Source organism: Microbacterium sp. BDGP8 (genome assembly GCF_029991045.1).
Classification (GTDB): domain Bacteria; phylum Actinomycetota; class Actinomycetes; order Actinomycetales; family Microbacteriaceae; genus Microbacterium; species Microbacterium plantarum.
Genome location: NZ_CP120712.1, coordinates 1 through 227,022, shown reverse-complemented (window position 1 = coordinate 227,022; position 227,022 = coordinate 1). Strand labels below are relative to the sequence as shown.

At 68.5% G+C, this 227,022-nt stretch carries 224 protein-coding genes, 3 tRNA genes and 3 pseudogenes (1 of these 230 only partly in view); 111 read left to right on the top strand and 119 right to left on the bottom strand.

Annotated elements, in window-relative coordinates; genetic code table 11:
• From P6897_RS01150 to P6897_RS01125, 6 genes are all read right to left on the bottom strand, one after another.
• Positions 1 to 1,401, bottom strand: partial view of an HtaA domain-containing protein gene (locus P6897_RS01150; RefSeq protein WP_282501840.1) — the 5' end (the start) only. It extends 1,488 nt beyond the left edge of the window; 1,401 of the gene's 2,889 nt are visible here — the first part of the coding sequence; its start codon is at positions 1,399 to 1,401; its stop codon lies off the left edge, out of view.
• A gap of 101 nt (positions 1,402 to 1,502) precedes the next feature.
• A complete protein-coding gene (locus tag P6897_RS01145) occupies positions 1,503 to 2,288 on the bottom strand; it encodes a heme ABC transporter ATP-binding protein (RefSeq protein ID WP_282501839.1) in 786 nt (261 codons plus the stop codon).
• The gene (locus tag P6897_RS01140; protein ID WP_282501838.1) at positions 2,285 to 3,334 is read right to left on the bottom strand and encodes an iron ABC transporter permease; all 1,050 of its coding nucleotides are present in this window, start codon (positions 3,332 to 3,334) and stop codon (positions 2,285 to 2,287) included. Before P6897_RS01140 ends, P6897_RS01145 begins: the two co-directional genes overlap by 4 nt.
• Positions 3,331 to 4,434, bottom strand: a complete 1,104-nt coding sequence (locus tag P6897_RS01135; protein WP_282502620.1) for an ABC transporter substrate-binding protein — start codon at positions 4,432 to 4,434, stop codon at positions 3,331 to 3,333. Before P6897_RS01135 ends, P6897_RS01140 begins: the two co-directional genes overlap by 4 nt.
• Positions 4,435 to 4,436: 2 nt before the next feature.
• Positions 4,437 to 5,360, bottom strand: coding sequence for an HtaA domain-containing protein (locus P6897_RS01130; protein ID WP_282501837.1), 924 nt, complete (start codon positions 5,358 to 5,360; stop codon positions 4,437 to 4,439).
• Positions 5,361 to 5,411: 51 nt separating this feature from the next.
• Complete coding sequence (locus P6897_RS01125; RefSeq protein WP_274178110.1) at positions 5,412 to 5,780, bottom strand: sterol carrier family protein; 369 nt, start codon at positions 5,778 to 5,780, stop codon at positions 5,412 to 5,414.
• 35 nt (positions 5,781 to 5,815) lie between these two features.
• Here P6897_RS01125 and purD point away from each other — a divergent pair, with 35 nt between their 5' ends.
• A complete protein-coding gene (gene purD / locus P6897_RS01120; protein WP_282501836.1) occupies positions 5,816 to 7,087 on the top strand; it encodes a phosphoribosylamine--glycine ligase in 1,272 nt (423 codons plus the stop codon).
• 39 nt (positions 7,088 to 7,126) lie between these two features.
• On the opposite strand, the gene P6897_RS01115 is transcribed toward purD, so the two are convergent.
• Positions 7,127 to 8,617, bottom strand: a complete 1,491-nt coding sequence (locus P6897_RS01115) for a DHA2 family efflux MFS transporter permease subunit (RefSeq protein ID WP_282501835.1) — start codon at positions 8,615 to 8,617, stop codon at positions 7,127 to 7,129.
• Positions 8,614 to 9,237 (bottom strand): PadR family transcriptional regulator, encoded by a 624-nt coding sequence (locus tag P6897_RS01110; RefSeq protein WP_282501834.1) that lies wholly within the window; start codon positions 9,235 to 9,237, stop codon positions 8,614 to 8,616. Before P6897_RS01110 ends, P6897_RS01115 begins: the two co-directional genes overlap by 4 nt.
• Before the next feature lie 375 nt (positions 9,238 to 9,612).
• On the opposite strand from P6897_RS01110, the gene P6897_RS01105 reads away from it, so the two are divergent.
• The 5 genes and pseudogenes from P6897_RS01105 to P6897_RS01085 form a co-directional block, all read left to right on the top strand.
• Complete coding sequence (locus P6897_RS01105) at positions 9,613 to 10,527, top strand: Ltp family lipoprotein (protein WP_282501833.1); 915 nt, start codon at positions 9,613 to 9,615, stop codon at positions 10,525 to 10,527.
• Positions 10,528 to 10,606: 79 nt separating this feature from the next.
• Complete coding sequence (locus P6897_RS01100) at positions 10,607 to 10,978, top strand: PH domain-containing protein (protein WP_137749778.1); 372 nt, start codon at positions 10,607 to 10,609, stop codon at positions 10,976 to 10,978.
• A gap of 64 nt (positions 10,979 to 11,042) precedes the next feature.
• Positions 11,043 to 11,921, top strand: a complete 879-nt coding sequence (locus tag P6897_RS01095) for a phosphoribosylaminoimidazolesuccinocarboxamide synthase (RefSeq protein WP_282501832.1) — start codon at positions 11,043 to 11,045, stop codon at positions 11,919 to 11,921.
• A gap of 116 nt (positions 11,922 to 12,037) precedes the next feature.
• Positions 12,038 to 13,378: a solute carrier family 23 protein gene (locus P6897_RS01090; RefSeq protein ID WP_274178106.1), complete on the top strand. Its 1,341-nt coding sequence runs from the start codon at positions 12,038 to 12,040 to the stop codon at positions 13,376 to 13,378.
• A gap of 107 nt (positions 13,379 to 13,485) precedes the next feature.
• Positions 13,486 to 14,388 (top strand): annotated as a pseudogene (locus P6897_RS01085) (VOC family protein); the annotation flags it as partial.
• Positions 14,389 to 14,429: 41 nt separating this feature from the next.
• Here the strand turns inward: P6897_RS01085 and P6897_RS01080 are convergent.
• The 5 genes from P6897_RS01080 to P6897_RS01060 form a co-directional block, all read right to left on the bottom strand.
• On the bottom strand, positions 14,430 to 15,443 hold the full coding sequence (locus tag P6897_RS01080; RefSeq protein ID WP_274178105.1) for a LacI family DNA-binding transcriptional regulator: 1,014 nt from the start codon (positions 15,441 to 15,443) through the stop codon (positions 14,430 to 14,432).
• Between the two features lie 6 nt (positions 15,444 to 15,449).
• On the bottom strand, positions 15,450 to 16,967 hold the full coding sequence (locus P6897_RS01075) for a GH1 family beta-glucosidase (protein WP_274178104.1): 1,518 nt from the start codon (positions 16,965 to 16,967) through the stop codon (positions 15,450 to 15,452).
• Complete coding sequence (locus tag P6897_RS01070; RefSeq protein ID WP_112615779.1) at positions 16,964 to 17,881, bottom strand: carbohydrate ABC transporter permease; 918 nt, start codon at positions 17,879 to 17,881, stop codon at positions 16,964 to 16,966. Before P6897_RS01070 ends, P6897_RS01075 begins: the two co-directional genes overlap by 4 nt.
• A complete protein-coding gene (locus tag P6897_RS01065) occupies positions 17,878 to 18,933 on the bottom strand; it encodes a sugar ABC transporter permease (RefSeq protein WP_282501831.1) in 1,056 nt (351 codons plus the stop codon). The genes P6897_RS01070 and P6897_RS01065 overlap by 4 nt, the downstream gene beginning before the upstream one ends.
• Positions 18,934 to 19,003: 70 nt before the next feature.
• Positions 19,004 to 20,266: an ABC transporter substrate-binding protein gene (locus P6897_RS01060; RefSeq protein WP_282501830.1), complete on the bottom strand. Its 1,263-nt coding sequence runs from the start codon at positions 20,264 to 20,266 to the stop codon at positions 19,004 to 19,006.
• A gap of 233 nt (positions 20,267 to 20,499) precedes the next feature.
• Between P6897_RS01060 and purS the strand changes: the two genes are divergently transcribed.
• From purS to P6897_RS01045, 3 genes are read left to right on the top strand one after another with little or no spacing between them, the layout of a single operon-like run.
• A complete protein-coding gene (gene purS / locus P6897_RS01055) occupies positions 20,500 to 20,745 on the top strand; it encodes a phosphoribosylformylglycinamidine synthase subunit PurS (protein WP_023953132.1) in 246 nt (81 codons plus the stop codon).
• A complete protein-coding gene (gene purQ, locus P6897_RS01050; protein WP_269266875.1) occupies positions 20,742 to 21,446 on the top strand; it encodes a phosphoribosylformylglycinamidine synthase subunit PurQ in 705 nt (234 codons plus the stop codon). Before purS ends, purQ begins: the two co-directional genes overlap by 4 nt.
• A 24-nt stretch (positions 21,447 to 21,470) precedes the next feature.
• Entirely contained in the window at positions 21,471 to 22,400 is a 930-nt protein-coding gene (locus tag P6897_RS01045) for a 2-hydroxyacid dehydrogenase (protein ID WP_282501829.1), read from the top strand.
• 29 nt (positions 22,401 to 22,429) lie between these two features.
• On the opposite strand, the gene P6897_RS01040 is transcribed toward P6897_RS01045, so the two are convergent.
• Entirely contained in the window at positions 22,430 to 22,948 is a 519-nt protein-coding gene (locus P6897_RS01040; RefSeq protein ID WP_112615769.1) for an adenine phosphoribosyltransferase, read from the bottom strand.
• 78 nt (positions 22,949 to 23,026) lie between these two features.
• Between P6897_RS01040 and P6897_RS01035 the strand changes: the two genes are divergently transcribed.
• From P6897_RS01035 to sufU, 8 genes are all read left to right on the top strand, one after another.
• A complete protein-coding gene (locus P6897_RS01035; protein WP_282501828.1) occupies positions 23,027 to 24,742 on the top strand; it encodes a glycoside hydrolase family 13 protein in 1,716 nt (571 codons plus the stop codon).
• Between the two features lie 15 nt (positions 24,743 to 24,757).
• On the top strand, positions 24,758 to 25,762 hold the full coding sequence (locus P6897_RS01030; RefSeq protein ID WP_282501827.1) for a LacI family DNA-binding transcriptional regulator: 1,005 nt from the start codon (positions 24,758 to 24,760) through the stop codon (positions 25,760 to 25,762).
• Between the two features lie 55 nt (positions 25,763 to 25,817).
• On the top strand, positions 25,818 to 27,032 hold the full coding sequence (locus P6897_RS01025) for an amidohydrolase (protein ID WP_282501826.1): 1,215 nt from the start codon (positions 25,818 to 25,820) through the stop codon (positions 27,030 to 27,032).
• Entirely contained in the window at positions 27,029 to 27,997 is a 969-nt protein-coding gene (locus P6897_RS01020; protein ID WP_282501825.1) for a hypothetical protein, read from the top strand. Before P6897_RS01025 ends, P6897_RS01020 begins: the two co-directional genes overlap by 4 nt.
• 61 nt (positions 27,998 to 28,058) lie before the next feature.
• Positions 28,059 to 28,820, top strand: coding sequence for a hypothetical protein (locus tag P6897_RS01015; protein WP_282501824.1), 762 nt, complete (start codon positions 28,059 to 28,061; stop codon positions 28,818 to 28,820).
• An 82-nt stretch (positions 28,821 to 28,902) separates the two neighbouring features.
• Entirely contained in the window at positions 28,903 to 30,966 is a 2,064-nt protein-coding gene (locus P6897_RS01010; protein ID WP_274178095.1) for an APC family permease, read from the top strand.
• A gap of 223 nt (positions 30,967 to 31,189) precedes the next feature.
• On the top strand, positions 31,190 to 32,518 hold the full coding sequence (locus P6897_RS01005; RefSeq protein ID WP_282501823.1) for a SufS family cysteine desulfurase: 1,329 nt from the start codon (positions 31,190 to 31,192) through the stop codon (positions 32,516 to 32,518).
• Complete coding sequence (sufU, locus tag P6897_RS01000; protein WP_282501822.1) at positions 32,515 to 32,973, top strand: Fe-S cluster assembly sulfur transfer protein SufU; 459 nt, start codon at positions 32,515 to 32,517, stop codon at positions 32,971 to 32,973. Before P6897_RS01005 ends, sufU begins: the two co-directional genes overlap by 4 nt.
• Before the next feature lie 59 nt (positions 32,974 to 33,032).
• On the opposite strand, the gene P6897_RS00995 is transcribed toward sufU, so the two are convergent.
• The 5 genes from P6897_RS00995 to P6897_RS00975 form a co-directional block, all read right to left on the bottom strand.
• Positions 33,033 to 34,067, bottom strand: a complete 1,035-nt coding sequence (locus P6897_RS00995) for a DUF1266 domain-containing protein (RefSeq protein ID WP_282501821.1) — start codon at positions 34,065 to 34,067, stop codon at positions 33,033 to 33,035.
• A gap of 4 nt (positions 34,068 to 34,071) precedes the next feature.
• Positions 34,072 to 35,049 carry an SRPBCC family protein gene (locus P6897_RS00990; RefSeq protein ID WP_269266862.1) on the bottom strand — a complete coding sequence of 326 codons (978 nt, stop codon included), beginning with the start codon at positions 35,047 to 35,049 and terminating at the stop codon, positions 34,072 to 34,074.
• A gap of 80 nt (positions 35,050 to 35,129) precedes the next feature.
• Positions 35,130 to 35,495: a winged helix-turn-helix domain-containing protein gene (locus P6897_RS00985; protein WP_120263818.1), complete on the bottom strand. Its 366-nt coding sequence runs from the start codon at positions 35,493 to 35,495 to the stop codon at positions 35,130 to 35,132.
• A 164-nt stretch (positions 35,496 to 35,659) separates the two neighbouring features.
• On the bottom strand, positions 35,660 to 35,995 hold the full coding sequence (locus P6897_RS00980) for a TraR/DksA C4-type zinc finger protein (RefSeq protein WP_103841693.1): 336 nt from the start codon (positions 35,993 to 35,995) through the stop codon (positions 35,660 to 35,662).
• Positions 35,996 to 36,004: 9 nt separating this feature from the next.
• Entirely contained in the window at positions 36,005 to 36,394 is a 390-nt protein-coding gene (locus P6897_RS00975) for a hypothetical protein (RefSeq protein WP_282501820.1), read from the bottom strand.
• 126 nt (positions 36,395 to 36,520) lie between these two features.
• On the opposite strand from P6897_RS00975, the gene P6897_RS00970 reads away from it, so the two are divergent.
• From P6897_RS00970 to P6897_RS00905, 14 genes are all read left to right on the top strand, one after another.
• Positions 36,521 to 36,736 (top strand): hypothetical protein, encoded by a 216-nt coding sequence (locus P6897_RS00970; protein ID WP_023953215.1) that lies wholly within the window; start codon positions 36,521 to 36,523, stop codon positions 36,734 to 36,736.
• Between the two features lie 324 nt (positions 36,737 to 37,060).
• Positions 37,061 to 37,147 (top strand): K(+)-transporting ATPase subunit F, encoded by an 87-nt coding sequence (gene kdpF, locus P6897_RS00965; RefSeq protein WP_064955215.1) that lies wholly within the window; start codon positions 37,061 to 37,063, stop codon positions 37,145 to 37,147.
• Between the two features lies 1 nt (position 37,148).
• Positions 37,149 to 38,831, top strand: coding sequence for a potassium-transporting ATPase subunit KdpA (gene kdpA / locus P6897_RS00960; protein WP_282501819.1), 1,683 nt, complete (start codon positions 37,149 to 37,151; stop codon positions 38,829 to 38,831).
• Positions 38,831 to 41,008 carry a potassium-transporting ATPase subunit KdpB gene (kdpB, locus tag P6897_RS00955; protein WP_282501818.1) on the top strand — a complete coding sequence of 726 codons (2,178 nt, stop codon included), beginning with the start codon at positions 38,831 to 38,833 and terminating at the stop codon, positions 41,006 to 41,008. Before kdpA ends, kdpB begins: the two co-directional genes overlap by 1 nt.
• Positions 41,009 to 41,030: 22 nt before the next feature.
• Positions 41,031 to 41,639 (top strand): potassium-transporting ATPase subunit KdpC, encoded by a 609-nt coding sequence (gene kdpC / locus P6897_RS00950; protein WP_282501817.1) that lies wholly within the window; start codon positions 41,031 to 41,033, stop codon positions 41,637 to 41,639.
• 35 nt (positions 41,640 to 41,674) lie between these two features.
• A complete protein-coding gene (locus P6897_RS00945; RefSeq protein ID WP_282501816.1) occupies positions 41,675 to 44,194 on the top strand; it encodes an ATP-binding protein in 2,520 nt (839 codons plus the stop codon).
• The gene (locus P6897_RS00940) at positions 44,191 to 44,865 is read left to right on the top strand and encodes a response regulator (RefSeq protein ID WP_282501815.1); all 675 of its coding nucleotides are present in this window, start codon (positions 44,191 to 44,193) and stop codon (positions 44,863 to 44,865) included. The genes P6897_RS00945 and P6897_RS00940 overlap by 4 nt, the downstream gene beginning before the upstream one ends.
• Positions 44,866 to 44,888: 23 nt before the next feature.
• Positions 44,889 to 45,404, top strand: a complete 516-nt coding sequence (locus P6897_RS00935) for a GNAT family N-acetyltransferase (protein WP_282501814.1) — start codon at positions 44,889 to 44,891, stop codon at positions 45,402 to 45,404.
• An 11-nt stretch (positions 45,405 to 45,415) separates the two neighbouring features.
• Positions 45,416 to 45,856 (top strand): VOC family protein, encoded by a 441-nt coding sequence (locus P6897_RS00930; protein WP_114588904.1) that lies wholly within the window; start codon positions 45,416 to 45,418, stop codon positions 45,854 to 45,856.
• Positions 45,857 to 46,157: 301 nt separating this feature from the next.
• Positions 46,158 to 46,967 carry a sugar ABC transporter permease gene (locus P6897_RS00925; RefSeq protein ID WP_282501813.1) on the top strand — a complete coding sequence of 270 codons (810 nt, stop codon included), beginning with the start codon at positions 46,158 to 46,160 and terminating at the stop codon, positions 46,965 to 46,967.
• Complete coding sequence (locus tag P6897_RS00920) at positions 46,967 to 47,830, top strand: carbohydrate ABC transporter permease (protein WP_023953243.1); 864 nt, start codon at positions 46,967 to 46,969, stop codon at positions 47,828 to 47,830. The genes P6897_RS00925 and P6897_RS00920 overlap by 1 nt, the downstream gene beginning before the upstream one ends.
• 38 nt (positions 47,831 to 47,868) lie before the next feature.
• Positions 47,869 to 49,230, top strand: a complete 1,362-nt coding sequence (locus tag P6897_RS00915) for an extracellular solute-binding protein (RefSeq protein WP_274178080.1) — start codon at positions 47,869 to 47,871, stop codon at positions 49,228 to 49,230.
• Positions 49,231 to 49,269: 39 nt separating this feature from the next.
• Positions 49,270 to 49,662, top strand: coding sequence for an ester cyclase (locus tag P6897_RS00910; RefSeq protein ID WP_114588899.1), 393 nt, complete (start codon positions 49,270 to 49,272; stop codon positions 49,660 to 49,662).
• 15 nt (positions 49,663 to 49,677) lie between these two features.
• Positions 49,678 to 50,265, top strand: a complete 588-nt coding sequence (locus P6897_RS00905) for a DUF1349 domain-containing protein (protein ID WP_282501812.1) — start codon at positions 49,678 to 49,680, stop codon at positions 50,263 to 50,265.
• On the opposite strand, the gene P6897_RS00900 is transcribed toward P6897_RS00905, so the two are convergent.
• Positions 50,201 to 50,851: a hypothetical protein gene (locus tag P6897_RS00900; RefSeq protein WP_274178078.1), complete on the bottom strand. Its 651-nt coding sequence runs from the start codon at positions 50,849 to 50,851 to the stop codon at positions 50,201 to 50,203. The genes P6897_RS00905 and P6897_RS00900 overlap by 65 nt on opposite strands.
• Before the next feature lie 44 nt (positions 50,852 to 50,895).
• Between P6897_RS00900 and P6897_RS00895 the strand changes: the two genes are divergently transcribed.
• From P6897_RS00895 to P6897_RS00875, 5 genes are all read left to right on the top strand, one after another.
• Positions 50,896 to 52,647: an alkaline phosphatase family protein gene (locus P6897_RS00895; RefSeq protein ID WP_274178077.1), complete on the top strand. Its 1,752-nt coding sequence runs from the start codon at positions 50,896 to 50,898 to the stop codon at positions 52,645 to 52,647.
• 53 nt (positions 52,648 to 52,700) lie between these two features.
• A complete protein-coding gene (purL, locus tag P6897_RS00890; RefSeq protein ID WP_282501811.1) occupies positions 52,701 to 55,022 on the top strand; it encodes a phosphoribosylformylglycinamidine synthase subunit PurL in 2,322 nt (773 codons plus the stop codon).
• Between the two features lie 7 nt (positions 55,023 to 55,029).
• Complete coding sequence (locus P6897_RS00885; protein WP_162815495.1) at positions 55,030 to 55,188, top strand: hypothetical protein; 159 nt, start codon at positions 55,030 to 55,032, stop codon at positions 55,186 to 55,188.
• 131 nt (positions 55,189 to 55,319) lie between these two features.
• Positions 55,320 to 56,153: a hypothetical protein gene (locus P6897_RS00880; RefSeq protein ID WP_282501810.1), complete on the top strand. Its 834-nt coding sequence runs from the start codon at positions 55,320 to 55,322 to the stop codon at positions 56,151 to 56,153.
• 28 nt (positions 56,154 to 56,181) lie between these two features.
• Positions 56,182 to 56,916: a hypothetical protein gene (locus P6897_RS00875; RefSeq protein ID WP_269266844.1), complete on the top strand. Its 735-nt coding sequence runs from the start codon at positions 56,182 to 56,184 to the stop codon at positions 56,914 to 56,916.
• Positions 56,917 to 56,970: 54 nt separating this feature from the next.
• Here the strand turns inward: P6897_RS00875 and P6897_RS00870 are convergent, their stop codons facing one another.
• The 4 genes from P6897_RS00870 to P6897_RS00855 all read right to left on the bottom strand — a co-directional run bounded on the left by P6897_RS00870 (position 56,971) and on the right by P6897_RS00855 (position 60,815).
• Positions 56,971 to 57,882: a glycine betaine ABC transporter substrate-binding protein gene (locus P6897_RS00870; protein WP_120263833.1), complete on the bottom strand. Its 912-nt coding sequence runs from the start codon at positions 57,880 to 57,882 to the stop codon at positions 56,971 to 56,973.
• A gap of 73 nt (positions 57,883 to 57,955) precedes the next feature.
• Complete coding sequence (locus tag P6897_RS00865; RefSeq protein WP_282501809.1) at positions 57,956 to 58,879, bottom strand: ABC transporter permease subunit; 924 nt, start codon at positions 58,877 to 58,879, stop codon at positions 57,956 to 57,958.
• The gene (locus tag P6897_RS00860) at positions 58,879 to 60,204 is read right to left on the bottom strand and encodes a glycine betaine/L-proline ABC transporter ATP-binding protein (RefSeq protein ID WP_269266842.1); all 1,326 of its coding nucleotides are present in this window, start codon (positions 60,202 to 60,204) and stop codon (positions 58,879 to 58,881) included. The genes P6897_RS00865 and P6897_RS00860 overlap by 1 nt, the downstream gene beginning before the upstream one ends.
• A 314-nt stretch (positions 60,205 to 60,518) precedes the next feature.
• Positions 60,519 to 60,815, bottom strand: a complete 297-nt coding sequence (locus P6897_RS00855; protein WP_023953263.1) for a chorismate mutase — start codon at positions 60,813 to 60,815, stop codon at positions 60,519 to 60,521.
• 88 nt (positions 60,816 to 60,903) lie between these two features.
• Between P6897_RS00855 and P6897_RS00850 the strand changes: the two genes are divergently transcribed.
• Entirely contained in the window at positions 60,904 to 62,052 is a 1,149-nt protein-coding gene (locus P6897_RS00850; protein ID WP_282501808.1) for an AI-2E family transporter, read from the top strand.
• Positions 62,053 to 62,074: 22 nt separating this feature from the next.
• Here P6897_RS00850 and P6897_RS00845 read toward each other — a convergent pair whose 3' ends face one another.
• Both P6897_RS00845 and P6897_RS00840 read right to left on the bottom strand, forming a co-directional pair.
• Positions 62,075 to 63,250, bottom strand: coding sequence for a beta-propeller fold lactonase family protein (locus P6897_RS00845; RefSeq protein ID WP_274178071.1), 1,176 nt, complete (start codon positions 63,248 to 63,250; stop codon positions 62,075 to 62,077).
• 1 nt (position 63,251) lies between these two features.
• The gene (locus P6897_RS00840; RefSeq protein WP_114588888.1) at positions 63,252 to 64,538 is read right to left on the bottom strand and encodes an adenylosuccinate synthase; all 1,287 of its coding nucleotides are present in this window, start codon (positions 64,536 to 64,538) and stop codon (positions 63,252 to 63,254) included.
• Between the two features lie 142 nt (positions 64,539 to 64,680).
• Between P6897_RS00840 and P6897_RS00835 the strand changes: the two genes are divergently transcribed.
• Together P6897_RS00835 and P6897_RS00830 are read left to right on the top strand one after the other, a co-directional pair.
• Entirely contained in the window at positions 64,681 to 65,178 is a 498-nt protein-coding gene (locus P6897_RS00835) for a transporter substrate-binding domain-containing protein (RefSeq protein ID WP_274178069.1), read from the top strand.
• The gene (locus P6897_RS00830) at positions 65,175 to 66,155 is read left to right on the top strand and encodes a cation transporter (protein WP_258524586.1); all 981 of its coding nucleotides are present in this window, start codon (positions 65,175 to 65,177) and stop codon (positions 66,153 to 66,155) included. The genes P6897_RS00835 and P6897_RS00830 overlap by 4 nt, the downstream gene beginning before the upstream one ends.
• Here the strand turns inward: P6897_RS00830 and P6897_RS00825 are convergent.
• Positions 66,145 to 66,933 carry an inositol monophosphatase family protein gene (locus tag P6897_RS00825; protein WP_282501807.1) on the bottom strand — a complete coding sequence of 263 codons (789 nt, stop codon included), beginning with the start codon at positions 66,931 to 66,933 and terminating at the stop codon, positions 66,145 to 66,147. The genes P6897_RS00830 and P6897_RS00825 overlap by 11 nt on opposite strands.
• 344 nt (positions 66,934 to 67,277) lie before the next feature.
• Here P6897_RS00825 and P6897_RS00820 point away from each other — a divergent pair, with 344 nt between their 5' ends.
• From P6897_RS00820 to P6897_RS00770, 11 genes are all read left to right on the top strand, one after another.
• A complete protein-coding gene (locus P6897_RS00820) occupies positions 67,278 to 67,796 on the top strand; it encodes a hypothetical protein (RefSeq protein WP_282501806.1) in 519 nt (172 codons plus the stop codon).
• Entirely contained in the window at positions 67,793 to 68,752 is a 960-nt protein-coding gene (locus P6897_RS00815) for an aminotransferase class I/II-fold pyridoxal phosphate-dependent enzyme (protein WP_282501805.1), read from the top strand. Before P6897_RS00820 ends, P6897_RS00815 begins: the two co-directional genes overlap by 4 nt.
• The gene (locus P6897_RS00810; protein ID WP_282501804.1) at positions 68,749 to 70,053 is read left to right on the top strand and encodes a hypothetical protein; all 1,305 of its coding nucleotides are present in this window, start codon (positions 68,749 to 68,751) and stop codon (positions 70,051 to 70,053) included. Before P6897_RS00815 ends, P6897_RS00810 begins: the two co-directional genes overlap by 4 nt.
• The gene (locus tag P6897_RS00805) at positions 70,050 to 70,613 is read left to right on the top strand and encodes a dihydrofolate reductase family protein (protein WP_274178066.1); all 564 of its coding nucleotides are present in this window, start codon (positions 70,050 to 70,052) and stop codon (positions 70,611 to 70,613) included. Before P6897_RS00810 ends, P6897_RS00805 begins: the two co-directional genes overlap by 4 nt.
• A 92-nt stretch (positions 70,614 to 70,705) precedes the next feature.
• Positions 70,706 to 71,896 carry an LLM class flavin-dependent oxidoreductase gene (locus tag P6897_RS00800; RefSeq protein ID WP_282501803.1) on the top strand — a complete coding sequence of 397 codons (1,191 nt, stop codon included), beginning with the start codon at positions 70,706 to 70,708 and terminating at the stop codon, positions 71,894 to 71,896.
• Positions 71,893 to 73,221 (top strand): NtaA/DmoA family FMN-dependent monooxygenase, encoded by a 1,329-nt coding sequence (locus P6897_RS00795; RefSeq protein ID WP_282501802.1) that lies wholly within the window; start codon positions 71,893 to 71,895, stop codon positions 73,219 to 73,221. The genes P6897_RS00800 and P6897_RS00795 overlap by 4 nt, the downstream gene beginning before the upstream one ends.
• Positions 73,218 to 75,095, top strand: a complete 1,878-nt coding sequence (locus P6897_RS00790; RefSeq protein ID WP_282501801.1) for an FAD/NAD(P)-binding protein — start codon at positions 73,218 to 73,220, stop codon at positions 75,093 to 75,095. The genes P6897_RS00795 and P6897_RS00790 overlap by 4 nt, the downstream gene beginning before the upstream one ends.
• 49 nt (positions 75,096 to 75,144) lie before the next feature.
• Entirely contained in the window at positions 75,145 to 76,197 is a 1,053-nt protein-coding gene (locus P6897_RS00785; RefSeq protein ID WP_274178062.1) for an iron-siderophore ABC transporter substrate-binding protein, read from the top strand.
• Entirely contained in the window at positions 76,187 to 77,239 is a 1,053-nt protein-coding gene (locus tag P6897_RS00780; protein ID WP_274178061.1) for an iron chelate uptake ABC transporter family permease subunit, read from the top strand. Before P6897_RS00785 ends, P6897_RS00780 begins: the two co-directional genes overlap by 11 nt.
• Positions 77,236 to 78,291 (top strand): iron ABC transporter permease, encoded by a 1,056-nt coding sequence (locus P6897_RS00775; protein WP_274178060.1) that lies wholly within the window; start codon positions 77,236 to 77,238, stop codon positions 78,289 to 78,291. Before P6897_RS00780 ends, P6897_RS00775 begins: the two co-directional genes overlap by 4 nt.
• Positions 78,288 to 79,088 (top strand): ABC transporter ATP-binding protein, encoded by an 801-nt coding sequence (locus P6897_RS00770; protein ID WP_274178059.1) that lies wholly within the window; start codon positions 78,288 to 78,290, stop codon positions 79,086 to 79,088. Before P6897_RS00775 ends, P6897_RS00770 begins: the two co-directional genes overlap by 4 nt.
• Positions 79,089 to 79,123: 35 nt before the next feature.
• Here the strand turns inward: P6897_RS00770 and P6897_RS00765 are convergent, their stop codons facing one another.
• The 5 genes from P6897_RS00765 to P6897_RS00745 all read right to left on the bottom strand — a co-directional run bounded on the left by P6897_RS00765 (position 79,124) and on the right by P6897_RS00745 (position 84,780).
• A complete protein-coding gene (locus P6897_RS00765) occupies positions 79,124 to 80,731 on the bottom strand; it encodes a molybdopterin-dependent oxidoreductase (RefSeq protein ID WP_282501800.1) in 1,608 nt (535 codons plus the stop codon).
• Positions 80,732 to 80,856: 125 nt separating this feature from the next.
• Positions 80,857 to 81,909 (bottom strand): GNAT family N-acetyltransferase, encoded by a 1,053-nt coding sequence (locus P6897_RS00760; RefSeq protein WP_282501799.1) that lies wholly within the window; start codon positions 81,907 to 81,909, stop codon positions 80,857 to 80,859.
• 47 nt (positions 81,910 to 81,956) lie between these two features.
• Positions 81,957 to 82,949 carry an ABC transporter substrate-binding protein gene (locus P6897_RS00755; RefSeq protein WP_282501798.1) on the bottom strand — a complete coding sequence of 331 codons (993 nt, stop codon included), beginning with the start codon at positions 82,947 to 82,949 and terminating at the stop codon, positions 81,957 to 81,959.
• Between the two features lie 53 nt (positions 82,950 to 83,002).
• Complete coding sequence (locus tag P6897_RS00750; protein ID WP_282501797.1) at positions 83,003 to 83,770, bottom strand: amino acid ABC transporter ATP-binding protein; 768 nt, start codon at positions 83,768 to 83,770, stop codon at positions 83,003 to 83,005.
• The gene (locus tag P6897_RS00745) at positions 83,767 to 84,780 is read right to left on the bottom strand and encodes an amino acid ABC transporter permease (RefSeq protein WP_282501796.1); all 1,014 of its coding nucleotides are present in this window, start codon (positions 84,778 to 84,780) and stop codon (positions 83,767 to 83,769) included. Before P6897_RS00745 ends, P6897_RS00750 begins: the two co-directional genes overlap by 4 nt.
• 156 nt (positions 84,781 to 84,936) lie before the next feature.
• Here P6897_RS00745 and P6897_RS00740 point away from each other — a divergent pair, with 156 nt between their 5' ends.
• Complete coding sequence (locus P6897_RS00740) at positions 84,937 to 85,569, top strand: LysE family translocator (RefSeq protein WP_282501795.1); 633 nt, start codon at positions 84,937 to 84,939, stop codon at positions 85,567 to 85,569.
• A 24-nt stretch (positions 85,570 to 85,593) separates the two neighbouring features.
• On the opposite strand, the gene P6897_RS00735 is transcribed toward P6897_RS00740, so the two are convergent.
• The 3 genes from P6897_RS00735 to P6897_RS00725 form a co-directional block, all read right to left on the bottom strand.
• Positions 85,594 to 86,094: a hypothetical protein gene (locus P6897_RS00735; RefSeq protein WP_274178052.1), complete on the bottom strand. Its 501-nt coding sequence runs from the start codon at positions 86,092 to 86,094 to the stop codon at positions 85,594 to 85,596.
• 108 nt (positions 86,095 to 86,202) lie between these two features.
• Positions 86,203 to 87,564: an HNH endonuclease signature motif containing protein gene (locus tag P6897_RS00730; RefSeq protein ID WP_282501794.1), complete on the bottom strand. Its 1,362-nt coding sequence runs from the start codon at positions 87,562 to 87,564 to the stop codon at positions 86,203 to 86,205.
• Between the two features lie 108 nt (positions 87,565 to 87,672).
• Complete coding sequence (locus P6897_RS00725; protein ID WP_282501793.1) at positions 87,673 to 88,413, bottom strand: GNAT family N-acetyltransferase; 741 nt, start codon at positions 88,411 to 88,413, stop codon at positions 87,673 to 87,675.
• A 181-nt stretch (positions 88,414 to 88,594) separates the two neighbouring features.
• On the opposite strand from P6897_RS00725, the gene P6897_RS00720 reads away from it, so the two are divergent.
• The gene (locus P6897_RS00720) at positions 88,595 to 89,311 is read left to right on the top strand and encodes a Pr6Pr family membrane protein (protein ID WP_282501792.1); all 717 of its coding nucleotides are present in this window, start codon (positions 88,595 to 88,597) and stop codon (positions 89,309 to 89,311) included.
• Here the strand turns inward: P6897_RS00720 and map are convergent.
• Positions 89,295 to 90,065 carry a type I methionyl aminopeptidase gene (gene map, locus P6897_RS00715; RefSeq protein WP_274179042.1) on the bottom strand — a complete coding sequence of 257 codons (771 nt, stop codon included), beginning with the start codon at positions 90,063 to 90,065 and terminating at the stop codon, positions 89,295 to 89,297. The genes P6897_RS00720 and map overlap by 17 nt on opposite strands.
• A 58-nt stretch (positions 90,066 to 90,123) precedes the next feature.
• Here map and P6897_RS00710 point away from each other — a divergent pair, with 58 nt between their 5' ends.
• Positions 90,124 to 90,390, top strand: coding sequence for a helix-turn-helix transcriptional regulator (locus P6897_RS00710; protein ID WP_094261289.1), 267 nt, complete (start codon positions 90,124 to 90,126; stop codon positions 90,388 to 90,390).
• A gap of 67 nt (positions 90,391 to 90,457) precedes the next feature.
• Here P6897_RS00710 and P6897_RS00705 read toward each other — a convergent pair whose 3' ends face one another.
• Positions 90,458 to 90,949: an FBP domain-containing protein gene (locus P6897_RS00705; protein ID WP_114587482.1), complete on the bottom strand. Its 492-nt coding sequence runs from the start codon at positions 90,947 to 90,949 to the stop codon at positions 90,458 to 90,460.
• A gap of 323 nt (positions 90,950 to 91,272) precedes the next feature.
• Between P6897_RS00705 and P6897_RS00700 the strand changes: the two genes are divergently transcribed.
• Together P6897_RS00700 and P6897_RS00695 are read left to right on the top strand one after the other, a co-directional pair.
• Positions 91,273 to 91,956 carry a hypothetical protein gene (locus P6897_RS00700; RefSeq protein WP_114587483.1) on the top strand — a complete coding sequence of 228 codons (684 nt, stop codon included), beginning with the start codon at positions 91,273 to 91,275 and terminating at the stop codon, positions 91,954 to 91,956.
• An 81-nt stretch (positions 91,957 to 92,037) separates the two neighbouring features.
• A complete protein-coding gene (locus tag P6897_RS00695; protein WP_282501791.1) occupies positions 92,038 to 92,724 on the top strand; it encodes a phosphatase PAP2 family protein in 687 nt (228 codons plus the stop codon).
• Here P6897_RS00695 and P6897_RS00690 read toward each other — a convergent pair.
• Positions 92,669 to 93,115 (bottom strand): hypothetical protein, encoded by a 447-nt coding sequence (locus P6897_RS00690; RefSeq protein WP_282501790.1) that lies wholly within the window; start codon positions 93,113 to 93,115, stop codon positions 92,669 to 92,671. The two genes, P6897_RS00695 and P6897_RS00690, sit on opposite strands and share 56 nt — an antisense overlap.
• A 158-nt stretch (positions 93,116 to 93,273) precedes the next feature.
• Here P6897_RS00690 and P6897_RS00685 point away from each other — a divergent pair, with 158 nt between their 5' ends.
• The 9 genes from P6897_RS00685 to P6897_RS00645 all read left to right on the top strand — a co-directional run bounded on the left by P6897_RS00685 (position 93,274) and on the right by P6897_RS00645 (position 102,283).
• Positions 93,274 to 93,942: a peptidylprolyl isomerase gene (locus P6897_RS00685; RefSeq protein WP_282501789.1), complete on the top strand. Its 669-nt coding sequence runs from the start codon at positions 93,274 to 93,276 to the stop codon at positions 93,940 to 93,942.
• A 207-nt stretch (positions 93,943 to 94,149) separates the two neighbouring features.
• Positions 94,150 to 95,136, top strand: coding sequence for an ATP-binding cassette domain-containing protein (locus P6897_RS00680; protein WP_282501788.1), 987 nt, complete (start codon positions 94,150 to 94,152; stop codon positions 95,134 to 95,136).
• Complete coding sequence (locus P6897_RS00675) at positions 95,133 to 95,876, top strand: methionine ABC transporter permease (RefSeq protein WP_112615635.1); 744 nt, start codon at positions 95,133 to 95,135, stop codon at positions 95,874 to 95,876. Before P6897_RS00680 ends, P6897_RS00675 begins: the two co-directional genes overlap by 4 nt.
• Positions 95,877 to 95,942: 66 nt before the next feature.
• Positions 95,943 to 96,785 carry a MetQ/NlpA family ABC transporter substrate-binding protein gene (locus P6897_RS00670; protein WP_282501787.1) on the top strand — a complete coding sequence of 281 codons (843 nt, stop codon included), beginning with the start codon at positions 95,943 to 95,945 and terminating at the stop codon, positions 96,783 to 96,785.
• Positions 96,786 to 96,809: 24 nt separating this feature from the next.
• Complete coding sequence (gene argG, locus P6897_RS00665) at positions 96,810 to 98,243, top strand: argininosuccinate synthase (RefSeq protein WP_274179048.1); 1,434 nt, start codon at positions 96,810 to 96,812, stop codon at positions 98,241 to 98,243.
• A 58-nt stretch (positions 98,244 to 98,301) separates the two neighbouring features.
• Positions 98,302 to 98,940, top strand: coding sequence for a TetR/AcrR family transcriptional regulator (locus tag P6897_RS00660; RefSeq protein WP_112615629.1), 639 nt, complete (start codon positions 98,302 to 98,304; stop codon positions 98,938 to 98,940).
• Entirely contained in the window at positions 98,940 to 99,605 is a 666-nt protein-coding gene (locus P6897_RS00655) for a hypothetical protein (protein WP_274179049.1), read from the top strand. The genes P6897_RS00660 and P6897_RS00655 overlap by 1 nt, the downstream gene beginning before the upstream one ends.
• Positions 99,602 to 101,545 (top strand): YhgE/Pip domain-containing protein, encoded by a 1,944-nt coding sequence (locus P6897_RS00650; RefSeq protein WP_274179050.1) that lies wholly within the window; start codon positions 99,602 to 99,604, stop codon positions 101,543 to 101,545. The genes P6897_RS00655 and P6897_RS00650 overlap by 4 nt, the downstream gene beginning before the upstream one ends.
• A gap of 36 nt (positions 101,546 to 101,581) precedes the next feature.
• Entirely contained in the window at positions 101,582 to 102,283 is a 702-nt protein-coding gene (locus P6897_RS00645; protein WP_274179051.1) for an HAD family phosphatase, read from the top strand.
• A 10-nt stretch (positions 102,284 to 102,293) separates the two neighbouring features.
• Here the strand turns inward: P6897_RS00645 and P6897_RS00640 are convergent, their stop codons facing one another.
• On the bottom strand, positions 102,294 to 103,442 hold the full coding sequence (locus P6897_RS00640) for a mandelate racemase/muconate lactonizing enzyme family protein (protein ID WP_274179052.1): 1,149 nt from the start codon (positions 103,440 to 103,442) through the stop codon (positions 102,294 to 102,296).
• Between the two features lie 109 nt (positions 103,443 to 103,551).
• Between P6897_RS00640 and P6897_RS00635 the strand changes: the two genes are divergently transcribed.
• Positions 103,552 to 104,220 (top strand): GntR family transcriptional regulator, encoded by a 669-nt coding sequence (locus P6897_RS00635; protein ID WP_274179053.1) that lies wholly within the window; start codon positions 103,552 to 103,554, stop codon positions 104,218 to 104,220.
• Here P6897_RS00635 and P6897_RS00630 read toward each other — a convergent pair.
• Positions 104,206 to 104,907 carry a YafY family protein gene (locus P6897_RS00630; RefSeq protein ID WP_274179054.1) on the bottom strand — a complete coding sequence of 234 codons (702 nt, stop codon included), beginning with the start codon at positions 104,905 to 104,907 and terminating at the stop codon, positions 104,206 to 104,208. The two genes, P6897_RS00635 and P6897_RS00630, sit on opposite strands and share 15 nt — an antisense overlap.
• A 73-nt stretch (positions 104,908 to 104,980) precedes the next feature.
• Here P6897_RS00630 and P6897_RS00625 point away from each other — a divergent pair, with 73 nt between their 5' ends.
• The gene (locus P6897_RS00625) at positions 104,981 to 105,721 is read left to right on the top strand and encodes an alpha/beta hydrolase (protein WP_274179055.1); all 741 of its coding nucleotides are present in this window, start codon (positions 104,981 to 104,983) and stop codon (positions 105,719 to 105,721) included.
• 52 nt (positions 105,722 to 105,773) lie between these two features.
• Positions 105,774 to 106,787 (top strand): glycoside hydrolase family 6 protein, encoded by a 1,014-nt coding sequence (locus P6897_RS00620; RefSeq protein WP_274179056.1) that lies wholly within the window; start codon positions 105,774 to 105,776, stop codon positions 106,785 to 106,787.
• A 15-nt stretch (positions 106,788 to 106,802) separates the two neighbouring features.
• Here the strand turns inward: P6897_RS00620 and P6897_RS00615 are convergent, their stop codons facing one another.
• A complete protein-coding gene (locus P6897_RS00615; protein WP_274179057.1) occupies positions 106,803 to 108,101 on the bottom strand; it encodes a PP2C family protein-serine/threonine phosphatase in 1,299 nt (432 codons plus the stop codon).
• A 109-nt stretch (positions 108,102 to 108,210) separates the two neighbouring features.
• On the opposite strand from P6897_RS00615, the gene P6897_RS00610 reads away from it, so the two are divergent.
• Entirely contained in the window at positions 108,211 to 108,750 is a 540-nt protein-coding gene (locus tag P6897_RS00610) for a hypothetical protein (RefSeq protein WP_274179058.1), read from the top strand.
• 7 nt (positions 108,751 to 108,757) lie between these two features.
• Positions 108,758 to 109,342: a TetR family transcriptional regulator C-terminal domain-containing protein gene (locus tag P6897_RS00605; protein ID WP_274179059.1), complete on the top strand. Its 585-nt coding sequence runs from the start codon at positions 108,758 to 108,760 to the stop codon at positions 109,340 to 109,342.
• Positions 109,343 to 109,346: 4 nt separating this feature from the next.
• Here P6897_RS00605 and mnhG read toward each other — a convergent pair whose 3' ends face one another.
• The 7 genes from mnhG to P6897_RS00570 all read right to left on the bottom strand — a co-directional run bounded on the left by mnhG (position 109,347) and on the right by P6897_RS00570 (position 116,651).
• Positions 109,347 to 109,697, bottom strand: coding sequence for a monovalent cation/H(+) antiporter subunit G (gene mnhG / locus P6897_RS00600; RefSeq protein WP_112615611.1), 351 nt, complete (start codon positions 109,695 to 109,697; stop codon positions 109,347 to 109,349).
• On the bottom strand, positions 109,694 to 109,966 hold the full coding sequence (locus P6897_RS00595; protein WP_114587494.1) for a monovalent cation/H+ antiporter complex subunit F: 273 nt from the start codon (positions 109,964 to 109,966) through the stop codon (positions 109,694 to 109,696). Before P6897_RS00595 ends, mnhG begins: the two co-directional genes overlap by 4 nt.
• Positions 109,963 to 110,529 (bottom strand): Na+/H+ antiporter subunit E, encoded by a 567-nt coding sequence (locus P6897_RS00590; protein ID WP_114587495.1) that lies wholly within the window; start codon positions 110,527 to 110,529, stop codon positions 109,963 to 109,965. The genes P6897_RS00595 and P6897_RS00590 overlap by 4 nt, the downstream gene beginning before the upstream one ends.
• The gene (locus tag P6897_RS00585; RefSeq protein WP_274179060.1) at positions 110,529 to 112,094 is read right to left on the bottom strand and encodes a Na+/H+ antiporter subunit D; all 1,566 of its coding nucleotides are present in this window, start codon (positions 112,092 to 112,094) and stop codon (positions 110,529 to 110,531) included. Before P6897_RS00585 ends, P6897_RS00590 begins: the two co-directional genes overlap by 1 nt.
• Complete coding sequence (locus tag P6897_RS00580; protein ID WP_269266802.1) at positions 112,091 to 112,612, bottom strand: Na(+)/H(+) antiporter subunit C; 522 nt, start codon at positions 112,610 to 112,612, stop codon at positions 112,091 to 112,093. Before P6897_RS00580 ends, P6897_RS00585 begins: the two co-directional genes overlap by 4 nt.
• Positions 112,609 to 115,521, bottom strand: a complete 2,913-nt coding sequence (locus P6897_RS00575) for a Na+/H+ antiporter subunit A (RefSeq protein WP_274179061.1) — start codon at positions 115,519 to 115,521, stop codon at positions 112,609 to 112,611. The genes P6897_RS00580 and P6897_RS00575 overlap by 4 nt, the downstream gene beginning before the upstream one ends.
• 71 nt (positions 115,522 to 115,592) lie before the next feature.
• On the bottom strand, positions 115,593 to 116,651 hold the full coding sequence (locus tag P6897_RS00570) for a LacI family DNA-binding transcriptional regulator (protein WP_282501786.1): 1,059 nt from the start codon (positions 116,649 to 116,651) through the stop codon (positions 115,593 to 115,595).
• Positions 116,652 to 116,707: 56 nt separating this feature from the next.
• Here P6897_RS00570 and P6897_RS00565 point away from each other — a divergent pair, with 56 nt between their 5' ends.
• Positions 116,708 to 117,964, top strand: coding sequence for an MFS transporter (locus tag P6897_RS00565; RefSeq protein ID WP_274179063.1), 1,257 nt, complete (start codon positions 116,708 to 116,710; stop codon positions 117,962 to 117,964).
• A 264-nt stretch (positions 117,965 to 118,228) separates the two neighbouring features.
• On the opposite strand, the gene P6897_RS00560 is transcribed toward P6897_RS00565, so the two are convergent.
• Positions 118,229 to 118,774, bottom strand: coding sequence for a TetR/AcrR family transcriptional regulator (locus P6897_RS00560; protein ID WP_274179064.1), 546 nt, complete (start codon positions 118,772 to 118,774; stop codon positions 118,229 to 118,231).
• 109 nt (positions 118,775 to 118,883) lie between these two features.
• On the opposite strand from P6897_RS00560, the gene P6897_RS00555 reads away from it, so the two are divergent.
• From P6897_RS00555 to nucS, 3 genes are read left to right on the top strand one after another with little or no spacing between them, the layout of a single operon-like run.
• Positions 118,884 to 119,645 carry a CPBP family intramembrane glutamic endopeptidase gene (locus P6897_RS00555; RefSeq protein ID WP_274179065.1) on the top strand — a complete coding sequence of 254 codons (762 nt, stop codon included), beginning with the start codon at positions 118,884 to 118,886 and terminating at the stop codon, positions 119,643 to 119,645.
• A gap of 47 nt (positions 119,646 to 119,692) precedes the next feature.
• Positions 119,693 to 120,268, top strand: a complete 576-nt coding sequence (locus P6897_RS00550; protein WP_274179066.1) for a GNAT family N-acetyltransferase — start codon at positions 119,693 to 119,695, stop codon at positions 120,266 to 120,268.
• A 9-nt stretch (positions 120,269 to 120,277) separates the two neighbouring features.
• A complete protein-coding gene (gene nucS, locus P6897_RS00545; RefSeq protein ID WP_091501312.1) occupies positions 120,278 to 120,976 on the top strand; it encodes an endonuclease NucS in 699 nt (232 codons plus the stop codon).
• 26 nt (positions 120,977 to 121,002) lie between these two features.
• Here the strand turns inward: nucS and P6897_RS00540 are convergent, their stop codons facing one another.
• Positions 121,003 to 121,875: an aldo/keto reductase gene (locus P6897_RS00540; RefSeq protein WP_274179067.1), complete on the bottom strand. Its 873-nt coding sequence runs from the start codon at positions 121,873 to 121,875 to the stop codon at positions 121,003 to 121,005.
• A gap of 90 nt (positions 121,876 to 121,965) precedes the next feature.
• On the opposite strand from P6897_RS00540, the gene P6897_RS00535 reads away from it, so the two are divergent.
• The 4 genes from P6897_RS00535 to P6897_RS00520 all read left to right on the top strand — a co-directional run bounded on the left by P6897_RS00535 (position 121,966) and on the right by P6897_RS00520 (position 124,730).
• Entirely contained in the window at positions 121,966 to 122,547 is a 582-nt protein-coding gene (locus tag P6897_RS00535) for a TetR/AcrR family transcriptional regulator (protein ID WP_282501785.1), read from the top strand.
• Between the two features lie 114 nt (positions 122,548 to 122,661).
• Positions 122,662 to 123,333, top strand: coding sequence for an HAD hydrolase-like protein (locus tag P6897_RS00530; RefSeq protein WP_282501784.1), 672 nt, complete (start codon positions 122,662 to 122,664; stop codon positions 123,331 to 123,333).
• 174 nt (positions 123,334 to 123,507) lie between these two features.
• On the top strand, positions 123,508 to 123,999 hold the full coding sequence (locus tag P6897_RS00525) for a GNAT family N-acetyltransferase (protein WP_282501783.1): 492 nt from the start codon (positions 123,508 to 123,510) through the stop codon (positions 123,997 to 123,999).
• A 611-nt stretch (positions 124,000 to 124,610) separates the two neighbouring features.
• Entirely contained in the window at positions 124,611 to 124,730 is a 120-nt protein-coding gene (locus P6897_RS00520; protein ID WP_282501782.1) for a glutaredoxin domain-containing protein, read from the top strand.
• Between the two features lie 99 nt (positions 124,731 to 124,829).
• Here the strand turns inward: P6897_RS00520 and P6897_RS00515 are convergent, their stop codons facing one another.
• The 4 genes from P6897_RS00515 to P6897_RS00500 form a co-directional block, all read right to left on the bottom strand.
• Positions 124,830 to 125,120: a hypothetical protein gene (locus tag P6897_RS00515; protein ID WP_282501781.1), complete on the bottom strand. Its 291-nt coding sequence runs from the start codon at positions 125,118 to 125,120 to the stop codon at positions 124,830 to 124,832.
• Between the two features lie 52 nt (positions 125,121 to 125,172).
• Positions 125,173 to 126,018, bottom strand: coding sequence for a hypothetical protein (locus tag P6897_RS00510; protein ID WP_282501780.1), 846 nt, complete (start codon positions 126,016 to 126,018; stop codon positions 125,173 to 125,175).
• 781 nt (positions 126,019 to 126,799) lie between these two features.
• Positions 126,800 to 127,468, bottom strand: coding sequence for an Abi family protein (locus tag P6897_RS00505; RefSeq protein WP_282501779.1), 669 nt, complete (start codon positions 127,466 to 127,468; stop codon positions 126,800 to 126,802).
• Positions 127,469 to 127,629: 161 nt separating this feature from the next.
• On the bottom strand, positions 127,630 to 128,193 hold the full coding sequence (locus tag P6897_RS00500) for a recombinase family protein (protein WP_282501778.1): 564 nt from the start codon (positions 128,191 to 128,193) through the stop codon (positions 127,630 to 127,632).
• A 179-nt stretch (positions 128,194 to 128,372) separates the two neighbouring features.
• Here P6897_RS00500 and P6897_RS00495 point away from each other — a divergent pair, with 179 nt between their 5' ends.
• Both P6897_RS00495 and P6897_RS00490 read left to right on the top strand, forming a co-directional pair.
• Positions 128,373 to 128,708, top strand: a complete 336-nt coding sequence (locus P6897_RS00495; protein ID WP_269268778.1) for a metalloregulator ArsR/SmtB family transcription factor — start codon at positions 128,373 to 128,375, stop codon at positions 128,706 to 128,708.
• A gap of 206 nt (positions 128,709 to 128,914) precedes the next feature.
• Positions 128,915 to 130,795, top strand: coding sequence for a cation-translocating P-type ATPase (locus P6897_RS00490; protein ID WP_269268777.1), 1,881 nt, complete (start codon positions 128,915 to 128,917; stop codon positions 130,793 to 130,795).
• A gap of 180 nt (positions 130,796 to 130,975) precedes the next feature.
• Here the strand turns inward: P6897_RS00490 and P6897_RS00485 are convergent, their stop codons facing one another.
• From P6897_RS00485 to P6897_RS00400, 18 genes and pseudogenes are all read right to left on the bottom strand, one after another.
• Positions 130,976 to 131,566: a vitamin K epoxide reductase family protein gene (locus tag P6897_RS00485; RefSeq protein WP_114587693.1), complete on the bottom strand. Its 591-nt coding sequence runs from the start codon at positions 131,564 to 131,566 to the stop codon at positions 130,976 to 130,978.
• Positions 131,567 to 131,671: 105 nt separating this feature from the next.
• The gene (locus P6897_RS00480) at positions 131,672 to 132,610 is read right to left on the bottom strand and encodes a cation diffusion facilitator family transporter (protein ID WP_114587694.1); all 939 of its coding nucleotides are present in this window, start codon (positions 132,608 to 132,610) and stop codon (positions 131,672 to 131,674) included.
• Entirely contained in the window at positions 132,610 to 132,996 is a 387-nt protein-coding gene (locus P6897_RS00475) for a metalloregulator ArsR/SmtB family transcription factor (RefSeq protein ID WP_210006400.1), read from the bottom strand. Before P6897_RS00475 ends, P6897_RS00480 begins: the two co-directional genes overlap by 1 nt.
• Before the next feature lie 118 nt (positions 132,997 to 133,114).
• Positions 133,115 to 135,094: a cytochrome c oxidase assembly protein gene (locus P6897_RS00470; RefSeq protein WP_282502618.1), complete on the bottom strand. Its 1,980-nt coding sequence runs from the start codon at positions 135,092 to 135,094 to the stop codon at positions 133,115 to 133,117.
• An 85-nt stretch (positions 135,095 to 135,179) separates the two neighbouring features.
• Positions 135,180 to 136,181, bottom strand: a complete 1,002-nt coding sequence (ccsB, locus tag P6897_RS00465) for a c-type cytochrome biogenesis protein CcsB (RefSeq protein ID WP_114587696.1) — start codon at positions 136,179 to 136,181, stop codon at positions 135,180 to 135,182.
• A 176-nt stretch (positions 136,182 to 136,357) separates the two neighbouring features.
• Positions 136,358 to 137,965: an apolipoprotein N-acyltransferase gene (gene lnt, locus P6897_RS00460; protein ID WP_269268796.1), complete on the bottom strand. Its 1,608-nt coding sequence runs from the start codon at positions 137,963 to 137,965 to the stop codon at positions 136,358 to 136,360.
• Between the two features lie 54 nt (positions 137,966 to 138,019).
• Positions 138,020 to 138,958, bottom strand: a complete 939-nt coding sequence (locus P6897_RS00455; RefSeq protein ID WP_269268776.1) for a cytochrome c oxidase assembly protein — start codon at positions 138,956 to 138,958, stop codon at positions 138,020 to 138,022.
• Entirely contained in the window at positions 138,955 to 140,634 is a 1,680-nt protein-coding gene (locus P6897_RS00450; RefSeq protein ID WP_282501777.1) for a cytochrome c biogenesis protein ResB, read from the bottom strand. Before P6897_RS00450 ends, P6897_RS00455 begins: the two co-directional genes overlap by 4 nt.
• A complete protein-coding gene (locus P6897_RS00445; RefSeq protein WP_114587698.1) occupies positions 140,615 to 141,388 on the bottom strand; it encodes a cytochrome c biogenesis CcdA family protein in 774 nt (257 codons plus the stop codon). Before P6897_RS00445 ends, P6897_RS00450 begins: the two co-directional genes overlap by 20 nt.
• Entirely contained in the window at positions 141,385 to 141,981 is a 597-nt protein-coding gene (locus P6897_RS00440) for a TlpA disulfide reductase family protein (protein WP_269268775.1), read from the bottom strand. The genes P6897_RS00445 and P6897_RS00440 overlap by 4 nt, the downstream gene beginning before the upstream one ends.
• Complete coding sequence (locus P6897_RS00435; RefSeq protein WP_269268774.1) at positions 141,978 to 142,313, bottom strand: DUF6804 family protein; 336 nt, start codon at positions 142,311 to 142,313, stop codon at positions 141,978 to 141,980. Before P6897_RS00435 ends, P6897_RS00440 begins: the two co-directional genes overlap by 4 nt.
• Positions 142,310 to 142,792, bottom strand: a complete 483-nt coding sequence (locus tag P6897_RS00430; protein WP_269268773.1) for a signal peptidase II — start codon at positions 142,790 to 142,792, stop codon at positions 142,310 to 142,312. The genes P6897_RS00435 and P6897_RS00430 overlap by 4 nt, the downstream gene beginning before the upstream one ends.
• 339 nt (positions 142,793 to 143,131) lie before the next feature.
• On the bottom strand, positions 143,132 to 143,848 hold the full coding sequence (locus P6897_RS00425; RefSeq protein ID WP_269268772.1) for a copper resistance CopC family protein: 717 nt from the start codon (positions 143,846 to 143,848) through the stop codon (positions 143,132 to 143,134).
• A 13-nt stretch (positions 143,849 to 143,861) separates the two neighbouring features.
• Positions 143,862 to 144,854 carry an NAD(P)-binding domain-containing protein gene (locus P6897_RS00420; RefSeq protein ID WP_269268771.1) on the bottom strand — a complete coding sequence of 331 codons (993 nt, stop codon included), beginning with the start codon at positions 144,852 to 144,854 and terminating at the stop codon, positions 143,862 to 143,864.
• A gap of 26 nt (positions 144,855 to 144,880) precedes the next feature.
• Complete coding sequence (locus P6897_RS00415; protein ID WP_114587702.1) at positions 144,881 to 145,549, bottom strand: thioredoxin domain-containing protein; 669 nt, start codon at positions 145,547 to 145,549, stop codon at positions 144,881 to 144,883.
• A gap of 88 nt (positions 145,550 to 145,637) precedes the next feature.
• Positions 145,638 to 146,084 carry a hypothetical protein gene (locus tag P6897_RS00410; protein ID WP_162815388.1) on the bottom strand — a complete coding sequence of 149 codons (447 nt, stop codon included), beginning with the start codon at positions 146,082 to 146,084 and terminating at the stop codon, positions 145,638 to 145,640.
• A gap of 208 nt (positions 146,085 to 146,292) precedes the next feature.
• Complete coding sequence (gene phoA / locus P6897_RS00405; protein WP_269268770.1) at positions 146,293 to 148,173, bottom strand: alkaline phosphatase; 1,881 nt, start codon at positions 148,171 to 148,173, stop codon at positions 146,293 to 146,295.
• Between the two features lie 354 nt (positions 148,174 to 148,527).
• Positions 148,528 to 148,845 (bottom strand): annotated as a pseudogene (locus tag P6897_RS00400) (peroxidase); the annotation flags it as partial.
• A gap of 104 nt (positions 148,846 to 148,949) precedes the next feature.
• On the opposite strand from P6897_RS00400, the gene P6897_RS00395 reads away from it, so the two are divergent.
• The 3 genes and pseudogenes from P6897_RS00395 to P6897_RS00385 form a co-directional block, all read left to right on the top strand.
• A complete protein-coding gene (locus P6897_RS00395) occupies positions 148,950 to 149,276 on the top strand; it encodes a metalloregulator ArsR/SmtB family transcription factor (RefSeq protein WP_210007729.1) in 327 nt (108 codons plus the stop codon).
• On the top strand, positions 149,273 to 149,878 hold the full coding sequence (locus P6897_RS00390) for a cadmium resistance transporter (protein ID WP_114587653.1): 606 nt from the start codon (positions 149,273 to 149,275) through the stop codon (positions 149,876 to 149,878). The genes P6897_RS00395 and P6897_RS00390 overlap by 4 nt, the downstream gene beginning before the upstream one ends.
• Before the next feature lie 17 nt (positions 149,879 to 149,895).
• Positions 149,896 to 150,021 (top strand): annotated as a pseudogene (locus P6897_RS00385) (disulfide bond formation protein DsbA); the annotation flags it as partial.
• 78 nt (positions 150,022 to 150,099) lie between these two features.
• Here the strand turns inward: P6897_RS00385 and P6897_RS00380 are convergent.
• From P6897_RS00380 to P6897_RS00330, 11 genes are all read right to left on the bottom strand, one after another.
• The gene (locus P6897_RS00380) at positions 150,100 to 151,089 is read right to left on the bottom strand and encodes a bile acid:sodium symporter (RefSeq protein WP_269268769.1); all 990 of its coding nucleotides are present in this window, start codon (positions 151,087 to 151,089) and stop codon (positions 150,100 to 150,102) included.
• A complete protein-coding gene (locus tag P6897_RS00375) occupies positions 151,086 to 151,529 on the bottom strand; it encodes a MerR family transcriptional regulator (RefSeq protein ID WP_210006398.1) in 444 nt (147 codons plus the stop codon). The genes P6897_RS00380 and P6897_RS00375 overlap by 4 nt, the downstream gene beginning before the upstream one ends.
• A gap of 226 nt (positions 151,530 to 151,755) precedes the next feature.
• Positions 151,756 to 152,376 carry a DUF305 domain-containing protein gene (locus tag P6897_RS00370; RefSeq protein WP_269268768.1) on the bottom strand — a complete coding sequence of 207 codons (621 nt, stop codon included), beginning with the start codon at positions 152,374 to 152,376 and terminating at the stop codon, positions 151,756 to 151,758.
• A 126-nt stretch (positions 152,377 to 152,502) separates the two neighbouring features.
• The gene (locus tag P6897_RS00365; RefSeq protein ID WP_269268767.1) at positions 152,503 to 152,907 is read right to left on the bottom strand and encodes a four-helix bundle copper-binding protein; all 405 of its coding nucleotides are present in this window, start codon (positions 152,905 to 152,907) and stop codon (positions 152,503 to 152,505) included.
• A gap of 98 nt (positions 152,908 to 153,005) precedes the next feature.
• Positions 153,006 to 153,842: a F510_1955 family glycosylhydrolase gene (locus tag P6897_RS00360; protein WP_269268766.1), complete on the bottom strand. Its 837-nt coding sequence runs from the start codon at positions 153,840 to 153,842 to the stop codon at positions 153,006 to 153,008.
• Positions 153,843 to 153,904: 62 nt separating this feature from the next.
• Positions 153,905 to 154,519, bottom strand: coding sequence for a DUF305 domain-containing protein (locus tag P6897_RS00355; RefSeq protein WP_269268765.1), 615 nt, complete (start codon positions 154,517 to 154,519; stop codon positions 153,905 to 153,907).
• A 94-nt stretch (positions 154,520 to 154,613) separates the two neighbouring features.
• Complete coding sequence (locus tag P6897_RS00350; RefSeq protein WP_269268764.1) at positions 154,614 to 155,045, bottom strand: DUF6153 family protein; 432 nt, start codon at positions 155,043 to 155,045, stop codon at positions 154,614 to 154,616.
• 33 nt (positions 155,046 to 155,078) lie between these two features.
• On the bottom strand, positions 155,079 to 157,220 hold the full coding sequence (locus tag P6897_RS00345) for a heavy metal translocating P-type ATPase (protein WP_269268763.1): 2,142 nt from the start codon (positions 157,218 to 157,220) through the stop codon (positions 155,079 to 155,081).
• Positions 157,221 to 157,261: 41 nt separating this feature from the next.
• Entirely contained in the window at positions 157,262 to 159,526 is a 2,265-nt protein-coding gene (locus P6897_RS00340) for a heavy metal translocating P-type ATPase (RefSeq protein WP_269268762.1), read from the bottom strand.
• Positions 159,523 to 159,846, bottom strand: coding sequence for a cation transporter (locus tag P6897_RS00335; RefSeq protein WP_269268761.1), 324 nt, complete (start codon positions 159,844 to 159,846; stop codon positions 159,523 to 159,525). The genes P6897_RS00340 and P6897_RS00335 overlap by 4 nt, the downstream gene beginning before the upstream one ends.
• A gap of 31 nt (positions 159,847 to 159,877) precedes the next feature.
• Positions 159,878 to 160,159: a metal-sensitive transcriptional regulator gene (locus tag P6897_RS00330; protein WP_071044151.1), complete on the bottom strand. Its 282-nt coding sequence runs from the start codon at positions 160,157 to 160,159 to the stop codon at positions 159,878 to 159,880.
• A gap of 533 nt (positions 160,160 to 160,692) precedes the next feature.
• Here P6897_RS00330 and P6897_RS00325 point away from each other — a divergent pair.
• Entirely contained in the window at positions 160,693 to 161,148 is a 456-nt protein-coding gene (locus tag P6897_RS00325; RefSeq protein WP_269268795.1) for a MarR family transcriptional regulator, read from the top strand.
• 54 nt (positions 161,149 to 161,202) lie between these two features.
• Here the strand turns inward: P6897_RS00325 and P6897_RS00320 are convergent, their stop codons facing one another.
• Positions 161,203 to 161,907, bottom strand: a complete 705-nt coding sequence (locus P6897_RS00320) for a TetR/AcrR family transcriptional regulator C-terminal domain-containing protein (RefSeq protein WP_269268760.1) — start codon at positions 161,905 to 161,907, stop codon at positions 161,203 to 161,205.
• A gap of 197 nt (positions 161,908 to 162,104) precedes the next feature.
• On the opposite strand from P6897_RS00320, the gene P6897_RS00315 reads away from it, so the two are divergent.
• From P6897_RS00315 to P6897_RS00300, 4 genes are all read left to right on the top strand, one after another.
• Positions 162,105 to 162,497 carry a hypothetical protein gene (locus tag P6897_RS00315; RefSeq protein ID WP_269268759.1) on the top strand — a complete coding sequence of 131 codons (393 nt, stop codon included), beginning with the start codon at positions 162,105 to 162,107 and terminating at the stop codon, positions 162,495 to 162,497.
• Positions 162,498 to 162,898: 401 nt separating this feature from the next.
• Positions 162,899 to 163,243: a metalloregulator ArsR/SmtB family transcription factor gene (locus P6897_RS00310; RefSeq protein WP_282501776.1), complete on the top strand. Its 345-nt coding sequence runs from the start codon at positions 162,899 to 162,901 to the stop codon at positions 163,241 to 163,243.
• Positions 163,240 to 164,487 (top strand): MFS transporter, encoded by a 1,248-nt coding sequence (locus tag P6897_RS00305; protein WP_282501775.1) that lies wholly within the window; start codon positions 163,240 to 163,242, stop codon positions 164,485 to 164,487. Before P6897_RS00310 ends, P6897_RS00305 begins: the two co-directional genes overlap by 4 nt.
• Before the next feature lie 129 nt (positions 164,488 to 164,616).
• The gene (locus tag P6897_RS00300) at positions 164,617 to 165,360 is read left to right on the top strand and encodes an alpha/beta hydrolase (RefSeq protein WP_323986949.1); all 744 of its coding nucleotides are present in this window, start codon (positions 164,617 to 164,619) and stop codon (positions 165,358 to 165,360) included.
• An 89-nt stretch (positions 165,361 to 165,449) separates the two neighbouring features.
• Here P6897_RS00300 and P6897_RS00295 read toward each other — a convergent pair whose 3' ends face one another.
• Complete coding sequence (locus P6897_RS00295) at positions 165,450 to 165,800, bottom strand: hypothetical protein (protein WP_282501774.1); 351 nt, start codon at positions 165,798 to 165,800, stop codon at positions 165,450 to 165,452.
• 166 nt (positions 165,801 to 165,966) lie between these two features.
• On the opposite strand from P6897_RS00295, the gene P6897_RS00290 reads away from it, so the two are divergent.
• Positions 165,967 to 166,905 (top strand): hypothetical protein, encoded by a 939-nt coding sequence (locus P6897_RS00290; RefSeq protein ID WP_282501773.1) that lies wholly within the window; start codon positions 165,967 to 165,969, stop codon positions 166,903 to 166,905.
• 104 nt (positions 166,906 to 167,009) lie between these two features.
• On the opposite strand, the gene P6897_RS00285 is transcribed toward P6897_RS00290, so the two are convergent.
• The 4 genes from P6897_RS00285 to trxB all read right to left on the bottom strand — a co-directional run bounded on the left by P6897_RS00285 (position 167,010) and on the right by trxB (position 170,465).
• Complete coding sequence (locus P6897_RS00285; RefSeq protein WP_282501772.1) at positions 167,010 to 167,411, bottom strand: arsenate reductase ArsC; 402 nt, start codon at positions 167,409 to 167,411, stop codon at positions 167,010 to 167,012.
• Positions 167,412 to 167,422: 11 nt separating this feature from the next.
• Positions 167,423 to 168,412 carry a metalloregulator ArsR/SmtB family transcription factor gene (locus tag P6897_RS00280; RefSeq protein ID WP_282501771.1) on the bottom strand — a complete coding sequence of 330 codons (990 nt, stop codon included), beginning with the start codon at positions 168,410 to 168,412 and terminating at the stop codon, positions 167,423 to 167,425.
• A complete protein-coding gene (gene arsB, locus P6897_RS00275; protein ID WP_348997238.1) occupies positions 168,412 to 169,431 on the bottom strand; it encodes an ACR3 family arsenite efflux transporter in 1,020 nt (339 codons plus the stop codon). The genes P6897_RS00280 and arsB overlap by 1 nt, the downstream gene beginning before the upstream one ends.
• Positions 169,432 to 169,502: 71 nt before the next feature.
• Positions 169,503 to 170,465: a thioredoxin-disulfide reductase gene (trxB, locus tag P6897_RS00270; RefSeq protein WP_282502613.1), complete on the bottom strand. Its 963-nt coding sequence runs from the start codon at positions 170,463 to 170,465 to the stop codon at positions 169,503 to 169,505.
• 74 nt (positions 170,466 to 170,539) lie between these two features.
• Between trxB and P6897_RS00265 the strand changes: the two genes are divergently transcribed.
• Positions 170,540 to 170,929, top strand: a complete 390-nt coding sequence (locus P6897_RS00265; protein WP_282501769.1) for a low molecular weight phosphatase family protein — start codon at positions 170,540 to 170,542, stop codon at positions 170,927 to 170,929.
• Positions 170,930 to 170,974: 45 nt separating this feature from the next.
• Here the strand turns inward: P6897_RS00265 and P6897_RS00260 are convergent, their stop codons facing one another.
• Positions 170,975 to 172,288, bottom strand: coding sequence for an FAD-dependent oxidoreductase (locus tag P6897_RS00260; protein ID WP_282502612.1), 1,314 nt, complete (start codon positions 172,286 to 172,288; stop codon positions 170,975 to 170,977).
• A 90-nt stretch (positions 172,289 to 172,378) separates the two neighbouring features.
• Here P6897_RS00260 and P6897_RS00255 point away from each other — a divergent pair, with 90 nt between their 5' ends.
• Both P6897_RS00255 and P6897_RS00250 read left to right on the top strand, forming a co-directional pair.
• Complete coding sequence (locus tag P6897_RS00255; protein ID WP_282501768.1) at positions 172,379 to 172,729, top strand: metalloregulator ArsR/SmtB family transcription factor; 351 nt, start codon at positions 172,379 to 172,381, stop codon at positions 172,727 to 172,729.
• On the top strand, positions 172,726 to 173,229 hold the full coding sequence (locus tag P6897_RS00250) for a GNAT family N-acetyltransferase (RefSeq protein WP_282501767.1): 504 nt from the start codon (positions 172,726 to 172,728) through the stop codon (positions 173,227 to 173,229). The genes P6897_RS00255 and P6897_RS00250 overlap by 4 nt, the downstream gene beginning before the upstream one ends.
• A gap of 281 nt (positions 173,230 to 173,510) precedes the next feature.
• Here the strand turns inward: P6897_RS00250 and P6897_RS00245 are convergent, their stop codons facing one another.
• Positions 173,511 to 175,454, bottom strand: coding sequence for a hypothetical protein (locus tag P6897_RS00245; RefSeq protein WP_282501766.1), 1,944 nt, complete (start codon positions 175,452 to 175,454; stop codon positions 173,511 to 173,513).
• Positions 175,455 to 175,721: 267 nt separating this feature from the next.
• Here P6897_RS00245 and P6897_RS00240 point away from each other — a divergent pair, with 267 nt between their 5' ends.
• From P6897_RS00240 to P6897_RS00220, 5 genes are all read left to right on the top strand, one after another.
• Positions 175,722 to 176,198 (top strand): DUF2975 domain-containing protein, encoded by a 477-nt coding sequence (locus P6897_RS00240; protein ID WP_282501765.1) that lies wholly within the window; start codon positions 175,722 to 175,724, stop codon positions 176,196 to 176,198.
• Positions 176,198 to 176,416 carry a helix-turn-helix transcriptional regulator gene (locus P6897_RS00235; RefSeq protein ID WP_023953394.1) on the top strand — a complete coding sequence of 73 codons (219 nt, stop codon included), beginning with the start codon at positions 176,198 to 176,200 and terminating at the stop codon, positions 176,414 to 176,416. Before P6897_RS00240 ends, P6897_RS00235 begins: the two co-directional genes overlap by 1 nt.
• Before the next feature lie 120 nt (positions 176,417 to 176,536).
• Positions 176,537 to 178,009: a DUF3375 domain-containing protein gene (locus P6897_RS00230; RefSeq protein ID WP_282501764.1), complete on the top strand. Its 1,473-nt coding sequence runs from the start codon at positions 176,537 to 176,539 to the stop codon at positions 178,007 to 178,009.
• The gene (locus P6897_RS00225; RefSeq protein ID WP_282501763.1) at positions 178,002 to 178,736 is read left to right on the top strand and encodes a DUF4194 domain-containing protein; all 735 of its coding nucleotides are present in this window, start codon (positions 178,002 to 178,004) and stop codon (positions 178,734 to 178,736) included. Before P6897_RS00230 ends, P6897_RS00225 begins: the two co-directional genes overlap by 8 nt.
• Positions 178,733 to 182,092 (top strand): SbcC/MukB-like Walker B domain-containing protein, encoded by a 3,360-nt coding sequence (locus tag P6897_RS00220; protein ID WP_282501762.1) that lies wholly within the window; start codon positions 178,733 to 178,735, stop codon positions 182,090 to 182,092. Before P6897_RS00225 ends, P6897_RS00220 begins: the two co-directional genes overlap by 4 nt.
• On the opposite strand, the gene P6897_RS00215 is transcribed toward P6897_RS00220, so the two are convergent.
• On the bottom strand, positions 182,028 to 182,786 hold the full coding sequence (locus tag P6897_RS00215) for a hypothetical protein (protein ID WP_282501761.1): 759 nt from the start codon (positions 182,784 to 182,786) through the stop codon (positions 182,028 to 182,030). The two genes, P6897_RS00220 and P6897_RS00215, sit on opposite strands and share 65 nt — an antisense overlap.
• Positions 182,787 to 183,123: 337 nt before the next feature.
• Positions 183,124 to 183,942 carry a hypothetical protein gene (locus P6897_RS00210; RefSeq protein WP_282501760.1) on the bottom strand — a complete coding sequence of 273 codons (819 nt, stop codon included), beginning with the start codon at positions 183,940 to 183,942 and terminating at the stop codon, positions 183,124 to 183,126.
• A gap of 510 nt (positions 183,943 to 184,452) precedes the next feature.
• Here P6897_RS00210 and P6897_RS00205 point away from each other — a divergent pair.
• Both P6897_RS00205 and P6897_RS00200 read left to right on the top strand, forming a co-directional pair.
• On the top strand, positions 184,453 to 185,811 hold the full coding sequence (locus P6897_RS00205; RefSeq protein ID WP_282501759.1) for a hypothetical protein: 1,359 nt from the start codon (positions 184,453 to 184,455) through the stop codon (positions 185,809 to 185,811).
• A 9-nt stretch (positions 185,812 to 185,820) separates the two neighbouring features.
• Entirely contained in the window at positions 185,821 to 186,303 is a 483-nt protein-coding gene (locus tag P6897_RS00200; protein WP_282501758.1) for a hypothetical protein, read from the top strand.
• A 265-nt stretch (positions 186,304 to 186,568) separates the two neighbouring features.
• On the opposite strand, the gene P6897_RS00195 is transcribed toward P6897_RS00200, so the two are convergent.
• Positions 186,569 to 186,652 (bottom strand) — tRNA-Leu (locus P6897_RS00195).
• Positions 186,653 to 186,793: 141 nt separating this feature from the next.
• Here P6897_RS00195 and P6897_RS00190 point away from each other — a divergent pair.
• From P6897_RS00190 to pknB, 7 genes are read left to right on the top strand one after another with little or no spacing between them, the layout of a single operon-like run.
• Positions 186,794 to 187,534: a DUF3662 and FHA domain-containing protein gene (locus P6897_RS00190; RefSeq protein WP_112615553.1), complete on the top strand. Its 741-nt coding sequence runs from the start codon at positions 186,794 to 186,796 to the stop codon at positions 187,532 to 187,534.
• Positions 187,531 to 188,088, top strand: a complete 558-nt coding sequence (locus P6897_RS00185) for an FHA domain-containing protein (protein ID WP_269268443.1) — start codon at positions 187,531 to 187,533, stop codon at positions 188,086 to 188,088. The genes P6897_RS00190 and P6897_RS00185 overlap by 4 nt, the downstream gene beginning before the upstream one ends.
• A 9-nt stretch (positions 188,089 to 188,097) precedes the next feature.
• Complete coding sequence (locus P6897_RS00180) at positions 188,098 to 189,333, top strand: PP2C family serine/threonine-protein phosphatase (protein WP_112615549.1); 1,236 nt, start codon at positions 188,098 to 188,100, stop codon at positions 189,331 to 189,333.
• A gap of 56 nt (positions 189,334 to 189,389) precedes the next feature.
• Positions 189,390 to 190,715, top strand: coding sequence for an FtsW/RodA/SpoVE family cell cycle protein (locus P6897_RS00175; RefSeq protein ID WP_112616917.1), 1,326 nt, complete (start codon positions 189,390 to 189,392; stop codon positions 190,713 to 190,715).
• On the top strand, positions 190,712 to 192,169 hold the full coding sequence (locus P6897_RS00170) for a penicillin-binding transpeptidase domain-containing protein (RefSeq protein ID WP_282501757.1): 1,458 nt from the start codon (positions 190,712 to 190,714) through the stop codon (positions 192,167 to 192,169). The genes P6897_RS00175 and P6897_RS00170 overlap by 4 nt, the downstream gene beginning before the upstream one ends.
• On the top strand, positions 192,166 to 194,019 hold the full coding sequence (locus P6897_RS00165) for a serine/threonine-protein kinase (protein WP_282501756.1): 1,854 nt from the start codon (positions 192,166 to 192,168) through the stop codon (positions 194,017 to 194,019). Before P6897_RS00170 ends, P6897_RS00165 begins: the two co-directional genes overlap by 4 nt.
• Positions 194,020 to 194,032: 13 nt before the next feature.
• A complete protein-coding gene (gene pknB, locus P6897_RS00160; RefSeq protein WP_282501755.1) occupies positions 194,033 to 195,781 on the top strand; it encodes a Stk1 family PASTA domain-containing Ser/Thr kinase in 1,749 nt (582 codons plus the stop codon).
• Between the two features lie 32 nt (positions 195,782 to 195,813).
• Here the strand turns inward: pknB and P6897_RS00155 are convergent, their stop codons facing one another.
• From P6897_RS00155 to P6897_RS00140, 4 genes are all read right to left on the bottom strand, one after another.
• Positions 195,814 to 196,455: a gamma-glutamyl-gamma-aminobutyrate hydrolase family protein gene (locus tag P6897_RS00155; protein ID WP_282501754.1), complete on the bottom strand. Its 642-nt coding sequence runs from the start codon at positions 196,453 to 196,455 to the stop codon at positions 195,814 to 195,816.
• Positions 196,452 to 196,610: a hypothetical protein gene (locus P6897_RS00150; protein WP_181574158.1), complete on the bottom strand. Its 159-nt coding sequence runs from the start codon at positions 196,608 to 196,610 to the stop codon at positions 196,452 to 196,454. Before P6897_RS00150 ends, P6897_RS00155 begins: the two co-directional genes overlap by 4 nt.
• Positions 196,610 to 197,335 carry a class E sortase gene (locus P6897_RS00145; protein ID WP_274179106.1) on the bottom strand — a complete coding sequence of 242 codons (726 nt, stop codon included), beginning with the start codon at positions 197,333 to 197,335 and terminating at the stop codon, positions 196,610 to 196,612. The genes P6897_RS00150 and P6897_RS00145 overlap by 1 nt, the downstream gene beginning before the upstream one ends.
• A gap of 74 nt (positions 197,336 to 197,409) precedes the next feature.
• Positions 197,410 to 197,829 (bottom strand): hypothetical protein, encoded by a 420-nt coding sequence (locus P6897_RS00140; RefSeq protein WP_282501753.1) that lies wholly within the window; start codon positions 197,827 to 197,829, stop codon positions 197,410 to 197,412.
• Between the two features lie 127 nt (positions 197,830 to 197,956).
• Between P6897_RS00140 and P6897_RS00135 the strand changes: the two genes are divergently transcribed.
• On the top strand, positions 197,957 to 198,196 hold the full coding sequence (locus P6897_RS00135; protein ID WP_023953414.1) for a cell division protein CrgA: 240 nt from the start codon (positions 197,957 to 197,959) through the stop codon (positions 198,194 to 198,196).
• A gap of 76 nt (positions 198,197 to 198,272) precedes the next feature.
• On the opposite strand, the gene P6897_RS00130 is transcribed toward P6897_RS00135, so the two are convergent.
• Together P6897_RS00130 and P6897_RS00125 are read right to left on the bottom strand one after the other, a co-directional pair.
• Positions 198,273 to 199,172 (bottom strand): rhomboid family intramembrane serine protease, encoded by a 900-nt coding sequence (locus P6897_RS00130; RefSeq protein ID WP_274179108.1) that lies wholly within the window; start codon positions 199,170 to 199,172, stop codon positions 198,273 to 198,275.
• Positions 199,173 to 199,179: 7 nt separating this feature from the next.
• Positions 199,180 to 199,737: a peptidylprolyl isomerase gene (locus tag P6897_RS00125; RefSeq protein WP_181574157.1), complete on the bottom strand. Its 558-nt coding sequence runs from the start codon at positions 199,735 to 199,737 to the stop codon at positions 199,180 to 199,182.
• Between the two features lie 92 nt (positions 199,738 to 199,829).
• Between P6897_RS00125 and P6897_RS00120 the strand changes: the two genes are divergently transcribed.
• The 3 genes from P6897_RS00120 (at position 199,830) to P6897_RS00110 (ending at position 201,529) form a co-directional block, all read left to right on the top strand.
• Entirely contained in the window at positions 199,830 to 200,408 is a 579-nt protein-coding gene (locus P6897_RS00120; RefSeq protein WP_112615535.1) for a DNA helicase, read from the top strand.
• 5 nt (positions 200,409 to 200,413) lie between these two features.
• Positions 200,414 to 200,899 (top strand): YbaK/EbsC family protein, encoded by a 486-nt coding sequence (locus P6897_RS00115; RefSeq protein WP_274179110.1) that lies wholly within the window; start codon positions 200,414 to 200,416, stop codon positions 200,897 to 200,899.
• 69 nt (positions 200,900 to 200,968) lie between these two features.
• Positions 200,969 to 201,529 carry a hypothetical protein gene (locus P6897_RS00110; protein ID WP_274179111.1) on the top strand — a complete coding sequence of 187 codons (561 nt, stop codon included), beginning with the start codon at positions 200,969 to 200,971 and terminating at the stop codon, positions 201,527 to 201,529.
• On the opposite strand, the gene P6897_RS00105 is transcribed toward P6897_RS00110, so the two are convergent.
• Genes P6897_RS00105 through P6897_RS00075 form a run of 7 tightly spaced genes read right to left on the bottom strand, consistent with a single transcriptional unit; the run spans position 201,480 to position 211,703 of the window.
• Positions 201,480 to 202,295 (bottom strand): ABC transporter permease subunit, encoded by an 816-nt coding sequence (locus tag P6897_RS00105; RefSeq protein WP_274179112.1) that lies wholly within the window; start codon positions 202,293 to 202,295, stop codon positions 201,480 to 201,482. The genes P6897_RS00110 and P6897_RS00105 overlap by 50 nt on opposite strands.
• Positions 202,295 to 203,227 (bottom strand): ABC transporter ATP-binding protein, encoded by a 933-nt coding sequence (locus P6897_RS00100; RefSeq protein ID WP_274179113.1) that lies wholly within the window; start codon positions 203,225 to 203,227, stop codon positions 202,295 to 202,297. The genes P6897_RS00105 and P6897_RS00100 overlap by 1 nt, the downstream gene beginning before the upstream one ends.
• Positions 203,224 to 204,498, bottom strand: coding sequence for a M50 family metallopeptidase (locus P6897_RS00095; protein WP_274179114.1), 1,275 nt, complete (start codon positions 204,496 to 204,498; stop codon positions 203,224 to 203,226). The genes P6897_RS00100 and P6897_RS00095 overlap by 4 nt, the downstream gene beginning before the upstream one ends.
• Positions 204,495 to 205,631, bottom strand: a complete 1,137-nt coding sequence (locus P6897_RS00090) for a lantibiotic dehydratase C-terminal domain-containing protein (protein ID WP_274179115.1) — start codon at positions 205,629 to 205,631, stop codon at positions 204,495 to 204,497. The genes P6897_RS00095 and P6897_RS00090 overlap by 4 nt, the downstream gene beginning before the upstream one ends.
• On the bottom strand, positions 205,628 to 208,384 hold the full coding sequence (locus P6897_RS00085; RefSeq protein WP_282501752.1) for a lantibiotic dehydratase: 2,757 nt from the start codon (positions 208,382 to 208,384) through the stop codon (positions 205,628 to 205,630). The genes P6897_RS00090 and P6897_RS00085 overlap by 4 nt, the downstream gene beginning before the upstream one ends.
• 2 nt (positions 208,385 to 208,386) lie before the next feature.
• Positions 208,387 to 209,970, bottom strand: coding sequence for a nitroreductase family protein (locus P6897_RS00080; protein ID WP_282501751.1), 1,584 nt, complete (start codon positions 209,968 to 209,970; stop codon positions 208,387 to 208,389).
• A 29-nt stretch (positions 209,971 to 209,999) separates the two neighbouring features.
• Entirely contained in the window at positions 210,000 to 211,703 is a 1,704-nt protein-coding gene (locus tag P6897_RS00075) for a TOMM precursor leader peptide-binding protein (protein WP_282501750.1), read from the bottom strand.
• Positions 211,704 to 211,778: 75 nt separating this feature from the next.
• Between P6897_RS00075 and P6897_RS00070 the strand changes: the two genes are divergently transcribed.
• Complete coding sequence (locus P6897_RS00070; RefSeq protein WP_269268424.1) at positions 211,779 to 211,937, top strand: hypothetical protein; 159 nt, start codon at positions 211,779 to 211,781, stop codon at positions 211,935 to 211,937.
• 409 nt (positions 211,938 to 212,346) lie between these two features.
• Here P6897_RS00070 and P6897_RS00065 read toward each other — a convergent pair whose 3' ends face one another.
• From P6897_RS00065 to P6897_RS00055, 3 genes are all read right to left on the bottom strand, one after another.
• Entirely contained in the window at positions 212,347 to 212,523 is a 177-nt protein-coding gene (locus tag P6897_RS00065) for a hypothetical protein (RefSeq protein WP_274179119.1), read from the bottom strand.
• Positions 212,524 to 212,642: 119 nt separating this feature from the next.
• Positions 212,643 to 214,589 carry a hypothetical protein gene (locus P6897_RS00060; protein ID WP_274179120.1) on the bottom strand — a complete coding sequence of 649 codons (1,947 nt, stop codon included), beginning with the start codon at positions 214,587 to 214,589 and terminating at the stop codon, positions 212,643 to 212,645.
• Between the two features lie 164 nt (positions 214,590 to 214,753).
• Positions 214,754 to 215,899, bottom strand: a complete 1,146-nt coding sequence (locus P6897_RS00055) for a histidine kinase (protein ID WP_282501749.1) — start codon at positions 215,897 to 215,899, stop codon at positions 214,754 to 214,756.
• A 257-nt stretch (positions 215,900 to 216,156) separates the two neighbouring features.
• Between P6897_RS00055 and P6897_RS00050 the strand changes: the two genes are divergently transcribed.
• Positions 216,157 to 216,816 (top strand): response regulator transcription factor, encoded by a 660-nt coding sequence (locus tag P6897_RS00050; protein ID WP_274179121.1) that lies wholly within the window; start codon positions 216,157 to 216,159, stop codon positions 216,814 to 216,816.
• 176 nt (positions 216,817 to 216,992) lie between these two features.
• On the opposite strand, the gene P6897_RS00045 is transcribed toward P6897_RS00050, so the two are convergent.
• The 9 genes from P6897_RS00045 to dnaA form a co-directional block, all read right to left on the bottom strand.
• Positions 216,993 to 217,065, bottom strand: a tRNA-Ala gene (locus P6897_RS00045).
• Between the two features lie 14 nt (positions 217,066 to 217,079).
• A tRNA-Ile gene (locus P6897_RS00040) sits at positions 217,080 to 217,153 on the bottom strand.
• 61 nt (positions 217,154 to 217,214) lie between these two features.
• A complete protein-coding gene (locus P6897_RS00035; protein ID WP_112615523.1) occupies positions 217,215 to 217,619 on the bottom strand; it encodes a DUF3566 domain-containing protein in 405 nt (134 codons plus the stop codon).
• Positions 217,616 to 220,195: a DNA gyrase subunit A gene (gene gyrA / locus P6897_RS00030; protein ID WP_112615521.1), complete on the bottom strand. Its 2,580-nt coding sequence runs from the start codon at positions 220,193 to 220,195 to the stop codon at positions 217,616 to 217,618. Before gyrA ends, P6897_RS00035 begins: the two co-directional genes overlap by 4 nt.
• Positions 220,196 to 220,228: 33 nt before the next feature.
• Entirely contained in the window at positions 220,229 to 222,286 is a 2,058-nt protein-coding gene (gene gyrB, locus P6897_RS00025; RefSeq protein WP_274179122.1) for a DNA topoisomerase (ATP-hydrolyzing) subunit B, read from the bottom strand.
• A gap of 123 nt (positions 222,287 to 222,409) precedes the next feature.
• Entirely contained in the window at positions 222,410 to 222,898 is a 489-nt protein-coding gene (locus tag P6897_RS00020; protein WP_112615518.1) for a DciA family protein, read from the bottom strand.
• Entirely contained in the window at positions 222,885 to 224,051 is a 1,167-nt protein-coding gene (gene recF, locus P6897_RS00015) for a DNA replication/repair protein RecF (protein ID WP_274179123.1), read from the bottom strand. Before recF ends, P6897_RS00020 begins: the two co-directional genes overlap by 14 nt.
• A 58-nt stretch (positions 224,052 to 224,109) precedes the next feature.
• The gene (dnaN, locus tag P6897_RS00010; RefSeq protein ID WP_112615514.1) at positions 224,110 to 225,249 is read right to left on the bottom strand and encodes a DNA polymerase III subunit beta; all 1,140 of its coding nucleotides are present in this window, start codon (positions 225,247 to 225,249) and stop codon (positions 224,110 to 224,112) included.
• 393 nt (positions 225,250 to 225,642) lie between these two features.
• Positions 225,643 to 227,022: a chromosomal replication initiator protein DnaA gene (gene dnaA / locus P6897_RS00005; RefSeq protein ID WP_269268496.1), complete on the bottom strand. Its 1,380-nt coding sequence runs from the start codon at positions 227,020 to 227,022 to the stop codon at positions 225,643 to 225,645.

The following is a 227,022-nucleotide window of genomic DNA, read 5'->3' as shown; positions in this document are numbered from 1 at the left end:
GTTCTCGGTCCACGGGAGGTTGGCGTCGCCGGTCGGATCGCCCGACACGCGGACGTATGAGACCGACGGGCGCGCGGCATCCGCGGCACCGTCGGTGGGCTTCCAGGTCTCGGCGACCCAGCCGAAGCGCAGCGCGAAGCCGGCGCCGACCTCGCTCTGGCGGTAGTTGCGTCCCTCGACGGTCAGCGTGGCACCGCTCGGGTCGACATCCGTGTTCGGCGTGACCGTGAGGGTGGGGGCGGGGAGCGGCTCGGCCGGCGTCGTGGCCGCGAACGACACCACGGCCTTCGCGTCCTGCGTGCGGTTGGTCATGCCGGTGTGATCGGCGATCGTGTAGACCGCCGTCGTCTCGCCCTTCGGCGCGACCGTCAGCGTGGTCTCGAACGAACCGTCCTCCGCGAACTTCACCATCGTCGCCGTGGTGGGGTTCGAGGTGACGAGCTTCGCGCCTCTCGTGCATCCCGCCGCGATGAAGGCGAAGTCGACCTCGGCGAGCGGGCGGTCGGTGCACGTCGTGAGGTAGATCGGCTGAGCCGGGTCGTAGCCCGTGCCCGTGACGGTGATCTCCTCGCCCGCGGGGTCGAGCCCCGTCGACTTCGAGAGCGTGAGCGTGGGCACCCGCGCCGGAGTCTCGGGCTCGCTCGCCTTCGCGGTGACCGCGTAGCTCAGCGCCGGTGCGGTCGAGGCGGAGTAGGCCGTGGCGTCGGCCGGGGTGAACGCGGCCGCGATGCTGTGCGTGCCGACGGCGAGCGACGAGGTGACGATGCTCGCGACGCCCCCGTCGACCGGAGCCGAGCCGAGCGACGCGTCACCGGCCGTGAACGAGACCGACCCGGATGCCGCCGGCGAGACCGTCGCCGTCAGGGTGACGTCGGCGCCCTCGACGGCCGTTCCATCGGGTGAGGCCGACAGGGTCGTCGTGGTCGACTCGGCGACGACCGGGAAGAGCGCGGCCCAGTCGATCGAGACGTCGGCGCGGGCGAGGAGGTTCGCCTCGGTGGGGAACGAACGAGACGGCCACGAGATGACCTCGTAGGCCTTCGTGCGATCGAGCTCGCTCGCGATCTGCTCGAGGCTTCCGGTGATCTCGCCCGCGGCGGAGACGTCGAGCGAGGCGTTGGGCGTGGTCGCCTGGTCGACCGTCAGGTCGCCCTTCTCGACGAGGGCGACGTAGGCGTGCCGGCTCGGCTGACCCGGGTACTGGGGAGCGACCTCGAAGCCGGTGCCGGTGACGGCGACCGTGATCTTCTCGTTCGCGACGACGGTGGTCGACGTCGTCAGGGTGGGGCCGGCGGCCGTTGCCGGCGCGGCGACGCCGACGACGGCGGCCATGGCGACGAGCGCGCCGGTCAGCACGCTCGCGAGCGGACGCTGCAGCGCCGCCCTCCTGGTTCTCAGCATGGGAACCCTCCGAATCTCGATGCAGGTGAAGCTCGCGCGTCGGGCACGCGATGAGAGTTAGCTTAGCCTTACCTAATCGAAGTTTGTGAACTCCCTGACAGTCATCGCTCGGCGTGACGGCGCGGCAGGATGACCGGACGGCCGGTGTCGGGGTCGTCGAGCACGCGCACCGGGGTGCCGTAGACGGCCTCGACCCGGTCCGCGGTCAACACGTCGCGCGGGTTCCCCCGAGCGACGAGCCGGCCGCCGTCGATCATCGCGACCTCGTCGGCATATGCCGCGGCGAGCGACAGGTCGTGCAGCACCACGACCACCGCGCGCCCATCCCGCGCGAGCCGCCGCGCGACGCGGAGGACCTCTTCCTGGTGCCGGAGGTCGAGGGCCGCGGTCGGCTCATCGAGCAGCACGACGGGGGTGTCCTGCGCGAGTACTCGAGCCAGCGAGACACGCGCCTTCTCGCCACCCGAGAGCGACGGGTAGGCGCGATGGAGCAGGTGTGCGACATCCGCTCGCTCGACCGCTTCGGCGATACGCGCATCGTCGAGGGCCGCCTGCTCGGTGCCGATCCAGGGCGTCCGCCCGATCGCGACGACCTGCCCCGCCGTGAACGAGAACGCCACCTGGTTCGACTGCAGCAGCACGGACCGCCGCCGCGACAGGTTGCGGGCCGACCACTCGCTCACCCGGCGTCCGTCGAGACGGACATCCCCCGAGGTGGGTGCACGGTCGCCCGTCAGCAGGGAGAGCAGGCTCGACTTTCCGGCGCCGTTGGGCCCCACGAGAGCGAGCAGCCGACCGTAGCCGACATCCGTCGTCACGTCGTCGAGGATCGTCGCCTCACCCAACCGCAAGCTCGCATGCCGCACCTCGACGGCCACGCCCGTCACGACCAGCCCCCGGCGGTGCGGCGGGTGCGGCGGATGAGCCAGAAGAAGAACGGTCCGCCCACGAGCGACGTGAGGATGCCGATCGGCAGGTCTGCAGAGACGACGATGGTCCGCGCCAGGAGATCGGCGTAGACGAGCACGACGCCGCCGCCGAGCGCCGAGAGGGCGATGAGCCCGCGGTGCGCCGGCCCAACCAGCATGCGGATGATGTGGGGCACGACGAGACCGACGAACGCGATGATGCCGACGAACGCGACCGCAACGCCGGTGAGGAGCGCGACGAGGACGATCGACCCGACCCGCAGCGCCTCGACGCGCACACCGAGGTGCGCGGCGGTGCGATCACCGAGCGCGAGAAGGTCGAATCGGCGTGCGAGACCGAGGGATGCCGCTGTGCCGAGCGCTCCGACGAGCGCGACGATCGCCACCTCCGACCAGCGCGAACCGTTCATCGAGCCGAGCTGCCAGAACACGATCTGCTCGCGTGACGCGGTGTCGCCGACGAACATCAGCAGTGCCAGCGCGGCACCCGCGAACGCGTTGACGGCGATGCCCGTCAGAATGAGCGTGATCGACTCGGTACGCCCGTGCGCGCGTGCGGCGGCGTAGACCACGAGGGTCGCGACGAGGCCGCCCGCGAACGCGCAGACCGCGATCGACCACGGGCCGAGGAACGAGACGCCGAGCGTGATCGCGGCGGCCGCGCCGACGGCCGCGCCCGACGAGACGCCGACGACGCCCGGCTCGGCGAGCGGGTTGGCGAAGATCGCCTGCATGACGGCACCGGCGACCGCCAGCAGCGCGCCGACGAGCAGCGACATCGCGACACGGGGGAACCGGATCTGCCACAGCGTCTGCTCGATCAGCGGCTCGGTCGGCGCCCACGAGCTGGGCATGCCGATGGCGCGGAGCAACGACCCGACGACCTCGGCGGGGCCGACCGGCAGCTGACCGAGTCCGGCCGACAGCACGACGCCCACCGCGAGCAACGCCGCGGTCACGGACCCGACGAGGACTGCGCGGCGCCCAGCGGCACGCCCGCTCACGAGGCGGGATCGGGCGCGTAGACAGCGCGTGCCAGCGCATCGAGCACCCCCGCACTGCGCGGCCCGAACGACAGGATCTGCCCGTCCGCCATGTCGACGAAGCGGCGATGCTGGCCGGCTGCGGTCAGCGCGATCGCGGGCTTGTCGGCGAGCAGGCCATCGACGCCGCCGACCGATTCGAGCCCGGCGGTCATCACGAGGATGAGGTCGGGGTCGGCGGCGACCATGGCTTCGTCGTTGAGGGGCTGCATCCCGCTCCAGCCGAGCTCGCCGGCGACGTCGACCCCGCCGAGGGCGGTGATGAGCTGGTCGGCACCGGACTCGGACCCGAACAGGTAGTAGACACCCGCGGTGCCGCGCAGGTAGAGGAAGACCATTCGCAGACGCTCGCTCGCGGCCTCCGGTGCGAGCGCGGCGATCTGCGCACGCGTCTCGTCGACCTCGCTCACGATCCGCTGAGCGAGCTGCTCTCGCGCCTCGGCGACGCCGAGCACCTCGCCGACCGAGCGCGCCAGGTCGGCGGCGCCGTCGAACGACGCCGAACGCTCGACGAACACGACCGTGATGCCGACATCCCGCAGCTGCTGCACGACGTCGACCGGCCCGATGCTGCCGTCGGTGATGACCAGCGTGGGGGCGAGGCCGATGATCGACTCGGCGTTGACCGTGTGGCCGTTGCCCGTGACAACCGGCAGGTCCGCCGCACCGGGGAACGTCGTCGAGACGTCGCGGCCGACGAGCTCGCCGCCGAGGCCCAGGCCCCAGACGGTCGCGGCCAGCGAACCGGAGAGGTCCATCGCGATGATGCGCGAGGTGTCCGTCACCGTCACCTCGACGTCGCCGGTGAGATCGTGCGAGGTCACGGTGACGGGCAGGCTCTGGGTGGGATCCGTCACGACCGGCTCGACCGCAGCGTCGGCGAGGACGGCGGTCGAGGGGCCCTCGAGCGAGCGCGGGTCGGTCACCGGCGCCAATTCGCTCAGCGGGGGTCGGTCGATCACGACCTGGCCCGCGGCCTCGCCGTGAGACGTCGCAGCCGGAGCGCAGGCGCTGAGCGACAGGGCCGCAGCGGCGAGCGCCGCGACGAGGAGTCGCCGCATCTTCACGCGGCCGGCCCGTCGTCGGCGTGATCGGCGGGCCCGCCGCCGGCACGCACCTTCCGCTGCTTGCGACGCGAGGCGACGACCGCTGCGGTCGACCCGCCGATCGTCGCGACGAGCGCGCCGCCGATCGCGGCGATGAGCGCGACGGGGAGGGCACCGCTCGATCCGCTCTCGTCGTCGCCCGCCTCTGCCGCATCCGCGGCGGGAGACGCGTCGACGACGGGCGACGGCTCGGCCGTCGGGGTAGCAGCCGCGCACACCCCGCTCGCGGTGAACGAGAGCGGGTCGAAGGCGGTGCCCGTCTCGTAGTTGCCGAAGGCGGCGTACCCCTCGTCGGTGATCGCGGTGGCGGCATCCGTCGCGGCGAGGGTGAGGGCCTCGCCCGAGACCGTGCTCTCCAGACCCGCCAGGTCGACGGTCACGAACGGCACCTGGGGTGTCGTGACGACGGTGTCGTCGCCGGCGAGCGCGCTCTCCATCGAGACTCCGGCGAGGTCGACGAGAACACGCCCCGCCGCCGGCGCGATCTCGAGCGTGACGTTCTGCGCCGTCGAGTCGAGCAGGCCGCCGTGCCCGGTGAACCGGATGCCGCCGGGGAAGGCGATCGAGCCGGTACCGGTCGCCGGGTCGTAGCTGCCCGTGCCACCGGTCCAGGTGAACGCGGGCGTCTCGTAACCCACGCCGCCGAACGGCTCCCACGCACCCTTTGCGATGGAGCCGGAGATGTACGAGCGGAACGACTCCTTGAAGCCCCACGTGATGGTCGCGTCGGTGATGTCGCAGGCGGCCGGCGAGGTCGCGGCGGTCCGCTGCTCGACGGGCGCGGCGTCGCCGATCGCGAGGGCGGGGCTCGCGACACCGAGGACGATCGACGCAGCGGCGAGCACCCCGAGGGGCGCCCGGGACAGAAGGGAAGAGCGCACAGCAGACTCCAGAGGTAAGGTCAGGCTTGCCTAACCTTACCGGAGTCGGCGTCAGGGCCGCAGCGGCAGCAGCGCTCCGAGGTCGGCGCGGGTGCCCGACGCTCTGAGCCGGCCCGCGGTGGCGGCATCCGCCCAGGCCAGCTCGCCGAGGGCGAGGGCGATCCAGGTCGCGGCATCCGTCTCGACGACGTTGGGAGGAGTGCCGCGCGTGTGTCGCGGACCCTCGACGACCTGCACGGCACCGAAGGGCGGCACGCGCATCTCGACCGAGTTGCCGGGCGCCTTCTCGACGAGCAGCTGCAACAGGTAGCGCACGGCCGTCGCCAGGTCGGTGCGCGCAGGTTTCTCGCCGGACGCGTCGGCGGCGGCGACCGCGGCGAGCGCGGCGCGGCCATCGGCGGTGAGGATGCTGCGGGCCATGGGTTCCACGCTAGCCCGGTCGGTAGGCTGGCCGGGTGAAGATCCTGGTCCTCGGCTCGGGCGCGCGCGAGCACGCCATCATCCTCGCTCTCGCCGCGGAAGGCGCAGGTCACGACCTGCTCGCGGCCCCCGGCAACGCCGGCATCGCGCGCGATGCCGAGATCGTCCCGGGCCTCGACCAGAATGACCCGGTCGCGGTGACCGAGTTCGCCGGCAGCGCCAACGTCGACCTCGTCATCGTCGGCCCGGAGGCCCCGCTCATCGCCGGTGTCGCCGATGCACTGCGGGAACGCGGCATCCCCGTCTTCGGGCCCGGAAAGGTCGCCGCGCAGCTCGAAGGGTCGAAGGCCTTCGCGAAGCGCGTGATGGACGAGGCCGGTGTGCCCACCGGTCGGGCGGTGCGCGCGCGGAGCCGCGCCGAGGTCGAGGCCGCGCTCGACGAGCTCGGCGCCCCCCACGTGGTCAAGGCCGACGGTCTCGCTGCCGGCAAGGGCGTCATCGTCACCGATGACCGTGACGCGGCGCTCGCCCACGCCGACATCTACCTCGCGAGCGGCCCGGTGCTGATCGAGGAGTTCCTCGCCGGCCCCGAGGTGTCGCTCTTCTTCGTCTCGGACGGCGACACCGTCCGAGCCCTCAGCCCCGCGCAGGACTACAAGCGCGCCTACGACGGCGACGCCGGCCCGAACACCGGGGGCATGGGCGCCTACTCGCCGCTCCCCTGGCTCGCCGACCGGTTCGGCAGCGAGGCCGAGTTCGTCGCCGAGGTCACGCGCGACGTGGCCGAGCCCGTCATCCGCCACCTCGACACCGAGGGCACGCCGTTCATCGGCCTCCTCTACGCGGGCCTCATCCTCACCGAGTCGGGCATCAAGGTGATCGAGTTCAACGCGCGGTTCGGCGACCCCGAGACGCAGGTCGTGCTCGCGCGGCTGACCTCGCCGCTCTCGGAGCTGCTGATGGCCGCGGCGAGCGGGCGCCTCGAGTCCGAGCCCGAGCCGACGTTCTCGGGCGACGCCGCCGTCACGGTCGTGCTCGCGAGCGAGGGCTACCCCGAGAACCCGGTGACCGGCCGGGCGCTCACGGGGCTCGACGCCGCGGCATCCGTCGAGGGCGTGCACCTCGCGCATGCCGCGACCGCCGAGACGGTCGACGGGCTCGTCGCCACCGGCGGGCGCGTGCTGAACGTCGTCGCGCGCGGCACCGACTTCGCCGAGGCCCGTGACCGCGCCTATCGCGCGCTGTCCGAGATCAGCCTCGACGGCTCGCACCACCGCACCGACATCGCCGCCCGCGTCGCGGACTGAATCCACAACGCGGGCGGTCCCGTTCGGTCGCGGCCGGGGTCAGCGCCGGACGAGGTGGGCGGGGCGCTTGAGGAAGATCACGACGATCACGGCGACCCCGATGACGATCGCCGGCAGGATCATGGCCTGCGCCATCGCGGCGGAGAAGCCCTCGGCGATCGCGGGAGGCATCGCGCCGCCGCCGCCGAAGTCGCCGCCCGCGGCATCCCCGGCACCCGGCAGGTTCGCCGTCAGCCGCGACTGCATGTAGGCCGCGATCGCCGCCGAGCCGATCACCGAGCCGACCGTGCGGGTCGTGTTGTAGATGCCCGAGCCGGCCCCTGCCTGACGCGGCGGCAGGTTGCGGGTCGCCGTCGTGGCGAGCGGACCCCACATGCCGGCGTTGGCGACGCCGATGATCGCGGCGGGGATGAGCAGCAGCAGGACGGGCGCCTCGGTGTTCATGAGCAGCGCGTAGCCGACGAGGCCCAGGACCATCAGCGTCAGGCCGGGGACGAGCAGCAGGCGCGGGTCGACGCGGTCGAGGATGCGGCCGGCCAGCGGTGCGAGCGCGCCCGAGAGAACCGCCATCGGTACGAGCAGCAGCGCCGACTGCGTCGGGGTGAGCCCGCGCGCGAGCTGCGTGAAGAACGCCATCGGCAGCGCCATGCTCGTCACGGTGAAGCCCACCGCGGCGATCGCGAGGTTCGAGATCGCGAAGTTGCGGTCGAGGAAGAGCTCGAGCGGCACGAGGGGCTCGCTCTTCGTCCGTCCCTGCGTCCAGACGAACACCGCCATGACGACGATACCGGCCCCGATCATCGCCCAGATGCCGGCAGCCCAGTCGTAGTGCTCGCCCTCCTGCAGGCCGAAGACGATGAGGAAGAGCCCGATCGCGCTCAGCACGACGCCCACGACATCGAAGCGGTGCGGGTGCGTCTCGAGCTGCGGCACCAGGCGCCACGCCAGGACGAATGCCACGACACCGACGGGGATGTTGACGAAGAAGATCCACTCCCAGCCGAAACCGTCGACGAGAAGGCCGCCCGCGAGCGGTCCGACGAGGGTCGCGACACCGGCGGTCGCACCCCACAGGCCCATGGCCGCGCCCCGGCGCTCGGCGGGGAAGGTGCGGGTGATGACGGCCATCGTCTGCGGGGTCATGAGGGCGGCGCCGAGACCCTGCACGGCGCGCGCGATCACGAGCACGGCGAGCGAGCCCGAGAGCCCGCAGGCGAGCGAGGCGATCGTGAAGATCGCGAGCCCGATCAGGTAGATGTTCTTCGGCCCGAATCGGTCGCCGAGGCGGCCCGTGACCAGCAGGGGCACTGCGTAGGCGAGCAGGTACGACGAGGTGACCCACACCACGTTGTCGAGGTTGCCGGTCGACGGGTCGAGCGCGGCCTTGATCGCCGGGTTCGCGACCGAGACGATCGTGGTGTCGACGAGGATCATGAAGAACCCGATGACCATCGCCCACAGGGCGGGCCACGGGTTGACGGCGGGGGCGGCGCCTTCGGGGGCGCGGACGGTGCTGGTTCTCTCGCTCATGCGCGGGCGGCTTCTCTCTGTGCCAGGTAGCGGTCGGTCGCGGCGAGGTCGGTGACCCCCCACACGGTGTCGGGACGACGGATGTACTCGACCGCTTCGTCGAGCCAGGCGACATCCGCCGACAGCAGAGCCGTCTCGCGGTGCACCTCGATCCAGAACTGGGGATACGAGCCGCGCTCGATCGCATGGTCGCGCGCCTGGCGGTGCGCCTCGAGGGATGCCGCCAAGGCGTCCCTCCGCTCGCTGAGGAGCGCCACCACTTCGGCGCGCTCGAGGTTGTGCGATTCGGCCAGCGCGACGCGGAAACGCTCGGGGCGGTCGACGGCGGGGAGCTCGCGCCGCACCCACGCGGTCATCATGTCGGCGCCGGCGTCCGTGAGCGTGTACGTCGTCCGCTCCGGACGGTTGCCGTCGCGATCGGTGCCGACGTCATCGATGAGGCCCTGCCGCTCGAGACGCGCGACGGTGTGGTAGATCGTCCCGTGCGTCAGGGCGACGAGGCGGTCGGCCTTCCGTTCGCGCAGCAGACGGACCATCTCATACGCGTGCATGTCGTCCTCGTGCAGCAGCGCGAGCAGCATCAACCCCAGCGGGGTGAGGCGATCGACGGCATCCGGCATGGCACCCCCCTCTCGATTAGTCCATGTGGACTATACGCCTTTTTCACGGGTGATCGTCGGCCGGCATCCGGACGGGACCCCCGCGATGCTCGGGAGGCGTGGACCGCAGCGGATCGAGCACCGCGCCAGTCCGATCGACGCCCACTACTGCTCCTGCATTGTGACGAAAGGGGATCGGATGCCAATATGAGAGCCGTCTCATATTGCACAGAGACATTCGGGGGAGAAATGACTTCAGAAAACACATCGCACTCGCGCGCCACCACGCCGCCACCGGCGCCACCGGCAACCCTCGCGGCCCCGCCGGCACCTTTCACGCACGCAGCATCCGTCCAGACGCCGCCCCAAGACAGCTACCCGGCCGCGCCATCCGCTATGACCACGCAAGGACCGGGCTCAGCGCAGCCCGCCCTGAGCGATAAGTCGTTCATCGCGACCTGGCTCTTCGCACTATTTCTAGGGGTCCTCGGAGTCGATCGGTTCTACCTAGGGAAAGTCGGAACTGGCATCATCAAGCTCCTGACTTTCGGCGGCCTCGGGATCTGGGCGCTGGTCGACCTGATCATCACGCTGACGCAGAATGCGAAGGACGCCCGGGGCCTCGCGGTGCGAGGCGAAGGCAGGCAGCCGATGATCGCTTGGATCGTCACCGGCATCGTCGTGGTCGTCGCGCTCGTCGCTAACATCGGCAACGCGGCGAACAGCGTGTCGGACCGCGTCTCGGCGCCTGTCGTAGCCGCGCCCATCGACGACCAAACCGCGAACGATCCCGCCGACGACGTGGCGGCGGCACCAGTCGACGACCGTGCCACGGTTCCGACCGTCGTCGGTTCGACTGTGGCCGAGGCCCGGGTCGCGCTGCAAGCAGGTGGCTTCGTCCTCGTCGTACCCGAAGGAACCGGTGACGACTGGCTCGTCACGTCTCAGAACGTGACCGGAGGCGCCAAGGCCGATGACGGAGCGGAGATCACGGTCGTCGCTGAAGCCCCCGCGCCTGTGCTCTCGCTGGGGCAGCGCAACGCGGTCGACAAAGCCGCGAGCTACCTGTCCCTCATGGGCTTTTCGCGCACGGGGTTGATCACGCAGCTCGAGTTCGAGGGGTTCACCAACGAGGACGCCACGTTCGGCGCGGACAATGCCGGCGCGGATTGGAACGCGGAAGCTGCCGAGAAGGCCGCGAGTTACCTCGATCTCATGGCGTTCTCACGCCAAGGGCTCTACGACCAGCTCGCCTTCGAAGGGTTCACCTCCGAACAGATCGAGTTCGGGCTGGCAGCCATCGGTTATTGAACGACCGGGGGCAGGCGATCTGTCTGCCCCCGCACCACGTACACCTACACCTCCATCTCACGATCACCGAGGAACCCTCATGGAACCCGCCGCAATGCTCACGTGGACGCTGCAACAAGAGATCGCCGTCCCCGCCGATGTGCTGCCCCTTCTGACACAGGGCGAAGAAGCCGTCGCATCGTTCAAGACGTTTCGCGATTCTGCGACCTTCACCACCAAGCGGCTGATCGTCCGTGACGCCCAGGGCATCACGGGCAAGAAGGTCGAGATCTACTCTCTGCCCTACAGTGCGATCAATATGTGGTCATCCGAGAACGCGGGAACCCTCGACTGGAACTCCGAGATCGAGCTGTGGACGCGAGCCGGACACATCAAGGTGAAGCTCTCGAAGGGCGCCGACGTCCGGCGTATCGACAGCCTGATTGCCTGGGCCGTCCTGCACGCACACTGACCTCGGCTGTAGTGGTGCTTGCCGCGCGGCTCAACCCATCGGCCCGCTCCGGGATAATGGCCGGGTGAGCGCCCTCGATCTGCCCGGCTGGAAGCACGTCTACTCCGGCAAGGTCCGCGACCTGTACCGTCCGGCGGACGGCCCGGCCGACCGGATGCTCGTCGTCGCGAGCGACCGCGTCAGCGCTTTCGACCACGTGCTCGAGCCCGGCATCCCCGGCAAGGGCGAGCTGCTGACGCGCCTGAGCCTGTGGTGGTTCGCCCAGCTCGCCGGTCGCGACGGCGGCCACCCGATCCCGAACCATCTGCTGGGGCTCCAGCCGCCGGCAGCGGTCGCCGCGCGGGCGATGATCGTGCGCGAGCTCGACATGCAGCCGATCGAGTGCGTCGTCCGCGGCTACCTGACCGGCACCGGCTGGGCCGAGTACTCCGAGAGCGGCACGGTGTGCGGCATCCCCCTCCCGACCGGCCTGCAGAACGGCGACCGCCTGCCCGAGCCGATCTACACCCCCGCGTACAAGGCTCCCCTCGGCGAGCACGACGAGAACATCTCGTTCGAGCGTTCCGTCGAGCTCGTCGGCGCCGAGACCGCCGCCGCGCTGCGCGACGCGTCGCTCGAGATCTACCGACGAGCCGCCGCCCTCGCCGAGAGCAAGGGGCTCATCCTCGCCGACACGAAGTTCGAGTTCGGCCTCGATGCCGATGGCGTGCTGACCCTCGCCGACGAGGTGCTCACGAGCGACTCGTCGCGCTACTGGGATGCCGAGGCCTGGCGCACCGGCACGACGCCCGCCGAGCGCATGGCCAGCTACGACAAGCAGATCGTGCGCGACTGGCTCGCGGCGGCCTGGGACAAGACCGGCACTCCCCCGGCTCTCCCCGACGACATCGTCGAGCGCACCGCCGCGAAGTATCGCGAGCTGCTCGAGACGCTCGCGGGCTGAGGGCGGGCCGTACGCGCGCTCCGCGGAGCGCCGACGCGGCATGCAGGGATCTCACAGGTAGGGTAGGGCCGCTCTCGCGCTCCATCCCGAATCGTTCATCCTTTCCGAGGAGTCCCATGCCCATCTGGTCCCTCCACGGCGACGGTCGCACCGTCGCGCGCGGCGCCGTCGTCAAGCCCGGCGAGCGCCTGAACTGGCCCGGCACCATCGCGATCGGCGCGCAGCACGTCGTCGCCATGTTCGGTGCGACGTTCCTCGTGCCGATCATCACCGGCTTCCCGGTCTCGACGACCCTGCTCTTCTCGGGTCTCGGCACCCTCGTCTTCCTGCTGATCACGCGCAACAAGCTGCCGAGCTACCTGGGCTCGTCGTTCGCTTTCATCGCCCCCATCACGGCGCTCAACGGCGGCAACCGCCTCGAGACCGCCGAGCAGATCACTCAGGCGCTCCTCGGCGTCGTCGTCGCGGGCCTCCTGCTCGCGGCGGTCGGCTTCATCGTGCAGGCCTTCGGCACGGGCTGGATCGAGAAGCTCATGCCGCCCGTGGTCGCCGGTGCGATCGTCGCGCTCATCGGGTTCAACCTCGCACCCGCCGCCTGGAACAACTTCCAGCTGCAGCCCGAGATCGCCACGGTGACCCTGTGCGCCGTCATCCTGTTCAGCGTGCTGTTCCGCGGGTTCCTCGGCCGCATCTCGATCTTCCTCGGCGTGATCGTCGGCTACGTCGTGGCCGCCGTCACCGGACAGGTCGAGTTCGAGGCCGTCGGGGCCGCCGCCTGGTTCGGTCTGCCCGACTTCCACCTCGTGGCGATCGGGGATGCCGCGGCCTGGTCCATCGTGCCGATGTTCCTCCCCGTCGTGCTCGTGCTGATCGCCGAGAACGTCGGCCACGTGCGCGGCGTCGCGACCATGACCGACGACCCCTCGATCAACAAGCACACCGGCCGCGCGCTCATCGCCGACGGTGTCGCGACCACCCTCGCGGGCGGCTTCGGCGGCTCGGGCACCACGACCTACGGCGAGAACATCGGCGTCATGGCCGCGACCCGCGTCTACTCGACCGCCGCGTACTGGGTGGCCGGCATCGTGGCGATCCTGCTCGCCTTCTCGCCCAAGGTCGGGGCCGTGTTCAACACGATCCCCGCGGGCGTGCTCGGCGGCGTCACGACGGCCCTCTACGGCCTGATCGGCGTCATCGGCATCAAGATCTGGGTCGACAACCGCGTGGACTTCTCGCGTCCCGTGAACCAGTACACCGTCGCGGTGTCGTTCGTCATCGCGATCGCCGGGTTCGCGATGAACTTCGGTTCGCTGCAGTTCGGCGCGATCGTCCTCGGCACCATCGCCGCCCTCGTGATCTACCACGCCGGCAACGCGATCGCCCGCTGGCGCAAGACCGGCGCCGACGACGGCGGCCCCATCCCCGCGGTGGGCCCCCTGGGAGGAGACCCGCAGTAAGCGCAGCGCGCCGAGTGCACGGCATCCCGTCGACTGAACGACTTTCAGACCCGAGGATGCCGTGCACTCGGCGCTTCGCCGTGCACTCGGCGTCGCTCCGGGGGGGAATGACATGGGGGGGTGAGGGGTTGTGTATGTGTGTGAATGAGAAGCTCGCAGGTGCCACGACGATGGGCGCCGTCACCCTGCTGGTCGGCGACCTCGACGGGATGACGCGTTACTACCGCGATGTCGTCACGCTGCAGGTGCTCGCCGCAGGCGGCGACACCGTCACCCTCGGGCGCGCCGGCCGGCCGGTCGTGATCCTGCGCCACGAGCCCGCGCTCCGCCATGCGGCCGCCGGGTCGGCTGGCTTGTTCCACACGGCCATCCTGTTCGAGACGCAGGCAGCTCTGGCGGCCGCGCTCTACAGCGTCGCCCGCCACGCGCCCTCGACCTTCACCGGCAGCGCCGACCACCTCGTCAGCCAGGCGTTCTACTTCACCGACCCCGAGGGCAACGGCATCGAGCTCTACTGGGACCGCGATCGCAGCACCTGGTCGTGGACGCACGGACAGGTCGAGATGGACACGCTCTTCCTCGACCCCAACGCCTTCTTACGCGAGCACCTCGATGCCGCGATGCTCGACAGCGCGGGCAGCGCCGGCTCCACGCCATCCGATCCCGCCCGCGTCGGCCACGTGCACCTCTCGGTCGGCGACGTGGTGACGGCACGGGCGTTCTACGTCGACGCCCTGGGGTTCGACACGACCGCGGCGCTCGGCGATCAGGCCCTCTTCGTCAGCGCGGGCGGCTACCACCACCACATGGCGATGAACGTGTGGAACTCCCGAGGGGCAGGGCCGCGCATGCCGGCGCTCGGGCTCGGCCGCGTCGACCTCGCGCTGCCGACGGCCGACGATCTGGGGGCTCTCACCGAACGTCTGCGCCATCATGGCATCGCGGTGCGCGACGACGGGCGCACGGTCGCGTTCGACGACCCCTGGAAGAACACGCTCCACGCCGCCCTGGCCCGAGCACGACGCGCCCTGACCCGAGCGTCAGGCCCGCGTCAGGCCGAGCCGCGGACGATGAGCTCGGTGTCGAGGATCGTCACCTCGGGGGGCGACATCCCCGCGAGCCGCGCGAGCAGGACATCGGCCATGCACTCGCCCTGCGCGAACGACGGCTGCCGCATGGTCGTCAGCTGCGGCTCGGTCGTCAGCGCGACGGGCGAATCATCGAAGCCCATGACCGCGACCTCGTCAGGGACCCTGATCCCCTCGGACGCGAGCACCTGCATGGCGCCGCGCGCCATGAGATCGCTCGCCACGAAGAGGCCGTCGAGCGGCTCGCCCGCCGCGAGGATGGCACGCATCGCCACAGCTCCGGACTCGGTCGTGAAGTCGCCCTGCACGACGGGGGCCGGCGTGAGTCCCGACTCCGCGAGCGCCACGCGGTAGCCCTCGGCGCGGTCGACACCGGCGGGCATGGACGGCGGGCCCGTGATCGCGCCGATGTGGCGGCATCCGCGGCCGATGAGGTAGGCCGTGGCATCCCGCGCACCGGCGACGTTATCGACGTCGATGTAGTAGTCGCCCATCCGCGAACGCACCGGTCGACCGCCGTAGACGACGGGAATCGCGGCCGCGATGCGCTCGATGAAGGTGTCGCTCGTGTGGTGCGACACGATGATCGCGCCGTCGACGGCCCCACTGCGCACGTACTGGGCCGTCTTGTCGCCGGGGTCGGCGCTGGCCATGATCAGGTTCAGCACATAGTCGCTGCGGCTGATGCGCGAGTTGATGCCCGACACGACCGCCGCGAAGAACGGATCGCCGAACACCCGGCTGGTGTCTTCGGGCACGACGAGCGCGATCGCCATCGTCGACCGGCTGGCGAGCGAACGCGCCGCGCGGTTGGGAACGTAGTTGAGCTCGGCGATCGCGCGGCGCACCGACTCGAGGGCGGCGGGGCTGACGGCGGTCGAGCCGTTGACGACGCGCGACACCGTCGAGCGCGATACACCGGCGACGGCCGCGACCTCTTCGATGGTCGCGGCCGTCCGGTTCTGGTCGGAGATCACAGTGGGCTACCTCGGGACGGCGGTCCGGGCGGCGTCCGCCGGAGCGGGAACGTCGATCGCACGATCTGCGATGACCCGACGATACTCCTTCGCGCTGTCCTTCAACGTCCGCTCCTGCGTGTGGTAATCCACGTGCACGATGCCGAAGCGCTTCTCGTAGCCCCAGGCCCATTCGAAGTTGTCGAGCAGCGACCAGTAGAAGTAGCCGCGGACGTCGGCACCGGCCTCCTGGGCGTCGAGGATGGCGCCCAGGTGCACCCGCAGGAACTCGGTGCGCTCGGCGTCCGGCACCGACTTCTCGCCGTCGACCTCGACGAGCTCGTCGTCGTAGGCGGCGCCGTTCTCGGTGACGTAGAGGATCGTGCCGACGGGCTGGGCGTACTCGGTCCACACGCGCTCGAGCAGCTGGGTCAGCCCCGCGGGCTGCACCTCCCAGTGCATCGACGTGCGGGGCAGACCCCGCTCGTGCCAGTAGATGTCGTGACCGGCGGGCCACGGCGAGCCGGTCTTGCGATCGGTGGGCGCGTCTCCCGGGGTCGGCGGGTTGGGGTCGGGACGACCGCCCACGAACTCGCCGTGGTAGTAGTTCACCCCGAGGGCGTCGAGCGGCTGCGCGATGATCGTCTCGTCGCCCGGGCGCACGGCATCGCGCCAGCGCTCGACCGCCGCGGCATCCACCTTCTCGATGTCGGCGACGATGTCGCCGGGGTAGGCGGCCCGGAAGATCGGGTCGAGGAACCAGCGGTTGAACTGGCCGTCGATGCGCCGCGCCGCGTCGACGTCGGCGGCATCGGCCGGATCGGCCGGTTCGGCCACCGTCAGGTTCAGCGTGATGCCCAGCGACAGCGACGAGTCGCGCTCGCGCAGGGCGGCGACGGTCTGCCCGTGACCGAGCAGCAGGTGGTGCGCCGCGAGCATGCCGTCGCCGATGTCGAACCGTCCGGGAGCGTGGATGCCCGCGGTGTAGCTGAGGAACGACGAGCACCACGGCTCGTTGAGCGTCGTCCAGTGGTGCACGCGGTCGCCGAGGGCGTCGTGCATGTCGAGGGCGTACTCGGTGAAACGATCGGCGGTCTCGCGAAGGGTCCACCCGCCCCGGTCCTCGATGGCCTGCGGCAGATCCCAGTGGTAAAGGGTCAGCCACGGGATGATCCCGGCACCGAGGAGCTCGTCGACGAGCCGCTCGTAGAAGTCGACGCCCTTCGGGTTGAGCGCGCCGCCGTCGGGACGCACGCGCGACCACGAGGTGGAGAACCGGTACGTGTCGAGACCGAGCTCCTTCATGAGCGCGACGTCGTCGCGGTAGCGGTGGTAGTGATCGCACGCGACGTCGCCGTTGTCGGCGTTGATCACGGCACCGGGAACACGGGCGAACGCATCCCAGATCGACGCGGTACGACCGTCTTCGAAGGCCGCGCCCTCGATCTGGTACGCCGCGGTGGCTGCTCCGAAGAGGAAGCCGGTGGGGAAGCTGCGCGAAGCGTTCATGTTCTCCTGCTGAGTGCGGTCGAGGTTCAGGGTCATCCCTTCACCGCCCCGGCCATGATGCCACTGACGAGCTGCTTGCCCGCGAAGATGAACAGCAGCAGCAGCGGGATGGTGGCGAGGATGACGCCCGCGAGCACGACCGAGTAGTCGACGAAGTAGTTCGACTGCAGCAGCGACAGCGCCACGGGAAGCGTCGGGTTTTGCCGGTCGAGCACGATGAACGGCCAGAAGAAGTTGTTCCAGGCTCCGACGAAGGTGAAGAGGAACAGCATCGCCGCGGCCGGACGCGCCGCGGTCATGCCGACGGTCCAGAACGTGCGGATCATCGAGGCTCCGTCGACGCGCGCCGCCTCGATCAGCTCGTCGGGCACCGCCTGACGCAAGTACTGCGTCATCCAGAACACGCCGAAGGCGCTGGTGAGCGCCGGGATGATGATGGCGCCGATCTGCCCCGTCCAGCCGAGCTCGGAGAACAGGATGTAGAGCGGCACGACGCCGAGCTGCTGCGGCACGGCCATCGTCGCCACGACGAAGACCAGCAGCCCGGGTCCGCCGTGGAAGCGCAGCTTCGCGAAGGCCCAGCCGGCGAGCGTCGAGGTGATCACGACGGCGGCGGCGATGAGGAACGAGCTGTAGATGGAGTTCCACAGCGCCGGCCAGAAGTTGACGGCCGGGTTGGAGATGACCGACAGGGCGTTCTCGATGAAGTTGCCGCCGGGGATCCACGGGAAGGGCTTGCGGAGCGTGGACGAGTCGCCCGAGCCGATCACGAACGACCAGTAGAGGGGGAACACGGCCGAGAGGAACACGGCGCCGAGGATGGCGTAGGTCCAGAACCCGGGACGGCTGCCGCGGATGCGCCGGGCGCGGCCACCCCGGCGCTGCTTGCGCGCGTTCGGGATGCCCTCTTCCACCGTGGCGAGGGGGACGGGAGTGCCGATGGTGCTCATGCCTGGTTCTCCTTCAGCGCGCGCTGCGCCTGCTTGGACTGCTTCTTCTGCTCCCGTTTGCTGAGCTCACGGCGAAGTCCTTCGTCGCGGACGAGGGTGCGCGTCACCACGAGGTTCACGAGTCCGATCAGCACGATGATGATGAACAGGATCCACGCCATCGCCGCGGCCCGGCCGAAGTTCCACTGTCCCCAGCCGACGTCGTAGAGGTAGAGGGTGATGGTCAGCCACTGCTGGGCGGATCCACCACGGCCGAACTGGTCGAACACGCGCGGCTCGTCGAAGATCTGCAGGCCGCCGATCGTGGCCGTGATGATGACGAAGATGAGCGTCGGCTTGAGCGAGGGCAGCGTGATCGAGAAGAACTGGCGCACGGGGCCGGCGCCGTCGACGGTGGCCGCCTCGTAGAAGTCGCGGTTCACGGCCTGCATGGCCGCGAGCAGGATGAGGGTGTTGTAGCCCATCCAGCGGTAGTTCACCATCGTGGCGATCGCGACATGGCTCCAGAACGGCTCGACGTGCCAGGGGATGGCGCCGATCCCGATCGCTTGGAGGATGCCGTTGATGAAGCCCGACTGGTCGGCGAACATCGCGTTGAAGATGAGGCCGACGGCGATGGGGGCGACGACGTAGGGGACGAGCACCGCCATGCGCCAGAAGGTCTTGGCGCGGATGTTCCGGTCGAGCACGGCCGCGATGAAGATCGCCAGCACGAGCTGCGGGACGCTCGAGAGCAGGAAGATGCTGAACGTGTTGCGCAGCGCGGTCCAGAAGTGGGGCTGCGACAGGATCCAGATGTACTGGTCGAATCCGATGAACTCACCCTCGCCGCGGATGAGGTCCCAGTCCATGAACGAGATCACCGCGGTGTACGCGATGGGGAAGAGCCCCACGATCGCGAACATGATGAAGAACGGCGAGATGTAGAGGTACGGCGAGAAGCGGATGTCCCACTTGCTGAGCTTCTGCGAGAAAGAGATGACTCGCGGAGGACGACCGCCGTCGTCGTTTCGGGGGGCGCGCGTCACTGGGCGCTGCTGAGTCGTGGTCACGATCGTCCTTCGGGTCCGAGAGGGGGACGCCGGGGCGCACCGATGATCCGATGCGCCCCGACAGGGTGGGTCAGAAGGCTCCGACCTCGGTCACCCAGGTCTTCCAGGAGGTCTCCTTGTCCTCGATGCCGTCGAAGACGCGCGTGATGGCGTTTCCGAGGGCGTCGTGGAACTGGAAGTACTTCGGGCCCTTGAAGGTCGTGACGGTGATCGCGTTGGCGCGGTCGATGCCGATCTGACCCGAAGGAGCGTCGTTGAAGTACTCGTTGACGAACCCGGTCAGGTCGGGGCTCGACTGCGCCTCGGGCTGGCTCGGGAACGTACCGGCGTTGTTGAAGGCCTTGATCTGCGTCTCGGGAGACGTCAGCCAGTCGGCGAGCTTCTGCGCGTTGGTCACGTTCTTGCCGTTGGCGGGGACGACGAGGTACGAACCGCCCCAGTTGCCGCCGCCCTCGGGGAAGGCGTTGGCGATGTCCCATCCGGCGATGTCGGGGGCTTCGCCCTCGATGATGCCGTGCATCCACGGCGGGCACAGCATCGCGGCGAACTTGCCACTCGCCATGGCCGCGTACCAGTCGTCGGACCACTGTCCCGGGTAGGCGGCGATCGGGATCGCCTTGTCGACGACGGTGTCGTAGGCCGCGCGGATGTCGGGGTTCTCGGTCGCGATGACCGTGCCGTCCGGCTCCTCGTAGGCGACGTCGAGCTGGTTCACGACGCCCTGCAAAACGGAGTTCGCCGAGTCGATGAAGGGCTCACCCGTCTTGGCGACGTAGTCACTGCCGACCTGGAAGAACGCGTCCCATGTCGGGAAGAGCTTGGCGACCTCTTCGCGGTCGGTGGGCAGGCCGGCTGCCTCGAACAGGTCGGCGCGGTAGCAGATCGCCTGCGGTCCGACGTCGGTGCCGTACGCGACGAGGTTGCCCGCGGCGTCGGTCGCCGCCTTCTCCTTCCAGTCGAGCCAACGGCCGGCGAGCTCGTCCGGCACCGGGGCGACGAGGTCGGAGTACTGCATCATCTCGGGGAACCAGTCGACCTCGACGCCTTCGACGTCGGCGAGGCCGGTCTTGCCAAGCTTCTGGAAGAAGTTGGTGCGGGCGTCGTTCGAGGTCGCCGCCTTGGTGTGTACGACCTTGATGCCGGTCTCCTCGGTGAACTCGGCGAGCAGTTCGTCGGTGTAACCGAAGTCGTTGAACGTCGCGAGCGTGACGGTGTCGGAGTCGCCCCCGGATGCGGCCTGGTCACCTCCGCCCGAGCATCCGGCGAGGACGATGGCCGAGGTGGTTGCGACGCCGGCCACGAGGCCGATCCGCCGCAGTGCGCGTGAATTCACGTGTCACTCCTTCGTGATTGCGGTATCTGGTGCGCGGCGGTTCGCACCCGACTATGGGAGCGCTCTCACCGATTGCCCATGACCATACGGGAGCGCTCCCAGGAACTCAAGAGAGCGCTCCCGAAGTGGATGGTCACGATCGGGTCACGACACCGGCCGGATGCGGCGGACGAGCGGCGCCTTCCCACCCGTAGACTGGTCGCGCACCCATCCCGCGACCTCCGGAGCGAGCAATGCCCACCATCGTCGTCGACGTCATGCCCAAGGCCGAGCTCCTGGATCCGCAGGGCAAGGCGGTGTCGGGAGCTCTCACTCGTCTCGGCGTGGCCGGCTTCTCCGACGTCCGCATCGGCAAGCGCTTCGAGCTCACCGTCGACCGCGCCGACGACGCGACCCTCGAGACCGCTCGCCGCATCGCCGACGAGATCCTCTCGAACTCGGTCATCGAGGACGTCGTGAACATCGAGGTCGTGGAGTGACCGCGCGCATCGGTGTCATCACCTTCCCGGGCTCGCTCGACGACCGCGATGCGCAGCGCGCCGTCCGTCTCGCGGGCGCCGAGCCCGTCGCGCTGTGGCACGGCTCGCACGACCTCGACGGTGTCGACGCGCTCGTGCTGCCCGGCGGCTTCAGTTACGGCGACTACCTCCGCGCCGGCGCGATCGCGGCGCTCGCGCCGATCATGGCCGAGGTGAAGGATGCCGCAGACAAGGGCATGCCGATCCTCGGCATCTGCAACGGCTTCCAGATGCTCGTCGAGGCGCACCTGCTGCCCGGCGGCCTGATCCGCAACGCCCACCAGCAGTTCATCCGCCGCGACCAGCGCCTCGTCGTCGAGAACGCCGACACCGCCTGGACGAGCGGCTTCGAGACCGGCCAGGAGATCGTCATCCCGCTGAAGAACGCCGACGGCGGCTTCACGTGCTCGGCCGAGACGCTGAAGCGGATCGAGGGCGAGGGTCTCGTGGCCTTCCGCTACCGCGGCGTGAACCCCAACGGCTCGCTCGACGACATCGCCGGTCTCACGAATGAGCGCGGCAACGTGGTCGGGCTCATGCCCCACCCCGAGCACGCCGTCGAGCCCGGATTCGGCCCGAACACCACCGACGCGATGCGCTCGGGCACCGACGGGCTCACGTTCTTCACGTCGGCCGTCGCGGCGGTGCTCGCCCGCGTCTGAGCACCGGGTCGGTAGCGTGGGGGCATGAGCGAATCCCCCCGCCCCATCGTCGTCAGCGTGCCCACCGACGAGCTGGCAGCCGACATCGGCGCCGTGCCCAAGGGGATCGACCTCGTGGTGTGGGACCTGCGGTCCCCCGCGCCCCGAGACGCGTTCGACATGGTCGTTCCGCCGTACATGTCGGGCAAGCGACTCCTCTCGGCTCTCGAGAACATCAGCGTCGGGATGCTGCAGAGCCAGTCGATCGGCTATGAGGGCATGGGGCGTTACCTTCCCGAGGGCACGAAGCTGGCGAATGCGTCGAGCGTCCACGAGACGGCGACCGCCGAGATCGCGGTGGGCCTCGCGATCGCGGCGCAGCGCGACCTCGCCGACTACGTGCGCAACCAGGAGTCCGCGCGCTGGGCACCGCAGTTCAGCCGCAGCGTCGCTGATCGCACGGTGCTCGTCCTCGGCTACGGCGGGGTGGGCAAGGCCGTGGCATCCCGGTTGCTGCCGTTCGAGACGACGATCGTCCCGGTCGCGTCCCGAGCCCGGGACGAGGACGGCGTCCACGTGCACGGCATCGACGAGCTCGACGAGCTGCTGCCGCGCACCGACATCCTCATGATCACGCTGCCCGGTGGCGAGACGACGAAGGGCCTCATCGGCGCCCGTGAGCTCGCGCTGCTGCCCGACGGCGCGCTCGTCGTCAACGTCGGACGCGGCACGGTGCTCGACACCGACGCCCTCGTGTCCGAGCTGCAGTCCGAGCGCCTGCGCGCCGCCCTCGACGTCGTCGATCCCGAGCCGCTGCCCGAGGACCACCCGCTCTGGGGTGCTCCGGGCGCGCTCGTCGTGCCGCACGTGGGCGGCGCGGCCGACGCCATGCGTCCGCGGATCGCGAAGCTCGTCCGCACGCAGATCGAGCGCCTCGCCGCCGGCGAGGAGCCGCTCAACATCGTCGAGCCCTGAGCCGCCGGGCCCTGATGGGGCCCGGCGGTTCAGACGCGGAAGATCGTGTGGACCGGGCCGCAGACGTCCTGGCCGCCGAGCTCGACGAGCTCCATGAGAACGGCGGTGCCGACCGTCCGGTGCCCGAGGCCTTCGAGCAGGCGCTGGGCCGCGCGCAGCGTGCCACCGGTCGCGAGCACGTCGTCGACGAGGAGCACGCGCGTACCGCGTGGCAGATCGTCCGCCATCTCGATGGTCGCCTGACCGTACTCGAGGTCGTACGAGACGGATGCCGCCGGGCGCGGCAGCTTGCCCGCCTTGCGGATCGGCACCATGCCGACACCGCTCGCCGCCGCGACGGCGCCGGCGATGAGGAATCCGCGCGCCTCGACGCCGGCGACGACGTCGAACTCACGGGCGAAGGGCGCGACGATCGCGTCGACGACGGTGCGCAGCGCGGTCGCGTCGGCGAGCAGCGGCGAGATGTCGCGGAAGAGGATGCCCGGTTCGGGGAAGTCCGGGATGAGCGCGATGAGCGACTCAGCGTGCTCGAGGGGGTCGGAAGTCACCGAACCACCCTAGGCCCGTTTTGATGCTCCTCCGACGGCGAGGTCGCGACTGCAAGCGCTTGCACTAGAGTGAGCGCCATGACCTCCTCTTCCGTGGACACGGCGGCATCCACCCTCGCCCCGATCGGGATCTCCCGGCCCGGCGCCGAGTGGTGGCGCACCGCCGTCATCTATCAGATCTATCCCCGCTCGTTCGCCGACGCCTCGGGAGACGGCATCGGCGACCTCGCCGGCATCACCTCGCGCCTGGGCGACCTCGCCGACCTCGGCGTCGATGCCGTCTGGCTGAGCCCCTTCTTCCGGTCGCCGCAGAAGGATGCCGGCTACGACGTCTCCGACTACTGCGACGTCGACCCTCTCTTCGGCACCCTCGCCGACTTCGACACGATGCTCGACGAGGCGCACGCCCGCGGCATCCGGGTCATCGTCGACCTCGTCCCGAACCACTCGTCCGATCAGCACGCCTGGTTCCAGGAAGCGCTCGCGGCGGAGCCGGGCAGCGCCGAGCGCGCGCGCTACATCTTCCGCGACGGCAAGGGCGAGAACGGCGACGAGGCGCCCAACAATTGGGAGTCGGTCTTCGGCGGCCCCGCCTGGACGCGCACGACGAACCCCGACGGCACGCCGGGCCAGTGGTACCTGCACCTGTTCGACTCGACGCAGCCCGACTTCGACTGGGCCAACCCCGAGGTGGGCGACGAGTTCGAGCGCATCCTGCGGTTCTGGCTCGACCGCGGCGTCGACGGATTCCGCGTCGACGTCGCCCACGGCCTGGTCAAGTCGGACGGCCTGCCCGACTTCGTGCCGGCCGAGGACGCTGGATCGATGGGCGGCGACAGCCTCGACGTGCCCTACTGGGGCCAGGAGGGCGTGCACGACATCTACCGCCGCTGGAACCGCATCCTCGCCGAGTACGAGGGCGACCGGGCTCTGTGCGCCGAGGCGTGGCTGCCCACCGTCGACGAGACCGCCCTGTGGGTGCGCCAGGACGAGATGCACCAGGCGTTCAACTTCCCCTACCTGCAGACCGAGTGGGACGCCGACCACCTCACCGAGGTGATCTCCGAGTCGCTGCGCGCCTTCCCCGCGGTCGGCGCGCCCGCGACCTGGGTGCTGTCGAACCACGACGTCGTCCGCCACGCCTCACGCCTGGCGCTGACCGCGGAGAACCCGCAGGGCCACGGTCTCGGCCCCGACTCCCCCGGTCAGCCGGACGCCGTCGTGGGCCTGGCCCGCGCCCGCGCCGCGACGACCCTGATGCTCGCCCTGCCCGGCTCGGCCTACCTCTACCAGGGCGAGGAGCTCGGGCTGCCCGAGGTCGTGCACCTGCCCGATGACGCCCGTCAGGACCCGACCTGGTTCCGCACCGACGGTGAGCGCTACGGCCGCGACGGATGCCGCGTGCCGATCCCGTGGGAGGCCGACGCCCCCGGATACGGGTTCAGCCCGACCGGGGCCTCGTGGCTGCCGCAGCCCGAGGAGTGGCACGGCCTCGCGCGTTCGGTGCAGGACGGCGACCCCGCCTCGACCCTGGCGCTCTACCGCGAGCTGCTCGCCGCACGTCGCCGGCACGACCTCGGCGCCGGATCGCTCGAGTGGGTCGATCTGCAGCTGGGTGACGACGTCGTGGCGTTCCGCAACGGAGACGTGCTCGTCGTCGCCAACACCGGCACGGATGCGGTCGCACTGCCCGCCGGTGAGATCCTGGTCTCGAGCGTCGCCGATCTCGCCGAGAGCGCCGGTGACGTGGCCGAGCTGCCCGTCGACGCGGCGGTCTGGATCCGCGTGAGCTGACGAGAGGAGCGGGAGATGGTCGGCATCGACGACGTCGCGCGACGCGCCGAGGTCTCGACGGCGACCGTCTCCCGCACCCTGAGCGGCCGGGGTCCGGTGTCGCCCACGACGCGCGAACGCGTGCTGCGGGCGGCATCCGATCTCGGCTACGTCGTCTCGTCGGCGGCCTCGAGCCTCGCGTCCGGACGCACCCGCAACATCGGCGTACTCGTGCCGATCCTCGACCGCTGGTTCTTCTCGCGCGTGCTCACGGGCATCGCCGCGACCCTGCAGCGCGACGGCTACGACGTCGCGCTGTACGCCCTCACCGCCGAGGCCGACGAACGCCGCCGGGTGTTCGCGACCTCGCTGCGACGGCAGCGCGTCGACGGCGTCATCGTCGTGTCGATGGCACTCGCAAGCGACGAGATCGCGCAGCTCGGCGACCTGGGCCTGCCGGTCATCGCGATGGGCGGGCAGCTCGCGGGCCTGCGGTCGCTCACCGTCGACGAGATCGAGGTGGCCCGGACGGCGACCGAGCACCTGCTCGACCTCGGGCACCGCGACATCGCCCACATCGGCCTGCATCCGCAGTTCGAGGGCGACTTCCACATCCCCACACAGCGTCGCCGGGGCTTCGAGGCCGCCCTGTCCGAGGCCGGCGTCGCCCCGCGGACAGACCGCTTCGCGGCGGCGGACTTCACGATGGCCGGCGGGCATGATGCCGCGACGCGGTTGCTCCGCGACGCCGAGACCCGCCCCACCGCGATCTTCGCGGCCTCGGACGAGATGGCGATCGGGGCGATGCTGGCGGCGCGCGAGCTCGGGCTGCGCGTTCCGGAGGACGTGTCGATCATCGGGGTCGACGGCCACGACCTCGGCGAGTTCTTCGGCCTCACAACGGTCGACCAGTTCCCGGGCCGACAGGGCGAGCGCGTGGCCTCGGCGATGATCGCGGCGCTTCGCGGGGCGGCGTCCGAGGCCCCGGCCGACCTCGACTTCGCGCTCGTCGAGCGGTCGAGCACGGCCCCGCCGGCCTGAAACCGGCGCAGCGACCCCCGGGCAGCGCGCAGGCGCCCTCCCGTAGGCTCGGAGCATGTCCTTGGACCTCGACGCCCTCTACACCGACCTGCACCGGCACCCGGAACTGTCGTTCCAGGAGACGCGGACGGCCGCCGTCATCGCGGCTCGGCTCAGCGAGCTCGGTCTCGAGTACCAGGAGGGCATCGGCCGCACCGGTGTCGTGACCGCGATCCGCAACGGAGACGGTCCCGTCGTGTGGCTCCGCGCCGACATGGACGGCCTCCCGGTACCCGAGCAGACCGGCCTCGAGTACGCCTCGACGGCGCGCGGCGTCGACCCCGCGGGCAACGACGTGCCCGTCATGCACGCCTGCGGCCACGACATGCACGTCACCGCGCTTCTCGGAGCCCTCGAGCAGCTCATCGCCACGCAGCACGAGTGGTCGGGAACCGTCGTCGCCGTCTTCCAGCCCGCTGAGGAGTACGGCGCGGGCTCGCAGGCGATGCTCGCCGACGGCGTGCTCGACCGCTTCCCGAAGCCCGACATCGTGCTGGGCCAGCACGTCACGCCCCTCCCCGCCGGCGTCATCGGCGTGCGACCGGGCACCCAGATGGCAGCATCTGACGGCCTCAGCGTCGTGCTGCACGGTCGCGGCGGCCACGGCTCTCGCCCGCACTCCACGATCGATCCCGTCGTGATGGCGGCGGCGACGGTCATGCGCCTGCAGACGATCGTGTCGCGCGAGGTCGACCCGCGCGATGTGGCCGTCGTGACGGTCGGCTCGATCCACGCCGGCCTGAAGAACAACATCATCCCCGCCGAGGCGAAGCTCGAGCTCAGCCTGCGCTACCCCGACGACGCCGCGCGGGAGCGCGTCATGGCGAAGGTGGAGCGCATCGTGCGCGCCGAAGCCGCCGCATCCGGTGCCGAGACCGAGCCCACGATCACGGTCGACCACACCCTGCCCCCGACGATCAACGACCACACCGCGACCGCCCGCCTGACCGCCGCATTCGAGCGCGCCTTCGGCGAGGGCAGCGTCGTCGACCCCGGCATGTTCACCGGCAGCGAGGACGTCTCGTGGTTCGCCCGCGAGGCCGGCGTTCCCCTCGTGTTCTGGTTCTGGGGCGGCGTCGACCCGCAGAAGTTCGCGGATGCCGTCGCAGCAGGCACCGTCGAGCGCGACATCCCCACCAACCACTCCCCGTTCTTCGCGCCGGTCATGCATCCGACGATCGAGCGCGGTGTCGAGAACCTCGTCGTGGCAGCCAAGGAGTTCCTCGCATGAGCGACCCCAACGACCCGTTCGCCGATTTCGAGCCCTACGAGCCGCCGGCCAAGCCCGAGCGCGCGAAGCGCGAGAAGGCGCCGCGTGAACCGCGTGAACCGCGTGAAGCGCGTCAGCCGCGCGAGAAGAAGCCCCGCGCGTCGCGTGAGCCCGGACCCAAGCGAGAGAAGGCGTCGGGGATGCCGTCCGTCATGGCGGACTGGCCCGACGAGCCCCTCGCGCCGCGTCCTGCCGAGCGGAGCGACGACGGCGGCGGCGGCGATCGTCGCCTGCTCGTCATCCTGTCGAGCATCGCCGGCTTGCTCGTGGTCGCCGTCATCGTGGTGTTCGCGATCTATCTGACGCAGCAGTCGCAGCGGCAGGAGCCCGCGGCCGGCCCGGTGCCGACGGCTCCGGCGACGCAGTCGATCCCGCAGCCGTCCGGCACTCCGCAGCCTTCGGAGAGCCCGAGCGCCCCGGCCGCGGCCGCGGGCGTCGCGGTGACCGCGGACGGGTTCACGATCACCGATGCCGGCGGATCGACGACCTTCACCCACGCGTGGGCGGATGACGCGGCTCCGGCCGTGGCGGCACTCACCGAGCTCTTCGGCGCGGCTCCGACGGAGGACTTCCAGAACGGCGACGCCGAGAACTATGCGTATCGGATCTACGTCTGGGAGGGTTTCCGGCTCTACGACGTGTATCTCAGCGAGAGCAACCGCCCGCGAGCCGAGGTTCCCGCACCGACCTACGTCTCCTACGACTCGGACATCGACGTACCCGTGACGGACGACTTCGGGGTCGAGCTCGACATGTCGGCCGACGAGGTCGCGGCGCTCGGTCCCGACTCCGGCCAGGGCGGTTCGTTCGTGTTCGGCTCGGACCGCAACACCTTCTACCAGGACGGTCAGCGCCGCTTCGGAGCAGCCGTCACGGTCGAGGGCAGCAAGGTCACGGTCACCTACACCTTCCGCGCCGGGCGCTGAGAGGGTCTCCGTGCCAGGCCGGGATGCCGCCGGCGGTGACTCCCCTGCCAGGATGGCGGGTATGACCACAGCGACACCGCGGCGGCCCCTCATCGTGCTCTCGATCGTGGCGGGGGTGCTGCTGATCGTGGCGGCGGTGGTCGTGTTCCTGCTCGCGCAGCGCGATGCCGCACCCGCGGCTGCGCCGTCGTCCCCGGCCCCGACTCAGACCAGCGCGGCATCGGGGCCGACCCCGACGCCCACGCCGACACCCACACCGGCGGATGCCGCACCCGTCGCAGCCGAGGTGGTCATGGCCGCGACCGGTTTCACGATCGTCGCCGATGACGGATCGACGCTGCTCGAGTTCCGCTGGCGCGATGAGGTCGGGCCGGCCGTCGCCGCACTGACCGAGGCGTTCGGAACGGAGCCCGAGCTCGGCGTCCAGACCGGAGACGGCACCCACTTCCCCGACTACACGATCTACGACTGGGCCGGCTTCGCGCTGTACGACATGATCTTCGTCGACGGCAACAAGCCGCGGGACGAGTACGGCATCCCGACGTGGGTCAGCATCGGGGCGAACGAGGTGCAGGAAGTGCCCATCACACCCGAATTCGCGCTCACCATCGGCTCGGCCGCGGATGCGGTGCGCTCGAACGGTCCCGACGACGAATGGGCGATGCCCGGCGACGGCGAACTGCGCTTTGTCTTCGACATCGACCGAACTGATTTCCTCTCTCCCGACGGTCCGGTGCGAGACCTGTCGTACAGCGTCTTCGCGGACGCGACCGAAGGCCTCGGCGTCACCGACATCCTGTACCGCCCCTACAGCGGGCTCTGAACCGAACGCAGAAACCACGGTTCGACAACGCTCCGGTGACGCTCGGCGCGGCGAGATTGCGCAGGATGCCGCGCCAGGCGTAATGTCGCCCGCCGTGACCACTGACAGTCGCGAACCGGGCGAGGAAACCACGCCGATCGCGAAGCGCATCCTCATCGGCGACCCGCTCGATTCCGAGAAGCTCGACGACCAGCTCCTCCCCAAGCGCCGGGCCCTGCCGATCTTCGCCTCCGACGCCCTGTCGTCGGTCGCGTACGCGCCGCAGGAACTGCTGATGATCCTGGCGATCGGCGGCACGGCGATGCTCGCCTTCAGCCCGTGGGTCGCGCTGGCGGTGGTGGCCCTGCTCATCGTCGTCGTGCTGAGCTACCGGCAGCTGATCAAGGCCTATCCCTCGGGCGGCGGCGACTACGAGGTCGCGCGCACCAACCTGGGCGAGAAGGCCGGGGTCGTCGTGGCCGCGGCGCTGCTCGTCGACTACATCCTCACGGTGGCCGTGTCGGTGGCCTCCGGCGTCGACAACATCATCTCGGCGTTGCCCGGCCTCGCCCCCTGGCGGGTCGAGCTGGCGGTCGGGTTCGTCGTCCTCATCATCATCGTCAACCTCCGCGGGGTGCGCGAGGCCTCGTCGGCATTCGCGGTGCCGACCTACATCTTCATCGGCTCGGTCGGCGTCATGGTGGCGACCGGGCTCATCCGCACGCTGCTCGGCGACGCCCCCGTCGCCTCGAGCGCGCAGTTCGCGATGGAGGCCGAGAGCCTCAGCCAGGTCGCGCTCATCCTGCTGATCCTGCGCGCGTTCTCGAGCGGCTGCTCGGCCCTGACCGGAGTCGAGGCGGTCTCGAACGGTGTGCCGGCCTTCCGCGCCCCGAAGATCGCGAACGCGCAGAAGACCCTCGTCATGATGGGCACGATCGCCATCCTGCTGTTCTCGGGCCTGACGGCTCTCGGACTCATCGCGGGCGTCCACTACGCCGAGGACCCCTGCGCCCTCGTCGGCTTCGACTGCGTCAACCAGCCGCAGCCGAGCCTCATGGCGCAGATCGCCGCCGCGACGTTCGGCATGGGGTCGATCCCGTTCTTCATCATCCAGGCCGCGACCGCCTGCGTGCTGCTGCTCGCCGCGAACACGGCGTTCAACGGGTTCCCGCTGCTGGGTGCCGTGCTCGCCCGCGACGGGTACGCGCCGAAGTCGCTGAACACCCGCGGCGACCGGCTCGTCTTCTCCAACGGCATGATCATCCTGGGGCTCGCCGCGATCCTCGTGCTCGTCGTGTTCCAAGCCGACCTGACCACCCTCATCCAGCTGTACATCATCGGCGTGTTCGTGTCGTTCTCGCTCGGTCAGGTGGGGATGGTCAAGCACTGGCGGCGTGAGTTGCGGCTGCTGCATCCGACCGCCGCCGCCGACCGCGCGGAGGCCCGCCGCGGACTGATCATCAACGGGATCGGGGCGACCTTCACCGTCGCGGTGCTCGTCATCGTCACCGTGACGAAGTTCACCCACGGCGCCTGGCTCGTGTTCATCGCGATCCCGATCCTGGCGTTCCTCATGGTCGGGGTGAGCCGCTACTACCGCGACGTCGAGCACGAGATCGCGATGGATGACGACGTGCACTACGGCTCGACGGGCGACGTCGCCCTCGTCCTGGTGAACCGCCTGCAGAAGCCCGTCGCGAAGGCCGTCGACTACGCCCTTTCGGCGAAGCACGACAAGACCATCGCGGTGCACGTGGCGGTGTCGAAGGAGTCGGCGCAGGATGTGCAGACCGACTGGGAGGTGCACCGGATGCCGGTGCCGCTCGTGATCATCGAGTCGCCCTACCGCCAATATGCGGCTCCCCTCGCGGCGTTCATCCGCAAGTACCGCGAGAAGCACGGCTCATCCGTCGTCACGGTGTACCTGCCGCAGTACATCGTGGGCCACTGGTGGGAGACCTTCCTGCACAACCGACGCGCCCGCCGCATCGCTCAGCAGCTGATGATGGTGCACGGCGTGCAGATCACCCTCGTGCCGTGGCTGCTCGATTCGTCCGAGATCGTCTACGGCCGACGCTCCCGCCCGATGCCCGGCGACGACCGGGCCGGCCGGGCCTCCGCGACCTACGGCCTGGTGGCCCACACCGATTCGCCCGACGAGCGCTGAGCCCGGCGCGGCGGTCTCGCGCGAACGCGCGCAGTAACTCCTCAAGCGCGGGCGCAGCACCGCCGCCAGCAGGCCGGTCCGGCCCTCGATGGCACGGGTTTGAGGAGTTACGGCAGGCTGACGGAGGCGGAAGCTCGGATCCGCGGCCCCGAACCGCTCCGAGCACGCGCCGCCGCCCCGAGCGACCCGAGCCCGGGCCGGCGGGCGGGCGTAGCCTAGAGGAGTGAGCTCTCCCGCCGTTCCCGCCGCTTCGCCGCGCGTCAGCCCGCTCGACGCGGTGTCGTTGCGCGCCGACTTCCCGATCCTCTCGGAAGAGGTCAACGGGCACCGGCTGGTCTACCTCGACTCCGCCGCGACGAGCCAGAAGCCCACGGCGGTCCTCGACGCCGAACGCGACTTCCTCACGCACGCCAACTCCGCCGTCCACCGCGGTGCCCACACCCTCGCGGCCGAGGCGACCGATCTCTTCGAGGATGCCCGCGCCGCCGTCGCCGGTTTCGTCGGCGCCCAGCCCGAGCAGCTCGTCTGGACGAGCGGCGCGACAGCCGGCCTGAACCTCGTCGCCTACGCGATCGGCAACGCCACGCTCGGCCGCGGCGCGCCCGCATCCGCACCGTACGCGCTGACCCCGGGCGATGAGATCGTCACGACGGCGATCGAGCACCACGCCAACCTCATCCCGTGGCAGGAGCTCGCCGCCCGCACCGGCGCAGTGCTCCGCCACATCCCCGCACGGGCAGATGGCACGCTCGACCTGGATGCCGCGGCATCCATCATCGGTGAACGCACCCGGATCGTCGCCTTCACCCACGTCTCGAACGTGCTCGGCATCGTCAACCCGGTCGCCGAGATCGTCGCCCTCGCGCAGGCGGTCGGCGCTACGACCGTGCTCGACGCGTGCCAGTCGGCCCCGCACCTGCCGCTCGACCTGCCGGCGCTCGGCGTCGACCTCGCTGTCTTCAGCGGTCACAAGATGCTCGGCCCCTACGCGATCGGCGGACTGTACGGCCGCGCCGAGGTGCTCGACGCGCTGCCGCCGTTCCTCACCGGCGGATCGATGATCACCACCGTGACGCTCGACCACGCCGAGTACTTGCCGGCTCCCCAGAAGTTCGAGGCCGGAACGCAGGCGGTCGGACCCGCGATCGGTCTCGCCGCGGCGGTGCGCTACCTGCAGGACGTCGGACCCGAGAACATCCACGCGCACGAGGTCGCCCTGGCCGAGCGCATGGGCGCGGGCCTCCGCGAGATCCCCGGCGTCCGCCTGCTGGGCGACGCCCCGGGCGCGGAGCGCGTCGGCCTGTGGTCGTTCGACGTCGCCGGCGTGCACGCGCACGACGCGGGCCAGTTCCTCGATGCTCAGGGCATCGCGGTGCGGGTCGGCCACCACTGCGCCGCTCCGCTGCACCGGCAGTTCGGGATGACGGCATCCGTCCGCGCCTCGACGGCGCTGTACAACACCGAGGACGACGTCGACCTGTTCCTCGACGCGGTGCGCGGCATCCGCGGCTTCTTCGGCGTCAGCGATCAGGCCGAAGGGGCGCACGCATGACCGGGCTCGACTCCCTGTACCAGGAGCTCATCCTCGACCACTCGAAGCACCCGGTCGGCAACCCCCTCCACGACGTCGGCGATGCGGCGCACGCCGACTCGCACCAGAAGAACCCCGTCTGCGGCGACGAGATCACGCTGCGCGTCGCCGTCGACGGCGACCGCATCACCGGGGTGTCGTGGGAGGGCACGGGCTGCTCGATCTCGCAGGCCTCGGCCTCGATGCTCGCCTCGCTGGTCGAGGAAGAGGTCGAGGGCGACGGGATGACGCGGGCCGACGCGGCCGCCCTCATCGAACGCTTCCGCGAGGCGCTGCGCTCGCGCGGCAGCATCCCCCTGGACGAGGAGACGTTCGGCGATGCCGCGGCGCTGTCGGGCGTCTCGAAGTTCTCGGCGCGCGTCAAGTGTGCGATGCTCGCCTGGGTCGCCCTCGAAGACGGCCTCGGCCGGGCCTGAGCCCCGGCTCACCGCGGATCGGCCGCAGAGGTCGGTTCAGGCCGAGGGCCGAGCGCCGGTCAGGCCGAGGGCCAGGCGACGGATGCCGCGGGCCAGTCCGATCGCTGCAGTTCCGCGAGCGTCTCGCGCTGGCGCTGCACCGACTCGAGCGAATCCGTGCGGAACGCCGTCGCGATGACGACCTCGCGCCAGTACTCGTCGCGACCCTGGTACGTGGTGAACGCGCGCGTCGCCAACGGCTCGAGCAGCGCCCACGCCTCGTCGGCGGTCAGGTACCCCGCGACGTAGGCGTAGCGGACGCCGCCGATCGCGCGCTCGATGTCGGCGGCCAGCAGCAGCCGGGGCGGACGCTCCTCATCGCCACGCGCGAGGTCGTGGATGTCGAAGACCGGCAGGTCGGTGAGGGCCGCGATGCGCGACATCATGTGCTCTGCCGCATCGCTCTGCGCGACCTCGGCGAACCGCGTCGAGAGCACGCCGCGGGCGAGCGTGTCCGCGACGAGAAGCTCGGCGTCGGAGCGCGAGACGATCTTGAACTGCTCGTCGAGCGCAGCGCGGAGCTGCTGCATGCCCGGCAGCGGCATCGCGAACCAGGGTGACCCGTCGGCGCCGTCACGGTGCTTGGCGCGCAGGTCCTGCGGCAGCTCGGCGAACGTCGGCGTGAATGCGAGCGAGGAGTTCCACCCGCGCATCGCGAAGTCGCTCGCGGCGTCGAGCGCCAGGATCTGCTGCTGCCGCGGCGTGAGCGGACTCCGCGCCGCGAGGGCGAGGTACTGCCGCTGCGCGTTGCGCGGAGCGCGGGCGTCGCGCACAGCGAGGACGATCGACGCGACGAGCAGGCCCGCGCACATCCCGAGGAAGAGACCGAACAGGTTGTTCCCGAAATCCTCGCTGCCCACCCACACGTACGACAGCACGAAGCCCAGGATGCCGATCGGCACCGCGATCGCCGTCACGGGGAGCGCCCGGTTGCGCATGGCCTTGGGGTCGGCCTTGCGCCGGGCGTCCAGCATCCGTGTGTACCGCCGGCGAGGGCGGACGGGGAACTCCACGTCGCCGGGATGGTTCTGGAGGGCGATCACGGGTTCCGTCACCCCATCATTTTGACAGCACCTCCGCCTCGAGGCGGGCGTAGGAGTCCTCCATGCCGTCGGCCATGCCGGTAGCGAGGACCGTGTCGCGCGTCTCCTTGTCGGGATACTCGATGAGGAGCGTGAGCAGGGTGGCGCCGTCCTCTTCGTAGAGCTGGAGGTCGTTGACCGTGCCGGGCCCCTCGACTCCCGACATCCGCTCGGTCGTGACCTCGCGGCGCGGCGCGTCGAGCTGCAGCAGCTCGCCCTCGAACCCGAACGCCGTCTCGGGGGCGCCCTCCTGCTCCCACGCGTACCGGAACGTCCCGCCCACCTCGGTGGCGGGCTCGGCGACCGTCATCGACCAGCCGTCCGGACCCAGCATCCACTTCTTCAGCAGCTCGGTCTCATGGTGCGCGCGCCAGACGAGCTCACGCGGACCGTCGATGAACCGGGTGATGCGCACATGCGTGTCGTCGAGCAGTTCGACGCGCGTGCCCTGCCCCTGCGCGTACGCGCGGAGGTCTTGCACGACCGCGTCGAGCTGGCCCATGGCGAGGCGCGAGCCCTCGATGGCGCCCATCGCGATGACCTGCTCGAGCCCCTCAGCGGACGTGAAGTAGGTGACGTTCGTCAGGCGCGAGCCGGTCTCGGTCGTCTCGAACGAGAACAGCATGCGCATCGCGGGGAACTGCTCCATCGGCTCGCCGTTCTCGTCGGCGAACGCGTCGAGCACCTCGAAGCTGCGGCCCTCGTCGATCGCGATGAACTCCCAGGTTCCGCGCGACTTCTCGCCCTGCGGGCTCGACATGGCGTACTGCGCTCGTCCGCCCGGGGTGAAGTCGAACCGCGTGAAGGTCGCGGGCCAGCCGGGAGGGCCCCAGAAGCGCTCGAGCTGCGCGGGCTGCGTGAACGCGCGCCAGAGGCGGTCGACGGGCGCGGCGACATCCGCCACGAGCGTCATCGTGAGGTTCTCGGCATCGGTGGTGATGTCGGTGACGGGCATCGAATTCTCCTTCGAACGGATGGTGCGCGTGGGGTGGGTGTGCGGGCTTGCGGGTCTGCGGGTCTGCGGGTCTGCGGGGGTCAGTCTTCGGGCTCGGCGAGCAGGGCGTCGAGGCGATCGACGCGGGCACGCCAGAGGTCTTCGTAGCGGGCGAGCAGGGCCCGCGCGCGGGCGATCATGGCGGGGTCGGCGCGGACGAGGCGCTCGCGCCCCTCCGCCCGCTTGACGATGAGGCCGGCCGTCTCGAGGACGCCGACGTGCTTCTGCACCGCGGCGAACGACATGTCGTAGTCGGCCGCGAGCGCCGACACCGACTGCTCGTGCTCGATCGTGCGGCGGAGGATGTCGCGACGCGTCGCCGTCGCGAGCGCGTGGAAGAGACGGTCGATGTCGTCATCGCTCAGCTCGCTCCGCTCACTCGGTCGGGGTTCGTTTCGTGCAACCATTTGGTTGTACGTTAGGGCTCGGGGTGGCGGGTGTCAACACCCGCGGCGGAACGAATTTCGGAGATCGACGCGAAACTCGGACCGGGATGCCACATCCGTCCGAATCTCGCGCGATTCTCCGAGGTTCGGCCGGATGCGGGCGGCGTGAACAGCTACGGGCGCGGCTAGCGCGAAGCGCAGGCGACGCACATCGTCGCGTGGGGGCGGACCTCGAGGCGCTCGACCGGGATGTCGCGGCCGCAGCTTGCGCACACACCGTAGGTGCCTGCGGCGACGCGGGCGAGGGAGGCCTCGACCTCGGCGAGCTCTGCCCGCGCGGCTCGACGTAGAGCCTCGACCCGCTGCCACTCCCCCGACAGCGTCGACCCCTCGGGGTCGTGCTCGTCGTCGGCGGTGGCGTCGGCGCGGTCGTGACGAAGGCTGTCGTCGTCGGCATCCAGCCGGTCGAGCTGCACGGTGAGCTCACGCTTGCGCTCGTGCAGTCGCGCTTCCGGGTCCATCCCGCGACCCTACGCCCGCAGGAGGTCGTCGTGGCGACGCGGCTCGCGCCACCTGTCTCTCACGACGACACCGGCCAGGATGACGGTGACGGCGAGCGCGTGGAGGGCGATCATCGACGGCCCGAAACTCGGCCCGACGAACACCGACTCTCCCGTGGGGGCCGTGTAGCGGCATCCGACGCCGAGGGGAAAGAGTTGCCAGGCGCCCTGGGCCGCGACGGATTCGGGCACCACGGATGAGTCGAACACGAGACGGTTGCCCGCAGCGTGCGCGCAGGCGCCGCTCGGCCCGTCATTGATGCCGGGGGGCATCGCTGCCAGCAGGGCTCCAGCCCACAGCACCGCAGCCACGAAGGCGAACAACAGTTTCAGCGCGCGGGTGCCCGTCCGGGACGTCATGCGGGAACCCTACCGATGGGCCCCGCGCGGTACGGGCCCGGCCCCTTCGGCCACACGAGTCGCTACGTCAAGCCGGTGACATGGTCGGCCGGATCGGCGCACGCTGGGAGTGGAAGGGAGAACGACATGACCGATCACCACGACAACGAGGCCGAGCACGCCGATGAGGGTGCCCAGCACGCCCCCGACGAGAACCCCTCGACGGAGGAGCTCGAAGAGCCCAGCGTCGCGAAGGAGCCGGGCGAAGAGCCCAAGGCTCCGGAGCAGAAGGACGAGGAGCCGAGCCACCACGCCGTCGGCATCGGGGTCATCGACGACGAGTCCTCGCCCCTCGCGCCCTGACCCCGCCCCTGATCCGGCCGGGAGGCCCGGCCTGGCGATACATCTGCAGGACCGGTGGTGCTGGTGTCGTCTGGGCGCACGTCGGAGGCGACAGCAGCACCGGCCGCCCGACGGATGTATCGCCACCGGGCGCCGAGCCGGCACCAGAACCGTGAGGGCGGCGTGAGGAGCGGGCGCGGGGCCGTATGGATTCCGTGAGGACAGCGGGCGCGGCATCGGGCGGGGTGTTGCATCGGATCTCGTGCTCGACCTCATCTATCTCGCCGCGATCCTCGCGCTCTTCGCCGTCGCCGGCCTCATCGCCCGGGGGGTCGAGAAGCTGTGATGGTCTTCTCGCTCCTCGCGGCGGTGCTGGCCGTCGCCGCCATCGTCTACCTCGTCGTCGCCCTCGTGCGGCCAGAACGGTTCTGACGTGGATGCCGCGCAGATCGGGTTCGCGTCGTTGCAGATCGCGACCCTCGTCCTCATCCTCGTCCTGCTGTACCGGCCCGTCGGCGACCACATCGCTCGCGTCTACACGTCGCCGCGCGACCTCGCCGTCGAACGGGGCGTCTACCGCCTGATCGGCGTCGATCCACGCGCCGAGCAGACCTGGCAGGCCTACGCCCGCGGCGTGCTGCTGTTCTCGCTCGTCGGCGTCGTGATCGTCTACGGACTGCAGCGCCTCCAGCCGATCCTGCCGTTCAGCCTCGGCCTGCCCGCACCGAGCGAGCACCTCGCGTTCAACACCGCCATCTCGTTCGTGGCCAACACGAACTGGCAGTCGTACTCCCCCGACACGACGCTCGGCTACACCGTGCAGTTCGCGGGTCTGGCCGTGCAGAACTTCGTCTCGGCCGCGGTCGGCATAGCCGTCGCCATCGCCCTCGTACGGGGCTTCGCGTATCGCCGCTCGGGGACGATCGGCAACTTCTGGGTCGACCTCGTGCGCGGGCTCGGCCGCGTCCTCCTCCCGATGGCGATCGTCGCGGCCGTCGTGCTGCTCGCAGGCGGCGTGATCCAGAACTTCGCGGGCTTCACCGACGTGCAGACGATCGCCGGCGGGGCGCAGTCGATCCCCGGCGGACCGGTCGCCAGCCAGGAGGCCATCAAGCTGCTCGGCACGAACGGCGGCGGGTTCTTCAACGCGAACTCGGCCCATCCGTTCGAGAACCCGACGCCGTGGACGAACCTGTTCGAGATCCTGCTGCTGCTCGTCATCCCGTTCGCCATGCCGCGCGCCTTCGGCCGGATCGTCGGCGACGATCGCCAGGGCTACGCGATCGTCGCGGTCATGGGCGGAATCTTCCTCGCCTCGATCGCCCTCGGCTCGTGGGCCGAGGCGTCGGGCGGCGGCACGGCGACGCAGCTCGCCGGCGCCGCGATGGAGGGCAAGGAGACCCGGTTCGGCGTCGCCGCATCGGCGCTGTTCGGCGGCGCTTCGACGCTCACCTCGACCGGCGCGGTCAACGCGATGCACGACAGCTTCACACCGCTCGGCGGCATGATGCCGATGCTCAACATGATGCTCGGCGAGATCGCTCCCGGCGGGGTCGGTTCAGGGCTGTACGGGATGCTGGTGCTCGCGATCCTCGCCGTTTTCGTCGGCGGCCTGCTGATCGGACGCACGCCCGAATACCTCGGCAAGAAGATCGGGCCGCGCGAGATCAAGCTCGCGAGCCTGTACATCCTCGTGACGCCGACGCTCGTGCTCGCGGGAACGGCGCTGAGCTTCGCGATCCCGGCCGTGCGCGCCGACGTCGAGGGCACCTCGATCTGGAACCCGGGCGTCCACGGCCTGAGCGAAGTCCTCTACGCGTTCACCTCCGCGGCGAACAACAACGGCTCGGCTTTCGCCGGCCTCACCGCCAACACCCCGTGGCTCAACACGGCGCTCGGCGTCGCGATGCTGCTCGGCCGGTTCATCCCGATCGTGCTCGTCCTCGCCCTCGCCGGATCGCTCGCCGCTCAAGACACCGTGCCGTCGAGCGCCGGCACCCTCCCGACGCACCGCCCGCAGTTCGTGGGCCTGCTCGCCGGCGTCGTCGTCATCATCACCGCGCTCACCTATTTCCCGGTCCTCACCCTGGGCCCCCTCGCCGAAGGACTCTCCTGATGTCTGCCCCTCTGACCGAAACCCGGCCCTCATCCGGCCCGTCGTCCGCGGACCCGGACGCCAGCCCGGCACCGCGCCCGCGCAGCGCGTTCAGCCTCGAGCAGGTCGGTGCCGCCCTCCCCGGCGCGGTCCGCAAGCTCAACCCCGCCGCCCAATGGCGGAACCCCGTCATGTTCCTCGTCTGGGTCGGCGCGGCCCTGACGACGTCGATCGCGATCGCGGAGCCGTTCCTCGGCGGTCCCGAGACCTCGGGCGGCACGGCGGTTCCGGCGGGCTTCACCTGGGGCATCGCGGTCTGGCTGTGGCTCACGGTCTTCTTCGCGAACGTGGCGGAGTCCGTCGCCGAGGGCCGCGGCAAGGCGCAGGCCCAGGCGCTGCGCAAGACCCGCACGACGACGACCGCGCGCCGGGTGGTCTCATACGACGAGCGGACGGATGCCGCGGCCCGCGGCTCCGCGACCGAGGAGGTGCCCTCGGCCGACCTGCGGCTCGGGGATGTCGTGCTCGTCGAGGCCGGTGAGCTGATCCCGGGCGACGGCGACATCGTCGACGGCATCGCGACGGTCGACGAGTCGGCCATCACGGGCGAGTCGGCTCCCGTCGTCCGCGAGTCCGGCGGCGACCGCAGCGCCGTCACGGGCGGCACCCGGGTGCTCTCCGACCGCATCGTCGTGAGGATCACGTCGAAGCCCGGCGAGACCTTCGTCGACCGGATGATCGCCCTCGTCGAGGGCGCTGCGCGTCAGCGGACGCCCAACGAGATCGCCCTCAACATCCTGCTCGCGAGCCTGTCGATCGTCTTCGTCGTGGTCGTGCTGGCGATGAACCCCATCGCGTCGTACAGCGCCTCGCCCGTCAGCATCCCGGTGCTCGTCGCGCTGCTCGTCTGCCTGATCCCGACCACGATCGGCGCGCTGCTGTCGGCCATCGGCATCGCGGGCATGGACCGTCTCGTGCAGCGGAACGTCCTGGCCATGTCGGGCCGCGCGGTCGAGGCGGCCGGCGACGTGACGACGCTGCTGCTCGACAAGACCGGCACGATCACCTACGGCAACCGCCGCGCGTCGGCGTTCGTCGCGATGACCGGCGTCGACGGCGCCGAGCTCGCCCGCGCGGCATCCCTGTCGTCGCTGTCGGACCCGACACCCGAGGGCACCTCGGTCGTCGAGCTCGCGGCCTCGCAGCACGTGGTGGGCGAGCTGCCGCGCGACGCCGTGGCGGTCGCCTTCACGGCGCAGACGCGCATGAGCGGGGTCGACCTGCCCGACGGCACGCAGGTGCGCAAGGGCGCGTCGGGGTCGGTGCTCGCCTGGCTCGACGCATCGGCACGACCGGTCTCGGCCGAGGCCCGCGCCGAGCTGCTGCACCACGCCGACGCGATCGCGCAGTCCGGCGGCACGCCGCTCGCCGTCGCGACCCTCGACCCATCCGGTGCCGGGACGCTGCTCGGGGTCATCCACCTGAAGGATGTCGTCAAGGACGGGCTGCGCGAGCGCTTCGACGAGCTGCGCTCGATGGGCATCCGCACCGTCATGATCACCGGCGACAACCCGCTGACCGCTGCCGCGATCGCGAGAGAGGCGGGTGTCGACGACTTCCTCGCGGAGGCGACGCCCGAAGACAAGCTCGCCCTGATCCGCAAGGAGCAGGAGGGCGGTCACCTCGTCGCGATGACCGGCGACGGCACGAACGACGCACCCGCCCTCGCGCAGGCCGACGTCGGCGTGGCGATGAACACGGGCACGTCGGCGGCGAAGGAGGCCGGCAACATGGTCGACCTCGACTCGGACCCGACCAAGCTCATCGACATCGTCCGGATCGGAAAGCAGCTGCTCATCACGCGCGGCGCCCTCACGACGTTCTCGCTCGCGAACGACATCGCCAAGTACTTCGCGATCATCCCGGCGATGTTCATGGGTGTGTTCCCGGGGCTCGCGGCGCTCAACATCATGCAGCTGTCGTCACCGGCATCCGCCGTCACGAGCGCGATCGTCTTCAACGCGATCGTCATCATCGTGCTCATCCCGCTCGCGCTGCGCGGCGTGCGATACCGCGCCGCGAGCGCCTCGTCGATCCTGAGCCGGAATCTCGTCGTGTACGGGCTCGGCGGCGTCGTGGCCCCGTTCATCGGCATCAAGCTGATCGACCTCGTCGTCAGCCTCATCCCGGGCTTCTGAGCCCCCCTCCTGGAGACCTGTCATGTCCACCGCTCGCGCCTCGTTGCGCACCTCCGCCGTCGCCGTCCGCGCGATGATCGTCCTCACCCTCGTCCTCGGCGTCGGATACACCCTGCTGATCTCACTGGTCGGGCTCGCGCTGCCGTCGCAGGCGAACGGCTCGCTGCTGCGCGATGCGGAGGGCGAGGTCGTCGGCTCGTCGCTCATCGGCCAGTCCTTCACGGATGCCGACGGCGAAGCGCTGCCGCAGTACTTCCAGTCACGCCCCTCGGCGGCCGGCGACGGCTACGACGCGGCGGCGTCGAGCGGGTCGAACCTCGGCCCGAACAACGCCGACCTCGTGACCGCGATCGAGGAGCGCCGCACGGCGATCGCCGACCGCGAGAGCGTCGACGTCGCCGACGTGCCCGCGGATGCCGTCACCGCCTCGGGCTCGGGCCTCGACCCGCACATCTCGCCCGCCTACGCCGCGCTGCAGGTGGCCCGCGTGGCTGCCGAGCGCGGGCTGCCCGAGGCGGAGGTGCGCGATCTCGTCGCCGCGCACACGGCCGGCCGCGACCTCGGGTTCCTCGGCGAGCCGCGGGTGAACGTCGTCGAGCTCAATGCCGCCCTGGACGGCCTCGCGCGGTGAGCTCTCCCGGGCGCGGGGAGAACTAGGGTGATGCCGTGAAGCGGGGACGGCTGCGGGTGCTGCTGGGTGCGGCGCCGGGCGTGGGCAAGACCTACGAGATGCTCGAAGAGGGCCGCCGGCTGCAGGATGCCGGGGTCGACGTCGTCGTCGCGATCGTCGAGACCCACGGTCGGGCCGCGACCGCCGCGATGACCGCGGGCCTGCCGATCGTTCCGCGCCGCCGCCTCGAGCACCGCGGCGTCACGCTCGACGAGATGGACCTCGAGGCCGTGCTCGCCCGAGCCCCGCGCGTCGCCCTCGTCGACGAACTCGCCCACACCAACGTCGGTGGGTCGCGCAACGAGAAGCGCTGGCAGGACGTCGAGGAGCTCCGGGATGCCGGCATCGACGTCATCACGACCGTCAACGTCCAGCACATCGAGTCGCTCGGCGACGTCGTCGAGCAGATCACCGGCGTCGCGCAGCGCGAGACGGTGCCGGATGCCGTCGTGCGCTCGGCCGACCCGATCGAGCTGGTCGACCTCGCTCCGCCGTCGCTCCGCGACCGCCTCGCTGCCGGCCTCGTCTACCCCGCTGAGCGCATCGACGCCGCCCTGTCGAACTACTTCCGGCTCGGCAACCTGACGGCGCTCCGCGAACTGGCACTGCTCTGGCTCGCGGACGAGGTCGACAGCGCCCTGCAGGACTACCGTGCCGAGCACGGCATCCGGGGCACGTGGCAGGCTCGCGAGCGCGTCGTGGTCGCGCTGACCGGCGGGCCCGAGGGCGAGACGCTCATCCGGCGCGGGGCCCGCATCGTCGACCGTTCGGCCGGCGGCGAGCTGCTGGCCGTCCACGTGTCGGGCCAGGATGGGCTGCGCACCGCCGACCCGGCGGCCCTCGCCGCTCAGCGAGCTCTCGTTGAATCGCTCGGCGGCAGCTACCACCAGGTCGTCGGCGACGACATCCCCGCCGCCCTCGTCGAGTTCGCGCGGTCGGTCAACGCGTCGCAGCTCGTCGTCGGCGTCAGCCGTCGCGGCCGGCTCGCTGCGGCCCTCAGCGGTCCGGGCATCGGCGCCACCGTCATCCGCGAGTCGGGCGATATCGACGTGCACGTCGTGACGCACGCCGCTGCCGGCGGCCGCTTCACCCTGCCCCGTGTCGCCGGCGGCGCTCTCAGCGTGCGGCGCCGGATCCTCGGTTTCGTCCTCGCGCTGACCGGCGGTCCGCTGCTCACGTGGCTGCTCGTCGCGCTGCGGAGCCCCGAGTCGATCACGAGCGACGTGCTCGCGTACCAGCTGCTCGTCGTCGTGGTCGCGCTCGTCGGCGGACTGTGGCCGGCCGTCTTCGCCGCGGTGATGTCCGGGGTGACACTCGACTTCTTCTTCGTGGCTCCGCTGTACACCGTCACGGTCTCCGATCCGCTGCACGCGTGGGCGCTGATCCTGTACGTCGTCATCGCGCTCCTCGTGAGCGTCATCGTCGACCGCGCCGCCCGGGGCACGCGGTCGGCCCGGCGAGCAGCCGCCGAGGCCGAGCTGCTTGCGGCGGTCGCCGGCAGCGTGCTGCGGGGCGATGGCTCGATTCCGGCCCTCGTCGCGCGGGCGCGCGAGGCCTTCGGGATGTCGGGTGCGCGCTTGGTCGCGTCGGACGGGACCGTGATCGCCGCCGACGGCGAGCCCGTGCGCGACGACCGCCACCTGCGCGTCGACGTCGGACGCGAGGCCGTGCTCGAGCTCCACGGCAGCGAGTCGGAGCAGCTCGACGGCTCGGAACGCCGGCTGCTGGATGTCGTCGTCGCGCAGCTCGCCGCCGCGCTCGAGCAGGCCGACCTGCAGCGGGCGGCGAGCTCGGCGTCGGTGCTCGCCGAGACCGACCGGGTACGCAGCGCCCTCCTCTCGGCGGCGAGCCATGACCTGCGGCGCCCTCTGGCCGCTGCCGTCGCGGCACTCGGGGGGCTCCGCGCGGCCGGCCCCGCGCTCGACGACGCCGACCGCGACGAGCTGCTCGCGACCGCCGACGAGAGCCTCGGCACGCTGACCTCGCTCGTGACCGACCTGCTCGATGTGAGCCGCATCGAGGCCGGCGCTCTCGCCGTCGCCCTGCGACCGGTCGACACGGCCGATGCCGTGCTCGCCGCGGTCGACGAGCTCGGTCTCGGGCCCGCTGCGGTGGAGCTGGCGCTGGACGAGGCGATCGGGCCGGTGCTCGCCGATGCGGTGCTGTTGCAGCGGGTGCTGGTCAACGTGCTGGCCAACGCCCACCGCCATTCGCCTGCCGGAACGCCGGTGCGCATCAGCACGAGCTCGCTGGGCGGGCAGGCCCAGGTCCGCGTGATCGACCACGGACCCGGCATCCCGCCCGAGCGTCACGGCGACGTGTTCACGCCCTTTCAGCGGCTCGGCGACACCGACAACACGACCGGACTCGGGCTCGGGCTCGCGCTGTCGAAGGGTTTCACCGAGGGGATGCGGGGCCAGCTCGTGCCCGAGCAGACCCCTGGCGGCGGCCTCACCATGGTGATCGAGCTGCCCCTGGCATCGGCGGCGGCGCAAAAGGGCAGGATCGAGGGGTGAAGGTCCTCCTCGCCGACGACGACCCGCAGCTCGTGCGGGCGCTGCGCATCACGCTCGCGGCCCACGGGTACGACGTCGTGGCGGCCGCCGACGGGGCGGCGGCGATCGCGGCGGCCGCGTCCGAGCATCCCGATGTGATCGTGCTCGACCTGGGGATGCCGCGCCTCGACGGCGTCGCCGTGATCGAGGCCGTGAGGGGATGGAGCGCCGTGCCGATCATCGTCGTCTCGGGGCGCACCGGGTCGGCAGACAAGGTGGCGGCGCTCGACGCCGGGGCTGACGACTACGTCACCAAGCCCTTCCAGATCGACGAGCTGCTCGCGAGACTGCGCGCGCTGACCCGGCGGGCCGGCGGTGCCGCATCCGTCGCCGTCGTGCGGTTCGCCGATGTCGAGATCGACCGCGCCGCCAAGACCGTCACGCGCGGCGGCGAGCGCGTGCACCTCACGCCGACCGAGTGGCGGATGCTCGACTTCCTCGCCCGAACCCCCGGGGCACTCGTGACCCGGCAGGACCTGCTGAAGGAGCTGTGGGGCACCGAGCAGGTCAACGACACCGGGTACCTGCGTCTCTACGTCTCGCAGCTGCGGAAGAAGCTCGAGGCCGATCCCGCGCATCCCGAGCACCTGCTCACCGAATCCGGCATGGGCTACCGGCTCATCGTCGAGTGAACGCCGCTCGATACGATCGGGCCGTGCCGCTCGACATCCGCCCGCCCAGCCCCGGCGAGCTGGACCTCCTCGAAGACATCGAGAACGACGCCGACGCGCTGCTGCGCGATCTGCTCGACCCGCCCACCTGGTGGCCGGCTCCGCCCGGGTCTTCTCGCGCTGCGGAGCCGGGATTCCTGCTCGTCGCCCACGTCGGTGACGGGGTGGTCGCGGGGTTCGTTCATGTGCTCGAGCTCGAGGGTCATGCCCACCTCGAACAGCTGTCGGTGTCGCCCGAGCACGCTCGCCGCGGGTACGGCCGCAAGCTCGTCGAGGCGGCGATGGCGTACGCGCGCGACCGCGGCCACGATCGGATGTCGCTCCGCACCTTCGCCGACGTGCCCTGGAACGCCCCGTTCTACGAACGCCTCGGCTTCGCGGTGACCGACCCGCGTTCGGAGTTCGAGCTCATGCTCGTCGAGACGGAGGAGCGCATCGGCCTCGACGCCCTCGGCCCGCGCGTGCAGATGACCGCGAAGCTGCAGGTCGCGTCTGTATGAGACTGGGACCCATGGCAGGTTTCCATCACGTCGAGCTCTGGGTCAGCGACATCGAGAGCGCACGCTCCGACTGGGGCTGGCTGCTTCGGCGGGTCGGCTTCGACCTCGAGAGCACGTGGCCGCAGGGCGAGTCGTGGGCGGCGGGCGGGGCCTACCTGACGCTCACCACCTCACCGAACACGGTCGGCGCCGAGCACGACCGTCGGCGGCCGGGCCTGAATCATCTGGCCTTCCACGGCGGCTCCGCCGCCGAGGTCGATGCGATCATGGCCGACGCCCCGGCCGCGGGCTGGATGCCGCTGTACCAGGAGCGCTACCCGCACGCCGGCGGCCCGCAGCACTACGCCGGCTGGCTCGAGAATGCGGCGGGCTTCAAGGTCGAGGTGGTCGCAACGGGGACCAGCTTCGTCGCGGAGATGAACCAGCACGCAGGCATCTCCTCGTCGCTGTGACCACGCCAGCCTGATCGGGGCTGCCCGGCGAGCACTGCCCGAGGGATGCCGCCGTGTCAAGCCACTGGGGAACCGCTTCTCGCTTCTTCTAGCTTCGGCCCCACAGGACGGCATCCATCAGGTCCTGCGGGTTCGAGGCCTGGAGGACGACATAAGCAGTACCGCTCGCGCGCGACCGACGACGGTCGGCGCCACACGGCCGGGGCGCATCCGGCAGAAGTACAACAAGCGCGAAGCGCTCGCGGGCTACCTCTTCCTGACGCCGTGGATCATCGGATTCCTCGTCTTCACCGTCGGGGCGATGATCTACAGCCTGTACATCTCGTTCAGCAGCTACAACCTCGCCACGAACTCGTCACGCCCCATCGGCTTCGACAACTACGCCCGGCTCTTCGAAGACCCCCGCGTGGCCGTATCGCTGGCTAACACGCTGTTCTACGCCGTCATGGCCGTGCCGCTCGAGATCATGTTCGCGCTCGTGCTCGCGCTGCTGCTGAACCGGATGGGTCGCGGCGCGGGGATCTTCCGCACGCTCTACTACCTGCCGAAGATGACGCCGGCGGTCGCGACGGCCGCGGTGTTCTTCCTCCTGCTCAACGGCAACTCCGGCGCGATCAACCAGGGGCTCGCCGCCATCGGCATCCAGGGTCCCCAATGGCTCGTCGACCCGGCGTGGGTGAAACCCAGCATCGTGATCATGGCGCTGTGGACCGTCAGCGGCACGATGGTGATCTTCCTCGCCGCGCTGAAGAACGTCCCCGTCGAGTTGTACGAGGTGGCATCCCTCGACGGCGCCGGCCCGGTGCGGAAGTTCTTCTCCATCACGCTGCCGATGATCTCGGGCGCGATGTTCTTCAACGTCATCGTGCTGTCGATCGCAGCCTTCCAGGTCTTCGACCAGGCGTATCTGCTCTTCTGGCGGGATCAGAGCAACGCGTCGCCCGAGGCGTCGCTGTTCTACGCCATCTATCTGTTCCAGCAGGCGTTCCGGCAGTTCAACTTCGGGTTCGCGGCGGCCATGGCCTGGCTGCTGTTCGTCATCATCATGGCCGTCACGGTCATCCAGGTGAAGTTCGGCAACCGCTTCGTCTACTACGAGGGCGACCGCTGATGGCGACGAGGTTCCGCACCCCGAAGACCGTCGCCGGCCGCGTCACGCTCGCGGCGATCTCGACGGGCTTCGCCCTGCTGTTCCTGTACCCGTTCGCGTGGCTGCTCGCGGCGAGCTTCAAGCCCCGCGGCGAAGTGTTCGACAACCGCCTCATCCCGCAGACCTTCGTGCCCGAGAACTACGCCGAGGTGTGGAACCAGCTCCCCCTGCTCAGCTGGATGTTCAACAGCGTCGCGATCGCGCTGCTGGCGGCGACGGCGGTGTCGATCTCGAGCTCGATCGTCGCGTTCGGGTTCGCCTACTTCTCCTTCCCCGGACGCAAGCTCCTGTTCGGACTGGTGCTCGCCACGATGATGCTCCCCGGCGCCGTGACGATGATCCCGGTCTACCTGATCTGGAAAGAGACGGGCCTGCTCGGCACCTGGGTCCCGCTATGGGGCGCGAACCTTTTCGGGTCGGCGTTCTACATCTTCCTGCAGCGCCAGTTCTTCCTCGGCCTGCCGCGCGAGCTCTTCGAGGCGGCGCGCATCGACGGCGCCAGCTACTGGGGGCTCTTCTGGCGCATCGCGATGCCGTTGTCGGTGCCCTCGTTCGTGATCGTGTTCCTGTTCGAGTTCCAGGCGAGCTGGAACAACCTGCAGTCCGCGCTCATCTACCTCAACGCCGGCTCGGTCGACGAGTTCACCGCACCGCTCGGCATCGCCTACGCGATGACCAAGTACAGCCCTACCGCCGGCGGCCAGGGCGACTACCAGTACGTGATGGTGGCCTCGCTCATCGTCACGCTGCCCATGCTCATCCTCTTCGCCTTCGGGCAGCGCTACTTCATCGAAGGCGTCGCCACCCAGGGCCGCAAGGGATGATCCGCGTGCTCGCGCGGGACCACGACAGGAGGAATCACATGCGCAATCGACTGATCGGAACGACCGCGGTGGCCGCGGCATCCGTCATCGTGCTGGCGGGATGCAGCAACGACGCCGGCACCGCGGAAGACGTCGACTTCTCGGCGACGCCCACCGGAACCCTCGCGGCGTGGGGCTTCGAAAACGCCGACGACGTCGGCACCGCGCGACTCGACTATGCGGCGGAGCAGCTGTCGGATGTCGAGGTGCAGCTGGATGCCACGGCCTTCGACTCGCAGAAGTTCACGACCCGCATCGCGAGCGGCGACGTGCCCGACGTCGTGCAGATGGATCGCCGCTACGTCACGCAGTACGCGGCACAGGGCCTCATCATGCCCCTCGACAGCTGCTTCGAGGCACAGGACGTCGACGCGGACGACCGGTGGTACGAGTCGGTCGTCGACGACGTGCGCTACGAGGATCAGGTGTGGGGTGCGCCGCAGTTCTACCAGCCACCGGCCATCATCCTCAACAAGCGGGTGATGGACGCCGCGGGCGTGACGGCGGACGAGATCGACACCTCGCAGCCCGACGTCTTGCTGGCCGCCATCGAGAAGATGTACCAGGAATCCGGCGGCGTTCCGACGCGGCTGGGCCTCGACCCGGTGTCGACCGGTCAGTCCGCGCTGTGGATCCTCGGCGCGGGCGGCCAGCTCACCGATGACGACGGCGTGCCGACCCTCGACGACCCGAGCAACCTCGCGGGCATGGAGCTGCTGCAGCGGATCAACGACGCGCAGGGCGGGTTCGCGCAGGTGAAGAGCTTCACCGACGCGTTCGACACGTTCGGCGATGCGAACCAGTACGTCACCGATCAGGTCGGTGCGCAGGTCAACGCGCAGTGGTACCCGAACGTCCTCTCGCCCTACCTCGAGCAGATCGACATCGAGGCGGTGCCGTTCCGCGACAGCGACGGTGAGCCGTTCTCGGTGTCCGGCGGCCAGGCTTTCGTCATCCCGGCCGGAGCGAAGAACCCCGGCGCGGCCTGCGCGTGGGTCTCGGCTCTGACGAGCGGCGAGGCGTGGAACGCGGCGGGCGAAGCACGCGCTGCGACGCGTGCCGCCGACGGCGGCGCCAACACCGGCCTGTTCACGGGATCGCCGCAGCCCGACCAGGAGATCCGCGAGAAGTGGGTCACGCCGTCGGGCAACGAGGGTTTCGACCAGGTCGTCGCGACCTACTACGACGTGGTCGATTACGGCACCTCGTTCGGGTCCTCCCCCGCCGGGCAGGACATCCAGAACGAGCTGAACAACGCGGTGACGGCGGCCCTCCTCGGCGACAAGACCGCCGAGGAAGCGCTCGCGGACGCACAGGATGCCGCCATGCGGGCCTACGAGAACGCCGTAGCGTCGCGCTGACGGTGCGGTACCTGGTCACCACCCGCCGATAATGGGCAGGTGGAGCCGTGGGAGATGCACGCCTGGTACGCCGATTACCTGGAAGCCTGCAACCGCCACGACCTCGACGCCATTCGCTCGTTCATCGACCCGAACGTCCGGCGAGCGCACCTGCCGGGCGGAGCCGACGCCTGGATGACCGACGTCGTCGAGGTGCTCGATGCCTTTCCCGATTGGCAGGTGCGCCGCATCCAGCTCGTCGTGGAGGACGACCGCATCGCCGCGCATGTGCGCGCCAGCGGCACGCACACCGGCCCGTTCCGCGGTATCCGGCCCACCCGACGTCACGTCAATGTCGCGGAGTTCGAATTCCTGCGGCTGACGGGAGGGCGAATCACCGATTTCGCCGGCACCACCGACCACGCCGCCCTGCTGGCCCAGCTGCGCGACTGACCCGAGAGGAATCGCATGACCGACATCGACTGGTCCGCGGGCTCGTGGACGAACGAGCCCGCCGAGACGGCGCTCGACGGCGACGACCTGTTCGTGACGGCACGCGAGGGGAGCGATGCCTGGCGCGTGACGTCGTATGGGTTCGTCCACGACGACGAACACGCTCTGCTCGCCCCGATGCAGCCCGACACCGCCGTCGAAGTAGCGTTCGTCCTCGACTTCGCCGCGCAGTTCGATCAGGCAGGCGTCTTCCTGCGCGTCGACGACGAGACGTGGATCAAGGCCGGGATCGAGCACAGCGACGGCGCCGACAGTCTGGGCGCGGTGGTGACCCGCGGGATGTCGGACTGGTCGCTCTCGCCCGTAGCCGACTGGGCTGGTCGCGTCGTCACCGTGCGCGCGAGCAGGTCGGGCGACGCCGTCACGATCAGGGCCCGCGTCGACGAGGAGGACTGGCGGCTCGTCCGGGTGGCGCCGCTCGATCCTCGGGCGGAGGTCGCGGCCGGGCCGTTCTGCTGCGCGCCGACGCGCGCCGGTCTCACGGTTCGATTCGTGTCGTGGCGGAGCGTACCCGCCGACGCGTCGCTGCATCCCGACCACTGAAGCGCCGACGCGCCCACCGGTCGACGCCCGCCGCCGCCCACACCGCGGCCAACCCTCCGACGACGACGATGCCCTGCATCGCCAGCGCGTAGCCGCCGCTCGTGACGTTCGCCTCGACCAGCCGCGGACCGACGATGGGCGGCACGAGCGCGATGACGACGACGACCCACGACAGCGGATGCCGCCCCCGCGCGATCACCCAGCCGCCCACCCCGGCGAGCAGCGCGATGAACCCCTGGTTGAGCACGACCTCCCACAGCGGGTCGAGGTGTGCGAGGTGGCCCGCACCGCGCAGCAACCCGAAGGTGGCCCACAGGAACAGCGCGACGCACGCGACGGTCACGCCGCCCACGCGACGCATGGCCGAGGTGGGCAGCAGGGCGAACGCGACGACGAGGGTCGCGACCACGAGCACGAACTGGAGCGTGTCGACGTACGGCATGTCGTTGGTGATGGTGCCGGCGTACATCTCGGCTTGCACGATCGCGGAGAAGTCGGAAGCGACGGCGAGGTAGGTCGCGAACATCGCCGCGACGATCGCGGCACCGTACCGGGCTCCTCGATCGAAACGCAGGCCGTCGTCCATGGTGTGAGAGTAGCCTGATCGCCGAGGACCGAGGGAGGGGACCCATGGCCGACGCGGATCGCGATGAGACCGACGCCTCCTGGGCCAGCCGACGCCCGTCGCGCCGCGACTTCCTCCGCCGCGCGGGCCTGGGAGCCGCGGGCCTCGCGATCGGGGGCTCAGCCGGTGCCGCGGTGACGGCGGCGATGACCGCGCACCCGCCCGAGTTCGCGCCCCTCGCGGCGCGCAGCGTTGCCGGGTTCGACCACGTCGTGGTGCTCATGTTCGAGAACCGCAGCTTCGACAACCTGCTCGGCCACCTCTACACGGCCGATGAGAAGAGCGCGGCCGAGTTCGACGGCATCCTGCAGGGCGACTACGCCAACACCGCACCCGACGGCACGGCCGTGCCCGCGCACGTATACACGGGCGCGACCGACCACATCATGCAGCAGCCGCAGCCCGACCCCGGCGAGACCTACCCCCACGTCAACACCCAGCTGTTCGGGACGATCGACCCGCCCGCCAACGCCGACATCGCCCGCAACGGACTGCAGCCGCCGTACAACGCACCCGCCGCCGGGAGCGCACCGCGTAACGACGGCTTCGTGCACGACTACATCGTCAACTACCGCCTCGCCAAGAAGCGCGAGCCGACCGCTGATGAGTACACGACGGCGATGGGCGGCTTCGCGCCCGAGATGCTGCCGGTGGTGTCGACCCTCGCCCGCGAGTTCGCGGTCTACGACCGCTGGTTCGCCGGGGTGCCGTCGCAGACGTTCTGCAACCGTAGCTTCTTCCACGCCTCGACCTCGCACGGCTACGTCGTCAACCACACCGGCGACAACTACGACAAGTGGATCGACGCCCCCGCGGCACCCACGATCTTCAACCGGCTCGAAGACGCCGGCCTGTCGTGGCGCGTCTACTACGACGCGACGCAGCTCGTCTCGCTCACCGGCATGCTCCACGCGCCCGTACTCGAGCGCTACTGGAAGACGAACTTCCGCGTCATGGAGCAGTTCTACGAGGATGCCGCGAACGGCGAGCTGCCCGACTACGCGTTCATCGAGCCGCGGATGGTCTTCAACCACAACGACATGCACCCACCATGGGGCGCGACCCGCGAGGGCGAGCTCGAGTTGCCCGACGGCAGCCGCATCCGCATCGCCAACAGCGCCGACAGCGATGTCCGCGCCGGCGACAAGCTCGCGCAGGACGTCTACGACGCGATCCGCACGAGTGCGTCGACCTCCGGCTCGAACGCCATGAACACCGCGCTCGTCATCACCTTCGACGAGCACGGCGGCACCTTCGATCACGTCGCCCCGCCGTCGGCAGCGCCGCCCGACGCGAGCGGGCCCGGTGAGATGGGCTTCACGTTCGATCGCCTCGGTCTGCGGGTGCCGGCCATCGTGGTGAGCGCGTACACCGCCGCGGGAACAGTGATCCACGACGAGATGCACCACGGCTCGGTGACCAACACCCTGTGCCGACTGCACGGGCTGCGGCCGCTCAACGTCCGGGACGAGACCGCCAACCCGATCTTCAACGCGGTCAACCTCACGACGCCGCGCCAGCCCTACACCTGGCCGCAGCCGCAGTCGCTGTATGTGCCACCCAATCCCGAGAAGGGCACGGCCAAGGCCCCCGACGAGAAGCACCACAAGCGCCCGCTCACCCCACCGGCGCGCGGACTGCTCGGGCTCCTGGCCGCCCGATTCGACCCCGGCAGCACGTTGCCATCCACATACGGCGAGGCCTACGACGCCCTGGTCGAGCACGGCACCGGCCTCTTCGGCGCGTACAACCCCTGACCCCCCAACTAGACTGATCGCGTCCGGCATCCCGAGTCCTGGAGTCCAGCCGCGTGAGCACCCCTGTCGCAGATACCGTCGAGAACGCCACCGCCACTCCGGAGCGTGATCAGCCCTACGGAGCCCTGGGCCTCAAGCCCGACGAGTACGCGAAGATCCGCGAGATCCTCGGCCGACGTCCCACTTCGGGCGAGCTGGCGATGTACTCGGTCATGTGGAGCGAGCACTGCTCCTACAAGTCGAGCAAGAACTACCTGCGCCGCTTCGGCCAGAAGGTCTCCGACGAGATGAAGACCCGCCTCATGGTCGGCATGGGTCAGAACGCGGGCGTCGTCGACGTCGGCGAGGGCTGGGCGGTGACCTTCAAGGTCGAGTCGCACAACCACCCCAGCTACATCGAGCCGTTCCAGGGCGCCGCGACCGGCGTCGGCGGCATCGTCCGCGACATCCTCTCGATGGGCGCGCGCCCCGTCGCAGTCATGGATCAGCTGCGCTTCGGCGCCATCGACCACCCCGACACCGCCCGCGTCGTGCACGGCGTCGTGAGCGGCATCTCGTTCTACGGAAACTGCCTCGGCCTCCCGAACATCGGCGGCGAGACGGTCTTCGACTCGGTCTACCAGGGCAACCCGCTCGTCAACGCCCTCGCAGTGGGCGTCATGCGCCACGAGGACATCAAGCTGGCCAACGCCACCGGCGCCGGCAATAAGGTCGTGCTGTTCGGAGCCCGCACGGGCGGCGACGGCATCGGCGGCGCCTCGATCCTCGCGTCCGACACCTTCGCCGACGGCGGACCCACCAAGCGCCCCGCGGTGCAGGTCGGCGACCCGTTCGCCGAGAAAGTGCTGATCGAGTGCTGCCTCGAGCTGTACGCGGGCGAGCTCGTCGAGGCCATCCAGGACCTCGGGGCCGCGGGCATCTCGTGCGCCACGAGCGAGCTCGCCGCCAACGGCGGCTCGGGCATGCGGGTCGACCTCGAGAACGTGCTGCTGCGCGACCCCTCGCTCACGCCCGAGGAGATCCTCATGAGCGAGAGCCAGGAGCGGATGATGGCGATCGTCGCGCCCGAGAAGCTCGACGCCTTCCTCGCGGTGGTCGGCAAATGGGATGTCGAGACGAGCGTGCTCGGCGAGGTGACCGGCGACGGCCGCCTGCAGATCTTCTGGCACGGCGAGCAGATCGTCGACGTCGACCCCTCGACCGTCGCGGTCGACGGCCCCGTCTACGACCGCCCGGTCGCCTACCCGACCTGGATCGACGGCCTGCAGGCCGACTCGGCGGCATCCCTCCCCCGTGCCACCGACGGCGACGCGCTGCGCGACGAGTTCCTGCAGCTCGTGGCGAGCCCGAACCTCGCCGACACCTCGTGGATCACGAACCAGTACGACTACTACGTGCTCGGCAACACGGCGCTGAGCTTCCCCGACGACGCCGGCATGATCCGCGTCGACGAAGAGTCGGGCCTCGGCTTCGCGATCGCGACCGACTGCAACGGCCGCTACTGCCAGCTCGACCCGTACGCCGGCGCCCAGCTCGCCCTCGCCGAGGCGTACCGCAACGTCGCCGTCACCGGCGCGAACCCCACCGCAGTCACCGACTGCCTCAACTTCGGCAGCCCCGAGAACCCCGAGGTGATGTGGCAGTTCGGTCAGGCCGTCGACGGCCTCTCCGACGCCTGCCTCGAGCTCGGCGTGCCCGTCACGGGCGGCAACGTCTCGTTCTACAACCAGACCGGCGACCAGCCGATCTTCCCGACCCCGGTGGTCGGTGTGCTCGGCATCGTCGACGATGTCGCCCGCCGCATCCCGTCGGGCTGGCAGGACGCCGGCGAAAACATATACCTGCTCGGCACGACCGCCGAGGAGCTCGACGGCTCGGCGTGGGCCGACACCATCCACGGCCACCTCGGCGGACGGCCCCCGAAGGTCGACCTCGCCGCCGAGAAGCGTCTGGCCGGCCTCATCCAGGCCGCCTCGCAGCAGGGACTCATCTCGGCCGCGCACGACCTGTCGACCGGCGGCCTCGGCCAAGCCCTCGCCGAAGCGACGACCCGCTTCGGCGTCGGCGCACGCGTCTGGCTCAGCGAGATCGTCGAGCGCGACGGCGTCGACGTCGCGACCGCGCTGTTCAGCGAGTCGACCGGCCGCGTGATCGTGTCGGTGCCACGCGAGGAGGACGTCAAGTTCCGCGGGCTCTGCGAGGGACGCAACTACCCCGTCATCCGCATCGGCGTGACGGATGCCGCCGAGGGCGTCGAGTCCGTGCTCGACGTCCAGGGTCTGTTCTCGGTGCCCGTCGCCGAGATCCGCGCCACGTCGCGCGCGACGCTGCCCGCCGCCTTCGGCGAGATCGTCGACGAGGTGCCGACGTCATGAGCGCGTCATGAGCGGGCGCGACCTGACGCCGCCGGGTGAGGACGACGAGTACGCCGGCTTCGCGCGCGGACGCTCGCGTCGCATGCGCGTGACCGCGTGGGTCGCGATCGTCTCGCTCATCCTCGTCGGCGGCGGCTCCACCGTCTTCGCGCTGCTCTTCGGCTGATACAGCTGCAGGACCCGTGGGGCTGGTGTGGCCTCACAGCCGGTTCGACCGCGCACCAGCACCACCGATCCGACAGGTGTATCCCCAGCCGGGACGAAGACGGGACTCGGCGAGGTGCGTAGGCTGAAGGGGTGGATCCGATCCTCATGCTCGCGGCCGAGTGGTGGTGGATCGCGCCGGCGGGAGCCAGCGCGGGCGCCCTCGGCTGGGCCGGCCTGCGCCGGGGACGACCGTCGCAGCGTCGCCTCGAGCTCGATGCCGCGCAGCTCGACCTGCGCCGGGCGCAACAGGCTGTGACGCACGCTCGCGCGCAGCTGAAGGTGGCCCGCGCGGAACTGATGCGCGCCCAGGCCGAGAAGGCGACCCCGCGCGCGACAGCCGGAGCGGTGCCGGAGGCCCGTCGCCGCCTGCAGATCGCTGAGCGTCAGGCGCGCGCCGCCGTGGCCGAGCTGAAGGCGCGCCGCGCGGGCGTGCAGGCGGCGCGAGCGATGATGCCGACCTCGCGCAAGGAGGTCGACCGGATGCCGCTGGCCCGGCTGATGGCCGAGCACGACGTGCTTCTGGCGCGGTGGATGGACTACGAGACGGATGCCGCGAAGGCGATCGGGTTCCCCATGATGCTCGATGCCCGCTGGCCGCCGATGGACCTCTTCCTTCGCGAGCACCAGCAGGCGTCGTGGCTGCGACCCGCCTCGCGCGATGTCCGCATGTCCCCGGCCGATTACAGCGCCTACCGCGAAGCGGTCCGTCGGGCGACCCAGGCGTTCGACGCCGCGGAGCGCGCCGCCCGGCAGGGCACGCCGCGCGAGCTGCCCGAGCTCGACGACCGTCCGGCCGATTGGGCGGAGGTCGCGCAGGACCTTCTCGACAACGCCCAGCGCGCCATCACCCGGTCGACCGAGATGTGGAACCGGATGCGGCGCGATCGCCCCGACCGCCCCCGGCGTCCCTCATCACCCGAGTGACACAGCGCCCCGGGGCTAGCATGGCGGTGTGGATGGATTCTGGTCCGGACTGTGGCAGTTCGCCGGCAACTACTGGTGGCTGATCTTCATCATCGGACCCGCAGCCGGCGGCGCGGCGAAGGCTCTCGAACAGTCCGCGCGGCGACGGCACAAGCGCCGTCTCGAGATCATCCGCGCCAAGGCCGAGGCGAAGAGCATCATGCGCTCCGGTGCCGTCCGAGCCGGCGACGCGTCGCCGGTCGCCGCGGATGACGAACAGCTGAGCACCGGCGCTCGCCTGCAACAGCTCTTCGACGCCCATGACGACCTGACGCACCGCTGGCTCGAGTACGAACTCGATGTCGCGAAGCTCATCGCCTTCCCGGCCATGAGCGACGGACGGCAACCGCTCACCGCCGCGTTCCTGCGCGCGAAGAAGGTCGCTGACGGCCTGCGCCCACCGACGACGTCGGCGCGCATCGGTTCCGCCGACCTGACGGCCTACCGCGATGCGCTCACCGACGCCGAGGTCGCCTTCGACGTCGCGGAACGCGACGCCCGCCGTCAGCGCGATCGGGCCTTCAGCGAGCCGGAGCGCCGCCGACTCGACACGGCCAAGCGTCTGCTCAACGTCGCGGTGGACGAAGCTGCCACGCCCGCCGAGCGCCGAACGGCGTACGAGCGCGTGCGAGCCGAGCTCGACGGGCTCATCGCGGTGTCGGATGCCGCGATGGAGCGTCTGGCCGAGAAAGCTGCCCTGCAGCTGCCGCCGACGGCATCCTGACGCACGAAACCCCCCGGGGAGGCCCCGGGGGGTTTCGTTGTCCGTCAGACGGGATCAGCTGGTCTGGAGGCCGTCGACCTGGCTGCCGTACTCCTCGAGCCAGGCGGTGATCGCCTCGGCTTCCTTGCCCTCGCCGTACTGGTTGACGACCATGTCCTCGAGCGCCGCGTACTGCTCGTCGTCCAGCTTGATCTTTCCGATCAGCTCAGCCGCCTCGGGGTGCTCGTCGGCGAAGCCGGACGTGGCGAGGAAGTGCAGCGCCTCGGTGTCGCCCATCGCACCGCGCGGGTCTTCGAGGTCCTTGAGGCCGTAGCGCTCGTTGGCCCAGAACGGACGCCACGAGGTCACGACGATGTCGCGCTGCGCCGCGATCGCGGTGTCGAGCTCGGTGAGCATCGCCGCGGTCGACGAGGTGACGAGCTCGTACGTGCCGTCGAGGCCGTACTCGGGGATCATCGACTCCTGCGTCTGCTTGGTCAGACCCGCGCCCGGCTCGATGCCGTAGATCTGGCCGCCGAAGCGGTCGGCGTTGGCGGCGAGGTCCTCGATCGAGGTGATGTCGACGTACTCGGGCACCGCGATTGTGAGCTTGGCGTTGTCGTAGTACGCGCCGAGGTCGTCGATCTGGTCGCCGTAGCGCTCCATGTACGAGGCGTGGGTGAGCTCGGGCCAGGCCGACGGGTAGATGTCGACGTCGCCCTGCGCGAGACCGGCGTAGAGCGGGCCCGCCTCGGTGAGCTCCTGCATCTCGACGGTGTAGCCGAGCTGCTCGAGCTGGTTCTCGAGCAGGTACGCGGTGCTGAGGCCGTCGGTCCACGAGGGCAGGTAGCCCAGCGTGATGGTTCCCTTGCTGTCGCCGTTCTCGCCAGAGCCGCCTTCGGCCTGGTTACCGCTCGCGCAGCCGGCCAGGGCGAGGGATGCCGCGGCGCCGAGCGCCACGATCCCGGTGAGGTGTCGCTTGTTCATCGTGTGCCTTCCGTATGGATTCATTTCGTTCCGTATGGGTGGTGCAGGGAGGATACGTTCGGATGCCGCGGGGTCAGGCGGCGGGGGCGAGCTCGCGCTTCTCCGCGGCAGTAGCGGCGGCCGCGGCTGTCCGGCGACGGCCGATCACGCCGAGGATCGACCCCTTCTGGCCCTTCATGTCGCCGAGGGCGGAGGTCAGGCGATCGAGGTAGATCGCGAGGATGACGACGCTGAGGCCCGCCTCGACACCGGTGCCGATGTTGACGGTCGACATCGCCTGGACGATCTCCTTGCCGAGCCCGGGCGCACCAGCGATACCGGCGATGACGGCCATCGAGAGCGCGAGCATGATCACCTGGTTGACGCCGGTCATGATCGTCGGCATGGCGAGCGGCAGCTGCACGCCGCGCAGGATCTGCCCCGGCGTGGCGCCGAATGCGTGCCCGGCCTCGACCGTCTCGGAATCGACGCTGCGGATACCGAGCTCGGTCAGGCGCACGCCCGGGGGAAGCGCGAAGATCACGGTCGCGACCAGACCCGGTACGAAGCCGATGCTGAAGAACACGATCGCGGGGATCAGGTACACGAACCCGGGCATCGCCTGCATGAGGTCGAGCACGGGCTTGATCACCGCGCTGAAGCGGTCGCTGCGGGCGGCGAGGATGCCGAGTGGCACAGCGATGACGACGGCGATGACCGTCGCGATGACGACGAGCGCGAGCGTCTGCATCGCGGTGACCCACTGTCCGACGCCGAGGATGATCGCGAACGAGATCGCGGTGCCGATCGCGAACTTCCACGACCGCAGGAACCAGCCGAGCAGTGCTGCGACGACGATGACGACGACGATCGGGGCGCTCAGCAGCAGGTCGGCGAGCGAGCCGACGAGCCAGCCGACGGCGGTGGAGATCGCGCCGAGCAGCCACGAGACGTTGTCGCGGATCCAGTGAACCCCGACCTCGGCCCACTGGCCGAGCGGAATGCGGAAACCATCCATCAGCGCACCTCCCCGTTCTGGAGAGCGGCGCCGTCGACGGCGGTCGCCTCCGCGAGCACCTCGTCGATCGCGGCCTGCGGCATCGGCTGCAGCGGGATCGTGATCTCCTCCGTCGCGCCGGGGCCGGGGCCGAGGGCGGCGAGCAGGGTGATGCGGGGGATGACGCCGACGAGGCGCCCGTCCGCATCGGTGACGGCGAGCGGCAGCGGCGACTCGACGGCCGGGACGAAGAGGTTCATGAGGACCTCGTCCTGGCTCACGGTCTGCGGCGCGGGCTTGATGACCGACGACAGCGCCGACTCGCCGCGGCGGACGAGCTTGACGGCGTCGCGGTCGGTGACGACACCCAGCAGCTTGCGGTCGCGGCCCACGACGTAGGCGGCCGACATGAAGGCATCCCGCATCTGCTTGAGGGCGACGCGCGGTCCGGCGGACTCGGCGACGACGGGACGCGGCCGCTCCATGACGTTCGCGGCCGTCAGCACACGGGCACGGTCGACGTCCTGCACGAACTGCTCGACGTAGTCGTTGGCCGGGTCGGTGAGGATGTCTTCGGGCGTGCCGATCTGCACGATGCGGCCGTCACGCATGACCGCGATGCGGTCGCCGAGGAACATGGCCTCGTTGAGGTCGTGCGTGATGAAGATGATCGTCTTCTGAAGCTTCTGCTGCAGTTCGAGCAGCTGCTCCTGCATCTCGCGGCGGATGAGCGGGTCGAGTGCGCTGAACGCCTCGTCCATGAGCAGGATGTCGCTGTCGGCGGCGAGCGCGCGAGCGATGCCGACACGCTGCTGCATCCCGCCGGAGAGGGCGGACGGGAGCTTGTCGCCCCAGCCCTCGAGTCCGACGAGGGAGAGGATCTCCTCGGCCTTCGCGAGGCGCTCGGTCTTCCCGACGCCGCGCAGCTCGAGCGGGTAAGCGACGTTCGCGGCGACGCTGCGATGGGGAAGCAGCGCGAAGTGCTGGAAGACCATCGCGATGCGCTCTCGACGGATGCTGCGCAGGCGAGCGGGGGCGACGTCGGTGATCGAGTCGCCCTTCACCGTGATCGTTCCGGCGGTGGCGTCGTGCAGCCCGTTGAGCATGCGGATCAGAGTCGACTTGCCCGAGCCGGAGAGGCCCATGATGACGAAGATCTCACCGGGCTGGACGGTGAAGGAGGCATCGATGACGGCGGCGGTCCCGGCGTCGGCGATCTCGTTGCGCTGGGCTCCGGCCCGGAGCTTCTCGACGACGGACTTCGGGTTGCGCCCGAAGACCTTGTAGAGATTCTTGGCTTCCAGAGCGGGGGAAGTCGCTTCCCCCGGAGAAGACGGACTGGTCACAGGTCACCTCGGCAGCCGGTGCAGGCTGCATCGGTTACGCCCGGGTGGCGACCTCCTGGCGCGCGTCTCGCGACGGCGTCTCGGCTGCGGATGTCGGATCCACGAGCACAGGCCGCCGACCATACGTTCGCCGGTCTGGCACCCCCAGGGTTGCCACCAGCGACCGCGGACTGGTCGGGTAGTGGCCCGCGGCGGGCCTCATCCAACGTTTCACGTTCGGGGGTCAGTCGCAAATCGGATTCGGGATTTGACCTCTGATCGGCCATTCCGATATTCGCGCGCGCACGCGCAGGTGTCGTCGAAGCGACTGAGCCTCAGTCCGCGATGTCCTCGGCCGCGATGCGGTGATGCCGGATGACCTCGGCGACGACGAACCCGAACCACTTCTGGGCGAACTCGGGGTCGAGGTCGGCCTCTTCGGCGAGACGCCGCAGGCGAGCGATCTGCCGCTCCTCCCGGCCGGGGTCGGAGGCGGGCATGCCGTGAGTCGCCTTGAGCTCACCGACCTGCTTCGTGCAGCGGAACCGCTCGGCCAGCATGAAGACGAGCGCGGCGTCGATGTTGTCGATGCTCGCCCGCAGTCGGTGGAGTTCGGTCGTGGCGTCGGTCATGGTGGCTCCTTCCCTCGCCGACCCTATCTGCTCGGCAGGCGCTCGCGACCCCACCGCGAGCCGTGAACCCCGCGCCTAGAGTGTGACCATGACGAAGCCTCGCTCGAACAGCCCAGCTGCCGCGGCGCCCTCCGCTCCGGTGGCCGGGCCGGCCACGCGTGATCAGCCCATCTGGGGCGCGCTGTCCCGGCCGTTCGCGGCCGGCTTCTTCCTGGCGCTGGGAGCCCTCGCGGCGATCGTCCTGGGGCTGGCGGTCTCCAGCCTGTCGACGGTTCTCATCTACGTCGCGATCGCACTGTTCGTCGCCCTGGCGCTCGACCCCGTGGTGCGGTTCCTCGTGCGGCGCGGCATCCCGCGCGCCTGGGGCATCGTCATCACGTTCGCCGCGCTCGCGCTCATCATCGCCGGCATCCTGTGGGTCGTCCTGCCGCCGGTCGTCCGCCAGGTCGAACAGTTCGCGAAGGACGTGCCGTCGATCGTCAACGACATGTTGCGCAGCGACACCGTGCGCTGGTTGGAGAGCACCTTCGGCGACAGCCTGAGCGACGTGCTCAACGAGGTGCAGAGCTTCGTGACCAATCCGTCGAACATCGCGGCGATCGGCGGGGGTCTGCTGCAGGTCGGCGTGAACGTCGTCACGGCCATCTCGGGTTCGATCATCGTGCTGGTGCTGAGCCTGTACTTCCTCGCATCGCTGCCCCGCATGAAGAACGCGCTCGTTCGCATCTCGCCCGCGCGTTCGCGCGCGACCGTCGCCGACATGACCCGGCAGATCACCGAGTCGATCGGTGGCTACCTCTCGGGCATGGTGGTACTCGCGCTCATGAACGCGACCTTCGCGTTCATTCTGCTGACGATCCTCGGGGTTCCGTTCGCGGCGCTGATGGCCGTGCTCGCATTCGCGATCACGCTCATCCCGCTCGTCGGAACCGTGATCTTCTGGGTGGGCGCCTCGGTCATCACGCTGCTGACGAACCCGACCGCCCCACTGCCGGCGATCATCTTCGCCGCGGCCTACCTGCTCTACATGCAGGTCGAGGCATACGTCCTGACGCCGCGCGTCATGAACCGGACGGTGTCGGTCCCGGGGTCGCTCGTGGTCATCGGAGCGCTCGTCGGCGGCACCCTTCTGGGCCTGCTGGGCGCGCTCGTCGCGATCCCGGTCACGGCGTCGATCCTGCTCATCATCAACCAGATCGTCATCCCGCGTCAGGACGCGAAGAAGCTGCCGCACTGAGCCCCGCGGTGGGGGCACGCGATCACGCGACCGGCAGGATGCAGGTCGGGCTCGGGGCCGCTACACGATGGCGCACGCGGCCGGGAACCCCGGTACGCGGGTCGCGCGTCATCGAGACCACCTCGCTCGAGAGCTGTCCCGCGACGAGCAGGGTGTCGCGCACGACCACGTGGTGGCGCGGCCAATCGACCCCCGCATCGACGAGCGCGAGCTGCTCGAGTCGATCACCGGCACCGCGGACGCGGAGCACCCCGAGGGTGTTGCTGCCGCGGACGCCCGCGTAAACGGTCTCGCCGTCGGGTGTCATGGCGATCTCGGCCGCCGTGTCGTCGTCGAGGGCTCCGAGGAGGCCCGTCGCCGACAGCATCCGCCATTCACCGGCGCGGTCGGCGCCCAGCACGAACACCTCGCGAGAGAGCTCTGTGAGCACGTACAGGTGGCCGCTCGGGTGCCAGAGGGTGTGACGGGGGCCGCTCCCGAGCGGCAGGGCGACCTGCTGGACGAGCCGGAGCCCCCGCGGGTTGTCACGCCAGAACCGCACGAGGTCGAGACCCATGTCGGTCGTCACGATCAGACCGCCCGGAAGGTGTCGCGCCTGGTGCGAGCGCGAGGGGCGTGCGGCCTCGGCATCCTGATCGGGACCGGGATGCGGCGGCGCCGGCACGTCTGAGCCGGGCACCAGGTGCGCGAACTCGGGTCCGGCCGCCTCTCGAAGCGCCCGCGCGGCGGCGGCGAGGTCGAGGTCTTCTGCGGCCGGCTCGGCGGAGGCGTCGGGTCCGTACGGGTCGACGGCCGCTGGCGCGATCACCGGAGCCGACGGGATGCCGGCGTCGTCGAGGCTCATGCGGACGACACGTCCGTCGCTCCAGCAGCTCGCGATGAGCGATGCTCCGTCGGGCGCGACGGCCACGTGGCACACGGCCTCGCCCGCCGGGACGGGACGCCCGAGCGGCGCCCACGCGTCGGGGCCGGTGCGCCGGTAGGCCTGCACCTCGCCGCGGAACTCGAGCGCGGCGTAGACGACATCCCGGCGCGGATGGCGGGCCACCCACGACGGCGACGACGCGGCGACGACCTCGGGCCGCAGCGAGAGCTGACCGTCGGCGGTGGCGCCGTCGGGATCGCCGGCGTGCAGCAGGCCGATGCCCGCGGCCTCGCCGCCCATGTCGGCGGTGTAGCCGCCGAGCAGCAGCCGCACGTCAGTCGACGAGGTCGTGGCGGACGATCACGGCGTCGCGGGCGGGCCCGACGCCGATCACCGAGATGCGCGTGCCGCTCATCTTCTCGAGCGCCAGGACGTACTCCTGGGCCGCGGTGGGGAGATCGTCGAACGTGCGAGCCGTCGAGATGTCCTCCTTCCACCCGGGGAAGTACTCGAGGACCGGCTTGGCGTGGTGGAAGTCGGACTGGTTGACCGGCACCTCGTCGAATCGCTGGCCGTCGACGTCGTAGGCGACGCAGACCGGGATGCGGTCGAGGCCCGTGAGGATGTCGAGCTTCGTGAGCACCAGGTCGGTGATGCCGTTGATGCGCGTCGCGTAGCGCGTGATCGGGGCGTCGTACCAGCCGACGCGGCGGGGGCGGCCGGTCGTCGTGCCGAACTCGAAGCCACGCGAGCGGAGGAAGTCGCCGTTCTCGTCGAACAGCTCGGTCGGGAACGGACCAGAGCCGACGCGCGTCGTGTACGCCTTGACGATTCCGACGATGCGGTCGAGGCGGTTGGGACCGACGCCCGATCCGGTCGCGGCACCACCGGCGGTGGCCGACGACGAGGTGACGAAGGGGTACGTGCCGTGATCGACGTCGAGCATGGTGGCCTGACCGCCCTCGAAGACGACCACGTCGCCGTTGTCGAGCGCCTCGCTCAGCAGCAGGCCGGTGTCGCAGACCATCGGGCGCAGGCGTTCGGCGTACGAGAGCAGGTCTTCGACGATCTCGTCGGCGGTGATCGCGCGGCGGTTAAAGACCTTGACCAGCAGGTGGTTCTTCTGGTCGAGGGCGCCCTCGACCTTCTGCCGCAGGATGTTCTCGTCGAACAGGTCCTGCACGCGGATGCCGACGCGGTTGATCTTGTCGGCGTAGGCCGGCCCGATGCCGCGGCCGGTGGTGCCGATCTGACGCTTGCCGAGGAAGCGCTCGGTCACCTTGTCGAGCGTGCGGTGATACTGCGTGATGAGGTGCGCGTTGGCGCTCACCTTGAGCCGGGAGATGTCGAGCCCGCGCGCCGACAGCGCCTCGAGCTCGGCGAACAGCACCTCGAGGTCGACGACGACGCCGTTGCCGATGACGGCGTTGACGCCCGGCGAGAGGATGCCGCTCGGCAGCAGGTGCAGGGCATACTTCTCGTCACCGATGACGACGGTGTGCCCGGCGTTGTTGCCGCCGTTGAACTTGACGACCCAGTCGGTGCGGTCGCCCAACAGGTCGGTGGCCTTGCCCTTGCCCTCGTCGCCCCACTGGACGCCGACGATGACGATTCCCGGCATGCGGATCTCCCTTTCTGTCGAGGAGGGATTGCACCCCATCCTATCGACACGGACGCAACCCCCTTACGGAGATCGCGGCGCGCACGCCAGGGTGATGACGCAGATCGGATGTATCGATCGAACGCGCACGGAGGAGGGTCTCATGCACCACCGGCTCGCCGCAGCGGTCGGCGCGGTCCTGTTGCTGCTGACATCGTCGTTCGCGCTCACGGGGTGCGGGCTGTCGATCCCCACCGACCCGTCGGGCACGCTCGCCACGGTCGAGGGCGGCACACTGCGGGCCGGGGTCTCCCCCGACGGTGAATGGGTGCAGGTCGACGGCGACGAACCGCAGGGCAGCGAGCCCGATGCGATCCGAGCGTTCGCCGACTCGCTCGACGCCGACGTGGAATGGACGGTCGGCTCGGAGGAGGCACTGGTGCGCGAACTCGAGGACGGCGGGCTGGACCTCATCGCGGGCGGCATCACCGACCAGACGCCCTGGACCGACAAGGCGGGAGTCACGCGCCCGTATGCCGAGGCCACGGCGAAGGACGGCAGCACGCTCAAGGTCGTCATGCTCGTGCCGCTCGGCGAGAACGCGTTCCTCTCGCGCCTCGAGACCTTCCTCTCGGAGCGGGCGAAGGCGGGCGAGCTGTGAACCGGTCGGAGGTGCGATTCGGGCAGACGGAGCTGCCGCAGCGTCAGGTCGAGGTGCTGCGTCGCGCCGTGCGGCTCGAATGGGTCACGATCGGATTCCTCGCGGTGACGGTGACCCTCGTCTTCCTCGTGCTCGGCAATTCCCAGGCGATGAAGGCGGCGTGGATCGAGGATCTGCTGTCGTTCATCCCGCCGCTGGCTTTCCTCATCGCGATCCGGGTCAACCGGCGCCGGCCGACGCTCAAGCATCCGTACGGCTATCACCGCTCGGTCGGGGTCGGCCACCTGGTGGCGGCCGTCGCCTTGACCACGATGGGCACCTACCTGATCGTCGAGTCGGCGATCGGGCTGCTGAGCGGCGAGCACCCGACGATCGGGACGGTCGAGCTGTTCGGCGCGTCGATCTGGCTCGGGTGGCTCATGATCGGCGTCATGGCGATGACCGCCGTGCCGCCCGTCCTCCTCGGGCGCGCGAAGCTCAAGCTGGCGCGCGAGCTGCACAACAAGGTGCTCTACGCGGATGCCGATATGAACAAGGCCGACTGGATGACGGCCGTCGGCTCGATCGTCGGCGTCACCGGCATCGGTCTCGGCCTCTGGTGGCTCGACGCGGCAGCGGCGCTGTTCATCGCGGCGGGCATTCTGCGCGACGGGCTGAAGAACCTGCGGGCCGCGATCGTCGACCTCATGGATGCGCGGGCGACGACCTTCGACGACGCCGAGCCGCATCCTCTCGCGGGCGAGATCGACGCGTACCTCGCCGGCCTGCCGTGGGTGTCGGCCGCGGGCAGCCGGGTGCGCGACGAGGGCCATGTGTTCCACGTCGAGTCGTTCGTCGTGCCGCGGGACGGGCGGATGCCGAGTCTCGATGAGCTGGAAGCGGCGCGCGAAGGCTGCGTCGAGCTCGACTGGAAGGTGCAGGACATCGTGCTCGTGCCGGTCCGCGAACTGCCGATCGTCGTGCCGGTCAGCGAGTGACGAGCTCGCGCAGCGCCGTGACGACATCCGGTCCGCCGACGACGAGCACGTCGCCGTCTGCAGAGGTCCAGGATGCCGCGCCCGCCTCCGTCGCGATGAGCGCGCCGCCGACCAGGTCCCAGATCTCGTTGCGATAGGCGACGAACGCGCCGAGACCACCGGTGACCAGCAGCGCCCAGTCGGACGACGGAGCCCAGCTGCGCAGCACCCGCTTCGTGCCGCGTTCGAGGCGGTCGAACAGCACGTTGCGCCACGGGTCGTCGTAGCCGACCTCGTAGCCCTGGGTGAAAGCGATGGTCGCACGAGAGAGCTCGTCCTCCGCGTCGATGACGAGGCGGGATGCCGCGGCTCCGGCTTCCGGCGAAGCGTCGGCGGCGAACGCCCCGCGGCCCTCGATAGCCCAGAAGGTGCGGTGGCGCGGTGAATCGTGCACGACAGCCATGACCGGTCGCTCGCGGTGGCACAGCGTGATGCAGACGCCGTAGACATCGAGCCCGAGGACGTAGTTGTGCGTGCCGTCGAGCGGGTCGATCAGCCAGCGCCACTCGCTGCCTTCCGCGCCCTGCTCGCCGCCTTCCTCGCCGAGGATCGCGTGCTCCGGGTACTCGCGACGGAGGGCCGCGACGATCCGGCGCTCGGCCTCGCGATCGACGTGGGTGACGAGGTCAGCGCCAGCACCCTTCACCTCGACGCGAGCGGTCGCCCGCTCTGCGACGGCGAAGTCACCGACCTCCCGGGCGAGGGCGATGGCGAGGTCTGCGGCGCGCTGGAAATCCACCCATTCGACGCTAGCTGGCGCCACTGACGATGAAAACCCGCCAATAGTGGCCGAGAACACCAGTGGCTCATTAAGTGCATATCTCGACACCGGTAAGTTCCCGCACCACGGGGCGCAAAATGTGCGTCTTATTACCGAAACTTCGAGGCCGGATATCGGCAGAAAGGAGCGAGCATGGATGCCATCGCTGACCTCATCGAAGCGCGACACCTGGATCAGCTGAAGCAGGTGCACATGGACTGCTGCGCAGTGATCGACGAACCGAAGTGATCACACCGGGCGGCGGGGCGGACCGAGAGGCGCACCCGCCGCCCTCCGTGCCGCACGTGAAGGAGAGACGACCCATGCTCACGAGGAACTATGTCGAGACGGTTCGCAGCCGTGTCGACGAAAAAGGACTGGCCTGCACCGACCGACATATCATCGAGTGCCTGAAATATCTCGCGATCATGTCGGGCACCAGCGGGCGACGAATAGTCGTCACTCCGGAAGTCGACGAGGTCTGGCACGAGCTCATCGTCCAGACAGCCCCATATTTCGCCCTGTGCGAAGCCCTGCCGGGTGGCAGGTACATTCACCACGCCTCGATCACGCCGGAAGCGTACGCCGCGCGGACGGGAGAGCGGGAGTTCGTCGCCGAGTTCCTCCGCTGGGTCCCGGACTACGTGCACAGCTTCGGGCCTTTCGATCCGGAGCGTGCGGAGCACTGGACAGTGGTCGGGTTCCTGCTCTCCGAGCTCGGGATGACGCTCGATGAGATCAACGCAGTCGCGGCATCCGCTCAGCCCGAGGCGGCACTGCCGCCGGACTCACCATGGCGCATCCTCGCGCACGACGATCTCGAGATGCTCCTGGCCGCGTGAATTCGGACTACGCGCTGCGCCCGCCCTCGCGGGTGTCGTTCGCAACGCACGACCGTGATGTCGATGGCGCCTGGAAAGCCGAGGTCCTCGAGCGGGTGCGCCTCTCGTGCTGGAACACCTACGTCGGCCTCGACGGACGGCAAGCAGCCCAAGACTTCGCGGAGCGTCTCGGGTTCGACCCCGGGGGCGACCGGCGCGGGTCGCTCCACCGCGGCGCGGAAGCCGCGCTGAAATGCCTGATCGAGCACCGGGCGCCCGAACGCCTGTGGGTCCCGGCGCACGGGTACCCGGGATTCGCTCGTGTCGCGTCATCCTGCCGCATCCCGCTCCTCACGTACGCCGACCTCGACGATCTCGCGGGGTCGCGCCGCGGTGACCTCGTCGTCATCACGACACCGTCGTCGCCGGTCGAGACGGCAGCCGCCGGTGACCTCGTCCGGGCAGTGGAGGGCACCGGCGCCGAGCGCGTAATCGACGCGACGTTCTCGCTGCTCGACCCCGTCGGTGTCGCCGGGCTCGAGCACCTGCTTTCTCTGTCCGACGCGCCGGTGATCGTCAGCGCGTCGAAATCGCTGGGCCTGGCCGGCATCCGTCTCGGCGTTCTGCTCGATGGCGGACCCGGGCCGCACGTCATGCCGAACCCGATGGAGCTCGATGTGTTCCAGTGCGCCGTCTGGGACGCATTCATGGATGGCGACAACCTTCGTCGTCGCGCCCACGATGTGGGTACACGCCAGCGCAAGCTGCACCATCGGCTGCGACGCGCAATCGAGCGTCTCGAGGCGGAAGTGATGTACGCGTCGAACAGTTTCGCGATCACAGTCCGGCGGGGCTCAGTTCCCGTGTCCGCGCTCGGGGACCACGGCTGGAAGGAGTACCCGCCCCTCCACGCCCTGCGTCTCGACGCCTCGGATCGGGTGGCCGCCTCGATCGAGGCGTGGACAGGAGCCCCATGATGAGGCGCGACTATCTGGGGCGTGCCGCGCTGGCGGCATCCTCGATGTTCCTGCCGGGGATCGGCAGCGTCGTCATCCTGCTGATCATGGCGACGGCCTACTCCGACGACGTGCAGGCGGCGATCGGCCTGGGCGGTTCGACCGCCGCGATCGTGACGGTCGTGGCATCCGGTTTCGTGGTCACCACCATTCGTGCACGCACGGCGGGACGCTCCCTCCAGGGCGAGCTGACGGGGGCCGTCGGGGCAGCGATGCTCCTGCTGCTCGCATCGATCGCGATCGCCTTGCTCAGCCCGGTGCTCTCCCGCTCGGACGCGGGCGGGTTCTTCGCCGCGTACTGGATTGCCACCATCCCGGCGACGGTGCTCACCCCGATCGGCTTCGTCTTCAACGGAGCGTTCCAGGCGCTGCACCGCGACGGCACGAACCTGATCACCGCGGTGACCGGGGCGCTCGTGAAAGCGGCCGTCGCGGTGGTCGTCGTCGTGCTCGGCGTCTCACCGCTTGCTGCCGTCGCGGCAGTGGGGGCCACGACGTCGGTCGCGTCGATCCTGGGGGCGCTGGTACGGGGATCTCAGCTCGCGCGGGCGGACATGATCTCGTGGCCCATGTTCGCGGCGGCGACGCGCGAAGCTCTCGCGCACCCCGTCGCGGTGGTCCGCTCGCTCGGCGAGCGTGCCGCGGCGTCGGTCGACGGGCTGGTCTTCCTGGTGACCTTCACCGCGGCGATCCTGGTGGCCACAGCGCACTCCCCCGCAGACGGTGCTGTCGTCGCGCTCTCGGTGGCCGTGATGCGCTCGGTCATCGTCCCGCTGAAGCAGTTCGGCGTGGTGGGCGCGAGATTCGTCATCGCCGAGCGCGGTCGCGAGCGCGCGGACGCCATGCGTCTGTCGACGGTCCAGACGAACTGCTTCGTCCTGCTCGCGGCGATCGCGGTGGCGCTCACGATCTCGCGCCTCGCTCTGCCGGTCTTCGACCAGCTCGGCTGGCTGGTCATCGCGATGATGGCCGTGCAGCTGCTCATCGAACCGTGGGCAGGCGTCCTCTACTCCTACCGGAAGATCGCGCTGTCGACGGCGGCCGGGCTGCCCGCCCTCGTCATCGCGTACGGGGCGGTGGCCGGCCCCGGGTTGACGCTGCTCGCCGTCACGCGTTCCGGCTCGGCGGAAGCCATCTGGGCGGTCTTGCTCGCGACACGCGTCGTCTTCGCCATCCTCTTGGCCTGGACTCCTCGCATATCGATGCCCGCAGGTCCAGACTGGCGTCGCGGCGTCATCCGCCGCAGGCGGGATGCGACATGAGACCTCTCCGGTATTCGATCAACGTGACGCTCGACGGCTGCTGCCACCACGAAGCGGGGCTGCCGCCTGACGAGGAGTCGATGGACTTCTGGACGGCGCAGATGGCGGGAGTCGATGCACTGCTCCTCGGCCGGGTGACGTACGAGATGATGGCGGCTGCCTGGCGGCGGCCGGCTTCGGGCGAGTGGCCCGAATGGATGGATGCCGCTGAGATCCGGTTCGCCGAAGCCATCGACGGCGCGCGCAAGTTCGTCGTGTCGTCGACCCTCGCGGCACCCGACTGGAACGCCGAGCTGATCTCGGGCGACCTCGAGACGGCGGTGCGGCGGCTGAAGGCCGAGCCGGGCGCCGGGCTCTGGGTCGGCGGCGTGACCCTGCCGACCGCGCTGGCGAACCTCGGCCTCATCGACGAGTTCGAGTTCCTCGTGCAGCCCGTCGTCGCCGGGCGGGGACCGACCCTGCTCGCGGGCCTGCATCAGCAGGTCGGACTCGAACCGGTCCAGCACACCGCCTTCCGTACGGGAGCCGTGGCCACGCGGTACCGACCGCGCACCTCGTGACCTGAACCCGCGACGCGAACCCCTGTTACGACAGGTGTCGCCGGATGACGCGCGGCCTTGGCGCCGCTCGGGCCGAGGTCGACAGTGGGCTCATGTCTCACCGCATCCATCTCGCCGTCGCCCTCGAGCGGGCCGGCTGGCACCCCGCCGCGTGGCGGGCGTCCGCCCTCTCGCCGCGGGAGTTCGCCACACCGCGTCACTGGGCCGACCAGGTGCGGCTGCTCGACCGGGCCGGCGTCACGTTAGCGACCATCGAGGACGCCCTCTCGCTGACCGACCGCTTCGAGGACGCGAACGACCCCGACCCCGGGCGCCTGCACGGGCGCATCGACGCGGTGCTGCTGGCCTCGGCGCTCGCGCCGCTCACCCACCGGATCGGCCTGATCCCGACGGTCACGACGACGCACACTGAGCCGTTCCATGTGGCCACCGGCATCCAGACGCTCGACTTCGCCAGTCGCGGACGCGCCGGCGTGCGCCTCGTCGTCGGCGGCTCGGCCGCCGAGCGGGCGAACTTCGGGCGCCGCGGCGAGATCGATCTCGAGACCGGGTTCCGCGAGGCGGGGGAGGTCGCCGACGCGATCGGGCGCCTGTGGGACTCGTGGGAGGACGACGCGATCATCCGGGATGCCGCGAGCGGACGCTTCGTCGATGCCGACCGCATCCACAACATCGACTTCGCGGGCGAGTTCTTCTCGATCACCGGCGCGTCGATCGTGCCCCGCTCGCCCCAGGGCCGCCCGATCATCTCGGTGCTCGCGCACCAGACCGTGCCGTTCCGCCTCGCGGCCGAGCACGCCGATGTCGTGTTCATCACGCCTCACGATGCGGCCGCGGCGACCGGCATCCTCGCCGAACTCGACGGAGCGGCCGCCGAGCTGCGCCGCGCTCGCGAGCGGCTGCGAGTGTTCGCCGACGTGATCGTGCTGATCGAGGAAACCTCGACCGCCGCCCGCGAGGCGCTCGCGCGGCTCGACGACCTGGCCGGGGCCGAGTTCCACTCCGACGCGCGCATCGTCGCCGGCACGCCGACCGAGGTCGCCGAGCACCTCCGCGCCCTCGCCGAGACCGGCGTCGACGGCGTGCGGCTGCGTCCCGCACGTCAGCCCGACGACGTCGTCGCGATCGCGGAGCGCCTCGCCCCGCTGCTGCGCGCGACCCGCGTGCTGCGCGACGACGACGCCGCCACCCTGCGGGGCCGGCTCGGCCTGCCGCGGCCCGCCAGCCGGTACGCCGCCCCGACGCACGATTCCGCCCCGGCACGAGAGAAGGTCGCCCTGTGAGCCGTTCGCCCCGCCAGATCCACCTGGCCGCCCACTTCCCCGGCGTGAACAGCACGACGGTCTGGACCGATGCCGCCTCGGGAAGCCAGATCGACTTCGCGGCATTCGAGTACCTCGCCCGCACGGCCGAGCGCGGCTTCTTCGACTATGTCTTCCTCGCTGAGGGCCTGCGGCTGCGCGAGCACAAGGGCCGCGTGCACGAGCTCGACGTGCTCGGACGGCCCAACACCCTCGCGATCCTCGCCGCGCTCACCGCGGTCACCGATCACGTGGGTCTCGTCGGCACGCTGAGCACGACGTTCAATGAGCCGTACGAGCTCGCCCGCCAGCTCGCGACGCTCGACCACCTGTCCGGCGGCCGCGCCGGCTGGAACGCCGTGACGAGCTCCGACGCGTTCCATGGCGCGAACTTCCGCCGCGGCGGGTTCCTCGACCACGCCGATCGGTACGAGCGCGCGAAGGAGTTCGCCGCGCTGTCGAAGAAGCTCTGGGACTCGTGGGACGAGGGCGATGCGCTGCCGCGCCGCATCCGTCATTCCGGCCCGCAGTTCGACGTCGACGCCCTCTTCGATGTACCCCGCTCGCCACAGGGGCGCCCCGTGATCGTGCAGGCCGGCGACTCGGCCGACGGGCGCGACTTCGGGGCCGAGCACGCGGAGGTCATCTTCTCGCTGCACCAGGACTTCGACGCCGCCCGGGTGTTCTACGACGACGTCAAGGGGCGCCTCGCCGCCTGGGGTCGCGACGAGGACTCGCTGAAGATCCTGCCCGCCGCGACCTTCGTCATCGGCGACACGAATGCCGAGGCGCGCGAGCGGTCGCGTGAGATCGCTCTGCAGCAGGTGCGGCCCGAGCAGGCGCTGACCTACCTCGAGCAGGTGTGGGGTCGCGACCTCAGCGGCTACGACCCCGACGGGCCGCTGCCCGACGTCGAGCCCGACACCGGCTCGGAGACCGCGCGCGGCTGGGCGAATCGCCACAGAGCCGTGCAAGCGCGCATCGCGTCGCTGCGGGAGCTGTCGGAGGCCGAGGGGCTGAGCGTGCGCGAGCTCGTCATCCGGCTGACGGCGAAGCACACGTTCGTGGGCACGCCCGAGCACATCGCGGGCGAGATCGACCGCTACGTGCAGGAGCGGGCGACCGACGGCTTCACCGTCGTCGGCCACCTGACCCCCCACGGCCTCGACGAGTTCGCCACGCGCGTGGTGCCGCTGCTGCAGGAACGTGGGTCGTACCGCGACTCGTACGACGAGGGCGCGACGCTGCGCGACCTGCTCGGGCTGCCGGCCACCGTGCCCACGGCCCCGGCGTCCGTGCCGGCGTGAGCGTGCATCGGCTCGTCTTCGTCGGCGCCGGCCCGCGCGCGATCATGCTCCTCGAGCGGATCATCGCGCGGTTCGGCGTCGCGGCGGGCGCGGTGGACGCGCGCGCGGTCGGTGCTCCGCGCCTGCACGTCGAGCTGATCGACCCGCATCCGCCGGGCGGGGGCCGGATCTGGCGGCGAGCGCAGTCGCCGCTGCTGAAGCTCAACTCGATGGCGCGCGACGTCACGGTCTTCACCGACGACAGCTGCACGATCGACGGTCCGATCCGGCCGGGGCCCTCGCTGATCGAGTGGGCCGAGCTCTGGCGCAGCGGCGAGCTGACCGCGACCGGCCGGGACATCGAGATCGACGACGAGGTCGCCGCGGCCGAGGCGCGCGGTCTGCGCGGCGACAGCTTTCCCACGCGGCGGCTGCACAGCTACTACCTGGAGTGGTTCTCCCGCCGCACGATCGCCGAGGCGCCGGCAGGGGTCACCGTCCGCTGGCGCCGCGACACGGTGGTGCGGGTGAGCGAGGCGAACCGGGTCACGCTGGCGAGCGGTCTCGAGCTCGAGGCCGACGCGGTCGTCTACGCGGTCGGTCACAACGGACGCGAACCGGATGCCGCGACCGCGCAGCTCGCGGACGCCGCACGGCGCGCGGGGCTGCAGTACGTCCCGCCCGCGTTCACCGCCGATGCCGACCTCTCGCACCTCGGGGCGGGCGAGGACGTGATCGTCCGGGGCATGGGACTCGCTGCGGTCGATCTCGTCGTGCTGCTGACACAGGGCCGCGGGGGTCGCTTCCTCGAGGAGGGCGACGGGCTGCGGTACGTGCCGTCGGGAAGCGAGCCGCGCCTGCATCTCGGGTCGCGGCGGGGCGTGCCCTACCGCTCCAAGGTGTCGTCGACGCTGCGGGGCGAGGCGCCCCAGCGCGAGGTGCTGACGCCCGCGGCCATCGAGGCGCTGCTCGCGCGGCCCGGCGAGGTCGACTTCGAGGCGGACGTGTGGCCGCTCATCGCGGGCGAGCTGCTGCACGGGCACTACCGAGAGCTGTTCACGGGGCACCCCGACCGCGTCGTGGGTGACTGGGCGTCGTTCCGCGCGGTGCTGCATTCCCACGCGTGGGACGACCCCGCGCTGCTCGACGCGATCGCGGCGGCGGTTCCCGACCCCCTCGACCGTTTCGACGTCGCGTCGCTGGATCGGCCGTTCGCCGACGCGACATTCGAGGGCCGCGACGATGCGCACGGGCGCGTGCGCGAGCACATCGTCACCGACCTGCATCTGCGCACGGCCCCGGAACGCAGCGCCGCGCAGGGCGTCTTCCTCGCCGCGCTGCTGTCGTTCCTCGCCCTTTCCGAGATCCCTGCGGAACGATGGAACGAGCACTCGCGGACGGTGTCGCTGCCGGTGCGGTGGCACACCTTCTTCAGCTACGTCGCCAGCGGCCCGCCCCCGCATCGCCTCCGGGAGCTCTTGGCCCTCGCGGATGCGGGCGTCGTGCGGTTCCTCGGACCGGGAGTCGACGTGCGCGTCGAGCCGGGGCGCGGCTTCATCGCGTCGAGCCGTCGTGTTCCCGGCGAGACGGTCGCCCGCAGCCTCGTCGACGCGTGGCTGCCCGGGCCGGGGGCTGCCGCCAGCGACAATCCGGTGCTCCGCGCGCTCGTGGAACGGCAGGGCTCCGCGCTGCGGGTGCTGACCGACGCCGACGGCCGGGTGCTGGAGCGGGACGGCGTGCCTGCGGCATCCGTCTTCGCGATCGGCCCTTTCACGTCGCTTCCGGAGGGCGGGGCGTTCACGCGCCCGAACTCGAATGCCCTGTCGATCCGCCAGACCGACCGCACGGCCGGGGCTGTTCTCGCGGCACTGGTGTCGCTGGTTAGGGTAACCTAACGTTCGGTCGGGCTCCCGGCCGAACACCCTCCAGCGTTCAGGATCACGCATGCGCACCGCTCTCTCCCGTTCCGGGGGCCGCCTCGCCGCGGCCGCCGCCGCCCTCGCCATCGCCGGAGCCGGGCTGGTCGCCTGCTCGCCCGCTGAGTCGGGAACGAGCGCGTCGCCCTCGACGGCAGGCGACGCCTCGGGGGCCTTCCCGGTCACGATCACGTCGGCGCTGGGCGACGCCGTGATCCCCGAGAAGCCCGAGCGCGTCGCGACGTGGGGCTGGTCGGCGCAGGATGCCGTGCTCGCGCTCGGCGTCGTGCCGGTCGCGATGCCCGCCTTCGCCTACGGCGGCGTCGACGGCGTGCTCCCGTGGGACGCCGATGCGATCGCCGAGCTCGGGGGCGAGACGCCGACCCTCCTCACCGGCGGCGACACGAGCGAGCCGAACATCGAGGAGTTCGTCGAGGCCCGTCCCGACGTCATCCTCGCCCCCTACTCGGGCCTGACACAGGAGCAGTTCGACGCCCTGAGCAAGGTCGCGCCCGTCGTGGCCTACCCCGACCAGCGCTGGGCGACCTCGTGGGAGGACCAGACCGCCATCGTCGGACAGGCGCTCGGGATGTCGGATGAGGCGGCCGACCTCGTCGCTCAGGTCGACTCGGACATCGCCGACCTGGCATCGCAGCATCCCGCGCTCGCAGGGAAGTCGTTCGCCTACGGGGCGAACAACCAGCCCGAGATCCTCAACGTCTTCCGTGACGACGACCCCCGCGTGCAACTGCTCACGCAGCTGGGGATGACGGTCGCGCCCTCGGTCGAGGAACTCGCCCCTGACGGCGACGACAGCTACTTCTACCAGCTGGGCTTCGAGAACCTGAACGCTTTGGAGTCCGACGTCCTCGTGGCGTACTTCGGCACGCAGGCCGACGTCGACGCGTTCGTCGCCGACCCGCTCGTCGCCGCGATGCCGCAGGTGCAGCAGGACCGCTTCGCCCCGATCGTCGGCGAATCGTTCGTCATGGCCTCGAGCGCCCCGACGGTGCTGTCGATTCCGTGGATGCTCGACCAGTACGTCCCCCAGCTCGCAGCCGTCGCCGAGCGTGTCGGCTGACACCCTCGCGCTCTCCCGGGGCAGGGACCGCTCCTCGCGGTCACTGCCCCGTCGGCGTGTCTGGGCCGGGGCCGCGGTCGCCCTCGCGCTCGCGGGTGTCGTCTTCGCGAGCCTCGCGATCGGGACATCCGAGATCCCGCTCGACACCGTCTGGCACGCGCTGACGGCGTATGACCCCGCCGATCCGGAACACATCGCGATCATCGAGAAGCGCCTGCCGCGGACGATCGTCGGTATCGTCATCGGCGCTGCGCTGGGACTGTCGGGCACGATCGCCCAGGGGCTGACCCGCAACCCGCTCGCCGATCCCGGCATCCTCGGTGTCAATCAGGGCGCAGCGCTCGCGGTCGTCACGGCCATCACCGTCTTCGGCGCCACGGGCCCCGGCTCGTACCTCTGGTTCGCAATCGGCGGCGCCGCGATCGCGGCCGCCGTCGTCTGGGTGCTGTCGTCGCGGGGACGCGACGGGGCGACCCCCGGCAAGCTCGCGCTCGCGGGAGCAGCCGTGTCGGCGGCGCTGTTCTCACTCGTCTCGGCCGTCCTCATCGTCAGCCGCGAAGCGCTCGACGCCATGCGGTTCTGGCAGGTCGGCGCCCTGGCCGGGCGCGGCCTCGACGTGCTCGTCCCGGTGCTGCCGGTCTTGATCGTCGCGGCCGTCGTCGCCCTGTCGGCCGGGCGGACCCTCAACCTCTTCGCGCTCGGCGATGAGACGGCTGCGGCGCTCGGCTTGCGCGTGAACCGCGCACGCCTGCTGCTCGCGGTGGTGCTCGTCGTCCTCGCGGCGGCGGCCACGGCCGTTGCCGGCCCCATCGCGTTCGTCGGCCTCGTCGTCCCGCACGTCGTCCGCGGCATCGTGGGTGCGGACTACCGGTGGATCCTGCTGTTCGCAGCGCCGGTCGCCGCGATCCTCCTCGTCGCGGCAGACGTCGTGGCCCGGATCGTCGCTCGACCGGGCGAGCTGCAGGTCGGCATCGTCGTCGCGGCGATCGGTGCACCCTTCTTCATCGCGCTCGTGCGGCGCGGACGGATGGTGGGACTGTGACGACGGCGACGGGCACCGGCCCCGCGGCGATCACACGGCCCCTCCGCCTGGCCTCCGTTCGCCGCGTCGCGATCGTCTCGGCGAGCGCCGCCGCTGTCGTGGCCGTCCTGTTCGGGATCGCGCTGCTGCTCGGGCCGGCCGCGCTCGCACCGGCGGAAGTGATCGAGGCGATCACCGGCCGAGCCCAGCCGGTCGTCTCGTTCGTCGTGTGGGAGTTGCGGATGCCGCGCGCGCTCGCGGCCGTCGTCGTCGGCGCCTGCCTGGGGGCAGCCGGCGCCGTCTTCCAGTCGGTGCTGCGCAACCCGCTCGCAAGCCCCGACGTGCTCGGCGTCACGGCTTCTGCCGGTGCCGTCGGTGTCGCCGGGGTACTCGGGTTGGGAGCGAGCGGCATCGCGCTGACAGGTCTCGTCGCCGGTGGGTCGGTCGTCGCCGCGGTGATCATCGGCGTCCTCGCCTGGCACCGCGGGCTGCACGGCATGAGGCTCATCCTCGTCGGCGTCGGATTCTCCGCGTTCGCGACGGCGCTGACCGGAACCGTACTCACCCGCGCCGAGATCCGCGACGTGAGCGTCGCATACACGTGGCTCGTCGGCAGCCTGGGCGGCTCGTCGTGGGAGGTGGTCGGCACGAGCGGGGTCATCGCTCTCGCGGTCTTCGCCCTGCTGGGCCTGCAGGCGCGGGGTCTGCGGGGGCTGGAGCTCGACGACGCAACCGCCGCGGCGCTGGGCGTGCGCGTGCAGCGGGTGCGCGTCGGCGTTCTGCTCACCGCCGTCGTCCTCGCTGCGATCGCCGTCGGCGCGAGCGGACCGATCGGCTTCGTCGCCCTGATGGCGCCGCAGATCGCGCGGCGCCTCGTGGGGCCGGGGTCGATCTCAATCGTGGCCTCGGCCGCCGTCGGCGCCGCCCTCGTCAGCGCGGCGGATCTCATCGCGCAGTACGCCGTGCCCGGCATCCCTTTCCCCGTCGGTGTCGTGACGGGCGCGATCGGCGCACCGTATCTCGCCTGGCTGCTCACCCGTTCCGATCCCGCTCGCCCTGGAGGCATCCGATGACCGCCGCCGACCACCGACTGAGCGCCGAGTCGATCACCCTCGGCTATGACGGACGCACTGTCGTCGACGAGCTGTCGCTCGTCGTGCCGACCGGACGGATCACGGCGATCGTCGGGGCGAACGCGTGCGGCAAGTCGACGCTGCTGCGCGCGTTGGCGCGGCTGCTCGCTCCTGCAGCCGGAACCGTCCTGCTCGATGGCGCAGACATCCGGTCGCGCCCGACGGCCGAGGTAGCGCGGGTGCTGGGACTTCTGCCGCAGTCGCCGGTCGCGCCGGAGTCGATTCTCGTGGCCGACCTCGTCGCCCGCGGGCGGTACCCGCACCAGAGCTGGCTCCGCCGGCGCGCGTCGGAGGACGACGCGATCGTCGATGCGGCAATGCGCACGGCGGGGGTGAACGACCTCGCCGACCGTTCCGTCGACACGCTCTCGGGCGGTCAGCGTCAGCGCGTCTGGATCGCGATGGCCCTCGCGCAGCAGACCGACCTCATGCTGCTGGACGAGCCGACGACCTACCTCGACATCAGCCACCAGATCGACGTGCTCGACCTCCTCGTCGACCTCAACCGCGAGCGGGGGACCACGGTCGTGATGGTGCTGCACGAGCTGTCGCTCGCGTGCCGTTACGCCGACCATCTCGTCGCGATGTCGGGTGGCCACATCGTCGCCGAGGGAGCGCCGTCGGACATCGTCACCGCGGACCTCGTGCGCGAGGTCTTCGGGATCGACGCGATCGTCATCCCCGACCCGGCATCCGGTACACCGCTCGTCTCGCCGCTCGGTCGCCACCGCCGCTGACCTGCCCCTTTCGGCCGGGCGCGCCGGAGCCGGGGTCAGGCCGAGACCGTCACCAGGACGCGCTGCCAGCCGCTCGAGCCGTCGGGAGCGATCGGGGCGCGCTCCTCGATCTGCGTGTCGCCGTCCTTGTTGACGGCGCGCACCTCGACGTAGTGGGTTCCCGCCTCGGCCTGCCACTCGAGCATCCACTGCACCCACGTGTCGGCGTTGATCGGGTTGGAGAGCGTCGCAGCCTGCCAGTCGCCGTCGTCGATGCGCACCTCGACACGCTCGATGCCCACGGTCTGAGCCCAGGCCATTCCCGCGATCGCGACGGTTCCCGCCGCCACCGGGGTACCCGTGCGCGGCGTGTCGATGCGGGAGGAGAACTTGATCGGCGCTTCGGCTGCGTACCCACGCGGGGTCCAGTACGCCTCATCGGCCTCGAACGTCGTGACTTTCAGCTCGGTCACCCACTTCGTCGCGGAGACGTAGCCGTACAAGCCGGGAACGACCATGCGCACGGGGAATCCGTGCTCGAGTGGAAGCGGCTCGCCGTTCATCTTCACGGCGAAGATAGCGTCCCGCGCATCGTCGGTCAGAGCTTCCAGCGGAGTGGATGCCGTGTAGCCGTCGACGCTCTTCGAGAGCACCATGTCGGCGCCGGATTGCGGGCCGGCCATGCGCAGGATGTCGCGGATCGGGACGCCCTGCCAGATGGCGTTTCCCACCAGACCGCCGCCGACCTCGTTCGAGACGCAGGTGAGCGTCACGGCGTACTCGTCCAGGCCCATGCCGACGAGGTCGTCGAAGCTCAGCTCGACGCGCTGATCGACCATGCCGTCGATGACGAGGCGCCACGTGGTGGGGTCGACCGAGGGGACGGTGAGCGCCGTGTCGACGCGGTAGAAGTCCGCGTTCGGGGTGATGAGCGGCGAGATGCCCTCGACCTCGAGCTCAGCGCCGTCGGGGATCGTGACCGTCGACCGGGGTTCGGGGATGCGCAACTCACGGCGGAGGGCGTCGACCGAGGCCGTCGTCGCATTGAGCAGGCGGGCTCCGACGCCAACGATCACGGCCGCGAGGCCCACGCCGCCCGTCGCGACGAGGAAAGATCGACGGCCGAGGCCGCGCTGCTCAGCGGCCGGCGCGGCCGGGGTGTCGGCCTCCGCGGCATCCGCAGCGCCCGCCCAGCGCCGGAGGCGCGTGATGAGGAGAACGAGGACGAATACCCCGACCAGCGTTCCGATCACCGGCGGAACGAACGCCAGCGGGCTGGCTCCGGTGCGGGTGATGATGGCAGCGGTCGAGATCACCCCGGCGAGGGCGATGACGATGACGCCGAACGGCCGCACGAAGAACTGCAGGATGCCGGCGACCGCGGCGGCGATCACGACGGCGAGCGCGAGACTGCCGAGCAGGACGACCTTGTCGGCCGAGCCGAAGGTCGCGATCGCGAACTCCTTGAGGGGTTGCGGCACGATGTCGATGACGAAGGCACCCACCGCGAGGATGGGGCTGCTCTCGCGCGCGACGAGGAGCGCGATCAGTTCGGCGACGGCGAGGAAGGCGGCCGCGCTGACGATGCCCGCGAGGGCGCTCCACAGGCCCCAGACCCAGCGCCGACTCTTCACCTGGTTCGCGGATGCGGTTGATTTCGCCATCGCTGTCGCCTCTCGATCGGCAGATCACTCGTACCGTGCATAGTTCTTCGTCGCCGAGCCCGCAACGGATGGAAATCCGGCGGAAACGGTGCGTGCTCGGCGGCGGGGACGGGGTGGGGCGGAGGCTAGAGGGGCTTGGCGAAGCAGCGGGAGAACGCGTACTCGGTGTACGGCGCGTAGATCGGGATGGGCGTGTAGCCGAGGCGTCCGTAGAGCTCGACGGCGTCATGCTGGCGGTCGCCGGTCTGCAGGATGACGCGTTCCGCGCCTCGATCGAGAGCGATGCGCTCGAGCTCGGCGAGCAGCGCCCGGCTCGCGCCGAGACCGCGGGCACGGGGGTGGACGTACACGCGCTTGATCTCGAGATCCCGGATGCCGTCGTGCTCGAGGTCGCGGAGTGCGCCGTGGCCCACGGCCTCGCCCGCGGCATCCGTCACGAGCACCGTCGCGACGATCGTCGCGGGGTCGATCGCGAAGGCGCGGGCGGACCGGGCGGCGGCCTCGGGATCGGCGTCGTCGAAGCGGTCGGCGTAGCGCGGACCGACCTCACGGTCCATCTCGGCGCGCAGGGCCGCGGCACGCGGGTCGTCGTAGTCGATGTGCTCGAACAGCCACGTCATGGCCGAGACGCCGGCAGTGGTGCGGGTTGCCGCGCGGGGCTCCGGTGCGAGGTCGTATCCGAACGCGAGCAGGTCGACGAAACGGCCCGGCTCGACCTCGATCCGGCCCTCCCGCTCGGGCAGGCGCGTGAAGCCGAGCTTGGCGTACAGCGCGTGCGCGGCGGTCATCTCGGGCCCGCTGTTCATGACGACGCGATGCGATCCGCGCTGCCGGGCCAGCTCGATGACGTGCCGGGTGAGCGCCTCGCCGACTCCTCGGCCACGGGCTTCGGGGGCGACGGCGAGCTGGCGGAAGTCCGTCTCGCCGGGCTGCGCGACGCCGGCGAGCGGACGGTTGGGCCGAGCGACCCAGACGGTTCCGAGGATCTCGCCGTCATCCACCGCCACCCACACATCTCCGATCCGCACGCGGGCGGCGACGTCCCTCAGCGAGTCGAGGTACTGCTCCGAGAGCCGGTCGTAGCTGTGCTGGTAAGCGCGCGCGGTCAGCTCGCCCGCCCGAGCGAATTCCTCGGTGCGGACGAGCCGGATGGTGAGCGCTGTCGCGGTCGATGTCACGAGGCGACGCTACCTTTCACCGCGACCTGTTCACGACGCATACCCGTTCACGACGCGGGGAGTCCGGGCGGGTTGATCTCGCTCTTCTCGATGCGCTCCGACTCGAGGCCCCACGTCTCGAGGACCTCGTCGTACTGGCCGCCCTCAATGATGGCGTTGATCGCGATCGACACCGGCTCGATCAGGCCGTTGCCCTTGGCGGTCGCCGCGGCGATGTTGGCGGTCTGCGGCCAGCCGCCGGGCACGAGTCCGACGAGCTTGGTGTCGCCGGTCTCCCGGGCCGACCAGGCCGAGGTTGCGTTGGGGCCGAAGGTCGCGTCGACGCGGCCGGACTGCAGCGCGAGGACGGCGGCGGCGTTGTCGTCGTAGTACTGCAGCTCGGCGGGAGCCTCGCCGGCAGCTTCGAGCTCCTCGTTCCAGGCGAGCAGCACCTGCTCCTGGTTGGTGCCCGAGCCGACGACGATCTTCAGACCGGAGATGTCGGCGGACTCTTCGATCTTGTCGATGTCGCTGTCGGCGCGGACGTAGAAGCCGAGGAGGTCTTCGCGGTAGCTCGCGAAGTCGTAGAGCTCCTTCCGCTCCTCCGTGACGGTGACGTTCGAGGTGATGAGGTCGTACTTGCCCGACTGGATGCCGAGAGGCCAGTCGGCCCATGCGACGACCACCGGGTTGTACTCGAGGCCGAGCGCTTCGGCGATGAGCGAGCCGATGTTCGGCTCGGTGCCCGCGGCCTGGGTCTCGCCCTCGGGGATGTAGCCGAGCGGCGGCAGGTATGCGGAGTGCGCGACCGTCAGCTTCCCCTCTTCGACGGGCTCGAACCCGCTCGCCTCAAGAGCGGCGACGGCCTCGGCGACGGGTTCGTCGAGGTGCACCCGGTGGATGTCGTCGGTCGCGACGTTGGCCGTGGTGGGTGCGGGCGCCGCGGCCTCGGCTTCGGCGGGTCGGTTGAGGTTCACGGCGGTGACGATGCCGCCGACGATCGCCGCGACCGCGACGACGCCGAGTCCGGCGGCGATGCCCTGCTTCTTACTGATGGCCATGCTGTGGGTCTCTCTCGAAAAGTGGGGTGCGGGTGGAGGGGTGGGATGGGATGTCAGGCGAGGACCTTGGCGAGGAACTCCTGCACGCGGGGGTGCTTCGGCGCGACGAGCACCTCGGCGGGCGGGCCCTGCTCGATGATCCGGCCGCCGTCGAGGAAGACGACGCGGTCGGCGACCTCGCGGGCGAAGCCGATCTCGTGGGTCACGATGATGAGCGTCGTCCCGAGCTGCGCCAGGTCGCGGATGACGTCGAGCACCTCGCCGACGAGTTCGGGGTCGAGCGCGCTCGTCGGCTCGTCGAACAGGATCACCTTGGGCTTCAGAGCCAGCGCTCGCGCGATCGCGACGCGCTGCTGCTGCCCGCCCGAGAGCTGGCGGGGGTAGTGACCGGCCTTGTCGCCGAGCCCGACGCGGTCGAGCAGCCCGAGCGCGAGCTCGCGGGCGTCGTCCTTCGACAGCCGGCCGAGCGCGATGGGCGCTTCGGTGACGTTCTCGAGGGTGGTGAGGTGGGGAAAGAGGTTGAAGTTCTGGAAGACGATCCCGATCTGGGTGCGGCGTTCGAGCACCGCCTTCTCGCGCAGCTCGTAGAGCTTGCCGTTCCGCTGCTCGTAGCCGATGAACTCGCCGTCGACCGTGACCGATCCGCGGTCGACCGTCTCGAGGTGGTTGATGGTGCGCAGCAGCGTCGACTTGCCCGAGCCGCTCGCGCCGAGGATCGCGACGACCTCGCCCGGCTCGACCGTGAGGTCGATGCCGCCGAGCACCTCGACTCCGGCGTAGCTCTTGTGGACGTTGTGGATCTCGACGAGACCGATGGTCATGACTCTCCTCCGGGTGCGAGGGGGCGGGGTGCCGGCGCGTCGTCGCCGAGGCGAGCCCATTGCGCCGCGATCCAGCGGCGCGCGCGCTGGACGGGCGTGGGCGGCAGAACTCGTACGGATCCCCGCGCGTAGTGACGCTCGATGTAGTACTGCAGGATGCTGAGCACCGTGGTGATGATCGTGTACCAGACCACCGCGACGAGCAGCAGCGGGATGACGCGGCTGTTGCGGTTGTAGATCACCTGCACCGCGTAGAACAGCTCGGGGATCGCAATCACGAACAGCACCGACGTGCCCTTGACGAGGCCGATCACCTCGTTCGTGGCGTTGGGGATGATCGATCGCATGGCCTGCGGCAGCACGATGCGGCTGAGTCGGCGACGCGGCGGGATGCCGAGGGCCGCGGCCGCCTCGAGTTGGCCCTGGTCGACCGAGAGCAGGCCGCCGCGGATGATCTCGGCGGAGTAGGCCGCCTGGTGCAGGCTCAGGCCGAGCACGCCCGCCGCGAACGCGCTGATGAGCTGCACCGTCGGGAACTCGACGATCCAGAAGTCGGTCGTGAAGGGGGTGCCCAGCCCGAGCGTCGGATACAGGTAGCCGAGGTTGTACCAGACGACCAGCTGTACGACGAGGGGGACCGAGCGGAAGAACCAGATGAAGCTCCACGCCGCCGCGTTCAGCAGCGGCGACTTGGCGAGCCGAGCCAGCGCCAGCACCGTCCCGAGCAGGAATCCGATCGTCGCCGACACTGCCGTGTAGACGAGGGTGAGGCCGAGTCCCTGCAGCACCGGGTCGGAGAAGAAGTACTGCGCGAAGTAGCCCCACTCGTAGTTCTCGTTCGTCACGAGCGACCACAGGAACTGTGCGACGACGAACACGATGATCGCGGCGATCGCCCACCGGAACCAGTGCCGCGTGCGGACGACGGGGATGTCGCCGAGGTCGATGCGCTGCGCGGTCGGCGCAGTGTCGCCGACGCTGCGGTCGACGCGCGAGACGGTGTCGGTCATGCGGATCTCCTCGGAACGGCGCGGATGCAGCGGATGCTGCGGATCGCCCGACAGTAGAGCGGCGCGGGCGCCGGTGTCGCGCTGCCGCCACACACGGCGACACGCACGGAGACATGGCGTAATACAGGCGACTCGTCGGGCCGATAGCGTTCGTTCGTGATCCCGTTTGAGAACCTGCTGGCGTTCCTCCTCGCGGCTGTCGTCATCATCGTGATCCCGGGCCCCGGTGTGCTGTTCGTCATCGGCCGGTCGATCGCCCTCGGGCGTCGCGCCGGTGTGCTGAGCGTGCTCGGAAACGCGCTCGGGAACGTCCCTGCCCTGCTCGCGGTGGCGTTCGGGGTCGGCGCGATCGTCGCGTCGTCGGTCGCCGCTTTCACGGTCATCAAGATCGTCGGCGCCGCGTATCTGGTGTGGCTCGGGGTGCAGGCGATCCGCCACCGTCACGCGCACGTGCGCACGCCCTCGAATGTGCGTACGTCGCCGATGCGCCTGCTTGCTCAGGGGTTCGTCGTCGGTGTGACGAACCCGAAGACGATCGCGTTCTTCGTGGCTGCTCTCCCGCAGTTCGTCGCCCCCGACGCTGGTCCGATCTGGATGCAGCTCCTCGCGCTCGGCCTGATCTTCCAGGTGCTCGCCGTGGTGAGCGACAGCCTGTGGGCGCTCGCGGCGGGAACGGCCCGCGCGTGGTTCGCCACCTCACCGCGCCGCATGGCGACGCTCGCAAGCGCGGGAGGCGTGATGATGATCGGGCTTGGCGGAACCCTCGCGTTCGCGGGCGCCAAGAGCTGACGACGGCGCGCACCACGCGCCCTGCTACCCCAGGATGTTGAGCACGAGAAGTGCAGCGGTCGCCAAGAGCGACGCTGCGGCGGTCGCCGGTCGGAGACGGACCGGGATGAACGCGGCGATGAGTGTGACGCACGCGATGGCCGCCATCGCGAACGCAGCGATCACAAGCACAGCGTGGAGGAGATACCCGCCGGGATCGAAGAGTTGGAGGATCAGGGTGGTCGCGCCGCAGAGCACGGATACGAGCACGACCGACACCAAGGGCGCTGTTGCTCGAGACCACCCGACGGCTTGTTGCACTCGAATCGCAGTCCCCCCGATCACTCCCCCGCACACGAACCACAGGGCTGAGTAGGCGAGGAACCGAAGAGGACCCGACTGGTTGGGCGCCGTGAGGCTGATGATGCTCGCGGGAATGAGCGCGATGACGCCGACGAAGACCGCGGCAGCGAGCCACCGCCGGTATGAAGGCCGAGCGACCGTCCGTTCTCCCGCATTCGACCCGCCAGCATTCCGGTCAGTCACCTCGGAGCACCCCTTCGTCCACTCCACCCTCGCATAGCGCCCGCGCACACGTCAGGGGATATCACCGCGCGTGCTGCTGCGTGGTCCGATCGACTGGCGCGGCTGGCGTCAGAAGGGTGCTGCTTCACCCGGCGGTGGTCCGCCGAGTGCGGCATCCGGTGGCGGGTCCGCGGTGTCTATCGTGAAGCAGACGGCGGGTATGGGGACGTCTTCGCGGTAGACCCTGCCCAGGGGTGAGGTCCATTCGAGGACCCCGCCGCCGACCTGCCTGACCTCCCACTTGGTGAACTGCTTCATGGAGTGGTGTCGTTGGCAGAGGTGGGCGAGGTTGAAGATGTGGGTGTGGCCGCCGAGGGCGTAATCGATCGTGTGATCCAGTTCGCAGCGGATCGCGGCCCGTCGGCATCCGGGGAACCGGCAGTGCTGATCCCGTGCCATCAGGAGCTTCTTCATCGACGCGGTCGGCCGGTACGTGTCGATCTCAACCGGCGTCCGGGTGACGGGGTCGATGAACAGCCGGTCCCACTCGCTGACCTGCCCGGCGAGCTGCCGCACGGTGTCAGCATCGACGAGCCCGGCCCCAACGGCTTCGGCGGGGTTCTCGTCGCGCCCCATCAACGTCTCGGCGGTGATCGCCACCTGAACACGTGCCCGGATCGCCCCGAGCCCACCGGCCCGGTCCGTCCCGTACGTCGGGTCGACCACGGGCGCCCCGCCGAGGACGAGGTCACCGAGGATGTCGGCGCGCAGCTGATCCATCGTTCGCGTATCGGCCGGCTCGCATGCGCCTGCGGCATCCGCCCCCGCACCCGCGGTCCGGGCGTCCTTGACGGACTGCCCCATCTGCGTGAGCCGGTCGAGCATGCCCACCGCGATCACGGTCGGGACGGTCGCGATGACATCCGACATCCCGTCCGTCCCGTGCGCGACCCGCACGCACCGCCCGGCGGCGGCTTCGCGGTGCCGGTCGGTGAACGTGCGCTCGTGCAGCTTCTCCGCGAGGGCACGCAGGGCCGGTTTCACCCGGGTGGCGATGTCGCGCTCGCACACCGCGATCGCCGCGACCTCGAACTCGCCCCGCACCTCATCGGGCAGCCCGGTTCCCGCTTTGACGACCGCGTCGACGTGGTCGCGGGTGATCCGCCGCTCCTCCCAGGCCGAGAACACGGTCGGGTAATCGTCGACGACCGTCAGCGCATGGTCGATGTCGGCCTGCAGGCGCCTGTCGGTCCGCCGGGCGAGCCCCGCGGCTTCGGCCGCGACCGACCGCAGCTCCATGTCCGACGCCACTCCACGAACCCCGTCACGACGCGCCTCGCGAAGCGCCGACCGCCCGAGCTCGGCCAGAGCCCGCACCGAAGCGACATCCGCGTCATGCACCAGCACCAACGTCTCGCCGTAAGCCGCGATCGCGTGGGCGTGCGGCGAGACCTCGACCCCGCTCGAGCCTCGACCCGTGTTCGCTGACATGTTCCTATTGTGGCAGCGGGGTCAGACATTAACATCGAACACACGTACGATACGCGAAACTCGTCAGAGCGCACCCCTGGGGAGGAATCGCCGACCGGGAACCGCCGGTCAGGGCACGCGCACGCCCGTGAAGTTCGTCCGCTGCCGCAATTCGAACCCCAGCTTCTCGTAACCGGCGATCGCGTTCACGTTCGACGCGGCCGCATGCATCATCGCTCGGCCACCCCGCTGCTGGATGTGGAACGCGACATCCAGCACCAGCCGCGACGCGAGCCCCTGCCGCCGGTACGCCTCGTCGGTCGCGACGGCGCTGATCTCGGTCCATTCGCCCGGCTGCAGCCGCTCCCCGGCCATCGCGATCAGCCGGCCGTCGCGCCGGATGCCGATGTACCGGCCGAGCAGGTAGGTGCGCGGCCGGAAGGGACCGGGCCGGTTGCGTTCGACGAGCGCGAGCATGTCGGCGACATCCGCCTGCCCCAGCTCGACCGCCTCGTCGTCCGGTCGCGGCTGCAGGCGATCCGTCTCGACGAGCTGCACTCCCGCGCCACCGAACGTGCGCACCCACCCGTCAGGCAGCACCGGCCCAGCACCATCACTACCGCCAACGTCCGCACGGTCGGGCGTACTGATGCTGAACTCATTGCCCGAACCCACCACGGTCGTGAGCGAGTCCCACACCGCGGGGTCCTCCCACGTGCGCACGCCCACGAAGTCGGCCACGTCGTCGGGATACCGGCGGACGAGGTCGTCGCCGATGGCGAGGTGCGCGTGCGCCCCGGTCAGCGAATGCCATGCGGCGTTATCGCGGACGTCGGGGCCGCCCAGAACAGGAGGGGTGGTGATGGTCATCGGGTTCGTCCTCTCGCGCGCCGCGTGCTGCCTTCGCCGCGGTCGCCGTCGGACCCAACGCGTCGACGCGCCGATCCATGCCCGCGGATGCCGCATCGCGACGCTATCCGTGACCGGACGCGACATCCCGGACCGCCGCCACATGCGTTCACGTACGGCAGCCGAGCGATAGTGTGCCCACGTGCAGAGCTCGAGGCAGGCGACGGTGTGGTCGCTCCTGCGGCTGGCGATGGCCGTCGTCATCCTCGCCGCCGTCATCACCCAGCTGACCGTGTCACTGACGCGAACCGCCGAGTCCGGCGGCGACGTCGCGACCGTGTTCGCGAACTTCTTCAGCTTCTTCACGATCCTCTCGAACGTCATCGCAGCAGTGGTTCTCGCGACGGCGGGCGTCCGCGCACTGATCGGCCGCGCCGGGCCGGAATCATCGCTCGGGCTCTCCGCCGCGCTCACCTGCGCCACGGCGTACATGGTCATCACCGGAGTCGTCTACAACGCACTCCTGCGCGGGATCACGCTCCCGCAGGGATCCGAGCCGGTGCCGTGGTCGAACGAGGTGCTGCACCTGATCGGCCCGATCTTCCTCGTGCTCGACCTGCTGATCGGCGCCCGGCGCCGCGCCCTTCGCTGGCAGGTCGTATGGGTCGTGGTGGCGTTCCCGCTGCTGTGGGTGGCCTACACGCTCGTCCGAGGCCCGCTCGTCACGAACCCCACGACGGGCGAGCCGTACTGGTACCCCTACCCGTTCCTGAATCCGAACGGCCCTGGCGGATGGGGGTCGGTCGCGGCGTACGTCGTCGTCATCGCGATCGGCTTCGTCGCCGTCGGCTTCGGAGCGGTGTGGGTCACCCGCCGCCGCGCCCGCGTCCTGCCGACGGAGGTCACCGCGGCAGGGTGAGGATCTCGGCCGCTCCGTCGGTGATGGCGATCGTGTGCTCGGCGTGGGCGGTGAGGCATCCGGTCGAGCTGCGGAGCGTCCACCCGTCCGCGTCGGTCACGAGCACATTCGTGTCTTCCATGACCCACGGCTCGATCGCGATGAGCAGCCCCGGCCGCAGGATGTAGCCCCGCCCCGGCCGCCCGGTATTGGGGATGTGCAGGTCGCCGTGCATCACCGACCCGATGCTGTGCCCGCCGAACTCGGTGTTGATGGAGTATCCGGCACCGGAGAGCACATTGCCGATCGCGCGCGAGATATCGCCCACCCGGTTGCCCGCGCGTGCGACCTCGATGCCGGCGGCGAGGGCGCGTTCGGTCGCGTCGATGAGGGCTGCCGCTCCCTCCGGGCGCCGATTCCCGACGACGAAGCTGATCGCGGCGTCGGCCGCAAGGCCGCCCTTCGTGACGGCGAGGTCGAGCGTGAGGAGGTCCCCGTCGGCGAGGCGGTAGTCGTGCGGCATCCCGTGCAGCACGGCGTCGTTGACCGCCGTGCAGATGTAGTGCCCGAAGGGGCCCCGCCCGAACGACGGCGCGTAGTCGACATAACACGACGTCGCCCCGTTGTCAGCGATGAGCTCGCGCGTCCACTCGTCGATCTCGAGGAGGTTCGTACCCACCTGCACCCGCGAGCGGATATCGCGGAGGATGCCGCCGACGATGGCCCCCGTCTCGCGGGCGCGATCGACCTCGCGCGGTGTGAAGATCTCGATCATGGTGCGCTCCTCCGGTATAAAAATACCGGTCAAACTATACCGCTACGATGAGCGCATGATGGTTCGTCGCGCGCTCACGCCCGAAGCCGTCGAGCGCGGCCGTCGCCTGGGCGCCCAGCTCCGGCGAGCGCGGGGAGACCGGTCGATCACGGAGGTCGCCGCAGCCGCCGGCGTATCACCCGAGACACTGCGCAAGATCGAGACCGGCCGGCTGGCGACCCCGTCGTTCGCGACCGTCGCCGCCGTCGCCGCGAGCCTCGGCCTGTCGCTCGACGCGCTGGCCGCCGAGGCGCTGCTCACGGACATCGCCTCGACGACGACCTGATCAGCGAGACCGCCGGCGCCCGGCCCCGCCTCGCTGAGGAGAAGCCGGACGCCGGGTGCGGGGCGGCTCAGGCGCCGTCGCGCAGATCGCGGAAGAACGCGTCGACGTTGGCCTGCAGCGTCGCGATGCGGCGATCGCGCGCCGCTGCCGCGTCGAACCCGAGGTAGGGCGGCGGGTCGAGGCGCCGGACGTTCCGCGAGCACTCGAACCCCGAGCACAGGAGCGTCCCGACGGTGTTTCCGGCACGACCGGCCTTGCCCGCCCGCTTCGCGGCGAAGAAGACGACCTCGTTGGGGAGGGTGACATCGCAGCACCACGAGCATTGCGGGCGGGTGCGCGTGGCCTGATCTGCCTGACGCAGCTGCAGACCGACGGCCTCGCCGTCGACCTCGGCGACGATGAACCCGAGCAGCGGAGTCTTGGGGTCGCGCCACCCGTAGTAGTCACGGGTAGACCAGTCGACGTCCCCGAGGTCGGCGGGGACGACGAGCGAATTGCGCTCGCGGAGCGAGACGTTGATGAACGAGGAGCGGATGGCTTTCGCGGTGAGGGCGAACATGGAAAGGGTCCTGTCTGAGTACGCGTTCGCGCACCACCGTCGCGCCGGCGCCCCGGAACGGGCTGCGAGCAGACGGTCGTGAGCGGATCATCCCGGAACGACGGAGTCGTCGCCCGGGACCGGGAGAGCGCGTCGCGGACATGGGTCGACGCGACGCGCGCCGGATCAACCGGCGAGGAGGACGAAGGATGCCGCGCCTGTGCCACCGGCGCTGAGCGCGCCGGAGACCCCCTCACGCCCAGAGGGCATCGGCAGACGGACGGTACTCACGCGTCCAGGCTACTCCCTGCACACCGGCCGGTCACCGGCGATAGCATCCACCCGTGACGACGAACGATCGGGGACGACGGCTCGTCGAACGCGCCAGCGCCCGCCTCGAGGAGCATCATCCCTCCTTCGTGACCTCCCACCCCACGGCCCTCGGCCTGCTGTGGATGATCACCGTGGTCGCCCTGCTCGTCATCTGCGATCTGCTCGGCGGCCCGCACTGGCTGCGCGCGACCCTCACCCTCACAGCAGCACTGCCTCCGCTCGTGGCGACGCTCATCGTCCTGTCGCAGACGCCGAGGTCGCACTTGGAGTACGAGCCGTCGATCCTGACCCATTTCTTCGCGCGGTTCCTCGCGCTCTTCAGCGCCTTCGTGTTCTGGCTGGGCTCGGTCGTGATCGGCGGCGCGATCGCGGTGCAGCTCGCCGACGAGAGCGGCACCGACATCGAGACGGCCTGGATCGCCGCCGGTGACCTCTTCGCCCGCATCGTGCCTCCGGTCACCGTGCTGCTCTACTGCGTGCTGATCATCCGCTACGCGAGCTACCTGGTGCGACTGCGCGGGTGGTCGGCCGTGCCCACGCGCCACCGCATCCCGGAGCACTTCCTCGCCGACGCGCCGCGCACACGTCAGATCGTGATCGGCCTCGCGCATCCGGGTCTGCTCCTCGCCTCGGGCCTGCTGTCGACACTCGTCGCGATCGCACTGACCCTGCGGGCAGAGGCGCTGCTCTCCTGAACGAGGAATACACCTCGGGGAGGATGCGCGTGCGCCTGAGAGCGGATGCCGCGCGGCCGCGCGCTTCCTAGCGTTGCTGGGGTGAGCACCGCCATCCCCCGATCGTCGATACTCCCCGTGTCCGCTGTCGCCGTCATCGCGGCGGCCGCACTGCTCATCCCCTGGTGGGGCGTCAGTCTCAGCGTCCTGGCGACACGCGGGGCGATGACCGCGGGCCTCGCGCTTCCGGCGACCGCGTACCTCTCGGACGTGTTCCTGTCGCTGCTCGCCGTCGGCACGGTCGTCGCGTTGGCCGTCGCGCTGCGAGGCGGGTCACGGCACCGCATCCTCTCCATCGCCGCAGCGGGCGGAGTCGTCATCGCCTACGCGACCAGCGAGATGGTCAAAGTGGCCCTCATGCAGGCACGCCCGTGCACCCGCTGGGCAGCGCTGTCGGCCTGCGACGCCACCGACTACTCCTTCCCCTCGAACCACGCCGTCCTCGCGATGGGCGCGGTCTGGGTCATCGCCACCGCGGCGCGCCGGACGTGGGCGACGTGGGCGGCCGTGGGCGCAGCGCTCATCGTGCTTTCGGGTCGACTCTTCGAGGGCGCGCACTACCTGCACGATGTCGCCGCCGGCGCTCTGCTGGGTCTCGCCGTGCCGGCGCTGCTGACGATCGTCGCGGTCGCCGTCACGCGAGAACCCCGGACGACGCGGTCGGCGCCGCAAATCAGTCGACGGCGGCGCGAACCAGCTCCCGCACGCGACTCTCGACCTGCGGAGTGACCTCGACGATCGCGAACGACGTCGGCCACATCGACCCGTCGTCGAGCGTCGCCGTCTCGTCGAAGTTGAGCGTCGGGTAGCGGGTGTCGAACTTCGACTTCGGCTGCACGAAGATCACGACCTTCCCGGCGCGCGCATAGGCCGGGAACCCGTAGAACGTCTTCGGGTCGAGGTCGGATGCCTCCTCCGACACGATCCGGTGGACCATGCGGGCGACCTCGCCGTCGATCCCCTCGAGCGCGTCGATGGCGTCCATGCAGGCCTCGAGCTCCTTCGCGAGCTTCGCGGCGCCCTTCAGACCCTTCGTCGAGCGGAGCTCCTCGGCCCGCTGCTTCATCGCCGCCTTCTCCTCGTCGGAGAACCCGGCACCGCCCGCCGTGTTGTCAGCCATCGCCACCCCTTCCGCGGCCCGCGGCGCGGGCGTCACGGTCCGATCGTGCCACTCGCGCCGCGAGCTGACCAGGTTCCGGCATCCGGCTTCGCTCGCGACGGCCAACCGCGTCGATCCGGGTACCCGACCGGCGGCATCCGAGACCGTAGGCTCTGAACATGCGTGCTCGTCTCGGTTCCGCCCTTCTCGTCCTGTCGGCTCTCGCTCTCGCCGGATGCGCATCGTCGCCCACGCCCGCCGAGCCCGACACCATGCCGACCGCCGAGACCGTTCCGGAGGGCGCCTGCGCCTACGTCGAGGCTCCCGGCGGCGTGCGCGACGTCGAGCTCCCGCCGGCCGAGTCCGAGGTGACGGGCCAGGTCTCGGCCGTGCTGCAGACGTCGGCCGGCGACATCCCCATGACCCTCGACGCCGACCGCACGCCGTGCACGGTCGGCAGCTTCGTCTCGCTCGCGGAGCAGGGCTACTACAACGACTCGCCCTGCCACCGCCTCACCACCTCGGGCATCTTCGTGCTGCAGTGCGGCGACCCGTCGGGAACCGGACGCGGCGGCCCCGGATACAACTACGCCGATGAGCTCGACGGCAGTGAGACCTACCCGGCCGGAACGGTCGCGATGGCCAACGCCGGCCCGAACACGAACGGCTCGCAGTTCTTCCTCGTGTACGAGGACACCCCGCTGCCCGCGAAGTACACCGTCTTCGGCACGCTCGACGAAGCGGGCCTCGCGATCGTGCGCGAGGTCGCTGCCGCCGGCGCCGAGGGCGGTGCCCCCGACGGCGCCCCCGCCACCCCGGTGACGATCACCGGTGTCTCGCTGGGCTGAGCCCGGGGGCGCCGGCCCGCCGAGAACGCACCCTCTCGGCGAGAACGCACCGTGCGGGGTGCGCGCTCGCGGCGACGGTGCGTTCTCGCGCGTCGGCAAGGGACGGCGACATTTGGGGTAACGGGAATTCGGTGCGACGCGTGAAGGACGGGAAACTCGGGGATGACGCCGGCGACCCGACGGCGCAGACCTCCGAAAGGCCCGACCGTGATCGCGCTCGAGCACGTATCGAAGACGTACGGCGGATTGACCGCCGTCGACGACGTCTCGCTGCAGATCCCTTCCGGGGAGATCTACGGCATCGTCGGCCAGTCCGGCGCCGGCAAGAGCACCCTCGCCCGCATGGTCAACCTCATCGAGCGGCCGGATACAGGCCGAGTGGTCGTCGACGGGGTGGATCTGACCGCCCTCGACGCGAACAGCCTGCGCGCGGCACGCCGTCGCATCGGGATGGTGTTCCAGCGGTTCAACCTCCTCGGCAGCCGCTCGGTGCGCGGCAACGTCGAGCTCGCCCTCGAACTCGACGGCAGCCCCCGGGTCCGGCGGCGCGACCGCGCGCAGGAGATGCTCGACCTCGTCGGCCTCGGTCACCGGGGAGACGCCGCCGTGCACGAACTGTCGGGCGGGCAGCAGCAGCGCGTCGGCATCGCCCGTGCCCTCGCGAGCGGCCCGAGCGTGCTGCTCTCCGACGAGGCGACGAGCGCCCTCGACCCCGAGACCACGACCTCGATCCTCGACCTCTACCGGCGCATCAACGCCGAGCTCGGACTCACCGTGCTCCTCATCACGCACGAGATGGATGTCGTGAAGTCGACGTGCCACTCGGCGGCGCTCATCGAGCACGGCCGCGTCGTCGAGAGCGGTCGCCTCACCGACGTCATCCGCACGCCGGGCTCGCGCCTGACCTCGCAGCTCTTCCCGCTGGGGCCGATCCCCGCGGGAGCCGACCCGAGCGCGACGGTCATCGACATCACGTTCGCCGGCGGCACGGCCGACCGTCCCGTCATCGCGCGGATCGCCCGCGACCACGACGTCGACGTGTCGCTGCTCGGCGCCCTTATCGAGCAGATCGCCGGCACGCAGGCCGGCCGCACCCGTCTCGAGGTTCCCGCGGCCGCGGCATCCGCCGTCATCGCCGACCTGCGCAGCCAGGGTCTCATCGTCGACGTCCTGCAGGGAGGGGATGCCGCGTGAACGAGCAACTGCTCAATCTGCTGCTGGTCGCCACCGGCCAGACGCTCTACATGGTGGGCGTCGCGCTGCTGGCGACGATCGTCGTCGGCCTGCCGCTCGGCGTCGTGCTCGTCGGCACCGAGCAGGGGCGCTTCCTCGCGACCCCCTTCGGCTCGCGCCGCGTCGGCATCGTCATCAACCGCGTGCTCGACTTCATCGTCAACCTCGGCCGGTCGGTGCCGTTCATCATCCTGATGGTCGCGCTGATCCCCTTCACCCGGCTCATCGTCGGCACCTTCATCGGACCGACCGCGGCGATCGTGCCCCTGTCGGTCGTGGCCATTCCGTTCTTCGCCCGCATGGTCGAGATCGCGATCAAGGAAGTCGACGACGGCCTGCTCGAGGTCGCCGCATCGCTGGGCGCGAGCCGCTGGCAGCTCGTGACGAAGGTGCTGCTGCCCGAGGCCGCGCCCGCGATGCTGCTCGGCCTCTCGACGACCGTCACCTCGATCATCAACTTCTCGGCGATGGTGGGCACCGTCGCCGGTGGCGGTCTCGGCGACGTCGCGATCCGCTACGGCTACCAGCAGTACAGCTGGATCCACATCGTCAGCGTCATCGTCGTGATCTTCGCGATCGTCATGGTGCTGCAGGGCCTGGCGAGCTGGGGCGCCCGGCGCCTCGCCCGCCGCTCGCCCCGCGGCCGCACCGCCGCCCCGAGCGCACGGATGCAGCGGGCCGACGCCCGCGGCACAGCCTGACGCCCCCGCACCGCCCCTCCAGCCACGCACCGCCCGACCGCACCGTCATCCCGAGAGGAACCCTCCATGTCCCGCACGGCCCGCACCGCCCGCACCCCGCTCCTCCTCGCCGCCGTCGCCTCGGCGGCCCTCCTGCTCGCCGGATGCGCCGGCTCGCCGGCATCCGAGTCGGGCGGCGCCGACGGCGACGGCCTCGGCACCCTCAAGGTCGGCGCACTGCAGACGCCCGCCGGCGACATCCTGAACCACATCGCCGAGAACGGCGCGGCCGAGCTGGGACTCACGATCGAGTTCGTGCCCTTCACCGACTACAACACCCCCAACACCGCGCTCGTCGACGGCTCGATCGACGCGAACCTGTTCCAGAACTCGACTTTCCTCGAGAACTTCAACACCAACACCGGGTCGGATCTCATCAGCGTCGGCGAGGCGTACCTGCCCTCGGCCGCGTTCTACTCGAGCAAGGTCGACAGCCTCGACGACCTGAAGGACGGCGCGACGATCGCCATTCCGAACGACCCGACGAACGAGGGGCGCGCGCTCAAGCTCCTCGCGCAGGAGGGCCTGATCGAGGTCTCCGACGACGTCGCCGACCTCACCGGGATCACCGACAACCCGCGCGACTTCCGGTTCCAGGAGATCGAGAACGCGACGCTGCCCCAGGCCGTGCCCGACGTCGACGCCGCCTTCGTCACGATCAGCTTCGCGCTTCCGGCGGGCCTCACCGCCGACCAGGCGATCCTCACCGAGGGCGAGGGCAGCCCGTACTACAACGTGCTCGCGACGCGTCCAGACCTGAAGGACGACCCCCGCATCGTCGCGCTCTACGACCTGCTGACCTCGTCGGAGGTCGCCGACTTCGAGAACGAGACCTGGGGCGGCCTGGTCGTCCCCGTCACGAAGGACTGACCCCCGCTCAGTAGGATTGTCCCCATGTCGAAGGTCCTCCAGTCCCTGCCCGTCGGCGAACGCGTCGGCATCGCCTTCTCGGGGGGTCTCGACACCTCCGTCGCGGTCGCGTGGATGCGCGACAAGGGCGCCGTCCCGTTCACCTACACCGGCGACCTCGGCCAGTACGACGAGGACGACATCGCCTCGATTCCCGGCCGCGCGCTGCAGTACGGCGCGGAGGGCTCGCGACTCATCGACTGCAAGCCGATGATGGTCGAGGAGGGCCTCGTCGCCCTTTCGTGCGGCGCCTTCCACATCCGCTCGGCCGGCCGCACCTACTTCAACACCACGCCGATCGGCCGTGCCGTCACCGGAACGATGCTCGTGCGCGCCATGAAGGAGGACGGCGTCGACATCTGGGGCGACGGCTCCACCTACAAGGGCAACGACATCGAGCGGTTCTACCGCTACGGCCTGCTCGCAAACCCTGCCCTGCGCATCTACAAGCCGTGGCTCGACGCCGACTTCGTCACCGAGCTGGGCGGCCGCACCGAGATGAGCGAGTGGCTCGTCGCGCACGGGTTCCCGTACCGCGACTCCGTCGAGAAGGCCTACTCGACCGACGCCAACATCTGGGGCGCGACCCACGAGGCCAAGACCCTCGAGCACCTCGACGTCTCGCTCGAGATCGTCGAGCCCATCATGGGCGTGCGCTTCTGGGATCCTGCGGTCGAGATCGAGACCGAGGACGTCTCGGTCACGTTCGAAGCGGGCCGCCCCGTCGCCATCAACGGCGTCGAGTACTCCGACATCGTCCAGCTCGTCATGGAGGCGAACGCGATTGGCGGCCGCCACGGTCTCGGTATGAGCGACCAGATCGAGAACCGCATCATCGAGGCCAAGAGCCGCGGCATCTACGAGGCGCCGGGCATGGCGCTGCTGTTCGTCGCGTACGAGCGCCTCGTCAACGGCATCCTGAACGAGGACACCCTCGCGACCTACCACGAGCAGGGTCGCCGCCTCGGGCGCCTGATGTACGAGGGCCGCTGGCTCGAGCCGCAGTCGTTCATGCTGCGTGAGTCGATCCAGCGCTGGGTGGGCTCCGCGATCAGTGGAACGGTAGCGCTGCGCCTGCGCCGCGGCGAGGACTACACGATCCTGAACACCGAGAGCCGCAACCTGTCGTACTCGCCCGAGAAGCTCTCGATGGAGCGCGTCGGCGACTCGGCCTTCGGTCCCACCGACCGCATCGGTCAGCTCACGATGCGCAACCTCGACATCGCCGACTCGCGCTCGCGCCTGGAGCACTACGCGGGCATCGGCCTCATCGGCGGCCCGACGGCCGAGCTCGTCGGCGACCTCGAGCGGGGCGGCGCGGCCGAGATCACCGGCAACGTCGAATCGACCGATCAGGATCTCGCCGAGCGGGTGGATGCCGCGGGCGAGTCCGCGTCGTTCGACTTCGGCGCCGACTGACCCGCAGCACGCGTTCTTATAACTTGCACATGTGTGTGCAGGTTCGTATCATCGACGGGTGACCGACACCGTCTCCCCCCGTCGTCCGCGGAAGGATGCCGCCGCCAATCGCGCCGGCCTGCTCTCCGCCGCCGCGCGCACGCTCGCGCTCGACCCGAGCGCGTCCGTCGACGCGATCGCCCGCGCCGCCGGGCTCAGCCGCCGCGCCCTCTACGGTCACTTCGACGACCGTGACGCGCTCGTGCGCGAGCTCGTCGCGTCGGGCGCCCAGCGTTTCAACGCCATCGCCACAGACCCCGAGCTGCGACTCGACACCGAGCCGGTTCCGGTCGCGCTGGCCCGCCTGACCGGTCGGCTCTGGGGCGAGGCATCCCACGTGCAGGTGGCCGCCGCCGTCGCCCTCGATGAGCGGCACGTCGAAGACTCCGCCGCCGCGCTCGCCCCGCTTCGTCGCGCACTGATGAACCTGGTGCGCCGCGGGCAGGACGAGGGCGCGCTGCGGACGGATGTCGCCGCGCCGACTCTCGCTCGTCTCATCGAGGAGACCGCGCGCACCGTCATCGTCCGGCTCGACGCGTCCTCACCCGAGGCGCGGTCGCTCGTCGTGCGCGCGGTCCTCTCGATCGCGGGGCTCTCGTGGCGCGACGCCGCCGCACTCATCGACTCGCACCCCGATGTCGTGGGGGCGGTCTCCTGATGCGCGTCGAGCTGCGTGTCGTGGCGAAGGGCCGCAAAGACCTCGCTCTGCCGCCCACGACCCTGTCGTTCCGCACCGGCCGTGCCACCCTCGCGATCGCCGAGACGGAGCAGCGCCCGACCGTCCTGGGCCTCATCGCGAGCGGACGGATGCGGCCCGACGGCGGCACCGTCCTGCTCGACGGCGCCCGCGCCTCGCGCACGCTGCGGCACAAGACCGCACTGATCGACGCGCCGGACGTGAGCGACCCGCCCCCGAACATCTCCACGGTCGGCGTCGTCAGCGAGGAGCTGATGTTCGCGGGCCGCCTCGCCGACCCGATCTCCGCGCGGCGGTGGCTCGACGAGCACGATCTGCGCTCGTACTCGCGCGTCCCCATCGGGGACGTGCCCGCGACCGACCGCATCCGGATGCTGCTCGAGCTCGCGGTCCTGCGGCCGGGCGTCGAGGGCATCGTGCTCGTCTCCCCCGACCGCCACGGCGGCGATCCGCACGACTGGTGGACCCTCGCCCGGGAGTTCGCGGGACGCGGCCTCGCGGTGCTCGTGATCGCCGGCCAGGCCGCTGCGACGCTCCTCACCGAAACCGATCCCCTCGCGCCGCATCGACGCCTGGTGCCCAGCGGCATCCGGCTGCGCGGCACCCGTCCGAAGGCCTCCCGATGAAGATCCCCGCCCTCATCACCGCCGAACTGCGACGGCTGACGGCCACCCGGATGTCGGTGGTCGCGCTCATCGCGCTCATGCTCGTCCCCGTCCTCTACGGCGGCCTGTACCTGTGGGCAAACCAGGACCCGTACGGGAAGTTCGCCGACATCCCGGTAGCGCTCGTCGACCTCGACTCGGGGGCGCCCAAGAGCGACGGCAACGGCACGGTCAACTACGGGTCCGACGTCACCGACAAGCTCGTCGAGGGCCGGGCCTTCGGCTGGAAGGACATGACCGCCGCCGAGGCTCAGGAGGCGCTGCGTACCGGCGATGTCGACTTCTCGGTGACCATCCCCGAGGACTTCTCGCTCGCCCTGACCAGCGCCGCAGGCGACGAGCCCCGCCAGGCGACGCTCGTGCTCGCCACCAATGACGCGAACAACTACCTCGCTTCGTCGATCGGCTCGCAGGCGGTCGAGCGGATCCGCTCCTCCGTCGCCGAACTCGTCGGACGGGAGGCGGCATCGCGGCTGCTCACGGGCATCGCCGACATCCGCGTGCAGTTGCAGAACGCCACCGACGGGGCGAACCAGCTCGTCGACGGGGCGGGGCAGGCGCTCGACGGCGCCAACCAGCTCGCCGACGGAACCGGGCGGCTGTCGAGCGGTGCCGTGCAGCTGCGCGACGGTGCGAACCAGCTCGCCGGCGGCGCGTCGCAGCTCGCCGACGGCACCCGCACGCTGGCTCAGGGCTCGTCAGACCTGGCGTCCGGCGCAGCCCAGGTCTCCGACGGCACGGCCGAGCTCGCGGGCTACGCCGACCGCGTTCGCGCAGCCGTCGACGATGCGGCGGGTCAGCTGCCGCAGGTGCGCACAGACATCGCCGCGCTGCTCGCCGACGGAGGTCTCGATCAGACGCAGATCGCGGAGGTCCTCGCCCGCCTCGATCCCATCGGCGACCGTCTGCAGTCGGGCGCGACGCGCGTCGACGAGGCGACGGGTCAGATCGACCGCCTCGCCGCGGGGGCGGCCCAGGTCAGCTCGGGCGCCGCACAGCTCGCCACCGGTGCTGCGCAGGCCGCCGACGGTGCGGCATCCGTGTCGTCGGGTGCCGGCCAGCTCGCCTCGGCGACGGACGAGGCCGCGACCGGCGCCGCTCAGCTCGACGAGGGCGCCCGACAGCTCGCCTCGGGACTCGGGACGCTCGACGGCGGGCTCGTCACCCTGCGCGACGGGCTGAGCTCCGGCGTGGCCCAGCTGCCCGTCTCTACTCCCGAGCTGCGCGAGCAGCAGGCGCAGACGATCGCCGACCCGGTGGCGGTCGACTCCGGCAACCTCGCGAAGGCCGGTGATTACGGTGCCGGCCTGGCGCCCTTCTTCGCCGCCCTCGCGGGATGGATCGGCATCTACGCCCTCTTCCTCATCGTGAAGCCGGTATCGCGCCGGGCGGTGACCGCGCTGCGTTCACCCCTCCGCGTAACCCTCGCCGGCTGGCTCACTCCGGCGATGCTCGGCGGAATCGGCATGATCGTCCTCTTCGGGGTGCTGTCGATCGCGCTCGGATTCAACTTCTCGAGTCCGGTCGGCACCCTCGGGATGCTGATCACCGCGTCGTTCACGTACGCCGCGATCATCCTGGCGCTCAACGTGTGGCTGGGATCCGTCGGTCAGTTCATCGGACTCGTGCTGATGGTGCTGCAGCTCGTCACCGCGGGCGGGACCTTCCCCTGGCAGACCCTCCCGGCACCGCTCGCCGCACTGCACCATGTTCTGCCGATGGGGTACGTCGTCGACGGCATGCGGCAGTGGATGTACGGGGGCGACCTGAGCCGGGTCAGCCTCGACCTCGCGGTGCTGTTCACATGGATGGCCGGAGCACTCATCCTCGCCGCGATCGGCGTGGCCCGGATGACGCACGGCCGCACGCTGCGCGACCTGCAGCCGAGCCTCATCGGCTGACCGGGGCGGCCGGCCACGGCGGCTACTCTTGGCTGGATGTCGACAATCGACACGCGAGCGAGGAGTGGTGGAACGATGGACGTCGACACCGACGGAGCACCTGACCCGATGGCCCCCGAGCGGATCCACGTCGACGACCTCGGCGCTGCCGTGATCGGTCGCGTCCGACGGCAGGACATCGACGCGGTGATGTTCGACTGCGACGGCACCCTCGTCGACTCCGAGCCCATCGGCCACCGCGTCTGGGGCGCTCTCGCCGACGACCTGGGCGTGGTGGCAGCCCCGGGAGCCGACGCGGAGGGCCTCAGCTTCGAGCAGCGCCTCGAGGCACTGCGGACCACGAATCCCGCACTGCCCCCGACCGAGGTCGTCTATGCCGAGTACTGGCGGCGCCTGCGCACAGCCTTCGACGAGAGCCTGCAGCCCATCGAGCCGACCTACCGCCTCGCCCGCGAACTCGTCCGCGCGAACATTCCCGTCGCGATCGTCAGCAACAGCGCGCAGGAGCGGCTGCAATACACCGTCTCCTGCGCGCTGCCCCTGCTGGCAGGAGTGACGCTGGTGGGATGGACAACGCAAGACCGCCCCAAGCCTCACCCCGACCTCTACCGTCGAGCCGCGTCGCTCGTCGCGGCTCCAGCCGACCGGTGTCTCGCGATCGAAGACAGCACCGTCGGCGCGCTGGCCGCCTCGCGCGCGGGCATGCGCACGCTCATCCTCGACGTGGCCATTCGCTGACCCGCGGCGCTCACCGGCTCACGCTCGGCCGAAGCAGATCGGGCCGTGTGCCCCATCGGTCGAGGGCTTCCTGCGAGAGACGGATGCCGAGCCCCGGCCCCTCGGGCACGGCGAGCATGCCGTCGGCGTCGAGCTCGGGAGGCGTCTCCAGCAGCCCGTCGATATAAGCAGAGCCCGTGCGGTACTCCACGAGGTCGGTGCCGGCGACGGCGGACGCGAGATGCAGATCCGCGCTCAGCCCGATCGCTGTGTTCCACCCGTGCGGGATGAGCTGCACCCCGAACTCCTCGGCCAGCCAAGCGACGCGGCGTGACTCGGTGAGCCCGCCGCTCTTCGTCGTATCGGGCTGCACGATGTCGAAGGCCCCGGCCCGCAGGCATCTCGCGAAGTCCTGGCGCCGGGTCAGCACCTCGCCGCCGGCGATCGGTACACCGGCTCGGGCACGCAGAGCGGCATACCCCTCGATGTCGTCGGGCGCCAATGCCTCCTCGAACCACGCGACGTCGTGATCGGCGAGCATCATCGAGGTGCGGATCGCCCACGCCGATCGGCCCGCCCAGAATCCATCCGATCCGCCGGCGTCGACGGCGAGCAGGGCATCCGGCCCGATCGCGTCGCGCGCCGTGGCGACGACATCCTCGTCGTATCGGCTGTCGCGGCGTCCGAAACCGCCCCACCCGATCTTGAACGCGGTGAAACCGTCGGCCGCGATCTCGTGGAGCGTGTCGCGCAGCGGAGCAGGATCCTCGATCAGCAGCGACGCATACGGTCGTACGCGCGACCGGTAGACGCCCCCGAGCAGCATCCCCACCGGAAGTCCCGCCGTCTGCCCCAGGATGTCCCACAGGGCGATGTCGATCCCGCTGATGGCGTGCGCGACCGCGCCCCCTCTCCCCATCCAGAAGGTATGGGCCGCCAGCGTCTGGCTCACGCGCTCGGGCTCGCGCGGGTCCGCGCCGATGGCGAGCGGGGTCAGGAGCTCGAGCGCAGCCCCGACGAGGGCCTCGCTCGAGTAGCAGCTGCCGACGCCGATCACGCCCTCGTCGGTGTGCACCGCGATCAGGGTGTGGATGACGTCGTCGGGGCCGTGCTCGTGCGTCCATCCGCCCTCCGGGGTCGCACCACGCAGTCCGCACATCTTGATCTCGGTGATCTTCATCTGATCCGCCTTCCTCACACGGGAACCGCGTTGTCGATTGTCGACAACTACCGTACCGACATGATCGGGTCATTGTCGACAACGACCGTCGGATTGCTACGGTGGCGGAGTGACCTCCTCCCCGCTTCCGCCGATCCCGACCGCTTCCCGTCGTCAGCAGGTCGCCGACGTGCTGCGAGAGGCCATCACCTCGGGCGATCTGGCACCCGGCCATAAGCTCACCGAGCTCGAGCTCGCGAGTCAGCTCGGGACCAGTCGCGCACCCATCCGCGAAGCACTCCGGCAGCTGGAGCAGGAGGGGCTCGTGGTCTCCTACCCGTACCGCGGCACCGAGGTGCTGGGCGTCTCGCAGGAGGAGATCGAGAACGTCCTCGTCCCCGTCCGCCTCGCCCTCGAGCGCTTCGCCTTCGCGAAGGCGATGGAGGTGTGCACGGATGAGGATGTCGCAATGCTGGCAACCATCATCGAGAGCATGGACGATGCGGCGTCGGCCGGCGACCTGGGGAGGCTCGCCGACGAGGACGCCCGGTTCCACGAAGCGATCGTGATCCTCTCCGGCCAGCAGCACTGCCTGCAGATCTGGCGGACGATCCAGCCCCGCGTGCGCGCCTACTTCCGACGCGACGCGTCGTACTACAGCGACCCGCACGCCGTGGGAGCGCAGCACCGCGCACTGCTCGATGCCCTGCGCGCCGGCGACCAGGACGAGGGCCGGCGCGTCATCAGCGAGCACATCCGCACGCACTTCGGCGACCCCGCGGACTCACTCCGTTCGTGATCCGCTGACCGGTCGGGCGTGCTCCGGCGGCTGCCCGACCTCGGCGACGCTGTGGCCCTCGCACTCCGCCGCCGTGACGTGCGCCCGCTCGACGCGATCGACCGCGAACCACCGCATCGCGTCGCGCAGTCGACACCATCCGATGAGGTACCACCGACCGCCGTTCGACGCGAACAGCACCGGCTCGACGTCGCGCGTGGTGGTGGCTCCGCTCTCGGCTGTGTAGCGGATGCGGACGACGCGCTGCTCGAGCATCGCCTCCTCGAGCGCTGATCGGACGGCTCGCGAAGCCGCGGGCGCCCCGTCGACCCAGACGCGTCCGGCGAGGTCGACCGCGCGCTCCCGCGTCCGGGGGTCGAGCACGTCGACGATCTTGCGCACCGCGGCCGACGCGAGGTCGGCATAGGGCGCATCCGGCGCAGCGGCGACGGCCGCCATCAGTGCCACCGCCTGGGAGGGCGACAGGCTGACGGGCGGGAGCGAGGACCCGGCGGCGACCCCATAGCCGCCGCCCGGACCGGGCCGCGACCAGATCGGCGCACCGCTGCGTTCGAGTGCATCGAGATCGCGCTTGATCGTCCGGACCGAGACCTCGAACTCACGTGCCAGACGCTCGGCCGACACACCGCGCGTCCCGCTGCGCCGCAGCGTCTCGGCGAGGGCGTGCAGGCGCTCCGCGCGCTTCATCGTCGAAGCCGCGGCGAATTCATGACATAGATGATGACACACTGTTGTCCAACGCGCGACGGATGCTGATCTCATGACCGATCACTTCACGCCTCCCCCACTCGTCCTCGTTCCCGGCCACTGGCTGGGCGCCTGGGCGTGGGACGATGTCGCCGCCCATCTCTCCCCCATCGACGCGCGTGCACGAGCGCTCACCCTGCCGGGCCTCGACGCCGACGACCCCGAGCACGCGACGCGCACGCTCGAAGATCAGGTCGGCGCGATCCGCGACACGCTCGACGAGCTCGGAGCGTCGCGGGACGATCCAGCCGTCCTGGTCGCCCACAGCGGCGCCAACGGCCCGGTGAGCATCATCCTCGACCGGCATCCGGAACTCGTCCGACGTGTGGTGTGGGTGGATTCGGGCCCGATGGCGAGCGGTGCCGCGTTCGCACCGGGACTCCCGGAGGCCGTCTCGGAGCTGCCGTTGCCGCCCTTCGACGAGCTCGCACAGCAGGCGAGCCTCGACGGCATCGAGCCCGAGGTCCTGGCGCGGTTCCGAGCTCGGGCGGTCGCCGAGCCGGCACCCGTGGTGCGGGAACCAGTGATCCTCACCGATGGCGCCCGCTACGCCGTGCCGACCACCCTGGTGTGCTGCTCGATCTCCGGCGAGCAGGTCATGCGGATGGCCGAGAGCGGTCATCCCATGTTCGCCGAGGTCACCCGGCTTCGGGACGTCGACGTCGTCGACCTCCCCACGGGCCACTGGCCGATGTGGAGCAGGCCGCGCGAGCTCGCCGACATCATCCGGGCGGAGGTCGCACGAGGCTGCTGACGAGCGCGCGGCATCCCGGTAGTCTCGGGGCACCGTTGCAAGGAGGTCGATCATGCGCAGCGTTCCACGGATCTCATCGGCGCTCGCGGCGGTGCTCGCTCTCGCCTTCGCCGCCGGAGTCGCGCATGCGGCGCCCGCGAGCGCGCACGAGGAGGCGCGCCGCGGCGCCGGACCAGCGGTCGCCCCGACCTCGGGCCCGAATCCGCTCGCTCGGGGTGCCGCGCTGCCGACCCATTCGGCTGCGGCCCAAGCGGCGTCGGACGCGCGAGCTCAGGGACGCACGGCGGTGGCCGATGCCTTCGACGTGATCGCGCGCATGCCCACCGCCACCTGGCTCGGGGAATGGTACAGCGATGCCGAGCTCGTGCAGGTGCTGCGGGCGGAGACCGCCGCGGCGGCCGCACAGAACAAGGTGGCGACGTTCGTCATGTACGCGATCCCTGCCCGCGACTGCTCCGCGTACTCGCAAGGCGGGCTGCCGGTCGAACGCTATGGGGAGTGGGCACGGCTGATCGCTCAGACGCTGCGCGGCACGGCATCCGCCGTGATCGTCGAGCCCGACGCCCTGTCGATGCTCGGCGACTGCGCGGGTCAGGGGCCCCGGACGACGCTGATCCGCGACGCCGTCCGTGCCCTCACCGAGGCCGGCGTCACCGCCTACATCGATGCGGGGAACGCGAACTGGGTGCCGCCCGAGACGATGGCGCAGCGGCTGCGGGATGCCGGCGTCCTCGACGGCCGCGGGTTCTCCACCAACGTGTCGAACTTCTCGCCGACCGCCGACGAGCAGCGGTACGCGGAGCGCCTGCGAGCATTGCTGGGCGGCAGCCCGCGGTACGTCATCGACACGTCGCGCAACGGTCGCGGGTGGCAGGGCACGTGGTGCAACCCGAGCGGCGTGGGCCTGGGGACGCCGCCGAGCGTCGGCGCGGATGGCTCCGGACTCGACGCGCTGTTGTGGATCAAGCGACCCGGCGAGAGCGACGGGACCTGCAACGGCGGTCCCGCGGCGGGCAGCTGGTACGAAGAGGCCGCCCTCGAGTTGGTGCGGAACCGCGCATTCTGAGGCCGACGCCGGCGATCAGGCCGTGCCCCAGGTCACGGCGATGACGGTGGCGTCATCCTCCTGTTCGCTTCCGGCGGCCCGAGCGACGAGTTCGCTGACGACGGTGTCGATATCGGGCCGGCTGCTGACGAAGTCGCGATAGCGGTCGATGGAGTCGAGCGATCCGCCGAACAGATCGAGTACGCCGTCGCTGACGCTGATGACGCTGTCACCGGGGCGCAACGAGAGCTCATCGCTCGTCCAGCTGGTCCCGACGCCGATCGGAAGGTGGCCCGAGCGGAGGAACTCGCTGGTGCCGTCCGCGCGACGGATCACGGTGAGGCCGTGACCCGCATCGACCCACCGCAGCATCCCATCGGGGCTGATGCGCGCGTGGAAGCACGTCGTGAACTGGGCTCCGATCGTGTCGGTCGGACCGGTGTTGAGACCGATCGCGGCGCGGCGGAGTGCGGCGGCGGGGTCGGGATCGTCGACGTTGCTCCGAATGACCGTGCGGACGGCGGCGGCGATCATACCGGGACCGACCCCCTTGCCCATGACGTCGCCGAGGGTGAAGGCGGTGCCGCCGTCGGGGGTGGCGTACCAGTCGTAGAAGTCGCCGCCCACGGTGCGGGCCGGGACGCACGCGCCGGCCACCCGGAAGCGCGCCGGCAGATCCGACCCGTCGACCGGCTGCAGAGACCGCTGGACGACGGCAGCCTGCGACACCTCGGCCTCGGCCAGACGCCGGTGCCACTGCGACGCCGTGAGCTTCTGCAGCGAGCGGCGCGACAGCTCGTTCACGACGGCGCCCGCTGCAGCGTAGACGAGTACGGCGATGATCAGTCGAACGAGCTCGCTCACGGTGAGCACCTGGTCGGGCGCGAGCACCAGCGGCAGCAGCAGCGTGACGCACACACCGACGAGCGGGAGCACGATGCGCCAGCGCCCCGGTCCGGCAGCGATCCAGATGACGGGGAGGACGACGATCGCGAGGAACACCGATTGCGTGTCACCCGTGCCGAACCGCAGCAGGCCGATCGCGATGAAGTCGCCGATCGGGATGACGAGCTCCGCACGCCGCAGCGCCGGCCATCGCGCCATGAGCGCGCCGAGGACGAGGAGCACGACGGCGAGCGCCGCTCCCTGCCACATCCTCGCCGCATCCGTCACGGGGAGCCACGGCACGGCGGCGCTCGCGATGGCCGCTCCGACGACGAACGCCGCGACGATGGCCTGCCGCGCGAGGTTCTCCCACGATCGGTGCACGGGCACCACGACCGCGGGAGCGGCCTCGACGGATGAGACCCGGGCGTCAGGCGGGGCGTGCGTCATGTCTTCAGTCAATACGACTTCCGGCCTCGGTGGGCGACGAAAGGGCGCCGGTTTTAGTAACACGAGCGTGCTAACATCGCTCCATTCGCCGAAATGAGAGGACTCGACCATGATCCTGGCCGCCATCATCGCCTGCGAGGTGGGATTCTGGGTTGCGATCATCGCGGGCCTCGTAGCCCGCTACGCGTTCAACCGACCCCGCCTCGGCGCGATGCTGCTCCTCGCCGCGCCACTGATCGACCTCGTCCTGCTGCTGCTCGTCGCGGTCGATCTGCTCGGCGGCGGGACGGCCTCCTGGCACCACGGGCTGGCGGCGCTCTACATCGGCATCTCGGTCGCCTACGGACACCGGATGATCGCCTGGGCCGATGCGAAGGTCGCCACGCGTTTCCGGGGCGCGGCGCCGCGCCCCGCGCTGTACGGCACCGCATACGCGATCGCCTGCTGGAAGGATGTGCCGCGCACGCTGCTCGCAGCCGCGATCGCGGCTGCGATCCTCGGCGGGCTCATCCTGCTCGTCGGCGACGCCGACCGCACCTCTGAGCTGCTCGGGTTCTTCCCGATCCTCGGGGTGATCGTCGGAATCGACCTGCTCTGGGCGATCAGCTACTCCGTGTGGCCTAAGCGCGCTCCGGTCGCTGCGGGATGATGATGACATGCCCCGCCTGATCGACCACGACCACCGCAACGACGAGATCGCCGCGGCCGCGTTCCGAGTGCTCGCCCGCGACGGGGTCGCAGCGCTGTCGGTGCGGCGGGTGGCCGACGAGGCGGGAATCGCGACGGCATCCTTTCGTCGGGCGTTCCCCACGCAGGATGAGCTACGCCGATTCTGCTTCGAGCGCCTCCAACAGAACGTTACGGCCCGTCTGCTCGCCGTGACCGGTCAGGGGCGCGAGCGGGCGATGCGCTGGATGCGCGAGCTGCTGCCGCTCGACGATTCGCGGCGCACCGAGCTCCTGGTTCAGCTGCAGCTGAGCCGGCTCGCCCTCACCGATGACGGCTTGCAGGGCCACGCCCGCGAGCTGCACGACGGCGTCCATCGCGTCTGTGCCGCCGTGATCAGCGAGCTCGGGGAGACGGGAGGTCTCGGCGCCGACATCGATCCGGTGCTCGAAACGGAGCGCCTGCACGCTCTCCTCGACGGGCTGGCGCTGCACCTCATCTGGACGTCGTCGACCGAGCCGGCCGTCGATGTCGACCGGGTGCTCGACCGTCACCTCGACTCGCTCGCCGGTTAGCGGGTCAGTCGCGGGTGTCGCTCGGAGCCGGGGCGTCGGCGAACTCGTCGACGAAGAGCGACTCACCGTCGAGCGTCTTGTTGCGGTACGCCTGACGTCCGACCATGTGGGCCGACAGCGGCGCCGTCGCGAGCTGGATCAGCGCCACCGGCACGAGGAAGGCCACGACCGGCCACGAGTGCAGCGAGACCCCCACGGCGATGCAGATGAGGATGAAGCCGAGGACCTGGGGCTTCGTGGCGGCGTGAAGGCGGGTGGGTACGTCGCGGAAACGCAGCAGCCCGATCGCCGCCGTGAGGCACAGCAGCGCCCCGATGAGGACGAGCACGAGGGCGATGACGTCGGTGATGCTCATGAGGCGTCCGTGTTGTCCTTCCGCGCGACGAAGCGCGCGATCGAGATCGAACCGAACACGCCGACCGCGGCGACGATCAGCAGCACGGGCAGGGTGCGGGTGTGATGGTTGATCGCCATCTCGGCGCCGAGCGCGCAGATCACGAGCGTCAGCAGCACATCCGAGGCGACCGCGCGGTCGAGGATCGACGGGCCGACGATGATGCGCCACAGCGTCAGCAGCGCGGACACCGCGAACACGACCGAGATGACGACGACGAGCCAGGTCATGAGCGCTCCCTCCGCAGGTCCGACAGCTGGTGCGCCTGTTCCTTCGATCCGACCGCTCGGACGATGCGCTCCTCCCAGTGTTGGATCTCGCGCCGCTGGTGCTCGAGCTGCTCCTGCGTGCGGATGCCGATGGCGTGCACGTACAGGATTCGGCGGTCGCGGTCGATGTCGATGATCAGCGAGCCGGGGATGAGGGATGCCGTCACCGCGACGTGCGTCATGATCAGGTCGTCATCGGTGCGCAGCGGCACGGCGATGATCGCGGCGCCCGGCTGACGGCGCGGATCGATGACCTGCCAGGCGACCAGCAGCGATCCCTTGACGAGCGAGAGGAGGAACTCGAGGAAGAAGACGACGCCCCACCAGATGTTGACCCGGCCCGACAGCTCGACCGGCGGCAGCCGGAACACGCGCGTCACGAAGAGGGCCACCACGATGCCGGTCAGCGCCGCGAGCACGGTGAACTGACCCCACAGCAGCATCCACAGCGCGACGAGCCAGACGAAGAACGGCAGCTGTCGCCAGAGCGCGGTCGCAGCGTTGCGTTTGGCGTCGCCCATCATCACTGCACCTCCTGCTCGAGCTGACTGATCGTGACCGGCTGCAGGAGCGATTCTCCGATGGCGGCGCAGAGGTCGTACAGGGGTCCGGCGAACACGGTCAGCGCGACCGTGACGGCGACCATTCCGGCCGTCGCGGTCGTCATGATGCGCGGGATGACGCGCTTCTCGGTCTGAACGTCGGCCCCTTCGGCATCCCCGAGGTAGGCGATGCGCGCGTCGGTCTCGCTCTCGCCCTCTCCGACCTCGTCCTTCTCGCGCCAGAACGACAGGTTCCAGGCGCGCATCAGGGCGTAGAGCGTGAGGAGCGAGGTGATGATGCCCGCGACGATCAGCACGTACATCAGCGGACTGCCCTCGTCGGCGGCCGCGTCGAACAGCGCGTACTTGCCGATGAAGCCGGAGAAGGGCGGGAGACCGCCGAGGTTGATCGCCGGGATGAAGTAGAGCACGGCCAGCAGCGGCGCCGCGCGCATGAGGCCCTTCACCTTCAGGATCGAGGTCGACCCGGCCCGTCGTTCAACGAGACCGACCGCCAGGAAGAGGGTCGTCTGCACGACGATGTGGTGGACGATGTAGTAGATCGTCGCGCCGACGGCGGCCGGCGTGGCTATGGCGAGGCCGAAGATCATGTAGCCGATGTGGCTGACCAGCGTGAACGACAGGATGCGTTTGAGCTCGGCCTGCGCGACGGCGCCGAGCACCCCGACGATCATCGTCGCCAGCGCGACGATCAGCAGCAGCGTGTTGACGCTGTTGTCCTGGAAGATCTCCGTCTCGGTGCGGATGATCGCGTACACGCCGACCTTCGTCAGCAGCCCCGCGAACACCGCGGTGACGGGAGCGGGCGCCGTCGGATACGAGTCGGGCAGCCAGAACGACAGCGGGAAGACGGCGGCCTTGATGCTGAACGCGAGCAGCAGCAGCAGGTGCAGGACGAGCTGCGTCTCCTGCGGCAGCTCCGTCATCCGCTGCGAGAGCTGCACCATGTTCACGGTGCCCAGCGCGCCGTAGATCGCCGCGATCGCCGACAGGAACAGGATCGACGACACCAGCGAGACGACGATGTAGACGACGCCCGTGCGGATGCGCGACTCGGTCGACCCGAGCGTGATGAGCACGTACGACGCGACGAGCAGGATCTCGAATCCGACGTACAGGTTGAACAGGTCGCCCGCGATGAAGGCGTTGAAGATGCCCGCCGAGAGGATGAGGTACGACGGGTGGAAGATCGAGACCGGCGTCTCATCGTCACCGTCGGCGGCGCCCTGGCCGACCGAGAAGAGCAGGACCGCGAGCAGGACGACGCTCGAGACGACGACCAGCAGCGCGGCCAGCCGGTCGACGTAGAGCACGATGCCGAACGGGATCGGCCACCCGCCGACCGAGACTGCGATCGGCACGCCGGTGGCGTTGATGACGTTCAGCAGCACCGCCGCGATCACGAGCGTCGCGGTGAGCGTGACGATCGAGACCCCGACCTGGATGCGGCGGCGGCGACCGAAGATGAGGGCGACCGCGGCCCCCAGCAGGGGCAGCGTCACGAGGAGGGGAACCAGGGCGCTCATCGGTCTCCTCCGGGGCGATCGGTGGGCGCGTCGTCGCGCAGCGCGTCGAAGTCGCGCGAGTGCAGCACGGTGATGGGTGACGTCTGGTCGCCGACGAAGTCGGTCGTCGCGTCGTCGTCTTCGTCGGTGATCTCCTGCTCCATCGCCTCCTCGTCTTCGGCCATGCGATCGCGCACGGCGAGGTCGGCCTCGTCATCCTCGACCGTGTCGGCCTGACCGAGCTGCCAGGAACGGTAGATCAGGGCGAGCAGGAAAGCCGAGACGGCGAAGGTGATGACGATCGCCGTGAGGGTCAGCGCCTGCGGCAGCGGGTCGCTGAACTCGGCAGGGTCATCGGCCGAGCCGTAGAACGGCGCGACACCGGGCGCCCCCATGACGACGAGGAGGAACAGGTTGGCCGCGTTGCCGAGCAGCAGGAAGCCGATCAGCACGCGGGTGAGGCTGCGCTCGAGCATCGCGTAGACGCCGGCGGCGAAGAGCACGCCCATGATGATGATCAGGATCAGTGAGACGTTCATCGGGCGAGCTCCTCTCGCTCCTTGCGCTGCCGGTCGACTTCCGCGCCCAGCGAGCGGAGCACGTCGAGGACGAGCCCGATGACCACGAGGTAGACGCCGACGTCGAAGATCGTCGAGGTGACGAACTCCACGTGGCCGAGAACGGGCAGCTCCGCCTCCCAGAACGTGCTCGTCAGGGCGGGCGCACCGAAGAAGAGGGGCACGACCGCGGTACCGACAGCCAGCGCCATCCCGACGCCCAGCAGTCGCCCGGCATCCGTCGGAGCGGCAGCCCCGAGCTCGTACGGTCCGCCCGCGACGTAGCGCATGACGAGCGCCATCCCCGCGACGAGTCCGCCGGCGAAGCCGCCGCCCGGCAGATTGTGGCCGGCGAAGAGCAGATACAGCGACACGACGATGATCGTGTGGAACAGGATGCGGACGATCACCTCGAGCATGATCGAACGCGTCTCGGGGCGGAGCTTCTGCCCGCCCACGAGCCAAGCCTGCCGCGACGATCCCGATCCGGCGCGGGGCCGCGGCCCCTCTGACGTCTCGACGAGCGGACGGCGCGTGCGCAGCGCGCCGGTGGGCAGCGACGAGATCGCACGAGAGAGCGTGTCGGAGCGATGCGTCACGAAGACGAGCGAGGCCACACCCGTCGCCGCCAGGATCAGCACCGACAGCTCGCCCATCGTGTCCCAGCCGCGCAGGTCGACGAGGGTGACGTTGACGACGTTCTTGCCGTGACCGATCTCGTACGCGAGGTCGGGGAACGCGGTCGAGATGGGCTCGGCGACACGGGCGCTGGTCGCGACGATCGCCACGAGCGCCATCGTCGCACCGACGCCGATGCCCAGCAGCGCGCGCCCGATCGGCCAGACCGAGGCATTGTGGTCGCCCATCCGCGAGGGGATGCGGCGCAGCACCAGCGCGAAGGCGATGAGCGTGACCGTCTCGACCAGAATCTGCGTCAGCGCGAGGTCGGGCGCACCGGCCGACGCGAAGAGCGCGACCATGCCGAGCCCCGTCACCGACACGAGCACGACTCCGGTGTAACGCTTGCGGGCCCGCACCGCGATGATGCCCGCGATGATCATGATGGGCGCGACGAAGACCTGCATCGGCGAGTGCCACGCGGCGAGATCGGCCTGCCAGCCGCCGTGCGCGATGAGCGCCGTGCCCTCGGCCGCGACGAACACGACGAAGATCGTGCCCACGTAGACCGGAAGCGACCCTCGCTGAGTGAGCGACGTCGTCCACACCGAGGTCCGCACGATGGCGCGAACCGTCCCGTTGTAGGCGTCGACGGCGGTGAAGGGCAGCCAGCGACGCTGCGTGCCCGGGCGCCGCCCGACGAACCAGAACAGCACGAGACCGGCGAGGATGCTGCCGACCGAGAGGAACAGCGCGGGTTCGAAACCGTGCCAGAGGGCGAGGTGGTACTCGTAGCCGTCGGCTCCCGCCGCCTCGGGCATCGTGGCGGCGTAGCCCGAGAACGCGGCATCGAGCAACGGTGCGGCGATGCCCCCGACGACGGTGAGGCCGCTCAGCAGCACCGGGGCGGCGAGGAATCCGATCGGCGGATCGGGCCACTCCGTGCGAGGCAGAGTCGCGCCTGCGGCATCCTTCTTCGTGAAGAACGCGCCCCACACGAAGCGTGCGCCGTAAGCCGTGGTGAGCAGCGAGCCGAGCACGATGCCGATCAGCGGTGCGAGGGCGAGCGGATCCGTGCCCCCCTCGAGCAGCGACGAGAGCGCGGCTTCCTTCGCGACGAAGCCGATGGTCGGTGCCACGCCCACCATCGAGGCGATCGCGATGATCGAGAAGACCGCGAGCGTCGGCGCCTGGCGCCCCACTCCCGAGAGCTCACGGATGTCGCGGGTCGACAGCTGTCGGTCGATGACGCCGACCACGAGGAACAGCGACGACTTGAACAGCGCGTGGCCGACGAGCAGCGCCAGGCCGGCCAGGGCGGAGTTGCGCTCGCCATAGCCGAGAACGACCGTCAGCATGCCGAGCTGGCTGACGGTGCCGAAGGCGAGGATGCGCTTGAGGTCGGACTCGCGCAGGGCCTGCAGACCTCCGAGCAGCATCGTGAAAACGCCGAGCCCGATGACCATGGGACGCCACGGGTCCTCGTGCGCGAAGGCGGGCGCGAGACGGGCGATCAGATAAATGCCGGCCTTCACCATCGCTGCGGCGTGGAGGTAGGCGCTGACCGGGGTGGGCGCGGCCATGGCGCCGGGCAGCCAGAAGTGGAAGGGGAAGATGGCCGACTTGCTCAGGGCACCGACGAGCGTGAGAGCAATCGCGATGCTGAGGAGCGCACCTTCCGGTGCTGGGGAGGAGACGATCGTGCTCAGGCTCGTGGTGCCGTAGAGCACGACCAGCATCACGACGCCGATCAGCATCACGAGACCGCCGAGGGTGGTGACCAGAAGCGCCTGGAGCGCCGCACGGCGGCTCGCTCCTCGGCCGTTGTAGAACCCGATGAGCAGGTAGGAGAGAACGCTCGTGATCTCCCAGAACATCACCAGCACGACGATGTCGTCGGTGAGAACGAGTCCGTACATGGCGCCGGCGAAGGCGAGCAGCACGGCCGCGAACTGCCCGACGCCGACCTTCTTGCCGTCGAAGTACCAGCGGCAGTAGATCATCACGAGCGCACCGACGCCGGTGACGATGAGCGTCATGATCCACGCGAGGGTGTCCATCCGCATCGACAGAGCGATGTCGAGCTGAGGGATCCAGGCGTATGACTCGAACGGAATGCCTCCGCTCAGAACCTCAGGAGCGCGACGGGCCGCGTCGACGAACGCTGCGATGGGCAGGAGTGCTGCGACGAAGAATGCGCGGGCGCCGATCCGCTTGATCAACCACGGCAGAACCAACGGAAGAACCGCGAACGCACCGAGGAAGATCAGCAACAGGCCTCCTCTGGGCGTGGGGGGTCGTGTCACCCATCTTACCGACAGGATGCCGGTCTACGGTCGATCGGCTAAGACTTGACAGCAACCGGCCCCGTCGTGTTCCCCAGACGGAACGTACTCGTGAACCATTGCGAGTCGGGCGTGTCTCCGGCTAGGAGCGCTGCCACAGCCTCGCCGGCGGCTCGCCCCTTCTGCCACGCCGGCTGCACGAGTGTGGTCAGTTCGTAGGGCGCGAGACCGTCGACCACGATGCCGTCGAAGCCCGTGATGCTGACATCCTCCGGTACCCGCAGCCCGGCCTCCTCCGCAGCGCGCAGCACACCCACCGCGAGCAGATCGCTCTGCGCGATGACCGCCGTCGGATGCGGGCCGTCGCCCGCGAAGAGCGCGCGTCCGACTGCCGCGCCGGCGTCGATCGAGCTGTCCCCGGCGGCGTAGGCAGCGGCATCCGGAAACACGTCGCGGAATCCGGCGAGCCGGTCGGCCACCACGTCGACCGACGTCGTGCTCTCGTCGTCGCGCGACAGCCAGCCCGACTCCGATCCCCACCGCACCGGCATCGTCACCGCGACGACGTTCGTGTGCCCGAGATCGCGCACGTGCTCGGCTGCGAGGCGCTGCGCCTCGCGGTTGTCGAGCGCGATCCGGGGCACCCCCTCGCCCCCGTCGCCTTCGATGACGACGACCGGGATGCCACGGGCCCGAACGCTCGCGAGGTGGTCGCGCAGCAGCGCGCTGCATCCGATCAGCACGGCGGCGTCGATGGGAGCCGTCATGAGCGTCGGCTCGCCCGCGACGACGCTGCCCTCGCGTAGCAGCAGCAGTCCGGCGCCGATCGGGGCGACCGCGTCGGCGAGCGCGTCCATCGTCGTCCGCATGACGGGGTCGCCGAAGACGCTGCCGAGCCGCCCGCCGCTGACCACCCCGATGATCCCGCTGCGTCCGCGCCGGAGCGACGCCGCGCGCGGGTCGGGTCCGAGGTATCCGAGCTCGGCGGCGGCCGCGAGGACCTTCGCGCGGGTCGCTTCGCTGACGGGCGTCTTGCCGCTGAAGACGACGGATGCCGTCGACGGCGAGACCCCGGCCGCATGCGCGACGTCCGAGATGGTGGGCCGACGTGCGTTCACGCCCCGATCGTACCTGGCCGTAGTGCAACGTCGAATCGATTCGGTACGCTGACCCGGTGACCGATGTGCTCTCCCGTTCCGTCTACCTGCGCTGGCGCAACGCCGTCTTCGCGATCTTCGCCGCGAGCGGCCTGAGTATCGCCACCTGGGCCGCGCGCGTACCCACGATCAAGGAAGACCTCGGCATCGAGAACCGCGAGATCGGACTGGCGCTGCTCGCGATGGGGATCGCCTCGATCCTCGGGCTCTCCGCGAGCTCCGTCATCATCGCCCGGCTCGGCACCCGCACCGGCATGTTCGGGGTGCTGATCACCCTGTCGATCGGCCTCGCGATCCTCGGGCTCGGCAGCGGCTTCTTCCACTCCTACGCCATGCTCATCGTCGGGCTCGCGCTCTTCGGGTTCGGCAACGGATGCCTCGACGTCATGATGAACGTCGACGGTGCCGCCATCGAGACGCAGTCGGGCAAGACGATCCTGCCGCTGTTCCACGCCTTCTTCAGCTTCGGCACCGTGATCGGCGCAGGGCTCGGCGCGATCGCCGCGAGCCTGCACATCGGCGTCGCCATCCACGCCGTGACCATCGCCGCACTCATCGTCGTGCTCGCGATCGTCGCGATTGCGAACGTCCCCCGCCGCGCGGTGACGGATGCCGTCGCCGCCGACGTCGCGGCGCCGGAGGCGGCCGCCGACGGCCCCGCGCCCGGGTGGCGTCAGCGACTCGCGGTGTCGCTCTCGGCCTGGCGCGAGCCGCGCACCTACACGCTCGGCATCATCATGCTCGGCATGGCCTTCGCCGAAGGCGGTGCGAACGACTGGCTCGCGCTCGGCGTGGTCGAGCACGAGGGCGGAACCGCCGCCATCGGCGCCGCGGCCCTCACCGTCTTCAGCGTGTCGATGACCGTCGTTCGCGTCTTCGGCGGACCCCTCGTCGACCGCTTCGGCCGCGTCGCGACGCTGCGCGTGCTCGCCGTCGCCGCGACAGCCGGCATCCTGCTGTTCATCCTCGCCCCGAACCTGCCGCTCGTCTTCGTGGGAGCCGCACTGTGGGGCATCGGGGCGTCGCTCGGCTTCCCGCTCGGGATGTCGGCCGCCGCAGACGACCCCGCCCGCGCGGCCGCCCGCGTGAGCGCCGCCGCGACGATCGGTTACGTCGCGTTCCTGTGCGGACCGCCGATCCTCGGATTCATCAGCGACCACATCGGCCTGCTGCCGACGCTGTTCATCCTGGTGGTGCTCGTCGCGGCATCCGGTCTCGCCTCGTCGGCCGCGAAGCCGCTGCCCGGAGCCAAGGTCGGCGCCGGCCGCCACTGACCCGTCGCGCGAGGTCCGCGCCGCTTCACCGCGCCGCGAGGTCCCAGTTTGGCCGGGTATCCCGTCGCCATTCCGGCCCAACTGGGACCTCGGCGGAGCGGTGAAGCGGGCGGGGGCAGATGGCCTGACGGACGAGTCGGGGTCGTGTGAGCCGAGCCGGTCCCGCCCGGTCAACAGGCTCAACCGTGCTCGCTGACGGCCCGCGGGGCTTCAACGGCAGGTGAGCCTGACGACGGGACAACCGGCAGATGCCGGCGCGGTAGCTCAGAACCGCGGCAGCGGCACCCCCATGCCGCGAAGCAGGGCGCGCACCGCGTCGACAAGCAACCCGGTGGGGACGGGCGCGGCGAGCGCGTCGGCTGCGGCTCCGTCGAAGAGCCAGCGGATCGCGCGAGCCTGGCCGGTGCACCTCGCCGGGTCTGCATCGAGAGCCTGCGCGAGGTACTGCGTGAGGAAGTCGTCGATCGCCGCGGTCTCGGCGGCGAGCGATTCGCGGACGGGCTCGAGCCGTTCGACGTCGCCGATCGCCCGGACGAGCCCGGGGTACAACTCGTCGGCGAGCTCCGCCTCGAGGTGCGCGGCATAGGCCAGAACGGCATCCATACCCGCTGCCCGCTCAGTGATCTCGGCGAGCGCCCGTTCCGTCTCGGAGCGCCCGGCCTCGAGCACTCCGACCAGGAGGTCGAGCTTCGTCGGGAAGTAGTGGAACAGCGTGCCCGACGACACGCCCGCGCGACGGTGGATCGACGCAGTGGTGGCGGCCGCGTATCCGGATGCGGCGAACTCGGCGGCCGCCGCATCCAGGATCACGGCACGCCGCTCCTCAAAGCGTTCAGGATCGCGACGGCGTGGCACGGGAGCCACCCTAGCCCGCGAAGCTTTACTAGAGCAGCAACTCTAGAGCGGTTACTCTGATGTCGTGGAATCGGAATCGAACCCCGCCACGGCACCGACGAACGCGACACCGCCAGAGCCCCGGCACCAGCCGCAACGGCCGCAACCGCCCCGCCCCCGCGCGCTCGCCTGGACGACCGTCCTGGTCGGCATCGGTCTCGCGTGGTCACCGATGTGGCTACCGGAGGTGCTTCGCGCCGTCGGAGCCGACCCGCGCCCCCCGCTCGCGGCGATCGGGCTCGCGGGACCGGCGGCCTCGATCTTCTGGAACTGCCTCGCGACGGCGCTCGTCCTCGCGTGGGTGTTCGGTGTCGAGCGGCGCGGGCTGTCGTCTCTGCGCATCGTGCGGCCGACTGGCAAAGACCTCGAGTGGGCACTCATCTTCTTCGGTGGCGCCATGGCCTGGAGCTGGCTCGCGCAGCTCATCCGTCCGCAGAACGCACCCGACACCGGCTCCGCCACCATCGCGGCGCTCCCGATCCTGGTGGTCGTCGCGATGATCCTGAGCGCTGCGATCTGCGAAGAGATCCTGTTCCGCGGCTATCCCCTCGAACGATTGACCGAGCTCACGGGGCGACGCTGGGTCGCGGTCGCCACGACGCTTCCGTTCTTCGTCGTGCCACATCTGTTCACCTTCGGACCCGAGTGGCTGCTCTACCACGCGAGCGGAACCGTGGCGATCTACGTGCTGTACCTCTGGCGCCGCAACCTCGTCGCCTGCATGGTGCTTCACGCCGCCGTCAACGCGCCGATCCTCATCCCGACCGTCGCTGCGCATATCGGCTGAACACGCGGGCGCGCGCCCGCGCCGGCACTCTGCCAGGATCATCCGCGATGACGATCTCCACACAGCCCTGGTACCTCCCGGCATCCGACACCGGCGTCCACCTCGACATGATCCCCGAGCAGGTTCTCCATGCCCTCGGGGCAGGTGACACGGCGAACCTCGACCCGATCTACGCCAACCCGTTCCTCACAGGCCCGGAATGTGACTGGCTCTGGCGGCACCGCAGCGCACAGGTCGGGAACGCGCCTGGTGACGCTCCGTGGATCACCCGGCTCATCATCGATCCCCAGCGCGACGCCGCCGTCGGCGTGGCCGGCTTCCACGGCCCGCCGGATGCCAGCGGCATGGTCGAAGTCGGGTATCGCGTCGACCCCGCGCTGCGGCGCCGCGGTTATGCACGACAGGCTCTCGAGACCCTGCTCGACGTGGCACGCAGCCACCCCGATGTGCGCACGGTGCGCGCGACGATCAGCCCTGACAATGTCGCGTCACGAGCGCTCATCGACGGTTACGGGTTCGTCGAGCGCGGCGAGCAGTGGGATGACGAGGATGGTCTCGAGATCATCTACGAGCTCTCCGTCGCCGACGCCGACGACGCCGCCGCCGCCAGCGACAGCGCTTAGGCTCGACGGGTGCGTCTGGTCATCGCCCGCTGCTCCGTCCAGTACACGGGGCGCCTCAATGCTCACCTTCCGCTCGCCACCCGTCTGCTGGTGCATAAGGGCGACGGAAGTTTGCTCGTGCACTCCGACGGCGGGTCGTACAAGCCGCTGAACTGGATGAGCCCGCCGTGCACGCTCACGGTCGAGACGCCCGAGGACGACCCGGATGTCGAGGAGCAGGTCGTCGAGCAGTGGCGGGTGACCCACGCGAAGTCGGGCGACACCCTCGTCGTGCGCATCTACGAGATGATCCACGACTCGTCCCACGAGCTCGGCGTCGACCCCGGTCTCATCAAGGACGGCGTCGAGGCCGATCTTCAGCGCCTGCTCGCCGAGCAGGTCGAGGTGATCGGTGAAGACCTGACGCTGGTCCGCCGCGAGTTCCCGACCGCGATCGGACCGGTCGACCTGCTGCTGCGCGATCCCGCGGGCGGAACGATCGCCGTCGAGGTCAAGCGCCGCGGCGACATCGACGGTGTCGAGCAGCTCACGCGCTATCTCGAGCTGCTCGGCCGAGACCCGCACCTCGCGCCCGTCACCGGGGTGTTCGCGGCGCAGGAGATCAAGCCGCAGGCGAAGGTGCTCGCCACCGACCGCGGCATCCGCTGCGTCACGCTCGACTACGACGCCATGAAGGGCATCGAGTCGGGCGCGCCGCGCCTGTTCTGACGCGACGCGCCCGCAACCGCGAGCCGTCAGGAGCCGAGCTTCGACAGCTCCTCGAACTCGTCGTCGGTCAGCTCGATCTCGGCGGCGCGGAGGTTGTCCTCGAGGTGCGCGACGCTCGAGGTGCCCGGAATCGGCAGCATGACCGGCGAGCGCTTGAGCAGCCACGCGAGGGCGATCTGGGCGGGGGATGCCTGCTTGCGCTCGGCGAGCTCGCTGAGCGGCGAGTCGGCACCGGTCAGGCCGCCGGTCGCGAGCGGGAACCACGGGATGAAGCCGATGCCCTGCTCCGTCGACCAGTCGAGGAGTTCCTCGGCATCCCGCTTCTGCAGGTTGTAGAGGTTCTGCACCGACACGATCGTGGCGATCTGCTGCGCGGCCTTCACCTGATCGACGGTGACCTCGGAGAGTCCGATGTGGCGGATCTTGCCCTCGTCCTGGAGCTTCTTCAGCTCGCCGACCTGGTCCTCGAGGGGAACCTGCGGGTCGATGCGGTGCAGCTGGAAGAGGTCGATGCGGTCGAGTCCGAGGCGGCGAAGGCTCATCTCGGCCTCCTGGCGCAGGTACTCGGGGCGCCCGAGCGGCGGCCACTCGTTGGGCCCAGTGCGCGTGAGGCCGGCCTTCGTCGCGATCACGACGTCGTCGCCGTAGGGGTGCAGCGCCTCCTTGAGGAGCTCCTCGGCGACGTAGGGGCCGTACGAGTCGGCGGTGTCGAAGAAATTCACGCCGAGCTCGACGGCGCGCTTGAGCACGCGGATCGCCTCGTCGTGATCCTTCGGCGGACCCCAGACGCCGGGGCCGGTGAGCTGCATCGTGCCGTAGCCGAGGCGGTTGACCTCGAGGTCGCCGCCGATGCGGAAGGTGCCGGAAGCGTGGGCTGAGGACGTGCTGGATGTCGTCATGAGGATGTCAGCGCGCGGGAGCCGCGAGACATTCCCGCCACCCGCATAGCCACCCCGGCGGGCCTCATGAGCGAGACCCATAATGGGGCGGTGCCGAAGATCACCGCTGCGACCGTCGCAGAGCACCGCGTCGCTCAACACGGAGCGCTCCTCGCCTCGGCGAAGGCGATCATCGCCGAGGCCGGCGTCGCCGCCATCACTCCGCGTTCGGTGTGCGAAAGGGCGGGCCTGTCCCGGTCGAGCTTCTACGAGTACTTCCCCTCCAAGGACGACCTCCTCGCCGCGATCGCGATGCAGGCGTTCGAGGAATGGGGTGCGGAGCTCGAGGCCGCGATGGATGCCGCAGCCCCCGGCCGCGCTCGCCTGCACGCCTACGTCACCGCGACGATCCGGATGACGGCCGACGGTAAGCACACGCTCGCCACGGGCCTCCAGCAGACCGACATCTCGCCGAAGAACGTCGAGGCGATCATGGCGATGCACGACGCCCTGACGGCGCCGTTGCGTCACCTCCTCGAAGAGCTGGGAATCCCGGATGCCGCAACCCGGGCGGCCCTCGTGCAGGGCGTCATCAACGCCGGCATGCAGCTCGTGGAGCACGGGGTCGACGCCGACGATGTGATCGCGGGAGTCATCGGGGTACTCGACAGGGGCGTGCACGGCGACCTTTGACCTCGTCCCCCGTAGGTGACAGCCCGCCGGCAAGACACTGCGACCGCGTGCTGGAGATGGTCGACGGCACCCTCACGCCGTACTCCGTGTCATCGCGCACGTAGGGTGGGACCTATGACCCGATCGCCGTTCTCCTGCGTGCTGTGGGACATCGACGGCACGGTCGTCGATGCGTCCGAAGGCATCCTCCGCCGCCTCACGATCACGCTCGCGCACTTCGGCCACCCGGCCCCGACGCACGACGAGCTCATCCACTGGATCGGCCCGCCGATGCACGAGTCGTTCCAGACGAACCTCGGGATGACGCCCGAGAAGGCGACCGAGGCGGTGTCGTTCTACCGCGTGCTCGGCAAGGCCGACGGCTACACGACCGGCGCACGCCTCTACCCCGGCGTCGCCGACCTCATGGTCGAGCTGGATGAAGCAGGGGTGCCGCAGTCGACGGCGAGCTCGAAGCCCGAGATCCAGGTGCGCGCGCTGATGGAGCACTTCGGCCTCGCACCGCGCCTGCGCGAGATCGTCGGGGCCACGAGCGACGAGAAGACGCTGAGCTCGAAGTCGGACATCGTGGCGGAGGCTCTCCGACGCCTGGCCGCCGACGGCATCGACGTCTCGCGGCCGGTGCTGATCGGCGACCGTCACCACGACGTCGAGGGCGGCGCCGCGAACGACGTGCCGGTCATCTTCGTGTCGTGGGGCTTCAGCACTCCCGAGGAGGCGAACGGCGCGATCGCCGTGGCAGCTGACATCGACGAGCTGCGTACGCAGCTGCTTCCTGCCGGCTGAGCGTCGGGGCACTCCCCCATTCGACGCCCGGGCTGCGTGCCAGAAATGCAGCGCCCGGGCGTCGACGGATCCCCCCGGATACGTCACGCGATGCGTGACGGGATAACTGTACTGATCTTCGCCGCGCACCGATACCCGTAAATGAGACGGATTTCATCCGCGTAGCGTGCCGGTGTGACTCACGTGGATCTCCGCCCCTTCGACGATGACGACGCGGATGCCGTCTTCGAGATGATGCGCGACCCGGATGCCGTCGCCCAGGCCGCCTTCACTGCCGACGACCCCTCCGACCGCGCCGCGTTCGATGCGTGGCTCGAGCGGCACCGCGCCGACGACCGGGTCTCGATGTTCGTCGTGACCGATGACGGCGGCTTCGCCGGAACCGCCGCGGCCTTCACCGTCGACGGCGATCGCGAGGTCACCTATTGGATCACCCGCCACGCCCGAGGTCGCGGTGTCGCCTCGGCCGCGCTGCGCCTGCTCGTCGCCCGCGAAGCGGAGCGCCCGCTCTATGCCCGGGTCGCCGCCGACAACGCGGCATCCATCGCCGTACTCACCAAGAGCGGCTTCAGCGAGATCCGACAGCAGCGGGCATACGCCCCCGCCCGCGGCGAAGAGATCGACGAGTTGGTGTTCGCGCTGCCGCCCACCCTCGACGGAATCTGACGCGACTGTTCGATGTCGGGCGAGCCGTCAGGACCCGACATTGTGGCGGCGAGCGGGACTCAACAGAATCGCCTCCATCGCTGCTTGGTACGCCTTCCTTCGTAGGCAGCTCCCCGACTGGGAGCTCTTGCTCCGACCACCAGGTCGGCAGCCCGCGCTCGTTCCGCTTCTCTTCGAGGTGGTCGATGACCTCCTCTAGAAGCACGGCGTTCGAGACGCCGGCGTGCTGGGCGAGCTGATTGAGCCGGTCCTTCGAACCCGCTTGATCGCCCAACCCCGGCTCCCTGGGTTCTCACGCGAACCCCACGGGAGACGACGGTCGGTCATACCGCGACACCAGCCATAGACCGAGCGAGTCGCGAGTAACACGCCGCGTGTTGCCATAGATCAAGACAGAGTGACACGGACGTGTCAACTACTTGAGCTGCCGGCGCCGGCGGCAGCGGGGGAGCGCGTCGGCTCGGAACGCCTCAAGGGTGCTGCGCGGATTCCTGCGGAATCCCGGCGGGGCCAGTCCTTGACCCGCTCCGAGCCGACGCGCGGGCGGCAAGTATCAGCTGATGGCGAAGCATCGGCTGAACGGCCGAGGACCGCAGAGAGGATCACGGGCGATGAGCATTCATGTCACGGTGTACGGGGCCGAGGGCTGCACGAAGTGCACGAACACCTGCACAGCGCTGCGCCTGGCCGGTATCGACTTCGATCTCGTCGACGTCCACGCCGACGCCTGATCGACGAGCTGCGCGTTGCCGGCGTCCACGAGCTTCGTTGGTCGTGACCGACAACGGCGACAGGTGGCGGCGCACCATGACCTTCGCCGGAGCGTTCAGTCAAAATCTGCTGCTGGGGCGGTCTTCGGCTTCACCGAGAGCACGGTTTAGCTGAGCTAGTTCATCTCGGACGCGCTGGACCTTCTCGGGAGTGAAGTACTGGATGCCTAAGGAGGAGACGGCTTGGGCAATCGCTGTGTCGAAGCGATACTCGTGCTCGATTGCTTCGCTCAGGTGATCGCCGGTTGGGAGGCGAAGAACGAGGTCCAAAAACCGTGAGGGGTCGTTGAGAACGTCGAGATAGGCGTTCAACAGACGCTTTCTCTCGATCTGTAGTTCGCGATGATTCATCTGGACACACTATCCGGGTGACTCGACCTGAAGTCGAGCCCCCCGGATACCCTCAGAACGTCGCGCCCGATGTGCCCGTGTGAACGACGGTGTAGGTGTGGCTGTTTCGCAGGAACCACAGTGGCTGACCGGGATCATGGTAGGTCGTGATCTTCCCACTCAGCTCGACGTGGTACTTCGTGCCGGGCGCCGAGCCGTGCTGGTAGTTTTCCTCGAAGATCAGCGGGCCTGTTCCCATCCCTCGAAACTGTGCGCTGTCACAGTTATTCCAATCGTGCAGAACCTGGTCAAAGAGGGGGAGCTCGTAGTAGGTCTTGCACTCCAGCGGATTGACCTCAATGAGTGAACCGGCGATTGCGCGGACTTCACCATCAAGAGTGACAGTGGGATACTCGTTGATATTGTACGAGAATTTAAGTTGAACGGCGCCTACGACCGGCCCACAGCCGGTTCCGTCGGGACGACAATATCCGTAGTCGAGCTTCTCGTCCAGGTACCAGATTTTCCCGATCACTCGCCCGTCTCGGATTGCGGGGGCACGTAGAGCATCAGCCTGCACTCCGCCACGGCTGACATCCGTAGACTCCGAGGCCGTCGCTTCGGCCAGAACTGCTCGAAGGTCCGCGGCGGACGCGCTGTCAAGGTTGGCTGACTTCTTCTCGACGAATGCTGTAGCTCCAGCGCTTTCGCCTTGCGCCACCAGCTGCCGAACGGCTGCCTCTACCGGATCCTCGTCAGCAGATGCGAGGTAAGGTGCACAATCTCCAGCTTGCTTCTCATCGATACTGCACGGCTGTGCTGCGGTGCCACTCGCCCATGCAGGAGTTACCGCGGCGGTAGCAAGGATCGTCAGAACCGCGGCAGAGAGTGCAGCACGGGTCAGAAGTCTCGTTTTCAACTGATTCCCCCATAATGTGATTCGGTCGAGCCGACCGTTTCACGATTTATGCCAGGAAGCAACGAAACGATCGAGGTTCCTCAGTTGGGAGATCGAAACATCCCCTCATTGGGCAGTTATCCCGATGATCGAGAACTGGGCTCTCGACAGCTCACCCGCCGCGGCGGCCGACGGTCGCAAGAGCAACCAAGCGGTACCGGATACCCCGATAATCAACGTTATGTCAGGTTCCTGACATATGTCCGGTTGCGTGCCCCTAGATGGGTGCGTGAACGCACGCGGCCGCTTGGGGCATCCGGCGATGGGGCTAGCGCTTAAGGCTTGTGGAAGCTCATGGTTCAGAAGGTCAGGAGGCTGACCAGGTTGTTAGTCCACTTGACGTCGGCATGAGTACGCAGGTACGGCTGCCCGTTTTGCGGCCTGACAACCCCGACTGCTACACGAGCGCTCCCAGCGCCGACGTAGGCCTTCCCTCCGTTGTCGATCCAGGCAACCAAGGTGGGCTTGTCGCTGTGCTTGACTTCGCCCGTCTGCTCGCTCTTCCATTTTGTATGAGACGATCTCGTCCTCCGTCTTCCGAGTCCCCCCGAAACGGACGTGTGTGATCTGGATGGACATGGCCCCTCGCTTCCTGTCGCAACACTGCGGCACTGAAACGGATCATGGCACGAAGGCACGACAGCCCAGTCCGGTCAGTTCGCAAACGGCCGCATGAGAACGCGAACGTGGCGACAACGTGGCTACGCGCCGGTGAGCGATTCGCGCTCGTCGGCCGGAGAAGCTACACGGGCTTGACCGCCAACACCCCTGGTACAGCCGACTGCGCGTCGACCCAGCTGCTCAGGTCAGGATCGATGAAGCTTGTAACAAGCAGGATGTCGTCATATCGACCTTGAAGGTCCTGCGACCAGATGCGGTGGTGGTGCCCGATGCGATTGCGAAGGTCGCGAAGCCGACTGACAGGCTCTTGCACCGTGTCCTGCGCTCTGTCAGGAGCGTGTGGGAACCCGGTCGCGATGTCCGGCCAGAACCGCATCTGACTCTGGGAGACCATCTGGTGCCAGAACCCGAAGGAGATCTCCGAGATGACTTGGCTTGGCGTAACCGGCTTCTGGTTCTTTGTGACGCGCCTCTTCGCGGTGTCAACGTCGACGTACGGGTACCGATGCTTAGTGGGTGGGTTTCTGCGACCGAACTCACGATGGTCGTCCGAGATCCAATGGCTCGCGCGCCCGAGTTGCGCGTGCCGGTCTGACATGCGGGCATCGATGGTGTTGCGCAGTGCCACCTCGAGGTGTCCGAGCGAACCCCAGAACGCCGAAGCAGCCTCGACGTTCCACTGGTAGAGCTCCTCCGCCCTCGCAGTGTCTCCGCGCGCTTCGGAGAGATAGTGTTTCAGCCGGTCCGGGCCGAAGTGTTGCTCGTAGAACGCCCAACGCTGATTGACCATCGTCCCCCACTCACGTAACATGTAACGCAACACCCCGGAACCGTCCCTGTAGGCCTCGCAAAGGTCAGATCACACGGCCGGGGTTCTGCTTTTCTACCAGGCGGTCACGGGTGCCCGCGACCGCTAGCGCTGGGAAGTCTGCAGGCGGCACTCACGCTTGCTCAGTCGCGGGGAGATAGAGCGCGTCGAACGCTCGACGACCCTACCCCGAGGACCCGTCCGATACTCTCCCAGCTGTGATGCTCGGCGCGTAACTGTCGAGCCGCCGCGATTCGCTCTGGAGTCATCACGCTCGGGCGGCCGCCGACACGTCCCTGGCTGCGGGCGTACTCGAGACCTCGCTGAGTGTTGTCCCGGATCGTGTCCACGCGCAGCTGCGCGAACACGGCCACGATCCCGAACAGCGCACGACCCATAGGCGACGTCGTGTCGATCATCGGCTCGGTGAGACTCACGATGTTCACCTGGCGCGCGTCGAGATCCTGCAGCGTCTCAATCAGGATGCGCTCACTGCCGGCGAGACGATCGAGCCGGCGGACCTTGAGGGTGTCCCCCGGCCTCAGGTAGTCGAGACATGCCAGCCACTGCGGCCGATCGGTGACGCGGCTCGATTCGCCATGGTCGACGAAGACACGTTCGCAGCCGGCGGCGCGGAGCTCGGCGGACTGAGCATCCGGGTTCTGCTCCCGCTTCGAGACCCGGGCGTACCCGACTTCATGTGCCATGCCGAAAACGGTACCGCCAGGGTTCCGGCGCGAAACGGTTTCGGCAGGGGGTTTTGGCGGATCGATCCTCGGCGTGTCGCGCAGCTGCTCATCGACGCCGACGAGCCCACCAGAAACGATCGTTTTCGGCAGCCTGGTAGATCTATGTTACTGGTCAGCGTTCGCTGTATATTCATCTGGTGCTGACTGTTGCTTCTCGTCTCGATGTGATGAACCGTCTGGGTCGCGCGATGGCGGATCCTTCTCGCTCGCGGATCCTTTTGGCGCTCTTGGACGCGCCCGGCTACCCAGCGGAACTCTCGCGTGACCTCGATCTGACGCGTTCAAATGTCTCCAACCATCTGACGTGTCTGCGGGGGTGCGGTTTGGTTGTTGCGACGCCGGAAGGGCGTCGTACGCGATACGAGATCGCAGACCCGCATCTCACCGTGGGCCTGCGGCACATGCTGGAAGCGGTCGTCGCGGTCGATAAGGGCGTTCCGTGCACCGATGAGAAGTGTGAGTGCTGCGCATGAGTGAAGAGTGCTGTGGCCCGGACGAGCCCCGCAAGACCCGCACCATTCAGCGCATCGAGCTGACACGTCCCCGTGCTGCGGGAGGCGCGTGCTGTGCTCCCGAGCCGGTACACAACACCGTCCCGACCCAGGCTCACGAGGAAGGCGACGCGTGCTGCGGTCCGGCCCTGCCTTCGAAGGGCAGCAGGGGTGACGATGAGCACGAGGTGCGTCCGCCGTGGTGGCGCGATGTCGCCCTGCTCCCCTCCGTACTCTCCGGACTATTCCTGATTGCTGGCTACGCGCTCGAGTGGGCGGGTATCGAGCTCCTCGCCCTCGTGCTGCAATGGGCTGCTCTGCTGGCCGGAGCCTATACGTTCGTCCCCGGTGCGTTCCGCCGGCTGATCCGGGGACGGCTTGGTGTCGGGCTGCTGATGACCATCGCCGCGATCGGTGCGGTACTCCTCGGCCACGTTGGTGAGGCTGCGACTTTGGCGTTCCTGTTCTCGCTGGCGGAAGCTCTCGAGGACCGGGCGATGGATCAGGCGAAAGAGGGTTTGCGTGCGCTGCTGTCCCTGATTCCCGAGACCGTGCGTGTCTCGCGTCTCGCTGGCGACACGACGATCCCGGCCGCGGACGTCCGTGAACTCGACATCCTCGTCGTCGGGGCGGGTGAGCGTGTCGCGACCGATGGTGTTGTCGTCGAAGGCCGATCGAGCCTGGACACCTCCGCGATCACGGGAGAGTCCATCCCCGTCGACGTGTGCCCCGGCACTGCGGTCGCGGCCGGCTCGGTGAATGGTGCATCAACGCTGCGGATCGAGGCGACCGCGGATGGGCGCGACAACTCGCTCACCCAGATCGTGTCCCTCGTCGAGCAAGCCCACGCCCGCAAGGGCGACCGCGCACGGCTCGCCGACCGGATCGCCCGCCCCCTGGTCCCCGTAGTGCTGATCGCCGCGGCCCTCGTTGCCGTGTTCGGGTTCATCGTGGGAGATCCGGCGACCTGGATCGAGCGTGCACTCGTCGTCCTGGTCGCCGCATCTCCCTGCGCTCTCGCGATCGCCGTGCCGGTCACGGTGATCAGCGCTATCGGCTCCGCGTCCAAGTTCGGCGTCGTGATCAAGTCCGGGGAGGCGTTTGAGCAGCTCGGCACCATCCGTGCGGTCGCGCTAGACAAGACCGGAACCCTCACCCGCAACGAGCCGGCCGTCGTCGACGTGCGCCCCGCAGCCGGCATTTCACGGGCCGAGCTGCTGACCTGGGCGGGAGCAGTCGAAGCGACAAGCAGCCACCCGCTTGCCGCCGCGATCACCGCGGCCGCACCCGGTGCAGCTGCGGCCGCGGACGTGGTCGAAGACGCCGGCCACGGAATCACCGGCCGCGTCGACGGCACCCTGGTCCGCGTCGGGAACGCGCGGTGGCTCGCCCCCGGTGCACTCAGCTCGGCCGCTGATGAGATGGGCGAAGACGGCATGACAGTGGTCGTCGTTGAAGCGGGCGGCAAGATTGCCGGACTCATCGGCATCCGTGACGAACTGCGCCCGGAATCCGCAGAGACCGTGCGACTGCTGCAGGATGCCGGTATCGGGATCACGATGCTCACCGGGGACAACGAACGCACCGCTCGCGCGATCGCCGCACAGGCGGGCATCGCCGACGTCCGCGCAGAGCAGCTCCCCGCAGACAAGGCCGCCGTCATCGAACAACTCGCAACCGCGCGCCCGACGGCCATGGTCGGTGACGGCATCAACGACGCCCCAGCCCTTGCCACCGCCACTGTCGGGATCGCCATGGGACTGAAAGGGTCGGCTGCTGCGATCGAGTCCGCCGACGTCGCCTTCACCGGGAACGATCTCCGCTTGATCCCCGGCGCCCTCGCCCACGCCCGTCGCGGCCGCCGAATCATGACCGCGAACATCGTGCTCGCCCTCGCGATCATCGTCGTCCTCTTCCCACTCGCGCTCTTCGGTGCGCTCGGGCTGGCCGGCGTGGTCCTCGTGCACGAGATCGCAGAGGTGTTTGTGATTCTCAACGGCGTGCGTGCCGCGCAACGCCCTGCCGCTCTGCGCGCCCGCGCCGCAACGCCCGAACCCGCCCGCGTCTGACCCCCCTCGGCGACAACCACGTCACCGATCTGGAGCCTCCATGAGGACGAACACGACAATGAGCACGAGCACCACAACCATTGAGCCGTGAAGACACCTGCGCCGCGGTCCCGGCCCAGCAAGGTTGTTCCGAGGACATGTGCCGGCTGTCGACAAAGCCGAGTGGACCAAAGCCCCGGCTCAAAGAAGAGTAGCTAGAACGTCCAGACGGACCTGCGCGACGGCAGCGATAGTCATATACGCCACGATGGTGATCAGTGTTAACCATGGCCAGAGTCGCTGTCCGAGCCGTGCCGTTCGAGCACCGAAGATGCCGGTCCGGGCGTTCCTACCCGTGGTGAAAACAAATAGCGGAATGGTGATGACCCAAACGACCATGCACCACGGGCAGAGAGTGCCAAGCACATAGATGCTCTGGCCGATCAGCCAGAGCACGAATGCGAAGGCGCCTGCGACACCGATATTGAACACGGCCCAGTACCAGCGGGCGAGGTTGGGTGCCGCCCAGAGGGTTACACCAGCACAAAGCACGAGTGAGAATCCGATCAACCCCAGGAAGGGATTGGGGAAGCCAAGAACAGCACCTTGCGCGCTATCTAGGTTTGCAGAACACTGCACCAGAACGGACAGGTCGCAGCCCACGCTCGCGTTCGGGTTCTGCAGCTTCTCGAGCTTCTCTATGGAGAGCGCGAGTGAAGCGGTAAGGCCGATGACGCCGACGCTCGCCAGAAATCCAGCGAACAACGGCTCGCGTACAGGTTGTGTGGTCATTCGAAGCTCCGCGTGAACGAGCGCCGCTGAAACGCGGCTGTACTGCTACCTCTGATCATCGCGTTGAGGTAGTTGAGGTCGGGTGATGTTGCCGCTTTAGCGCCGTCACGCATGAGTGACAGAGGCTTGTTCTTCTTCCTGGATGTGATCCGTTTCGATCTGGAAGGTGGAATGCAGCACGGACACTTCGAAGTGCTCGGCGACGCACTTCTTCACGTCGAGCAGTACGTTTGCGGCATGACCGTCAGTGAAGCATTGGTCTTCGACTACCACGTGCGCGCTGATGGTGGGAAGCCCCGTCGCGACGGTCGAAGCGTGCAAGTCATGGATGTCCTTGACGTGATCGAGTTCAAGAATGTGCGCGCGGACGTCGTCCAGGTCTAGGCCGGGCGGGGTGAACTCCATCAGCACACTCGTGGTTTCCCGGAGAAGTTTGAATGCCCGGGGAACGATGAGTGCCGCAATCAGCAGCCCGGCGATCGCATCGGCTTGAAGAAAACCGGTGGTAGCGATAACGATCGCCGCCACGATCACGCCAAGCGATCCGAGAGCGTCGTTAAGAACTTCAAGGAACGCGGCTCGCATGTTGAAGTTCACGCCGCGGCTTGAAGAGAGCAGGACGATCGCGATGATGTTTGCCGTGAGACCGATGATGCCGAAAATTAGCAGCTCGGCGGCAGGGACCTCCGGTGGTTCAAACAGACGTCGAACGCCTTCGACGGCCGTATAGGTTCCGACGACCAGCAGCAGGGCTGCTTGTCCGAGCGCGGCGATGACCTCAATGCGCCGAAAGCCCCAGGTGCGTTTGGCGTTGGCCGGACGCAGCATGAGGGTCGCGGCGATGAGGGCGACCAATAGCCCGGATGCGTCAGTGATCGCATGCGCAGTGTCGGTGAGAAGCGCGAGGCTGCCGGTGACCACGGATCCGACTGCCTGGGCCGCGACAATGACTGCGGTGATACCGAAAGCGATCCACAGCTTCCTGCGGTGATCGCCGGGCTGGCCGGCTTCCGGGGCGGGGCCGTGAGTGTGTCCAGCGCCCATTACCGGAGCTCCGTTCTCTCGCTGTGTAGGTGGTGCGGTTGACGCAGGTGTGCGTGCAGTTCGGCGTGGGTCCCTGTGGCGCTCAGCAGGGTCTGAGCCGCGTTGATCAGCGCGGCCGTCGCATTCGGCTCCGTCAGGGCGTACCAGGATGACCGCCCCTCTGGGCGGACGGTGATCAGGCGACACTCGAGCAGGAAGCCCAGATGCTTGCTCACGGTGGACTGTGCCAGGCCGACGTGCTCAACCAAGTCACGCACCCGATGCTCACCGGAAGCAAGGTGCTGCAGCACGGCGAGCCGAGTGGGGTCCCCCAGCGCATCGAACAAATGCGCATACACGCTGGTAGCACCTTCGTCCAATATCACCTCGTCCATATTCATCGTCATGCGGCGATGATATCGCCTATAGGGGTCACTCGCCTCTGAATCACGAAACCGGGAAGGGTTATCGTTTCGCTACGGGACGTTCCCGCCGTCTGGAAAAGGCACGGTCGTGCGGCCGCGGTCACCTGCGCGTGCGAGCGTCGCGCTCGGCGAGCTGTTGCAAATGCGCGTTGTACTGCTGCAGTTCCGTCTCCCCCATGCGGTCCGCGTGGCGGTCGCGGCGCTTCGTCTCGCGGTCGTCGCTACGGCTCCACTGGATCGCGACCGTGATCGCGAGGATGAGGGTAGGGATCTCTCCGATCGACCAGGCGATCCCCCCGCCGGTGTACTGGTCCTCGAGCGGGCTCGCGCCCCAGGTGCGGCCCATCGCACCGAACCACTCAGCGACGATGAGTCCCGACTGCATCATGATCGCGATGCCGAAGAACGCGTGCATTGCCATGATGCCGATCAGCAGCAGCAGCCGGCCTGCATACGGCAGTCGGTACGGCACCGGGTCCACGCCTACCAGTGACAGCACGAAGAGATACCCGGTGATAAGGAAGTGCGCGATCATCCACTGATGCCCGAGGTGGTCGTAGAGCGACCAGCGGAACAGGTCGGTGTAGTAGAACACCCACAACGACCCGATGAACAGCCCCGCGGCGACGAACGGGTTGGTGAGGATCCGGGCGACTGGGGAGTGCGCAGCCCAGAGGATCCATTCGCGGCCACCGCGTGTGCCGTCGTCGCGCTTGCGAATCGCGCGGGCCGCGAGGGTGACTGGGGCCCCGGCGACCAACAGCACCGGGATCGCCATCGTGAGCAGCATGTGCCCGACCATGTGCATGCTGAACAGGTAGTCCTGGTAGACGTTGACGACGCCGCCAGTGACCCACACCAGCAGGCCCATTCCAGCGACCCACATGATCGTGCGATATGGCGGCCACGCATCGCCACGGCGGCGCAGCCGCCGCACCCCGGCGAGGTAGAAGAACACGGCGAAGCCGGCGATGACCGCCCAGAGCAGGTCGATGTTCCACGCGGTGAACCACCGGTCGACGGTGAGCTCGGAGGGCAGCGGGGCGCCAGTGAGTCGTTCCGCTGGGGACGGATTTGCCGGAAGCGGTGTGGGGTTTGGTGGGGGCGTGCGTGCGAGCGCAGCCGCGGCGCCGCTGGCCATGCCCATCACCGCCACCTCGAACACGATGAGCGTCCAGAAGGACCGGCTGCCACGGTCAGAGTCACGCATCGTTCCGACCAGGCGGGCGCGATACCAGACCCCGAAGAAACCGAGTGCGACCAGCGCAATCACTTTCACGGCGAGGATCACACCGTAGGGCGACATCATCGCGGTCCACTCCCGCAGGCCGATCGCGGCGCGCACGGTGCCGGACACAGCCACGAGCACGAACGCGGCCAGCGCGATGCTCGAATAGCGGGCCACGACATCGGCGAGGCGGACCCGTGTGAGCACAGGACGAACCATGACGAGCAGCAGCAACCCTCCGAGCCACACCGCGGCGCCGATGACGTGCAGGATGAGCGCTGTCATTGCCTCATGGTGGAACGCATCGTCGCCGGAGTGCCCCTGCGTGCCCATCGGCACCAGAGCGGCGACCGCGAAAACGGTTACGAGGAGGGTGCCCGGCCAGGACCGCACCGCGAACGTCAACACGGTCAGCGAGGCGCCGGCGACCGTAGTGATGAGCCAGGTGCGGCCCACCTCGGTCTCAACGAGGAACCGGCCGATCTGCGCGCCGAACACCGGTCCGGCGTCCAGCGCGGGGTTGAACACATTGACGAAGGTGAGGAACCCCGTCGCTCCGGAGGCCACGGTGAACACGGCGGCAGCGATCGAGGCAGTGTCTAGGGCGACGTCGATCTCCCGCTCCCCGGCCCGCAGAGTGAACAGGGCCGTCACGAGCACACCGACCATGCCTGCCGCGGCGAGGTTCACAATTAGTTTCGCGACCGGCAGGCCCCACCGCACGACGGGGCCAGCATCGCCCAGCTGAAGCCCTGCCGCGCCCCCGCCGAACGCCAACCCCGCAATTAGTGCGACCAGCGCGGTCACGGCCAGGACCGTGGGGCCCGCAGCGCGGAGGGCGCGCGGACTCAACCCGAGGACGATCACGTCCTGGTCGGTGGTACGGGTGGCTGTCGGGGTCACGGCGGGCTTTCGGCTCTTGCGGGGTGGACGGGGGTCAGCTCAGGCCGGAGTAGGCGTGGAGTCCCTTGAAGAACATGTTGACGATGGTGAAGTTGAACAGCACCGTGACGAACCCGATTATGGACAGCCAGGCCGAACGGGTGCCGCGCCAGCCCCGGGTCGCGCGAGCGTGGATATACCCGGCGTAGAGCACCCAGATCACAAAGGTCCACACCTCCTTGGTGTCGAACCCCCAATAGCGTCCCCAGGAATCGTTTGCCCAGATCGCGCCGGCGATCAGCGTGAAGGTCCAGAACACGAATCCGACGATCACGAACCGATACGCGAGGGACTCAAGTACCTCCGCAGTGGGCAGAGTCGCCAGGAACCGGGGGCCGGCCGCACGTGCGTCCTCTCGGGACGCCACAGTGGTGCGGCGCTCCCGGCGGGCCTGCAGCAACTGGGTGACGGCGAGGCCGCAGGCAATCGCGAACAGCGCGGTGGCCAGCGACGCGACGAACACGTGGATGACCAGCCAGACACTCTTGAGCGGATCCATCAACGGGACGACCTCGACGTAGAACGTGATCGTCGCCCCGCCCAGCAGCAGCACCACCATGCCGATCAGGAATGCGCCCAAGAAGCGGAGGTCATAGCGGCGCAGGACGACGAGATAAACGGCGACGATCAGGACCGTGCCGGTCAACGCGAACTCGTACATGTTCGCCCACGGCACGCGTTGTGCGGAAACTCCCCGCAGGATGGTGCCGGCCAGGTGGAACAGGAACGCGAGAACCGTCAGCACCGTCCCAATCCGCGCCCACAGCAAGCGTGACCGCTGGGACGGCGGAACCCGGATATCCCCCGGCGGGACGGGCACAGGTTCCCCCACCTCGGAGTCCGCGGCCACGCCGACCAGCGCAGGCGCTCTGGCGGGGACGGAGCGTTGGGCGAGGTCGATGGTGTATGCGATGAACGCGAGCAGGTAGGTGGCGATCGCCGTCCACACCAGCAGCAGCGAGATACCGTCGAGGGAGAGCGGGTCGGGTCCGGTCATGGCGGGGGTTTCCTCTTCATCATCAGGGGCGGTCCGGTCGTGTGGAGGGTCAGCCTGCGTTCACTTGCAACTAGACCAGCAAGTCCACGGCGGTGCCGTCGATGTACACCTCGAAGGGCTGATTGCAGCCGAGCGCATTGCCGGTGTTGCTTGGCTGCCGATCAGGCCGCCCCGGTCTATGTCGCATCCCGATCTCCGATCGCTCGGGCGGCCTGTGGGCCGCGTCGCTGCTTCGGCCGCCGGTCGCTGTGGTCCGCCGTGCCACGCAGACGGCCCCGGTGTAGGAGGCCAAGCGCGCCCAGAGCGACAATTACCGAGACAGGGAGCGTCCCGGTGACCCACGGGCCCACCACGACGGCCGGGGTGAGCCCGCTGCGCAGCGGAACGGTGGTGACCCGGTTGGCGGCGATGTCCACGCCGATGCTGTCGATGGTGGCGCCGTCTGGTGCGATGACCTGACTGGTGCCGACTGTGGAGACATTGACCACGGTGCGGCCGGTCTCGATAGCCCGCATCCGCGCGAAGGCGAGCTGCTGAATGTTCTCGTCGGTGCCGCGGAAGTCGGCGTTGTTGGTCTGGAACACATACAGCTGCGCGCCGGCGCGGGCGCTGTCCCAAATCACGGTGTCGTAGATCACGTCGAAGCAGATCGCCAGCCCCACCCCGACGTTCCCGACCTTCATCAAGGGCGGGTTAGTGCCGGGGGTGTATTCGCGTTGGATGAGGCCGACAAGGTCGGGGGCAAGGAGCTCGTAGAACCACCGGTCGGGCACGTACTCGCCGAACGGGACCGGGTTGACCTTGTCGTGCCATTGCCGGTCCGCGGGATCCGCGGACCACAGCAGCGAGGTGTTGAACACGTCCGCGCCTCGTGTGGTGGCGGCGTTCACGAGCAGCGGCGCACCCGCGTCTCGCACCAGCCGGTCCAGCACCGCGGCGGTGGCGGAAGCTGTGAGGGGATCGGAGTCGACGGAGCCCTCGGGCCACACAATGAGGTCCATCGGCTGCCCCATCAGCGGCTCGGTGGTGGTGGTCTGCGCGGCGAGCATGTCGCCGGGGAGGCGGTCGTCGAAGTAGCCGGCGGGGCCGTTACCCTGCACCCATCCGACGGTGAACGTGCCGGCATCCGTAGTGGGGAACTGCGGAACCGCGACGAGGAGCAGCACACCAGCCGCGGTCGAGAAGGCACCGCGCGGAAAGCGAATGCCGCCTGCGCGGAGCCACTGCAGGAGCGCGGCACAAACGGCCGCGAGGAAGAAGGATAGCCCGGTGACACCAGTCCATGACGCAAGTTGCGGCAGGGGCCCCTCGACTTGGGTCATGCCCAGCCGCGCCCAAGGGAATCCCGAGTACGGCCATGCCCCCATCCCGACCTCGCGAGTCGCCCAGAGCCCGGCGACCAGCAGCGGAATCCCGACCAGCTGCCCTGGCCCTCGGGCGCGGAACCGCGCGGTCCACCGGTAGGCGAGGGTGATCGGGATAGCCCCGAGTCCGAACAGCACCGCTTCCAGGCCTGCCAGCGCAATCCATGGCACCGGGCCAAGGAACTCGCCCACCCAGACCAGGTGGGTGAAGTAGAACACGACTCCGAACATCGTGCCCACCAGCAGCGCGCCGCCGATGCTGCGGCCCATCAGGGTGGCAAGGGCGAGGACGACGCTGACGAAAGCGAGCGGCCACCACCCCAGCGGCGGCGACGCGAGATCCAACGCAAGCCCGGCGGCCGCGGCGACCGGCGTCGCCGCCCACAACGGCAGCAGCGGCCTCGAGTTGGGGTTGTCCATCGACGGACGTGCCGGGGCGGCGACAGTGAGGAGGGGCGTGGTGGGGGACATCCGTCAGGTGTCTTTCTGGCGGAGGGTGGCGAGGTAGGTGTTGTAGGCGTCCAACTCGGGGTCGCCGTGGGTGTCGGCGTACCGGGCGGCGGCGGCGTCTCGGGCAGTGTCGTCGCGGAACCACCGGTGCATGACGAACATCAGCATCAGTAGGGTGGGGGCCTCGCCGTAGGACCAGGCGAGCCCGCCCGCGACCCGCTGGTCTTCGATCGGGTCAATCCCCAGCGCCAGCGTAGGCGCGGCGAAGTGGTCCACGAGCAGGCTGGTGGCCATCATCAGGAACACGCCGAAGAACGCGTGTAGCGCGGCTTCGGCGAACACGTCGAGAGCGCGGCCGCCGTGGCTGAGCCGGACCGGCAGCGGGTCGGCGGAGAGCACCGGGATGGTGAACAGGATCCCCGCTACCAGGAACGCGATCTCGAGGGTGATGTGCCCTTGGGGGGTGGCGAGGATGCGGTCGGCGAAGTCGGCGAGGTAGAGCCCGTAGAACGCAAGCAGATACAGCGGCAGCGCTACCCAGGGGCTCAGTGCCCACCGCGCGGCCCGGCTGCGCAGGCCGGCGTGGGCTGCGCGGAGGACGAACCGGCCGGCGCCGTGGTGCGGAGCGGCGCGCAGCAGCAGGGTGCCGGGGGAACCGAGTACGAGCAGCGGCGGGATCGCCATCATCAGGGAGAGTTGCTGGAACATGAACACCGACAGCAGCGCATACCCGTACGCTTCGACTCCGAGCCCGGTGACCGCCGCCAGGAGGAGGCACCCCAGCAGGAAACTGACGGTGCGCCACACGGGCCAGCGACGCCCCCGCGTCCACAGCCGGATCGCGCCGATCAGGTACCCGGCGGCCAGGAGCGCGGCGAGAGTGGGTAGGACCGGGAACGGCAGCGGCACGGGTGTCAGGAACCCGAGCAGGGTCGGCGGAGTGTCAGGAATCCACTCGTTCACCGCTCCCCCTCCGCGGTCTCGACCGCGTAGGCGGTCGCGTGCTGCGCGGCGAAGTCGGTGACGGCTCGGGAGAGGGCAGGATCCTCACCGCGGGCAAGTCCGGCGTACTCGACCTGCACACCCTCCGTGCTGAGCCGGGCCTTCACCCAGAGCCGGCGGCGCGGCACGAACAGGCCGGCAAACAGCCCGAGGGTGGCGAGGATCGAGAACGCGAGCACCCAGCCGCTGCTGGGGTCGCGCTGGATCTGCAGCGACGCGAACCGCTTCACCGGATCGGTGTCGCCTGCGATCTCCCACGTGACCGTTCCCCATCCATTCGGCAGGTCCACCGTGTCGCCGAGGGTCAGTTCCAGGGAGTCGAGGCCGGTGTCGCCGCCGGTGTGCTGGGTGAGCCCGTTGACATCGAGCGTGTACACCGACCGGGGTGTGCCGTCGTCGATGCCGAGGTCCCCGCTGAACACGTTGAAGGTGATCACTGGGTTAATGACGTCGGGGTAGATCGAGGTGAACGCCCCGGAGGGCAGCACCCCTTGGGTGGGGTAGAAGAACCCGACCAGGCCGAGCTGCCCGGGCAGCCCGTCCGGGATCTTGATGATCCCCAGCGAGGTCATGTTGGAGTCCTGCGGCAGAAACGGCTGCGACTCGCTGAACACCACCTCCCCCGCCGCGTCACGGACGGTGAGGGTGGGGGCATACCCGTTGCCGAGCAGATAGATGCGGTCGCCTTGGACGGTGATCGGATAATTCACCACCACGCTCTGCGCCTGGTCGTCTTGTCCGGGCTGGCGGATCGTGACATCGGCGGCGAAGTCGCCGGCCTGCCCCGCGCCGGGGGTGCCGGGCAGTCGGTAGGAGACCTGGAAGTCATCGAGGGTGAGTGAGTAGGGGGCAAGGCCCGTGCCGTCGATGAATCGGCCGGGGTTGAATGAGGAGTAGTCGCTGAGCGCGTTGACGAACGTGGTGCCCTCCACCACGACTCGCTGCCCGGTGTATGCGAACGACCCGCCGACCGCGACGGAGACGAGCACACCGACCAGGGCGACGTGGAAGAGCAGGTTGCCGGTCTCGCGGAGGTAGCCGCGTTCGGCCGACACCGACACCCAGCCGCGGCCGTCGTACCGCTGCACCCGGTAGCCGGCCCGGCGCAGCTGCCGCTGAGCCACCCCGATCGCCTGTTCGACAGGGTCGGAAGCCTGGCCAGCGGGAAGGGTCGCCTCCTGGTAGTCGGAGAGGCGGGACAGGCGGGCGGGGGTACGCGGGGGCTGGGAGCGGAGCGCCTTGTAGTGGTGGCGGGCGCGGGGGATGACGCAGCCGATGAGGGAGGTGAACAGCAGGAGGTAGATCGCGGAGAACCACGGCGACAGGTACACGTCGAACAGGCCGACCGCGTCCGCGAGGGCGAAGACGTCAGGGTTGTCGCGTTCCCACTGGATTACACCGTTGGGGTCGGCGCTGCGCTGCGGGAACAGCGAGCCAGGGACGGCGGCGATCGCGAGGAACAGCAGCAGGACGATGGCGGTGCGCATGCTGGTCAGTTGCCGCCACGCCCACCGCAGCCACCCCGCCAGACCGAGCGCGGGCTGGATGATCTTGGGGCCGTCGGAGTCCGCGTGGTCTCCGGGACGAAGCGGGTCGATCGGGTTCTCCCTGGTGGTGTCAGAGCGGGAGGGGGACATTGATCACCACCTGTTGCAGGGCGGACATCAGCGCCGTCCATAACCCGGTCACCATGAGGAGTCCGAGGAGGACGAGCAGGCTGCCGCCGATGATGTTCAGGGCGCGGATGTGGCGGCGGAGAAACCCGACCGTGCGGGACGCCCACCCCCAGCCGAGGGCGAGCAGCAGGAACGGGATGCCTAATCCGAGCGAGTACGCCAGGCCGAGCAGCCCGGCGCGGGCGGGGTCGCCGAGGTTCCACGACATCGACAGGATCGCCGCAAGCGTGGGGCCGATGCAGGGGGTCCAGCCGACGCCGAGCGCGAACCCGAGCAGGGGCGCGCCGATCAGGCCGGCGCGACCCCGGATGCGGGGGCGGAGGGTGCGCTGGGAGATACCGAAGAACCCGATGAACACCAACCCGAGCAGGATGATCACGATCCCGAAGATGCGAGTGAGGATGTTCGCGTACTGCAGCAGCAGAAACCCGAACGTGCCGCCGAGGATCGTGACGGTGACGAACACCACCGTGAACCCGCCGATGAACAACGCCACCCCCACCAGCAGCCGCCTCCGCTCCCCCGCCGTGGTGCTCGCTCCAGCGGCCGACGTCGATGTGGGGCTGTGGGCGCTGGCGGCGCCGCCAAGGTAGCCAAGGTAGCCGGGAACCAGCGGCAGCACACACGGGGAGACGAACGAGACCAGCCCGGCGAGCACGGCGAGAGGGAGCGCCACCCATAGCGCGCCGTCCACGACCACCGAACCGGGGTTCATGAGGACTCCGCCAGGGCGTCGTCAACGAGAGTGGACAGGATGGACGCGCTGGCCAGCTGCCCGATGACCCGTGCCGCAACCCGCCCGTCCCGGTCGAGCACGAGGGTGGTGGGGGTGGCTTGGATGGGGGTGACCTGCGCGAACGCAAGCTTGACGCGCCCGTCGTTGACGTCGATCACACTCGGGTAGGTGACGTTGTTGTCCCGCGCGAACGACAGGGCGGTGGCGGGCTGGTCGTAGGTGTTCACGCCCAGGAACGCGACGCCCTGATCCTGGTACTCCTGCCACACTTCCTCGAGCAGGGGCGCCTCGACGATGCATGGTCCGCACGCGGCGTACCAGAAGTTCACCACCAGCACCCCGCCCCGGTAGTCGTCGCTGGACACCGTCTCCCCGGTCTCGGTGACGCCCTCGAACACCACCCGCTCACCCCGGTCGGCGGTCGGGATCTCGACGACCTGGAAATCGCCGGCGATGTAGCCCTTCTCGTTCCCGTCCCGGTACTGCTCGGCCAGGGTGTCGTTGCTGGTGCAGCCGGTGAGCGCGACGGCTGTTAGCAGCAGCGCAGCGATGAACGGCGTGGGGCGTCTCATGCGCGTCTGACCTTGATCATCGCCCCGGCGACCAGGAACACGATCGCGGCGACCGGTTGCGCGGCGGTCCAGACCGGCCCGTTGAACGGGAACGGGAATACCGGGTTCCACAGCACCGCGATCGACGCGAATACCGGCGCCCACCACCACTGCCGCGCCTGGATCGCGAACCAGCCGACAATGACAGCGAGGATCGCTGCCACGAACAGCGGCACCAGGTACCAGTCACCGCCCTGCAGCAGCGGTGCGAGGAATAGCACCGCTGCTGCGAGCAGGCTTGGTGCGAGAGCGTTGCGCTGGTACAGGGACGGCATCCGCTTGTTGTCGGTCACAGCCCACCCACCGATGAGTTCGATCCCAGGTGCGCGCTGGCGTCGCTACGGGTGGTGGCGCGGTGGCTGCCCCAGACCCCGATTGCCAGGATCAGCACTCCGATTCCGAGGGCGACGTCGGCGAGGTTGCCGATGAACCAATTCCCATAGGCGAGGAAGTCGGTCACGTATCCGCGTCCGAAGCCCGGCGGGGCGAGCATCCGGTCGATCACGTTCCCGAGTGCGCCGCCCAGGATGAACCCGATGCCGGCGGCCCACCATTCGGTGCGGGCTCGCAACGCAGCGATGAACAGCACCACGGTCGCGGCCACGCCGAGCAGGGTGAGCAGCCAGGTGGCTCCTGACCCTAGGCCGAGAATCGCGCCTGGGTTGAAGGCCAATTGCAGCCCCAACACGTCGCCCAACAGCGGGATGCGATCGGTCTCGCTCAGCTCGGACAGGGCCGCCGCTTTGCTGGCCTGGTCAATCAGCACCACCACGCCCGCGGTGACGCTAGCGACCGCGAACCGGCGGGCCTGGGCGGGTCTTCTCGGGGGTGCCGTGTCAGAAGCCGAAGAACTCACCGACGAATCCCTCCCGCTTGCGGCGGCTCGTGCGGCCATGCTGATCCCGCTCCCTGCCGTAATCGTCCTGGCCTCGTCCGGGGGTGAAGCTCCGGGTGTATGAACTTGTCGAGCTTCCCGCAGTGCAGCAGCCGCCATGACACTGCGGGCGGTATTCGATCTCCACGCCGGATCGGTGATGAGCAGGTCGGTGGCGTCGACGGGGCATTTCATGATGTTCTCCTTCGGATGCAGGGGCTCGGCCCCGGCCCAGGTTCACGTGTCGATGGGGCGTTCGGGTGCCTGCCCCGTCTCATTTGGGTTCCCCGTTGCCCCGGCCGCCGCAGCAGCAGCCCGGTCGCGGCGGCGACGTTCCCTTCCCACCATCAGCACGACCACCAGCGCACCCCCGAAGACGACCACTCCGCCGATCACAGCCACGACTGGCAGGAATTCCCCACCGCCGGAGGGGCCCGTGTGCACATCCGACCCGGCCGTGCCGGCGATGGTGGCGGTCGGAGACGGTCCGGCGGCCTGCTCCGTCGTTGCCATGGGGTTCGGGGTACTGGTAGGGATGGTGGCGGCTTCCACCGTGTACGTGTACTGGTCGCTGATCGGGTGCCCGTCGCTGGAGACCACCCGCCACAGCACGGTGAACACGCCCGCAGAGGTCTCGGGTTCCAGCGCCTGGGTGACGGTGGTTCCGTCGACGACCGGTTCACCCTCAGCGATGTTCCGCCCGTCCGGGGAGGTCACCTCGATCACCACGGCGCTGGTCGCGGTAAGCAGCTCTCCGCTGAAAGCGAGGGAGACCTCCGCCGGGGAGATGCCGACCGTCGAGCCGGATTCGGGAGTGGAGGAGATCAGATTGTCGTGCGCGGCGGCGGGGACCGCGCTGGCCAGCAGCAGTCCGCTGGCCGCGAGCAGCGCCGTCAGACCGGCGATAACGGGAGAAGCGGTTCTGCGAGACCAGGGTGTGCGTGTTCTCTTCATGGACGGTGCTCCTTCAGGGGCGGTGGATGATGTGGTGAGCAATTGTGGTGGCGTCCCGCCAGACACCGGCGATGGTGTCGGCGCCGCGGCCGCCGTACTGCGGCATGCCCGCGACGAACAGTCCCGGCATCCCGGTCAGGGTGCGCCTGGATGTGTCCTTGCGCGCCGCATCCGGGAGCCACCCGTCGCCGGGCAGGTAGCCGGTGGCGAGGATCACCGAACCGGGCTGGGCCTGGCTGCTATCCGAGAAGCTCACCGTCGTCCCGGCCGCGGCGGTGACCGCCGGGCGAAGGGTCACCCCGGCGCGGCGCAGCTGCTCGTAGCTATCGCCGAATACCGGCTCGGCGCGCCGCTCACGCGACAGCCATGACACGCTCTCCCCCGCCGCTGCCGTGTACCCGGCAGTCGGCCGGAGACGGCGGGGTTTCCGGACTGCAAGCGTCACTCTGTGCGACGCGGAGAGCTCCCGGGCCAGCTGCACCCCGCTGTTGCCGCCGCCGACGATCAGCACATCACTCGTGGGAATCTGCCGCGGGTACAGGTAGTCGCTGCTGTGCAACACGACACCGGGAACGGTCAGTCCTGACGCCCACTTCGGCACCCGCGGATGCGCAGCGGCGCCGGTCGCGCACACCACGTTGCGGGTCTGCACCTCCCCCGCCGTGGTGGCCAGCAGCAACGTGGACCCGTTGCCGCGATGCTCCACGCCGACCGCACGGATGCCCCAGACCGTCTCCACGCGAAGCCCCGCCTCGACGAACCTGAGGTAGTCGACCATCTCGTCGACCCGGGGATGCCGCCGCTGATCCCCCGGCAATCGCCGCGTCGGCAAGCTGCTGTGCCGGGCATCGCTGAGCAGCATCATCGAATGCCACCGGGACCCCCACGAACGCTGACCTTCCGGCGCAGCGTCAATTACCACGAACTCGTGTTGCGGCCGCAGCCCTTTCGCGCTTAACGCGGCGGCCACGGCAAGACCGGCCTGCCCGGCGCCGACGATGATCACTCGCCGGTGCGACAACCCCGCGGGCATCAGGATTCGCCGTTCACCGCGGCCTGGATCGCGGCTTCCAGGTCACCCCACTCCTGCAGCTCCTGCAACTCGCCGTCGACGAAGAAAGTTGGCGTGCTGCCCACCCCGAGCGCGCGGCCCTCGTTGAAGTCCAGCTCCACTCGCTCTGCCGTGGCCGGGTCTGCGACCGCGGCATCATACGCTGCCATATCCAGCCCGAGTTCTTCGGCGAAGCTGCGGAACAGATCAGCGCGGGACTCTTGTGCCTCGCCCCACTCCGCCTGCGTCTCGAAAAGCCGGTGATACATGTCCTCGAAACGGTCCTGACCTGCAGCGGCCTCTGCCGCGATCGCCGCGTTCTTCGAGTTGAAGTGCCCGGGCAGCGGGAAGTAGCGGACCACGTATGTGATTTCCCCCGCGTACTGTCCCCTCAGGTCTTCGACGATCGGGTAGAACGCGCCACACGCCTCGCACTCGAAGTCGAGAAATTCCACCACGGTCACCGCCTCCGGGCCGCCGTCGTCGAGGACGTGGGAGCTCTCCCGGACCACTGACAGGGTCCCCGGGCCGGCGCCTCCCTCCGGCGGTGCGGCCGGACTCCGGTTGACGAGGGCATAGATGATTGCGGCTAGCACCAGCAGGGCGGCGACCGCGACGGCGATCAACGTCGCTTTGACAGGGGTTTTCATCGGGTACTCCGAACACTTCACACGGCACAGGACAGAACCCGGGCACAGCCCGGGACGAGCGCCGCCCAGACAGGCGGCGTGCCGGATTTCAGGTTCGGGAAAGACCCAACTGAGGAAGAGACAGAGCGCTCACACGCGGGCGAGCAGGAGAAGCAAGAAGCGACAAAGCGTGAAGCGGCTGCCACTCAGGCACAGAAGGAGGACGGGAGCGCCACATCAACCTCGCCAGCACCAAAAAGACGAGGCCACACAGTACGCCCAGAACACACAGAGCGACTCCTGCCAGCGCGTCAGGTTGGAGCGTTACCTCGGCAATCACCGAGACCTCCGAGTCCGGCGCGGCGGGGTCGATGTGCGGATCCACCAAAGCACTGATCACTAGGGGAACCGGCGCGGTTCCTTTACCTTCAAGATGGCTAGCCGCCGCGATCCCCATCATCAGAAGCAATGCCAAACCGACACTGGTAATGAAACGCATTATCAGCAGACGCTCACTCAGCATCACGGATCGCGGAGTCCGGGCCGAGGAGACCATCTCTTACAGCTTACCCGCGCGCGTGAATGTCAGTTGCGGTGTATGCGCCGGAAGCGGCGCGTGCGAACGACGGCGGCGGAGGCGGTTGGAGACGTTGGTGCGGGAGAGCTCCAGATCGCGGACAAGATCCGGGGCGCAGCCGGGGGCACACACCCGGATACGACGATGCCGGGAACCTCCCAATGAGGTTCCCGGCATCGCGAAGGGATCAGACCGTGCGGCGGCGACGGCGGGATGCCAGGTGAGCACCCAGGGTGACAGCCAGGAGGCCGGCGACGAAGAAGCCGATCGGGAGCGCCCCGCCCGTGCGGGCCAGGGGGTTGTTGGTGTTGCTGCTGCCACCGGCTGCTGCGGCACCGGTCTCGGTGGGCAGCGGCTCCGGCGTCGGGTTCGCCGGCGCGGCGTCCGTGACGGCGAACTGCGCGGTAAGAACCGTCCCGGTCTGGGCGCCGGTGAGGGTCACGGAGTGAGCACCCGCCTCCATCGGCGCGGTGACTTCGTAGGTCACGGTGCCGTTGAGAACATCCCGCGCGCCAAGGTCGACAGGCTCAGACGCCAAGGTGGCGTCGGTCTGCCAGTCCGCGTTGAGCCCAGCCGCGGTGACCGAGAAGGTGGCACCCGGCTGCACCTCTGCCGGCGCGGAGATCGTGGCGTTGGCCGACAGCGACGCAAGATTGCGCTCGAGGGCCAGGCCGTTTGCCGCCGTGAAGAACAGGTCGGTTTGATCGGTCAGCCCCACCACATTCGCAGCGCCGGGGCCGTAGCCGGCGATCCGCACCTGCGCTCCGGTGTGCTGCTGCGATCCGCCCTGGGCGGAGGTGCCGTACGCGACGATCATCTCCTGGCCATCTGCTGTGAGCAGGTGCGTGTTCAGGCCGGGAATCGGCGAGCCGACGATCTGGCTGGTGTGTGCGTGGTCTGCCGTGACGACGACGAGGGTGTCCTTGCGCTCCTGGGCGAAGGCGAGAGCGACCTGCACTGCTTCGTCAAGGTCGACCGTCTCGCCGATCTGCCCACACGCGTTGGCGGCGTGGTCCTGCTTATCGATGCTCGCGCCCTCAACCTGGAGGAAGAATCCGTCCTCGCCGTCCAGCAGGGAGATTGCCTTCTCCGTCAGCGATCCGAGCGAGAGGTCGCTCGCGAGACGGTCGGGGTTCTCCGTGCAGGCCACTGCGGCGGGCAGGGAACCACCCGAGGTGAGGTCGGTCGCCACGGGACCCTGCCAGCGGACGGGGAAGTTACCTTCGGTGAAGAGTCCCAGCAGGGGCTGATCCGCATCGGCGACGGTGACCGCATCGAGGCTCGCGGCGTCACCGACTAGCTGGAAACCGCGGGCTTCCGCCTGCTCGAAAAGGGTCTTTCCCTCCCACGGGCCGGCCTTGGCGGTCTGCTCGAAGGAAGCCGAACCGCCGCCGAGCGTCACGTCGGGACGCACGTTGAGCATCTGCTCGCTGATGGACCCGAGGCCGCCGTTCTCCAACGCCTCGGAAGCGCAGCGCTGGCTGGTCTCGTTGGGACCGTAGCAACCACGCGCGGAGATGTGCGCGACCTGGGCGCCGGGGGTGGCGTCCTGGATCTCCGAGGTGGAGACGTTCCCTGTCTTCATTCCGTTCGCGCGAGCGATCTCCAGGAGAGTGGCCTGCGGCGCGTTGGCGACGTCGACGCTGAGGCGGCCGTTGACGGTCTTGGTGCCGGTAGACCACGCACTCGCGGTCGAGGCCGACTCGGGCGCATAGTTCGGCGCACCCGTATCCGTCAGGGCGTAGGTCGTGTACTGGCCGGTCAACGGCAGAGCGTCGATACCAGCGAACTCACCTGCAGCGCCCTCAGCGTAGTTACGGGCAATCGTGATCTCGCTGTCGCCCATCCCGTCGCCGATGAGCAGGATGACGTTCTTTGCGGGGCCGTCAACAATGGAGTCCCGCAGCAACTGGGTCATGTCGCCGTCGTTGCGGGTGGCTCCGCCGTTCTCAGTAAGGTCATCAGCCATCGCTGAGGCGGGCAACGCGCTCATCGAGACGAAGCCAACCATGGTCACAGTGGCGCCCAACGCAGCGATGACGCGCCGTCGGCGAATGAACGATTTCATGCGGGGGAAGCCTCTCGAGTAAAACGCGCCGCATGGGACGGGACGCGTGGACCAATACAGAAAACCTGCCGTGTCGGGCCGTGGGCTGGCTCGTGAGTGAACACCCGATGAAACATCGAGCTCAGCAGACTCGATCGTGGCGAAGAGTCGGACGCAGCATCTGGGTGAGACCCACAGAAGACGGAGTGTGAGTGGCCCGGGTGGGCGGCACTTCCGTGCGCGCTCACCCGGGCCGGTCACCTTCGGCGCACCACCACCTCTGGCGACCGTGGGACGTCGGGAGGGAAAGGTGACGCCCCACCTGCCTGCACCTCAGAAGCGATGCGGCAGCTTTTCGTCCCGGCGTTTGCCGGTTCAGTTCAAAAGTGTGTCCCCGATGTATCCGCCTTCGGCGCAGCCAGGTGGGATGGCGAAGACCGCAGAACCGATCGGGACGGTCCACTCGTTGAGGAGGTCGAGTTCGTCGAGGCGTTTCTGCAGCGGAGTGAACTGGGTGTCGACGTCGGCTTGGAAGGACACGAAAATCAGGCCCGAGTCGGACACGGACCCGTTTCCAGGTGGGATGTCGTAGTTGTATGCGCGGCGGAAGATCCGTTGACGGCCATCTTCGAACCGGGCTCGGCGCATGTGGGAGAACTCCGGGATCACCGGGAACCCAGGTATCGACTCACGTTTCTGGTAGCGCTTCCGAACGACCGGCGCACGGTATGCCAAGAACGATCGTTTCCGGACGCTTAGATCTCATCAACGAACTCCGATATGATCGGTGAGTGACGATGACCACTGAGATGACCGCCGCTGTATCGCTGTTCCACTCGCTTGCCGATCGCAGTCGCTTGTCGATACTGCGGCGACTGTCGATGGGCGAGGCTCGGGTGAGGGACCTCACCGACGAGCTCGGGTTGGCGCAGTCAACCGTGTCGGAGCACGTGGGATGCCTCCGCGAATGCGGACTTGTCGTCGCCCGCAGTGAAGGTCGACAGAACTTTTACTCCGTTTCCACTCCGGAAGTCATCGACATCCTGGAAGCCGCCGAGCGACTCCTCGCCACGACCGGCTACAAGGTCGATCTGTGCCAGACCTACGGGCGTGATGCCCGATGATCGGAACCATCGCGGCCGCCATCGGACTGTTCGCGGCCACGAACATCGACGACATCGTTGTCCTCACGGTGCTGTTTCTCGCGTCGACGCGCGGCTCCCTTCCAGGATGGAAAGTCGTTGCAGGGCAATACCTCGGCTTCATCGCTCTCGTAGCGATCAGCGTCATCGCCGCCGCCGGCCTCACCATCGTCCCGGACGAATGGGTCGGGTTCTTGGGCCTGATCCCACTCGCAATTGGTGTCTATGGCCTGATCCGAACCCTCCGGCGCCGGGGCGACGATGACGACGACAGCGCGATCAGCGCAGGAGGACTGTTCGGAGTCGCCGGCATCACGATCGCCAACGGCGCCGACAACATCTCCCTCTACACGCCGGTCTTCCGCACCAACCCCGTTCCGGACACCATCGTCACCATCATCGTCTTCTTGGTGCTCGTCGCCGTGTGGTGCCTCGTCGCGCGCTTCGTCGGCACCAACAAGACCGTCACAGAGGCATTGGAGAAGATCGAGCATTGGCTCGTGCCCGCCGTTTTCATCGGGCTCGGCCTGTACATCCTGATCGAGTCGGGCGTAGTCCTCCGTCTCATCGACGTTCTGTCATGACCAAGGTCGCCAGACTGGCCGTCGCCGCCGAAGCGGCCGCGCAGCAGGGCCAGTTCGAAGACATGTACCACCGGCTGTTCGAGACACAGGAACAGTGGGGCGAAGCACAAGAGTCACACGCGGCACTGTTCCGCGACTTCGCCGCCGACCCGACAACTGAGGAGCGCGTGCGATTCGAGGCCGCTCTCCAAGACTGATCGAGCCGTCCGGGCCGGTACTGGTCAGTCGGTCGTCACTGTAGGAGCGCTCTGCCGAGCAATGCGGGGCACCAAGCGTACGAGCACGACCATCGCGACGAGTTCCACCAACGTCTGAGTGACGACGGCAAGCGGCGCGATGCTCAACGAGGCAGGCAGGGCTAGCGCGAGTGGCAGCACGACAAGGGAGTTCCGGGTGGCCGCCGAGAACATCACGGCACGAGTGGGGGGAACGTCGAGCTGCGCGAATCGAGCAGTGAGGAGGCCTGCCGCGACAGCGACTACGACGAATGCTATGTAGAGCGGCACCACTCGCAGCAGCGTCAGCGCCTGGGAGCCGACCGCGGCGATCTGCGATCCGACGACCACCGCCAGCGTCACCATCATCAGCGGGACCATCGCACCCGCCATCACCTGTTCTAACGCGCGACCGATGCGGTGTCGTCGCGCGACCGCCTGCACGATCGCTGCGGCCGCAAGGGGGAGGACGATCAGCAGCAGGAATGCCTCGACGAACGGCCCCACGTCGATCACGGCGAGCACATCGCCCCCGGCGAACAAGAACAAGAACACCGGCAGCAGAACGATCTGGACGAGCATCAGCAGTGGCGCGGCGGCCAGCAGACGCGCGCGAGCTCCGCCGGCCAAACCGGTGAACACGATCACGTAGTCGATGCACGGCGTCAGCAGAACGAACAACACCCCCAGCAGCAGCCCCCGGTCATCCGCTACGAATCGAGATAGCCCCCACGCGAGCACAGGCACGACGACGAAGTTGGCGGCCAAGACCGTCCCGAGAAAGCGGATATCTCGAAGCGCCCGCCCGATCTCGATGAGGGGGACACCGAGGAACGTCGCGAACAATAGCAACATCAGCACCGGCTCGATGGAATGCTCCAAAGCGGGCGCGACCTGTGGCGCTGCCAGTCCGAGGGTCGCACCGACCCCGATCGCAACGACGTAGAGCGCGATCTGCCGGCGATCCCACCACTCGACGAGTGGGCCGAGCCTCACCGGTCCCCTCCGCCTGTCAGCGGGTCCGTGACACATGAGGCGCCCGGTCGCGCGAGCACACATTCTGTCCGGCAGCGATCGCCGCTGTCGGGACAAGTCGTTACCCGGTCCGTCGCCTCCACCAGCCGCTCTCGAAGCTTCATCAGAACCGCCAGCCGCTCGTCGACGTCACGCAGACGCTCATCCAGCTTCGGCCGCAAGGTCTCGCGAACCTGAGTGCAACTCTCCGCCTCCACCACGTCGAGCAACTCGACGATCTCGGGCAGTGACAGGTCGAGCTGTTTCGCCCCATGCAAGAAAGTCAGCCGGTCGACGGCGCTCTCGTCGTAGTCGCGGTATCCGTTCGCCGCGCGCGCGGCCACGATGAGCCCCACCGACTCGTAGAACCGAAGGGCGGTCGCCGGCACGCCGGAGCGACGGGACAGCTCAGAGATACGCACGCGCCCGACACTAAACCTTCGAGCCGGGTCGAAGGTCAAAGCCAGGACCGAAACTGTGCCCCGAAACCGACCTCCCGAAAGAGGGTTACGAGACGGCCCTATTTTTCGGGAGGTCGATTCCAGGAACACCGACCCCGTGCCGCAAACGATCGTTTTCGGCGGAGCCAACGTGATGACGCTCGCTCCTAGGTCATGACCGCACTCGGGTCATGCAGATCTGGACGAGCTACTCCTTGGGGCACTCTCGCAGAGCTGTCTCATCGAACGTTGGGGCAGGACGTGCCTGCGCCTCTTCTGGCGTTCCAGCGATGCCGTTGCTCGCAATGTCGTTGATGAGCCAGTTCATCTCGAGGATCTCGTTGCGCTGCGCCGCACTGATTTCGGCGGCAAGTTCGCAGACACGGACATCCTGGATCTGCGCACGCTCCGAGCGGGTGATGGCGAGGGAGTGATGGGGGATCATCGCGTTCATCCACGCGGTGTCGTTCACGGTGATCTGACTGCGGTCAAGGGCGACTCCGCCGGCGAGCAGCAGGACGCTGGCTGTAGCGACGGCAATGTTCGCTTTGACGCTCTTGTACATGTTGAGCATCCACGCCAGCATGACCAACCCCATCGCGCCGCCCATGGTCAGGGCCATGAAGACGCGGCTTTCGCTGAAGCGGACGTGGCTCCACTCCCACGAGCCGACGAACATCACCCAGTACATGACAACCATTCCGGTGAGGATCATCGCCCCGAATCGCAGATACATCTTCCAGGGCGTGGAGTGACCTTGTTGGCTGTGATCGCCGGTCGCTGCGCTTCGGTCGTTCTGCTGGGGGTCGTGGTGGTCGTTCGAGCTCATGACGTCTCCTGTTCGAATGGGAGCGGATGCGGTGAGAGCGACAGGGGGGCGATTGCGACATCTAGCATCCCGTCAGCGACCGCCAATGGCAGGTCGTGTTCACTGGGCGACGCGAACCTGGTCGACTTAGAGAGCGGCGAGAAGGTCGGTGCATGCCTGCTCGCAGCGGCGGCAGGATTCGGCGCACACGCGGCAGTGCTCGTGCATGTCTGCGTGCTGTTCGCACTCGGCGGCACAGGACGCGCAGGCGGTGCGGCAGGCTTCGAGCAAGGCGCGAACTGTCGCGACATCCGGCGTAGTTTGGCGGGAAAGCACTGCACCGGTGACGGCGCAGATATCTGCGCAGTCGGAGTTCTTCCGAATGCAGGTAACGAGCTCCGCGACCATGTCTTCTCCGAGGCATGCATCTGCGCAGGTGGTACATGCCTGGGTGCATTCGACGCACGCCTCGATACAGCGCAGAAGGGCGTCCTGTGCTGCGGCGAAACCGACTTTCGGGTGGGTGGCGAGCATTTGATCTGCAACTGTCATGGCGGCTTTCCTTTCTTCGGGGCCTTCCCCCGGTGCGGTCACGCTAGAGCGAGGTCGAGGATCGGCGGAGGGGCTTGTGGTCTTTCGATGAGTGGTGGCTAGGTGGAGGGCAGCAGGCTGAGTCCGCTGTCGTCGACGATGAGGATGTCGCCAGCGTCGGTAATGGCGATTGCCTGCGCGGAGCCGTGCGCCGTGCCGATGTTTCGCCACGATGGATCGCGTGTCGTGCTCCTCCACAAGCTGCCTTTGCTTCCCACGCCGATCAGTTGCTCGCCGTCCGGGGACACAGCGATGAGGGACATTATCGGGCTGTCTGGCAGCGGTCCGAACGTCGCCCCTTGGTCGGTACTGACCTGAGGCCCGTCGGGCGTCGTGGCGATGATGCGTCCGGTGGCGTCGACGACGAGTGCGAAGGACAGCAGGGTTGCGCCCGTGGGAGACCACGTGGCGCCGCGGTCCGTGCTTGCCAGCATCTGGGCGCTACCGGTTTCTTGTCCGTACAGGGTGCCGTCCGGTCCGGCGGTGAGGACGTGGAAGTCTTTCTCGCCCTTGAAGGCCACCGGCTCCCATGTCGTGCCGCCGTCGCGACTACGGATGATGCCGAGGTTTCCCTCCCCGAGCTCCGCCGGAGTACCCCGGCCGGGGTGCCCGGAGGCGACGAGGGTGTCATCGACGGCTGTGAGGCCCATCGCGTCGAAGCCGTAGCTGCCGACGCGGGAGCCGAGTTGCCCGTCAGCGGTGGCGGCGTAGAGGCCCTCGTGGGTGCCGAGAAGGAAGCCGTCATCGTCTGGCGCGGGCACGATCGCGTGAACGTGAGACAGCGCCGTGTCGGTGTGGTCGCTGCCGGTCGATGGCGGTTCGGCTGCGGCGCAGCCGGTGAGCAGCAAGCTGGTGAGCGCGACGAAGCTCGCCGTCGCGCGCAGGTGAATGCGCATTCGCACCCTTTCGATTCCAGGGTGAGGACGCCCTACCGGGGCGTCCTCACCGGTGGGGTGCGTTAGAGCTGCGCGAGCAGTTCCTGCATCTCGGTAATCTCGGCGGTCTGGGTGTCGACGATGGTCTGCGCCATCTCGACCGCGTCAGGGTTCTGGCCGTTGTCGACTTCGTCTTGGGCCATCTCGATCGCGCCTTCGTGGTGCATCGTCATCTGCTCGAGGAACAGCCGGGACGCCTCGGCGCCGGTGGCGGCTTCTAGCGCGGCCATGTCGTCCTCGCTCATCATGCCGCCGCCGTGGTCCATGCCCTCCATGCTGTCCATATCGGGCATGTCGGCGCCCCACTCGTCCAACCAGGACTGCAGCTGGTCGATCTCGGGCTGCTGGGCGGCCTTGATGTCGGAGGCCAGGGTGAGCACGCCCGGGTCGATGCCTTCCTTGTTCAGGATCATGTCGGCCATCTCGACGGCCTGCTGATGGTGGGGGATCATCATCTGCGCGAACATCACATCCGCGTCGTTGAAGTCCGCGGTCACCGTGGACGATGAGGACGGGGACGAGCTGCTGCGGTGGTCCATGCCGGGCATGGATTGCGAGCCGGAGCCGTCGGCGCAGCCAGCAAGGGCGAGGGCGGCGGCGAGGGTGAGCGCAGCGGCCGCTGCGGTACGAATTTTCATCAGAGTTCTCCAAATACAGGGGTACGTGAACGAGCACCGGTCAGATCGACAGGTGGGTGAGGTCCGGCCGGCAGGGTGCGCCGGCTCGGCCGTATCACGTACGGCTGATGCAGAGAACGGTGAGAGAGGGCGGCCGCAGTCTCGGCCCATCGGGAAGCGCGGCGCTGAGTGGCTGCGGGCGCGGCAGGAGCGACAACGACACTTTGCTCGGGCGGAGTCGGCCCAGCAGCAGCACGGTGGCTAGGAGAGCCAGCACACACGCCATCGCGAGCATGTCTGAGTGGCCGGAACCGCAGTCCGCGCACGGCTCGCCCGTCGCGGTGCTGCCGGAGTGGTGGTCCTCAGGGGTGGCACTGGCGGTGGCGACGGTGGTTTGGTGGCCGGTGTCGGCGGCGGTGTGGGTGTTGAGGGAGTGCATGGCCAACAGGCCGACGATGACCGCGGCGGTCACTGCGATGAGCAGCAGAAGGGTGCGCGCCATCGACCGTCCGGCGTGGAGCCGTTCCGTCAGTGCGATCAGCGACATGTCACTCCCTCCTTCCACGGTACGACACTCCTGTCAGCGGTCGGTAACCGCGTCCGGGCTGAGGTTGAGGCGCCGCAGCAGTTGAGCGTTGAGGGCCACGACGATGGTGGACAGCGACATCAGGATCGCGCCGACAGACATGGGCAGGACGAACCCGATGGGAGCGAGTACCCCGGCGGCCAGGGGGACGGAGATGAGGTTGTACCCGGCGGCCCACCACAGGTTCTGCTTCATCTTGCGGTAGCTGGCTCGGGACAGTTCGATCACTGACAGCACGGAGCGGGGGTCGTCGCTGGCGAGGATGACACCGGCGGACGCGATCGCCACATCGGTGCCGGCGCCGATAGCGATGCCGACGTCGGCTTGCGCGAGGGCCGGTGCGTCGTTGACCCCGTCACCGACCATGGCGACCTTGCGGCCTTCGCTTTGAAGCTCCTTCACCTTGGACGCCTTGTCTTCGGGGCGGACCCCGGCGAAGAACCGGTCGATACCGAGGTCGGCGGCGACCGATGCGGCGACGGCTTCGGCGTCTCCGGTGATCATGACCACCTGCACACCCCGCTGATGCAGGGCGTCGACGGCAGCGCGGGATTCGGGACGGATCTCGTCTGCCAGGCGCAATGCCCCTGCGACCTGCCCGTCGACGAGCACGTGCAGGATGATCGCGCCCTCCTTGCGCCACTCGTCCGCGACCGGCAGTTCGGCTGCGTCTTCCTGGTCGAGCATGTGGGGGCCGCCGACCTGGATGGTGCGGCCGGTCACCCGCGCACGGACACCGACGGCCGGTGAGGACTCGAAGTCGCTGGCGGTGGGGACGGTGAGCTGCTTCTCCTGCGCGGCGTTCACAATCGCCCGAGCCAGGGGGTGTTCCGAGTCCGCTTCGGCGGCCGCGGCCCACGCCAGAAGCTCGTCTCCGTCGATGCCGGCGGCCGGGGCGACCGAGGTGACGGCGGGGGTGCCCTTGGTGAGGGTGCCGGTCTTGTCGAACAGGACCGTGTCGACGGTGCGCATGCTCTCCAGCGCGAGGCGGTCCTTGATCAGCACGCCGCCGCGGGCGGCGCGCTCAGTGGCGATGGACACCACCAGCGGGATGGCCAGACCCAAGGCGTGCGGGCAGGCGATGACGAGCACGGTGATGGTGCGGATGACCGCTTGATCGGGGAACCCGACCAGGGTCCAGACTGTCGCGGTGACAGCGGCCGCCCCGAGAGCGAACCAGAACAACCACCCCGCGGCACGGTCCGCGAGGCGTTGCGCGCGGGATGAGGAGTTCTGCGCTTCGGTGACGAGCTTCTGGATGCCGGCGAGAGCGGTGTCCTGTCCGACCGCGCTAATTTCCACCCTGACCCCGGAGTCGGTGGCGACGGTGCCGGCGATGACCTGGTCTCCGTCGCTGCGGCGAACCGGGCGGGATTCGCCGGTGATCATGGACTCGTCCATGCTGGCCGAGCCCTGCACGATCCGGCCATCCGCGGGTACCCGTCCACCGGGACGGACAACGACGACGTCACCAACTTGCAGCTCGGCGGGGGCGACGGTGACAGTGCTGTCGCCCTCGACCTTTTCGGCCTCGTCGGGTAGGAGCGCAGCGAGGGAGTCCAGGGCGGAGGTGGTCTGGGCGAGGGATCGCATCTCGATCCAGTGCCCGAGGAGCATGATGACGATCAGCAGCGCCAGCTCCCACCAGAAGTCCAGCTCGTGGTGCAGCAGCCCGATGCTTGCACCCCACGAGGCGAGGAACGCGACGGTGATCGCAAGGGCGATGAGGAGCATCATGCCGGGTTTGCGGGCGCGGAGCTCGCTGACGGCGCCGGTGAGGAACGGGGCGCCGCCCCACACGTACATGACGGTGCCGAGGATCGGGGACACCCATCCCACCCACGCCGCGTCCGGCAGCGGGTATCCGATCAGCATCGAGAACATCATGGAGAACCCCACGACCGGCACCGCGAGGATCAGCATGATCCAGAACAGCCGTCGGAACCGGGCAACGTGGTCTCCGTGTCCGGCGTGCCCGCCGTGGTCGGCATGACCGTGCCCGGAATGACCCGCAGCGGGCGCCCGGTCGTCCTCGCTGCGCGGGTGACTCATCGCTGCGTGATCGTGTTGGGTGGCAGTCGCCGGGGCGTGGTGGTCTGGGTGATCGGAGTGGTTGTGGTGGTCGTGCTGGCTCATTGAAGCCTCCTTCGCTGGGTGCGCCGGTGCGGCGGCACGGGTCAGGCCGGTTGGGGCACGGGAACGGGGGTCGACGGGGCGGGTGCCGGGTCGGGTCGGAACCGGCGCAGCCGGAGGCTGTTGGTCACGACGAACACCGACGACAACGCCATCGCCGCTGCGGCGACGAGAGGATTGAGCAGGCCGGCCATCGCGATCGGAATGGCGGCGACGTTGTACGCGAACGCCCAGAACAGGTTGCCCTTGATGGTGCCGAGGGTGCGGCGGGAGAGGCGGATCGCGTCAGCGACGACGGTGAGGTCGCCGGAGACGATGGTGATGTCGCTGGCGGCAATCGCGGCGTCCGTGCCTCCACCCATGGCCAGGCCGAGGTCGGCGGCGGCGAGGGCGGCGGCGTCGTTGACGCCGTCACCGACCATCGCGACCACGTGCCCGTCGTCCTGAAGCTGGCGGATCACATCAAGCTTTCCAGCAGGAGTGACTTCGGCGTGCACGTCGGGGATGCCGACCTCCGCGGCGATTCGTGCGGCGGTGGTGGTGTTGTCGCCGGTGAGCAGCACCGGGTGCAAGCCGAGCGCCTGGAAGCGGGCAATCGCGGCGGCGCTGGTCGGTTTCACGGTGTCGGCCACCCCGATCGCGCCGAGGTACTCCCCGTCGCGACCGACCGCGATCGCGGTACCGGTTCGCGCGAGAACATTCAGCTCGGCGGCGGCTTCGGCCGGCGGGTGGATGCCCCATTGCTCGGCCAGCCAGGACGCCCGGCCCGCAACGACCGCAGACCCCTCCACGATCCCCTGGACGCCGAACCCGGCGTGCGACGCGAAGCTGTCCGCGTAGGCGCCCGCCGGGGTGGCAGCGGCGACGGCACGGGCGACCGGGTGCTCAGACCCTGCCTCGACCGCCGCCGCAACGCGCAACAGCTCGTCCCGGGTGACACCTGCCACGGGGCGGACGCTTGTGACGGTCATCTGACCGGTGGTGACCGTGCCGGTCTTGTCGAGCACGATGGTGTCGACTGTGCGGGTCTGCTCCAGCACTTGCGGTCCGCGGATCAGGATGCCCAGCTGGGAGCCGCGGCCGGTCCCGACCAGCAGCGCGGTGGGGGTGGCGAGACCGAGGGCGCAGGGGCACGCGATGATCAGGGTGGCGACCGCCGCGGTGAAGGCCAGCTCGAGCGAGGCTCCAGCGATTGTCCAGCCGAGGAACGCGGCCACGGCTAGTCCGATGACGATGGGGACGAAGACGGCAGAGACGCGGTCAGCGATGCGCTGCACCTTGGCTTTGCCGGTCTGGGCTTCCTCCATCAGCCGGCGCATGCGGGCAAGCTCGGTGTCCGCCCCGATCCGGGTGATTTCGACGATGAGGCGACCACCGACGTTCACCGTGGCGCCGACCACGCGGGACCCGGCGGTCACTTCGACGGGCACCGATTCTCCGGTGAGCATGCTGGCGTCGATTGCGGAGGAACCATCGATCACCAGCCCGTCAGAGGGAACCTTCTCCCCCGGCCGGACAAGCACGGTGTCTCCGACAGCGAGCTGCGCGACCGGCACCGTCCGTTCGACACCGTCGACGAGCTTTGTGGCGTGCTTCGCGCCCATCTCCAGCAGTGCCCGCAGCGCCTCCGACGATGACTTCTTCGCGTGTGCTTCGGCATAGCGGCCCGCGAGGATGAAGACGGTGACCAGCGCCGCGACTTCCAGGTAGATCTCATGTCCGCCGGCCTGCGGGGTGCCGATCAGGGTGAAAGTCATCGTCATCCCGGGCATGCCTGCCTCGCCAAAGAACAGTGCGTAGAGGGACCATCCGAACGCGGCGATCACGCCGACGCTGATGAGAGTGTCCATGGTGGCCGCGCCGTGACGGGCGTTGACCGCCGCGGCCCGGTGAAAGGGCCACGCCCCCCATACCGCGACCGGGGCGGTGAGGGTGAGCGCCAGCCACTGCCAGTACTCGAACTGCAACGCCGGGACCATCGACAGCACCGCCACCGGCAACGACAGTGCAGTGCTAATCAGCAGCCGGCGCCGCAGCGCCCCTACCTCGTCGGCCTCCGAGCTGCGCGCCTCCTCGGCGTGGTCATCGGTTGCCGGCGGTGCGGGGAGGGCTGCTTGGTAACCGGCGGATTCGACCGTGGCGATGAGGGTGGCGGGGTCGACATCGTGCCCGCGAACACGTGCTTTCTCGGTGGCGTAGTTCACCGTCGCTTCCACACCGGGAAGCTTGTTCAGCTTGCGTTCGATCCGGGTCGCACAGGAAGCGCACGTCATCCCGGAGATATCGAGCTCGACGTCGACCGTGCTCATGCGGGGCTACCTGCCAGGGTGTAGCCGGCCTCCTCGACCGCGGCCTTCACCGCGTCAGAGTCGATCGGCGCGGCGCTGTGAATGGTGACGCGGGACGTACCGCCGGCATTCAGGTCAACTGTGACGTTCTCCACACCGTCGATCGCGGTCAGCTCCTCAGTGACGCTCGACACACAGTGCGAGCACGTCATCCCGTCTACCAGGACGTCTTCCGTGACGGCAGCGGCGGTCGATGCGGGAGCGTCCGTCGTTGCGGATGTGGCGCAGCAGGCGCAGCCGGCGTTGGTGTCTGTCAGACCGAGGTCGATGCGGTCAGTCATGATGTGCTCCTCCAAGGGATTCGGTGTGTGATCAAGAACGGACGAGACGGGCAATGGCGTCGTTGGCCTCACGGATCTTCTCCGCAGCCACCTGCCCGCCTTCGGCGCTCGCTTCAGCGACGCAATGGCTTAGGTGGTCGCCCAGCAGGGACAGCGCCACCGTTTCCAGGGCCTTCGTCGCGGCAGACACCTGCGTGAGGATGTCGATGCAGTACTTGTCTTCATCGACCATCCGCGCGATCCCACGCACCTGACCCTCGACCCGACGCAGTCGCTTCTGCAGGTCGTCCTTGTTGCCCTCGTAACCGTTCACGGGTATACCGTACCCCCCTAGGGTATGGATCGCAATAGACCAGACGAAAAGGCGTCGCATCCCGGCGTACAGCGTTCTGTTAATTCAGCATTCTCTGTATCCTCGGTTGGGCCCGCAGCGCCGCGACGCAATCGGTCCACCGGGTGCGTGGACGATCGTCTGCGGGCAGGCCAGCGGAAGGTCCGAGTGGGTCAAGTCACCAGCTCGACCCACTCAGGATGGTAGATCACCCGGCACCACCCGGGTGATCTACCGCGGGGTGCCGGAGGGAAGTGGCACCCCGCCCCCCCGTCACCCTAGTCCTACGAGGACGAAGCAAGGAACACCCCGCAGCGTCGAGTAAGCCACGCTCACGAGAGGCAACGCGCCGCGCTGCGACGAGATTCGGCTCAATGATCGGCCGGCATGGTGGCACGACGAGGTCCTTTTCGACCACAGCTGCGTCTATCAGGGCACACCACGTTAGGGAAGGGACTCCGTCGAGGAGCGCGGGGACAGGGACGATGGACGTGAGCAGTTGGTATTGAGGTGTGATGATGGTCGACGCGGGTCATGAGGAGCTAGCAGAACGGGTTTCCAGGTCCCTGCAGGCGTTGACGATTGCCGAGGACGCGGCTCGCGCCGGGGCGTGCGAAACATTGAAGGTCGGTGTGAGGGACTTCGCGGCGCTGCGACTCTTGTTTCGCGCCCATCGAGACGGTGCGGCAATGTTTCCCAAGGACATCTCCCAGCGACTTGCGATCTCATCCGCGAGCACGACCGCGCTGCTGGACAGGTTGGAGAAGGGCGGCCACCTTCACCGCGTCCCTCACCCGGCCGATCGCAGGCGAGTGTTCATCGAGCTCAGCGACAACACGGTCCGCTCGCTGTCTGCGACGGTGGATGAAGAGTCCTCCCGCGTCTCCCGCGCAATCGCCGACCTTCCCGCCACCACCGCAGAAGGCATCATCGAATTCCTCGACCGGCTACACGCGCCCTCGATCGGCTAAGCCGCGTCGAGCCCGTACTCGCGACCTACGGGGCAGCAGCCGATCAGCGGCTTTCTACTGAGAGAGCTCCCGATCTAGCCGGTCCAGCAGCAGCTCGAGTGCGACCTCGAACTCTTCCTTGCTGCGGTCCTCGCTCAGGAGGGGCCGCAGGCGCAGCACTTCGGGCGCACTATCGAGCGAGAGTTGCCCGTCCTTGTTCGGCACGTCAGCGTCGCCTTCATCCAAAGCGATGTCGGCGGGGCTGAACTGCGCACCGCGAACGGTTGTTTCCAACAGCAGCTGACCCAGCAAGAAGCTGCTAAATGCCCGGTACGCGCTCACGGCCTGGGCGTCAGTGAAGCCCTGAGCGATGAGGGTGCTGAGGAACGTGTCGACGACCTCCACGCTTCGCAGCGGCGGCCGCAGCCACGGTGCTGCGGGGTGCCGGGTGGCGATCAGCGGGAACGCGCGGGGATGTTCAACGGCGATCCCGCGCACCGCGTGGGCGACGTTCTGGAGAAACGCCTGCCAGTGCTCGCTGGCCTCTGTGCGCATCGTCTCGGTCAGACCGGTCATCAACGACGCGACGACGCCTTCGAGCAGGTCTTCTTTACCGTGCACATGCCGGTACAAGGCCATCGCCTCAACACCCAGCCGCTGGCCGAGCGCGCGCATCGATAGCGCCGACGGGCCGGCTTGGTCGACGATGACCAACGCGGCCTCGACGATCACGTCGCGGCCGAGCTTGGGTGGTGGTGAAAGGTCGGACTGCTTGCTCATAGGGAGCCTCCACTTCGATCCTCCCCCTTCTGAGCAGATTTGTGTGCACGAGAGACGAACCAGGTCTATGTTTACACCGTAAGCTAGTGCCCCACGTCGGCTCTCACGCCGGCACGGGACGGGTCCCGCCCATCGGCGCGGACCGGGATTGTTGCATCGCTCCAACCCCTTCGCCTGAGAGATTGAACCCGCCGCAGATGCCCTTTCACAGCAAGAAGACCCTGGAGCACTGGGTCGCAGAATTCGTTGACTCCCGAGGCGCAGGTGACCTCATCCGCGTCGCCGTCCAGGACGGATCCGGCGGAGACGACACCGGGCTGGTCATCGTGCCGCTCGAGAACGCACCGAACTCGGTGTGGATCGAACCCCGCGATACGGGAGACGAGCTCAACTGGCTCATCACCATCGAACCGACCGACGAGGCGCTGGAGCTCACCAGCTTCGAGCTGAACGCGCTCACCCACGAGCTGCAGGTCGCCGCCGAGCTATGCGCGTTCCTTCAAGAGAAGTCCCTCGGCCACTTCGAACCGGAAGCCCAAGCCGGCAACGAAAGCACGACCCCCGGACACAGCGCGGCAGACGAACGGTGAACAACTCGCAGCTGCCGCACGCAGCAACAACTGATCGGGCAACATTGATCGCTAGCGATCACGCGAGGACGCCTCACAGCAGTGATCTGGAGGAGCACATGCCGTTTCGGACCAAAGAAACACTGGAAGCGTGGCTGACCGAGTTCGCCGAGCTCGGCTACCTCCGACCCGGACCATGCGGATTCGGAGACGGCAGGTGACTCCGCCGCACTCCCCGCGTGGGCACTCGTGACACTGGGTGTCGGTGGCGCTGTCGTTGCCGCCGGTCTCGCTTTCCTGGCCGTCATCCTCGTCCGCCGTCGCCGCACCTAACCAACGACGCGGCGGCAGCAACAGGGCGGCCCGGGCAGCACCTCACGGTGCGTGACCGGGCCGCCCTTCACATATACTACTATCTGCGTATGCACGTAGATACGAATGGAGACGACCTCAATCCCGCCAGTGAGTATGTCGAGGTCGCCGTCGAAGTGTTCCGGCTCCTCGCTGACGCGACCCGTATCCGCATCGTGCTGGCGCTGCGCGACGGGGAGCTGTCGGTGAACCATCTCGCGGACATCGTCGACCGCAGCCCCGCAGCGGTTTCGCAGCACCTCGCAAAACTGCGGTGGGGGAAGCTCGTCCGGGTTCGCCAGGACGGGAACAAAGCGTTCTATCGCCTCACCGATGAGCACGCGATGCGGCTCGTCGTCGAGGCGATCCGGCAGGCGGAGCACGCCGTCGACGACGCCCCGGGACACCACGCATGATCCGCGTGCTTCGCAACCCCACCTATCGGGCGTTGTTCTCGGCCCAAGTGCTCGCCCTCCTCGGCACAGGTCTTCTCACCGTTGCTCTCGGGCTGCTCGCGTTCGACCTCGCGGGTGAGTCCGCCGGCGCCGTGCTCGGCACGGCGCTGACGATCAAGATGGTCGCCTACGTCGGCGTGGCACCGCTGGTCGCAGCCCTCGTTGACCGGCTTCCGAAAAAGGTTGTCCTGGTCGGTGCCGACGCGATCCGGTTCGCGATCGCGCTCTCTCTTCCGATGGTGACCGAGACGTGGCAGATCTACGTGCTCGTGTTCGTCCTGCAATCAGCATCCGCGACATTCACACCCGCGTTCCAGTCCCTCATCCCCAGCGTGCTCCCCGAGTCACGCGACTACACCCGCGCCCTTTCGCTGTCCCGCCTCGCGTATGACCTCGAAGCGCTGGTGAGCCCAATCATCGCCGCGGCGCTGCTCACCATCGTCTCCTACAACAACCTGTTCCTCGGGACCGCGCTCGGTTTCGCCTGCTCCGCAGTCCTGGTACTCATCGCGAAGCTCCCCGCTCGAGAACCCAACGCCTCGACCGACACGTTCTGGCAACGCCTCCCCACCGGCGTGCGCGTGTTCGCGCGGACCCCGACGCTGCGGTTCGTGCTGCTGACCAACGTCGTCGTCGCCGCGGGCACGGCGATCGTCCTCGTCAACTCCGTCGTCTACGCCCGCGGGGTCTTCGGGCTCGATGACACCGCGCTCACCCTCGCGCTCGCCTGCTACGGCATCGGCTCCCTGGCCGTCGCGCTCAACGTTCCCTGGCTCGTCGACCGGTTCGGAGTCATCCGCCCCATGCTCGCCGGTGGCACGCTCATCGCCATCGGGTTGCTCGCCGCTGTGGCACTCACCGCGCTCCTCACCGACACCGACGCCGGCTGGCCCGTGCTCCTGGGCACCTGGATGCTGCTCGGCATGGGCACCTCGCTTGTGAACACGCCGTCGTCCCGGCTGCTGGCCGAAGCCTCAACCCCGCAGAACCGAAACCTCGTCTACACGGCACAGTTCGCGCTCTCCCACGCCTGCTTCCTCATCACCTACCCGATCGCCGGGTGGCTCGGAGGCGCAAGCCTGCTGGCAGCAGCCGTAACCCTCGCCGCCCTCGCCATCGGAGCCCTCGCGGCCGCCACTTTCCAGGCACGGAAAGCACGCCCCGAACCCACGAGCCAAACGACCGCAAACGTCCGCCGAAACTAGGTATCGGGGACCGTTTCTGACCCCCAATATGGCGGGGTAGGTGCTGGCGCGTCAGAAACGATCGTTTACGGCAGGCAGGCGGCCGAAAGTCACAAATACGCTCGGAGGCTCTGACAGGGTGAGAGCATCATGTTTCTCTCCTCATCTGGCCCTGACACCGCGTCGCCTGTGCTTCTTCTCCACGGCGGTGGGGTTGCCGGCTGGATGTGGGACTCCTTGCGGGAGCGGCTTGCACCGAGCTACGCGGTCCTTGTTCCCGACCTACCGGGGCACGGACGGTCAGCCGCTGAACCTTACGTATCTCACGCGAACACCATTACCGCGATCGCAGAGCTGCTCGCGACTACTGTCCCCGGTCGCCCCACGACCGTCATCGGGTTCTCCCTCGGGGCTCAGCTCGCCATACAACTGGCCTCAGGGCACCCTGAACTCGTCAGTCAGGCGGTCATCGTCAGTGCTCAAGCAAAGCCCATGCCGTTCACCGACCTCACGCTTGCCGCGCTCGGCGTCAGCGCACCGCTTGCTCGCAAGCGATGGTTCGCTAAGTTGCAAGCTCGGGAACTCTTCATACCCCCTCATCTGATGGAGGAATACATCAGCACCAGCGCGGGAATCACGAAAGAGACACTCGTCGGCGCTGTCGGCGCCAACATGAGGTTTACGCTGCCCGACGCATGGTCGGCGTTCCGCGGGCAAACTCTCGTCATGGTGGGCGGGCGAGAACGACGCCTGATGCGCGACTCAGCCGACTCCATCCACGAAGCCCTTCCCAGCGGTGAACTTCTGGTCGTCGACGAATGCGGACACGGCGTCCCGTTACAACGCCCGGATTGGTTCAACGATCGCGTCGTCGATTGGCTCCCCGCGGACTGATCCTCGACCAGTGGTTCCGCCTGAAACGGTAGTTGGCAGTGTGGCGTGCTGTCCGTAGACGTGCAGAACACGGCCGCATGGCCGGCGCGTTAGGAGATCGGTCGGAGGATGTTGTGATCGACGGGGAACGGCGTCGAGTAGTACAGCTCGGTAGCCGAGGTGTTCCCCCAGTCGTCTTTCTGCAGTCGTATACCTCGCGGCGAGAGTTCCGCGATGCGCACCTTCAGCCATGACCCGTCGATCAACCGGAGCTCATGAGGGTCGGCCAAGTACGTCAGCCCCAACGCGTCGAGCGTCTCCTCTGCGGTCAACCAGTCCACCGCCTCAGTGCGATTACGACCAAGCAGATCGATGGCAACGAAATCTTCACCGGTCGGTTTCATCCATCCCAGGAGTTCGCCGTCATCGGAACGTCGATGCTCGATCCAGTCCGCGTCCATCCGAACAGCCTAAGAGACGGAAAACCCCTGCCGGAACCGAGTTGCGGCCCACGTTATCGGTGATCGGTGAGGACCGCACGGCGCTCACGCGCCGGAAACGATCGGTTTCGCACCGCTCGCAAGCCGGTGGGTCCGCGATGTCATAGGTTCCACCTACGATTCCGACATGACCGACTCGCTGCTGCGATCACTTCGGGACCGCGCCCTCGACGAGACCGAGCCTCTTGCCGGGCTGCTACGGAAGTGTCTGCTGCTCGGCGCCGAGACCGGATCGAGCGCGCTACGCGATTGGGCTCGTCTGGAGCTCAACGGCTACACGGACGAATCGACGATTCCCGATTATCGCAAGCTGCCGGGCGTCCCCATCACGGTCGACTCGATCAGCGGGAACACGTGGACAAAGGGACAGATCGTCACACGCTGGCAGCTGCCCAAAGCGGCCCAGGGCTACGTGCCCGAGTTGCTGTATCTGACCCAGCCGATCGAAGAGCTTGAACGTCAAGCACAGGAGAAGTCGCTGCGCTTCAAGCCGCCTGGGCTGGCGGCTGCGCAGAGCGTGTGGGACCGGGAACTGGGACCGTTTCAGTCCATTGTGAACATGTCCTACATCCTCTCGGGGACGTCTATCTCGGGTCTCCTCGGGCAAATCCGTACGAAGCTGATCGACGTGATCGCTGATCTGACCGTGACCACACCGCTGACGGAGCTGCCTCGACGCGAAGATGTCGACGCCGCCATGCAGCAACGCATCGGTCATCTCGGCGACGTCTACACGACCACGGTCGTGCATCCGTCCGGCCCGACTGCCATCGGTGCCGGAGCAACGGCTTCTACGGGTCTGCGCGTCAGCGATGTCCTCCCACTTCTCGACGCCGTGAGAGCGGCCGCCCAAGCCACCGATGCCGACACGACAGAGGTTGAAGCGGCTGTCACCGAGCTCAATGAGGTGGTCTCGAAGCCTGATCCCGAAACGGGCGAGGTCGTCAAGCGCGCAGGCAAACTCCGCGAGGTCGCGGACAAACTCGGCATCGCCGCTGTCTCGAGTGCGACGAGCGCGGCCGTATCAGCGCTCACCGATCTCGCGATGAAGGGCGCGTTTGGTTGACCGACCGCGGTGAGGTCCGCTTCTGCGTGCCGGAACCGCGGCTTAGATCAGCGGTGATCGCCGGGTGAGCGCTCCGGCCCTTCTCTAAACGTAGCTGAGACGTCTCAGACGAGCTCGCTGACGAGCTGCTGGATCCGTTCACGGATGTCGTCGCGGATGGGGCGCACCGCGTCGATACCCTGCCCGGCGGGGTCGTCCAGCTTCCAGTCCTCGTAACGCTTGCCGGGGAAGAAGGGGCACGCGTCTCCGCAGCCCATGGTGATGACGACGTCGGAGGCCTGCACGGCCTCGGTCGTGAGCACCTTGGGCTGCTCAGCGGTGATGTCGATGCCGAACTCGGCCATCGCCTGAACAGCGGTGGGGTTGATCTGGTCGGCGGGCATCGACCCCGCGGAGCGGACCTCGATGCGGTCGCCGGCGATGTCGCGCAGGAATCCCGCGGCCATTTGGGAGCGGCCGGCGTTGTGGACGCAGACGAAGAGGACGGAGGGCTTGGTGTCGGTCATGGTGGCTCCGGTCAGCGGGCGGGGGTGAGTGTGGCAAGGAGGGCGTCGACGCGGCGGGCGATGTCGTCGCGGATCGCGGCGACGCCTTCTGCGGAGGCGAGGGCGGGGTCACCGACGGTCCAGTCCTCGTAGCGGACGCCGGGGATGATGGGGCAGACGTCACCGCAACCCATGGTGATGACGACGTCAGCTGCGCGCACTGCGTCATCGGTCAGCGGTTTCGGGAACCGCGGTTCGTCGTCGCCGAGGGTCAGCTCGTCGATGAGGGGCTGCACATGGGGGTGGATCTCAGCGGCCGGGGTCGATCCGGCCGAGCGCGCCACAACGGCGCCGCCCGAGCGCTGATTCACCAGCGCCGCGGCGAGCTGCGATCTACCTGCGTTCGCGACACAGACGAACAGCACCTGCGGCTGTCCCTGCGTGCGGTCACGGGTGATGTCGGTGAGCCGTTGGTGCGCGAACCGGTCGGTGAGCGACAACAGGTGGTTCTTCACCCGAGCGCTTTTGGCCAAGGCCGTGTACGACTCGCGGACGATCGTCGCCACCAGGCTGCCGTCGAGCTGCGGGTAGTCCTGACCGAGCGCTTCGGCCAGGTGGGCGAGAGCGTCGTCGACGTTCTCGAGCCCCGCGTGCTCAGCGCGGACGGGGGCCACGGCGGCGGGCGCGAACGAGTCCAGCAGCGTCGTCACCGCCGGGCGAAGGGGCGGGGCGATCCGATACCAGACCCACGTGCCACGCCGCTCGGAGGTGAGCACGCCGGTGTCGCGGAGCACCTTGAGGTGGTGCGACACGGTGGGCTGGGACACCTCGGCCAGTTCCGCGAGGTCGCACACGCACGATTCACCGCGCGCGTCGGTGGCAATCGCGGACAGCATCCGCAACCGCAGCGGATCGGATAGTGCTTTCAGCGTGGTGGCGATCGCGGTGGCCGCGTCGTCCCCGATCGCGTGCGTGGGGGACGGCGCGCAGGTGTCTTCTGCGGTAGTGGCGGGAGCGCTCATCATCGAGTCCTTTCCAGGGCAGGTTCGGGAATCGCGTAGGGGTCGGTGTGGAACCATGCCCGCGCGGCCCACAGTGAGACGTAGACCAGGCCGACGAGCACGGGGACCTCGATCAGTGGCCCCACGACACCGGCGAGGGCGTGCCCGGACGTGGCGCCGAACGTGCCGATCGCGACGGCGATGGCGAGTTCGAAATTGTTGCCGGCCGCGGTGAACGCGAGCGTCGACGAGCGGGCGTAGCCCAGGCCGAGGGTCTTACCGGTGATGAGGCCGGCGAACCACATGATGGCGAAGTACACCAGCAGCGGGACCGCGATCCGCACGACATCGAGCGGCCGTGAGGTGACCTGTTCCCCCTGGAGGGCGAACAGCAGCACGATCGTGAACAGCAGCCCGTACAGCGCCCACGGTCCGATCTTGGGCAGGAACGAGCCCTCATACCAGGCGCGGCCCTTGCGGCGTTCCCCGATAAGACGGGACGCGAACCCGGCGACCAGTGGCACGCCCAGGAAGATCAGCACGTTGAGCGCGATCTGCCACACGGACACGTCCAGGCCTTGGCTGTCGAGGCCGAGCCAGCCGGGGAGGACGGTGAGGTAGAACCAGCCGAGGATCGAGAACGCGATGACCTGGAACACCGAGTTGATCGCAACAAGCACGGCCGCAGCTTCCCGGTCACCGCAAGCGAGGTCGTTCCAGATCACGACCATGGCGATGCAGCGTGCGAGGCCGACGATGATCAGTCCCGTCCGGTACTCGGGCAGGTCCGGCAGGAACACCCACGCCAGGGCGAACATCAATGCAGGGCCCGCGATCCAGTTCAGCGCCAGCGACGAAACGAGGAGCTTCTTGTCGCCGGTCACGGCGGCGACCTTGTCGTATCGGACCTTCGCGAGCACCGGGTACATCATGACCAGCAACCCGAGCGCGATCGGAATCGAGATCCCACCGACCTCAAGGTGTGACAGCAGTTCGGACAGCCCCGGGATGAACCGGCCCAGGAGGATGCCGCCACCCATCGCCAAGCCGATCCACAGCGGTAGCCACCGGTCGAGGGTCGAGAGGCGGCGAGTAGCGGGTGCTGCGTTGCTCACGCGAAAGCCTCCGCCAGGGCGGGAACATCGAGCGTGGCGAGGTAGTGCTGCGCGTCCTGTGCTGCCGCGCATCCGGTCCCGGCAGCGGTGATCGCCTGCCGGTAGGTGTGGTCGACGAGGTCGCCGGCGGCGAAGACCCCGGTGAGCGAGGTGCGCGTGGAGGGGTGGTCCACCAGCACGTAACCATCGGCATCGGTGGTGACCTGGCCGGTGACGAGTTCGGAGCGAGGGTCGTGACCGATAGCAACGAACACGCCCGTCACGGGGAGGTCACGCTCAGCACCGGTAACGGTGTCCCGCAGGCGAACTCCGTGCACCTTCTCTTCCCCCTGCAACGCAGTGATCTCGCTGTTCCACGCGACGTCGATCTTCGGGTGCTCCAGCACCCGCTGCGCCATGATCTTCGACGCTCGGAACGAGCTGCGGCGGTGCACGACGGTCACTTTCCGAGCGAACCGGGTCAAGAACAGTGCCTCCTCCATGGCCGAATCACCGCCACCGACCACGACGATGTCCAGGCCCCGGAAGAAAAACCCATCGCACGTCGCACACCACGACACGCCATGACCCGACAGGCGCTCCTCGTCGGGAAGCCCGAGCTTCCGGTACGCCGACCCCATGGTGAGGATCACCGCGCGGGCGTGGAACGTCTCCCCGGCGCCGGTCTCGATGACTTTCGTGTCGGATTCGAGATCGACGCGGATCGCGTCGTCGAGGAGGATGCGGGCGCCGAAGCGTTCGGCCTGCCGGCGCATCGTGTCCATCAGCTCCGGTCCCTGGATGCCATCGACGAACCCGGGGAAGTTCTCCACCTCCGTAGTCGTCATAAGCGCACCGCCCGCAGTGACAGAACCGGCGATGACAACGGGGGCGAGCCCGGCCCGCGCCGCGTACACCGCCGCCGTGTAGCCCGAGGGGCCCGACCCGACGATGACCAGCTCAACCTCTTGAATCGACATATATCTATATTGACAGGTGCCTATGCAAGACGCAATCCTGATCATCGACACCGCAACGTACCGAGGAGAGCCGCATGAAACCGACCGTCCTGTTCATCTGTCAGCACAACGCCGGCCGCTCTCAGCTCGGCGCCGCTCTCCTCGAGCACCTTGCAGGGGGCCGCTTCACCGCAGCGTCCGCCGGTCTCGCCCCGGCCGAGACGGTGAACCCTGCCATCGCCGCGACCGTTGCCGAGCTGGGAATGGACATTACGGGGCGCGTGCCCCGCGCGGTGACGCCTGCTGACTTGGAGGCTGCCGATGTCGTGGTTCTCATGAAGCCCGGGTTGGCGCTGCCCAGCGCTCCGCGCGGGGAGGTTCTGGAATGGTCCTTCCCCAACCCTGAGTCCTGGGATGCCGACGCGGTCCGTCCGTTGCGCGAAGCGGTGTCCAACAAGATCCAGGCGACTCTCCTTACCCGCTGAGCTGACAGTGAGGGGGCAGGCCGCCGGCCTGCCCCCTCTGCGTTCTCATACCGATGCCGGCGCCCGTCCGATCTGCAATACCGGAGGCGCGCAGCACGCCCCGCCTAGCGACGCCCCGGATGCATCGAACAGCCCTGCGCCGCCGCAAACACCAGTGTCCGGGAGGACGAGCTCGACGCGGCGGGCGGCTTCGCGGTCGCCCGCGATTTCAGCTGCAACGCTGCGGACTTGCTCGTACCCGGTGAGCGCGAGGAATGTCGGCGCACGGCCGTAGGACTTCGCCCCGACGAGGTAGAAGTCAGGTTCGGGCTGGGCGAGGTCGCCGGCGCCGGTCGCGGCGACGGACCCGCAGGAGTGCACGTTCGGATCCACCTCCGCGGCGATCCGAACCGGCGCCTGCAACGTCGGGTCCAGCTCCAACCGCAGCTCGGAGAGGAACGACAGGTCGGGGCGGAAGCCAGTGAGCACCACCACCCGGTCGGCCGTGAGAGTGCGACCGTCCTCCGCGACTAGGACGGGGCGCTCACCGTCACGGGTCACGCGTTCGACCCGGAACCCGGTGACGAGGGATACCAGGCCGGCATCGACGTGCTCTTTCGCCTTGATCCCCAGCGCGCCGCGTGCGGGCAGCTCGTCAGCGTCGCCCCCGCCAAAGGTGTTCCCAGCGGTGGCTCGGCGTAGCGCCCAGGTCACCGTCGTCGAGGGGTCCCGGCGAGCCATGCGGGCAAGGGCCAGCACGGCCGTCACGGCCGAGTGTCCCGAACCGATGACAACGGTGTGCTTGCCGGCGAAACCAGCACGGTCACGAAAGTCGGGGATACGGTACGAGAGCAGGTCCGCGGACGCCGCCTCACCGATAGCGGGGAGCCCGTCAGCTCCCGCCGGGTTGGGGGTCGACCAGGTGCCGGATGCGTCAATCACAGCTCGGGCTTGCAGCCGATACTCCTCCCCCTGAGCAGGCGAGACGTGAACGGTAAACGGCTGATCCCCGCGGCCAGCATCAACAAGTCGGTCCCGGCCGAGCCGCGAAACTCCCATCACCCGGGCACCAAAGCGAACGCGATCACCCAGGGCGGCAGCCAGGGGCGCGAGGTACCTCTCAATCCACTGCGCCCCAGTGGGGTACCCCGTCGTCGGAGCCTGCCACCCCGAGCCGTCCAGGAGACGAGCGCCCGCCGCGTCGATCAGCTCAGGCCACTCGGAGAACAGCCGCACGTGCCCCCATTCCGCAACCGCAGCCGCAGGAGAACTGCCAGCCTCAAGCACCACAACGGGCACACTTCGCTCAAGCAAATGCGCGGCCGCGGCACGACCCTGAGGACCCGCGCCGATCACAGCCACCGGCAAGACGTCTTCCACAGCAACCTCACTCATCCATTGACGAACATCGATGGGTAGAGCATCATCGATACATCGACGACTGTCAATACGACGTGAGAGGATCGCAGTATGACTGCACAGCTCCCGCTCCTTCCTCCCGCGGAAAGCGAATCGTGCTGCGCTCCTGTGACCGGGGCGGTGATTTCGCTTGAAGACGCTGAGCGCACCGCTCGAACATTCAAAGCACTCGGCGACCCCACCCGCGTACGCCTGCTGTCCTTGATCGCCGCATCCGCGGACGGGGAGGCGTGCGTCTGCGATCTAACCGAGCCCGTAGGCCTATCGCAGCCGACCGTGTCACACCACATGAAGCAGCTCGTCGACGCCGGTCTCGTTACCCGCGAGCAGCGCGGCCGATGGGCCTACTACCGCGTCATCACCGACGCTCTCGACGCCGCATCCCGCGCCCTCCGCGCATGAGCGACATCGCCGTACGGGCCCTGACCGAGAGGGACTGGCTCGAGGTCGAAACGATCTACCGTGAAGGCATCGCCGCCGGAAACGCGACGTTCGAAAGCGAGCCTCCATCCTGGGCCGACTTCGACCAAGGAAAGCTCCAGGTTGGCCGACTCGTCGCCACCGATCCCGCCGGCTCAGTCCTCGGCTGGGTTGCCGCATCCCGCGTCTCTGCACGCGAGGTCTACCGCGGAGTCGTAGAACACTCCGTCTATGTTGCCGATCGCGCCCACGGGCGCGGCGTCGGCACGGCACTTCTCACCTCCTTCCTGCGCGCAGCTGACGCCGCTGACATCTGGACGGTGCAAGCAAGCATCTTCCCCGAAAACACCGCCAGCCTGGCCCTTCACGAGCGTGCCGGCTTCCGCCGCATCGGCCACCGCGAACGCATCGCGTACATGACCTACGGCCCCTGGGCTGGCAACTGGCGCGACACGATACTCATCGAGCGCCGCCGCCCCTAAGGCACGTCAAAACCCCCTGCCGAAACCGTTTGTCCCGAAACCGGGTTTCGATACGGCCCTGAGTTTCGGCAGGCTTCCGCGGCGCACGACTCGACCGTCCCAGAAACGATCGTTATCGGTCGGCACGCGTCTCGCCCAGTTCATGCGACCGAGTGAAATGGAACACCCCTGCCGCGACGAGGGAGATGCTGGCGAACCGCCCCAACAGTGGAGGGTGGAGCAGCGCCCCCACTCACGGAGCACGGCCGGGACCGCCACGATCAGGAGCAAGATCGGCCCTTCTAGGGTGTTCCCGTGGGGAGAACCAGTGATTCCCCGCTCGGTAGTATCACCGGCCCGTCTCCAACCACCGCCCCGTCCAGTTCGAGACCGCCGTGAACGGTGATCGCGGCTCCCGGTAACTCGATCACTCCATCACCGGAGATCTCTACGTCGCGAAGAATCACGTCCGATAGTCGACTGATCCGCGCAATGCTCAGGTTGGCCCGGCCGCCGCTTATCTGAGCGTGGCTCACGTCGACAGTGCCATGGTTCTCCACCCTTGTATGGGAAAAGCTGATCAGGCCCGCTTTCTGAATCTTCACGAGAGTGAGCTTTGCGGAGCCTCTGTAGCCGATCCGCGCCTGATCGAGTCGGATAACGCCCGCGACATCAGCCCGAGCCAGAAGGACTTGCCCGTCGTACTGCACGGCCAGCTTCCGGAACGACAGCGCCCCACCATGCCGGATCACCGAGCCCGAGAATGTTAGAACGCCCTGATCCTGCACCGTCGCGTCGTCAAAGAAGACGCGACCTCCATCGAGCACGTGCAGGCGGACGAATCGCAACAGGCCTCCGCGACCGATGTGCGCGCTCGCGAAGCTCACGCTGCCGTGGGGGAGGATGACGGCCCCGCTGAGGTCGACAGTGAAGTCGATGTGGGCGCCAGCGAGGTTGATCGTCCGGTTGTGCCAGCCGGACTCGGAACCGTCGTACAGGTGGTTGCGAATAACCGTGTAGCCGGCTTGCTTGACTGCGACTTCCTGGGGGGTGGTGCACTGCGCCCTCCGACGTTCCTCAGGAGTGGGCGAGTCGTCTGGATCGAGTTCATCATCCGGCGGGAGGAGCATGTCGTCGGAGCGAGGAGCACGAAGGTAGCCCGCGAGAACCTCGATACAGACCTGTACCTCGTCGGGCTTCTCGAATGCGTGCCAGTCATCCGCGAGGGAGCCGAGCGCGAACAGTGCCGCTTGCCGGTTCACGGGCGATCGGTCACTGAGCAGCTGAACGGTCGTCACGAAGCGCTCTCGCAGGGTTCGCTCTGTCTCAACGCGCCACTGTGCATCTACTTCCTCCCGGCGCGATTGCTCCCGCGCCCGGTCGTCGTTCAACCGATCAAGGTCGCGCTGGGCCGCCTCGCGTTCCTGGTGGTGGCGAGAGAGGCTGATCCCGACACCAATAACGGCAGCAACCCCGCCGATCGAAAGTAGGACGAGGTTCCCTGCTGAGCCCAGCAGTTTGCTTCGCTCCAGGTCGTCGAGGTCCGGCAGCCAGTTGTTCAGCAGCTGTCGTGGAAAGTTGATGACAGCGTAGAGAGCGACGACCAGGTAGACGACTACGCCAATCGCTACGAGCCGACCGTAGTTTCTGCTCAACCAGCTCGGCTTCTTCGGTGTGGGGGTGCTCTCATACCGATTGCGGCTGAGCGCTCGAGGCTCACGCCGCATCTTCACCCCTCGGGGCCACGCCTGCCCCTGCGGTACAAGACCGGGGACATCTGCGCTGTAGTCCTGAGCGCGCCCTTCGCTGACCGCGACGGCGACGAGTGCCTTGCCGGCTTGGTCAAGGGCGGGCGTGAGGAGCGGAGCGATGCCCCGTCTGAGCGCTCGACCGCGCTGCGATCCAGGTTGGGCGGTGGTGTGGCCTGCGACGTGCCAGGCGTCGCGTTTGGCCGTGATCGCAAGCGTGGCGTCCCGCTCGGGGGTCATGTAGTACCTGGTGTGGCGGCGAAGTGCGATCATCGCCGGGTACATGAGAGCGAGCGCTGGCGCCCCAATGATGCAGGCCACAAACATCAAGGCTGAGAAGCGGCGTGCACGCTTCGTGCTTTTACGGCGCTCGGCGCCGTGGGTGAAGCCGCGGAGCGTCCAGCCGAGGATGCGCAGACCGTCACGGATTGGGCGTGCGTCGGGGTAGCCATTGATGGCGGGGGTCTGCGCGTCATGGTGCGATTCTGCCGCCGCCACCTGACACATGCTTCCCCAGCTGCTCGCCGGTGAGCCATTCGGAGAGCCGGTTGATCTCGCGTGCGGCTTGATCGGGGTCGGCGTGGACCCCTCACACGGTTCGCAGCCCGCCGGGAACGATCGTTTATGGCCGGCCATCGCCAGGCACTTGGTTTGCGCTGTGAGGCCTGCTGACCCGGCCGGCATCCCGGCCGCTACGCGTCCAGGGGGTAGGCGCCTATCGAAAAACGATCTATCGTTTCTCGATACTTAGTGAAGGAGCGCGATATGAGCCGGACCCTGATCGCCACCGCCAAGATCGTCTTCGCCGTACTTGCCCTCATCGGGCTCGCGCTCCAGCTCTTCATCATCCCCGCGAACGTCGCCGGCCTCGCCAGCGCATACGCGGAGGTCGCCAGTATCGCGCCCGCCATCATCGGGTGGGGAGCCTTCGTCATCGCCTGCGGTCAGGCAGCGGTCATCGTCACGTGGCGCTTGCTCGATCTTGTGCGCGACAACAGCATCTTCACGACCGACGCCTTCACGTGGGTGCGCGCGCTGACGTGGTGCCCCGCCGCGATCGGGCTCAGCACCCTCGCGATGTTCGTGGTGCTCAACGCCGCGCATGTCACGCCGCCGGCGCTCATGCTCGGCATGCTCGCCGCGATCGGAGTCAGTGCCGCGGCGACGTTGATCCTGGCCGTGCTGTTCACGCTGCTTCGGCAGTCCGCCTCCATGCAATACGACCTTGCGGAAGTCATCTGATGCCGATCGTCGTCGACATCGACCGGCTCATGGACGAACGCGGCATGACCGTCGCTGAATTGTCCGCGGCGATAGGAATCACGCCAGCGAACCTTGCCGTGCTCAAGAACGGTCGCGCGAAGGCCGTCCGCTTCTCCACGCTCTCTGCCCTCTGTGAGGCGCTCTGCTGCCAGCCCGGCGACATACTCCGATACGACAACGCCCCAGCCGTCACGTAGGCTCGGGCACCCGCCGGTGTCTTGCATCCGGTCGCCTGACGTGCGGATGGCGAGATCCGCCGACGCTCGACTGGATCTGACCGACAGTTCGATGTCGGCGCGCCGGATACTGTTGCATGGATGGGAAGTACTCGCGCTGAGGCCGCATATGTGCGTGCGTTGTCGGCGTTCCGTACCCCCACGCTCGATCTCCTCCACGGCCGCTACGCGCCGTTCGTGGTCGCAACGCTCTCACTCGTCTTCTCCGTCGACCGGCCGTCCGTCGAGATCTCGGATGCGCATGCCGAGGTCGCCGAGATCGTCGACGAGCTGCGTGCAGCCGGATACGACGAGGACGATCGCGCGCTGCCGGCCGGTACAGCCCGCGAGATCTGTCGCTACTGGGTGCGGGTGGGATGGCTCGTCCCCCAGATCGACGGCGACGTCGAGGTCTACCGGCTGACGGCCCACGCGGTGGGCGCCCTGGAGATCACCGGACGCACGACCGGCGGACGCACCCGAGTCTCGAACTCCCGTGTCCGCACCCTCCTGGAAGCCGTCGAGCGGCTCTCAGACCACGCTGAGACTGACCCTGAGGTGCGCCTCGCGCGCCTCATCCGGGAACGCGATGCCCTCGACGCCGAGATCGCGCGCCTCCAGGTCGGGGAGTCCGAGCCGATCGACGATGAGCAGCTCCTCGAAGAGGCGGAGAACGTGCTGCATCTCGCGCGCGAGCTGCCCGCCGACTTCACGCGCGTCGCGGAGTCCATTAAGGCCATGCAGCGCGATGTCATCGCCGACCTCCGGCGCGACGTGCGACCCACCGGCGAAGTGCTGCGCGAGTACCTGCAGCGCGGGCAGTACGTCATGCAGTCGACGCCGGAAGGCCGGGCGTTCGCCGGCGCGCTGAAGCTGATCGGCGATCCCGAGCGCATCGACAGCCTCACTGACCAGCTGCACACCCTGCTCACACAACCCTTCGCGCGCCTCATGGACACCGAGCAGCGCGCCGAGCTCGACGCGATCTCACGGCGCGTGGAGCTCGGCGTCGAAGAGGTTCTGACCGCCCAGCGTCGCGCGTCGCGCGTCATCACCGCCCAGGTGCGCACGCACGACCCCATCCGCGATCGCCACGTCGACGATCTGCTGCGCGATGTCATGGCCGGTCTGCAGGCCTGGACGCACAGCACGTCATCCGAGGCTACCGTCGACATGATCCGCAGCCTGCCCACAGCCGACATTCGCCACCTGCGGCAGTCGACGACCGACATCCGCCCACCGCGTGCGCCGGCACCGCTGTCGGCGTCCGACGGAGACGCGGAGATTCTGGATGCCGATACACGCGCGTGGGGCGGTCCGCGCTACGCCGAGCTCGAGGCTCACGTCGCTGCCCTCGGCGAGGAGTTCGATCTGGGTGAGGCCTTCCTCGCCGCGGACGACGACGTGCGCCGTCCGGTCGACCTGGTCGGACTCCTCGAGATCGCCCACCGCAACGGCATGCGCGAGAGCGACGACCTCTCGGTGGTCGAGGCGCGCCGCCCCGACGGGACGACACGGCGCTTCGCGTTCGGATCCGTGACCGCCCGCACCTCGAAGGAGCCCGACGATGACTGACACCGCCACCCTCGGCACAGCCGACAGCGAGGCTCCGGTCGACGGCGCGTTCGTCGAGCCCGCTGCGATGGAGGACGACCTCGGCGAGCTCTTCCCCGGCGATCGCGGCGTTCTCGATCCCGCGGTGCGCCGTGTGCTCGTCCACCTGCTGCAGCGGCGGTTCGTGCTCGCGGACCGCAACCGGGAGGAGTGGACAGCCCTGCTCGACAATCAGCAGCTCGTCGAGTCACGGCTCAACGACCTGTTCGTGCGGCTCGTGATCGACCACGACCGCGGCGTCGCGTACAAGCAGCAGGTGCGCTCGGACGAGCTCGATGTTCCGATCCTGCTTCGGGACGCCGCATACACGCGGTCCGAGACCCTCGTCCTCGTACACCTGCGCACGGTGTATCAGCGGGAGTCGGCGGCCGGGGAGCCGGCCGCCCGGGTCGACATCGAGGACGTCGAGCAGACCGTGATGAGCTACTTCGCGGATGCCGACGGCGACACCGCGAAGCGGCAGAGACTGATCCGCAAGGCGATGGACCGGCTCGCTCGCGACGGCATCGTCGACGAGGAGACGACGGGACGCTTCCGCATCAGTCCGCTCGTCGAGATCGTCCTCAGCGCCGAGAAGCTGCGCGAACTGCGCGATTGGCTGCGCGACCGGTCGGACGCGGACGACACCGCTGGCATCACCGCCGACGAAGACGACGAAGACGACGAACCTCAGGAGGAGCAGCTGTGACGATGCTCGAGACGCTGTTCGGGCTCATCCCGGCGGCATCCCGCGGCCAGCAGTGGCTCGCCGAAGACCTGCAGCTCATCAACTGGGGCGGCTACGAGGGCGCCCATCGTGTGCGCTTCTCCCCCGGCGCCACGCTTCTGTGCGGCGGCTCGGGGTCGGGCAAATCGACGCTGATGGACGCGTACATCGCGCTCATGATGCCCCACACCACTCCCTTCAACGGCGCCTCGAACGGTGGCGTCACCGGGCGTCCGCGCGGCTCCGAGCAGCGCAACATCCTGTCCTACGGCCGCGGCAAGATCGACGAGTCGCGCACCGAGGACGGCACGAAGATGACTGTCCTCCGCGGCGACGGCGAAGACACCTGGACCGCCGTCTCGATGACGTGGATCGATCACGACGGGTCGCAGTTCACAGCGGTGCGAGCCTGGTACATCCCGGCCAGCGCGCGTGTGCTCGAAGACACCGTGCGCGTGCGGGCGACGACCGATCGGGCCTTCGACCTCCGTTCGCTCGAACCGGCCGCCGTGCAACGCCTCTCCGACGCCGCCGTGCGCGACGCCGGCCTGGAGCCGGTGGGAACCGACCGCGAGTTCTCCGCCCGCCTGCATGCCGTGCTCGGCATCGGCGCCGCGGGGGCGGGGGCCAAGGCGATGAACCTGCTCGCGCGCATCCAGGCGGGACAGCAGATCACGACCGTCGACGACCTCTACAAGCGTCTCGTGCTCGAAGAGCCCGAGACGATGGAGACCGCCGACGCCGTCGTCGCGCACTTCGATGGACTCGAGAGCACGCGCATGCGCATGCTGACGGCCCGGCAGCAGGTCACCGCGCTCACGCCCATCCCGCAGCTGCGCGCCAAGATGGCCGCCGCCGCCGAGCGGGTGAACCTGATTGACGAGGTCGGCTCCTTCTCGGATGCCGGGTCGCTCGCCACGCTCTGGCGCGCGGATCGGCGCCTCGGGATGCTGCGCGACGTCGAGACCGAGCTGAGTGGGCGCAAGAACGCGGCCGAGGTCACGCTGCGCGAGAAGCGTGCTCTTGCAGACGGCGCCGAGGCCGAGCGCGACGGCCTGATCGACGTGCTCCGGCTCTCCGGCGGTGACCGCCTGGCGACGGCGCAGCGCGAACTGCGCGAGGTGGAGCGGCGGCTCGCCGACGTGCGGCGTCACCGCGAGGTGTTCGACACCGCCGTCAAGAGTCTGGGCGTCGAGCTGTCGAACCGCGACGAGTTCACGGCGTTCATCTCCCGCGCCCGTGCAGAGCTCGTCGACTCCGATGCGAAGGCGCGTGCTCGGTCGGCCTTTGCTGAAGCCGCATCGACGGCGAAAGCCGCGCGGATCGAGTTCGCCGAACTCGAGGCGGAGGCTCAGCGCGTGGCCTCGCGCCACGGCAACATCCCGCCCGCTCTGCACGAGTCGCGCGAGCGGCTGGCGGAGGCCGCCGGGCTCACGACCGCAGACCTTCCCTTCGTCGGCGAACTCGTCGAGGTGCGCACCGAGTTCGAGCCGTGGCGCGAGGCGTTCAACCTCGCGCTCGGCGGCTTCGCGACCACGGTACTGATCGACACCGCTCACCTGGGACGGTTTCGCGCGGCGATCGAATCGGTCCACACCCCCGTGCGATTGCGCTTCGAGGGCGTTCACGCGGGCATGGAGCCGGTCGCCAACCTCGACCCGCAGACGCTCCCGGGGCGTCTCGACTACCAGAGCTCGCCGTTCACCGGTTGGCTGCAGGAGCGGCTCGAGACCCGCCACGGATACGTCTGCGTCGATTCCAGCGCCGAACTGCCGAAGCATCGCATGGCGCTCACGATCACGGGACAGGTCGCGCAGGGCAACCGCGGCGCGCACGGTGGCCACGGTCGCGAGAACGTCCTCGGGTTCTCGAACGAGCGACGCCGGCACGACGTGGCACGGCTCGTCGACGACGCCCGCCGCCGTCTCGACGACGCCCTGCGGGAACGGAAGACCGCGGAGACCGAGCTCGACACCGTCGATTCGCGCCTTGCCGTGTACACCAAGATCACCGACCTGACCTGGGAAGAAGTCGATGTCGAGGCGGTCACCACGGAGCGGGATCGCTGGATCACCGTGCAGAGCGACGTCACAGCCGCCAACCCAGAGATCGCCGATGTGCAGCGACGGATCTCCGACATCAAGGACCGGATCTCCCACCTGCGCGACGAGATCGCCCGCGTGTCGATCGAGCGTGATCAGATCGAGGCGCAGTGGGCCGAGGTGATCGACGACGTCGATTCGGATCAGTCCGTGCTCGACGACGCCGAGCGGGCAGAGCGCACCCTCACCGCCGCGCAGTCCGCGTTCCTCGACGAGCGATTCCACCTCGATGGGCCGACCTCTGACGGCACTCCGTCCGAGGCGCTGCACCGCTTCTCCGCAGCACTCGCGACCGCCGCGCAGCGCCTCGCAGAAGACCGACGCGCGGCTGTCGACGCGCTCGACGAGAGCCGGGAGAGCCTGCGACGCATCATGGTGAGCTTCCTCGAGCGGTGGCCGAATCCGAACCTGCTGCCCGACCCCGACACCTCGATCGACGACTTCGAACGCGCTCTCCAGGCCCTCGAGACCAGTGGACTGCACGAGCTCGAGTCCGAGTGGCGCGACAGCCTGCTCAAACTGTCGGGCAACGACCTCACGAACCTCGACTCGACGCTCAGCCGATCGATCCGCGAGATCCGTGATCGCATCGACCCGATCAACCGCATCATGCAGGACCTCCCGTTCTACGACGACGACCATCGCCTGCAGATCACCACGCGCGAGAACCAGTCCGAACCTCGCCGTCGCTTCCGGCGCGAGCTGCGCGAGGTTCGCGGGCTGATCGAGAACGCCACCACAGATGATGAGCGCGAACACGCGTACCGCCGGATGTCGCGCCTCATCGGGCATATGCGCCGGTCGGCGCCCGATTTCGGCGACCTCATCGACGTCCGCAACCACGTTCGCGTGAGCGCAGAGCGCGTGGATGCCGTGACGAAGAAGCATGTCGCGCTCTACGACCACATCGGCGAGAAGTCCGGCGGAGAGTCGCAGGAACTCATTGCGTTCATCGTCGGCGCGGCCCTGCGCTACCAGCTCGGCGACGCGAGCGCCGAGCGCCCTCGCTACGCCCCCGTGTTCATGGACGAGGCCCTGATCAAGGCCGATGCACACTTCACCAAGCGTGCGATCGGAGCGTGGCGCGGACTCGGCTTCCAGCTCGTGATCGGCGCCCCCAACGACAAATACAGCGCCATCGAACCGCACGTCGACGTCGAGTACGACATCCTCAAAGACACGCGCGGCCGCTCATGGGCCAAGCCGAAGGTCGCCCTGGAGGCCCCGGCGTCCTGACGGCGCGCGGCATCACCTTGTCGAACCGGAACATCAGCTCCGCTACGTCCTCGTCCCCCTCGATCGCAGGGCTTTCTCCTGCCGGCGCCTCGCCGGGGTGTTCGAGCGGATGCCCGGGGTGGAAGCCGCACACGTTGACGTAGAAGTGGCGCACCGTGTCCAGCAGACGTCGAGCACGGGTGACGCGATCGGCGCAGGGGCGCGAGTCGAATCGCTCGCTCGCTCGCTCGCTCGTGAAACGGTTCCGGTGACGGCCAGCACGGGCGGCATCGTCCTGGTTCGCACTCGCGTCACCGACGCGCAGGTGCGACGCAGCCGGGTCGACGTCGACGTGCACGCACAGCGGCGCGTCGCACCGATGCAGCAGCATCACGTCCGGGGAGAGATCCACGCCGGTGAGGTGTGGGTAGAGGAACAGCTTCCACATCGCCTGAGGGAAGTCCTCGATCGACGAGTGCCTCAGCACCACCTCGTCGGACCCCTCACGGGTGGTCACCGACATGTACCCGGTCTCCACACCGTCCGTGCGCTCGATGATGACTCGCGTCTTCGCGACCGGGCTCCACAGCAGCTCGGCCATGTCCTGGTGCTTCGGGTCCATGCCGCCTTGGAAGTAGGGGATCGGCTCGGGAGTCGGGGCCTCGTAGGCCCAGTAGCGGAGGGCGTCGCCCAGGGTGCGGGACGTGTTGTTCATGGTGAGTCTCCTTCGTTGTTCTTGGTCGGTGTCAAAGCAAGAGAACGAAGCGACGGAACGAAGTGCCACGACGCAGCGGTAAGCGGACTGAGGAGCGAAGCGACGAGGGAGCATTAAGGAGACGAGGGAGCATTAAGGAGCGGAGTCGTGGCACGCAGAGACAGAGCGTAGTTATCGTGGCGAAGCACCGAACCAAGAACAACGAAGGAGACGGGACCTCCCCACCACAACATCAGCAGCGGTGGAACCGTCTTCGCTGTCCCCCAAGACATCGCATGAAGCGGCCCGTTCGGGCTGTCTACCCAGTAGAGGGTCTCCTCGTGCTGGCAGCGTTCGTTCAGACGACGAGATGAGTACCGTTACGACTCAGCGCGATGGTGAGGAGTCGCATCAGATACTGAAGAGCGATCCGACAGGTGCCGGCTGCCGCGCCGAAGCTTGACGTCATCCAGACCGTCGCGCCCGTCTCGCTCGTGGCCACGACCTCGCGGTCGAGCAGGTGGTACATAGCTGACCTCCTGCCATGCGCAATCCCACTCGTGAGCTTCCAGCTCACGAGCAGAGAGAAGGGGTAGTCCCCTGCGGGTTCCTGGGCTGCTCGTAGGCGTTCGGAGATGCTCGGGGGATTGAGGCTCCGCCCCTTTATGCCGGAGCGGGCATCGCACAACTCGCGCAGTCTCATGACGGTGGCGTCATCGGAAGTCAGCCTCGCCTCTGAGCCTTGAATGACTGAGTTCAGACCGTGTTCGTCTCTGCGGTTCTCGTAGGAGAGCTGAAGGGTCCGAAGAACGCGAGTGTCGCGTGCCCTCGAACCGATCATCCAAAGGCCGACTCCGGCTGCCTCGAGCGCGTTTCGAGTGAGCCCAAAGTGGGCCGACATAGGCATGGTCTGCGCGTCCTGGATCACGAGCTTCACCGTTCGCAGGTTGTCGAAAGCCACGCCTACGAAGGTGCCGAGCCACTGGGAAGTGGGCTCGTAGGGCGTGGCTCTGTCGTCCCCTGCAAGAGCCGTACCCGGGCGAACCTCGAAGCCACTCCACATAGCGTGCAGCGCCTCGATCTGCGCGAACGAGGCGAAGAGCGCGGACTGCAGCTCGTGCTCTTGTTCCGGGGATTCACGACGATGAAGGTCGTCATACCCACTCGGACGCGCCATACCTGCAGCGTTCCGGCGCGAAACAGTTTCGGCAGGGGGTTTCGCCGGATCAATCCTCGGCGTGTGGGGCCCTGCGTCCTTCAATTCGTGCTCCTGGACAGGTGGCGTTGTTGCCGGCAAGTGGGCGGGCGCGGCGAAGTGATGGGTTCGCCGCGACGGGGCGACTCAGCCGTCGATCTGCCCGGTGGCGATGGCCATGGCGCGGCCTACGATTTGGAAGGCCATGTTGAAGCCGAGGAGAGCGCGCGTGCTGCTCCTTTTCATGCACGCGTGGCGACGGACTATCTCGCGGCCTCACAGAGCTGCGGTCCGTAGGGGGTCCTGGCAGATTCCTCAAGACCGTGCGGACTGTATCCTCGCCCCCAGGGGCGGTGATCAGAGCGCGATCGAGCCGCTAGTAGCGCTCTACTCGCACACTCTTCTTGCCACCGAACAGGCCTCTAGTATTTACCACGCTAGTTCTGACAAGCTGAAGGCAGGAGCCTGTACCTCGGTTCCGTAGGTAATCCAATGGAGGACACCGTGACAGTTCAAAACTGCCGAAGACCGCTCGCGATCGTGAGCGTCGCTATCCTGGGGGGCGCATTCCTCACGGGATTCGTCGGGTCTGCCGCGCAAGCGAACAATGACCAGGCCGGAGAGATTGTGGATGCGGTCGCTGCCGAGCGGGGCGTCTTTCGCACCATCAGCGGAGACCCTATCACCGTGGAGAACGACGACCACGAGTTGGGCGAGCGGGTAGTCACCGGGGTGACGGACGAAGAGACACCCGTCCAGATATTCATCCAGTCCAGCGCGATCGCTGAAGCGGACCGCGCAAAGGTTGAAGAAACGATGTCGGCTGTACCTGAACCCGCGGACTTGACCTTCTCAGAGGAACCACCTGGTCCCGTTTCCGGCGAAATCGAGACAGATCCACTTAGTGACGACCCCATGGATTGGGAGGTCGTGAGTGTTATCGCCTTCACCGATTCGACCGCATCGTTCGCGTGGCCCGAGAAGGAAACCTTCTCCGTGTACGAAGGTGACTCGCTCCTTGGCGTCAGCGAGGACGGACTGTTCGTGACGCATCGTCTTGAACCAGAGAAGTCGTACACCTTCAGCATGATCGCGGCCTCACCGACCGCCAGATCCTCGGATGACCAGGTGAGTACGGCGTCCCGGACTATCACGTTCCAGACCTTCACGGGGGTTGCAAGCGAGGATCAGGAGCGCCTCATCGAACCTCGCACATACCAGCCGTGGTACAACCAGTACGTGCACAAGACGTTCATCCCCGATCTGCGGGTGGGCGGGCTCCAGTGCAATCTGAATCATCCGTTCGACGAATGGCACTTCGGTGGTGATTTCCGGACCTACGAGTTCCCGGCGCCCGAGACTCCCTGGGGGGTTGCCAACTACCGAACAATGATGTTCGTCAACGTCAACTGGGACAACCCCGCGCCCTACAACATGAGCTGGGTGAAGGATGTGGGATCTACGAGAATCTATAAGAATGGCAACCTCGACCGAACTCTATACGCGAACATGGACTCGATGACGTTCCACGACGCGCAGGCGAACTCGAGTTACGCTAAGATTCGCCTCCAGCACTATGGAAGCAATCCCGGGTGCGCGCTTCTCGATTTTGAGTACAGCGGGGCGATCACCTACGGCGAAACCGTCGAGTTCTACCGCAGCGGCACGATCTCTGTCGATGGAAGCAGGTTCCGCGCTCCGGCACACGAGATGTACGGCGGGTTTACGCCTCCTAACGGCAGCCACACCATCTGGAAGACGATCGCGCGGTTGCCGAACGATGGGTTCGAGTGCCTGCTTGGGCCACTCGCTTGCTCCCCCGGCTTCTACGAGCAGAGCGCGTCCTACTAGTCTCAGATCATGGAACGTGAGGTCGCCACCGCGAGGGGCGTGAACATGCTTTGCATGGGCATGGTTCTCGCAGTGGCGACCTTGCTCTTAGTGATCGCAGACTGGATCGTTGCCGGCGTCAATATCAACTCGATACGAGTTGACGTTCTCCATCCGGTGGCGATGTTCACGGTTGGAGTCGGAGTCAGATTTCTCGGGTCGATCATCACGCGCAACGCCACCAGGGTGCTGCATGTGATGGTCGGAGACGTCGCCGCGGTCTTCGTCGGGTTGCTCGCGTTCTTTCTCGTCGCCGCAGCGCACGATCAGGCGAACATCGTCACGCTCGCAGCGATCATCCTCACGATCATCGCTCTCCCGACCGCTGCCATCACATCATTGATCGCAAGCAGCGTCGCCCGGTCCCGTTCAGCGGTGGCCGTCATGGGTAGCGTGAGCTTGTGTTTACTTCTCTGCGCTGTAGCCGCACAAGGCATTGTCTACTGGGCATAGCGCGGAGCGCGGCGAGTTCGCGAAGTACGCCGCGACGGCGGCGGCGGATACCCCAGTGCCTCGGTACCCTCACGCCCGAGGAGGCGGAGTGCTAGGCGAGCCTCCCGACGTCGGGCGCTGTCACCGTCCGACGAATCGAACAGGAACGCATCCCCGTTGCGGATGCCCGGACCGCGTCGCTTCAAGTCCTAGCGAAACAACGCTGAGCCCATACGAACGCCGAAGGCCTCCGCCGGTTTCCCGGTCGGAGGCCTTCGTCTCACTGTGCGCGAGGGGGGACTTGAACCCCCACGCCCTTGCGGGCACTGGCACCTGAAGCCAGCGCGTCTACCTATTCCGCCACTCGCGCGAGAACGTGTTTCCACGAACTCAACTTCCCGAGGATATCACGCCGACGGCGGCTCCTGAGCCGCGATCCGAGCCCCAATGCATGGTCCGTTCAGCCTCGCTGACTACGATGAAGCAACCATCCGCCTGCCTGAGGAGCCCCGTGGGACTACTAGACAGCTTCGAGAAGGGTCTCGAGCGTGCCGTCAACGGCGCGTTCGCCAAGACCTTCCGCAGCGGCGTCCAGCCAGTGGAGATCGCCTCCGCCCTCCGCAGCGAACTCGACAAGAAGGCCGCCGTCGTCAGCCGCGACCGCATCCTGGTTCCGAACGCCTTCACGGTGCGCCTGTCCGACAACGACGCCGAGCGCATGAACGCGATCGGGCCCGCTCTCCTCGACGAACTCCGCGGGCTGGTCGAGAAGCACGCGAAGGCCCAGGGCTACTCGTTCTCGGGTGCCGTCTCGGTCTCCCTGCAGGACGACCCGCAGCTTTCGACGGGCACTGTCCGCGTCGACTCCAACTCCGATGCGGGCGCCCGCGTGTCGTGGCAGGCCGTGCTCGACATCGACGGCACACGGCATCCGATCGTCGCAGCGCGCACCGTCATCGGGCGCGGCAGCGACGCCGACATCACGATCCCGGATGCCGGAACCAGCCGGAAGCACGTCGAGATCCTCTGGGACGGCGAGCGCGCCATGGTGCGCGACCTCGGTTCCACCAACGGCACCCAGCTCAACGGCGCGCGGGTCAGCGAGGCCGCCCTGCCGTCGGAGGGCGTCGTGCGCATCGGTCGCACCGACATCGTCTTCCGCGTCGTCCCGCAGGCGCAGGCTCCCGCGCGGCCCCGGATGTCGGCGGCCGACGCGACCCGCATGTACGACACCCGAGGTGAAGCCCGATGAGTCCGCTCACCCTCCTGCTGCTGCAGATCGGCTTCCTGGTCCTGCTGTGGTTCTTCGTCTTCGCCGTCGTGTACTCGCTGCGCGCCGACCTGTTCGGCGTGAAGGTGCGCAAGCTCCCCGAGCCGGCGGCAGCCGGTGCCGCGCCCGCCGCGAGCCCCGCGGTCACCCGTCCGCCCACGTCGTCTCCGGATGCCGCGACCGCCGCCGTCGGCGCGGTCGGCACCCCGGCCCCGGCAGGCAAGGGCGGAAAGGCGACGACCGACGCCGTGTCGCGCATCGTCATCACGAGCGGCCCCAAGGCCGGCCTCGAGCTTCCGCTCGGCTCCGAGCCGCTGACCATCGGCCGCTCGAGCGAGTCGGGTCTCGTCATCCGCGACGACTACACGTCGAGCCACCACGCGCGTCTGGTGCTGTGGGGCAATCAGTGGATGATCCAGGATCTCGACTCGACCAACGGCACGTGGCACGACGGCGAGCGCGTCGCTTCTCCGGTTCCGATCGTCGTGGGCGCGCCGATCAAGGTCGGCGCGACGACGTTCGAACTGCGGAAGTAGCCCGCACGTATGGTCTTCCAGGGCTCCAGCGCCGCCATCTCGCATACCGGGAAGGTGCGCTCCAACAACCAGGACTCGGGCTTCTGCGGCTCGAACCTGTTCGTCGTCGCCGACGGCATGGGCGGGCATGCCGGTGGTGACGTCGCCTCGAGCCTCGCGGTTCGACGGCTCGAGAGCCTCGACCAAGCCTTCTCCACGACCACCGAGGCCGAGGCCGCCCTGCGCGAGGCGCTGGCCGACACCGCGGCAGAGCTGATCAGCACCGTCAAGGTGCGCCCCGAGCTCGCCGGCATGGGCACGACCGTCAGCGCGCTCGTCATGGTCGACGAGTACGCCGTGATCGCGCACATCGGCGACTCGCGCCTGTACCTCTTCCGCGACGGGGCACTGACCCAGATCACGACGGACCACACGTTCGTGCAGCGTCTGGTCGACTCGGGCCGCATCACCCCCGAAGAGGCTCGCTACCACCCGCGCCGTTCGGTGCTCATGCGTGTGCTCGGTGACATGGACCCCGATCCCGAGATCGACACGTTCATCATGCCCACGCAGCCCGGCGACCGGTGGCTGCTGTGCTCCGACGGACTGTCGGGCGTCGTCGACGACGCCCACACCGCGAAGGCGCTCGGGCAGGGTTGGGCTCCGGGCCGCACTGCCGACAGCCTCCTCAAGCAGGCCCTCGACGGCGGTGCGCCCGACAACGTCACGATCGTCATCGTCGACGTCGGAGGCCAGCACCCGCTGTTCAGCGGACCACCGACGGTCGTGGGGTCGGCGTCGCACCCGCTCGGTATCGAGGTGCCCGCCGCTCGCCCGCAGCGCAGCAGCTGGCTGCATCCTGCTCGCCAGGCCGCGAACGAGCCCACGCACTTCGAGCCTGCCGCGGAGTTCCTCGAGGAGCTGATCGAAGAGGACCGCCGCCGCGCACGTCGCCGCCGGATCACCTGGTTCGCCGGCTTCATCGTCATCCTGGCCGCGATCGGGGTCGTGCTCTTCGGTGCCTACAGCTGGACGCAGACGCGCTACTTCGTCGGCGTCGACGAAGACACGGTCGTGATCTACCGCGGCATCCCGCCGAGCATCGGACCGATCTCGCTCTCCTCGCCCGAGGAAGACACCGGAATCCCCCTCGCCGACCTGGCTCCCTACCAGCTCGACCTGGTGAAGCAGACCATCTCAGCCGACTCGCTCGCCGAGGCCCAAGCCATCGTCGAGAATCTGCGCGTGGACGGAGGATCATCGTGACCGGCACCGCCGTCTCGGCCGACACCTCGGTCATCAAGGCGCTGCGCAAACTGCGGATGCCGCAGACGCAGCGCAACCGCGAGCTGGGCCTGCTCCTGTTCGCGTTCGTCATCAACGCCGCGGCCCTCGCCCTCGTGCAGCTCGGAAAGAACGGGGCGATCGACTCGTCGTTCCTGATCTACTGCGCCGTGCTCGACGCGCTCGCACTGGCCATCCACGTCGTGCTGCGCCTCCGGGCGCGCGACGCCGACCCGTTCGTGGTCCCGATCGCCACGCTCCTCTCGGGCATCGGCATCGCCATGATCTATCGGATCGACCTGGAGGGCACCTCAGCCGGCTGGGACATGCTGGCCGTGCGTCAGATCGTCTGGTGCGCGATCGCCCTCGTGGCAGCCCTCATCGTCGTCATCGCCCTGCGCAACTACCGTGTGCTGTTCCGGTACACCTACGTGTTCGGGTTCGCGGGCATCGCGCTGCTTCTCCTTCCGTTCGTCCCGGGCCTCGGCGTCGAAGCCGGCGCCGACGTCTGGGTGTCGATCGGCGGCATCGTGTCGTTCCAGCCCGGCGAGCTGGCGAAGATCGCCCTCGCGATCTTCTTCGCGGGCTACCTCGTCCGCACGCGCGAATCCCTCACATCGGTCGGAACTCGATTCCTCGGGGTCACCTGGCCGCGAGCTCGCGAGCTCGGTCCGGTCCTCGTGATCTGGGCGATCTCGCTGGGCATCATCGTGCTGCAGCGCGACCTCGGCACCGGCACCCTGATCTTCGGCATGTTCATCGCGATGCTCTACGTCGCGACCGGTAAGACCAGCTGGGTCATGATCGGCCTGAGCCTGGTTCTCGCCGGCGTGATCCTCGCCTCGCAGGTGCTCCCCTACGTCAACGGCCGCTTCCAGAACTGGCTGAACCCGTTCGACCCGAACAACGTCGACGCCGCCGGCGGAAGCTTCCAGCTCATCAACGGCCTGTACGGCCTCGCCAAGGGCGGCTTCATCGGCACGGGGCTCGGCCAGGGTCGCCCCTGGATGACGCCCTTGTCGCAGAGCGACTACATCTTCCCGAGCCTCGGTGAGGAGCTCGGCCTCATCGGCGTCTTCGCCCTGCTGTGCCTCTACATGGTGTTCACGAGCCGCGGCGTGCGCATCGGCCTCGCCGGTCAGGACGACTTCGGCAAGCTCCTCGCGACGGGCCTGTCGTTCACAATCGCGCTGCAGGTGTTCATCATGGTCGGCGGTGTGACCCGCGTCATCCCGCTGACGGGGCTCACGACACCGTTCCTGGCTGCCGGCGGCTCGTCCCTCGTGGCCAACTGGATCATCGTGGCCCTCCTCCTCCGCATCTCGGATGCAGTTCGCTCTCGACCCCGGGTGGTGATCGGATGACCAAGGAACTGCGACGACTCAGCTTCGTGATGCTGGCGATGTTCCTCGCCCTGTTCGTCTCGACCAGCTGGATCCAGGTGATCCAGGCCCAGGCGCTCAACGAGAACCCGGGCAACCGGCGGACGCTGTACGACTCGTTCGAGGTGCAGCGCGGTTCGATCATCGCGGGCGGTTCGGTCGTGGCGGCATCCGTGCCGAGCGGCGACATCTACTCCTGGCAGCGCCAGTACACGGATGCCGCGATGTGGGCGCCCCTCACCGGCTGGATCAACCCGGTGCTCGGGTCGTCGTCGGGGATCGAGCAGATCATGAACCAGTCGCTCTCCGGCACCGACGACACCCAGTTCCTCGCTCGTCTCGAGCAGATCATCTCGGGCGCACCGGCGCGCGGATCGAACGTCCTGCTCACGGTGGACCCGAGAATCCAGCAGGCGGCCTTCGACGCACTCCAGGGCTACGAGGGCGCCGTCGTCGCGAGCGACCCCTCGACCGGACGCATCCTCGCCATGGTCACGAGCCCGAGCTTCGACACCAACCTGCTCGCGTCGCACGACTCCGCCGGCGTCAACGCCGCGTACGACGAACTCGCGGCCGACCCGCTCAAGCCGCTTTTCAACCGGGCGATCGACGGCGATCTCAACCCGCCGGGATCGACGTTCAAGCTCGTCGTGGCCTCCGCCGCGCTGTCGTCGGGCAAGTACACGCCCGAGTCGACGTTCCCGAACCCGGCGACGTGGACGATCCCCGGCACGAGCAACACGCTTCACAACTTCGACCTCGGCACCTGTGGCCCCGGCGACACGGTCACTCTCGCGACCGCGCTGCGGCTCAGCTGCAATATCCCGATGGCCGAACTGGCTGTCGAGCTCGGCGACGACGCCATCCGCGAAGAGGCCGAGAAGTTCGGCTTCAACAGCGAGATGGAGATCCCGCTCGCGACCGCCGCGTCGCAGTACCCCCGCGGGCTGAACGACGCCCGCACGGCGCTCTCGGGGTTCGGTCAGGGGGACGTGACCGCGACGCCGCTGCAGATCAACCAGGTCTCGGCCGGCATCGCGAACGGCGGCATGGTGATGAAGCCGCAGCTTCTCGACTCCGTCGTCGCACCCGATCTGACCGTGCAGGAGAAGTTCGAGCCGAGCGAGTTCGGCCGTGCTCTCAGCAAGGATGTCGCCGAGCAGATGCGGACGCTCATGGTCGCCAATGTCCGTGACGGAGCGGCGAGCGGTGCAAGAATAGACGGCGTCGATGTCGCCGGAAAAACGGGCACTGCGGAGCACGGTCCAGGCGATCCGTACACGTTGTGGTTCACCGGCTTCGCGCCGGCGGACAACCCCCAGGTGGCCGTCACTGTGATGGTCGAGAACGGGGGCGGCCAGGGGCAGGCCGGGACGAGCAGCGGGATCGCAGCCCCCATTGCGAAGAAGGTTATCGAGGCGGTGCTGAACAGATGAGACCCATGCAAGGCGTGAGCTTCGGCGGGCGTTACGAACTGGATTCGCGGATCGCGATCGGCGGTATGGGCGAGGTGTGGGAAGCCACTGACCACGTCATCGGCCGCACTGTCGCGATCAAGATCCTCAAAGACGAGTACATGGGCGACCCCGGGTTCCTCGAGCGCTTCCGCGCCGAGGCCCGTCACGCGGCGCTCGTGAACCACGAGGGCATCGCGAGCGTCTTCGACTACGGCGAGGAGAACGGCAGCGCCTTTCTGGTGATGGAGCTGGTGCCCGGCGAGGCGCTGTCGACGATCCTCGAGCGCGAGGGCTCGCTGTCGTCCGACAAGACGCTCGACATCGTCGCCCAGACCGCCTCGGCGCTGCAGGCTGCGCACGCCGCGGGCCTCGTGCACCGCGACATCAAGCCCGGCAACCTGCTCATCACGCCCGACGGCCGTGTGAAGATCACCGACTTCGGTATCGCGCGTATCGCCGACCAGGTTCCGCTCACCGCGACCGGTCAGGTCATGGGCACCGTCCAGTACCTCTCCCCCGAGCAGGCCTCGGGGCACCCGGCCTCGCCGGCCACGGACATCTACTCGCTCGGCATCGTCGCGTACGAGTCCGTGGCGGGCAAGCGTCCGTTCACGGGTGAGTCGCAGGTCGCGATCGCCATGGCGCAGATCAACGAGCAGCCGCCGCCGCTGCCCGCCACGGTCTCCGACCCGGTGCAGAAGCTCATCCTCGCGATGATCGCGAAGAAGCCCGACGACCGTCCGGCATCCGCCTCGGCCGTCGCGCGCGCGGCATCCGCTCTTCGCCGTGGCGATCTCGCCGCGGCGCATGCCGCGGTGCCGGCGATCGCGGCCGGTGCGGGCACGAGCGACGTCACGCAGCTGATGCCCTCCGCAGGCGGAGACACGGCGACGTTGCTGCTCCCGGCCGGAGCCGCCGCTGCCGGGGCCGGCCTCGCGGCCGCGGGTGCGGCGGGCGCTGCGTCCGAACTCGCTGCTGCGGACGACAACCTCGCCGAGACGCCGAAGCGCAAGCGCAGCCGGTGGACCTGGCCGCTCGTCGCGCTCATCGCCCTGCTCGTCATCGTGCTCGGCGGCACGCTGTTCGCCCTGCTCTCCGGCGGCGGAGACCCCGAGCCCGACCCGTCGACTCCGACCAACGCGGCACCCTCCACTCCGGAGAACACCCCGTCCACGCCGCCGAGCCCGAGCACTCCGGCGTCGATCAACGTCGACGACCTCGGCCTCATCGGCCGCTCGTGCGAAGACGCCCTCGCCGTCGCCGAACGGGCCGGCCTCGAGAACGTGACCTGCGCACCCGGCAACGCCGCGCCCAGCGAGGACCAGGTCGGTCAGGTCTACGAGGTGGTGCCGCTCGGCAACGTGCAGCCCACCGATTCGGTGACCCTCACGTCGTACGCGGAGCAGAGCCCGCTCAACGCCCCCGCCGCTCCGACGATCCAGTCCAACGGCCAGACCGTCACCAGCGTGACCGCCGGCTCGACGGTTCAGGTCATGTGGTCGAGCTACTCGTGCCCCGCCGGCCTGACGCCGTCGGAGTACCGCTTCACGGTGTCGGGCGGGACCTTCGCCAACGGCCAGACCACGTCGAGCTTCAGCCTTAACCAGCGCCCCGCGCCCGTCACCGTCGGCGACTCCGGAGCGCTCTCGGTGACGTACACCGTCACCTGCGCCGGCGAGAACGGTGACCGCACGTCGCCCGCCTCCCCCGAGGCCGCCGCCACCATCCAGACGGCGCCCTCTCCGAACCCCAGCCAGAACGGGAACGGCGGCGGCAACGGCGGCGGAAGCGGCAACGGCGGCGGGAACGGCAGCGGAAGCGACGACTGATTCCGGTTCGACCATGAGTCCCACATCCGAGTACGAGTCGAACGCAGGGAGTGACGTGTCGGCAGAGCAACGTGTGCTGTCAGGGCGCTACCGCATCGACGAGCCCATCGGGCGCGGTGGAATGGCGAGCGTGTACCGGGGGTACGACGTCACCCTCGGGCGTGACGTGGCGATCAAAGTGCTCAAGCGCGAGCTGGCCGACGACCCCGGCTTCCGCATGCGGTTCCGCCTCGAGGCGCAGGCCGCGTCGCGGATGGCCCACCCGTCGATCGTCCGTGTGTTCGACGCCGGTGAGGACACCGAGACCGACCCCGACGGCAGTGACCACTCCGTGCCGTACATCGTCATGGAGCTCGTGACGGGTCGACTGCTGAAGGACATGGTCGAAGCCGGCCCCATCAGCGAGTCGGATGCGGTGCGCTACGTCGACGGCATCCTCGAAGCCCTCGAGTACTCGCACCGCGCCGGGGTCGTGCACCGCGACATCAAGCCGGGCAACGTCATGATCACCGACGCCGGCACCGTGAAGGTCATGGACTTCGGCATCGCCCGGGCCGTTTCGGACTCGTCGTCGACGGTCGCGGAGACCACGGCGATCATCGGCACGGCGGCCTATTTCTCCCCCGAGCAGGCCAAGGGCGAGCCGGTGGACGCGCGCGCCGACCTCTACTCGACCGGTGTCGTGCTCTACGAACTGCTCACCGGGCGGGCGCCGTTCCGCGGTGAGACGCCGGTTGCCGTCGCCTACCAGCACGTGAGTGAAGCTCCCCTGCCGCCGTCGGAGATCGTCGAGAACGTGCCGCGCGCGCTGGATGCCGTCGTGCTGCGCGCTCTCGCGAAGAGCCCGTTCCAGCGATTCCAGGACGCGACGGAGTTCCGTGCCGCGCTCGACCAGGCGGTCGGCGGCAAGCAGCCGACCAAGCGTCAGATGGGGGCCCTCGCGAGCGAGCTGTACGGGCCGGATCCGCGGCACGCGGCCGAGACGGCACGATCCCTGCGTCAGCTCAGCACCGACAACACGATGCGCCGCACGCAGTCCGGCCCGCCCGTCAGCTGGATCTGGGCCGGAGTGGCGGTGCTCGCCGCCCTGCTCATCGCGGTGCTCATCTGGGTCCTGGCATTCCGTGACACGACCACGACCGTGCCTAGTACGTCGCGGGTCGTGCCGGAGGTCGCCGGCAAGTCGTGGGACCTGGCGGAGAATCTCATCGAAGAAGCCGAGCTGGATCCGGTCCGTTCCGACCGCAGCGACGACGCGGTGCCGCCGGGCGACGTCATCAGCACCGAGCCCGCAGCAGGCATCACCCTCTCGCCGGGCCAGCGCGTGACCGTCTACGTCTCGACGGGCCAAGAGATGGCTACCGTCCCGACCCTCCAGAACCTCTCACGCACCGAGGCGACCGAAGCGCTGCAACGTGCCGGGCTGCAGCTGGGCACCGTTCGATCGCGCAACGATCCGACCCTGCCTGCCGGCACGGTCATCGAGGCGTCGGCGCCCGAGGGCTCGGCTCTCGCCATGGGATCGTCGGTCAACCTCGTCGTCGCCAGCGGCACCGTGACCCTCGTCGACCTGACCGGGTACACCGTCGAGGCCGCCGAGCGCGAGCTGCAGCAGGAATCGCGTCAGCTGATCCCCGAGGTCATCGAAGACCCGGGCTGCGCGGCAGCAGCGGGCGGTCGCACCGTCTCGTCGCAGTCGCTGGCACCGGGCGAGGTCCCGATCGGATCGACCGTCACGCTCCGGGTCTGCACCGGCAGCTGAGACCCGCGCCTCACCGGCTCCGGCGCACCGGTTCAGGTGACGGTTGCATCCCGTCGATGCGGGTGCAACCGCGCCCCGCGCTCCTGCGCGCCGTTCAGTCCGACCGACGCCAGCCAGTTCCCCAGCATCCGGTAGCCGCCATCGGTCAGCACGGACTCGGGATGGAACTGCACGCCGACGACGGGTGCGTCACGGTGGGCGATCGCCATGACCGTGCCGCCCGGCGCGCGTGCGGTGACCCGCAGCTCGGCGGGCACCGTCGCGGCGTCGACGGCGAGAGAGTGGTACCTGCCCGCCGCGAAGGTCGTCGGCACGCCCTCGAACAGGAAAGACCCGTCGTGTCGCACGTCCGACGTCATCCCGTGCATGAGTTCCGGCGCCTCCCCCACCGTCGCGCCGAACGCGACCGCGATGGCCTGATGCCCGAGACACACCCCGAGCAGCGGAACCGCGGATGCCGCGGCTGCGCGCACGACGTCGATCGAGGCGCCCGCATCCTCCGGAGTGCCCGGTCCCGGCGACACGAGGACGCCGTCGAAGCCCGCCATCACGTGTGAGGGGTCGCTCACGGCATCCGACTCCACCATCTCGGTCTCAGCGCCGAGCTCATGGAGATAGCCGACCAGAGTGTGGATGAAGCTGTCGTGATTGTCGATCACGAGGATCGCGGTCACCCGACCGTCGACTCCTCGCCCGGCGCGAAGAACGGCGCGATGGCAGGGAACACCCAGAAGAACAGCGCATAGACGACCGCAGCCGCGAGGATGAGCAGGAAGAACAGCCGGAGCCACCAGGGTCCGGGGAGAACTCGCCACAGTGCTCCGTACATCAGGCGGAGACTCCCTCTGTCAGCGACGCCGGCGGACCCGCCGAGGTCGGGGTGAACTCTTCGAAGACCGCGTACGAGATGATGCGCTCGAGCATGTTGAGTTTCGGGGCGCAGCTCGTGAGGGTGAGGTACTTGCCGTTAGCGCTGAGGTCGACCTGCTGGGGAACCGGGTTGAGTACCTCGATCGCCGTGTCCTGCACGTACTCGACGTTGCGGAATCGGTAGGTGTACCAGCCGTCCTGGGTCTGGATGACAATGGCGTCGCCGACCACGAGCCGGTCGACCGGGTCGAAGGGCGCACCCGAGGTCCACCGGTGCGCGGCGACAGCCATGTTGCCGTCGGCGCCCGGCATCGCGGAACCCTCGTAGTGACCGATGTGGCCCTTGTCGAGGATCGCCTTCTTCGCCGTGCCGTTCGCGATGGTGAACTGCCAGTCGGGACCGAAACGCGGGATGTACATGATGCCGAACTCCGCGCCCGGCTCGGGCTCGGCCAGCACGGGAATCGCGGCGGGGTCCACCGGCTCGGGCTCACCGGTAGGCGTCTCGGCCGGCGTCGGAGCCTCTTGGGCCTGGGTCTGCCACTGCTGCGCGAGCGCCGCGGCCTCCGCCTGCTTCTGCGATCCGATGATCATGTCGCCGAACCACATCTGCCAGCTCACGAAGAGCAGCATCACCACACCGGCGGTCAGAAGGAGCTCGCCGAAGACGCTGATCACACTCACGCGTCGCCGCGGGCGCGACGGCGAGCGACGTGAGCGTCGGGACGACGTGCGAGTGCTCTCCACAGTCGCAGAGTTTAGCCCGCAGCCCTGGAAGAACTCACTGTGGCGACGAGACGGCGCACCGCGCTGGATGTCGGCAGATCGACCCAGAGGCGGATGCTGCCGGTCCTGACGCCTGCGCCGTTGACAACCGCGGCACCGCCGAGGTCGTCGAGCAGCGGATGCATCTCGGCCGCGACCGACTCCGGGAGATATCCCACACCGCGACCGTTCGAGAAGGCTGCGATGTTGCCGCGGCCCCGAGACGCGTCCACTTCGGTACGCAGGACATAGGCACGAGGATGACGGCTCTGTCGCTCACGGTCGTTCACGAGATAGTGAGTGCGTTCGAGTCTGACCGCGCGAGACGGGAGCTCCCGCAGATCCGGCAGGTCGTCGTGCCGGCTGACGCGCCCGGTCACTGCGTGGACGATCTGTTCCCACCATGCGGGCATCTCGGCCCCTCTCGATTCGGCATGCCATCACCGAGGCGGAGCACTCCCCTACTGTCTCACGGCCGGCCTGTGGGAGTCCTGACGGGTGAGCCCGGGCGACTCGAGGTCCGACGGCTAGGATTCTCCCATGGCATCTTCCAGCGACCACGACGACCCGACCGTGGAGCGACGCCCCGCAGATGACGCACCTAACCCGGTCTGGTTCAAGCCGATCATGCTGGGGCTGATGCTCATCGGACTCGTGTGGGTGCTCGTCTTCTATCTCAGCAACTCCACGCTTCCCGTGCCCGGTATCGGGGGCTGGAACCTGGTGATCGGTTTCGGCATCGCCTTCGTGGGCTTCCTCATGACCACGCGGTGGCGCTGACCGGTTGTCCACATGGGGTGAATCACACCGGTGTGATTCCATCCCCACCTGGGGATAGGCCTGTGGATAACTTTCGTCAGTAGAGGGCGAGGGGCACCGCGAGCAGAGCGATCAGCCCCGCGGCGGTGGCGCCGAGCAGCCAGACCTGCAAGCGCTGACGGCGGATCGTTCGCGTGCGCGCGAAGATGAAGCCGACGAGCGCGCCCACCGCCAAGCCGCCGACGTGCGCCTGCCACGAGATCTGCGTGCCTGCGCTTCCGCCGAGCCCGCTCAGGAGCAGCGGCAGGAACGTGATGACGAGGTTGATTCCCAGAACCACGGCGATTCCCGTGATGTTCGCGCCGATATGACGGCCGATCACGAGCAGGGCGCCGAAAAGGCCGAAGATCGCGCCCGACGCACCGACGACAGCCGATGAGAACCCGAACAGCACGACTGCGACCGATCCCCCGAGGCCGCTGAGCAGATAGAGCGCGAGGAAGCGGCCGCGACCGAGCATCGGCTCGAGGCTGCGCCCCAGCATCCAGAGCGCGAGCATGTTGAGCCCGACGTGCCAGAAGCCGCTGTGGACGAGCAGCACCGTGAACAGCCGCCACGGCTCGAAGGTGCCGCTGAACTCCGGGTAGAGCAACGGGGGGTACATCGCCAGAGTCGACGTGACCACGGACCCCAGGCCCGGGATGAGTCCGACGATGAACACGAAGAACGTCACGCCGATGATCCCGTAGGTGACCAGCGGCCGTGAGTCGTCGGAGCGCACCGCGCGCAGGACGCGCGGTGCGCGGCGGGGACGCGGCGCGTCCGAGCTCTTCTGCTGATCACGCAGACATTCGGGGCAGATCACTCCGACGGGCATCTGGGTCTGGCACTCCGCGCAGATCGTGCGCAGGCACCGCTGGCAGAGCACGAAGCTCTGCCGATCCGGATGCCGGTAACAGAAGTTGTCGGGGTTGCTCCGCAGCTCGGACGCGCTCACGTACCGCTCAGACCGTGACGACGTCGATCGACGAGATGACCACCGGGTCGACCGGACGGTCCTGTGCGCCGGTCTTCACCGAGGCGATCGTGTCGACGACCTGGCGCGACGCGTCATCCGCGACCTCGCCGAAGATGGTGTGCTTGCCCTGCAACCAGGGGGTCGGGTCGGTGGTGATGAAGAACTGCGAGCCGTTCGTGCCCTCGGCCTTGCCCGTGATCGCGTTGCGGCGCAGGCCCGCGTTCGCCATCGCGAGGATGTAGGGCTTCTGGAAGTCCAGCTCGGGGCTGATCTCGTCGTCGAAGTTGTAGCCGGGGCCGCCGATGCCCTGACCGAGCGGGTCGCCGCCCTGGATCATGAAGTTCGGGATGATGCGGTGGAAGATGACGTCGGTGTAGAGGGGGCCCTCGCCGGGCTTGCCCGTGGCGGGGTTGGTCCACTCCTGCGAACCGTCGGCGAGACCGATGAAGTTCTTCACCGTGCGGGGGGCCTGGTCGCCGAAAAGGTTGACGACGATGTCGCCGTGGTTGGTGTGGATCGTCGCTACTGCAGTGTGCTGAGGCATGTGTGCCATTCTCGCACCTGTCAATGCCCTGCTGGCTGGAGCGCTCTCTGGCAAGATGAGGGAAAACGTCCCACGATGCAGGGAGGGCCCACGTGAGCCTCAGCCGCAAGCGCAAGAAGCAACTCCGCAAGCTCCAGAAGCAGGCGAACACCCTGTGGGAGTCGCAGCAGGTCCTGATGGGAGAGGCCGCTAAAGTCGCACGCGACGCCGGCCACCAGCTGGGCAACTACAACCGCGAGCACGTCAAGCCCGCCGTTCAGAACACCTACGAGCAGTACGCGGCGCCGTACGTCGACAAGAGCGTTCGCGCGACCCGCAAGGTCTACAACGGCGCGCTCATCCCCGCCGCCGGTGCTGTCGTGGGCGGCGCGCTCTCCGTGTGGGATGCGGCCAACGACACCCGTGGACGCCTCGCCCATGGCCGCGGCGTCGACCTCGACCTGTCGTCGGTGAAGAAGAACGCCGCCAAGTACGGCAAGAAGGCGACGAAGAAGTTCCAGTCGCGTGCCGCACTGCCGGAGCCGAAGAAGAAGCGCGGCGCCGGTGGCGTCATCGCTCTGATCCTCGGCGTCACGGCCGCAGCCGGCGTGCTCTACGCCGCCTGGCAGACGCTTCGCGCGGACGACGAGCTGTGGGTTGCCGACGACCCGCTGCGCGCTCCCGACGCCTGAATCGGATGACAGAAGATCTCGAGCCCACGTCTCGGGTCCGCCTCGCGGCGGCCGAGCGTGGGCTCGATGTCGTCGTTCGGCCGCGTCCGGATGCTGCGAGCCTCGATGAGGCCGCCGCGCTCCTCGGTCTCGAACCCGACGACATCGTCAAGACGCTCGTGGTCAAGCGGAGCGACGACACGTATCTGTTCGCGCTCGTCCCGGGCGACCGGGTCATCTCGTGGCCGAAGCTCCGCGCCCTCGTGGGGGTCAACAAGCTGCGCCTGCCCGAGCCCGAGCTCGCCCTCGCGGCGACCGGGTACGAACGCGGCACGATCGTGCCGATCGGCAGCACCCATGACTGGCCGGTCTTCGCCGATTCGTCCATAGCGGGCCGACGCATCGCGATGGGCGCCGGCGCGCACGGCTACAGCCTGTTCGTCGACGCCGACGCTCTCATCGCCGCCTACGGCGCAACCGTCGCCGATATCACGGAGCAGCGTTCGCGCTGACGGGTCGCTCCCGATCGTCGCGCGGGGTCACCGCGTGAGAGAACGTCTGGCACCTAAGCGCAGGACGACGTGGACGCGCAACTCGTCGACGTCGTACTGCAACACGACGACGTCGAGCACGAGCAGGTCGAGGTGGTGCTGCACGCGCTGCTCGTCGTGCTCGTCGAAGCCGCCGAGAGATCGTCGGTCATGGCGAGGTCGAGTACCTCGAATGTCTCGACCTCCAGCGCCGCCACTTCGGCCCTCAGCATCGTCATGGTGCCATCCTTTCGTCGTCGCGATCTAAGAGAACGTCATTCCGAATACAGTCGACGAGGCGATCAGACACAGCACGGCGATGATCGCGAAGACCGCCTTCTGACCGCTCGACCTGCTCGTGACCGCGGCGACACCCGCCGCAAATGCGCCGATCATCCCGACGAAGGCGAGCGTGCGGGCCGCTCCGACGTCGGCGAAGCCGAAGTGCAGCACAGACGCGGCGACGGCGCTCGCAACTCCGATCACAGCGCCGACGGCCGCGAATCGCTGGAGACCGCGCGGGTGGATAGATTCTTCAGTCGTCATTTCGGCTTTCTCCCTGTCATCGGATGTCACGCGCACGGAACACCACCGCCGCCACGCCCGCGCTGAGGATGCACCATGCGACGAGCACGAGGATCGCGATCCCCAGGGGTGCGTCGGGGACGCCGCCCGGCATGGTGGCGATACCGGCGGCGTCTGCGAGGACCGCGGACGCCCCGCTGATGAGCCCGACGCGCACGGGCGCCAACACGGTGGCCACCGCCGCAAGCCCGTGAACCATCTGCTCGACGACAAGCGCCCACAGCACGCCGATCGCGATGCTGGCCGCGAGCGAACGGGTAACGATACCCAGCATGAAGCCGAACATCGCCCAGGCCACGGCAATCAGCCAGGAAGCCGCGGTGTCGGCGACGATCGCGACAGCGTTCCATCGCATCGACGCTCCGTCGATGGCCGAGAAGACGACGGCGCACACGGCGGCCGTGACCATCGACAGCACGATGACGACGGAGACCAGCAGGAGGAGCGCCGTGAGCTTACCCACCAGCACGGTAGCGCGCTCGGGCACGCGGCTCAGAGTGAGACGGAGGATTCCCGATCTCTCGTCTCCGGCTGCCATGAGCGCGCCGAGGATGATCAGCACCGGGGCTCCGTACATCGGAAGCGACCCGAGGACGGCCGCAGACACTGCGTCCGTGCCCAGGCTCGCTTTCATCGCGGCGCGTTGCTCCTCGGTGAGTCCGTCGACGGTCATCGCGACGATGAAGTTCGCGAGATAGGCGAACAGCACGATCTGGAGAAGCCAGACGATGGGCAGGACGGTGAAAGCCCTACGGTGCCGCATCCCGTACAGCTCTGCATCCACCGTGGACATCATGAGCTCCTCCGTTCGTCGGCCGCGGTCATCTGCAGGAAGACATCTTCCAGGGAGCGGTGGTCCCGCCGGACACCCGTCACATCCACTCCGGCCGAAACCAGGGCCACCGTGACCGACGCCGAGATGTCCTTCGCCGCGACGACCTCGACGCCCTCGCCGGTAGGCCGGACCTCGTCGACCTCCGCGTGCGAGCGCAGTACGTCGAGCGCAGCCTCGACGTCGGTGGTCGTCACGATGATTTTCGGCGCCTCCCCGTGCGCAGCTTCGATCTCGGCAGGGGTGCCGATCGCGATGATCCGCCCGTGGTGGAGCACCGCCACGCGATCGCACACGTGGGCGACCTCGCCGAGCAGATGGCTGGACAGCAGCACCGAGCGGCCCCGCTGCGACTGCGCGCGGATCAGATCGCGCATCGCCGAAATACCGGCGGGATCGAGCCCGTTGGTCGGCTCGTCGAGAATCAGCAGCTCTGGTTCTCCGAGCAGCGCGGCGGCGAGTCCGAGGCGCTGCTTCATCCCGAGCGAATACGTCCTGAAAACGTCATCCCCGCGATCACCCAGCTCGACCGCCTCCAGCGCGGTGTCGACGGCTGTCCGGGCGAGGCCGGCGTACTTGGCGATGAGCACGAGGTTCTGGCGCCCCGTCATACCGGGGTAGAAGGTCGGGCCCTCGATCATCGTGCCCACTCTCCGCAGCACGTCGTTGCTCAGCGTCGCACTCCCGAGTACCGAGAACGAACCGCTGCTCGGTCGCGCGAGACCGACGAGCATCCGCATGAACGTCGTCTTCCCGGCGCCGTTGAGACCGACGAACCCATAGACCTCGCCCCGTCTCACCTGCAGGCTGACGGCGTCAACCGCGGTCCCGCGGCGGAAGGTCTTCGTCAACGCGGTCGTGCTGATCGCGTTGTCCGTGTCGCTGATCGTCATGTCTGACCCCATCTCTTCGATATCGGTGTCCTGGTGCCCGTCTGCGCCCTGCGCTTGGCCCGCGTCCGCCGCGTCGCCAGCACCCCGATGGCGAAGGTTGCCAGCACCCCGCTGCACACCACGACTACCGCGGGCCACGGACCGAGCAGCGGTTGGAGGGCCAGATATCCCGCGACCGCGAATCCGAACACCATCGCGCTCATGAACAGGAGCGAGAAGAGGCCGTACACCAGCGACGCGGTTCGGTGGCCGGATTCCCGACTGCCCGCTTCGCGGCTGCGACGTGCGAGGCCGACCAGCGCCGCTCGTGAGGAAGCCTCGAGATCGAAGGCGCCGAGAGCGTGCATGAGCGCGTAGTAGCCGTCCATGTGAAAGAGCGGGACGAGATTGATCAGGCCGGTGAGCAGACCGAACGTCATCATCGCCGCACAGACGGTGGCGAGCGTCCCGTCGGCGACGAGCGACAGCGGCCAGAACGGTAGACACACCGCGACGGATACCGTCACGCCCGCGAGAGCCACCCTCACCCTGCGGGAGCGATCGTGGAAGAGCATCGTGTCGTCGACCTTGCAATAGGGCGAGATGAACGGAAATCGCCACATGACGCCGATCTCGATGTCACGCGCCCCGTAGGCCCACGCCGTCGCGCCGTGAGCAAGCTCGTGAAGAACGAGGGAGGCCCACATGACGACGATGAAGACGGCGATCGCCACCGGATCCGTCCAGAGCGACCGGGCGGCGGGCCAGAGCACATCCCAGTTGGAGCTGACATGAACAACCAGCGCCGCCGCGGCCACCCAGACCAGCAGCCAGACGGCGAGATGATCGAGCACCCGCACCGCGACGGCCATGCGGCGAAGGATCCGATCCGCCTTCACGATCGGCATCCGGGCGTGCAGCCACGTGCGAGCCTCTCCGCGTTCTCGCTCTCGGGCGTCTCGCAGGCTCTGCAGCTGGACCGGCGTAGCCGACCCCACCAGGAGGCCTCGCTGAGCGAGCAGTCCGAGCAGGGAATTCCACAGCGGCTCGGTGAGTCGCCGTTCGTAATGCTCGATGAACTCGTCTTCCAGCTGGTCGACGGTGCGCACGCCGTCCATACGTGAAACAAGGAATTGCTCGTGCTCGCCGATGCGGAAATACCATCCCGTCCGCGCATCGTGCATCACGAAGCGTGTCGACGGAACATCCCAGAGGCCGGGACCGATGCGCACATCATCGACCAGCTGCGGGCGCGCATCGCGCAGCAGGTCGAGAGTGTCGCCGCCATTCATCGGTCGGCCCCTGTCCCCCCGAACATGAACTGCAGGTCGGTGCTGGCGGAATCGGCTCCACCCTGAGTGAGGGCATGCTCGATGAGATAGGCGATGTAACACTCGTCGATGATGCTCACCCCCAGACGGTTGTTCGTCATGTGCAGATACCCACTGAGGAGAGCCTGTGCCCCCGTCGTGATGTCGACGGGGATCGTGCCGCCGTCCGGGCCGAGCGGGAACGTGAGCTCTCCCCTGTCGGCGACAGCAGAAAGCGTGTCGTGAAGGTCGATGCAGTGCTCGGCCCATTCCTTCAAGAAGCCGTTCAGTTCATCGGTATCCCTGCGAGCGGCAGCCTCGTACACCGTGCCGAGGTGTTCGCGCAGACCGCCCTGCATGGTGTCGAACGCTCGAGCGTATGCATCGTGGCGCGGCGCCGCCTCGCCCGAGCCCGATCGCTCCCAGTACGTGCGGTATGCCGACAGGAAGAGCGCCGATCGGTCGATGTCGTCCTGGAACACGCCCAGCATCACCGTCATCAGCTGCGCGGAAAGCCCGAACAGCACCGATCGCACGTGCACATTCGTCGTCTCCACGAGCGTGCGCACCAGGTCGCTGGATGCCTCGAAGTGCTTCTCCGCCACGCTGATCGCCTCGGTACCCCCATATCGTCCGACTTCGGGCTCGTAGCGCATGACGACGTAGCTGTTGTTCGGGCGCATAGGCATGGAGCCGGTCTCTCCGTACAGCTCATTCCACTGCTGCTCGTCGTATTCGCCGAGGAACATCTCCTTGAACAGGCCGGACGTCTCACGCTCGTCCATCTCGTAGAGAGCAGGACGGTCGTCGAGGAACGCGTCGAGAGCCGAGAACAGCCGGTCGACGACCATCTGCTGATCGCCCATACGTCTCGGCTTGAGTCGCACGCGCAGATGCGGCCCCTCCATCCAGTACCTGATGAAGAACCACGATTCCAGCAGCCCGTCTCGGCGAAGCCCGTCGATGACAGGTCCAACGGCGTCGACGAGCAACGGGTGGTTGTTGCTCGAATAGTAGACGTGCACGGCAATCCATTCGCCGGCGGCATCCGGATCCACCACGGGGGGCAATTCGGCCTCGACGGCGACGGGCGATATCGGACGAACCGCGGTCATCGTGTCACCGCCGGAGCGTTGAACTCGAAGGTGATCTCCGAGACGAAGCGTTCCCCAGCCGCATTCCGCGCGGGCAGGCTCTCCGGTACCGGCAGCATCTCGGTGAAGACCAGGCGCCGATTCGCGCGCTGGGCCAACTGGTCGAGGATGTCGAGACAGAAATGGTCCTCGAAGTCGACGAACTGCGGCTTACCGAAACGCACGGCGGAGTCATCACCCTCGCCCTCGTCCCCACCGGCGGCATCAGGCGTGACGAAGACGTAACGCGGTAGACCGTGCCTGCGCGTCCACCGTCTCCAGCCGAGCATCCGTTCCGCGCCATCCGCGCCTAACAGACCCTCGGGGAGCGAAGCCGGGTCCGTCTTCCACACTCGTCGGACGAGCACCAGGTCGCCTAGCCGCACCCGCGGATGGCCGCCTATCTCGCCCCCGCCCAGAGGTTCGTCGGTCCCCGTCCAGAGGTCGAGGCTCGCGATCCGACTCTGCGAGAACGCCAGGAGCAGCCGCTGCATCTCCGGCAGTGCCATGGGCATGAGGAAACCCAGATAGACCGGGATCACCTCGACGTCCAGTCGCCGTGAGCGGAGGAGAAGCCGGCCGCACGAGGGGTCACGGACGATCGAGAGATCCTCCACAGGCAACTGCTCGTCCGTGTCGCGGAACGAGACCTCACCGGGACAGACGATCTCGTACGGCGTGACGACGGAATGCAGGTTCAGGTTCGACGTGTCGTATCCCCCGGTGATCTCTGCGAAGACGGCGCCGGGCGGAGTGATGCTGCGCAGGTGCTCTCGCAACGCGTCGACGAGAGAGGTGTCGCCGGACTCCGCGAAGCAGTGGTGGAAACGCGAGAACAGCAGTGACAAGCCCGTATAGGTGCGATTCAGGACGCACCGATCGCGGCCGTCTATCTCGCCGATCTGGCCGAAGTAGGCGCGCGGGTCCAGCCGGTCGCCCAGATCGGGTAGCGCGGCCGCCACCTCCTCGACGAAGGCATCGTCGAGAACGAGGTCACCGGCACCATCGTGCGCGGCATACCGCGAGCGCATCGCACGAACCAGGGTGCGCCGTGCCTCATCGAGAGCGCGGACCTCGTCCATCTTGAACCAGTTCTCCTGGTCCTGATATTCGTTGTCGACGAAAGGCCGTCTGTTGGCCGAGTAGCGGAGGTACTGGTCGTAGACGTCGAGGTGGAAGTCGTGGGTGAACTTCACGATGTCGTCGCATGTTCCGCGTGCCCCGTAGCGGGCGTCGAAGAACCCGCGCACCATCAACCGGTGCGGGGTGAGGGAGTCGAAGACGGGCAAGATGCGAGCAAGCGAGGCGAAGTCGCCGGACAGCCCGCTTTCCCAGGCATCGAGCGACGCACGGACGCTGCCGCGCGGCAGCGCAGAGTCCTCGTAGACCACCGTGCGCAGCCGCTCCGGTTGCTGCACACCTATCCCGCGCATCATCGCGTCGTAGTGAGAGTGCAGATCGCGGATGATGAGCCGTCTCTCGTCAACGCTGGCCTGCGCGTAGGTCCCTACGAGGTCGGTCATCCGACGGATGTCGCTCGAAAGCGTGGAAGCCCATGGCGCCTCCAGTCCTGCGATCCTGTCCGCGAAGTGAACAGCGGGATCCGCCGCATGGATGTCCATCGTCAGCACAGGCGCGGTCAGCAGATTCAACCTCAGGAGATGCCGCAGGTAGTGCCACACATCGTCGAGGGGACGGTCGTGCGGAAGCTGGGAGTGGAGCGCGATCTGCAGGCGGCCCATGGTCATCATGCGGTCTCCGAGCACACGGAAGAGATCGTCGACGATGTCGCTGTGCGCAAGGAAGAACACGTTCTCGTCGAAGGTGTCGAGGGTCATCGCCGCATCGGCGTCACCGACCTTGCGCTGCCTTCGCATGTACCTGACGCGCCGACGATCGCTCGTCCATCCACGCGAGACCATCACGGGGAGGTCGACGAGATGCTCGTCGGACGCCAGGATGGCCTCGCTCACCCGTGCCAGCATGGCCATGTTCAACCGGGGATTGCTCCGGGCTGCTTGCGAGTCCAGAACCTCGGGATCGACCTCGAGCACACCGCCAGCATCGCCCGAGAAGTCGCCCAGCGCGACGTCGGTGAGTGTGCTGAAGGGACTCGTCTTGCAGACGGTCCGATAGACATAATCGCTCGCCGACCGCTCGATGCGCCGGGCGCGCTTCGACAGGCTGGCGGGATCGGCGGCCAGGTAACGCGGGATGGCCTCGTCGAGAGATGGAGACGCCAGAAGAATCCCGGAGCGCAGTACTGGTGTCGCGATAAGCCGTTGCAGGGCCGCTCTCCGCAGCGGGAGCTCGGCGCGGAACACGTCGGCGCCGCTTCGGCGCACGTCACGCGTCTGCTGCGCGAGATCGATCCACTCGAGGATGTCACCCGCCAGGCCATCGGGGAGAATCGCGAGCGCTGCGCGGGTCGCCTCGATGTCGCGCGGCACACGGGCGTTGAAGATGTCACGGCGGAGATTGATCAGTGCGTGACGGACCCCGTCATCTTCTTGGCCGCCGATGAACTCCTGCACGCGGTCCGGAAGGGTTCGGGCAGCATCGTCGAGTCGCGCCTCGGCGTCCAGCACGACGTCGGCCCATGCGACGGTCCGAGAGAATGCCAGTCCCTGCAGCCGTTCCCAGGGCAGCGGCGCGACTCGGAACATGAAGTGGGGGGGCGTCGACTTCGCGACGGAAGAGATCCGTGGGCGAGCGAGGGCTGAGAGGTTGGTCATGACTACTCCTTCGCGTCGAGATCCAGCGGTGCGGCGAAATCCGCCTGATCGACGCGATCGCGGCCGATCATGATCATGATCAAGGGCCATTCGCCGGTGTCGATCACGCGCAGACGCTCGGCGTACGCGACGTTGTCGAACCCCAGGGCAGCACCACACGCGAGCCCGAGGTCGGTAGCCGCAAGGTAGGCGGACTGGGTCGCCGCACCCACGACTGCGTTCAGCAGACGCACGGTCCGCGAGCCACCTGCGGCGAGCACGTCGTCGGCCGGCACGAGGATGGCGAGCACGGCTGCCGCCTGCTCGACGTTGTAGTTGTCGAGGAAGTACGTGGCCTGAAGGAAGAGCCCGGGATCTTCGTCGTCGATACGGACCAGGGCGTCCTGCTCGTGGTCGTACACGTATCCACCCGGCGAGATCCCCTCGACGTGGTTACAGAAAACGGCCACCCGAGCGAACTGCGCCCGTCCGGCGTCGGTGAGCAGCCGCGCACCTCGATCGGTGGTGCGAAGCACATGGGCAAGCTCCGCGAGACCCAGCGGGATGTTGGAGCTGAAGGTGCCGAAACTGGACCGCCTGGCGGCCAGAAGATCCGACAGTCCGAGCGCGGAGCTCGACTCCGCGCTCGGGGGCAGCGACGTCATCTGACCCGACGACGTCCGCGCGAGCACCACATCTATCGCAGGAGCGATCGTGTCCGCGAAGGAGTCGCGCATGACGTCGACCACCTGAGGGAAGCGCGTCGACCCGGGGAAGCGCTCCGCCTCCTCGAACCGCACCCCCGCCTCGGAGGTGACGGTCCCTCTTTTCAGGTCGCCGGCCCCCGGCGGGAGTGGCAAGACCGCCAAGGTCGTCTCCTCGAACGGGTCGAGGCCGAGCAGGCCGTCGAGACCCGCGGAGTCGAACCACAGGCGGGGAGTCCGCGCGGCCGAGTCGCCCGACAACCCGGACAGTGCGAGTGTGGCGAGCACCGTCCCGAGGTCCATGGTGACCACGTGGTGGCTGAAGCTGTTGTATTTGAAAGCGTTCTTCCAGAGCTTGACCGTCACCAGCAGGAACTGGTCGGTCCCGCAGTCGTCGTCGATCGCGGCGCGAACCCTGTCGTGTGCATCGCCGACAAGAAGCCTTTGCATCGTTCCCGAGGCCGTGTTCCAGTGATACACACCGGGAAGCTGCCGCGCCGAAGAACCGCTCACCCAGTAGAACTCGAGCGGATAGAGACCGCCACCATTCGCCGTGCCCCGGGAGTACGTGCTCACCGCGCTCACCGTCTTGTTGACCGCATCATCGTTGCCGGTCACGCGCAGACGACGCGAGAGGAGACCATATGTGTCGTGGAGGGCGCGGCCCAAGCTACCGACGTCCAGCACATCGCTCGGCGACGTCGACGGGGATGAGAGCGCATCCGACAGCCGTGTACGGCACTTCTCGCCGACGGGCATCTCGAACTGCGCGGCGTCGGAGAAGACCTTGTGGCGCCGGGGCTGCTGGTCCCACAGCACCACGTGGTCGAGCGGTGGCATCGGCGTACGGGCGCGCCGTACGACATCATCGACGTACTTCCTGACGCGTGTCGTCGTGGGCATGTGGGCTCCTGTCGGAATGACGGCGGTCATCAGGGGAACGGGTGCGGTACCGGGTTGATGTCCTCGAACCGCAACGCGGTGGCGCGAAGCCCCGCGTCGCGGTGAGCGGTGCGGGTCCGGTCCATGTGGAAGGCTCGCTGTTTGTGCCAGCCGAAGTCGATCGGGATCAGCCCCGGCACGACCGTGGCATACGTGTTCAGACCCATCGACCGTTGCTCGGGCGACGTTTGATCCACCGCGAGGAGATCGAACCCCCTGTCGTCTAGCGCGGCGATGACCCACCGCAGGTCGTCCGAGAGGTCGAGGTTCCGGGGACGTGTCCTGTTCCATTCCTCGTAGACAACCCCCATCGGCTGCGCGCGGCGCTCGCTGAGCAGAAAGTCTGAATGCTCGACCATCTCGTCCATTCCGTGGAGGAGAGCATGGTGCTTGAGCTCGCGAACCAAGCCGAAGTCGTTCAACATCGCGCGAGCCTCGGCAGCGCCGCTCGTCATCCGCCGGTCGAAGCTCGGGACATACGATGCGACCTCGCACAGCGCCGCCCGCATCGCCTGCACCGGGTCCAGCGACGAGCCGGCGGCGAAGCACAGTGCGCCCGGACGTCCGTCGGTCCGCACGGCGACGGCGGTCACGACGGGAACCGGCAAGTCGACCCTGGTGTCGAACATGCGCACGTCGAAGCCCTCGAGCGCCATCCGCGCCACCATGATCGAGATGTCCGAAGCGCCGCTGCTGAGCGGATCGATCTCGACCGCAGGATGACGAGCGAACCAGGTCAACAGGAAGGAGTCCCGTTCGATGAGCTCGAGGACTCCGTGCAGGATGGCCTCCTCAGGGCTTCCCCCGGTAGCGCAACCGTTCGAGCATTCATCGACGAATGCCGGGCCCGTCTGATCCAGATAATGCACGAGTCGCTGCGGCACGAACGTATCCGTGCCGGTGGTGAGGTTGCGACCCCAGACCCAGGGGATCTCGAGGTCCTCGGTGAACTCGACGAAATAGGGCGTGTTGAAGTCGTAGAACTCGCGCGGATAGAGGGTGCACGCACGAGGATCGAGAGCGGGCACGTCCAGGTCGCGAAGCGCAGCCCAGACGGGTTCGGGCAGGCCGCGGGCCAGGAGGCCGGCATACCGCTCGAGACCCTCCAGCACAGCGAGCCGCCGCGAGTCCTCGATGTTGTCGGCGTGGCCGCTCCAGAAGAACTCGTAGAGGTGCGCTGCCCCGCGCACGTAGCTGTAGCCCGTGACGGGGATCGTCGTCGGGTTGTCGAAAGCGGCGGGAGCCTGGGGGCCCAACACGCCACACACCGGGTTCGCGAAGACGTCGATGTCCATGGCGTAGTCGCGCAGCGAGGTCAGACGGTAGGTGTCGACGTCGGGTTTCGGGCGGGGTGCGAACGGGACCGCCGCCCGCGACGGCGAGTTGGCCGGGGTCATGCCGCATGCGGGACAATCGGGGTCCGCCAGGAGGGGGAATGTCCGGGTCGCGAGAGTGTCGAGCTGCAGCCTGCGCACGGGGGCCTCCCCCATGGTCGAGGGACGGACACGGGTATCGTCTTCCACCATCAGCTGCAGCGCGTCGAGCACCAGTGGCGTCAGCCAGACGCCCGACGGCAGCGCGCAGGAACTTCCCGCCATCTCGAGAGCGTCGCGCTCGTCCTCCCGACGAATGGCTTGCCAGCGGCGATGGAAGCAGAGAGCACAGGCAGCTCGTTCAGATTCGACTCCTGTCATCACGTACGCGTCGCGCCCGTGGAGGTGCACCGTTGTGACCTCCCTCTCGGGGAACAGCGTCGTGTCGACGGCACCGTGGATTCCCAGGACATCGGTCGCGCCGAGTTCCAGGACACGTGCACGTGGGCGATCGCTCCGTCGCGGCTGGGCGTCGAGATACGCCTGTACCGTGTCCGCGGCTCGCACTATTACGGGTGCCGTCATTTCTCCTCCATCGCCGCCGAGGCGGCCTAGATCACTTACTGGTCGACCCGCAGCTGGACGAACACCCGCAGCAGCTGCCGCAACTCGAACTCGAACAACCGCAGCAGCTCGAGGTCGAGCAGCTCGACCACTGGAGCGCTTCGTCCTGCGACAGCTGGGCGAAATCGTCTATCTCGAAGGTCTGCGCCTCGAGATCGGCGATCTGTCGTGCAAGGGGATTCATCATCACCCCTCCTCTCCGTTGGTCTGGGTCGTCACGCACACGACGATGTAGAGCTGCAGCTCGAACTCGTCGTCGAGCAGCACGACGAGCACGAGCACGAGCACGTCGATGTGGTGCTGCACGCGCAGCTGGTACTGGTCGAAGCCGCCATGTCTTCGGCGGGTGTGAAGTCGAGCACCTCGAAGGTCTCCGCCTCGAGAACCGCGATGTGGGCTTTCAACTGGGACATTCGTTCACCTCCTTTCCGGTTGTGCGTGGGCGTGTGGCGCCCGCTCGGGTCAGCCGATATGGCTGCAGCTGGTCGTCGATGTCGAGCTCGTGGCGCTGCAACTCGTCGAGCTGCAGCTGCAGGTCGTGCATCCACAGCAGCTGGACGTCGAACAGCTCGACCACGCGAACCCCTGCTGGTCCATCAGCAGCTCGGCGCTGTCGAGGATCTCGAACGTCTCGGTCTCGAGTGCTGCGAGGTCCGCCCGCAATCCGTTCTCCATGTCTTCCTCCCTTCTCGCAGGTCAACTGTCGGCCGGAAGCAGAACTCGCACGGTGTGGAGCGCCCCCGTCGCCCGGATATCGGCGGTCGTCGTATCGACCACCACCGTGTCGAGGGACGCCTCGGTCGACCCGGTGAAGGGCTCGGACACCGTCCGCAACGCAAGAGTCGACACATCGAGATCCGGGATGAGCATCCGGTCCGGTTCGGCCCCGGTCGGAGCCACGAGCACGCGGCCGAGGAGTCGGAGCAAGGCATCCTGGGCGGCCTGATCGACGTCCCACCCGGAGCCGAGCGTGTGCTCGCCGGACCGCAGGTCTCGCGCGAGCAACACGGTCCCCACCGCGGTGTGCGGCAGCTCGACGAGAACCGGGTCCAGACCCTTCAAGCGAGCCGCGTCGAGCAGGTACGCATTCTGCGCGTTGAGACCGTCGGCGGGGATGTCGTGCAGGTCGCCCTCGCGCACCAGCGAGGACAGCGCGCGGAAGGCTGCGGCTGACAGCAGGCCGGCGGCCACAGCTTCGGCAAGGGTGGCACCCGCTCCCTCGCCGGCAGTGGTGCGTTCGAACGCGCCGCGTGAGTTCACTGCATGGCGCGACCACACCGCTGCCTGGGGGACGAGAACTCGCTCGCCACCGAGGGTGATTCCGGGGACGAGAGGCATGTCGTCGGCCTCGACGGGGCCGAGACCCGTTGCGATCTCGAGCTCGGTGGCGAGAATGCGTCTGAATGCGGACGACTCCTGCGGCTCACGCGGACCGACGTTGCTGACATGGAGGAGCGCGGCGGCCTCCATTGCGCGCCGACGAGCGTCTCCGAGGTTGTCCAGCGAGAACCCCAGCACCGTGGTCGACGTACCCGACCGCCGGTGCACGGCGCGCGCGATCTTGATCGGCGACTGGTCGACCAGCTCGTCGGTGAATCCCGTGACGACGCCGACCTTCTCGCCGACGAGGCGCAGATAGCGCTGCAGCCTGTCGGAGTCCACGTCGTTGTCGACGCTCTCCCTCGCTGTTGGCCATGATCGGACCTCGGCGGCATCCGGTGGCCGGATGCCGGATGATCGCGGGTCTGGAAGGACCGCTTCGCGAGAGGTGTCACCGGTGGTGAGGTCGACGATCACGATCGCGTCGTCTGCTTCGGCCGGTGGGGCCGCCGTGAGGTAGCGGAAAGCGTCGTAGGCCACCGTGGTCCCGAGGATGCCCAGCTGCACGCGCGTGAGGGACGCCACAGACACACGATGGGCGGGATCTGAGATCGCCCGCCACATCTGGAGGGAGCCGGGTGTCTCGTCGTTGTCGGTCAGCCGGGCCATCGCCGCAGCCCAGTTGATCGCGGAACCGGGACGGGTGATCGGGCCGAGGATGACCTGGTCTCCGATCCGCGTCACGGGGTAGACGGCGCTGCCGGGCTCACGAGTGGCTCGGGCGATCGCCGAGGCGTCGCCGGTGGTGTCAATGACGATCCGCAGTGCGGCGGCGCCGGGCGCGGGTGTCTCATCCGCGTCCGCCGTGCGGAGCAGGCCGTTGCGCTGCAGGCCCCGTCGGACGACGTCGCTGACTTCTGGGTCGCCCTCGACGGTGACATGCGCAGCGCGGAAGCGACGAAACCGCTCGAGACCATCGTTCGCGTAATGGTCGATGTAGGCGATCTGTGCTCGAAACGGGGCAAGAGGCCCCGTCGGGTCGACCGGGTCTCCGTCGATCAGTGACACCGCGTCATGGTCGCGGAGAACGGCGAGAAGACTGTCGACCATCTGGGATCGAGACTCATCAAGTCCGGCCACCAGCTCCTCGGCCGTGCGTGAGCCGTCGAGGAACGGGGCGAGGCTGGCGAGCCACCGATACGTCGTCTGCCCGCGCAGAACGAAACCTCCGTCGGAGTGCCGGACCAGGGCTCCGCCGGGCACCTGCGCGAAAACCAGATCATGGCGCAGCCGCAGCCTGCTCGCCGCCTTCTCGGACTGCATTGCGATATTCATCGGCCCCCCACTCGATCTCGACCACACGCGTCGTGTCGACCTCGACGGTGGTCTCGCTCGAACACATGCTCATCTTGTGGGAGAAGGATCCGCACAGAAGTGCCGATTAGATGGCACGAAAGTACGACCGCAGGAGAGGCCCGCGGGTCGGGTCACTCGCTCTCGTGACCCGTCGGCACACGGACCGACAGCGTCCACACCCCCGAGGACGCGGCGGCGGAGAGATGTCCGCCCACCCTCGAGACACGCTCACGCATCCGGACCAGGCCGAACCCGCCGGATGGTACGCGTTGGATTCTGCGTCCTTCCTCGACGGAATTCGTGATCTCGAACTCGACGGCGGCCCGCGACGTCCGCACCGCAAGGGCGACCTCCGTGCCGCTCGAGTGCTTCAGCACGTTCGTGGTCGCCTCGCGCACGAGCCGGGACAGGGTCAGGTCCACGATCCGAGGCAGCTGTGTCCCGTCGACGGCGTCGACATCCGCACGTACGGTCATCCCGGCGCGTTCCAGCGTGTGACACCCGTCTGCGATGGCGCCCCGGAACTCGGAAACCGACGCGGAGGGCGTTTCTGTGGGCTGAACGTGCGATTGCCCCACAACGCGCCTGAGGTCCTCCAGCGCGCGACGCGAAGAGGAGCGGATCGCGTCGAGTGACGTGCCGTGCGCATCGCATTCGACGATCAAGTCGACGTGCATGGCGATGATCGTCAGATCGTGTGCAACCACGTCGTGCAGCTCATCCGCTATTCGCAAACGCTCCGCCATCACGGACTCGTGCTCCGCCCGCGCACGCTCCGCCAACTGCTCACGCAGTCGGCGCGACCCCGCCTCGACTCTGCGCATGATGAGCCCGCTGGACGCCGACACCACCCCCACGGCCATGAGGACGATCGCCTCGGTGACAGGCATCGCGTCAGCGAGGATGCTCCACGCGAGCCCGCCTGACCACACCATGGCGTACACGAGTATGACGCGAAGGTCGCACGTGCGGACCACGAGGGCCAGCGCCACAGCGGCTACCACGAGGGCGAGTGCTTGCGTATCCCCCAGGAAGGCGCCGAGGAGGAGAACGACGATGACCGCAGCCGAGAGTCGGGGCGAGAAAGCGAACCCGGCCAGGGAGACGGTCAAAAAGGACTCGAAGATGGCCGTCGACAACGGATCCCCGGCGGTCGCGTGCATGGCGATTCCGGCGACGAGCAGCACACCTGCGAGAGTGAGCAGCGTGATGCGCTCGGGACGACTGAGAGGCGAGACGTGGCGGAGCCCGTGACCGAAGCCGTCGCTACGCTTCACCGTCCCCACGCTCACAGGACCATTGTGCGTCGCTGAGGCCCGGGCGAGTCAACCGCCACATCGCGCCAGTGTCAGTGTCAGTGGCACACTCCGAGCATCTTGCAGAGTTCGGACCAGAAGCCGCCCGCCATCATCCCGTGAATCACGCACATCACCTCCCCCTGTGTCGTCGCCTCCAGCATCACGCGAAGAGAGCGGCCCATTCGTCTCGATCCGTCGCACTTTCGTACCGAAGAATCCCCGATATTCTCGACGACGTGACCGAGATCCGCGTGCTGATCGCTGATGACGAGGAACTCATGCGCAGCGCTCTGGCGATCTTCGTGGAACGCTCGCCGTCGATGACGGTTCTCGGGACCGCCGAGGACGGTGCCGTCGCGGTCGACATGGCCGAGCGTCTTCGTCCCGATGTGGTGCTCATGGATCTGAACATGCCGCGAATCGACGGTTTCGAGGCGGCACAGCGTCTGCAGCGCGCAGGAAACCCCGCACAGATCATCGCGATCACGACGCTCGGCACCATCGATGCCATCACCCGTGCACTGAGAGGTGGATTCGCCGGCTACCTGTTGAAGGATTCTCCGCCGGATGCGGTCGTTGCTGCGATCGCGGCGGTGCACAGCGGTTCGGGCGTCCTGTCCCCCGAAATGACCAAGCGTCTGGTACTCGACGTCAAGCGGCACGACGTCATCGATGCGCACTCGGTCGAGAGCCTCAACGACCGCGAAGCGGCGATACTCCGCGAGCTCGCGCTCGGGAAAAGCAACAGCGAGATCGCGGATGCGCTCCATCTGTCCGAAAGCACCGTCAAGACCCACCTCGGCGTCGTCATGAAGAAGTGGGATGTACGAGACCGAGTGCAGGTCCTCATCACGGCGGTCAGGGCCGGACTCGTCGATCTGTTTCCGGCGGACTGAAGCGGACTATCGTCGCCGTCGTGATGGACGGGATCGCAAGCACGGCCGCAGGCACCAAGCGAGCAGATCACGCGCACGCCTGAACTCCCGCGTCTCGTTGCGGCTCGAACTTCCCGGCGCCGACGAAAAAAGTGACGCCGGGTATCCGTAGGAACGGATACCCGGCGTTGCGTCTGTGGAGCCTAGGAGATTCGAACTCCTGACATCCTGCTTGCAAAGCAGGCGCTCTACCAGCTGAGCTAAGGCCCCGAGGGGGTTCGGGGTGGGGCTACCAGGACTTGAACCTGGGACCTCTTCATTATCAGTGAAGCGCTCTAACCGCCTGAGCTATAGCCCCGTACCGACGCGCTTCACGCGCCGGCAACCTCCAAGACTTTACCCGATGATCCGGGAATCTACTAATTGGAGGTGAAGCCGACCAGCAGTCCGCCGGTGACCTTGACCATCACGTTGTAGATGCCGGCGACGACAGCGCCCAGCACCGTGATGACGATGAGGTTGAGGATGGCGACGACGGCCGCGAACGCCATGACCTGCGGCAGGTCGAGGAACTGCTTGATGGAGAAGTCACCGTTCGAGAACGCCACGAACAGCTCGTCCACCCGGTCGATGAGACCGGTGGTGCTGAGCACCATGAAGACGAGGAAGGTGGCGACGACCGTCACGATCGCCAGGGCCACCGCGGCGAGGAACGACAGCTTCACGGCCGACCAGAAGTCGACGTAGACGAGGCGCAGGCGGACCTGCTTCGCGCTGGTCTTGCTCGTGGACTTCTTGGCGAGTTTGTCGGCGACCGTGCTCATGCGTCAGAACCACTCTCTTCGGTATCCGCGGACGGGGGTGCATCCGGGGCGGAGGCATCCTCGGATGCCGCGTCTTCGGTCAGTCCACGCTCACCGTTCCGGGCGATGGCGAGGATGCGGTCGTCGTCACCGAACCGGGCGAAAACGACGCCCATGGTGTCGCGACCCTTGGCCGGGACCTCGGCCACGGAGGAGCGTACCACCTTGCCGCTGGCAAGAACCACGAGGACCTCGTCGGTCTCCGACACGATGAGACCGCCCGCGAGCACCCCGCGATCGTCGTTCAGCTTGGCCACCTTGATGCCCAAGCCGCCGCGGCTCTGGGTGCGGTACTGGTCGACCGACGTGCGCTTGGCGTACCCGCCGTCCGTGACGACGAACACGTAGCCCTCGTCCCGCACGACCGATGCCGACAGCAGGCTGTCGTCCTCACGGAACGAGATGCCCTTCACACCTTCGGTCGATCGGCCCATCGGGCGCAACGCGTCGTCGGTGGCCGCGAAGCGCAGCGACATCCCCTTGCGCGTGATGAGAAGGATGTCGTCGCCCTCGTCGACGAGCAGCGCGCTGACGAGCTCGTCGCCGCCGGCCTCGTCGTCCTGGCCGCGCAGGCGGATCGCGATGACACCGCCCTGGCGGTTGGTGTCGTACTCGGTCAGCGCGGTCTTCTTGACCTTGCCGTCGCGGGTCGCGAGTACCAGGTACTGCGCCGCGGCGTAGTCGCGGATGTCGAGGATCTGCGCGATCTCCTCGCCCGGCTGAAGCGCGAGGAGATTGGCGACGTGCTGGCCCTTCGCGTCGCGGCCGGCCTCGGGAAGCTCGTACGCCTTGGTGCGGTAGACGCGGCCCTTCGTCGTGAAGAACAGCAGCCAGTGGTGCGTCGTCGTGACGAAGAAGTGCTCGACGACGTCATCCGCGCGCAGCTGGGCGCCCTTGACTCCCTTGCCGCCTCGGTGCTGCGAGCGGTAGTTGTCGCTCCGCGTGCGCTTGATGTACCCGTCGCGGGTCACCGTGACCACCATCTCCTCTTCGGGGATGAGGTCTTCCATCGACATGTCGCCGTCGAACCCGTGGAGGATGTGCGTGCGCCGCTCGTCGCCGTACTTGTCGACGATCGCGGTCAGCTCTTCGCCGATGATCGAGCGCTGACGCGCGGGGGTGGCGAGGATGTCGTTGAGGTCGGCGATCTTCAGCTCGAGCTCGGTCGCCTCGTCGATGATCTTCTGACGCTCGAGCGCCGCGAGGCGGCGCAGCTGCATCGACAGGATCGCGTCGGCCTGCAGATCGTCGATGTCGAGAAGGGCCTTCAGTCCCTCTCGCGCTTCCTCGACCGTGGGGGAGCGGCGGATGAGCGCGATGACCTCGTCGAGGGCATCGAGCGCCTTGAGGTATCCGCGCAGGATGTGCATGCGCTTCTCGGCCTCGTTGAGGCGGTAGCGCGTGCGGCGGACGATGACCTCGATCTGGTGGGTGATCCAGTACGAGATGAATCCGTCGAGCGGGAGCGTGCGGGGCACGCCGTCGACGATCGCCAGCATGTTGGCGCCGAAGTTCTCCTGCAGCTGCGTGTGCTTGTACAGGTTGTTCAGCACGACCTTCGCGACGGCGTCGCGCTTGAGCACGACGACGAGGCGCTGACCCGTGCGGTCGCTCGTCTCGTCGCGGATGTCGGCGATGCCGGTGATCTTGCCGTCACGAGCGAGGTCGCGGATCTTGAGCGCGACGTTGTCGGGGTTGACCTGGTACGGCAGCTCGGTGATGACGAGGCAGTTGCGGCCCTGAATCTCCTCGACCTCGACGACGGCGCGCATCGTGATCGAGCCGCGACCGGTGCGGTACGCCTCTCGGATGCCCTTCGTGCCGAGGATCTGCGCCCCAGTGGGGAAGTCCGGGCCGTGGATGCGCGACATCAGCGCTTCGAGGAGTTCCTCGCGCGATGCATCCGGGTTCTCCAGCGACCACAGTGCACCCTCGGCGACCTCGCGCAGGTTGTGCGGCGGGATGTTCGTGGCCATGCCGACCGCGATACCCACCGAACCGTTCACGAGCAGGTTCGGGAAGCGCGAGGGCAGGACGACCGGTTCCTGGGTCTTGCCGTCGTAGTTGTCCTCGAAGTCGACGGTGTCCTCGTCGATGTCGCGGACCATCTCCATGGCGAGAGCGGCCATCTTGGTCTCGGTGTACCGCGGGGCCGCGGCACCCTGATTGCCCGGCGAGCCGAAGTTACCCTGCCCGTCGGCGAGCGGGTACCTCAGCGACCACGGCTGCACGAGGCGGACGAGCGCATCGTAGATCGCGCTGTCACCGTGCGGGTGGTATTGACCCATGACCTCGCCGACGACGCGCGCGCACTTCGAGTAGCTCTTGTCGGGGCGGTAGCCGCCGTCGTACATGCCGTAGATGACGCGGCGGTGCACCGGCTTGAGGCCGTCCTCGACGCGGGGGAGCGCGCGCCCCACGATGACGCTCATCGCGTAGTCGAGGTAGCTCCGCTGCATCTCGACCTGGAGGTCGACCTGATCGATGTTGCCGTGGTTGTGGGCAGGCGTGAGGTCGGGACGTTCTTCGTCAGACATACGTTCTCAGTTTCTCGATGTCGCTCGGCTCGATCAGATGTCGAGGAAGCGGACGTCCTTGGCGTTGCGCTGGATAAAGGTGCGGCGGGACTCGACGTCTTCGCCCATGAGCACCGAGAAGATCTCGTCGGCGGCGGCCGCGTCGTCGATCGTCACCTGGCGCAGGGTGCGGGTGCTGTGGTCCATCGTGGTCTCCCACAGCTCTTTCGGGTTCATCTCGCCGAGACCCTTGTAGCGCTGGATGCCGGATTCCTTGGGGATGCGCTTGCCGTTGGCGAGCCCGTCGGCGAGCAGAGCGTCGCGCTCCTTGTCGCTGAACACGTACTCGTGGTCGGCATTCGTCCACTTCAGGCGGTACAGCGGCGGCATCGCCAGATAGACATAACCCGCTTCGATGAGCCCGCGCATGTAGCGGAACAGCAGCGTCAGCAGCAGCGTCGTGATGTGCTGCCCGTCGACATCGGCATCCGCCATCAGCACGATCTTGTGGTACCGCGCCTTCTCGACGGCGAAGTCCTCGCCGATGCCGGTTCCGAACGCGGAGATGATCGCCTGGATCTCGTTGTTGCCGAGAGCACGATCGAGTCGCGCCTTCTCGACGTTCAGGACCTTGCCGCGCAGCGAGAGGATCGCCTGCGTCTCGGGGTCACGGCCGCGCACAGCCGAACCGCCGGCCGAGTCACCCTCGACGAGGAAGATCTCGGAGATCGACGGGTCCTTGCTCGTGCAGTCCTTGAGCTTGTCGGGCATCGACGCCGACTCGAAGACGCTCTTGCGGCGGGCGGTCTCGCGGGCCTTGCGCGCGGCGAGACGCGCGGTCGCGGCATCCACCGCCTTCATGATGACGCGCTTGGCCTGGGCGGGGTTGCGGTCGAGCCAGTCCGTCAGCTGGTCGCCGACGATCTTCTGGACGAACGCCTTCGCCTCGGTGTTGCCGAGCTTCGTCTTGGTCTGACCCTCGAACTGCGGCTCGGAGAGCTTGACGGAGATGACGGCCGTGAGTCCCTCGCGGATGTCGTCACCGGTGAGGTTGTCGTCCTTCTCCTTGAGGAGGCCTTTGTCGCGCGCGTAGGCGTTGACGCGCGTCGTCAGCGCCGCCCGGAAACCCTCTTCGTGGGTACCGCCCTCGTGCGTGTTGATCGTGTTCGCGAAGGTGAACACGTTCTCGGTGTAGCTCGTGGTCCACTGCATCGCGAGCTCGAGCGAGATGTGGCGCACGGTGTCCTCGGACTCGATCTCGATGATCTCGTCGTTGACCACCTCGGTCTTGCGCAGCTTGTTCAGGTACTCGACGTAATCGACGAGGCCACGCTCGTAGTGGAAGTCGTCGTGACGCTGCTGCGACTCGGAGCCACCCTCGTCGAGGTCGACGACCACGGCCGCCTCGGGACGCTCGTCGGTCAGCGTGATCCGCAGCCCCTTGTTGAGGAATGCGGTCTGCTGGAAGCGCGTGCGAAGAGTGTCGTAATCGAACGAGATCGTCTCGAAGATGTCGCCGTCGGGCCAGAAGGTGACGGTCGTTCCGGTCTCGTCGCTGTCCTCGCCCTTCGCCAGGGGAGCCTGCGGCTTGCCGCCGTCGGCGAACGTCTGGCGCCAGACCGATCCCTGACGCTTGATCTCGACCTCGAAGCGCGTCGAGAGCGCGTTGACGACCGACGATCCGACGCCGTGCAGTCCACCGGAGACGGCGTAGCCGCCGCCGCCGAACTTTCCACCGGCGTGCAGGACGGTCAGCACGACCTCGACGGTCGACTTCGTCGGATCGGAGGCGTGGGGATCCACCGGGATGCCGCGGCCGTTGTCGACCACCCGGAGCCCACCGTCTTCGAGGATCGTCACGTGGATCGTGTCGCAGTAGCCGGCCAGCGCCTCATCGACCGCGTTGTCGACGATTTCGTAGACGAGGTGATGCAGACCACGCTCACCCGTGGATCCGATGTACATTCCCGGACGCTTCCGCACCGCCTCGAGGCCTTCGAGCACCTGGATCGCGTCGGCGCCGTACTCGTTGGGCACCTTCGCCGAGGTCTCCTCAGCCGAATCGGGGGTTTCGGGGTCTTCGGGAACGCTGTCGGGATTCTGAGACGTCATAGGTTTCGAGCGCTCCACATCGGTTCGGTCAGTCCCGCTCAGTCTACCCGTTCGGGCGCTCTCACGCGGCCCTCAGCGCCCGTATGGCGAACGAAAGTCGGATTCGATGACTGGGGACGTGGCTCATCCGTAGGTATCGCGAGGGCCACGGCCTGGAACGGCTCTGGGGCCCCATTTCCAGGAGGGGACGTCCGGGCCTACGAAACGCACCGACTCGACCCCCGATTGTGGGAACGCTTTCACGAGCTGCGTCGTGATGACCGTCCGCATCAGGTGGAGGTTCTTCGCCCACGCCGTCGAGTCGCACTGCACGGTGAGCACGCCGTCGGAGAGCGCGACGGGGGATGCGTGGCGCGCGGTCTCCTCGCCGGCGACCTCCGCCCAGCGCAGCACGAGATCCTCGCGGGAGAGCTGGGCGTCCCACCCGGCCTGACGAGTGAGGTCGGCGATGACGTCACCGAGTCCCTTGGGGTCGCGTCCGGACGTGAAGGGCTGGTTCTCGTCGTCGTCCGTCCGCTGCCGACGGCGCTTCTTCCACCGGCCCGAGGGCTCGAGCCCGCGCAGACGCAGATACGTGGAGATCGTCTCCGGCGCTTCGTCAGACGGCAGCATCGGAATCCTCGTGCAGCGTGCCCGCCTCGACCCGAACGGTGCGCGCACGCAGACCGAGCGGAACGTCTTCGGAGACCGCCGCCGTCACGATGACCTGTTCGTAGTCGGCGACGATGCCGGCCAGGCGCGCGCGCCGATCAGCATCGAGCTCGGCGAAGACGTCGTCCAGGATCACGATGGGGTCGCCCAGCGTCGACTCCGCGCGCAGCAGCTCGGCCGACGCGAGGCGGAGGGAGAGGGCGACGGACCACGATTCGCCGTGCGACGCGTAGCCCTTCACCGGAAGATCGCGGATGCGCAGGATCAGGTCGTCGCGGTGCGGGCCGACGAGCGTGATGCCGCGGTCGAGCTCCGCGCTGCGACGATCGGCGAGGGCGGTGCGGAAGAGCTGCTCGATCGCCGCCGCGTCGGCGATGCCGGCGTCGGCAGGCGAGTCGTCCTCTTCCGGATCGGCTCCGCCGACGGAGAGCGCCCACTGGAGTTGGGGTCGATGGTCGGCACCGGCGATGGCGGTGTAGGCGCGGGCGACGGGGCCGGCGAGTTCGGATGCCAGTCGCAGACGGGCCCGGATGACGTCGGTGCCGAGCGAGACGAGCTTGTCGTCCCATACCTCGAGTGTCGAGAGCCCGTCTCCACGGACACCGCGGGCGCGGGCGGATTTCAGCAGGGCGTTGCGTTGCTTGAGCACGCGGTCGTAGTCGGCGAGGACGCCCGCAAGCCGCGGGGCACGCTGAATGAGGAGCTGATCGGCGAATCTTCGGCGCGCCGACGGATCACCGCGCACGATCTGCAGGTCTTCCGGTGCGAAGAGGACGACCTGCGCGTAGCGGGGGAGTTCCGCCGTACGCACGGGCGAACCGTTGACGCGAGCCTTGTTGGAGCCGGTGCGATTGAGCTGCGCTTCGAGCTGCACCCGTCGCTGACCGTGAGCGAGCCGGGCTCGGACGAAGGCGGCATCCGCGCCGTCGCGCACCATGGGTGCGTCCTGCGACACTCGGTGGGAACCGAGCGTCGCGAAGTAGCCGATCGCCTCGGCGAGATTCGTCTTTCCCTGACCGTTGCGCCCGACGAACACGTTCGCCCCGGGAGCAAGAGAGAGCTCGGCAGCCGCGTAGTTGCGGAAGTCCACCAGGCTCAGCTGCTCCACGATCATCAGATCACCCTAGTTCTCGTCTCCGACAGTCCCACCGAGGTGGTCGTGATCGGGGCGATCAGCGCAGGAGGAGGTTGGGCTGCAGCAGGTACTTGAACGACTCCACGCCGCCCGAGGTCTGCGGGGTGATGAGAATCGGGCTGAGCTTGTTCGCGTTCTCGCTCGAGGTGAAGGTGACGCGGGTGAACTCGCTCTTCACGGCCGCGAGCGCCTCGAGCAGGTACTGCGGGTTCAGGCCGATGACGACCTCCTCGCCCGTCAGCGTCGCGTCGACCGACTCGGTCGCGCGTGCCTGCTCAGTGCCCGACGCATCCATCGAGACCCCGTCGGCGCCGAACGTGAAACGCAGCGGAGCCGAACGGTCGAGCACGAGGGCGACACGCCGCACGGCTTCGATGAGCTCACCGGTGTTGACGACGGCGTGGTGGTCGGTCGCCTCGGGGAACAGGCGGCGGACCGGCGGGAAGTTCCCCTTGATGAGCAACGACGTGACCGTCTTGTTGCCGGCGGTGAAGGCGATGATCTCGCGGTCGCCGGAACCGGAGAACGACACCGTGATGTCGCCGGAGTGGGCGAACGTCTTACCCACCTCGGTGAGTGTGCGTGCCGGGACGAGCGCGGTGGTGGTGTTCTCGTCGGCGACGATCCCGCTGTCGAACGGGATGTCGCGGAGCGCCACGCGGTAACGGTCGGTGGCGACGAGGCTGAGCTGGGTGCCGCTCACCTCGAGCTGAACGCCGGTGAGCACAGGAGTCACGTCATCGCGCGACGCCGCGAAGGCGACCTGCGAGATCGCCGTGGCGAAGTCCTCGGCCGGCACGACACCCGATTCGCCCGAGACCTCGGGGATCGCGGGATATTCCTGTACCGGCATCGACGCGAGCGTGAAGCGCGCAGATCCACAGGTGAGGAGGATCCCGTCGTCGTCGACGGCGATCTGGATCGGCGCGTTCGGCAGGCGGCTGGCGATCTCCGACAGCAGACGACCGTGCACGAGGATCGTGCCCGGGTCGTCGACGGTGGCCTCGATCGTCGTGCGTGCGGACGCCTCGTAGTCGAACGCCGACAGCGAGAGACCCGCCTCGGTGGCTTCGATCAGCACACCCGCGAGGATCGGCTGCGGGTTGCGCTGGGGGAGGAGCTTCACGACGAACGACACAGCCTCGCTGAAGACGTCGCGATTGACCTGGAACTTCACTGGCGCTCCCTTGTCGTGGATGAAAGCTCTCCCATGCTAGTGCCCAACCCGAGCGGTTCCCGAAGCACGGTTGCGACCGGCCTCACCGCCGTCGAGGTGATCGAATCGCAAATTCTCTAGATGTAACTGTCTTCTTCATCTCCGCTGTGGAAACTGTGGACAACTCGGTGGATACCAGTCGGGACACGGGAACCACACGGATGTAACTTGTGAGCCGGCTGCGGATGATCGTGGGATGACGTCGGCCGCGCTCGGATCGCTGTCGAGCGGCGATCCACAGGAGATGTGTGATTCGTTCACAACTCTTCGACGACGAATCGAAGTTATCCACAGGTTTTCCACACTGTGCAGAACGGCATGATCGGGCGTCGCGCGACCCCTGTCAAGCTGAGCTCAGCGTCGGCCGAGCTGCGACGTGATCTCGGAGACCTGGTTGTAGATCGAGCGGCGCTCCTTCATGAGCTCGCTGATCTTCTTGTAGGCGTACATCACGGTGGTGTGGTCGCGGTTGCCGAAGAGCTGACCGATCTTGGGCAGCGACAGGCTGGTGCGCTCGCGGCAGAGGTACATGGCGATCTGTCGTGCGGTGGCCACGGCCTGCGAACGGCTCGAACCGTACAGATCGTCGACGGACAGTCGGAAGTACTGCGCGGTCGCCGTGATGATGTCGGTGGGGGAGATGACGTTCGCGTCATCCTGATCCACGATGTCGCGCAGCACGGTCTGTGCGAGGGAGATGTCGAGGTTCGACCGGTTGAGGCTCGCGAACGCCGACACGCGGATGAGCGCGCCTTCGAGCTCGCGGATGTTCGACGAGACCTTCGTGGCGATGTACTCGAGGACGTCGTCGGGGACGAGGAGACGCTCGGACTGCGCCTTCTTGCGCAGAATAGCGATGCGGGTCTCGAGGTCGGGTGCCTGCACGTCGGTGATCAGGCCCCACTCGAAGCGACTCCGCATGCGGTCCTCGAAACCGGTGAGGTGTCGAGGGGGCACGTCGCTCGTGATCACGACCTGCTTGTCGTGATCGTGGAGGGTGTTGAACGTGTGGAAGAACGCTTCCTGCGTCTCGGCGCGACCCTGCAGGAACTGGATGTCGTCGATCAGCAGGATGTCGACCTCGCGGTACCGCGCCTGGAAGGCCGAACCGCGGTTGTTGGCGATCGAGTTGATGAAGTCGTTGGTGAACTCTTCGCTCGACACGTACCTGACACGGATGCCGGTGTACAGGTTGAGCGCGTAGTCGCCGATCGCGTGGAGGAGGTGCGTCTTGCCGAGCCCCGAGTCGCCGTAGATGAACAGCGGGTTGTACGCCTTCGCGGGAGCCTCGGCCACGGCGACCGCGGCCGCGTGGGCGAAGCGGTTGGACTGCCCGATCACGAAGTTGTCGAACGTGTACTTCGGGTTCAGTCGGGTGTCATGGCGCGAGGTGGAGACGGGCGCTTCGACGTATTCCTCGCCGGCCGGCCGCAGCGGTGCCGGCGCAGCCGCGGATTGAACCGGGATCGGCGCCGTGAGGTGCGCGTCGGCGAGCTCCGGGTTGACGACGACGCGGTAGCTCGAGGCACCGGGCTCGACATGGACGTGTGCGAGCGCTTCCATGATCGGCTGGCGCAGGCGCTTGTTGAGCTGGGCGGCGGTGAGGTCGTTCGGAACGTCGAGGTAGAGCGTTCCCCCCATCACGCCCTGAGCCACAGCGAGACTCAGGAACCCCTGCATCTGCGGGGTCACCCGGTCATCGTCGGCAAGCAGGTCGAGGACCGCGTTCCACAC

Coding starts and splice junctions, on each gene's coding strand:
- P6897_RS01020 (WP_282501825.1), top strand. CDS start 27,029: ATGAGCGACCCCAACGACCCGTTCGCCGATTTCGAGCCCTACGAGCCG.
- P6897_RS00280 (WP_282501771.1), bottom strand. CDS start 168,412: ATGAGCGCTCCCGCCACTACCGCAGAAGACACCTGCGCGCCGTCCCCC.
- P6897_RS00800 (WP_282501803.1), top strand. CDS start 70,706: ATGTCTCACCGCATCCATCTCGCCGTCGCCCTCGAGCGGGCCGGCTGG.
- P6897_RS00240 (WP_282501765.1), top strand. CDS start 175,722: ATGAGCCGGACCCTGATCGCCACCGCCAAGATCGTCTTCGCCGTACTT.
- P6897_RS00335 (WP_269268761.1), bottom strand. CDS start 159,846: ATGACTGACCGCATCGACCTCGGTCTGACAGACACCAACGCCGGCTGC.
- P6897_RS00140 (WP_282501753.1), bottom strand. CDS start 197,829: ATGCCCGCATGGTGGGAACAGATCGTCCACGCAGTGACCGGGCGCGTC.
- P6897_RS00035 (WP_112615523.1), bottom strand. CDS start 217,619: ATGAGCACGGTCGCCGACAAACTCGCCAAGAAGTCCACGAGCAAGACC.
- P6897_RS00990 (WP_269266862.1), bottom strand. CDS start 35,049: ATGCCCGTCACCGACATCACCACCGATGCCGAGAACCTCACGATGACG.
- P6897_RS00475 (WP_210006400.1), bottom strand. CDS start 132,996: ATGACGATGAATATGGACGAGGTGATATTGGACGAAGGTGCTACCAGC.
- argG (WP_274179048.1), top strand. CDS start 96,810: ATGTCGAAGGTCCTCCAGTCCCTGCCCGTCGGCGAACGCGTCGGCATC.
- P6897_RS00325 (WP_269268795.1), top strand. CDS start 160,693: ATGATGGTCGACGCGGGTCATGAGGAGCTAGCAGAACGGGTTTCCAGG.
- P6897_RS00185 (WP_269268443.1), top strand. CDS start 187,531: ATGAGTCCGCTCACCCTCCTGCTGCTGCAGATCGGCTTCCTGGTCCTG.
- P6897_RS01010 (WP_274178095.1), top strand. CDS start 28,903: ATGTCGCCCGCCGTGACCACTGACAGTCGCGAACCGGGCGAGGAAACC.
- lnt (WP_269268796.1), bottom strand. CDS start 137,965: ATGGACAACCCCAACTCGAGGCCGCTGCTGCCGTTGTGGGCGGCGACG.
- P6897_RS00285 (WP_282501772.1), bottom strand. CDS start 167,411: ATGACCGACACCAAGCCCTCCGTCCTCTTCGTCTGCGTCCACAACGCC.
- P6897_RS00690 (WP_282501790.1), bottom strand. CDS start 93,115: ATGGCTGACAACACGGCGGGCGGTGCCGGGTTCTCCGACGAGGAGAAG.
- P6897_RS00170 (WP_282501757.1), top strand. CDS start 190,712: ATGACCAAGGAACTGCGACGACTCAGCTTCGTGATGCTGGCGATGTTC.
- P6897_RS00415 (WP_114587702.1), bottom strand. CDS start 145,549: ATGAAAACCCCTGTCAAAGCGACGTTGATCGCCGTCGCGGTCGCCGCC.
- P6897_RS01035 (WP_282501828.1), top strand. CDS start 23,027: ATGACCTCCTCTTCCGTGGACACGGCGGCATCCACCCTCGCCCCGATC.
- P6897_RS00485 (WP_114587693.1), bottom strand. CDS start 131,566: ATGACCACACAACCTGTACGCGAGCCGTTGTTCGCTGGATTTCTGGCG.
- kdpB (WP_282501818.1), top strand. CDS start 38,831: ATGTCTGCCCCTCTGACCGAAACCCGGCCCTCATCCGGCCCGTCGTCC.
- P6897_RS00390 (WP_114587653.1), top strand. CDS start 149,273: ATGATCGGAACCATCGCGGCCGCCATCGGACTGTTCGCGGCCACGAAC.
- P6897_RS00870 (WP_120263833.1), bottom strand. CDS start 57,882: ATGAACAAGCGACACCTCACCGGGATCGTGGCGCTCGGCGCCGCGGCA.
- P6897_RS00900 (WP_274178078.1), bottom strand. CDS start 50,851: ATGGACGACGGCCTGCGTTTCGATCGAGGAGCCCGGTACGGTGCCGCG.
- P6897_RS00810 (WP_282501804.1), top strand. CDS start 68,749: ATGATGAGGCGCGACTATCTGGGGCGTGCCGCGCTGGCGGCATCCTCG.
- P6897_RS00205 (WP_282501759.1), top strand. CDS start 184,453: ATGGAGGACACCGTGACAGTTCAAAACTGCCGAAGACCGCTCGCGATC.
- P6897_RS00320 (WP_269268760.1), bottom strand. CDS start 161,907: ATGAGCAAGCAGTCCGACCTTTCACCACCACCCAAGCTCGGCCGCGAC.
- P6897_RS00905 (WP_282501812.1), top strand. CDS start 49,678: ATGACCGACATCGACTGGTCCGCGGGCTCGTGGACGAACGAGCCCGCC.
- P6897_RS00300 (WP_323986949.1), top strand. CDS start 164,617: ATGTTTCTCTCCTCATCTGGCCCTGACACCGCGTCGCCTGTGCTTCTT.
- P6897_RS00315 (WP_269268759.1), top strand. CDS start 162,105: ATGCCCTTTCACAGCAAGAAGACCCTGGAGCACTGGGTCGCAGAATTC.
- mnhG (WP_112615611.1), bottom strand. CDS start 109,697: ATGAGCATCACCGACGTCATCGCCCTCGTGCTCGTCCTCATCGGGGCG.
- P6897_RS00345 (WP_269268763.1), bottom strand. CDS start 157,220: ATGAGCCAGCACGACCACCACAACCACTCCGATCACCCAGACCACCAC.
- P6897_RS01075 (WP_274178104.1), bottom strand. CDS start 16,967: ATGACCCTGAACCTCGACCGCACTCAGCAGGAGAACATGAACGCTTCG.
- P6897_RS00310 (WP_282501776.1), top strand. CDS start 162,899: ATGCACGTAGATACGAATGGAGACGACCTCAATCCCGCCAGTGAGTAT.
- P6897_RS01110 (WP_282501834.1), bottom strand. CDS start 9,237: ATGCCGGATGCCGTCGATCGCCTCACCCCGCTGGGGTTGATGCTGCTC.
- P6897_RS00180 (WP_112615549.1), top strand. CDS start 188,098: ATGGTCTTCCAGGGCTCCAGCGCCGCCATCTCGCATACCGGGAAGGTG.
- P6897_RS00885 (WP_162815495.1), top strand. CDS start 55,030: ATGAGCGGGCGCGACCTGACGCCGCCGGGTGAGGACGACGAGTACGCC.
- P6897_RS00755 (WP_282501798.1), bottom strand. CDS start 82,949: ATGGCCATCAGTAAGAAGCAGGGCATCGCCGCCGGACTCGGCGTCGTC.
- P6897_RS00500 (WP_282501778.1), bottom strand. CDS start 128,193: ATGGCACATGAAGTCGGGTACGCCCGGGTCTCGAAGCGGGAGCAGAAC.
- P6897_RS00115 (WP_274179110.1), top strand. CDS start 200,414: ATGACAGAAGATCTCGAGCCCACGTCTCGGGTCCGCCTCGCGGCGGCC.
- P6897_RS00290 (WP_282501773.1), top strand. CDS start 165,967: ATGACCGACTCGCTGCTGCGATCACTTCGGGACCGCGCCCTCGACGAG.
- P6897_RS00540 (WP_274179067.1), bottom strand. CDS start 121,875: ATGACGACATCCAGCACGTCCTCAGCCCACGCTTCCGGCACCTTCCGC.
- P6897_RS00445 (WP_114587698.1), bottom strand. CDS start 141,388: ATGAACCCCGGTTCGGTGGTCGTGGACGGCGCGCTATGGGTGGCGCTC.
- pknB (WP_282501755.1), top strand. CDS start 194,033: ATGAGTCCCACATCCGAGTACGAGTCGAACGCAGGGAGTGACGTGTCG.
- P6897_RS00355 (WP_269268765.1), bottom strand. CDS start 154,519: ATGAAAATTCGTACCGCAGCGGCCGCTGCGCTCACCCTCGCCGCCGCC.
- P6897_RS00620 (WP_274179056.1), top strand. CDS start 105,774: ATGCGCAGCGTTCCACGGATCTCATCGGCGCTCGCGGCGGTGCTCGCT.
- gyrA (WP_112615521.1), bottom strand. CDS start 220,195: ATGTCTGACGAAGAACGTCCCGACCTCACGCCTGCCCACAACCACGGC.
- P6897_RS00750 (WP_282501797.1), bottom strand. CDS start 83,770: ATGACCATCGGTCTCGTCGAGATCCACAACGTCCACAAGAGCTACGCC.
- P6897_RS00410 (WP_162815388.1), bottom strand. CDS start 146,084: ATGGTCTCCTCGGCCCGGACTCCGCGATCCGTGATGCTGAGTGAGCGT.
- P6897_RS01090 (WP_274178106.1), top strand. CDS start 12,038: ATGCCCATCTGGTCCCTCCACGGCGACGGTCGCACCGTCGCGCGCGGC.
- P6897_RS01115 (WP_282501835.1), bottom strand. CDS start 8,617: ATGAGCGAGAGAACCAGCACCGTCCGCGCCCCCGAAGGCGCCGCCCCC.
- P6897_RS00745 (WP_282501796.1), bottom strand. CDS start 84,780: ATGACCGACACCGTCTCGCGCGTCGACCGCAGCGTCGGCGACACTGCG.
- P6897_RS00210 (WP_282501760.1), bottom strand. CDS start 183,942: ATGGCGCGTCCGAGTGGGTATGACGACCTTCATCGTCGTGAATCCCCG.
- trxB (WP_282502613.1), bottom strand. CDS start 170,465: ATGTCGATTCAAGAGGTTGAGCTGGTCATCGTCGGGTCGGGCCCCTCG.
- P6897_RS00090 (WP_274179115.1), bottom strand. CDS start 205,631: ATGACCGCGGTTCGTCCGATATCGCCCGTCGCCGTCGAGGCCGAATTG.
- P6897_RS01125 (WP_274178110.1), bottom strand. CDS start 5,780: ATGGCCCGCAGCATCCTCACCGCCGATGGCCGCGCCGCGCTCGCCGCG.
- P6897_RS00730 (WP_282501794.1), bottom strand. CDS start 87,564: ATGTCAGCGAACACGGGTCGAGGCTCGAGCGGGGTCGAGGTCTCGCCG.
- P6897_RS01025 (WP_282501826.1), top strand. CDS start 25,818: ATGTCCTTGGACCTCGACGCCCTCTACACCGACCTGCACCGGCACCCG.
- P6897_RS00805 (WP_274178066.1), top strand. CDS start 70,050: ATGAGACCTCTCCGGTATTCGATCAACGTGACGCTCGACGGCTGCTGC.
- P6897_RS00305 (WP_282501775.1), top strand. CDS start 163,240: ATGATCCGCGTGCTTCGCAACCCCACCTATCGGGCGTTGTTCTCGGCC.
- arsB (WP_348997238.1), bottom strand. CDS start 169,431: ATGGGTGGCGGCATCCTCCTGGGCCGGTTCATCCCGGGGCTGTCCGAA.
- P6897_RS00765 (WP_282501800.1), bottom strand. CDS start 80,731: ATGGCGAAATCAACCGCATCCGCGAACCAGGTGAAGAGTCGGCGCTGG.
- P6897_RS01070 (WP_112615779.1), bottom strand. CDS start 17,881: ATGAGCACCATCGGCACTCCCGTCCCCCTCGCCACGGTGGAAGAGGGC.
- P6897_RS00125 (WP_181574157.1), bottom strand. CDS start 199,737: ATGCCTCAGCACACTGCAGTAGCGACGATCCACACCAACCACGGCGAC.
- P6897_RS00610 (WP_274179058.1), top strand. CDS start 108,211: ATGATCCTGGCCGCCATCATCGCCTGCGAGGTGGGATTCTGGGTTGCG.
- P6897_RS00550 (WP_274179066.1), top strand. CDS start 119,693: ATGACGATCTCCACACAGCCCTGGTACCTCCCGGCATCCGACACCGGC.
- P6897_RS00515 (WP_282501781.1), bottom strand. CDS start 125,120: ATGAATCATCGCGAACTACAGATCGAGAGAAAGCGTCTGTTGAACGCC.
- P6897_RS00590 (WP_114587495.1), bottom strand. CDS start 110,529: ATGATGGGCGACGCCAAACGCAACGCTGCGACCGCGCTCTGGCGACAG.
- P6897_RS00060 (WP_274179120.1), bottom strand. CDS start 214,589: ATGCAGTCCGAGAAGGCGGCGAGCAGGCTGCGGCTGCGCCATGATCTG.
- P6897_RS00440 (WP_269268775.1), bottom strand. CDS start 141,981: ATGAGACGCCCCACGCCGTTCATCGCTGCGCTGCTGCTAACAGCCGTC.
- P6897_RS00785 (WP_274178062.1), top strand. CDS start 75,145: ATGCGCACCGCTCTCTCCCGTTCCGGGGGCCGCCTCGCCGCGGCCGCC.
- P6897_RS00975 (WP_282501820.1), bottom strand. CDS start 36,394: ATGACGTCCCGGACGGGCACCCGCGCGCTGAAACTGTTGTTCGCCTTC.
- P6897_RS00075 (WP_282501750.1), bottom strand. CDS start 211,703: ATGACAGGAGTCGAATCTGAACGAGCTGCCTGTGCTCTCTGCTTCCAT.
- P6897_RS00605 (WP_274179059.1), top strand. CDS start 108,758: ATGCCCCGCCTGATCGACCACGACCACCGCAACGACGAGATCGCCGCG.
- P6897_RS00850 (WP_282501808.1), top strand. CDS start 60,904: ATGACGAAGCCTCGCTCGAACAGCCCAGCTGCCGCGGCGCCCTCCGCT.
- P6897_RS00295 (WP_282501774.1), bottom strand. CDS start 165,800: ATGGACGCGGACTGGATCGAGCATCGACGTTCCGATGACGGCGAACTC.
- P6897_RS00215 (WP_282501761.1), bottom strand. CDS start 182,786: ATGAACAACACGTCCCGCACCCTGGGCGACGCCCTCCGCTACTGGGCC.
- P6897_RS00350 (WP_269268764.1), bottom strand. CDS start 155,045: ATGTCGCTGATCGCACTGACGGAACGGCTCCACGCCGGACGGTCGATG.
- P6897_RS00970 (WP_023953215.1), top strand. CDS start 36,521: ATGACCGATCACCACGACAACGAGGCCGAGCACGCCGATGAGGGTGCC.
- sufU (WP_282501822.1), top strand. CDS start 32,515: ATGACCGGGCTCGACTCCCTGTACCAGGAGCTCATCCTCGACCACTCG.
- P6897_RS01105 (WP_282501833.1), top strand. CDS start 9,613: ATGACCACGCAAGGACCGGGCTCAGCGCAGCCCGCCCTGAGCGATAAG.
- P6897_RS00580 (WP_269266802.1), bottom strand. CDS start 112,612: ATGAACGTCTCACTGATCCTGATCATCATCATGGGCGTGCTCTTCGCC.
- P6897_RS00450 (WP_282501777.1), bottom strand. CDS start 140,634: ATGTCCCCCTCCCGCTCTGACACCACCAGGGAGAACCCGATCGACCCG.
- ccsB (WP_114587696.1), bottom strand. CDS start 136,181: ATGACCGGACCCGACCCGCTCTCCCTCGACGGTATCTCGCTGCTGCTG.
- P6897_RS00630 (WP_274179054.1), bottom strand. CDS start 104,907: ATGAAGCGCGCGGAGCGCCTGCACGCCCTCGCCGAGACGCTGCGGCGC.
- P6897_RS00710 (WP_094261289.1), top strand. CDS start 90,124: ATGGTTCGTCGCGCGCTCACGCCCGAAGCCGTCGAGCGCGGCCGTCGC.
- P6897_RS01100 (WP_137749778.1), top strand. CDS start 10,607: ATGGAACCCGCCGCAATGCTCACGTGGACGCTGCAACAAGAGATCGCC.
- P6897_RS00855 (WP_023953263.1), bottom strand. CDS start 60,815: ATGACCGACGCCACGACCGAACTCCACCGACTGCGGGCGAGCATCGAC.
- P6897_RS00480 (WP_114587694.1), bottom strand. CDS start 132,610: ATGGGCGCTGGACACACTCACGGCCCCGCCCCGGAAGCCGGCCAGCCC.
- P6897_RS00685 (WP_282501789.1), top strand. CDS start 93,274: ATGCGTGCTCGTCTCGGTTCCGCCCTTCTCGTCCTGTCGGCTCTCGCT.
- P6897_RS00840 (WP_114588888.1), bottom strand. CDS start 64,538: ATGCCGGGAATCGTCATCGTCGGCGTCCAGTGGGGCGACGAGGGCAAG.
- P6897_RS00820 (WP_282501806.1), top strand. CDS start 67,278: ATGCTCACGAGGAACTATGTCGAGACGGTTCGCAGCCGTGTCGACGAA.
- P6897_RS00105 (WP_274179112.1), bottom strand. CDS start 202,295: ATGTCCACGGTGGATGCAGAGCTGTACGGGATGCGGCACCGTAGGGCT.
- P6897_RS00365 (WP_269268767.1), bottom strand. CDS start 152,907: ATGACAGTTGCAGATCAAATGCTCGCCACCCACCCGAAAGTCGGTTTC.
- P6897_RS00425 (WP_269268772.1), bottom strand. CDS start 143,848: ATGAAGAGAACACGCACACCCTGGTCTCGCAGAACCGCTTCTCCCGTT.
- purS (WP_023953132.1), top strand. CDS start 20,500: ATGCCCACCATCGTCGTCGACGTCATGCCCAAGGCCGAGCTCCTGGAT.
- P6897_RS00895 (WP_274178077.1), top strand. CDS start 50,896: ATGGCCGACGCGGATCGCGATGAGACCGACGCCTCCTGGGCCAGCCGA.
- P6897_RS00920 (WP_023953243.1), top strand. CDS start 46,967: ATGGCGACGAGGTTCCGCACCCCGAAGACCGTCGCCGGCCGCGTCACG.
- P6897_RS00020 (WP_112615518.1), bottom strand. CDS start 222,898: ATGCTGCCGTCTGACGAAGCGCCGGAGACGATCTCCACGTATCTGCGT.
- phoA (WP_269268770.1), bottom strand. CDS start 148,173: ATGAAATCGTTCATTCGCCGACGGCGCGTCATCGCTGCGTTGGGCGCC.
- kdpF (WP_064955215.1), top strand. CDS start 37,061: ATGGTCTTCTCGCTCCTCGCGGCGGTGCTGGCCGTCGCCGCCATCGTC.
- P6897_RS00645 (WP_274179051.1), top strand. CDS start 101,582: ATGTCGACAATCGACACGCGAGCGAGGAGTGGTGGAACGATGGACGTC.
- P6897_RS00980 (WP_103841693.1), bottom strand. CDS start 35,995: ATGGACCCGGAAGCGCGACTGCACGAGCGCAAGCGTGAGCTCACCGTG.
- P6897_RS00360 (WP_269268766.1), bottom strand. CDS start 153,842: ATGCGCATTCACCTGCGCGCGACGGCGAGCTTCGTCGCGCTCACCAGC.
- P6897_RS01015 (WP_282501824.1), top strand. CDS start 28,059: ATGACCACAGCGACACCGCGGCGGCCCCTCATCGTGCTCTCGATCGTG.
- P6897_RS00530 (WP_282501784.1), top strand. CDS start 122,662: ATGACCCGATCGCCGTTCTCCTGCGTGCTGTGGGACATCGACGGCACG.
- P6897_RS00235 (WP_023953394.1), top strand. CDS start 176,198: ATGCCGATCGTCGTCGACATCGACCGGCTCATGGACGAACGCGGCATG.
- P6897_RS00770 (WP_274178059.1), top strand. CDS start 78,288: ATGACCGCCGCCGACCACCGACTGAGCGCCGAGTCGATCACCCTCGGC.
- P6897_RS01135 (WP_282502620.1), bottom strand. CDS start 4,434: ATGCGGCGACTCCTCGTCGCGGCGCTCGCCGCTGCGGCCCTGTCGCTC.
- P6897_RS00135 (WP_023953414.1), top strand. CDS start 197,957: ATGGCATCTTCCAGCGACCACGACGACCCGACCGTGGAGCGACGCCCC.
- P6897_RS00595 (WP_114587494.1), bottom strand. CDS start 109,966: ATGACCTGGCTCGTCGTCGTCATCTCGGTCGTGTTCGCGGTGTCCGCG.
- P6897_RS00085 (WP_282501752.1), bottom strand. CDS start 208,384: ATGACCAACCTCTCAGCCCTCGCTCGCCCACGGATCTCTTCCGTCGCG.
- P6897_RS00250 (WP_282501767.1), top strand. CDS start 172,726: ATGAGCGACATCGCCGTACGGGCCCTGACCGAGAGGGACTGGCTCGAG.
- P6897_RS00585 (WP_274179060.1), bottom strand. CDS start 112,094: ATGAGCGCCCTGGTTCCCCTCCTCGTGACGCTGCCCCTGCTGGGGGCC.
- P6897_RS00655 (WP_274179049.1), top strand. CDS start 98,940: ATGCGCGTCGAGCTGCGTGTCGTGGCGAAGGGCCGCAAAGACCTCGCT.
- P6897_RS00865 (WP_282501809.1), bottom strand. CDS start 58,879: ATGGATGGTTTCCGCATTCCGCTCGGCCAGTGGGCCGAGGTCGGGGTT.
- P6897_RS01030 (WP_282501827.1), top strand. CDS start 24,758: ATGGTCGGCATCGACGACGTCGCGCGACGCGCCGAGGTCTCGACGGCG.
- map (WP_274179042.1), bottom strand. CDS start 90,065: ATGATCGAGATCTTCACACCGCGCGAGGTCGATCGCGCCCGCGAGACG.
- P6897_RS00265 (WP_282501769.1), top strand. CDS start 170,540: ATGAAACCGACCGTCCTGTTCATCTGTCAGCACAACGCCGGCCGCTCT.
- P6897_RS00370 (WP_269268768.1), bottom strand. CDS start 152,376: ATGAGCTCGAACGACCACCACGACCCCCAGCAGAACGACCGAAGCGCA.
- recF (WP_274179123.1), bottom strand. CDS start 224,051: ATGATCGTGGAGCAGCTGAGCCTGGTGGACTTCCGCAACTACGCGGCT.
- P6897_RS00395 (WP_210007729.1), top strand. CDS start 148,950: ATGACCACTGAGATGACCGCCGCTGTATCGCTGTTCCACTCGCTTGCC.
- P6897_RS00225 (WP_282501763.1), top strand. CDS start 178,002: ATGACTGACACCGCCACCCTCGGCACAGCCGACAGCGAGGCTCCGGTC.
- P6897_RS00670 (WP_282501787.1), top strand. CDS start 95,943: ATGTCCCGCACGGCCCGCACCGCCCGCACCCCGCTCCTCCTCGCCGCC.
- P6897_RS00640 (WP_274179052.1), bottom strand. CDS start 103,442: ATGAAGATCACCGAGATCAAGATGTGCGGACTGCGTGGTGCGACCCCG.
- P6897_RS00985 (WP_120263818.1), bottom strand. CDS start 35,495: ATGGTTGCACGAAACGAACCCCGACCGAGTGAGCGGAGCGAGCTGAGC.
- P6897_RS00255 (WP_282501768.1), top strand. CDS start 172,379: ATGACTGCACAGCTCCCGCTCCTTCCTCCCGCGGAAAGCGAATCGTGC.
- kdpC (WP_282501817.1), top strand. CDS start 41,031: ATGTCCACCGCTCGCGCCTCGTTGCGCACCTCCGCCGTCGCCGTCCGC.
- P6897_RS00340 (WP_269268762.1), bottom strand. CDS start 159,526: ATGAGCACGGTCGACGTCGAGCTCGATATCTCCGGGATGACGTGCGCT.
- gyrB (WP_274179122.1), bottom strand. CDS start 222,286: ATGACGTCTCAGAATCCCGACAGCGTTCCCGAAGACCCCGAAACCCCC.
- P6897_RS00835 (WP_274178069.1), top strand. CDS start 64,681: ATGCACCACCGGCTCGCCGCAGCGGTCGGCGCGGTCCTGTTGCTGCTG.
- P6897_RS00625 (WP_274179055.1), top strand. CDS start 104,981: ATGACCGATCACTTCACGCCTCCCCCACTCGTCCTCGTTCCCGGCCAC.
- P6897_RS00230 (WP_282501764.1), top strand. CDS start 176,537: ATGGGAAGTACTCGCGCTGAGGCCGCATATGTGCGTGCGTTGTCGGCG.
- P6897_RS00095 (WP_274179114.1), bottom strand. CDS start 204,498: ATGAATGGCGGCGACACTCTCGACCTGCTGCGCGATGCGCGCCCGCAG.
- P6897_RS00100 (WP_274179113.1), bottom strand. CDS start 203,227: ATGACGATCAGCGACACGGACAACGCGATCAGCACGACCGCGTTGACG.
- P6897_RS00165 (WP_282501756.1), top strand. CDS start 192,166: ATGAGACCCATGCAAGGCGTGAGCTTCGGCGGGCGTTACGAACTGGAT.
- P6897_RS00925 (WP_282501813.1), top strand. CDS start 46,158: ATGATCTACAGCCTGTACATCTCGTTCAGCAGCTACAACCTCGCCACG.
- P6897_RS00705 (WP_114587482.1), bottom strand. CDS start 90,949: ATGTTCGCCCTCACCGCGAAAGCCATCCGCTCCTCGTTCATCAACGTC.
- P6897_RS00615 (WP_274179057.1), bottom strand. CDS start 108,101: ATGACGCACGCCCCGCCTGACGCCCGGGTCTCATCCGTCGAGGCCGCT.
- P6897_RS00520 (WP_282501782.1), top strand. CDS start 124,611: ATGAGCATTCATGTCACGGTGTACGGGGCCGAGGGCTGCACGAAGTGC.
- P6897_RS00650 (WP_274179050.1), top strand. CDS start 99,602: ATGAAGATCCCCGCCCTCATCACCGCCGAACTGCGACGGCTGACGGCC.
- P6897_RS00200 (WP_282501758.1), top strand. CDS start 185,821: ATGGAACGTGAGGTCGCCACCGCGAGGGGCGTGAACATGCTTTGCATG.
- P6897_RS00915 (WP_274178080.1), top strand. CDS start 47,869: ATGCGCAATCGACTGATCGGAACGACCGCGGTGGCCGCGGCATCCGTC.
- P6897_RS00930 (WP_114588904.1), top strand. CDS start 45,416: ATGGCAGGTTTCCATCACGTCGAGCTCTGGGTCAGCGACATCGAGAGC.
- P6897_RS01045 (WP_282501829.1), top strand. CDS start 21,471: ATGAGCGAATCCCCCCGCCCCATCGTCGTCAGCGTGCCCACCGACGAG.
- P6897_RS00080 (WP_282501751.1), bottom strand. CDS start 209,970: ATGCCCACGACGACACGCGTCAGGAAGTACGTCGATGATGTCGTACGG.
- P6897_RS00150 (WP_181574158.1), bottom strand. CDS start 196,610: ATGTACGGAGCACTGTGGCGAGTTCTCCCCGGACCCTGGTGGCTCCGG.
- P6897_RS00175 (WP_112616917.1), top strand. CDS start 189,390: ATGCCGCAGACGCAGCGCAACCGCGAGCTGGGCCTGCTCCTGTTCGCG.
- P6897_RS00505 (WP_282501779.1), bottom strand. CDS start 127,468: ATGGTCAATCAGCGTTGGGCGTTCTACGAGCAACACTTCGGCCCGGAC.
- P6897_RS00725 (WP_282501793.1), bottom strand. CDS start 88,413: ATGACCATCACCACCCCTCCTGTTCTGGGCGGCCCCGACGTCCGCGAT.